The 230,686-nt window shown below is 51.7% G+C and carries 202 protein-coding genes and 3 pseudogenes (2 of these 205 only partly in view); 138 read left to right on the plus strand and 67 right to left on the minus strand.

Translation table 11 applies throughout. The annotated features are described in order from the left end of the window. The 3 genes from metG to ACFOMG_RS01860 form a co-directional block, all read right to left on the minus strand. Positions 1-147: the start of a methionine--tRNA ligase gene (gene metG, locus ACFOMG_RS01850; protein ID WP_376864400.1), read on the minus strand. 1,974 nt of this gene lie to the left of the window's left edge; only the first 147 of its 2,121 coding nucleotides appear in the window; its start codon is at positions 145-147; the stop codon falls past the left edge of the window. 101 nt (positions 148-248) lie between these two features. Beyond that, entirely contained in the window at positions 249-1,541 is a 1,293-nt protein-coding gene (locus tag ACFOMG_RS01855; RefSeq protein ID WP_376864401.1) for an HlyC/CorC family transporter, read from the minus strand. A gap of 59 nt (positions 1,542-1,600) precedes the next feature. Further along, entirely contained in the window at positions 1,601-2,401 is an 801-nt protein-coding gene (locus ACFOMG_RS01860; protein ID WP_376864402.1) for a cytochrome C assembly family protein, read from the minus strand. Between the two features lie 249 nt (positions 2,402-2,650). Between ACFOMG_RS01860 and ffh the strand changes: the two genes are divergently transcribed. Together ffh and ACFOMG_RS01870 are read left to right on the plus strand one after the other, a co-directional pair. Continuing rightward, positions 2,651-4,063 (plus strand): signal recognition particle protein, encoded by a 1,413-nt coding sequence (gene ffh / locus ACFOMG_RS01865; RefSeq protein WP_376864403.1) that lies wholly within the window; start codon positions 2,651-2,653, stop codon positions 4,061-4,063. A gap of 226 nt (positions 4,064-4,289) precedes the next feature. Continuing rightward, on the plus strand, positions 4,290-6,062 hold the full coding sequence (locus tag ACFOMG_RS01870) for a sensor histidine kinase (protein ID WP_376864404.1): 1,773 nt from the start codon (positions 4,290-4,292) through the stop codon (positions 6,060-6,062). Positions 6,063-6,079: 17 nt separating this feature from the next. Here the strand turns inward: ACFOMG_RS01870 and ACFOMG_RS01875 are convergent, their stop codons facing one another. After that, entirely contained in the window at positions 6,080-7,450 is a 1,371-nt protein-coding gene (locus ACFOMG_RS01875; RefSeq protein ID WP_376864405.1) for an MBL fold metallo-hydrolase, read from the minus strand. Positions 7,451-7,593: 143 nt separating this feature from the next. On the opposite strand from ACFOMG_RS01875, the gene ACFOMG_RS01880 reads away from it, so the two are divergent. Genes ACFOMG_RS01880 through ACFOMG_RS01890 form a run of 3 tightly spaced genes read left to right on the plus strand, consistent with a single transcriptional unit; the run spans position 7,594 to position 12,478 of the window. Continuing rightward, positions 7,594-9,111, plus strand: a complete 1,518-nt coding sequence (locus ACFOMG_RS01880; protein WP_376864406.1) for a thymidine phosphorylase family protein — start codon at positions 7,594-7,596, stop codon at positions 9,109-9,111. After that, positions 9,111-10,040, plus strand: coding sequence for a ribose-phosphate diphosphokinase (locus ACFOMG_RS01885; RefSeq protein ID WP_376864407.1), 930 nt, complete (start codon positions 9,111-9,113; stop codon positions 10,038-10,040). Before ACFOMG_RS01880 ends, ACFOMG_RS01885 begins: the two co-directional genes overlap by 1 nt. After that, complete coding sequence (locus ACFOMG_RS01890; protein ID WP_376864408.1) at positions 10,037-12,478, plus strand: phosphoketolase family protein; 2,442 nt, start codon at positions 10,037-10,039, stop codon at positions 12,476-12,478. Before ACFOMG_RS01885 ends, ACFOMG_RS01890 begins: the two co-directional genes overlap by 4 nt. 104 nt (positions 12,479-12,582) lie before the next feature. Here ACFOMG_RS01890 and ACFOMG_RS01895 read toward each other — a convergent pair whose 3' ends face one another. The 3 genes from ACFOMG_RS01895 to ACFOMG_RS01905 are packed head-to-tail and all read right to left on the minus strand — an operon-like array spanning position 12,583 to position 15,244. After that, positions 12,583-13,317 (minus strand): MBL fold metallo-hydrolase, encoded by a 735-nt coding sequence (locus ACFOMG_RS01895; RefSeq protein WP_376864409.1) that lies wholly within the window; start codon positions 13,315-13,317, stop codon positions 12,583-12,585. Between the two features lie 58 nt (positions 13,318-13,375). Next, positions 13,376-13,960: a hypothetical protein gene (locus ACFOMG_RS01900; RefSeq protein ID WP_376864410.1), complete on the minus strand. Its 585-nt coding sequence runs from the start codon at positions 13,958-13,960 to the stop codon at positions 13,376-13,378. Positions 13,961-14,017: 57 nt separating this feature from the next. Beyond that, positions 14,018-15,244: a DUF3530 family protein gene (locus tag ACFOMG_RS01905; protein WP_376864411.1), complete on the minus strand. Its 1,227-nt coding sequence runs from the start codon at positions 15,242-15,244 to the stop codon at positions 14,018-14,020. A gap of 132 nt (positions 15,245-15,376) precedes the next feature. Here ACFOMG_RS01905 and rpe point away from each other — a divergent pair, with 132 nt between their 5' ends. The 9 genes from rpe (at position 15,377) to fliD (ending at position 30,444) form a co-directional block, all read left to right on the plus strand. After that, positions 15,377-16,060, plus strand: coding sequence for a ribulose-phosphate 3-epimerase (gene rpe, locus ACFOMG_RS01910; RefSeq protein ID WP_376864797.1), 684 nt, complete (start codon positions 15,377-15,379; stop codon positions 16,058-16,060). A gap of 4 nt (positions 16,061-16,064) precedes the next feature. Next, a complete protein-coding gene (locus ACFOMG_RS01915; protein ID WP_376864412.1) occupies positions 16,065-16,757 on the plus strand; it encodes a phosphoglycolate phosphatase in 693 nt (230 codons plus the stop codon). Beyond that, entirely contained in the window at positions 16,754-17,314 is a 561-nt protein-coding gene (locus ACFOMG_RS01920; RefSeq protein WP_376864413.1) for a hypothetical protein, read from the plus strand. The genes ACFOMG_RS01915 and ACFOMG_RS01920 overlap by 4 nt, the downstream gene beginning before the upstream one ends. Positions 17,315-17,328: 14 nt before the next feature. Beyond that, entirely contained in the window at positions 17,329-18,885 is a 1,557-nt protein-coding gene (locus ACFOMG_RS01925) for a DNA recombination protein RmuC (RefSeq protein ID WP_376864414.1), read from the plus strand. Between the two features lie 119 nt (positions 18,886-19,004). After that, a complete protein-coding gene (gene grxD / locus ACFOMG_RS01930; RefSeq protein ID WP_376864415.1) occupies positions 19,005-19,325 on the plus strand; it encodes a Grx4 family monothiol glutaredoxin in 321 nt (106 codons plus the stop codon). Positions 19,326-20,592: 1,267 nt separating this feature from the next. Further along, positions 20,593-22,800: a TonB-dependent receptor family protein gene (locus ACFOMG_RS01935; protein ID WP_376864416.1), complete on the plus strand. Its 2,208-nt coding sequence runs from the start codon at positions 20,593-20,595 to the stop codon at positions 22,798-22,800. Between the two features lie 612 nt (positions 22,801-23,412). Then, on the plus strand, positions 23,413-25,869 hold the full coding sequence (locus ACFOMG_RS01940; protein ID WP_376864417.1) for a flagellin N-terminal helical domain-containing protein: 2,457 nt from the start codon (positions 23,413-23,415) through the stop codon (positions 25,867-25,869). A 72-nt stretch (positions 25,870-25,941) separates the two neighbouring features. Then, complete coding sequence (locus tag ACFOMG_RS01945; RefSeq protein ID WP_376864418.1) at positions 25,942-26,343, plus strand: flagellar protein FlaG; 402 nt, start codon at positions 25,942-25,944, stop codon at positions 26,341-26,343. Positions 26,344-26,493: 150 nt separating this feature from the next. After that, complete coding sequence (fliD, locus tag ACFOMG_RS01950; protein WP_376864419.1) at positions 26,494-30,444, plus strand: flagellar filament capping protein FliD; 3,951 nt, start codon at positions 26,494-26,496, stop codon at positions 30,442-30,444. A 3-nt stretch (positions 30,445-30,447) separates the two neighbouring features. Here fliD and ACFOMG_RS01955 read toward each other — a convergent pair whose 3' ends face one another. The 3 genes from ACFOMG_RS01955 to ACFOMG_RS01965 all read right to left on the minus strand — a co-directional run bounded on the left by ACFOMG_RS01955 (position 30,448) and on the right by ACFOMG_RS01965 (position 33,070). After that, positions 30,448-30,981, minus strand: coding sequence for a DUF2057 family protein (locus ACFOMG_RS01955; RefSeq protein ID WP_376864420.1), 534 nt, complete (start codon positions 30,979-30,981; stop codon positions 30,448-30,450). A 68-nt stretch (positions 30,982-31,049) separates the two neighbouring features. Then, positions 31,050-32,069 (minus strand): porin, encoded by a 1,020-nt coding sequence (locus ACFOMG_RS01960; RefSeq protein ID WP_376864421.1) that lies wholly within the window; start codon positions 32,067-32,069, stop codon positions 31,050-31,052. A 17-nt stretch (positions 32,070-32,086) separates the two neighbouring features. Next, positions 32,087-33,070: a TRAP transporter substrate-binding protein gene (locus ACFOMG_RS01965; protein WP_376864422.1), complete on the minus strand. Its 984-nt coding sequence runs from the start codon at positions 33,068-33,070 to the stop codon at positions 32,087-32,089. A 371-nt stretch (positions 33,071-33,441) separates the two neighbouring features. Here ACFOMG_RS01965 and ACFOMG_RS01970 point away from each other — a divergent pair, with 371 nt between their 5' ends. Further along, positions 33,442-35,295: a sensor histidine kinase gene (locus ACFOMG_RS01970; RefSeq protein WP_376864423.1), complete on the plus strand. Its 1,854-nt coding sequence runs from the start codon at positions 33,442-33,444 to the stop codon at positions 35,293-35,295. Next, complete coding sequence (locus ACFOMG_RS01975; protein ID WP_376864424.1) at positions 35,292-36,650, plus strand: sigma-54-dependent transcriptional regulator; 1,359 nt, start codon at positions 35,292-35,294, stop codon at positions 36,648-36,650. The genes ACFOMG_RS01970 and ACFOMG_RS01975 overlap by 4 nt, the downstream gene beginning before the upstream one ends. Positions 36,651-36,775: 125 nt before the next feature. Here ACFOMG_RS01975 and ACFOMG_RS01980 read toward each other — a convergent pair whose 3' ends face one another. Continuing rightward, positions 36,776-37,744, minus strand: coding sequence for a class 1 fructose-bisphosphatase (locus ACFOMG_RS01980; RefSeq protein ID WP_376864425.1), 969 nt, complete (start codon positions 37,742-37,744; stop codon positions 36,776-36,778). 207 nt (positions 37,745-37,951) lie between these two features. Between ACFOMG_RS01980 and mpl the strand changes: the two genes are divergently transcribed. The 4 genes from mpl to ACFOMG_RS02000 are packed head-to-tail and all read left to right on the plus strand — an operon-like array spanning position 37,952 to position 42,942. Next, positions 37,952-39,391, plus strand: coding sequence for a UDP-N-acetylmuramate:L-alanyl-gamma-D-glutamyl-meso-diaminopimelate ligase (mpl, locus tag ACFOMG_RS01985; protein WP_376864426.1), 1,440 nt, complete (start codon positions 37,952-37,954; stop codon positions 39,389-39,391). After that, positions 39,384-40,007, plus strand: a complete 624-nt coding sequence (locus tag ACFOMG_RS01990) for a flavin prenyltransferase UbiX (RefSeq protein ID WP_376864427.1) — start codon at positions 39,384-39,386, stop codon at positions 40,005-40,007. The genes mpl and ACFOMG_RS01990 overlap by 8 nt, the downstream gene beginning before the upstream one ends. Further along, entirely contained in the window at positions 40,000-40,392 is a 393-nt protein-coding gene (locus ACFOMG_RS01995; RefSeq protein WP_376864428.1) for a hypothetical protein, read from the plus strand. Before ACFOMG_RS01990 ends, ACFOMG_RS01995 begins: the two co-directional genes overlap by 8 nt. A 36-nt stretch (positions 40,393-40,428) precedes the next feature. Then, the gene (locus ACFOMG_RS02000; protein WP_376864429.1) at positions 40,429-42,942 is read left to right on the plus strand and encodes a thrombospondin type 3 repeat-containing protein; all 2,514 of its coding nucleotides are present in this window, start codon (positions 40,429-40,431) and stop codon (positions 42,940-42,942) included. Positions 42,943-42,981: 39 nt separating this feature from the next. Here the strand turns inward: ACFOMG_RS02000 and ACFOMG_RS02005 are convergent, their stop codons facing one another. Together ACFOMG_RS02005 and crp are read right to left on the minus strand one after the other, a co-directional pair. After that, the gene (locus ACFOMG_RS02005; protein WP_376864430.1) at positions 42,982-44,535 is read right to left on the minus strand and encodes a DUF3369 domain-containing protein; all 1,554 of its coding nucleotides are present in this window, start codon (positions 44,533-44,535) and stop codon (positions 42,982-42,984) included. Between the two features lie 117 nt (positions 44,536-44,652). After that, positions 44,653-45,291: a cAMP-activated global transcriptional regulator CRP gene (gene crp, locus ACFOMG_RS02010; RefSeq protein WP_376864431.1), complete on the minus strand. Its 639-nt coding sequence runs from the start codon at positions 45,289-45,291 to the stop codon at positions 44,653-44,655. A gap of 212 nt (positions 45,292-45,503) precedes the next feature. Here crp and ACFOMG_RS02015 point away from each other — a divergent pair, with 212 nt between their 5' ends. From ACFOMG_RS02015 to ACFOMG_RS02025, 3 genes are read left to right on the plus strand one after another with little or no spacing between them, the layout of a single operon-like run. Beyond that, entirely contained in the window at positions 45,504-45,926 is a 423-nt protein-coding gene (locus ACFOMG_RS02015) for an OsmC family protein (protein WP_376864432.1), read from the plus strand. 33 nt (positions 45,927-45,959) lie between these two features. Next, positions 45,960-46,751: an adenosylmethionine decarboxylase gene (gene speD, locus ACFOMG_RS02020; protein WP_376864433.1), complete on the plus strand. Its 792-nt coding sequence runs from the start codon at positions 45,960-45,962 to the stop codon at positions 46,749-46,751. Between the two features lie 12 nt (positions 46,752-46,763). After that, the gene (locus ACFOMG_RS02025) at positions 46,764-47,957 is read left to right on the plus strand and encodes an MFS transporter (protein WP_376864434.1); all 1,194 of its coding nucleotides are present in this window, start codon (positions 46,764-46,766) and stop codon (positions 47,955-47,957) included. Here ACFOMG_RS02025 and ACFOMG_RS02030 read toward each other — a convergent pair. From ACFOMG_RS02030 to ACFOMG_RS02040, 3 genes are read right to left on the minus strand one after another with little or no spacing between them, the layout of a single operon-like run. After that, on the minus strand, positions 47,951-49,942 hold the full coding sequence (locus ACFOMG_RS02030) for a TonB-dependent receptor plug domain-containing protein (protein ID WP_376864435.1): 1,992 nt from the start codon (positions 49,940-49,942) through the stop codon (positions 47,951-47,953). The two genes, ACFOMG_RS02025 and ACFOMG_RS02030, sit on opposite strands and share 7 nt — an antisense overlap. A gap of 9 nt (positions 49,943-49,951) precedes the next feature. Further along, positions 49,952-50,962, minus strand: a complete 1,011-nt coding sequence (locus tag ACFOMG_RS02035; protein ID WP_376864436.1) for a methyltransferase — start codon at positions 50,960-50,962, stop codon at positions 49,952-49,954. Then, positions 50,959-51,891, minus strand: a complete 933-nt coding sequence (locus ACFOMG_RS02040) for a MerR family transcriptional regulator (RefSeq protein WP_376864437.1) — start codon at positions 51,889-51,891, stop codon at positions 50,959-50,961. Before ACFOMG_RS02040 ends, ACFOMG_RS02035 begins: the two co-directional genes overlap by 4 nt. A gap of 182 nt (positions 51,892-52,073) precedes the next feature. Between ACFOMG_RS02040 and ACFOMG_RS02045 the strand changes: the two genes are divergently transcribed. Then, positions 52,074-52,532: a PAS domain-containing protein gene (locus tag ACFOMG_RS02045; RefSeq protein WP_376864438.1), complete on the plus strand. Its 459-nt coding sequence runs from the start codon at positions 52,074-52,076 to the stop codon at positions 52,530-52,532. Between the two features lie 81 nt (positions 52,533-52,613). Here the strand turns inward: ACFOMG_RS02045 and ppa are convergent, their stop codons facing one another. Next, positions 52,614-53,147: an inorganic diphosphatase gene (ppa, locus tag ACFOMG_RS02050; protein WP_376864439.1), complete on the minus strand. Its 534-nt coding sequence runs from the start codon at positions 53,145-53,147 to the stop codon at positions 52,614-52,616. 198 nt (positions 53,148-53,345) lie between these two features. Here ppa and ACFOMG_RS02055 point away from each other — a divergent pair, with 198 nt between their 5' ends. From ACFOMG_RS02055 to ACFOMG_RS02065, 3 genes are read left to right on the plus strand one after another with little or no spacing between them, the layout of a single operon-like run. Then, complete coding sequence (locus tag ACFOMG_RS02055; RefSeq protein ID WP_376864440.1) at positions 53,346-55,502, plus strand: TonB-dependent receptor plug domain-containing protein; 2,157 nt, start codon at positions 53,346-53,348, stop codon at positions 55,500-55,502. An 18-nt stretch (positions 55,503-55,520) separates the two neighbouring features. Continuing rightward, on the plus strand, positions 55,521-56,402 hold the full coding sequence (locus ACFOMG_RS02060) for a hypothetical protein (RefSeq protein ID WP_376864441.1): 882 nt from the start codon (positions 55,521-55,523) through the stop codon (positions 56,400-56,402). Continuing rightward, positions 56,403-58,277: an ATP-binding response regulator gene (locus ACFOMG_RS02065; RefSeq protein ID WP_376864442.1), complete on the plus strand. Its 1,875-nt coding sequence runs from the start codon at positions 56,403-56,405 to the stop codon at positions 58,275-58,277. A gap of 2 nt (positions 58,278-58,279) precedes the next feature. Here the strand turns inward: ACFOMG_RS02065 and ACFOMG_RS02070 are convergent, their stop codons facing one another. Together ACFOMG_RS02070 and ACFOMG_RS02075 are read right to left on the minus strand one after the other, a co-directional pair. Next, positions 58,280-59,086: a TatD family hydrolase gene (locus ACFOMG_RS02070; RefSeq protein ID WP_376864443.1), complete on the minus strand. Its 807-nt coding sequence runs from the start codon at positions 59,084-59,086 to the stop codon at positions 58,280-58,282. An 80-nt stretch (positions 59,087-59,166) separates the two neighbouring features. Then, on the minus strand, positions 59,167-59,754 hold the full coding sequence (locus ACFOMG_RS02075) for a lysophospholipid acyltransferase family protein (protein ID WP_376864444.1): 588 nt from the start codon (positions 59,752-59,754) through the stop codon (positions 59,167-59,169). Positions 59,755-59,912: 158 nt separating this feature from the next. On the opposite strand from ACFOMG_RS02075, the gene ACFOMG_RS02080 reads away from it, so the two are divergent. The 3 genes from ACFOMG_RS02080 (at position 59,913) to ACFOMG_RS02090 (ending at position 62,087) form a co-directional block, all read left to right on the plus strand. After that, positions 59,913-60,497: a methylated-DNA--[protein]-cysteine S-methyltransferase gene (locus ACFOMG_RS02080; protein WP_376864445.1), complete on the plus strand. Its 585-nt coding sequence runs from the start codon at positions 59,913-59,915 to the stop codon at positions 60,495-60,497. Further along, positions 60,479-60,670, plus strand: a complete 192-nt coding sequence (locus tag ACFOMG_RS02085) for a hypothetical protein (protein ID WP_376864446.1) — start codon at positions 60,479-60,481, stop codon at positions 60,668-60,670. The genes ACFOMG_RS02080 and ACFOMG_RS02085 overlap by 19 nt, the downstream gene beginning before the upstream one ends. A gap of 286 nt (positions 60,671-60,956) precedes the next feature. Next, complete coding sequence (locus ACFOMG_RS02090) at positions 60,957-62,087, plus strand: 3-deoxy-7-phosphoheptulonate synthase (RefSeq protein WP_376864447.1); 1,131 nt, start codon at positions 60,957-60,959, stop codon at positions 62,085-62,087. A gap of 9 nt (positions 62,088-62,096) precedes the next feature. Here ACFOMG_RS02090 and ACFOMG_RS02095 read toward each other — a convergent pair whose 3' ends face one another. After that, positions 62,097-63,155, minus strand: coding sequence for a tRNA dihydrouridine synthase (locus tag ACFOMG_RS02095; protein ID WP_376864448.1), 1,059 nt, complete (start codon positions 63,153-63,155; stop codon positions 62,097-62,099). A 291-nt stretch (positions 63,156-63,446) separates the two neighbouring features. Between ACFOMG_RS02095 and ACFOMG_RS02100 the strand changes: the two genes are divergently transcribed. From ACFOMG_RS02100 to ACFOMG_RS02120, 5 genes are all read left to right on the plus strand, one after another. Next, on the plus strand, positions 63,447-63,692 hold the full coding sequence (locus ACFOMG_RS02100) for an OadG family protein (protein WP_376864449.1): 246 nt from the start codon (positions 63,447-63,449) through the stop codon (positions 63,690-63,692). A 98-nt stretch (positions 63,693-63,790) separates the two neighbouring features. Then, positions 63,791-65,575, plus strand: a complete 1,785-nt coding sequence (gene oadA, locus ACFOMG_RS02105) for a sodium-extruding oxaloacetate decarboxylase subunit alpha (protein ID WP_376864450.1) — start codon at positions 63,791-63,793, stop codon at positions 65,573-65,575. A gap of 14 nt (positions 65,576-65,589) precedes the next feature. Continuing rightward, complete coding sequence (locus ACFOMG_RS02110; RefSeq protein WP_376864451.1) at positions 65,590-66,891, plus strand: sodium ion-translocating decarboxylase subunit beta; 1,302 nt, start codon at positions 65,590-65,592, stop codon at positions 66,889-66,891. Positions 66,892-66,982: 91 nt separating this feature from the next. Then, a complete protein-coding gene (locus ACFOMG_RS02115; RefSeq protein WP_376864452.1) occupies positions 66,983-67,453 on the plus strand; it encodes a YeeE/YedE family protein in 471 nt (156 codons plus the stop codon). Then, positions 67,450-67,860, plus strand: a complete 411-nt coding sequence (locus ACFOMG_RS02120; RefSeq protein WP_376864453.1) for a DUF6691 family protein — start codon at positions 67,450-67,452, stop codon at positions 67,858-67,860. The genes ACFOMG_RS02115 and ACFOMG_RS02120 overlap by 4 nt, the downstream gene beginning before the upstream one ends. Before the next feature lie 58 nt (positions 67,861-67,918). Here ACFOMG_RS02120 and ACFOMG_RS02125 read toward each other — a convergent pair whose 3' ends face one another. Next, a complete protein-coding gene (locus tag ACFOMG_RS02125; RefSeq protein ID WP_376864454.1) occupies positions 67,919-68,257 on the minus strand; it encodes a DUF2956 domain-containing protein in 339 nt (112 codons plus the stop codon). Between the two features lie 105 nt (positions 68,258-68,362). On the opposite strand from ACFOMG_RS02125, the gene dnaE reads away from it, so the two are divergent. From dnaE to ACFOMG_RS02145, 4 genes are read left to right on the plus strand one after another with little or no spacing between them, the layout of a single operon-like run. Beyond that, positions 68,363-71,854, plus strand: coding sequence for a DNA polymerase III subunit alpha (gene dnaE / locus ACFOMG_RS02130; RefSeq protein WP_376864455.1), 3,492 nt, complete (start codon positions 68,363-68,365; stop codon positions 71,852-71,854). Continuing rightward, positions 71,835-73,175: a tRNA lysidine(34) synthetase TilS gene (tilS, locus tag ACFOMG_RS02135; RefSeq protein ID WP_376864456.1), complete on the plus strand. Its 1,341-nt coding sequence runs from the start codon at positions 71,835-71,837 to the stop codon at positions 73,173-73,175. Before dnaE ends, tilS begins: the two co-directional genes overlap by 20 nt. A gap of 17 nt (positions 73,176-73,192) precedes the next feature. Then, the gene (locus ACFOMG_RS02140; RefSeq protein WP_376864457.1) at positions 73,193-73,633 is read left to right on the plus strand and encodes a hypothetical protein; all 441 of its coding nucleotides are present in this window, start codon (positions 73,193-73,195) and stop codon (positions 73,631-73,633) included. Further along, positions 73,609-74,154, plus strand: a complete 546-nt coding sequence (locus ACFOMG_RS02145) for a hypothetical protein (RefSeq protein ID WP_376864458.1) — start codon at positions 73,609-73,611, stop codon at positions 74,152-74,154. Before ACFOMG_RS02140 ends, ACFOMG_RS02145 begins: the two co-directional genes overlap by 25 nt. Here ACFOMG_RS02145 and ACFOMG_RS02150 read toward each other — a convergent pair. The 4 genes from ACFOMG_RS02150 to pyrC are packed head-to-tail and all read right to left on the minus strand — an operon-like array spanning position 74,135 to position 76,901. Continuing rightward, positions 74,135-74,806 carry a YoaK family protein gene (locus ACFOMG_RS02150; protein ID WP_376864459.1) on the minus strand — a complete coding sequence of 224 codons (672 nt, stop codon included), beginning with the start codon at positions 74,804-74,806 and terminating at the stop codon, positions 74,135-74,137. The two genes, ACFOMG_RS02145 and ACFOMG_RS02150, sit on opposite strands and share 20 nt — an antisense overlap. A gap of 11 nt (positions 74,807-74,817) precedes the next feature. Next, on the minus strand, positions 74,818-75,195 hold the full coding sequence (locus tag ACFOMG_RS02155) for a YacL family protein (protein WP_376864460.1): 378 nt from the start codon (positions 75,193-75,195) through the stop codon (positions 74,818-74,820). Next, positions 75,195-75,854, minus strand: a complete 660-nt coding sequence (rnt, locus tag ACFOMG_RS02160; RefSeq protein WP_376864461.1) for a ribonuclease T — start codon at positions 75,852-75,854, stop codon at positions 75,195-75,197. The genes ACFOMG_RS02155 and rnt overlap by 1 nt, the downstream gene beginning before the upstream one ends. A gap of 9 nt (positions 75,855-75,863) precedes the next feature. After that, positions 75,864-76,901 (minus strand): dihydroorotase, encoded by a 1,038-nt coding sequence (gene pyrC / locus ACFOMG_RS02165; protein WP_376864462.1) that lies wholly within the window; start codon positions 76,899-76,901, stop codon positions 75,864-75,866. 149 nt (positions 76,902-77,050) lie between these two features. Here pyrC and ACFOMG_RS02170 point away from each other — a divergent pair, with 149 nt between their 5' ends. The 8 genes from ACFOMG_RS02170 to ACFOMG_RS02205 all read left to right on the plus strand — a co-directional run bounded on the left by ACFOMG_RS02170 (position 77,051) and on the right by ACFOMG_RS02205 (position 86,894). Then, entirely contained in the window at positions 77,051-77,971 is a 921-nt protein-coding gene (locus ACFOMG_RS02170) for a flagellar protein MotY (protein WP_376864463.1), read from the plus strand. A 108-nt stretch (positions 77,972-78,079) separates the two neighbouring features. Further along, the gene (locus ACFOMG_RS02175; RefSeq protein WP_376864464.1) at positions 78,080-79,300 is read left to right on the plus strand and encodes an argininosuccinate synthase; all 1,221 of its coding nucleotides are present in this window, start codon (positions 78,080-78,082) and stop codon (positions 79,298-79,300) included. 155 nt (positions 79,301-79,455) lie between these two features. After that, positions 79,456-82,089, plus strand: a complete 2,634-nt coding sequence (gene ppc, locus ACFOMG_RS02180) for a phosphoenolpyruvate carboxylase (protein ID WP_376864466.1) — start codon at positions 79,456-79,458, stop codon at positions 82,087-82,089. A 230-nt stretch (positions 82,090-82,319) separates the two neighbouring features. After that, entirely contained in the window at positions 82,320-82,970 is a 651-nt protein-coding gene (gene adk, locus ACFOMG_RS02185) for an adenylate kinase (RefSeq protein ID WP_376864467.1), read from the plus strand. A gap of 581 nt (positions 82,971-83,551) precedes the next feature. After that, on the plus strand, positions 83,552-84,469 hold the full coding sequence (locus ACFOMG_RS02190) for a hypothetical protein (RefSeq protein WP_376864468.1): 918 nt from the start codon (positions 83,552-83,554) through the stop codon (positions 84,467-84,469). Between the two features lie 100 nt (positions 84,470-84,569). Then, positions 84,570-85,283: a tRNA (adenosine(37)-N6)-threonylcarbamoyltransferase complex dimerization subunit type 1 TsaB gene (gene tsaB / locus ACFOMG_RS02195; protein ID WP_376864470.1), complete on the plus strand. Its 714-nt coding sequence runs from the start codon at positions 84,570-84,572 to the stop codon at positions 85,281-85,283. Between the two features lie 26 nt (positions 85,284-85,309). Further along, positions 85,310-86,107: an undecaprenyl-diphosphate phosphatase gene (locus tag ACFOMG_RS02200; RefSeq protein ID WP_376864472.1), complete on the plus strand. Its 798-nt coding sequence runs from the start codon at positions 85,310-85,312 to the stop codon at positions 86,105-86,107. Position 86,108: 1 nt separating this feature from the next. Next, positions 86,109-86,894, plus strand: coding sequence for a class I SAM-dependent methyltransferase (locus tag ACFOMG_RS02205; protein ID WP_376864474.1), 786 nt, complete (start codon positions 86,109-86,111; stop codon positions 86,892-86,894). 61 nt (positions 86,895-86,955) lie between these two features. On the opposite strand, the gene plsB is transcribed toward ACFOMG_RS02205, so the two are convergent. After that, positions 86,956-89,445, minus strand: coding sequence for a glycerol-3-phosphate 1-O-acyltransferase PlsB (gene plsB / locus ACFOMG_RS02210; RefSeq protein WP_376864475.1), 2,490 nt, complete (start codon positions 89,443-89,445; stop codon positions 86,956-86,958). A gap of 280 nt (positions 89,446-89,725) precedes the next feature. Here plsB and ACFOMG_RS02215 point away from each other — a divergent pair, with 280 nt between their 5' ends. The 3 genes from ACFOMG_RS02215 to ACFOMG_RS02225 are packed head-to-tail and all read left to right on the plus strand — an operon-like array spanning position 89,726 to position 93,266. After that, positions 89,726-90,667 carry an ABC transporter ATP-binding protein gene (locus tag ACFOMG_RS02215; protein ID WP_376864476.1) on the plus strand — a complete coding sequence of 314 codons (942 nt, stop codon included), beginning with the start codon at positions 89,726-89,728 and terminating at the stop codon, positions 90,665-90,667. Between the two features lie 9 nt (positions 90,668-90,676). Then, a complete protein-coding gene (locus ACFOMG_RS02220; protein ID WP_376864477.1) occupies positions 90,677-91,408 on the plus strand; it encodes an ABC transporter permease subunit in 732 nt (243 codons plus the stop codon). Positions 91,409-91,418: 10 nt separating this feature from the next. Next, positions 91,419-93,266, plus strand: coding sequence for a Gldg family protein (locus ACFOMG_RS02225; protein WP_376864478.1), 1,848 nt, complete (start codon positions 91,419-91,421; stop codon positions 93,264-93,266). A 15-nt stretch (positions 93,267-93,281) separates the two neighbouring features. Here the strand turns inward: ACFOMG_RS02225 and ACFOMG_RS02230 are convergent, their stop codons facing one another. After that, positions 93,282-93,521 (minus strand): SlyX family protein, encoded by a 240-nt coding sequence (locus ACFOMG_RS02230; RefSeq protein ID WP_376864479.1) that lies wholly within the window; start codon positions 93,519-93,521, stop codon positions 93,282-93,284. A 172-nt stretch (positions 93,522-93,693) separates the two neighbouring features. On the opposite strand from ACFOMG_RS02230, the gene ACFOMG_RS02235 reads away from it, so the two are divergent. Continuing rightward, positions 93,694-94,128 (plus strand): cold shock domain-containing protein, encoded by a 435-nt coding sequence (locus ACFOMG_RS02235; RefSeq protein WP_376864480.1) that lies wholly within the window; start codon positions 93,694-93,696, stop codon positions 94,126-94,128. Between the two features lie 63 nt (positions 94,129-94,191). Here the strand turns inward: ACFOMG_RS02235 and ACFOMG_RS02240 are convergent, their stop codons facing one another. Continuing rightward, entirely contained in the window at positions 94,192-94,965 is a 774-nt protein-coding gene (locus ACFOMG_RS02240) for an inositol monophosphatase family protein (RefSeq protein WP_376864481.1), read from the minus strand. 141 nt (positions 94,966-95,106) lie between these two features. Between ACFOMG_RS02240 and ACFOMG_RS02245 the strand changes: the two genes are divergently transcribed. From ACFOMG_RS02245 to der, 12 genes are all read left to right on the plus strand, one after another. Continuing rightward, positions 95,107-95,889, plus strand: coding sequence for an RNA methyltransferase (locus tag ACFOMG_RS02245; RefSeq protein WP_376864482.1), 783 nt, complete (start codon positions 95,107-95,109; stop codon positions 95,887-95,889). Next, positions 95,886-96,707 (plus strand): serine O-acetyltransferase, encoded by an 822-nt coding sequence (gene cysE, locus ACFOMG_RS02250; RefSeq protein WP_376864484.1) that lies wholly within the window; start codon positions 95,886-95,888, stop codon positions 96,705-96,707. The genes ACFOMG_RS02245 and cysE overlap by 4 nt, the downstream gene beginning before the upstream one ends. Positions 96,708-96,791: 84 nt before the next feature. After that, a complete protein-coding gene (gene iscR / locus ACFOMG_RS02255) occupies positions 96,792-97,283 on the plus strand; it encodes a Fe-S cluster assembly transcriptional regulator IscR (RefSeq protein WP_376864486.1) in 492 nt (163 codons plus the stop codon). A gap of 89 nt (positions 97,284-97,372) precedes the next feature. Next, complete coding sequence (locus tag ACFOMG_RS02260; protein ID WP_376864487.1) at positions 97,373-98,533, plus strand: IscS subfamily cysteine desulfurase; 1,161 nt, start codon at positions 97,373-97,375, stop codon at positions 98,531-98,533. Between the two features lie 133 nt (positions 98,534-98,666). Then, positions 98,667-99,092, plus strand: coding sequence for a nucleoside-diphosphate kinase (gene ndk / locus ACFOMG_RS02265; RefSeq protein WP_376864488.1), 426 nt, complete (start codon positions 98,667-98,669; stop codon positions 99,090-99,092). A 141-nt stretch (positions 99,093-99,233) separates the two neighbouring features. Continuing rightward, on the plus strand, positions 99,234-100,373 hold the full coding sequence (gene rlmN, locus ACFOMG_RS02270) for a 23S rRNA (adenine(2503)-C(2))-methyltransferase RlmN (RefSeq protein WP_376864490.1): 1,140 nt from the start codon (positions 99,234-99,236) through the stop codon (positions 100,371-100,373). Beyond that, on the plus strand, positions 100,373-101,179 hold the full coding sequence (gene pilW / locus ACFOMG_RS02275) for a type IV pilus biogenesis/stability protein PilW (RefSeq protein WP_376864492.1): 807 nt from the start codon (positions 100,373-100,375) through the stop codon (positions 101,177-101,179). The genes rlmN and pilW overlap by 1 nt, the downstream gene beginning before the upstream one ends. Before the next feature lie 3 nt (positions 101,180-101,182). Then, the gene (gene ispG / locus ACFOMG_RS02280; protein WP_376864495.1) at positions 101,183-102,301 is read left to right on the plus strand and encodes a flavodoxin-dependent (E)-4-hydroxy-3-methylbut-2-enyl-diphosphate synthase; all 1,119 of its coding nucleotides are present in this window, start codon (positions 101,183-101,185) and stop codon (positions 102,299-102,301) included. A 29-nt stretch (positions 102,302-102,330) separates the two neighbouring features. Further along, positions 102,331-103,611 (plus strand): histidine--tRNA ligase, encoded by a 1,281-nt coding sequence (gene hisS, locus ACFOMG_RS02285; RefSeq protein WP_376864497.1) that lies wholly within the window; start codon positions 102,331-102,333, stop codon positions 103,609-103,611. Between the two features lie 43 nt (positions 103,612-103,654). Beyond that, positions 103,655-104,332 carry a YfgM family protein gene (locus tag ACFOMG_RS02290; protein WP_376864499.1) on the plus strand — a complete coding sequence of 226 codons (678 nt, stop codon included), beginning with the start codon at positions 103,655-103,657 and terminating at the stop codon, positions 104,330-104,332. 5 nt (positions 104,333-104,337) lie between these two features. Further along, positions 104,338-105,579 (plus strand): outer membrane protein assembly factor BamB, encoded by a 1,242-nt coding sequence (gene bamB, locus ACFOMG_RS02295; RefSeq protein ID WP_376864502.1) that lies wholly within the window; start codon positions 104,338-104,340, stop codon positions 105,577-105,579. A 76-nt stretch (positions 105,580-105,655) separates the two neighbouring features. Then, entirely contained in the window at positions 105,656-107,182 is a 1,527-nt protein-coding gene (gene der, locus ACFOMG_RS02300) for a ribosome biogenesis GTPase Der (protein ID WP_376864504.1), read from the plus strand. A 104-nt stretch (positions 107,183-107,286) separates the two neighbouring features. On the opposite strand, the gene ACFOMG_RS02305 is transcribed toward der, so the two are convergent. The 6 genes from ACFOMG_RS02305 to ACFOMG_RS02330 all read right to left on the minus strand — a co-directional run bounded on the left by ACFOMG_RS02305 (position 107,287) and on the right by ACFOMG_RS02330 (position 118,863). Continuing rightward, positions 107,287-108,309: a DUF2804 domain-containing protein gene (locus ACFOMG_RS02305; RefSeq protein WP_376864507.1), complete on the minus strand. Its 1,023-nt coding sequence runs from the start codon at positions 108,307-108,309 to the stop codon at positions 107,287-107,289. Positions 108,310-108,415: 106 nt separating this feature from the next. Then, complete coding sequence (locus tag ACFOMG_RS02310) at positions 108,416-114,334, minus strand: OmpA family protein (RefSeq protein ID WP_376864510.1); 5,919 nt, start codon at positions 114,332-114,334, stop codon at positions 108,416-108,418. 2 nt (positions 114,335-114,336) lie between these two features. Beyond that, a complete protein-coding gene (locus tag ACFOMG_RS02315; protein WP_376864513.1) occupies positions 114,337-115,560 on the minus strand; it encodes a hypothetical protein in 1,224 nt (407 codons plus the stop codon). Between the two features lie 20 nt (positions 115,561-115,580). Beyond that, the gene (locus ACFOMG_RS02320; RefSeq protein WP_376864516.1) at positions 115,581-116,042 is read right to left on the minus strand and encodes a hypothetical protein; all 462 of its coding nucleotides are present in this window, start codon (positions 116,040-116,042) and stop codon (positions 115,581-115,583) included. Positions 116,043-116,053: 11 nt separating this feature from the next. Next, entirely contained in the window at positions 116,054-117,016 is a 963-nt protein-coding gene (locus tag ACFOMG_RS02325; protein WP_376864518.1) for an isopeptide-forming domain-containing fimbrial protein, read from the minus strand. Between the two features lie 725 nt (positions 117,017-117,741). Beyond that, entirely contained in the window at positions 117,742-118,863 is a 1,122-nt protein-coding gene (locus ACFOMG_RS02330) for a DcaP family trimeric outer membrane transporter (protein WP_376864520.1), read from the minus strand. A gap of 249 nt (positions 118,864-119,112) precedes the next feature. Here ACFOMG_RS02330 and acs point away from each other — a divergent pair, with 249 nt between their 5' ends. The 3 genes from acs (at position 119,113) to ACFOMG_RS02345 (ending at position 122,426) form a co-directional block, all read left to right on the plus strand. After that, the gene (gene acs / locus ACFOMG_RS02335) at positions 119,113-121,062 is read left to right on the plus strand and encodes an acetate--CoA ligase (protein WP_376864521.1); all 1,950 of its coding nucleotides are present in this window, start codon (positions 119,113-119,115) and stop codon (positions 121,060-121,062) included. Between the two features lie 150 nt (positions 121,063-121,212). After that, the gene (locus tag ACFOMG_RS02340) at positions 121,213-121,890 is read left to right on the plus strand and encodes a response regulator transcription factor (protein ID WP_376864522.1); all 678 of its coding nucleotides are present in this window, start codon (positions 121,213-121,215) and stop codon (positions 121,888-121,890) included. A gap of 200 nt (positions 121,891-122,090) precedes the next feature. Continuing rightward, complete coding sequence (locus ACFOMG_RS02345) at positions 122,091-122,426, plus strand: hypothetical protein (RefSeq protein ID WP_376864524.1); 336 nt, start codon at positions 122,091-122,093, stop codon at positions 122,424-122,426. 3 nt (positions 122,427-122,429) lie between these two features. On the opposite strand, the gene ACFOMG_RS02350 is transcribed toward ACFOMG_RS02345, so the two are convergent. Next, positions 122,430-125,873, minus strand: coding sequence for a PAS domain-containing hybrid sensor histidine kinase/response regulator (locus tag ACFOMG_RS02350; RefSeq protein WP_376864526.1), 3,444 nt, complete (start codon positions 125,871-125,873; stop codon positions 122,430-122,432). A gap of 215 nt (positions 125,874-126,088) precedes the next feature. On the opposite strand from ACFOMG_RS02350, the gene ACFOMG_RS02355 reads away from it, so the two are divergent. From ACFOMG_RS02355 to ACFOMG_RS02375, 5 genes are all read left to right on the plus strand, one after another. Continuing rightward, positions 126,089-126,400, plus strand: coding sequence for a DUF485 domain-containing protein (locus tag ACFOMG_RS02355; RefSeq protein ID WP_376864527.1), 312 nt, complete (start codon positions 126,089-126,091; stop codon positions 126,398-126,400). Beyond that, the gene (locus tag ACFOMG_RS02360) at positions 126,397-127,965 is read left to right on the plus strand and encodes a cation acetate symporter (protein WP_376864528.1); all 1,569 of its coding nucleotides are present in this window, start codon (positions 126,397-126,399) and stop codon (positions 127,963-127,965) included. Before ACFOMG_RS02355 ends, ACFOMG_RS02360 begins: the two co-directional genes overlap by 4 nt. Before the next feature lie 41 nt (positions 127,966-128,006). After that, positions 128,007-129,806, plus strand: coding sequence for a DUF294 nucleotidyltransferase-like domain-containing protein (locus ACFOMG_RS02365; RefSeq protein WP_376864530.1), 1,800 nt, complete (start codon positions 128,007-128,009; stop codon positions 129,804-129,806). Continuing rightward, positions 129,806-130,426, plus strand: coding sequence for a 3'-5' exonuclease (locus ACFOMG_RS02370; protein WP_376864531.1), 621 nt, complete (start codon positions 129,806-129,808; stop codon positions 130,424-130,426). Before ACFOMG_RS02365 ends, ACFOMG_RS02370 begins: the two co-directional genes overlap by 1 nt. 289 nt (positions 130,427-130,715) lie before the next feature. Further along, complete coding sequence (locus ACFOMG_RS02375; protein WP_376864533.1) at positions 130,716-130,853, plus strand: hypothetical protein; 138 nt, start codon at positions 130,716-130,718, stop codon at positions 130,851-130,853. A gap of 68 nt (positions 130,854-130,921) precedes the next feature. Here ACFOMG_RS02375 and ACFOMG_RS02380 read toward each other — a convergent pair whose 3' ends face one another. The 5 genes from ACFOMG_RS02380 to ACFOMG_RS02400 all read right to left on the minus strand — a co-directional run bounded on the left by ACFOMG_RS02380 (position 130,922) and on the right by ACFOMG_RS02400 (position 136,921). Further along, the gene (locus ACFOMG_RS02380) at positions 130,922-131,575 is read right to left on the minus strand and encodes a hypothetical protein (RefSeq protein ID WP_376864535.1); all 654 of its coding nucleotides are present in this window, start codon (positions 131,573-131,575) and stop codon (positions 130,922-130,924) included. Between the two features lie 210 nt (positions 131,576-131,785). Then, complete coding sequence (gene mqo, locus ACFOMG_RS02385) at positions 131,786-133,258, minus strand: malate dehydrogenase (quinone) (RefSeq protein ID WP_376864537.1); 1,473 nt, start codon at positions 133,256-133,258, stop codon at positions 131,786-131,788. A gap of 491 nt (positions 133,259-133,749) precedes the next feature. Further along, complete coding sequence (locus ACFOMG_RS02390) at positions 133,750-134,235, minus strand: GNAT family N-acetyltransferase (RefSeq protein ID WP_376864538.1); 486 nt, start codon at positions 134,233-134,235, stop codon at positions 133,750-133,752. A 22-nt stretch (positions 134,236-134,257) separates the two neighbouring features. Further along, the gene (locus ACFOMG_RS02395) at positions 134,258-136,102 is read right to left on the minus strand and encodes an ABC transporter ATP-binding protein (RefSeq protein ID WP_376864541.1); all 1,845 of its coding nucleotides are present in this window, start codon (positions 136,100-136,102) and stop codon (positions 134,258-134,260) included. 186 nt (positions 136,103-136,288) lie between these two features. Beyond that, the gene (locus tag ACFOMG_RS02400) at positions 136,289-136,921 is read right to left on the minus strand and encodes a leucine-rich repeat domain-containing protein (RefSeq protein WP_376864542.1); all 633 of its coding nucleotides are present in this window, start codon (positions 136,919-136,921) and stop codon (positions 136,289-136,291) included. Positions 136,922-137,097: 176 nt separating this feature from the next. Between ACFOMG_RS02400 and ACFOMG_RS02405 the strand changes: the two genes are divergently transcribed. The 11 genes from ACFOMG_RS02405 to ACFOMG_RS02455 all read left to right on the plus strand — a co-directional run bounded on the left by ACFOMG_RS02405 (position 137,098) and on the right by ACFOMG_RS02455 (position 150,845). Further along, the gene (locus tag ACFOMG_RS02405) at positions 137,098-138,072 is read left to right on the plus strand and encodes a LysR family transcriptional regulator (RefSeq protein WP_376864543.1); all 975 of its coding nucleotides are present in this window, start codon (positions 137,098-137,100) and stop codon (positions 138,070-138,072) included. Positions 138,073-138,129: 57 nt separating this feature from the next. Next, a complete protein-coding gene (locus ACFOMG_RS02410; RefSeq protein WP_376864545.1) occupies positions 138,130-139,989 on the plus strand; it encodes a GAF and HD-GYP domain-containing protein in 1,860 nt (619 codons plus the stop codon). Positions 139,990-140,116: 127 nt separating this feature from the next. Further along, positions 140,117-143,077: a TonB-dependent receptor gene (locus ACFOMG_RS02415; protein ID WP_376864546.1), complete on the plus strand. Its 2,961-nt coding sequence runs from the start codon at positions 140,117-140,119 to the stop codon at positions 143,075-143,077. Positions 143,078-143,221: 144 nt separating this feature from the next. Then, positions 143,222-144,688 (plus strand): hypothetical protein, encoded by a 1,467-nt coding sequence (locus ACFOMG_RS02420; protein ID WP_376864547.1) that lies wholly within the window; start codon positions 143,222-143,224, stop codon positions 144,686-144,688. A 237-nt stretch (positions 144,689-144,925) separates the two neighbouring features. After that, complete coding sequence (locus ACFOMG_RS02425) at positions 144,926-145,714, plus strand: DUF3450 domain-containing protein (RefSeq protein ID WP_376864549.1); 789 nt, start codon at positions 144,926-144,928, stop codon at positions 145,712-145,714. A gap of 12 nt (positions 145,715-145,726) precedes the next feature. Next, positions 145,727-147,103, plus strand: a complete 1,377-nt coding sequence (locus ACFOMG_RS02430) for a MotA/TolQ/ExbB proton channel family protein (RefSeq protein ID WP_376864550.1) — start codon at positions 145,727-145,729, stop codon at positions 147,101-147,103. Positions 147,104-147,122: 19 nt separating this feature from the next. Then, positions 147,123-147,644, plus strand: coding sequence for a MotA/TolQ/ExbB proton channel family protein (locus ACFOMG_RS02435; protein ID WP_376864552.1), 522 nt, complete (start codon positions 147,123-147,125; stop codon positions 147,642-147,644). A 177-nt stretch (positions 147,645-147,821) separates the two neighbouring features. Continuing rightward, positions 147,822-148,232 carry an ExbD/TolR family protein gene (locus ACFOMG_RS02440; RefSeq protein WP_376864553.1) on the plus strand — a complete coding sequence of 137 codons (411 nt, stop codon included), beginning with the start codon at positions 147,822-147,824 and terminating at the stop codon, positions 148,230-148,232. A 1-nt stretch (position 148,233) separates the two neighbouring features. Further along, positions 148,234-148,890 carry an energy transducer TonB gene (locus tag ACFOMG_RS02445; protein WP_376864554.1) on the plus strand — a complete coding sequence of 219 codons (657 nt, stop codon included), beginning with the start codon at positions 148,234-148,236 and terminating at the stop codon, positions 148,888-148,890. Between the two features lie 12 nt (positions 148,891-148,902). After that, the gene (locus ACFOMG_RS02450; RefSeq protein WP_376864555.1) at positions 148,903-150,225 is read left to right on the plus strand and encodes a tetratricopeptide repeat protein; all 1,323 of its coding nucleotides are present in this window, start codon (positions 148,903-148,905) and stop codon (positions 150,223-150,225) included. A 224-nt stretch (positions 150,226-150,449) separates the two neighbouring features. Further along, positions 150,450-150,845, plus strand: a complete 396-nt coding sequence (locus ACFOMG_RS02455; protein WP_376864556.1) for a hypothetical protein — start codon at positions 150,450-150,452, stop codon at positions 150,843-150,845. Positions 150,846-150,928: 83 nt separating this feature from the next. On the opposite strand, the gene ACFOMG_RS02460 is transcribed toward ACFOMG_RS02455, so the two are convergent. The 3 genes from ACFOMG_RS02460 to ACFOMG_RS02470 all read right to left on the minus strand — a co-directional run bounded on the left by ACFOMG_RS02460 (position 150,929) and on the right by ACFOMG_RS02470 (position 152,859). Further along, positions 150,929-151,723: a DODA-type extradiol aromatic ring-opening family dioxygenase gene (locus ACFOMG_RS02460; protein ID WP_376864558.1), complete on the minus strand. Its 795-nt coding sequence runs from the start codon at positions 151,721-151,723 to the stop codon at positions 150,929-150,931. A gap of 92 nt (positions 151,724-151,815) precedes the next feature. After that, the gene (locus ACFOMG_RS02465) at positions 151,816-152,301 is read right to left on the minus strand and encodes a DUF4442 domain-containing protein (protein WP_376864560.1); all 486 of its coding nucleotides are present in this window, start codon (positions 152,299-152,301) and stop codon (positions 151,816-151,818) included. A gap of 117 nt (positions 152,302-152,418) precedes the next feature. Then, complete coding sequence (locus ACFOMG_RS02470) at positions 152,419-152,859, minus strand: GNAT family N-acetyltransferase (RefSeq protein ID WP_376864562.1); 441 nt, start codon at positions 152,857-152,859, stop codon at positions 152,419-152,421. A 171-nt stretch (positions 152,860-153,030) separates the two neighbouring features. On the opposite strand from ACFOMG_RS02470, the gene ACFOMG_RS02475 reads away from it, so the two are divergent. From ACFOMG_RS02475 to ACFOMG_RS02495, 5 genes are all read left to right on the plus strand, one after another. Next, positions 153,031-154,071 carry a metallophosphoesterase gene (locus ACFOMG_RS02475; protein WP_376864563.1) on the plus strand — a complete coding sequence of 347 codons (1,041 nt, stop codon included), beginning with the start codon at positions 153,031-153,033 and terminating at the stop codon, positions 154,069-154,071. 77 nt (positions 154,072-154,148) lie between these two features. Then, positions 154,149-155,780: an alkaline phosphatase D family protein gene (locus tag ACFOMG_RS02480; RefSeq protein WP_376864565.1), complete on the plus strand. Its 1,632-nt coding sequence runs from the start codon at positions 154,149-154,151 to the stop codon at positions 155,778-155,780. Between the two features lie 138 nt (positions 155,781-155,918). Further along, positions 155,919-156,164, plus strand: a complete 246-nt coding sequence (locus ACFOMG_RS02485; RefSeq protein ID WP_376864566.1) for a hypothetical protein — start codon at positions 155,919-155,921, stop codon at positions 156,162-156,164. Next, entirely contained in the window at positions 156,103-156,612 is a 510-nt protein-coding gene (locus tag ACFOMG_RS02490) for a hypothetical protein (protein ID WP_376864568.1), read from the plus strand. Before ACFOMG_RS02485 ends, ACFOMG_RS02490 begins: the two co-directional genes overlap by 62 nt. Before the next feature lie 85 nt (positions 156,613-156,697). Beyond that, entirely contained in the window at positions 156,698-158,383 is a 1,686-nt protein-coding gene (locus ACFOMG_RS02495; RefSeq protein WP_376864569.1) for a hypothetical protein, read from the plus strand. A gap of 69 nt (positions 158,384-158,452) precedes the next feature. Here the strand turns inward: ACFOMG_RS02495 and ACFOMG_RS02500 are convergent, their stop codons facing one another. Further along, a complete protein-coding gene (locus ACFOMG_RS02500; protein ID WP_376864570.1) occupies positions 158,453-159,169 on the minus strand; it encodes a hypothetical protein in 717 nt (238 codons plus the stop codon). A gap of 395 nt (positions 159,170-159,564) precedes the next feature. Between ACFOMG_RS02500 and trxB the strand changes: the two genes are divergently transcribed. The 4 genes from trxB (at position 159,565) to ACFOMG_RS02520 (ending at position 164,872) form a co-directional block, all read left to right on the plus strand. Then, a complete protein-coding gene (trxB, locus tag ACFOMG_RS02505; RefSeq protein WP_376864571.1) occupies positions 159,565-160,521 on the plus strand; it encodes a thioredoxin-disulfide reductase in 957 nt (318 codons plus the stop codon). A gap of 167 nt (positions 160,522-160,688) precedes the next feature. After that, positions 160,689-162,671 carry a TonB-dependent receptor domain-containing protein gene (locus ACFOMG_RS02510; RefSeq protein WP_376864572.1) on the plus strand — a complete coding sequence of 661 codons (1,983 nt, stop codon included), beginning with the start codon at positions 160,689-160,691 and terminating at the stop codon, positions 162,669-162,671. Between the two features lie 93 nt (positions 162,672-162,764). Further along, on the plus strand, positions 162,765-163,469 hold the full coding sequence (locus tag ACFOMG_RS02515; RefSeq protein WP_376864573.1) for a response regulator transcription factor: 705 nt from the start codon (positions 162,765-162,767) through the stop codon (positions 163,467-163,469). Next, a complete protein-coding gene (locus tag ACFOMG_RS02520) occupies positions 163,466-164,872 on the plus strand; it encodes an ATP-binding protein (protein ID WP_376864574.1) in 1,407 nt (468 codons plus the stop codon). The genes ACFOMG_RS02515 and ACFOMG_RS02520 overlap by 4 nt, the downstream gene beginning before the upstream one ends. Here the strand turns inward: ACFOMG_RS02520 and ACFOMG_RS02525 are convergent, their stop codons facing one another. From ACFOMG_RS02525 to ACFOMG_RS02545, 5 genes are all read right to left on the minus strand, one after another. After that, the gene (locus ACFOMG_RS02525; protein ID WP_376864576.1) at positions 164,873-165,685 is read right to left on the minus strand and encodes a M48 family metallopeptidase; all 813 of its coding nucleotides are present in this window, start codon (positions 165,683-165,685) and stop codon (positions 164,873-164,875) included. Between the two features lie 6 nt (positions 165,686-165,691). Next, positions 165,692-166,183 (minus strand): YbjQ family protein, encoded by a 492-nt coding sequence (locus ACFOMG_RS02530; protein WP_376864577.1) that lies wholly within the window; start codon positions 166,181-166,183, stop codon positions 165,692-165,694. Beyond that, on the minus strand, positions 166,183-166,503 hold the full coding sequence (locus tag ACFOMG_RS02535; protein WP_376864578.1) for a YbjQ family protein: 321 nt from the start codon (positions 166,501-166,503) through the stop codon (positions 166,183-166,185). The genes ACFOMG_RS02530 and ACFOMG_RS02535 overlap by 1 nt, the downstream gene beginning before the upstream one ends. A gap of 95 nt (positions 166,504-166,598) precedes the next feature. Then, the gene (locus tag ACFOMG_RS02540; protein ID WP_376864579.1) at positions 166,599-166,919 is read right to left on the minus strand and encodes a hypothetical protein; all 321 of its coding nucleotides are present in this window, start codon (positions 166,917-166,919) and stop codon (positions 166,599-166,601) included. A gap of 75 nt (positions 166,920-166,994) precedes the next feature. After that, on the minus strand, positions 166,995-169,484 hold the full coding sequence (locus ACFOMG_RS02545) for an acyl-CoA dehydrogenase (RefSeq protein WP_376864581.1): 2,490 nt from the start codon (positions 169,482-169,484) through the stop codon (positions 166,995-166,997). A gap of 415 nt (positions 169,485-169,899) precedes the next feature. Here ACFOMG_RS02545 and ACFOMG_RS02550 point away from each other — a divergent pair, with 415 nt between their 5' ends. Genes ACFOMG_RS02550 through ACFOMG_RS02560 form a run of 3 tightly spaced genes read left to right on the plus strand, consistent with a single transcriptional unit; the run spans position 169,900 to position 172,364 of the window. Further along, positions 169,900-171,147: a hypothetical protein gene (locus ACFOMG_RS02550; protein ID WP_376864582.1), complete on the plus strand. Its 1,248-nt coding sequence runs from the start codon at positions 169,900-169,902 to the stop codon at positions 171,145-171,147. 10 nt (positions 171,148-171,157) lie between these two features. Continuing rightward, complete coding sequence (locus tag ACFOMG_RS02555; protein WP_376864584.1) at positions 171,158-171,865, plus strand: OmpA family protein; 708 nt, start codon at positions 171,158-171,160, stop codon at positions 171,863-171,865. Between the two features lie 34 nt (positions 171,866-171,899). Next, positions 171,900-172,364, plus strand: a complete 465-nt coding sequence (locus ACFOMG_RS02560) for a hypothetical protein (protein WP_376864586.1) — start codon at positions 171,900-171,902, stop codon at positions 172,362-172,364. Between the two features lie 95 nt (positions 172,365-172,459). On the opposite strand, the gene sph is transcribed toward ACFOMG_RS02560, so the two are convergent. The 3 genes from sph to ACFOMG_RS02575 all read right to left on the minus strand — a co-directional run bounded on the left by sph (position 172,460) and on the right by ACFOMG_RS02575 (position 175,885). Further along, positions 172,460-174,052, minus strand: coding sequence for a sphingomyelin phosphodiesterase (gene sph / locus ACFOMG_RS02565; protein ID WP_376864587.1), 1,593 nt, complete (start codon positions 174,050-174,052; stop codon positions 172,460-172,462). 121 nt (positions 174,053-174,173) lie between these two features. Next, positions 174,174-174,590, minus strand: coding sequence for a hypothetical protein (locus ACFOMG_RS02570; RefSeq protein WP_376864588.1), 417 nt, complete (start codon positions 174,588-174,590; stop codon positions 174,174-174,176). A gap of 26 nt (positions 174,591-174,616) precedes the next feature. After that, positions 174,617-175,885, minus strand: coding sequence for a saccharopine dehydrogenase family protein (locus ACFOMG_RS02575; RefSeq protein WP_376864589.1), 1,269 nt, complete (start codon positions 175,883-175,885; stop codon positions 174,617-174,619). A 193-nt stretch (positions 175,886-176,078) separates the two neighbouring features. Here ACFOMG_RS02575 and ACFOMG_RS02580 point away from each other — a divergent pair, with 193 nt between their 5' ends. The 9 genes and pseudogenes from ACFOMG_RS02580 to ACFOMG_RS02620 all read left to right on the plus strand — a co-directional run bounded on the left by ACFOMG_RS02580 (position 176,079) and on the right by ACFOMG_RS02620 (position 185,586). Continuing rightward, positions 176,079-176,423 (plus strand): metalloregulator ArsR/SmtB family transcription factor, encoded by a 345-nt coding sequence (locus ACFOMG_RS02580; protein WP_376864591.1) that lies wholly within the window; start codon positions 176,079-176,081, stop codon positions 176,421-176,423. 172 nt (positions 176,424-176,595) lie between these two features. Further along, a complete protein-coding gene (locus ACFOMG_RS02585) occupies positions 176,596-177,099 on the plus strand; it encodes an arsenate reductase ArsC (protein ID WP_376864592.1) in 504 nt (167 codons plus the stop codon). A 10-nt stretch (positions 177,100-177,109) separates the two neighbouring features. Beyond that, the gene (arsB, locus tag ACFOMG_RS02590; RefSeq protein WP_376864593.1) at positions 177,110-178,132 is read left to right on the plus strand and encodes an ACR3 family arsenite efflux transporter; all 1,023 of its coding nucleotides are present in this window, start codon (positions 177,110-177,112) and stop codon (positions 178,130-178,132) included. Between the two features lie 187 nt (positions 178,133-178,319). Next, positions 178,320-178,685, plus strand: a pseudogene (locus ACFOMG_RS02595) (NAD(P)H-dependent oxidoreductase); the annotation flags it as partial. Positions 178,686-178,894: 209 nt separating this feature from the next. Next, positions 178,895-179,953: a tyrosine-type recombinase/integrase gene (locus tag ACFOMG_RS02600; RefSeq protein WP_376864798.1), complete on the plus strand. Its 1,059-nt coding sequence runs from the start codon at positions 178,895-178,897 to the stop codon at positions 179,951-179,953. After that, the gene (locus tag ACFOMG_RS02605; RefSeq protein WP_376864595.1) at positions 179,953-182,022 is read left to right on the plus strand and encodes a hypothetical protein; all 2,070 of its coding nucleotides are present in this window, start codon (positions 179,953-179,955) and stop codon (positions 182,020-182,022) included. Before ACFOMG_RS02600 ends, ACFOMG_RS02605 begins: the two co-directional genes overlap by 1 nt. Next, entirely contained in the window at positions 182,019-184,610 is a 2,592-nt protein-coding gene (locus ACFOMG_RS02610; RefSeq protein WP_376864597.1) for a hypothetical protein, read from the plus strand. Before ACFOMG_RS02605 ends, ACFOMG_RS02610 begins: the two co-directional genes overlap by 4 nt. Beyond that, positions 184,600-185,112: a hypothetical protein gene (locus tag ACFOMG_RS02615; RefSeq protein WP_376864598.1), complete on the plus strand. Its 513-nt coding sequence runs from the start codon at positions 184,600-184,602 to the stop codon at positions 185,110-185,112. Before ACFOMG_RS02610 ends, ACFOMG_RS02615 begins: the two co-directional genes overlap by 11 nt. Before the next feature lie 156 nt (positions 185,113-185,268). Further along, the gene (locus ACFOMG_RS02620; RefSeq protein WP_376864799.1) at positions 185,269-185,586 is read left to right on the plus strand and encodes a flavodoxin family protein; all 318 of its coding nucleotides are present in this window, start codon (positions 185,269-185,271) and stop codon (positions 185,584-185,586) included. A gap of 22 nt (positions 185,587-185,608) precedes the next feature. On the opposite strand, the gene ACFOMG_RS02625 is transcribed toward ACFOMG_RS02620, so the two are convergent. Continuing rightward, on the minus strand, positions 185,609-185,815 hold the full coding sequence (locus ACFOMG_RS02625; protein WP_376864600.1) for a helix-turn-helix domain-containing protein: 207 nt from the start codon (positions 185,813-185,815) through the stop codon (positions 185,609-185,611). A gap of 374 nt (positions 185,816-186,189) precedes the next feature. Here ACFOMG_RS02625 and ACFOMG_RS02630 point away from each other — a divergent pair. Beyond that, positions 186,190-187,355, plus strand: a protein-coding gene (locus ACFOMG_RS02630; RefSeq protein ID WP_376864602.1) for an IS3 family transposase whose coding sequence is annotated in 2 segments (ribosomal slippage) — positions 186,190-186,448 and positions 186,448-187,355 — 1,167 coding nt in all. Because the reading frame shifts where the segments join, the coding sequence is not laid out codon by codon here. Here ACFOMG_RS02630 and ACFOMG_RS02635 read toward each other — a convergent pair. Further along, a complete protein-coding gene (locus ACFOMG_RS02635) occupies positions 187,348-189,603 on the minus strand; it encodes a DNA methyltransferase (RefSeq protein ID WP_376864603.1) in 2,256 nt (751 codons plus the stop codon). The genes ACFOMG_RS02630 and ACFOMG_RS02635 overlap by 8 nt on opposite strands. A gap of 462 nt (positions 189,604-190,065) precedes the next feature. Here ACFOMG_RS02635 and ACFOMG_RS02640 point away from each other — a divergent pair. Beyond that, positions 190,066-190,431: pseudogene (locus tag ACFOMG_RS02640) on the plus strand (NAD(P)H-dependent oxidoreductase); the annotation flags it as partial. Between the two features lie 148 nt (positions 190,432-190,579). Beyond that, complete coding sequence (locus ACFOMG_RS02645; protein ID WP_376864604.1) at positions 190,580-192,142, plus strand: cation:proton antiporter domain-containing protein; 1,563 nt, start codon at positions 190,580-190,582, stop codon at positions 192,140-192,142. A gap of 54 nt (positions 192,143-192,196) precedes the next feature. Here the strand turns inward: ACFOMG_RS02645 and ACFOMG_RS02650 are convergent, their stop codons facing one another. After that, on the minus strand, positions 192,197-192,745 hold the full coding sequence (locus tag ACFOMG_RS02650) for an LOG family protein (protein ID WP_376864606.1): 549 nt from the start codon (positions 192,743-192,745) through the stop codon (positions 192,197-192,199). 39 nt (positions 192,746-192,784) lie between these two features. After that, positions 192,785-193,180: an acyl-CoA thioesterase gene (locus tag ACFOMG_RS02655; protein WP_376864608.1), complete on the minus strand. Its 396-nt coding sequence runs from the start codon at positions 193,178-193,180 to the stop codon at positions 192,785-192,787. Between the two features lie 71 nt (positions 193,181-193,251). Here ACFOMG_RS02655 and tadA point away from each other — a divergent pair, with 71 nt between their 5' ends. Beyond that, the gene (gene tadA / locus ACFOMG_RS02660) at positions 193,252-193,770 is read left to right on the plus strand and encodes a tRNA adenosine(34) deaminase TadA (RefSeq protein WP_376864610.1); all 519 of its coding nucleotides are present in this window, start codon (positions 193,252-193,254) and stop codon (positions 193,768-193,770) included. 72 nt (positions 193,771-193,842) lie between these two features. Continuing rightward, a complete protein-coding gene (locus tag ACFOMG_RS02665; protein ID WP_376864612.1) occupies positions 193,843-194,814 on the plus strand; it encodes an alpha/beta fold hydrolase in 972 nt (323 codons plus the stop codon). Positions 194,815-194,885: 71 nt separating this feature from the next. Here the strand turns inward: ACFOMG_RS02665 and mltF are convergent, their stop codons facing one another. Further along, positions 194,886-196,322: a membrane-bound lytic murein transglycosylase MltF gene (mltF, locus tag ACFOMG_RS02670; protein ID WP_376864613.1), complete on the minus strand. Its 1,437-nt coding sequence runs from the start codon at positions 196,320-196,322 to the stop codon at positions 194,886-194,888. A gap of 499 nt (positions 196,323-196,821) precedes the next feature. Between mltF and purL the strand changes: the two genes are divergently transcribed. Both purL and ACFOMG_RS02680 read left to right on the plus strand, forming a co-directional pair. Then, entirely contained in the window at positions 196,822-200,733 is a 3,912-nt protein-coding gene (purL, locus tag ACFOMG_RS02675; protein WP_376864615.1) for a phosphoribosylformylglycinamidine synthase, read from the plus strand. Between the two features lie 494 nt (positions 200,734-201,227). Next, positions 201,228-201,592, plus strand: a pseudogene (locus ACFOMG_RS02680) (integrase core domain-containing protein); the annotation flags it as partial. 247 nt (positions 201,593-201,839) lie between these two features. Here ACFOMG_RS02680 and ACFOMG_RS02685 read toward each other — a convergent pair. The 5 genes from ACFOMG_RS02685 to ACFOMG_RS02705 form a co-directional block, all read right to left on the minus strand. Beyond that, positions 201,840-202,118 carry a YkgJ family cysteine cluster protein gene (locus ACFOMG_RS02685; protein ID WP_376864616.1) on the minus strand — a complete coding sequence of 93 codons (279 nt, stop codon included), beginning with the start codon at positions 202,116-202,118 and terminating at the stop codon, positions 201,840-201,842. Beyond that, positions 202,115-203,821: a hypothetical protein gene (locus ACFOMG_RS02690; RefSeq protein WP_376864618.1), complete on the minus strand. Its 1,707-nt coding sequence runs from the start codon at positions 203,819-203,821 to the stop codon at positions 202,115-202,117. The genes ACFOMG_RS02685 and ACFOMG_RS02690 overlap by 4 nt, the downstream gene beginning before the upstream one ends. A gap of 64 nt (positions 203,822-203,885) precedes the next feature. After that, entirely contained in the window at positions 203,886-204,989 is a 1,104-nt protein-coding gene (locus ACFOMG_RS02695) for a hypothetical protein (RefSeq protein WP_376864619.1), read from the minus strand. 370 nt (positions 204,990-205,359) lie between these two features. Further along, a complete protein-coding gene (nadS, locus tag ACFOMG_RS02700) occupies positions 205,360-205,659 on the minus strand; it encodes a NadS family protein (RefSeq protein WP_376864620.1) in 300 nt (99 codons plus the stop codon). Between the two features lie 41 nt (positions 205,660-205,700). Beyond that, a complete protein-coding gene (locus ACFOMG_RS02705) occupies positions 205,701-206,015 on the minus strand; it encodes a type II toxin-antitoxin system RelE/ParE family toxin (protein ID WP_376864621.1) in 315 nt (104 codons plus the stop codon). Between the two features lie 148 nt (positions 206,016-206,163). On the opposite strand from ACFOMG_RS02705, the gene ACFOMG_RS02710 reads away from it, so the two are divergent. From ACFOMG_RS02710 to ACFOMG_RS02740, 7 genes are all read left to right on the plus strand, one after another. Beyond that, positions 206,164-206,418, plus strand: coding sequence for a ribbon-helix-helix domain-containing protein (locus ACFOMG_RS02710; RefSeq protein WP_376864623.1), 255 nt, complete (start codon positions 206,164-206,166; stop codon positions 206,416-206,418). Further along, the gene (locus ACFOMG_RS02715) at positions 206,405-206,515 is read left to right on the plus strand and encodes a type II toxin-antitoxin system RelE/ParE family toxin (RefSeq protein WP_376864624.1); all 111 of its coding nucleotides are present in this window, start codon (positions 206,405-206,407) and stop codon (positions 206,513-206,515) included. The genes ACFOMG_RS02710 and ACFOMG_RS02715 overlap by 14 nt, the downstream gene beginning before the upstream one ends. Before the next feature lie 56 nt (positions 206,516-206,571). Continuing rightward, positions 206,572-206,961: a GFA family protein gene (locus tag ACFOMG_RS02720; protein ID WP_376864626.1), complete on the plus strand. Its 390-nt coding sequence runs from the start codon at positions 206,572-206,574 to the stop codon at positions 206,959-206,961. Positions 206,962-207,170: 209 nt separating this feature from the next. Beyond that, positions 207,171-207,356, plus strand: a complete 186-nt coding sequence (locus tag ACFOMG_RS02725) for a hypothetical protein (protein WP_376864627.1) — start codon at positions 207,171-207,173, stop codon at positions 207,354-207,356. An 18-nt stretch (positions 207,357-207,374) separates the two neighbouring features. Then, positions 207,375-207,785 (plus strand): hypothetical protein, encoded by a 411-nt coding sequence (locus tag ACFOMG_RS02730; RefSeq protein ID WP_376864628.1) that lies wholly within the window; start codon positions 207,375-207,377, stop codon positions 207,783-207,785. A gap of 205 nt (positions 207,786-207,990) precedes the next feature. Continuing rightward, positions 207,991-208,320 (plus strand): hypothetical protein, encoded by a 330-nt coding sequence (locus ACFOMG_RS02735; protein WP_376864630.1) that lies wholly within the window; start codon positions 207,991-207,993, stop codon positions 208,318-208,320. A gap of 19 nt (positions 208,321-208,339) precedes the next feature. Next, a complete protein-coding gene (locus ACFOMG_RS02740) occupies positions 208,340-208,711 on the plus strand; it encodes a DUF7716 domain-containing protein (protein ID WP_376864632.1) in 372 nt (123 codons plus the stop codon). Between the two features lie 106 nt (positions 208,712-208,817). Here the strand turns inward: ACFOMG_RS02740 and ACFOMG_RS02745 are convergent, their stop codons facing one another. From ACFOMG_RS02745 to ACFOMG_RS02755, 3 genes are all read right to left on the minus strand, one after another. Continuing rightward, a complete protein-coding gene (locus tag ACFOMG_RS02745; RefSeq protein ID WP_376864633.1) occupies positions 208,818-209,768 on the minus strand; it encodes a hypothetical protein in 951 nt (316 codons plus the stop codon). A 99-nt stretch (positions 209,769-209,867) separates the two neighbouring features. Next, positions 209,868-210,242: a ribbon-helix-helix domain-containing protein gene (locus ACFOMG_RS02750; protein ID WP_376864635.1), complete on the minus strand. Its 375-nt coding sequence runs from the start codon at positions 210,240-210,242 to the stop codon at positions 209,868-209,870. A 40-nt stretch (positions 210,243-210,282) separates the two neighbouring features. Beyond that, entirely contained in the window at positions 210,283-210,846 is a 564-nt protein-coding gene (locus tag ACFOMG_RS02755) for a DJ-1/PfpI family protein (RefSeq protein WP_376864800.1), read from the minus strand. 226 nt (positions 210,847-211,072) lie between these two features. On the opposite strand from ACFOMG_RS02755, the gene ACFOMG_RS02760 reads away from it, so the two are divergent. Beyond that, on the plus strand, positions 211,073-211,699 hold the full coding sequence (locus ACFOMG_RS02760; RefSeq protein WP_376864636.1) for a hypothetical protein: 627 nt from the start codon (positions 211,073-211,075) through the stop codon (positions 211,697-211,699). A 153-nt stretch (positions 211,700-211,852) separates the two neighbouring features. Further along, complete coding sequence (locus tag ACFOMG_RS02765) at positions 211,853-212,932, plus strand: GGDEF domain-containing protein (RefSeq protein ID WP_376864637.1); 1,080 nt, start codon at positions 211,853-211,855, stop codon at positions 212,930-212,932. Positions 212,933-213,006: 74 nt separating this feature from the next. On the opposite strand, the gene ACFOMG_RS02770 is transcribed toward ACFOMG_RS02765, so the two are convergent. Continuing rightward, positions 213,007-214,740 (minus strand): Na/Pi cotransporter family protein, encoded by a 1,734-nt coding sequence (locus tag ACFOMG_RS02770; protein WP_376864639.1) that lies wholly within the window; start codon positions 214,738-214,740, stop codon positions 213,007-213,009. A 218-nt stretch (positions 214,741-214,958) separates the two neighbouring features. Between ACFOMG_RS02770 and ACFOMG_RS02775 the strand changes: the two genes are divergently transcribed. The 7 genes from ACFOMG_RS02775 (at position 214,959) to nhaC (ending at position 220,272) form a co-directional block, all read left to right on the plus strand. Then, positions 214,959-215,282, plus strand: coding sequence for a PEP/pyruvate-binding domain-containing protein (locus ACFOMG_RS02775; RefSeq protein ID WP_376864641.1), 324 nt, complete (start codon positions 214,959-214,961; stop codon positions 215,280-215,282). Positions 215,283-215,565: 283 nt separating this feature from the next. Next, complete coding sequence (gene rpsP / locus ACFOMG_RS02780; protein ID WP_376864643.1) at positions 215,566-215,817, plus strand: 30S ribosomal protein S16; 252 nt, start codon at positions 215,566-215,568, stop codon at positions 215,815-215,817. A gap of 18 nt (positions 215,818-215,835) precedes the next feature. Continuing rightward, on the plus strand, positions 215,836-216,378 hold the full coding sequence (gene rimM / locus ACFOMG_RS02785) for a ribosome maturation factor RimM (RefSeq protein ID WP_376864644.1): 543 nt from the start codon (positions 215,836-215,838) through the stop codon (positions 216,376-216,378). Between the two features lie 27 nt (positions 216,379-216,405). Beyond that, positions 216,406-217,158 (plus strand): tRNA (guanosine(37)-N1)-methyltransferase TrmD, encoded by a 753-nt coding sequence (gene trmD, locus ACFOMG_RS02790; RefSeq protein WP_376864646.1) that lies wholly within the window; start codon positions 216,406-216,408, stop codon positions 217,156-217,158. A 28-nt stretch (positions 217,159-217,186) separates the two neighbouring features. Next, positions 217,187-217,546: a 50S ribosomal protein L19 gene (gene rplS, locus ACFOMG_RS02795; RefSeq protein WP_376864647.1), complete on the plus strand. Its 360-nt coding sequence runs from the start codon at positions 217,187-217,189 to the stop codon at positions 217,544-217,546. Positions 217,547-217,766: 220 nt separating this feature from the next. Next, a complete protein-coding gene (locus ACFOMG_RS02800; RefSeq protein WP_376864649.1) occupies positions 217,767-218,627 on the plus strand; it encodes a DsbC family protein in 861 nt (286 codons plus the stop codon). A gap of 178 nt (positions 218,628-218,805) precedes the next feature. Further along, the gene (gene nhaC, locus ACFOMG_RS02805; protein WP_376864651.1) at positions 218,806-220,272 is read left to right on the plus strand and encodes a Na+/H+ antiporter NhaC; all 1,467 of its coding nucleotides are present in this window, start codon (positions 218,806-218,808) and stop codon (positions 220,270-220,272) included. 105 nt (positions 220,273-220,377) lie between these two features. On the opposite strand, the gene ACFOMG_RS02810 is transcribed toward nhaC, so the two are convergent. After that, positions 220,378-220,893, minus strand: a complete 516-nt coding sequence (locus tag ACFOMG_RS02810; RefSeq protein ID WP_376864653.1) for a glycine cleavage system protein R — start codon at positions 220,891-220,893, stop codon at positions 220,378-220,380. Between the two features lie 240 nt (positions 220,894-221,133). Between ACFOMG_RS02810 and ACFOMG_RS02815 the strand changes: the two genes are divergently transcribed. From ACFOMG_RS02815 to tolR, 12 genes are all read left to right on the plus strand, one after another. After that, the gene (locus ACFOMG_RS02815; RefSeq protein ID WP_376864655.1) at positions 221,134-222,432 is read left to right on the plus strand and encodes a homoserine dehydrogenase; all 1,299 of its coding nucleotides are present in this window, start codon (positions 221,134-221,136) and stop codon (positions 222,430-222,432) included. Positions 222,433-222,619: 187 nt separating this feature from the next. After that, positions 222,620-223,978, plus strand: coding sequence for a DUF1329 domain-containing protein (locus ACFOMG_RS02820; protein ID WP_376864656.1), 1,359 nt, complete (start codon positions 222,620-222,622; stop codon positions 223,976-223,978). A 106-nt stretch (positions 223,979-224,084) separates the two neighbouring features. Then, positions 224,085-225,119, plus strand: coding sequence for a murein transglycosylase domain-containing protein (locus ACFOMG_RS02825; protein ID WP_376864658.1), 1,035 nt, complete (start codon positions 224,085-224,087; stop codon positions 225,117-225,119). Beyond that, positions 225,106-225,753: a class I SAM-dependent methyltransferase gene (locus ACFOMG_RS02830; RefSeq protein WP_376864659.1), complete on the plus strand. Its 648-nt coding sequence runs from the start codon at positions 225,106-225,108 to the stop codon at positions 225,751-225,753. Before ACFOMG_RS02825 ends, ACFOMG_RS02830 begins: the two co-directional genes overlap by 14 nt. Positions 225,754-225,808: 55 nt before the next feature. Beyond that, complete coding sequence (locus tag ACFOMG_RS02835; RefSeq protein ID WP_376864661.1) at positions 225,809-226,387, plus strand: hypothetical protein; 579 nt, start codon at positions 225,809-225,811, stop codon at positions 226,385-226,387. Between the two features lie 92 nt (positions 226,388-226,479). Further along, positions 226,480-226,935, plus strand: coding sequence for a hypothetical protein (locus ACFOMG_RS02840; RefSeq protein WP_376864662.1), 456 nt, complete (start codon positions 226,480-226,482; stop codon positions 226,933-226,935). Positions 226,936-227,006: 71 nt separating this feature from the next. After that, positions 227,007-227,528, plus strand: a complete 522-nt coding sequence (ruvC, locus tag ACFOMG_RS02845) for a crossover junction endodeoxyribonuclease RuvC (protein WP_376864664.1) — start codon at positions 227,007-227,009, stop codon at positions 227,526-227,528. Between the two features lie 106 nt (positions 227,529-227,634). Further along, positions 227,635-228,243 (plus strand): Holliday junction branch migration protein RuvA, encoded by a 609-nt coding sequence (gene ruvA, locus ACFOMG_RS02850; RefSeq protein WP_376864666.1) that lies wholly within the window; start codon positions 227,635-227,637, stop codon positions 228,241-228,243. A 12-nt stretch (positions 228,244-228,255) separates the two neighbouring features. Further along, a complete protein-coding gene (gene ruvB, locus ACFOMG_RS02855) occupies positions 228,256-229,287 on the plus strand; it encodes a Holliday junction branch migration DNA helicase RuvB (protein ID WP_376864668.1) in 1,032 nt (343 codons plus the stop codon). Next, entirely contained in the window at positions 229,284-229,685 is a 402-nt protein-coding gene (ybgC, locus tag ACFOMG_RS02860; protein ID WP_376864669.1) for a tol-pal system-associated acyl-CoA thioesterase, read from the plus strand. Before ruvB ends, ybgC begins: the two co-directional genes overlap by 4 nt. A 25-nt stretch (positions 229,686-229,710) precedes the next feature. Next, complete coding sequence (gene tolQ, locus ACFOMG_RS02865) at positions 229,711-230,424, plus strand: protein TolQ (protein WP_449237023.1); 714 nt, start codon at positions 229,711-229,713, stop codon at positions 230,422-230,424. Next, on the plus strand, positions 230,424-230,686 hold the 5' portion of the coding sequence (gene tolR, locus ACFOMG_RS02870) for a protein TolR (protein WP_376864671.1). Its footprint extends 187 nt past the window's final position; the window shows 263 of its 450 coding nt (coding positions 1-263); its start codon is at positions 230,424-230,426; its stop codon lies beyond the right edge, outside the window. The genes tolQ and tolR overlap by 1 nt, the downstream gene beginning before the upstream one ends.

Consider the following 230,686-nt stretch of genomic DNA (forward strand, 5'->3'; position numbering starts at 1 on the left):
ATAGGTGCACTGGTTGCCACGGGACTTCTGGAAGCGGACCCAGATGTCGGTTTGGATGTATTCCAGCAGGTGCCCTAAATGGATCGAGCCATTGGCGTATGGCAGGGCGCTGGTTACCAGAATTTTGCGGGAGGTCTGTTCTGTCATGGAAATCGTTTCTGTGCGCTTGAAAGAAGGGGCGCTATTGTACGAGGCAAAGCGGCCCTTCAGCAATGGCAATTAACGGGTGAAACCCGCCGCAGCGTTGATTATTCTGCTGCGGGCTTCTTGCTGCCCGGTACCAGAGTCACCCGGGCGGTGCGGATGGTGTTGTCTTTGATCTGCAGGATTTCGATACGGTAATTATCGATCACCAGGCACAGCGGTGTGTCGGGGATGTGTTCCAGTGCTTCCACGATCAGGCCACTGACGGTTTTCGGACCGTCAGTCGGCAGGTGCCAGTGCATGGCTTTGTTGATATCGCGGACAAACGCGGTGCCATCAATAATAAAGCTGCCATCATCCTGCGGGTGAACATCCGGTGAACTGGCGGCCGCCACATCGGTAGTGAACTCGCCGACGATCTCCTCGAGAATATCTTCCAGCGTACACAAACCCTGAACATCACCGTATTCATTCACCACCAGTGCCATGCGGCGCTGATTTTTCTGGAAGTTAAACAGCTGGGTGTGTAACGGCGTGCTTTCCGGAATGAAATACGGATCGCGGATGACCTTTTCCAGCTCTTCTTTCAGGTATTCACCGGCGGCCAGGAAACGGCTGATATTACGTGTATGCAGCGTGCCGACAACTTCGTTCAGCTCGCCACGAAAAACCGGTAAACGGGTGTGCTGCGTGGTTTTCAGTTGTTGCTGAATGGTCGCCAGGTCGTCATCCAGATCGATACCAAACACTTCCGTACGTGGCACCATGATGTCATTGACGGTCATTTTTTCCAGATCGAGAATGCTGATCAGCATATGCTGGTGGCGTTTCGGGATCATGGAGCCGGCTTCACGCACCACGGTGCGCAGCTCTTCGGTTGACAGGTTATCCGGAGTTGGATTATTCACATCCACCCGGATCAGCTTCAGTAAGCCGTTGGCGATGGTATTCACAAACCAGACAAACGGGTACAGCAACCACTGCAGGGCAGCCAGCGCTCTGGAAGCCGGGAAGGCGATTTTTTCCGGCGCAATCGCAGCCAGGGTTTTGGGCGTCAGCTCGGCAAAAATCAGTACCACCAGAGTGAACAAAATGGTGTTAACAAACACCGCCAGATCTGGGTTGTCGGGCCATAAACGCTGGCTGATGATGGTCGCCAGCGCCGCCGCAGCAAAGTTAACCAGGTTATTGCCGGTCAGGATGGTGCCGATTAAACGGTCGGGTTTATCCAGCAAACGGGCTGCACGTTCTGCGCCTTTGTGTTTGTTTTTAACCAGGTGGCGCAAACGGTAGCGGTTCAGCGACATCATGCCGGTTTCAGAACTGGAGAAAAATCCGGAAAAGACAATCAGCATGGCCAGTATGCCAAACAGCACACTTAAGGGAACGTCATTCAAGACGGGGTCCTGTTGTTGTGAAAAAGAGTGATTAAGAAGCGCTCATCATATTACTGCTTTCAGGTTTTATCCAGAATCACTTCCACCACAAACTTGGAGCCAAAGTAGGACAAAATCAGAAAGCCGGTACCGATCAGGGTCCAGCGGCTGGCCGTCACACCACGCCAGCCAAAGCGGTAACGACCAAACAGCAGGGTGGCAAACACCAGCCAGCCGGTAACGGCAAACACCACCTTGTGAATCAGGTGCTGGCCGTAGAAGTCTTCGACGCTGGGGAAACCAATAATAAAGGCGGCGGTCAGCAGTGCCATACCCAGCCAGATCATTTCGAATAACAGCAGATCCATGGTTTGCAGCGGTGGCAGATTCTGCACCAGGCCGCGCAGATGATGTTTTTTCAGGCTTTGGTCCTGCAGATAGAGCAAGATCGATTGTACTGCTGCAATGGTGAACACACTGTAGGCCAGAATCGATAACAGAATATGCCAGGCCAGACCATAACTGACGTTGCTGAGTGGCACACGCTGTTCAGACAGCGCCGCAAAAATCAGCACCAGAGCGGCCATCGGCAGCAGTGCGATCAGCAGGTTATCGACCGGTTTTTTCCAGCTGGAAAACAACAGCAGCAGGGTGATGACCCAGCTGATCAGTGACCCGACTTCAAAGAAGGCAAAATTAATGTGTTTCCCGGCCAGCATATCACTGCCGAGATAACCCAGGTGTAACAGAGCCGCAACCATCGCTGCAGACAGAACCAGACCACGATTGGCGGGTTGTTTACCACTGGCGGTTAACCATTGGCGAAAGGCGCTGAATAAATAAAATGCGGCAGCAGGCAGCGCCAGAGTGAGTCCTGACATATCACGTCCTCTTTGCTTCCTTCGTCTGAGGCCCCGGGGGCTGAAATCGTCAGTGCAGTGTCAGCCACACGGTATGCGTGCCGAGTGAGTGCCGGAGAAGGAAGTTAACCAGGCTAAAGCCCGGCAGTGTCGCACTTTTTATTTGTGAAATCATCCTGTTATCGCGCTTTTTCCACCGCAGGTGGTTGGGTCAGTGGGGCTGCTCGGGATATACTGCGGGCATATTTATCTGTATTTGAGTTATCAACGATGTTTGAGAGCCTTACCGATCGCCTGGGCGGTGCGTTAAAAAGCATTACCGGCCAGGCGAAGTTAACTGAAGAGAATATCAAAGGCACGGTACGCGAAGTGCGCATGGCGCTGCTGGAAGCGGACGTTGCGCTGCCGGTGGTCAAGGCGTTCACCGATCAGGTGAAAGAGCGGGCGATCGGTTCGGATGTGTTGCAAAGCCTGAACCCGGGCCAGGCGTTCCTGAAGATTGTTCAGGACGAGCTGCAGAGTGTGATGGGGGAAGCCAACGAGAGTCTGAACCTGTCGGCTCAGCCGCCGGTTGTGGTGCTGATGGCGGGTTTACAGGGTGCCGGTAAAACCACCACCGTCGCTAAGCTGGCTAAATACCTGGCGGAACGCGAAAAGAAAAAAGTGATGGTGGTTTCTGCTGACGTTTATCGTCCGGCGGCCATCAAGCAGCTGGAAACCCTGGCCGGTGAGGTGAACGCGTTATTTCACCCATCGTCGGTGGAACAAAAGCCGATTGATATTGCCAACGCTGCAATTGATGCCGCCAAGCGGGCACAGGCCGATGTGCTGTTAGTGGATACCGCTGGCCGGCTAGCGGTTGACGAACAAATGATGGCTGAAATTCAGGCGTTACACGCCGCCATCAACCCGACCGAAACCCTGTTTGTGGTTGACGCCATGACCGGTCAGGATGCGGCGAATACTGCTAAGGCCTTTAATGATGCCTTGCCGTTAACCGGTGTGGTGCTGACCAAAGCCGATGGTGATGCCCGTGGTGGTGCCGCCTTGTCGGTACGTCATATTACCGGTAAGCCCATCAAATTTATGGGCATGGGTGAAAAAACCGATGCTCTGGAGCCTTTCCATCCGGATCGTGTGGCCTCCCGTATTCTCGATATGGGCGATATTCTGACGCTGATCGAAGAAGCCGAGCGCAAAATCGATAAAAGCAAAGCGGATAAGCTGGCGAAAAAGATCCAGAAAGGCAAAGGATTTGATCTGGAAGATTTCCTCGATCAGATCCAGCAGATGAAAAACATGGGTGGCCTGACGGGCATGCTCGATAAACTGCCGGGTATGGGCAATCTGGGTGCCATGGGCAAACAAACCGATGCCGCCGAAAAGCAGTTTAAGCAGATGGAATCGATCATTTTTTCTATGACGCCGGACGAGCGTCGCTTCCCGGATAAAATCAACGGCTCACGCAAGAAGCGTATCGCCAATGGTTCCGGTACCCAGATTCAGGACATCAACCGGCTGTTGAAGCAACACAAGCAAATGCAGAAGATGATGAAAAAAGTGACCGCCAAAGGCGGCATGAAGAAAATGATGCGTGCGATGGGTGGCATGGGCGGCCCGGGTGGAATGGGCGGTCCTGGCGGTGGTATGCCGCCTGGTGGCATGCCACCGATGATGCGTTAAGATCAGCCCGATGTTTGCCGGATAACAGAAAAAGCCTGCCAGTTCCTTCAGACCGGCAGGCTTTTTTTATTGCTGGCCTGGCTGAATATGATGAAATATTGATCATTTGTAGTAACTGCGGTTAATCCGGGTTGATGTCGATAGAAAGGTCATTACTATTAAGTCAGTGGCTGTTAGGGCTGTGTTGGGCAGAATAATAATGAAATGGCCATTGGCCGGAGTGTCTATGAATCCTGCAAGGCGTTTGACTGCAGCGGTGTGTATTTATCTGGTTGGTATTGTTGTGGTATCGGCCATCAGTTATCTGCTTGAGCGGCAGCGTTACCTGGAAGATATCGATGCCCGCCTGTATGCCGCTGCCAGCAATTTACCGAGCCTGTTAGCGCCAGACTTTCATGATGTCGCCCGCACTTCAGAAGCCATCTCTCCTGCGCAGGACCGCTTGAATCAGGAATTGCTGAACAGCCACGCAAGAAGTGCTGATATGACCTATATCTACAGTTACGTCATGGTCGGCGATATGATTTATTTCACCAGCTGCAACTACACCGAGGAAGACGTCGCCAACGATCAGATTGTCACCTACTGGACCAGTTATCCGGAAGGAGCGCAGAAATACTTCGATGCCATGGATGCGGATGAACCCGTATATGTGACGGCCGGAGATCGCTGGGGGTTATTCCGTACCATCCTGTTGCCGCTGAAGTCACCGTCCGGGCTGCCATACGTGGCGGCGGCCGATATGGATATTACTGTGATCGAGCAGGCACTGATTGATGACATGTTGTATGTCCTCGGTCTCAGTTTATTGCTGGCATTTATTGTGGCGCCGCTGGTCTGGGCTTATCACAAAACCTACTCTGAAATGAACGCTGAACTCCACAGCCTGAACGATCAACTGAAGCAGGATATCGAACAAGCCAGAGTGCTCGAAAATGAACTGAAACTCGCCAATCATCAGGCGCAGGAAGCCAGCCAGGTAAAAAGCCAGTTTTTATCCAACATGAGCCATGAATTAAGAACGCCGATTAACGGTATTTTAGGCACCAACGAGTTGCTGCTGGAAACCCGCCTGGATGACGAACAATATGAATTTGTGCAGCTGTCTCATCAGAGTGCTCATTTATTACTGGATACGGTGAATCAGATTCTGGATACCGCAGCCATTGAAGCCAATGGCATGGTGCTGCATTCACAGGTTGTTGATACCGAGCAATTCTTTGATGAACTGGTCAAAATGTTCAGCGCCCAGGTGGCGAGCCAGCAACTCGATCTGACTCTGCATCTGCAGCCGGGTTTTCCGGCGCGACTGGAATTTGATCCGGTACGTCTGCGTCAGGTGTTTATTAACCTGATTGCCAACGCCCTTAAATTCACCCGAGATGGTGGTGTGGCTGTTAACGTTGGCTGGCATCACGGCGTGTTAACGGCAACGGTGAGTGATACCGGGATCGGTATTCCGGCGGATGCGCAGCGGGATATTTTTACTATTTTTCATCAGGCCGATAACTCTTCCACACGTCAACACGATGGCAACGGCCTGGGATTATCGATTGCGCTTAAAATCTGTGAGCTGATGGACGGCGAACTGCGGCTGGAGCGTTCTGATTCGTCAGGCTCGGTGTTCCGTTTTCAGGTGCATAGCCAGGCGGCTGACCCGGCGTTGTTAGCTGAGCTGACAGCAGCCAGCCCGGCAACGGTGGCTTATATCAGCTCGTCGGCATTGCTGCAGCAGTGGCTGGCTGAGGAAAGCGGCGGCCGCTATCAGCTACTTCCCGCCAGCGCAGGGCAGCTGCCTGAGTCTGCTCGTTATCTGTTGGTGGATGGCGCAGATACTGCCATTGACTGGCCGGCACTGGTGGCGCAGTGCCAGCAACAGAACTGTGTGCTGGTGGCTTTGTTGTATGCCGGTCAGCACCTGCCCGCAGATATCGAGGCTGCGCTTCGGGTGATTCGTAAACCACTCACCCGGGTGCAGCTGCGGGAGGTGCTGGTTTAACCTGCCCGGCCGGGGGCTCACTTCAGCACGGCAATATCCAAATACTCCGGTACCTCGGCGTGCCAGCCGAGTTTGTCCTGCAGATGCAGGCGCATACAATCGGCGGCCGACGCTTCGCCGTGGGTAATAAATACCTTTTTCGGCTTACCCGGCAGCTGTTTCAGCCAATGAATAATTTCCTCATAGTCACCGTGGCTCGACAGCGCGGTCAGATTATGGACCTCGGCTTTGACCGGATAATAATTACCGTGAATTTTGACTTTATCGGCACCGTGGGTCAGTGCATCTCCCCGTGTCCCGGCAGCCTGATAGCCAAGGAATAAAATACTGTTTTTGGCATCCGTCACCAGGCTTTTCAGGTGATGTAATACCCGCCCGCCGCTGGCCATGCCGCTGGCGGAAATAATAATCGACGGGTATTTACGATTGTTCAGTTCAATCGACTCTTCCACGGTTTTAACGTAATGGGTCATGGCGTCGATTTGTTTGCAGTCGGCCTCATCGAGTTTATGCAGGTCGTGCAGGTTATAAAAAATTTCCGTCGCTTTAATGGCCATCGGGCTGTTGAGATACACCGGCAGATGAGGAATACGGTTTTCTTCACGCAGCTTCTGCAGCAGGTGCAGCACCATTTGTGCCCGGCCTACGGCAAATGATGGCATCAGCACGATACCACCACGCTGAGCGGTGCGGTTGACGATACCGGCAATCACCTGTTCGGCATCCAGCTCTTCATGGCGGCGGTCGCCGTAAGTGGATTCCACCACCAGATAATCGGTGGCGGGCAGTGGTTCTGGCGGGTACATCACCACGTCGTCCTGGCGTCCGACATCACCACTGAAGGTGATACTGGTGCCCTGATATTCAAGACGAATGGCACTGGCCCCCAGAATATGACCGACCGGGATAAATTCCGCCGTCATACCACCGGGTAATTCCAGAATCTGACGAAACGGCAGCGATTTAAACTGCTTCAGTACTTTGCGGGCATCCGCTTCGGTGTACAGCGGTTCGGCCGGCTGATGTTTGGAAAAATGTTTGTGATTGGCGTACTTGGCGTCTTCTTCCTGCAGGAAACCAGCGTCCGGCAGTAACACTTTGCACAGGGCTTTGGTGGCATCGGAACAATGAATCGGGCCGTGGTAACCACGTTTCATCAGTGCCGGCAAATAACCCGAATGATCAATATGAGCATGGGTTAATAACACGGCGTCGAGTTCGCTGGGCTGGAATGGCAGGTCTGCCCAGTTACGGCGGCGCACGTTTTTAATGCCCTGGAACAGACCGCAATCGATCATGATTTTATAGCGATCGTATTTCACCAGATATTTGGAGCCGGTGACGGTACCGGTTGCGCCAATAAACTGAACCTGAAAAGGGGCTTGCATAATATCTCTCCTGAAAATCCGGCGTATTGCTGCGTGTGTTCATGACAGATTAGTCAGTTTACTCTGCTATCTCGTTGATTTACGGCAAGGCAAGTGAAAAACAGCCTTCATACACTGTGTTGAGTTAAGCAGAGTCAGTAGTTATGGAACAGAATTGCGATTTTCTTAAGCTGCGGCGACTGGGGGTCGATACCCACCAGGAGCCTGTAGTGTATATGCGTCAGGATTGTCATGTGGCGATCGCTGAGGGGTTTACCGCTCAGTCACGGGTGGAAGTGTGTACCGAAGGGCATTCCACCATTGCCAGTCTGGCGTTGGTCAGTAATGACTTACTGTCGCACCAGGAGGCGGCAGTATCCGAAGCGGCCTGGCGGTTATTGGGTGAACCGCAGGACGGCGAGCGGTTATCTTTCCGCCACGCCCGGGCAGTCGATTCTATGTCGTTTGTACGTGGCAAGTTATACGGCGAACGTTTTACTCAACAAACCGCCAGCGCAGTGATCCGCGATATTAAGGCCGGACGTTACAGTGATATTCAGTTATCGGCGTTTGTGACCGCTTGTGCCGGCGACCGCCTCAATCTGGAGGAAACCATCGCCCTGACCGAAGCCATGGTGGCCAGTGGTCAGCGTTTTGACTGGGGCAGCGACAACATTCTCGATAAACATTGTGTGGGTGGGTTACCGGGTAACCGCACCACTCCCATAGTCACAGCCATTGTTGCGGCCAACGGTCTGACCATGCCAAAAACGTCCAGCCGGGCAATTACCTCTCCGGCGGGCACGGCCGATACCATGGAAACCATGACCAGAGTGCAGCTGGAATTTGAGCAGATGCGTCGTGTGGTGGAGCAGCAGGGGGCCTGCCTGGCCTGGGGTGGCTCGGTTTCGCTCAGTCCCACCGACGATATCGTGATCCGGGTTGAGCGGGCGCTGGATCTCGACAGTGAAGGCCAGCTGGTGGCGTCGGTCATTTCGAAAAAAGTCGCCGCCGGTGCCCGTCAGGTGCTGATCGATATCCCGGTCGGGCCAACCGCTAAAGTACGCTCTGCTGATAAAGCCCGGCGGCTGCAACAATTACTGGAAAACACCGGTGCCGCACTGGGATTACAGGTACGCACCCTGGTCACCGATGGCAGCCAGCCGATAGGCCGCGGTATTGGTCCGGCGCTGGAGGCCCGGGATGTGTTGCAGGTGTTAATGAACGACAGTCAGGCACCGCAGGATCTGCGCGAAAAATCCTTGTGCCTGGCGGCGGAAATGCTGGAAATGTCAGCCTCTGCAGCGCCTGGAGATGGTCTGGCAATGGCCCGTGAAACCCTGGACAGCGGCCGTGCAATGGCTAAATTCCGGGCTATCTGTGAGGCACAGGGTGGCTTTAAGCAACCGCAAATGGCACCTCACAGCCATACCATTTGTGCCGAAAAACACGGTGTGGTGGCGTATTTTAATAATCGCTTTATCGCCCGGCTGGCGTCGCTGGCCGGCGCGCCAACCGCACCGGCGGCGGGTATGGATGTTCATGTCCGGCTGGGCGACAACGTTCAGGCGGGGTCGCCATTATTTACCCTGTATGCCCAGGCTCCGGGGGAGCTGGCGTATGCACTGGAATTTTTAGACGGACACACCGATGTGATCCGCATTGAAGAGGAAACAGTCTGATGTTGATTTTATGTATGGATGGTCACCAGCAGCTGGCTGAATCCTTAGCCCGCTCGCTGGCGGCGGATATTCTGCCGCTGGAAAGCCGCCATTTTCCCGATGGCGAACACTACTTTAATCTGCCGGCGGATGTGGCAGGCCAGGATGTGGTGGTGTTGTGTCACTTACATCAGCCGAACGATAAAGCGTTGGGATTATTGTTTATGGCATCTCATCTGAAAGAGATGGGAGCGGCCCGGGTTGGCCTGGTGGCGCCGTACCTGGCTTATATGCGTCAGGATATCCGTTTTCAGCCCGGCGAATGTTTAACGTCGAAATATTTTGCCCGGTTGATCAGTGAACATTTTGATTACCTGGTCACTATTGATCCGCATTTGCATCGTTATCACCATCTCAATGAAATTTATTCCATTCCCACTCGTACCCTGCACGCCACCGCGATTATTGGTGAATACCTGCAGCAGCTGGGCCAGCAGAATCCGCAGCAGCCATTGCTGATTGTCGGGCCGGATGAAGAAAGTGAGCAGTGGGCCAGTACCGTGGCCGAGGCCGCTCAGTGTGATCATCTGGTGTTACGTAAAACCCGCTCCGGTGATCGTGACGTGGCGATTCATATCCCTGATGTGGAGCGTTATCAGCAGCACCTGCCGGTGATGGTCGACGATATTATTTCCACCGGTCGTACTATGTTGCGCACCGCCGAGGAACTGCAGAAACAAGGGCTGAATGCGCCCTTGTGTATTGGTGTCCATGCGGTGTTTGCCGATGGCGCCGAAGCCGAAATGCGGCGTGGCCCGATTGCCGATATCCGCACCTGTAACTGCATCCCGCACAGCACCAACCAGATTGATATCAGTTACCTGATGACGCCGGCGATTCTGGAGCTGATCCTCGAATGTGAGTCAGAAACCCAGGAGTATGCGTTATGAGTCTGAGCCTGATTTATATGCAGCAGCGTGAGCGTTTCCAGCAACAGGAAATTGATGCGCAGGCGCGTCAGCATCGTGAGTTTGACCCTGAATTCGCTCGCTGGGCCGAGGGTGTGGGCATGGTAAAACACCAGAGTGCCACTCAGCTGCAGGTGTATGAACTGGCAACGGCGCTGGAGGAAGCCGGTACCATCAGTAACAAGGCGGAGTGTTATCAGAAACTCGCGGCCCTGGATGTGCTGACCAATCAGGCGATGTGGCTGGTGGTGCATATGACTTATGCCAAACACGTGTTTCTGGATGGCCGAGAACTGAGCCCGCTGGATTTTAAACGCGACCCTCAGGGCCATACCGGTGGTTCGTTAAATATGGTGCCGGCGTATGCGGCTTATATGGCGATCAACAGCCTCACCGGTATTCATCGCGACTGGCTGATGGGCCAGGGGCACTGTGTGGCGGCGGTTGATGCGCTGCAGTTGTTAACCGGCACCGCTCTGGCGGAACGTCAGCAACAATACCCGCTGAACGATGACGGTCTGAGCCGGTTTGTGCAGGATTTTTACAATTACCGTGTACGCCCCGACGGTAAGCCACTATCGCCGCTGGGTTCCCACGTAAACCCGAATACCGCCGGTGCCCGTATCGAAGGTGGCTACCTGGGTTTTGCCGGGCTGCAATATGTCCATGTGCCGAAACCGGGTGAGCGGCTGGTGGCGTTTTTAAGTGACGGTGCGTTTGAAGAGCAGCGTGGCAGCGACTGGGCGGCACGCTGGTGGCGGGCGAAGGATTCCGGCCTGGTCAGCCCGGTGATGATTGCTAACGGCCGGCGCATTGATCAGCGCACCACCGTCGCCCAGCAAGGCGGCAGTGACTGGTTTATCGATCATCTGAAACATCAGGGATTTGCGCCGTTTGTGATTGACGGGCGCGACCCGGCGGCATTTGTATGTGCCATTTATTTTATGGAGCAACACCTGCAACACGCCGGTGAAGCAGCAGACAGTGGCGATGCCGGTTACCCGGTGCCGATGCCGTATTGTATTGCCGAAACGGTTAAAGGTTATGGTTTCCCCGGCGCCGGCACCAATGCTGCTCATGGCCTGCCATTGGGCAGTAACCCGCGTCGCGATAACGACGCGCTGAGCTTTTTCCATCGCGGTAGCCGGGCGTTATGGCAACCGGAAGCGGACTGGAAACAGGCTGCACAACGTCTGTCTCAGCCCCAGGCACCGTCGTTACCCATCGCTGTGACAATTAACCGTCAGGACCCGGGCTGGTTGCACGATGCCATTGCGCCGATGGCGGCTGTGGATAATTATTTTGTTGATCTGGTGGAGGTGAACCCTCACTTACGGGTACGGGTTGGTAATCCGGATGAGTTGCGCTCCAACCGCATGAATCAGACGCTGGATCTGTTACAGCACAGAGTCACCGACCCGGAAAACGGAGTGGCCGAAGCCATCGACGGTAAAGTCATCACAGCGCTCAACGAAGAAGCGGTGGTGAGTGCGTGTTTAGCCAATCAGAGTGGCTTAAATCTGGTGGTATCTTATGAGGCGTTTGCCACCAAGATGTTGGGAGCCATTCGTCAGGCGATTATTTTTTCACGCCACCAGAAAGAAGGGGGAGAGCCGGCACCCTGGCTAGGCTTGCCGGTTATTTCTACCTCTCATGTGTGGGAAAACGGTAAAAATGAACAAAGCCATCAGGACCCCAGCCTGGCAGAAAGCCTGATGGCTGAGATGACTGATGTTTCGCGGGTGGTGTTCCCGGCCGATGGCAACAGCGCCATGGCCTGCCTGAAAGCCTGTTATGGTGATCTGGGCGTGATCTGGAACTTAGTGGTGCCGAAGTCGGTGATGGCCACGGTATTTGACGCCCGCCAGGCTGAAGCACTGGTACAGGACGGCGCCATTTGTGTGCGTGGCCATTGTGGCTCAGAGCTGCAGCTGGTGGCCTGTGGTGCTTTCCAGTTACAGCAGGCGTTAAAAGCCAGCGACCGGCTGAAAGAGAAAGGGGTGGCGCATTCGTTAATCTACCTGCTGGAGCCGGGTCGTTTCCGCACCCCGCGTGATGGTTACGAAGCCGAGATGCAGGCCTCTGAGTCGGTGATGGAAGCGTTATTCCCGGCGCGGGTGCAGCAACGGGTACTGCTGACTCATACCCGCCCGGAAGTGTTATTGGGCCATGCGCGGATGCTGGATCTGGGGCCACAACGTTGTGTGGCACTGGGTTATGTTAATCAGGGCGGCACTCTGGATGCCGAAGGTTTGTTGTTCGCTAATCGTTGTACCTGGGCGGATGCCCTGGCTGCACTGGCGCGGCTGGCGGATGTTGAGCCGACAGCGTGGCTGAGCGCGGAAGAGTGGGCGGCGATTCAGGGGCAGGGAGACCCGTATCAGGTGATTAAACATCCGTATCCGCCTGAGGACGGCTGAACTTTTTGCCACAGCGCTTGCGGCACAAAAAACAGCCATCAAAAAAGGCTTACCGTATCAACCGGTAAGCCTTTTTTATTGGCTGCAGACGGTGGGGGCTGAATCTATTTGACGGCAATGCCAACCGGCAGTTGTTCGAACCAGTCGAGGAATTCCGTGACAAACGGTGGTTTAAACAGCCGCCCGTGTTGCGGCGCCATGATATCGATCTCCAGATTACGCGCGCGGCGCACCCAATCAAGTTTGGCGTCGTCGGACGGCATCCAGCGCTGGTGGAACTTTTTCATTTTAGGAGCGTGATTGGCCATATTGTCGACCCATAACGGCGCTTCCACCGACTCCAGTGCCGCACCGACGTCACCACTCATCAGAATTCGCGCTTTCGGGTCGTACACATGGAAATTACCCGACGAATGCAGGTAATGCGCCGGGAAAAACTGCAGCTGAATTTTATTCAGGGTGATGGTCATACCTTCATCCGGGATGGCGCAATATTCAATCCGTTCCATGCCGAAATGGCGGATAAAACTTTCCCATAGCCAGGGAGAATACAGTTTGGCGTTCGGTAAGGCCTGATCCCATAACCCCAGCGAGGAAATAATATCCGGGTCCTGATGCGAGGCGAATAAATGAGTAATTTGTTCTGCCGGCACAAACTTCAGTACTGCCGATAACATGGGAGCAAATAACTCGATGCCACCCGGGTCGAGCAGAATCGTCTGGTTGCCGCTCTGAATCATGTATTGGTTGGTGTCGATGATGCCATCGGCTTTGTCCGGGTCGCGCCCGAACATAATCCAGCGATGATCTCCGTCTTCATAAATGGTGGTGGCTAACATGGTTGATTTCCTTAACGTGGTTCGTCGCTGTGGGTTAAGACGTTAATGCTGCACGGCGTCAGCGTTGGCTCAGCAGGCTGCGGGCTTTACTCAGGTGGGCGCGGATTTTATCGGCGGTATCTGTAATATTATTAGCAATCACTTCCAGCTGGCTGCGGAACTCTTCCGCTGATGACGCTTCTACCTTGCTGGAAGTGGCAATCAGGTTGGCAGTACGGATGTGTTTATCGCCTTCTTCCAGCTGTTGTTCTAACTCCCGCAGGCCGCGTTGTAATGCGCCGGATAACGTCTCCCGTTGTTCAAAACACACCTTCATGGCGGCGCTCAGTGATTCCTGATGTTCACTGCCCTGTTGCGAGATCCAGTAGAACTTCTCTGATGCTGTGCTGGTGCGCCATAACGACACCGCCTGTTGCGATAACTTTTCTGACACGCCGTTGATGTATTGCGACTGGCGGATAATATCGCTCGCCAGTTCGTCGATAAAATGGGTGATGGCTTTAAAACCGACGGTTTTAGAGCCGGCCCGGACAGCCAGTGCGCGGGCATTTTTGGCCGTCAGAGCCAGTCCTTTGGCCTCCAGCATGGCCTGGTGTAATTCGGCGGCAATGCTGGCGGCGGTAACAAAAATCGGCGTGCGCATAGGGTGTTCCTGGCATTTTGATAAGTGTGGCAACTGCCGTTCAGTATAGAAGTCTTTTTACGACTTGCTGGCTGGCAGCTCGGTGCCAGCGGCGTGGCTTTTCAGCCAGCCCCGCACCCGGCGTTGCAATTGCTGGCTGTACTGATCCGGTTGTGGCGTATCGAGCTGCAGCTGCTGATATTGCTGCCGCTGTTTACGCCGCATGGCGCCGGCGCGACGCTCCGTTGCGGTGGCGCTGGTGATACGCTGGCGGGTAATCACATCCAGTACCGGAATCCGCAGTTGCTGCAGCTGGTCATCGAGGTAGAGCGGGTTATTCCGGTTTTGCCGGGCATCCACCATCACCAGTGCAAAGCCCTGCAGTTCACCGTCAGTTTGTTTTTGCTGCTGCCGGTTAAGCAGATAATCAACTGCCCAGGAAGCGCTGTTGCCGTTGGCAATGATCACCCGATTGAGCTGGCCGCGACTGGTCAGATAGGCCATTGCGGCATTCACCCGGGCACGCATCTGCTGCTGATAACGCTGTGCGGCATCCGGACCCTTGTCGGTAGCCGTCTCGTCCTCCGCTGGCTGATTTTGTTGCTGCACGGGTGGCAGGCTGTCGAGTGCCGGCAGCGGTGGTTCTGCCGGATTGTTGGCTTGATTTTCATCCGGGTCATTGCTGAGACTGATGCCGTTGCTGTCCAGCGCTACCGGGTTGTCCTGATCGTCTTGGGGGTCATCGCTGGTGTCACTGTTATCCGCTTGCTGTTCGCTGTCGCCCTGATCGATCTGCGCTGTCTGCTGTTGTTCCGGTTCGGCGGTGGTGTGGTAATCGCCGCGCGGTGGTAACTCCCCGGCTGGCTGCTGCGGCAGCTCAATGGCCAGCGTGTTCCAGCCGTAGCGGGGCAGGTACTCGCGTAGCGGAGCGGTGACCGTGGGCCAGTGGCCGTGCTGTCCGTTGTCATGCAACAGCAGAATTCCCCCCTGCGGCGAGGAGTTGGTGTGCGGCAAATACAGGCCGTTAAAGGCATCTTCAGCGGCTAATAATTGCACGACTTCGCGGTCGCGCTGATACAGGCTGAGATGTTCCAGTACGCCGCGATGGCGCTGAGCCTCGGTTTGAGGAGTGACCCGGGCGCTGATGTCCGCTTGTGGTTCGCTAGCGCCGGCAGACGGCTCGTTGTCCGCTGGCGCCTCGTTTGCCGGGGTGCTGGCCTGGTTGTCGGGCTCATCTTCGGCCAGCAGAGATGACGCCGGCAGCAGCAACAGGGGGAACAGCCAGCATAAGGATAAACGGGGCATAACGCGGGTTTCCACAGGTGACATAAATTCAACACACGTCAGTCAGCAGCAAAAACCGTACCCGTCGCCGGAGATGCAAAGCCGGAGCGCAGACCGTACAATGCCCGCAACCTGAATTAGCTTGTGAATGGTATGTCCATGAAAGATTGTTTGATTGCCCCGTCGATTCTGTCCGCTGACTTCGCCCGCCTGGGAGAAGAAGTCGACAATGTACTGGCTGCCGGAGCCGATGTGGTTCACTTTGACGTGATGGATAACCACTATGTTCCCAACCTGACGATTGGCCCTATGGTGTGTAAAGCGCTGCGCGATCACGGCGTGACCGCGCCGATTGATGTACACCTGATGGTCAGTCCGGTGGATCGTATTATCGGTGATTTTATCGACGCCGGTGCCAGCTATATTACCTTCCACCCGGAAGCGTCCGACCATATCGACCGTAGCCTGCAATTGATTAAATCAGCCGGCTTAAAAGCGGGTCTGGTATTTAATCCGGCGACGCCACTGCATTATATGGACTATGTGATGGACAAGCTGGACGTGGTATTGCTGATGTCGGTTAACCCCGGTTTTGGTGGCCAGTCGTTTATTCCGGGCACGCTGGATAAACTGCGTGAAGCACGGGCTAAAATTGATGCCTCCGGTTACGACATCCGGCTGGAAATTGACGGTGGGGTGAAAGCTGACAACATCGGTGAAATCCGCGCAGCCGGTGCGGACATGTTTGTTGCCGGTTCGGCCATTTTTAATGCTCCGGATTACAAAACCGTGATCGATCAGATGCGGGCAGAAATTGCTGCGGCAGAACAGGCCTGATGCCATGAACTGGAGTGCCGCGGTCACTGAGTTATTTGCCGGGCAAGCCCCGGAGCTGCTGTTGTTCGATCTCGACGGCACCCTGATCGACAGTGTGCCGGATCTGGCTGCAGCCATCGATCAGATGCTGAAACACTTCGGCAGAGAACCGGCCGGTGTGACAAACGTCAGCCACTGGGTTGGCAACGGCGCCGACCAGCTGATTCGCCGGGCGTTAACCGCTGGTGATGAAGATGCGGCCAATGCCTTAGCGGCCAGTGAAGTTGAACCCTGGCGGCAGGTGTTTGACGATGCTTATCTGTCGGCCTTACATCGTGCCACCGGGGTGTATCCCGGTGTGCAGGCACTACTTGATCAGCTGTCGTTACCGGCGGTACTGATCACCAATAAACCGCGGTTATTTACCCTGCCGTTACTGCAATCACTGGGGTGGCAGGAGCATTTTGCCGGCGTTATTTGTGGTGACGATCTGGCGGAAAAGAAACCGTCGGCTTTGCCGTTATTACACGCCTGCGAACAGCAGCGGTGTGCGCCTCAGGCGGCGCTGATGATTGGTGACTCGCGTAACGATATCGCCGCGGCGAAGGCCGCCGCTGTTGCCAGTGTGGCAGTGAGTTATGGTTATAACCACGGCGAAGATATTGCCCTGAGCCAACCGGACCTGCTACTGGATAATCTGCTGGAGTTACTGGCATGAAACTAAGAGTACTGGCTCTGGTCATCTGTTGCAGCGGGATCAGCAGCAAGCTGTTCGCCGAAATACATCCCTATGGTGGTATTGCGCTGGGGCTAGGGATTCAGAAAATCGGTGGCGCTGAGGATAAAGCGACCGTCAGCCAGTTATTAAAAGCCGAATCCGGCGTGCAACTGACATCCTTTTTAACGACCAGCGTCAATATTTATGGCTGGCGTGCAGCCAGCAATGACACTAATAATGACGATGAAAATCAGCCGGTGCGGTTCGAAGGCATCAGTGGTGGCTGGGATATGGAATTAAAATTACCGCTCGGCTCGGGCGTAACACCGGCTGGCCCGTACCTGCGTTATGGCGGTCATTGCTGGGCTGCCAGTATGACCGGCCTGGCACAACCCTGGTCGAAAAGTGGTTGCAGCGATTTATCGGCCGTTGGTTTTACCATGCCCGGTGATCACCGCCGGCTGGGGCGGGGCACCTTTTATTTTGAATTTTCTCATACCCGGTTTGATGACGTGACATCGCGCAGCATTAATGCCGGTATCCGTTCGTTATTTTAATTGCCGGACTTTTCATGCTTGAACTCAGCATTTCTTATTTAGCGGTTTTTTCTCTGTTATTAGCCAGTAGTTCCGCCGCGTTGACCGCTTTGCTGGTGAACCGTAAAAAACAGCAGCTGCAAAATGAGCTGCAACGGCTGCAGCCACTGACAACAGAGCTGCAGCACCAGCAACAGGCTGCACAACAACACACTCAGCAGTTGCAACAACAACTGCAGCAGCAACAGCTCGACAGCACCCGCTGGCAGGAGCGGGCCGAAGCCTTGCAGCGTCAGCAGGACACACTGCAGCAGGAATATCAGCAGGTGCAGCAACAACTGGAACAGCAACGCCAGCAAACCCAGCAGCTGCAAACTCAGGTCGCGACCGAACAACAGGCGCGCCAGCAACAGCAACAACATGACGAAGAGAAACTGCGCCTGCTGGAAGACAATAAAACCCAGCTGGTAAAAGAGTTTGAGTTGTTATCGCAAAAGATACTGGATGAAAAATCGCGCCAGCTGAATGAGCAGCAAAAACAACAAAACGAACACAATAAACAAGGCCTGGATGCGTTGCTGGCACCGTTTAAGCAACAACTGGAAGGGCTGCATAAAAAAGTCGAAGACGTACATCTGCACGACGCCAAAGACCGTGCATCTTTGCGGGCGCAAATCGGTGAATTACACAAACTGAATCAACAGATGAGTTCCGAGGCTCAGGCGTTAACCACCGCATTACGTGGTGAACAAAAAGTGCAGGGTAACTGGGGCGAAATGGTACTGGAAACGGTACTGGAGCGTTCAGGGTTACGTATCGGTGAGGAGTACGTGCGTGAACAGAGCCACAACGACGACAGTGGCCAGCGGTATCGCCCGGATGTGATTATTAACCTGCCCGAAGGCAAACACATCATCGTTGACTCCAAGGTGTCGCTGAGTGCCTACACCGATGCCATTAACGCCGACAGCGATGAGCAACGCCTGGCGGCGTTAAAACGCCACGTTGATTCGGTGCGGAGTCATATCAAAAGCCTGAGCGAAAAAGCCTATCAGCAGCTGGAAGGACTGAACTCACCGGACTTTGTGTTTTTGTTTATGCCGGTAGAACCCGCTTTTATGGCGGCCTTCCAGCAGGACGAACAGTTGTTTAACGACGCTTTCGAACGCCGCATTGTGGTGGTCACCCCCACCACTCTGTTGGCAACCTTACGTACGGTCGCCAGTTTGTGGGCCATTGAACGGCGTAACCGCAACACGGAAAAAATCGCCGATCAGGCACGGCTGGTGTACGAAAAGGTGGCCAGCCTGGTGGACTATCTGGAGAAGCTGGGGAAACAGCTGAATACGGTGCAGGGGACCTATGACGACGCCTGGAAATCACTGAAACAGGGGCGTGGTAACCTGCTCAGCCGGGCCGACAACTTTCAGAAACTGGGGGTGCGGGTGAAAAAAGAGCTGGCCCGTACTCTGGTGGAAGAGGCCAATGCCGAACACGAACTGCATGAAGCGCTGGCCTCCGAGCCGACGGCAGCAGACAGCCCGGAAAGCAGCGAGAGCAAACGCTTATCTCAGCAGGAGATTGAGCTGTAATACGCTGTGTTGCTGTCAGTAAATCCCAGCGCCCCGGTCAACTATTTGCTGGCTGCCGGATGTGCTTATGTTAGAATCGCGCCAGCTTTGTTTTACTTACAACATTAAGAGAGATCCCTATGGATATTATGGAAACCATTAAAGACCAGGTCGAAAACAACGATATCCTGCTGTACATGAAAGGTTCTCCGAACCAGCCAATGTGTGGCTTCTCAGCACAAACCGTGCAGGCGGTGATGGAATGTGGTCAGAAGTTCGCTTACGTGGATGTTCTGTCTAACCCGGAGATCCGTGCCAATCTGCCAAAATACGCTAACTGGCCAACCTTCCCACAGCTGTGGGTAAAAGGTGAGTTGGTCGGCGGTTGCGACATCATCACCGAGATGCACCAGAAAGGTGAACTGAAGCCAATGCTGGAAGAAGCGGCGCCGGCTGAATAACAGCGGTTTTTTGTGGGAGGGAACCTTGTCCCCGAATAATCATTAGATTTATATCGCGAACAGGGTTCGCTCCTACAGCACATTCACTTCCACGTTTTTTTGTGGGAGTGGACCTTGTCCCCGAATAATCATTAAGATTGATATCGCGAACAGGGTTCGCTCCTACAGCACATTCACTTCCACGTTTTTTTGTGGGAGTGGACCTTGTCCCCGAATAATCATTAAGATTGATATCGCGAACAGGGTTTGCTTCCACAGAACATTCATACCCACCGTGTTTTGTGGGAGGGGACCTTGTCCCCGAATAATCATTAAGATTGATATCGCGAACAGGGTTTGCTTTCACAGAACATTCATACCCACCGTGTTTTGTGGGAGGGGACCTTGTCCCCGAATAATCATTAAGATTTATATCGCGAACAGGGTTCGCTTCCGCAGCATATTCACTCCCACATTTTTTTGTGGGAGGGGACCTTGTCCCCGAATAATCATTAAGATTGATATCGCGAACAGGGTTCGCTCCCGCAGCATATTCACTCCCACATTTTTTTGTGGGAGGGGACCCTGCCCCTGAATAATCATTAAGATTGATATCGCGAACAGGGTTCGCTCCCACAGCATATTCACTCCCACATTTTTTTGTGGGAGGGGACCCTGCCTCTGAATAATCATTAAGATTTATATCGCGAACAGGGTTCACTCCCACAGCACATTCGTACCCACCGTGTTTTGTGGGAGGGGACCTTGTCCCCGAATAATCATTAATATTGATATCGCGAACGGGGTTCGCTCCTACAGAACATTCACTTCCACGCTTTTTTGTGGGAGGGGACCTTGTCCCCGAATAATCATTAGATTTATATCGCGAACAGGGTTTGCTTCCACAGAACATTCATACCCACCGTGTTTTGTGGGAGGGGACCTTGTCCCCGAATAATCATTAAGATTGATATCGCGAACAGGGTTTGCTCCTACAGAACATTCGTACTGTAGTGGCATAATACTTTGCTGCGGACAAGCAGCCGAAACTTTTATCCCAGATTGCGAGCGTTGAGCCATAGTTGCAGCGCAGACCACCGATTGCGTGGTGTTGCTGGTGCTGCGCCGGGCTGATGAGCAGATAAGCCAATGGATATCAGTGGGCGACATAAAATAGCAACGCTGCGATCAGTGAGCGGTATTCTAACCGCAAATGTACTTAATACTGAATCTCACTTGTGTTTAAATGCCTGTCAATTTTTTGCTTGCCGATTTTGCGGAGAATGCTGTGTCTGTATCTCGTTTCCCACTGCTGCCTTTGGCATTGGCCATTGCTTCTGCGGCGTCTTACGCGGCTGACGATCAGGTCGAACTCGATAACGTTTATATCACAGGGGGTGAAGATCAGGTCAGGACGCAGCCAGGGTCAGCGACGCTGATCGATGACATCGCGCTGGAAGAGTTTGAATACACGGATATCAACCGTATTCTCAATGCCGTTCCCGGCGTTAATCTGCAGCAGGAAGACGGTTATGGTCTGCGCCCGAATATCGGTTTACGTGGCACATCGCCGGAGCGCAGCAAAAAAATCACTTTAATGGAAGACGGCGTCCTGGCGGGCCCCTCGCCCTATTCCGCCCCTGCCGCTTATTATTTCCCCAATGTGTCACGCATGAGTGCGGTTGAGGTATTTAAAGGTCCGGCCACGATTCAGTATGGTCCGGCGACGATTGGCGGGGCGGTGAATCTGGTCAGCCGGCCAATTCCGTTTATCGCCTCTGGTGAGCTGGATGTGCAATACGGCAGCGATAACTTTCAGCGTTATGAAAGCTGGTATGGTGCAGAGCGTGGCCAGTTTGGTTATCTGATTGAAGGTTTACGCGTCAGCGCTGATGGCTTTAAAGATCTCGATGGTGCCGCTGATGGCAGTACCGGTTTTGAACGTAACGACATTAATACCAAGCTGAGCTGGGAATCACTCGGCCGCATCAGCCAGCGCTTCCAGCTGAAACTGGGGTATGCCGATGAAACGTCGGATGAAACGTATCTGGGACTGAGCCGCGCCGACTTTGATGCCGACCCTTACCGCCGTTATGCGGCCAGTCAGTTGGACAATATGGAATGGCAACACAGCACGATTCACCTGAATCACCTGCTGACGCTGGCCAGTGGCGCCAGCCTGACTACGGATGTTTATCGCCATGATTTTCACCGTGACTGGTTTAAGGTCAATAAATTTGCCGGTGGTAAAACCCTGCAGGAAGTATTGCTGGATCCAACCGGCGTGAATGCCGACTTCTACCAGGTGATCAGTGGCAATCAGGCGTCGGTGAATAACGATGAACAACTGCTGATCGGCAGTAATGACCGTACCTACGTATCTCAGGGAATTCAGACCCGCTTCAACAGTGATATTGAGCTGGCCGGCCTGATCAATCAGCTGGAAGTCGGTCTGCGTTATCATCAGGACTCGGTTGAGCGTGACCAGTCGGAACAGAACTATGCCATGCTGGCCGGCGGCGAGCTGCAGGCTGTTGCGGGTACTCTGTTTACCACGACCCTCAACGAAGACGAAGCCAAAGCGCTGGCGCTCTACATCAAAGATGATATTCAGCTCGACACGACCCGGATCACCCTGGGACTGCGCCATGAAACGATCGAATCCGAGCGCATTAATTATAATCCTAACACCGGTGTGAAGCTTAATAAGCAGGAAATGACACAAACCGTTACCTTGCCGGGTATTGGTGTTTTTACCCAGCTGAACGCTGAGTTTGGTGTGCTGGCCGGGGTTCACAAAGGGTTTACTGCAGCAACACCGGGTGGCAGTGGCGACGTTCAACCGGAAGAAAGCACCAATTACGAAGTGGGTGGGCGCTATTTTTCTGCGTCTGGCAATCAGGCGGAAGTGATTGTGTTCCTCAATGACTATACCCAGTTCAGCGGCACCTGTTCGTTCCAGAATGGCTGCAGCAACGACCAGGTTGGTAATCAGGCAAATGCGGGCAGCGCTCAGGTAGCAGGGCTGGAAGCCAGCTGGAAAAGTGAACATCAGATTGCCAATGTAACGCTGCCCCTGGCGTTAACTTATACCTTCAGCCAGGGTGAATTTGGTGAAGCTTTTGAAGACACCAGTGGTGCCTTTGGTGAAAAAGGCCTACAGATCGAACAGGGTTATGAAATCGGCTACCTGCCGGAGCACCGTCTGAATATTCAGACCGGTATCCGTCATGATGCCTGGCGTATCAATTTGTCGGCGCTGTATCAGAGCGAAATGCGTAACGTGCCAGGAAAAGGTGCCATTGCTGAGGCCGATCGGATTGATGCCCACACGGTATTTGATGTGTCGTCGGCGTATCATGTCAGCCAGCAACTGCAGTTCTACGGCACGGTAGATAACCTGCTGGATGAACAATATGTCGTTTCAGCCAAACCCTACGGTTTCCGTCCGGGCAAGCCACGGTCGCTGAATGTCGGGGTTAAGCTGAAATTCTGACAGGCAACCAGCCTGAGCGGCCCAACGATAAGCCCCGCCAGTGAGCGGGGCTTTTTGTTTGTATCAGTTATTCTAGCTCCCACGCTCTGCGTGGTAGATATGTTCTAGCTCCCACGCTCTGCGTGGTAGCCAGACGTTCAGATATGACTACCACGCAGAGCGTGGGAGCCAGACGTTCAGACATGACTACCACGCAGAGCGTGGGAGCCAGATGTTCAGACATGACTACCACGCGGAGCGTGGGAGCCAGACGCAGATATGACTACCACGCAGAGCGTGGGAGCCAGACGTTCAGATATGACTACCACGCAGAGCGTGGGAGCCAGACGTTCAGACATGACTACCACGCAGAGCGTGGGAGCCAGACGTTCAGACATGACTACCACGCAGAGCGTGGGAGCCAGACGCTGTGCTTCAAGCTTAAGTGAACAGCATTGCGCCAGTGAGCGGCGCTTTTTGTTTGTATTGGTTAGTAGTTATAAAAAACAATAAGAAAAGTCTAAAAAGGTATAAAAGAAATTCTGAGGCGTGCCGTTACAAAGGATGTAACGAACTAAGTTGAGCCCCGCATCGTGGGCAATAGCCACCACCGGTGGCAAAGGAGACGAAGCTATGCCTCAAATTATTAACACCAACATTGCCTCGATTAACGCCCAGCGTAACCTGGACAAATCGCAGTCTGCGAACCAAACCGCACTGCAACGTTTGTCGTCTGGTCTGCGTATCAACAGCGCAAAAGACGATGCGGCGGGTCTGGCAATTTCGACACGTTTCACTTCTCAGATCAAAGGCCTGAACGTGGCTGTGCGTAACGCCGGTGACGGTATCGCGCTGGCACAAACTGCCGAAGGTGCTCTGGGTTCCATTAATGAAAACCTGCAGCGTATCCGTGAGCTGTCGGTACAGTCCGCTAACGCAACCAACTCTGATGTTGACCGCGATGCACTGCAGGCTGAGGTTGATCAGCTGGTGGCTGAGATCTCCCGTACCGCAGAAGAAACTGACTTCAACGGCCGTAAGCTGTTAGACGGTTCTTTCTCTGCTACTTTCCAGATCGGTGCCAACGCCGGTCAGACGCTGGATGTTTCCATTGCTGAGCTGACTGCAGACAAACTGGGTTCTTCTTCCCAGGCCGGTGTGTCAGCACAGGGCACCAGCGAAAAATTAAGCAACGGCGATTTAGTGATTAACGGCGAAGGCATTCGTGCTTCGGTTGCCGGCGATGACGAGCTGTCGTTCACCGATAAAGAAAAAAGCGCCATCGCTAAAGTGGCTGCAATAAATGACGTGGCCGATGTTACCGGCGTTACCGCAACGGTTGATGCAAACGTGGTCGTTGGTGCGGATATGGACTCTGCAGGAGATGCCAGTGGTGGTACCACGGTTACACTGAATGGCGTTGCCATTGAAATTCAGGGTACCGATAACACCAGTGAAGCAGCCAAAGCCGGTACCCGGGGCTCTGTAATTGCAGCGATTAACGCCAAAGCGGAACAGACCGGTGTCACGGCCTCTGACGGTGGTAAAGACGGCGGTGTTATTTTGACCGCAGCGGATGGTCGTAATATCACCATTGATGGTGCAGCTACTAATCTGGCCGATTATGGCCTGGCTGATGCCGATACCGGTGTTAATACAGCAGAGACTCATTATGCCGGTTTCACTCTGACCGCTCAGAATGCCAATACGGACATTGTGATTAGCGGTGGTAACGATACTGGTAACGGTAATATCGAAAACTCCGGTCTGGCGGCAGGTACGTATTCAGCGCAGACAGCGTCCAGCAGTACCACCAAGCAAGAAGTCGGTGGCACAGCAGGTGTTACTACAGTATCAACCACTGCACAAACGGATGTATTGGCTGAAGCTGAAGCAACGGCCGCTGGAATTACAATTGATGTGACTGTGACTGGTGCGGCTACCCAAGCGGATCTGCAGGCAGCATTTGATGCAGCAGGCTATGATGACATTACGGTTGGCGGTAACACGCAAGAGGATGTGGCGATTGCCGCTAATGCGGCGAAAGCCTCTGAAAAACGGTTGGATTCTGGTGATTTAACCATCAACGGCGTGTCGATTCAGGCTTCGACCTCCCTTGATGATACTGCATCTGACACTACTGCAGGTTCATCTGATGCGGCAGCTTCAGGGATTGCGATTGCAGCAGCGATTAATAAATCAACTGAAGACACTGGTGTTACGGCAGAGGCCAACGCAACGGAAGTTGTAGGTGGCTCTAAGACTGATCTTCTCAACGCTGGTGCTCTGCGTTTTGGGGCTACCGCCGGTGCGGTTACTGCAGGTGAAAGTATCCGTCTGACTATCAATAATGTCGCAGTCGATATCACTGAAACCGGAGATTATGAGAAAAACAAAGCCAATGCGATTGCGGCAATTAACGAAGTCAGCGGTCAGACTGGTGTGGTTGCCAGCGACAATGGCGAGTCCCTTACCTTAACGGCTGCTGATGGTCGTAACATCTCATTGTTTGCGGACTCCGCAACTGCGAGTGAATCTGTTACTGATTTGGGTACCGATATTCGGAACTTTGGCCTGGGCACTGATAGCGTTGGTGTGGATAGTGGTGCGACCACCGTTGATGCATACAGCTACGCTTCTGGTGCAAAGACAACTTACTCAACGGTTACTTTATCGTCAGCCAGTGCTTATGAAGTGGGCATCGGTACTAATGGTACAACGGGTCTGGAAGACTCTGGCTTTAAAGCCGGTGTTTACGGCGGCGGTGAAGACGGCCAGGCACTGACTGATATCGATATCTCTACCTTCGAAGGTGCGCAGGATGCGCTGGTGGCCGTGGACAACGCCATTGCTCAGGTTGCCAGCCAGCGTGCGGATCTGGGTGCGGTGCAGAACCGGATGGAATCCACCGTCAGTAACCTGCAGATCACCTCAGAAAACCTGAACTCAGCGAACTCGCGGATTCAGGATGCCGACTTCGCAGCGGAAACTGCTGAGTTGCAGCGTACTAACGTACTGCAGCAGGCAGGTATCTCGGTACTGGCTCAGGCCAATGCGGCGGGTCAGCAGGTTCTGTCCCTGCTGGGATAAGTTCTCCGGAACTTATTTCTCCGGTTACTGAAAAGTAACCGGAGAGCATAACCCAGACATGCGAGGTGAGTTATGAATGAGATAAAAGCCACAATGACCGACAGAGTGCAGCTGGTTGCTGCCGGCAATAAGCCGTCTGTCCAGGCTGATTCGACTTCATCCGCAGCAGTTCAGGCTTATAAAGCCGGGCAGGTAGATGAGAGCGGCAAAGGTTTGCCAGCCATGAGTGACAAGGTTGCCGAAGTGAGTAAAGAACAGGTGAAAGATGCTGTTTCTAAACTGAATGACTACGTGCAATCCACTGAACGCACTCTCGACTTCCAGCTGGATGAAGACAGCGGTCGTACTGTGATTAAGGTGTTTGATAAGGAGTCGTCCGAGTTGATCCGTCAGATCCCTGATGAGTTAGCCCTGACACTGGCGCAGAAATTGAATGATGAGGAGCCATCGTTATTATTCAGCGCTCAGGTATGACGGAGACCACCTCAGCAACATAAAGAGGTGACTCAACTGACATCTGCACTAATAATAACCCCGGATCGGCCGATAAGGTTGATACCGGGGTTTTGCGTTTCCGGGAGACAGGTAAAGGCGTGTTAAACGGGCGCCGGGAGAGGAGGTATTATGGCTGCTATTGAATCCCTGGGTTTAGGTTCAGGCGTGTTAACCAATGATCTGGTGGACAAAATTATCGGGGCCGAGCGTGAAGCATCGGAACTGCGTCTGGATCGTGAAGAAAAAATCGTCGACGCCAAAATTACCGCCTACGGTGAAATTCAGTCGCTGGCGGATAAACTGAAAGCCGCTGCCGGGGCGCTGGCCTCTCCCAGTGAATCCGGCTCTACCGTCGCAACCTCATCGGATGAAAGTATTTTAACCGCCACCGGTTCAGCGCTGGCTGACACCGGTAGTTATAATATCGAAGTGCTGAATACGGCAAAATCGCATTCGCTGGTCACCGGCGCCTATTCCAGTTACGACGAAATCATCGGCACCGGCGAAATCCGTATCAGCTTTGGTGATATCAGCTACGATGGCAGCGGTAATTTTGTCAGCCAGGATGTTAATCCGGATAAAGGTGGTGACCCGATTGTTATCGATTCATCGAATCAGACCCTCAGTGGCATCCGGGATGCCATTAATAACGCCAATATCGGCGCTAAAGCCAATATTATTAATGATGGCAGTGGTTATCGCCTGGTCATCAGCTCCTCCGATACCGGTGCCAGCAGTGCGATGCGTATCGAAACCTTTGACTCAGACGGCAACCTGGCCACTTCCGGTTTGTCGGCAATTGCCTACAACGAAAATCAGAATGGTGCCGGAGCGCTGGAAGAAACAGCCCGGGGTGAAGATGCTCAGCTGAGAGTGAACGGCCTGACCATTACCCGCGATTCAAACACGGTTGATGAAGTGGTACCCGGGGTATCTCTGAATCTGAAAAGTGCGGACGTTGGCAAGCAGGTGACGGTATCGGTGCAGCCGGATACCGAAGCGATTCAGGAAAATATTCAGGCATTTGTTGATGCTTATAACGAGTTTAAAAAGTTTACCGACGATCTGACCTCTTACGATTCTGAATCCGAACAAGCCGGTCTACTATTAGGTGATGCCACCATCCGGACTATTCAGCAGCAGGTGCGTTCGTTAATCAGCCAACCCATTTCCGGCCTGGTGGGCACTCAGTATCGTTCGCTGACGGAGCTGGGAGTTAACACAGACCGTAATAACGATTTCCTGCTGGATTTTGATACTTCGGTGTTTACCAAGGCACTGAGTGAAGAGCCGGAAACGATTGTCAGTATTCTGGCTAAAAGTGGTTCAACCAGTGACAGTCAGATCACTTATGTCAATGACTCGATCAATACTCAGTCGGGCTCTTATGGTGTGGAAATCACTCAGCTGGCGACCCAGGCGGTTTATCAGGGGGGCAGTGTCAGTGCGCTGGATTTTTCTTCTCCGGTTGTTATTGATGAAAACAATGATGGTTTTACCATTAATGTGGATGGCACCAATGAAGTGATCAGCCTGACCCATGGCAGCTACAGCAGTGGTGATGAGCTGGCGAAACAGATTGCGTTACAGATCAACAGTAACCCAACCTTTAAAAACAGTTTCTCCTCGGTATCGGTCGACTTTGATGCCAGTGCGAAGTCATTTTCTATTACGTCGAATAAATACGGTTCAGACTCACGAATTTCATTTACCAGCGTTGATTCCAACACGGCGAACACGCTGGGCTTTAATATCCTGGGTAAGGGAACCTTTGACGGGGTCGAGTTAACCACGATTAATGCCGATGCGTTTGTTGGTAAAGGTGCCTCCACACAGCCGGGTACATTAACTCTGGATGACACTCAGGGCATTGATTTTTCCACGGATAATGCCACTTTTTCTCTCGATATCGGTGGCGGGCCGATTGCCGTTACGGTGAATCAGAATGCCGCTGGCAACGATCTGAACAGTGATGGTGTTATTGGTGATCGTGGTGATACGTTACAGGCGATTCAGACGGCCATCGATGCCACGGCATTAAATGGCGCGGTGGAAGCCGGATTTGATGATAACGGCTATCTGATTTTTACCACGACCGCAGTCGGCGCGGCGCAAAGCATCGAAATTAGCGCGGCCGGCAGTAGTGTGAATGATATTGCTCTGGGGCTGGATGCAACACAGGGTGCTCAGAGTAATGGCAGTGATCCGGGAATTACCTTTGCCAGCCCGGTGGCATTTAATATGGATATTGATGGCGTATCGACTTCGGCAAAAGTCAGTGTTCCGGCTGGTACCTATCTCAGTGGAGCCGATATGGCCGCCGCCATTCAGACGGCTATCGCTAACCAGCTGAGCAGCGATGCCAATTTTTCAACGGTTGTCAGTGGCGCAGAAAGCAGCACCAGCAGCCGCGATATTTCCACCAATATTGATTTTACCAGCGCGAACGCCGGTTTTACCCTGAACGTTTCCGGGGTTGAAAAAGAAGTCGTTGTAAATACAGACTCAGGTGACAATGTTGCCGATGTCCAGGCGGCTCTGGATTCCGCTTTTGGCGCCGGGGTTGTGACTGCCAGTGCCGATGGTACCGGACTGAAGCTGACCAGCGTGGCAACCGGACATGAAGAGTATCTGGAAGTGTCATCGGATGGTCGTGGCGCAACCACTTCTGCGGGTGCTGTGATTGCCGGTGGCATCGATTTTTCTGGCGGAAATAATGCTACCTTTACACTGAATATTGCCGGTGTTGATATTAACGTCGATGTGGATGGTGATGGTACTGCGGGCAGTAATGATAAAAACTCAACACTGACCGTGGTGCAGCAGGCACTGGATTCAGCACTGGTTGCCAGTGGCCAGTTTAAAGCCGGTGATGTGGTGGCGAAGCTGGATGACTCGGATCAGATTTATTTTGAAACGGTAGCAAAAGACGGCACCAAAACAGCAGCAACCTTTGGCGCTTCAGCGGCCATTGAGGTTAAAAATCTGGCCGGCACTGCGGCCGCGAATCTGGGACTGGTGGCCGAAACTCAGAGTAATGGTTACGACGCTATGGGGTTTGATGACACCCGGCGTTACGGCTACGACCTAGACCCGACGGTGACCTACAACTATGACCCGGAAACGGATCTCGGGTCGTTTGATATTAATATTGGCGGGAATGCGACGGCGGTTTCGTTCAGTGATCTGGATGTTGAAGCCATTACCATCTTTGGCTTACGGGATGCTGCCAGTTATTCGCCCCAGGCTGCAACCGGTACCGATGTGGCCGGTAAAATTAATGGAGTAGAAGCAAAAGGCAAAGGACAATTCCTGACGGCACAGAACGGCAATCAGGCCGCCACCAATGGTTTTTATATTGCCAATCCGGCGGCCGATTTTTCCACACCGGTTATTCTGGATGCAACTAATAACACCTTTACCATTGAGGTGGACGGGGTTGAGGCTGAAATCACGCTGAATCAGCCGGCGGTGTATAACAGTGGGGCTACTCTGGCGGCTGCTTTGCAGGAAGCGATTAACACTAACGCCACCCTTAAGGATGCCGGTAAGCAGGTGCAGGTGGAATATAATGATGATCCCGCATCCTTTGCCTATCAGAAATTCGGCATTATTTCGGCCTCAAAAGGCGGTGATTCCAGCGTTACCATGAAGGAGGTTCCGGCGGCAGCATCAACGACATTCGGCTTTATTGCCGGCCAGGCCGATGGTGAAGCGGGCAAAGCCAAAGAAGGTGAAATTGACGATGCCAGTGGTATACGTTTAAAGGTAAGCGGTGGCGCGCTAGGGGATCGGGGAACAGTCAGTTATGTGACCGGCTTTGGTGATCAGCTGAACGATATTTTATCGGGTATTCTGGATTTTAAAAACGGCAGTATTACCAATAAGCAAAGTGCGTTAGATACCGAAAAAGAAGATTTATTGGCCGACCGTGAGCGATTGGATGCTCGCCTGGCTGCCCAGGAAGCCCGCTTAAAAAGCCAGTTTCTATTTAACGATGCCATTATTCAGAAGTTGAACTCCACCGGTGACTTTATCAAACAACAGTTTGAAGCGATGGCCGCCGCGCAGAAAGGCTAAACATCAGTCCGGATGGTTGAGCCAGTGGCGGAAACGCCGCTGTTCAGCCGGACTGGCCTGTTGCCAGAGTAATTTCATTTGTTTCAGCCTGACGCTTTCAGGCTGTTTTTTTTCCCGTTGCTGTGCTTGCTCCGCCGTGAAGGCCGTTGCGACTTTTTCTGAATTTTCGGACAGCCAGATAGTCGGTTGGCGGGCGAACGCTTCCGCTTGCCAGGCATTATTCAGTGGCGGAATCGTCAGCTGATAGTTTTTTCCTGGCAGAAAATGATGGTCGATCACCAGCCGTTCGGACTCAAATAACTGACCACCGTCATCATTATTATTCCAGTTTTGCAGGTATTTAACGGTTAAACGGTGCGTACCAACGGCAATCGGTTGCTGATAACTGCCGCTGACCAGGCTGGGAGAATTGACCGGCTGTTGATCCACCGCCATCAGCTCAAGTGCGGCGGGCAGGGTTAAACTGACACGGGTTTCAGCGTAGCAGGACCAGCTGATGGCTGATATAACCAGGCAAGAAATCAGGAAACGGATCATAGTGGTTTATTAACCAGCTCGTTAGTGGGCATCCGGATAACTTTTGGGTTATCCGGATGCCCGGATTATCAGAAGTCGAAACGGGCACCCAGCTGGATTGCTGAGATATTTTCTTCTGACGCTTTGGCTGTTCCGGCGCTAGCCACTTCCAAGCGATCATCATCCTGAGTGATGTATTCGTAGGACAACCAGGTGCGGAATTTTTTGCTGATAAAACGTACGTATTCGACTTTCACTGAGTCAGCGTCGCCCGCGTCGTCACATTGATTAATCGCGTAACGACTGTGCAGCATGTTAGCGCCGAAACGATATTGAGCGTACAACGCATGCGTAGCACGTTTCTCTGCGCTGCAACTGCTGACCGCTTTCACGCTGTCGGTCTTAACATCGCCAGATGAGTTGCCACTGTACAGGTCGTAATCTTTGCTGGCCTGATGGCTCAGCGCTGACAGGGTGAATGCATCATTAATTTTATACCAGATACGGGCACCGAGCAGGTCGCCTTTATTATTTCCCCGGTTATCTTTGGAGTATGCCGCCTGCAGTTTCAGCGCACCCAGCTGGTATTCGGCACCAGCCATATACTGATCAATGTCGTCGCCATCTCGTTCTTCTGCCTGCAGACCGGCTGCCAGTAACAGTCCGCCCTGCTGATAATAATACTGAATCAGATCGTCATCGCGGATAGCGCCCTGGCGTAAGGAATCGTTACCATCAGAAAAATAAGCGCCACGTACCAGCTTATGCCACAGGGTGGTTTGTGACCCGTAATAAACGGCACCGAAGTTACCTTTAACACCAACATTGGCAAGCCGTAACCGTGGTTCGTTTTTCTGTTTGATGTCTGCATCCATGCCGTATTCCAGTTGACCGGTGACCTGCAGTGTATCGCTCAGTTGTTGATTGGCTTTTATACCAACCCGACTTAAGAAATCACGGCCATTCAGGCCATCGTCATTACTGTTGGCACCGATATGATCGAGACCAATACGTAAGGAGCCATACACGTCGGTATTAACCGGGTTTTCTGCCTGTGCGGTGGCGCATAACGTTGTCAGAACGATGCCGCTAATCAGTGTTTTTTTCATACTATTTTGCCTGTTAATTATTGGTTAGCTTCGATGGCTGCCTGGATCAGGTCTGCACCGATTTCATTTTCAAAACGTTTCCACACAGGACGCATTGCATCGACCCACTGCTGCCGTTCGGCTTCGCTGATGTCGATGACCTGGCTTTTGCCGGAATCGATAATTTTCTGGCGATCATCAACGGATTTTTCCGCAGCGATCTGATTGCCGTAAATAATGGCTTCATCCAGGGCTTGTTGCAGCTTCAGACGAATATCCTGCGGCAGTCCGTACCAGAACTCGGCTGATGTCACGACCAGGTAGTCAAGCACACCGTGGTTGGTTGCGGTGATGTAGGGTTGTACTTCAAAGAATTTTTTAGAGTAAGTGTTTGACCAGGTGTTTTCCTGGCCATCAATGGCACGGGTCTGTAGCAGGGTAAATACTTCTGAAAACGGTTTTTTTAACGGAATAGCGTTTACCGCTTCGAACTGAGCCTGTAATACATCAGAGGCCATAATGCGGTATTTTTTGCCGGCAATATCCGCCGGGGTGCGTACCGGCTGGTAACCAGACATCTGTTTCATGCCGTTGTGCAGGTATCCCAGACCTACCAGCATTTTACGTTCCAGCGATTTCAGTAACTCTTTACCGGCTTTGCTGTTCTGAAACTTTTCCACCGCCTGTATATCTTTAAATAAAAACGGCAAGTCAAAAATCTGTAGCTTGCTGGTGTATTTCTGAAACTTGGACAACGACGGTGCGGCCATTTCCACATCACCCAGTTGCATCGCCTGCAAGACTTTCGCGTCGGTGAATAATTGTGAGTTCGGGTAAATTCTGACGGTCACTTTTCCAGCCAGGCGCTGTTCAACCAGTTGCTGAAAGCGGATGGCCATTTTCCCTTTCGGAGTGTTTTCGGCGACCACATGGGAAAATTTAATTTCAATCGGGGCGGCGTGTATCGGTGTCAGCCAGCTGGCGCTCAGCGTTGCGATGATTATCGCAGCTAACCTTCTCATGAGCGGATCCTTTGTTGTTTTTAGCGTTAGAGTTTTTATCCGGTTGAGCAAGCGATATGCCAACAGCCCGGTATCAGAGTTTAGTGGCCTTATCCGGCTTCTTCCTGCGAATACGTTATTTCCCTGCTGTGAATCACTTTGGCTGGGCTAAAATGCTATTTTCGCTGCTGGTTATCGGTCATCGTGTTGATATAACGCAAGCGCAACGGCAGTCTCCACAATTACTCTTCTCTGACTTTGGTCGGGTGGCCGGAGGGCGCGGTTCACGTTGCACTTATCTGTCAGTTAGCCGGACAGAAAACGGAAAATGGGTGGGATATGAAACATTGTTGTGGGGTGGTGGGGTGTTCTTTACCCCTGGTGGAAAAATAATGTCAGAAGACACAGCAGTAGCGATAACACAAAGCACGGAATTACCCCGCTTCTGGTTCTGGCTGGCGTTGCTCTGGGTGGTGGGATTGGTGATTGTCAGTCTGATGGCTTACCGGGTTGCTGAGCAGGATATTCTCAGTGAGATGGAAGGCGAAGCCCTGATGATGGCCGATCGTCTGGATAAATACCTCAGACCCTACCAGAACATTGCCGAATCGGTCGCTGAGCTGAATAGTGTCAGGCAGGCATTAAGCCGTAATGCGTTGCAGACGCCATCCCTCAGCCGCTTTCTGCAGCGTATGGCTGTGAACCTGAATGCTGAATTTATTTATGTTATCAATAATCAGGGCCGGGTTATTGCAACCAGCAACAGTGCCACCGCCGATACCCTGATGGCTAATGATCTGAGTTTCCGGCCCTATTTTCAGCAGGCCGCCGCAGGCCAGACAGCCCGTTATTTTGCTTACGGTATGAACACCGGACGGCCCGGGTATTTTTTTGCAGCTCCTGTAATGCAGCAGGGAGATGTCGTAGGCGTTGCGGTGGTTAAATTAGCGTTAACTCAGGCATTTAGGCAGTTAGAAGGTCACAAGGCCGGTTTTTTAATTGTTGGTTATGACGGCGTTATTATTGCGGCCAGCGATGCTGAATGGCGTCGTCGTACGCTATATCCGATGCCGGACCGCCAGCGCCACGTATTAATTCAGGCCCAGCGTTACGGTATTACCAGCCTGAGTGCAGTGGGAAATAACCAACCGGCTACGGCGTTTGAAGGTGCCTATATTTATCTGAATAAACGGGGCCTGACACAGCGTTATCTGGTGCGTCGTGCTGTGGTCAGAGAAGCCGGCTGGCATGTGATGGCGGTGTCACCGTTATCCAAACTGTATCAGCAGATTCTGTTGTTTTGTTTTTATTACACCCTCTTTATCGGGGTGTTGCTGCTGCTGTGGATGTATTGGCGCAAACGTGCCGAGGTCCAGAAACATGTTGAAGGGATGAATCAGGAACTGGAACGCCGGGTGACGGAACTCACCGCAGAACTGGTGCAATCCAATGATGAATTACAGGAGCTGGTAGATCATTACCGCCGCAGCCAGCGTGAGTTACAGGAAACCCAGGGGCAGCTGATTCAGGCAGCCAAACTGGCCGTGTTAGGGGAGATGTCGGCGGGTATTAATCACGAGCTTAATCAGCCGTTACTGGCGTTACAGACCTATGTTGAAAACAGCCAGCGGCTGATGACTAAAGGAAAAACTGAGCTGGTGGACAATAACCTGGCGCAGATGCATCAGATTCTCCAGACCATGCAGGGCATCGTGTCACGCCTGAAAGTATTTTCCCGGCGCACACCGCCGGAACCGCGTATGACGGACTGGCAGGAAATTATCAACGGGGTGATGCTGATTATGAACCCGTTGCTGAAAAAGTCGGCGATCCGTGTCGATATTGACCCGGGTCCTGCCGGTTTGCAGGTGTACGCCGAGCCGGTACAGATTCAGCAGGTACTGGTGAATCTGTTAACCAATGCCGCAGAAGCCATGCAGGGACAGTCGCAGGCGAATATCCGGATCCGGGTGACCACTGAAGCAGGGTTGGCGCATATCCGGGTGCGGGATTCTGGCCCTGGGATTGCTGCTGATTTACGGGAAAAGATATTTGAGCCTTTTTATACCACCAAAAGCAGTGGCTTAGGTATTGGCCTGGCGTTATCCCGGCGTATTGTCGAAACGCTTGGCGGGTCTCTGCTGCTGGAAGAGGCGCCGGAAGAAGAAAGTGAGCCGGATAGCGCGGCAAAAACGGTCTTTGTATTAACCCTGCCCACGGCAGAACAGCGGAGAGAAAACGGATGACACAGGTTCTTATTGTTGATGACGAAGATGTTGTCCGCCACTCGCTGAGCCAGACGCTGGAGATTGAAGAAATCACCGCACTGACCGCCTGTCATGGGCGCGAGGCTTTGCAGACTATTCAGCCGGACTGGCCGGGTGTGGTCGTGACCGATATTAATATGCCGGAGATGGATGGCATTGAATTATTAACCGCGATCAAACACATCGACAGCGATTTGCCGGTCATTATGCTCACCGGTCATGGTGATATTTCGCTGGCCGTTGAGTCGATGCGATTGGGAGCTTACGACTTCCTGGAAAAACCATTTTCTACCGAACAGTTGCTGGAAACCATCCGGCGTGCCCGGGAGAAACGATTATTAACACTGGAAAATCGCCAGCTGCGGCGTGAAGTTCAGGCACAGAGTCACCCGGGGCCACGGATTATCGGTAATCACGCGGATATGAAACAGCTGCGTGATACGCTGGATCATATTAAAGATACGCCGGCGGACATTCTGATTCAGGGGGATACCGGTTGTGGTAAAGAGCTGGTGGCCCGCTATTTACATGCTCACAGTAACCGCAGTGATAAAGCGTTTGTGGCGATTAATTGTGGCGCCATTCCTGAGTCTCTGATCGAAAGTGAATTATTCGGCCATGAAGCAGGCGCTTTTACCGGTGCCGGAAAAAAACGGGTCGGTAAGTTTGAACATGCGGATGGCGGCATTCTGTTTCTCGACGAGATAGAAAGTATGCCAATGGCGTTGCAGATAAAAATGTTGCGCGTACTGGAGGAACGTAAAGTTGAACCTTTAGGGGGGAATCAGCAAATCCCGCTGAATATCCGCATCATTGCCGCGACCAAAAAAGACCTGAAGCAACTCAGTGATAACGGCGAGTTTCGCCTTGATCTGTATTATCGCCTGAATGTGGTGCAGGTTCACATTCCGGCATTGCGTAACCGGCGTGAGGATATTCCGCTGCTGTTTGAACATTTCGTCTGGCTGGCTGCTAATCGTTATGGTTCAGAAGTACCTCCATTGACTGCCTCTCAGCGTCAGCAGTTGCTCAGCCATGACTGGCCCGGCAATGTCCGCGAACTGAGGAATCTGGCGGAATGTACCGTGCTGCTTGGCAGTGAGCGGGCATTTGCCGGGTTACATCAGGATGCCTCCGGTGGTAACGCCATTACTCTGGCAGAGCAGGTCAGCCGCTATGAAGAAATGTTGATTCGTGAAGTATTAACCCGGCACCAGGGGCGGCTGAAAGAAGCTCAGCAGGAGATGGGACTGGGGCGTAAGACGTTATACGAAAAGATGAAAAAATACGGTATTGATAAACAGGTATTTAAAAACCCCGGTGTTGCGGAGTAATCGCGGCTGGTTATCCATTATCGTTTGCTGCCGGTGCGGTCAGTACCGTCGGTACGCTGGGTATTCTGTTGCTAAAGCCAGGGCAGTCCCTGGCTTTTTTATTTATACACGTCTGGTTGTCAGGCTCAGGCGTGGTATTTTTCGGCGGTTGCGACTTCGTCAGCAGAGCCCATCACGACCGATACCCGCTGATGAATACCTTCCGGCTGAACCGACATAATATTTTCAAATGCGGTTGAAGCTTTACCACCGGCCTGTTCAACCAGCATGCTCATCGGGTTGCCTTCGTACATTAACCGCAGCTTGCCTGGTTTGCTTGGATCGCGGTTGTCGTAAGGGTACATAAAGATGCCGCCACGGGTCAGGATGCGGTGAATCTCGGCCACCATGGAAGCAATCCAGCGCATGTTGTAGCGCTTGCCTAATGGTCCTTCTTCGCCCTGTAATAAGTCGCCGACGTAGTTCTGCATTTGTGGCAGCCAGAAACGCTGGTTCGACATATTGATGGCGAATTCCTGAGTCTGAGCCGGGATCTGAATATTTTCACGTTGCAGGAAAAATTCACCGTCACGTGGGTCCAGAGTAAAGGAAAACACTCCTTTGCCCACGGTTAATACCAGCAGAGTCGATGGGCCGTACAGCACATAACCGGCGGCCACCTGCTCGGTACCGGCCTGCAGGTAAGCTTGTTGGCTGGCGGCATCGCTGCCAGGTGCGGCTTTCAGGATAGAGAAGATGGTGCCAACGGTGACGTTTACGTCGATGTTGGAAGAACCGTCGAGTGGGTCGAACAGTACCAGGTAATCACCGTTGGCATTACAGGCCACTGGTTCGTCTTCTTCCTCACTGGCGATGCCTTTAACGGCATCGATGTTCGCCAGCGTGTCTTTGATCAGGTCGTTGGAAATAACATCCAGTTTTTTCTGGCATTCGCCCTGAACGTTTTCCTGTTCGGCGCTGCCGAGAATACCGGCCAGAGATCCCAGATGCAGCTGATGAGTGATGTCCTTACAGGCCACCATCAAGCCGTCGATGATATCGGTAACGGCTTCATTGTCGCAGTGGTGGTCCAGAAAAGTCCTCAGGCGTTGCATAGGGGATTATCCTCACGATCTTTAGCAGAATACAAAATTGCGCGCATCATACCGGAAATCGCTCAGGAATTCGCCGCCATTTGCGTCAAACCCTGTGTCGGGCACACGAAAGTCATCTTTCAGCGCTTGGGCGCAGACAAAGATGTCAGTACACTAGCGCCTGATTCAGCATTACCACATACGTACCAGTACAGGGTTATCAGTACCATGCGCCTTCATATTCTCGGCATCTGCGGCACCTTTATGGGTTCTCTGGCACAACTGGCAAAAGCTCAGGGGCACGAAGTTTCCGGATCGGATGCCGGTGTTTATCCGCCGATGAGTGATCAGTTGCAGGCGGCTGGCATCGAACTTACCGAAGGCTTTGATCCGCAGGGCATTCCTGCCGATGTTGATCTGGTGATCATTGGTAATGCCATGGCACGTGGCAATGCGTCGGTGGAGTATGTGCTGGAACGGGGAATTGCGTATATGTCCGGGCCACAATGGCTGGGACAATACGTGTTGCGTGGCAAATGGGTGGCGGCGGTATCCGGTACCCATGGCAAAACCACTACCGCCAGCATGTTAGCCTGGATTCTTGAATACGCGCACCGGACCCAGAAGCTGGGCGATGGTGCACCTGGCTTTCTGATTGGTGGCGTGCCACAGAATTTTGACGTGTCTGCACGACTCCCTCATAACTCGCCGTTTTTTGTTATTGAAGCCGACGAATACGACACCGCCTTTTTTGATAAACGTTCCAAATTTGTCCATTACCAGCCGCGTACGCTGATTCTGAATAATCTGGAATTTGATCACGCCGATATTTTCCCGGATCTGGCGGCCATTGAACGCCAGTTCCATCATCTGATCCGTACCGTGCCAGCCAATGGTTTGTTGGTGTTGCCGGCCGGTGAAGAGGCGCTGGAGCGGGTACTGGAACAGGGTTGCTGGACACCGGTACAGCGTTTTGCCCGCGCTGCTGACGGCTTGACAGAAGCGCCATCGGCAGCGCCTGAGTGTGACTGGCAGTGGCGGCTGGATGCTGCGGATGCATCGCGTTTCAGCCTGCTGGCAGATGGCATCGAGGCGACGGTAAGCTGGCAACTGAGCGGCCTGCATAATGTTTCCAATGCCATTGCTGCGATGATTGCTGCCCGTCATATGGGTGTCACCCCGGATATCGCCGCCGCCGCTCTGGGTGAGTTTGTATCGGTGAAACGACGGATGGAAAAGGTCGGTGACGTTGCGGGTATCCAGTTGTTTGATGACTTTGCTCACCACCCGACGGCAATTGCCACGACGCTGGCAGGTGCCCGGGCGCGGTTGCTGGCTGAGGGTGGGCAAGGGCGCATTCTGGCGGTACTGGAGCCACGCTCCAATACCATGAAGCTGGGAGTGCATAAACATGAGCTGGCGCAGTCGGTTGCGGCAGCGGATATGGCATTCTGGTTCCAGCCTGGCAATATCGACTGGTCACTGGCTGAGGTGGTGGCTCAGTGTGAGGTTGGCGCCAGCAGTTATGATCAGCTTGACGCCTTACGTGCCGCCGTTATTGCAGAGGCACAACCCGGTGATCGTATTGTGGTGATGTCGAACGGCAGTTTTGCGGGGTTACCCCGTTTATTGCTGCAGGACCTTGAGCAGGAGTTTGCCGATGTCTGAACGCATTTGTGTGGCCATTACCGGCGCATCCGGTTCGTTGTACGCCCTGCGTCTGATCGAGGTGCTGGTTAAGGGCGGCAAGGCTGTCGATGTGATTGTTTCGAAAGCGGCACAGCTGGTGTTTGCCACCGAAATTAATCTGGCATTGCCGGCCAAACCCCAGGCTCAGGCTCAGTTTCTGGCGCAACATTTTAATGTCGACGGCGAGTTAATCCGTGCCTTTGGCCGCGAAGACTGGCTGGCGCCCTGGGCGTCAGGTTCCGGTCAGCCGGGTCCGGTGGTGATTTGTCCGTGCAGTACCGGCACGTTATCAGCGGTTGCCTGTGGTGCCAGTAATAATCTGATTGAGCGCGCCGCAGATGTAGCGCTGAAGGAGCGGCGTAAGCTGATTCTGGTTCCGCGCGAGACGCCGTATTCGGAAATTCATCTGCAGAATATGTTAACCCTGACACGGCTGGGCGCAGTGATTTTACCGGCGTCGCCGGGCTTTTATCACCAGCCACAAAATATCGAAGCATTAATCGACTTCGTGGTGGCAAGAATTTTAAATCAACTGAATATTTCCCAGCAGCTGATGCCTGCCTGGGGGAAAGACCATGAGGAACAACATGACTGAACAACACAATGTCGACGTACAGCAACCCGATCTGGTGAAATGGGTTGGACTGGGATTTATGATCGGCCTGGTGGTGGCAGTGATTACGCTGGAAATGTACGGCTACATCAAACATCCGAGTGAAACCGATAAAGCCACCATTGATGAGTTCCGGTTGTTGTCGCTGCAAACCGACGCCGACGTTAAGGTGTCTGAAAAATCGTCCGGTAAAGAAGCGTTCTGCGCCAACGATTATCTGCTGGTACGGCCCACCAACGGTAATGCAGTGGCCGGTATTCTGGTGGATAAAAAAAACCGGCCAATTCAGTGCCGTTACGGTTTTGCTAAAACCGAGGCAGAAGAAAATTATCTGAAAAAACAAGCGGAACCCAGTGCCGCAAAATAATTGCGGCCAATAATAACAACGACAAAAAGAATTCTCATGCCTGCTGTTTATACCCGTTTTTTACCTTTGTCTGCGCCGCACCGCCGATTGTGCGGTGCTGTGTTCAGTGGCGTGTTGCTGCTGGCGCTGCCAGCTCTGCCTGTGCAGGCCGACATTAAGGATCTTGATGGCGATGGTATCGCCGACCACCTGGACACTGATCGCGACGGCGACGGTTTGTCGAATTTCCTGGAAAAAGCCGCAGGCACCAATCCGGATGTGGCAGACCAGCGCGACAGCGATAACGATGGTGTTCCGGATTCACTGGATAACGACATCGACAACGATGGGGTGGCGAACCGGCGCGATGATTTTCCGCTGGATGCCGGCGAGTGGCTGGATACCGACGGTGATGGTGTGGGTGATAATCAGGACCAGGATCTTGATGGTGACGGCATTCGTAACGACCTGGAGCAACAGCTGGATTACGATCCGGCGGATAGCAGTGAAACACCGGTCGACAGTGATGGCGATGGCTGGCCGGATCTGCTCGATGACGATATGGATAACGATGGTTATCTGAATCGTGATGATGTGTTCCCGCTGGATGATACGGAGTGGTCGGATCTGGATGGCGATGGCCTGGGGGATAACGAAGATCCGGACTGGGACAACGATGGTATCGAGAATCACCGTGAAGAAGCGCTGGGCACTGATCCGAAAGACGCGGCATCGGTACCGGCGGATCTGGATGGCGACGGCTTGCCGGATGAACTGGACGATGACCGGGACGGTGATGGTGTACCCGATGAGGCTGATCTGTATCCCGACGATGGCCATGACTGGGCCGATACCGATGGTGATGGCATTCCGGATAACCGCGATGTTGATGCCGACGGCGATGGTGTTCCGAACGTGTTCGAATTACACATGGGCACAGACCCGCTGAAAGCCGACAGTCAGCCCCAGGACAGTGATGGCGACTCGATGCCGGATGCCTTTGACAGTGACCGGGATGGTGACGGTTTTGACAATGCCGTCGATGTGTTTCCGGATGATGCGGCCGAGTGGCTGGATACCGATAACGACGGCCTGGGGGATAACGCCGATGATGACCGTGATGGTGATGGTTTCCGTAATGAGGTGGAAATTCAGGCCGGCAGCGATGATCGTGATGCCCTGAGTGTACCGGCGGATCTGGACCAGGATGGTATTGCCGATGTGGTCGATGAGGATATTGACGGTGATGGTGTCGTGAACGTGCAGGATGTTTTCCCGCGTGACGGTAGTGAATGGCTGGATTTTGACGGCGACGGTGTGGGCGACAATGCCGACCCTGATGGTGATAACGACGGGATCAATAATCACTATGAAATGCGGCTGGGTTTTAACCCGCTGAATGCCAACAGTGTGCCGGCGGATCTGGATGGTGACGGTATTCCGGATGCTCTGGATAGCGACCTGGATGGCGATACCATCGGTAATGCGATGGACCAGTTTCCGCGCGATGGCCGTGAGTGGCACGACCTTGATAACGACGGCATTGGTGACAACAGTGATCCGGACCGGGATGGTGACGGCATCATTAATGACTACGAGCTGCGTGCCGGAACGGACCCGGCGGATGCCCGCTCCGTTCCGGCCGATCTGGATGGTGACCGTATTCCTGACCTGATCGATGACGACATCGACGGTGATGGTTATCTGAATGCCGATGATGCTTTTGTACATGATGCCAGTGAGTGGCATGACCTGGATCAGGACGGTATCGGCGATAACAGTGATCTGGATATCGATGGCGACCGCATCAGTAATGTGCACGAAACCCGGCTGGGGTTTGACCCGCTGGATGCCACCTCCACGCCGCCGGACCTGGACCAGGATGATATCCCGGATGCCTTAGATGCCGATCTGGATGGCGATGGCGTGGCAAACAACAAAGATGCCTTCCCACGGGATGTCAGTGAGTGGGCCGATCTGGATGCTGATGGTGTCGGCGATAACAGCGATGACGATATTGACGGCGATGGCATCAGCAACCGTTATGAAACCCAGCTTGGTACTGATCCACGGAATGCGGCTTCCGTCCCGCCTGACCTCGATGGCGACGGTATTCCGGATGCGCTGGATAATGACCGTGACGGTGATGGCCATATCAATTCGCAGGATGTATTCCCTGATGATGGCCGGGAATGGGCTGACCTGGACGGTGATGGCATTGGCGATAATGGTGATGACGACCGCGATGGTGATGGTTACAGCAACCAGGTCGAGCGTGCTGAAGGTACCGATGAATGGTCAATCCGCAGTTTTCCGGATCATCAGCCACCGGTGGTGGAGCAACTGAAGTGGCGTGAAGAGGACCGTTTGGTCGCCAGCGCCATGGCGTTTGATGATGGGATGGGGATTGCCGCCGTATGGCTGCAGGGGGACGCTGGCCAGCGCTGTGACGGCCAGCTGGTATATGGCAGCCATATCCGGGTGTATTGTCCGGCGCGTGATAACAGCAAACACTGGACGCTGGTGGTGGAAGATCAGGCCGGTAACCGGGCTGAGGTGCCGCTTCCCTGAGGCGTGGCCTTGCTGAGCAAGCAGCCGGACTGACGGTTATCAGTCCGGGAACTGCTGGCGGATTGCAGCAAACTCGTCGATGTCGGCCAGTAACAGCTCGACCAGCTGGGGGTCGAAATGTTTGCCCGATTCTGAGCGAATCAGGGTAACAATCTCCGCCAGCGGCCAGGGCTCTTTGTAGCAGCGTTTACTGCCCAGTGCGTCAAAAACATCAGCCAGGGCGGTAATGCGTCCGGCAATATGAATCTGCTCACCCTGCAGGCCGTTCGGATAACCACTGCCGTCCCAGCGTTCGTGGTGCTGGCCGGCGATAATGGCACCCAGTTTGAGGATTTTACGTTCGGATTTTTCCAGAATTTCCTGGCCGATACCGGCATGGGTTTTCATGATGGCCCATTCTTCGGCCGTGTGTTTTCCCGGTTTATTAAGAATCAGATCGGGAATGGCCACCTTGCCGATGTCATGTAATGGTGACGCCAGTTTCACCAGTTCGGCTTCTTCTGCCGACAAGCCATACGCCAGTGCTAATAACTGAGAGATTTTAGCCACCCGCTTAACGTGTGCGCCGGTTTCCTGGGAGCGGCGTTCCACCGCTTCGCCGAGCATATAAACCAGCTCACGCTGAGTTTCGAGAATGTCTTCGCGCATCAGCAGGTTTTCATAGGTGATGGCGACATTAGTGGCGTATATCTCCAGCAACTGTTTATCCAGCGCTGATGGCTCGCGGTGGTATTTCACGTAGAGCAGGCTTTCACTGCCGCGTTCGGAAGCGAAATAGCCGATGTAGTAGTTTTCGTAATACTGGCTGCTTTGCTGTTGCATCGCCTGCTCGAAACCGTCACGGATATAGTCCGGAATCGAATCAAACGACTCCATATCGGAAAATTCCTGCATTTCACCGGTGGCGGCCAGCACCCGGAAACGTTTATCGCTGATGTGTAATTTGTCGTAGCGACTGCTGCTGGAGCAATACAGAGCGGTTTGCTGCAGGCCCAGCAGGTTGGTGACCTGGCTCAGTACGGCGGAGGCAAACCCACTGATCTCCCCGGCACTGAACACCTCGGCGGAGGCGCGAATCACCCGCTCCAGCCCTTTGCGGTGTTCGTTCAGGGTGCAGATATCACGATAACTGCGCAGCGTGGCGTACATCAGGGTGTTGAGCTTGGTGGTGGTCAGCTCGGTTTTGTCTTTGTAGTCGTTAATATCGTAAGTGCGGATGACTTCCTGTTCCGGAGCCTGACCCGGCTGGCCGGTACGCAACACGATACGGGTGTAACGGTTGCGCAGGTCTTCACGGATATAACGGGCGACTTCCAGCCCGGCATGATCCTCTTCCATCACCACATCCAGCAGCGCCATGGCGATGTCTTCATTTTCGGCCATGATTTGTTTGGCTTCTTCGCCGGAATACGCACTGACCAGTTCTACCCGCCGGCCGTCAAACTGAAAACCGGTCAGCACCATGCGGGTGATGCGATGCACATCGGGCTCGTCATCAGCCACCAGAACCCGCCAGTGGGGCGCTTCCTGAGTGTTGCTGTCGGTCTCTTCGCTGCTTACGTCATCATCGGCAAAGAGGAAGTCATTGGTCATACAAAAAGCTCCGGTAAATAGCCTGTCGCCTAAAGTGCTCATTTCTGAGTTTAGTTCAGGCACGGCAAAGCGGGAGACGCAGAGGTGATATTCGTGTGACAGATTGGTAACCGCAGGTTAACGGGTACCGAATACCACCATGGTTTTGCCTTTCACGGAAACCAGGCCCTGTTCTTCCAGATCTTTCAGCACCCGGCCAACCATTTCGCGCGAGCAGCCGACGATACGGCCGATTTCCTGGCGCGTAATTTTGATCTGCATGCCGTCGGGGTGGGTCATGGCATCGGGTTCTTTGCTCAGATCCAACAAGGTACGTGCTACCCGGCCGGTCACGTCGAGGAACGCCAGGTCGCCGGCTTTACGGGTGGTGCGGCCCAGACGCTCCGCCATCTGACGGAAGATGCGGAAAATCAGTTGTGGGTCCTGTTTCGCCAGTTCCTGAAATTTGTCGTAGCTGATCTCGGCGACTTCACATTCGGTTTTGGCTTTTACCCAGGCGGTGCGTTCTTTCTGTTGCTCGTCGAACAGCCCCATCTCACCAAAAAAATCCCCTTCATTGAGGTACGCCATGATCATTTCACGGCCGTCGCTGTCTTCAATAAACACAGTGACGGACCCTTTGATCAGGTAATACAGGGTGTCGCTTTCTTCGCCGGCATAAATCAGCGTGCTGCGGGCAGGGTAGCGACGACGATGGCATTGGCTTAAAAAGTCTTCCAGGTCGTGATGCTTCGGAATTAATGGAGGAAGGCTCATAGTGTGACGTCCGGTCTAAAAGAAGCAGGGATTATCACTGATTATAGAGGCAAGTTGAAGTCATGACGGTGTGAAACAGGATACTGGCGCAAATGCGTAAGCCAGATGGCGCTTTTAACCCGGGCTGAGAGTTTTTTCTTCTCGACAAAACAACGCCTGTGGTAACCTCCGCCCTCTTTACACCGAGAAAGTCAATACACCGGAGAAGGCAAGTGAAAGCAACCATTAAATGGGTCGATAACGTGATGTTCCTGGGTGAATCCGGCAGTGGTCATACCGTCGTAATGGACGGTCCGGAAGACCACGGCGGGCGCAACATGGGGGTTCGGCCAATGGAAATGTTATTGCTGGGTCTGGGTGGTTGTACCAGTTTCGATGTGATGAGTATTTTGTCAAAACAGCGTCAGCAGGTGCTGGATTGTGTGGCCGATATCGAAGCCGAACGTGCGGATGCTGTTCCCAGTGTATTTACCCGTATTCACGTTAACTTTACGGTGAGTGGTAAAAACCTGAAGCAATCGCTGGTTGAGCGGGCGGTGAAGTTATCGGCGGAAAAGTATTGCTCGGCATCGATTATGTTGGAGCAGGGAGGGGTGGAGATCACCCACGGTTATACCATTGTTGAAGTCGACTGATCAGAACAGCGACCTATCCCGAGGATTAAGCTATTGAACAATAAGTTACGCCTGCACGGTTTCAATAACCTGACCAAGTCTCTGAGTTTTAATATTTACGATATCTGTTACACCCAGACAGAAAAAGAGCGTCAGGAATATATTGAATACATCGATGAGTTATACAGCGCAGAACGGCTGACGAAAATTCTGACCGATGTTGTCGATATTATTGGTGCGAACGTACTTAACATTGCCCGTCAGGATTATGATCCGCAGGGCGCCAGCGTCACTATTCTGATTGCGGAACATGAAGTGCCGCCGAATGAAGAATTGATGGAAGAAGCCCCGGGGCCGCTGAAAGATTCGGTGGTGGCGCATCTGGATAAAAGTCATGTCACGGTGCACACCTATCCGGAAAGCCATCCTCATGGCGGCATCAGTACTTTCCGGGTGGATATTGATGTTTCGACCTGTGGTTTGATTTCGCCACTGAAAGCACTGAACTATCTGATTCACAGCTTTGATTCCGACATCGTTACCTGTGATTACCGGGTGCGTGGTTTTACCCGCGATGTGGACGGGGTGAAGCACTACATTGATCATGATATCAACTCGATTCAGAACTACCTCAGCGAAGATACGCAAAATGCGTATCAGATGATTGACGTGAACGTGTATCAGGAAAACACCTTCCATACCAAAATGATTCTTAAGGACTTTGAGCTGGATAACTATCTGTTTGGTGAAGGGTCGCGCAATATGAGCCAGCAGGAGCGGGTAACGGTTGAAGAAAAAGTCCGCAAAGAAATGCTGGAGATTTTTTATTCGCGCAATATGCCCTGAGTGAGATAACGGATGCGTACCACAGTAAATGGTCCGGCCATCGTCTGGTGGCTGATGCTGAGTCAGGCTCTGACTCTCAGTGCCGCTCCGCTGATGGTGTTTGTCGGCGGCCTGGTTGGCAAACAATTGCACCCGGACCCGGGCTTTGCCACCTTGCCGGTGGCGCTGATGATTATTGGTACGGCGGTCAGTGCGATGCCCGCTGCCCGATTGGCTCAGCGCTGGGGACGTAAACGGGTATTTCTGCTGGCAGGTGTGATTGGCATGGCCGGCAGCGGGGTGGCGGCCTGGGGGATTCAGCAACATAACTTCTGGCTGTTTTGTCTGGCAGCCGTTGCTTTTGGTGTGTTGATTGCGGTTACCCAGCAATCCCGTTTTGTTGCAATGGATGCGGTTGCGGCTGACCGTAAGCCGGTAGTGGCCGCCCGTTTATTGCTTGCCGGTCTGGCCTCGGCATTTATTGGCCCGGAGCTGACCCGGCTGGATCAGCTCTGGAGCGATGCGGGTTTTGCCGGGGCATTTGCCGGGTTAGGTGGTTTGTTGTTAGTCAGTACGCTGGTGTTATGGCTGGTACTGCCAGCGTTGCAGCTGCAGCAGGAATACCATGACGGAGACCATCGCTCGCTGACGACGTTACTGTCGCAACCGGTGCTGTGGCTTGCCGTGGCCGCCGCCGCCGGCGGCTATGGTCTGATGGCGTACATCATGACGGCCACACCGCTGAGTATGACGGTGCAATACGGTTATGAGCTGAGCGATGCCAAGTGGGTGATTCAGAGTCACATTGCCGCCATGTTTTTACCCTCATTGATTTCCGGCCAGCTGATACGCCGGCTGGGAGAGTGGTGGATGATTGTTGCCGGTGTGGCCATTTACTCGCTGACGTTATTGATTTCCTGGTGGGATCAGACGCTGGTGCATTATTGGCTGGGACTGGTGTTGCTGGGGCTGGGCTGGAATCTGCTGTTTGTTGCCGGTACTTCGCTGCTGACCCGCTGCTACCTGCCTCATGAAGCCAGCCGGGTACAGGGACTGAACGATATGCTGGTGTTTACCGCCCAGGCACTGGGAGCGCTGGCGTCCGGTTCGGTGTTGTTATTGCTTGGCTGGCATGGTCTGTTGCTCAGCAGTATTCCGTTGTTGCTGTTAATGCTGGTGTTATTGCTGCGGGTAACACCGGGTCGTCTGGCACTGTCTGCTCAGTAACGGCCGGAAACAGACAACTGCCACACCGGCTCAGCATGAAACCGCACCCGTGTTTCTGCCGTGCGTATTTCCCGATCATCATTCAGCAGCTGGCGGGCGGTTAAACCGGCCTGCCAGCGGGGTTGTTGATAACTCAGGTACAGATCCAGCGCATGTCCCAGGTAACTGGTCTGACGATCGTCAGGCCGGTCAAAATTACTGTATGGCTCTTCACTGTGGCCCTGATAACGCCACTGACCACCCCATTGCCAGCTGCCGGCTGTGCGGTCGAGGCTGAGACTGAGGTTGTAAGCCGGCTGATTTGGCAGTCGCTGGCCGTTACGCTCACCATTGGCGCGTAAATACGACCGATAGACTCCCAGCCCAAGATTGACCCGGACAGACTGTGACAAAGGCTGGCCCAGGTCGAGCAAGGCGCCTTGCTGAACACCGGCGACTGCGCTGTTTTGTGGCTCAACCACCGTCAGTGGATTACCACTGGTTTGTGGTTGCTGGCTGATCACATTGAGAATGGCGTTATTGATGGAGCGATGAAACAGGTTGAGGTGGGCATACTGGCCGTGCAAATGGCGGCTGCGGTATTCAATATGGCCGTTCAGGGCGCTGACCAGTTCGGCGTTCAGATTGCCGTTGCCACGCAGTTCAACCTCTCCCTGGCGGATGGCATAGGGGATCCGGCGGCTGAGCTCTGGCTGGCGGGCGCTTTGACTGCCACTGACGCTGAGGTGTAATTCGTCATCATAGCGATACTTCAGATGAAAACTGGGCAGCCAGAAGGTGTCGCCGGTGACGGCGGTTATTTTATTGCCCTGTTCATCGGTTTGTCGCAGTTCGTAGGTTTCCATGCGAAAACCCGCTTCAAACCAGGTGTTGCTGGTCAGGTCCCAGCGATCGAGCAGATACCAGTTCAGACTGTTCTCTGAGACATGGAAATCCAGAGATTGCAGACTGGTCAGAGAGCCGGACAGCAGCGAGCTGACATCCCGCTCCATACGGCGCAGGCTGATACCACTGTGCCAGTGGTGTTCATCCTGTTGTTCATTCAGGCTGGCCTGCAGCTGCCAGCGGCGGGCCTGATGCTGCAGCCGTCCTGTCTGCAGAGTTTCCCGCTGTTTAAACTGTTCGGTTAACAGGTAAGACTGCCAGCGGCGGTGGCCCAGAGTGCCACTGACCCGGGCTTTCAGGCGCAGGGTATCGTAACGCTGCTGCTGGCTGCGGATCGCTGCCAGCGGGTTGTTGCTGTCGCGGTTATCGTTGCGTTGTTGCTGATCATCCTGCAGGTAAATCAGGCTGCTGCTGAATTGCTGCTGCTCGCCGACAGGGCGGTTATAGGCCAGGTAATAACCGGCGCTGTTTTCCGCATTATGGCTTTTCCAGCGGTCACTGATTGTCAGTGGCACGAGTCCGGCCTGTTGTTCGTCTTCACCTTTCAGTTGCTGGCGTCGTTTCTGGAAATCCGCCAGTAAGGTCACCTTACCGCCGGCCAGTGGCTGACTGCCTGCCAGGTTCATGGCGCTGTTAAGTGGTTCACCACCAAGACTGACCCGCGCCGTTGCCGTATGTGGCTGTGGTTGTAATAACACCAGGTTGATCGTACCGGCAGCGCCGCCGCGGGAGTCCAGGTCGGCAATGCCATTGGGATAGATTTCCACCCGTTGCACCAAGCTGGCAGGAATCTGAGCCAGATCACGGTTGTTGTTCTGGCCATTGCCTGCCAGTGGCTGGCCGTCGAGTAAAATTGCCAGGTAACTGCTGTCCATGCCATGCAGTTGCACCTGAATACGGCCGTCGGTGTTTTGCTGCAGGCTGATGGCAGGCACGCGCAGCAACATATCCAGCGCCGTCAGTGGTTGCCAGTGACGGAAATAACTGGCCGGATATTGTTGTACGACGTAGGCCTGAGCTGCAGAGCCGGGATCCGGTTGCGCCGCGGCAAAGATCTGGCTGCAGCCCAGCAGCAGTAGCCCTGCAATCCCTGCACGCATAGTCTCTCCTCAGCGGGGCTGACTCAGGCAGATGATTTTAAAGCCATCTTGCTGGGCCAGCATCTCACATTGCTGAAAATGGTGCTGTGCCCATTCTTCGTAGGCCAGATGGCGGTTGGCGACAATCCATAACTGGCCGTCACTGACCAGGTGGTTGCGGGCCTGGCGGAACAAAGTTTCAGCAAACCGGTAGTCGGTATCTTTACCCTGATGGAAGGGCGGGTTACTGATAATAAAGTCGAACCGGCCGTCAATATCGTGCAGACCGTCGCTGGCCTGTACGTGTGTTTGCAGACCCAGCCGCAGGCTGTTCAGCTCAGCGCTGCGCAGTGCAAAGGCATCCACATCCGCCAGGGTGACATCCAGCTGTGGTTGCTGTTGTTTCAGGCTCAGGCCGATGACACCGCTGCCACAGCCCAGATCCAGCAGTCGGCCGCTTGCCGGCGCGGGCAGATATTCCAGCAGTACCCGGGTGCCGGTGTCCAGTTTGCCATGGCTGAATACGCCGGGCAGGGTCAGGTAGCTGTGCTGCTGATGGCTGAACGATTCGGCCTGAGTTAACCAGTTGTGTGGCGGTTGAGATTTCAGTTGCAGATGCCACAGAGAGCAGCGCCGGGCACTGTCGGTTTTTTCGCTGTGCTCACACCAGGCGGCGCAGGCTTTACCGATGCTTTTACCGCCGGCGTCATTGGCCGCCACGGCGTAACATTCGGAGAACTGAGAGCCGATCAGTTGCACCAGGCTGGTGGCCAGTTGTTTGGCTTTGGGCCACAGCAGGATAACCCGTTGTGGTTGCCAGTCAGCGGACTGCAGTTGTTGTGGCAGAGCAAACTGTTTTTGCTCATCGTTCAGTGCCTGATATTGCAGAAACGTCTGCCAGTCCCAGGTAATGATGCGGCTGTTATGTTGTTGCAGCTGCTGTACCCAGTTTGCCGGCAGATCTTTGCCGTTACCTAGGATCAGTGCCTGCTGTAATAACTCCGGCTGGCGCAGTAATAATTCGTAAACGGCCTGACTCATAAACCCGAGCCTTTCAGTAAATCGCGGATATTCAGTGCTCCTTGTTGCACGTCGTCGCCCAGCGGAATCAGCCCGGCACGTTTCAGATGTTCGTTATCAGCGGCGCTTTGATTGCTGACAAACACGGGTTTGCCACTTTCTACCGCCAGGCTTTGTAGTTGTTCCAGCTGTCCGCCTTCGAGCGTGCGTGGTACCTGTACCACCGCCGCCTGCCATTGTTGCCGGATCATCAGCTCGGCGGTCTGAGCCGGGGTCATCAGGCCGTTAAAATACACCGGCCGCATTCCCAGTTGTTTGAGCAGCACTGCCATCAGTAGCAGCGATACTTCGTCCTGGTGACTGAAGTTGACGATGGCGACCGACGGCTGTGTCTCACCCAGGGGTTGTTCTTCGTATTGATACAGACGTACTGCCAGCCGGGCTTGCAAAAAGGCGGCATAAAACCGCAGCCGGGCCTGGCCCAGTTCTTCCTGAGCGGCGTCTTTCAGCTGGCGGTAAATCGGGATCAGCAGAAAACGCAGTGCGATATCGATGGGAAAAAACTGTGCAACGTCTTCAAAGGTGTCGCTCAGGGCGCGTTCGTCAAAGTCGCGCAACGCCTGGTGCAGAGTTTCGCGGTAATGTTGCCACTGTGAGGTCTGGTCGCTGACCGACGGTTTCAGCACCTGAGACGCCGGGTCAGTATTACGATCCAGCATTGCCTGCGCCTGTGAAATCGGGATGCCGCGGTTGAGCAGGCTGACCACCTGTTTGATCAGATGAATATCGGCTTCGCTGTAGAGTCGGTGACCTTTGGCGGTTCTTTTCGGAGTTAACAGGCCGTAACGTCGCTCCCAGGCTCGCAGCGTAATGGCATTGACTCCGGTTTCGCTGGAGACCACGCGGATCGGATAATAAGCGGCCTGATTGTCGGGGGTGGAGCTCGCCATGCTGAATCGTATCTCGTTGATGATGCAAAGGGGATTCTATAAGCAGTTATACACAATGTAAAAACTAACACCGTAAACCGATGCGCAGGTTATACGTGGTGCTTTCTCTGGCGGCTCAGGCGTAGTACATTGAAGCCTGCTGATAAATAGACAATTGCCTGTTAATACCCGCTGGAGGAACCATGGTGAATGATGATTCGACGCCGATTGATCTGGAGTTACTGAAAAAAGCCATTGATGCGTCGAACGACGGAATTGTGATTGCTGAGCGTGAAGGAGATGACAATATTCTGATTTACGCTAACCGTGCTTTTGAGCAGCTGACCGGCTATCAGCAGGATGAAATTCTGTTTCAGGATTGTCGTTTTTTACAGGCCGGTGACCGCGATCAGCAGGGACTGGCGGAAATAAAAGAGGCGCTGGCGAATAATCAGCCGTGTCGGGTGGTGTTGCGTAATTACCGTAAAGACGGTAGCCAGTTCTGGAATGAATTAAGTATTTCACCGGTGTTCAACGAGCAGGATCAGCTGATGTATTACATTGGTGTACAGAAAGATGTGACCCGCCAGGTTGAGGCTGAGAAGCGCGCGTTACGGGCGGAAGCTGAGCTGGCAGAACTGAGAGCAAAAACCGGGTTGTAATCCGGAACCACAGCCACTGTTGCTTGCTGTTGGGTAATAAAAAAGGAGCCATAAGGCTCCTTTTTGCTGGCTGTCGGAAACTTATTTAGCGTCTTCGTAAGCCTTGGCGGAATCAATGATCATCTGACGTGCGTCATCAGCATTGCCCCAGCCCTGTACTTTAACCCACTTGCCTTTTTCCAGATCTTTGTAGTTCTCAAAGAAGTGTTTGATCTGTTCACGTAACAGCTCAGGTACGTCGTTGACGTCCTGTACATCATTGTACAGCTGAGTCAGTTTTTCGTGTGGCACGGCTACCAGTTTGGCATCTTCACCGGCTTCGTCTTCCATGTTCAGTACGCCGACCGGACGGGCACGGATCACAGAACCTGGCTGTACCGGGTACGGTGTGATCACCAGTACGTCCAACGGGTCGCCGTCATCAGCCAGGGTGTTGTTGATATAGCCGTAGTTAGCCGGGTAGAACATAGGGGTTGCCATAAAGCGGTCAACCATCAGGCAGTCCATGTCTTTGTCGATTTCGTATTTGATCGGAGAATGATTGGCAGGAATTTCAATCACAACGTATACGTCGTTTGGCAGGTCTTTACCGGCAGAAATCGAGTTGTAGCTCATAATATTTTCCAGTTAATGGTGCATTTACAGAATTGAATGGCGCGATTATAGCGGCTTGGCGCTTGCTCCGACAGCCTGCCGTAAGTATAAAAGGTCAGGCGAAAGTATTAGGTTTGATTTGTCATTTTACTAATTGCTCACAGTGCCTAGACTTGAGAGAAGATCCGATAATCGTTTTTCAGCTGGCAAGATAACCCAATGACAATAAATACGACTGTGCGGAAATACTTCCGCCTGTCACTGCCAGCGCTGGTACTGAGTGGTTTAGCAGCGTCTGGTGTTGTGGCTGACGAATTGGACGAACTTGCGCTGGATGCGCCCTTTATGTTGCAGGAAGAGTTGCCCGTGGTGCTGACGGCTGCCCGTCTGAAGCAACCCAGAGCAGAAGTGCCTGCCAGTGTCACTGTCATCAGTGCGGCTGAAATTCAGGCCTGGGGGGTACGCACCATCCCGGAACTGATGCGCTTTGTGCCGGGCATGTTTATTGGTCATGGTGATGATGAAAATAATCCATCTGTGGTGTATCACGCCTCAAACCCCAGCATTATGCGGCGTTTGCAGGTATTGATTGACGGCCGGTCGGTGTTTAAAGCGTCAATTGCTTCGGTGGTTTGGGATGATGTGCCACTGGCGCTGGAAGATATCGCCCGTATCGAAGTGACCCGCGGCCCGAATGCTGCGTCCTATGGCGCTAATTCATATCTTGGCATCATTAATATCGTCAGCAAACATCCGGCCGATACGCTCGGGACCCGGGTGCGTTATCGCAGTGGTAATCAGGGCTACGACGATTCGTTTGTCAGTTATTCGGCCGCTGAAGAACAGCGCAGTTACCGTATCACGGCGCAGCTGAATGCCGATGATGGTTATGATGGTGATGAGGCGCAGGATAAAGACGAGCGGCGCGATAGCCGGCGTCACGGCTTTGTCACCGCTTATGTCAGTAACCAGCTGGATGATGGTAGTCATCTCGATCTGCAGTTTTCTTATAAACAGGGCCATACCGATATTCGCCGTGAAGAAGCTTACGATACCAGTTATCCGGATCAGGAAACCCGTCAGGGCTATGCCTGGTCGCGCTGGCAACAGGAGTTCAGCCGCACCCACTCGGCTCACCTGCAGGCCTACTGGCAGATTGACAGCCGCCGCCAGGATGCTTCTGCCTGTGTGCCGGCGGTGGCACTTGATCCGGATTTGTTTCGTCTCTATCAGCTGAATCCTGAGCTGGCGCTGGGGTTGTTTTACAGCGGTTTTAATGCCGCATTATTATCTTCTGCCAGCAGTAGCGAGCAGGCGTTGGTGAATGCGGTATTACAACGGGCTCAGGATGCCAGCCCCTATGACATAACCTGTGGTGAGACCGAACGTGGCTTACAGGAACAGCGTTTTGATATCGAGTGGCAGGATACCGTGCAATGGAGCGATCGTTTCCGTACGGTATCGGGCATCAGCATGCGGCGTGACCAGGTGGACTCCCGGACTCTGTTTGATGGCGTGGCGCACAACGATACTTATCGTTTGTTTGCTAACGCTGAATGGCGTGTCAGCGACTGGCTGATTATGAATGCCGGCGGTATGTATGAAATTGAAGATCAGAATGATGATGCCTTTTCGCCGCGGCTATCGGCTAATTTCCTGCTGGCGCCACAACACAGTATCCGCGCAGTGTACTCCAGCGCGGTTCGCTCGCCGGATTTGCTGGAGCAGTCGCCGCGCTATTCGGTACAGATTGATGGCCTCAGTGATAACTATCTGAATCTCAGCAGCGGCCGGATTTTCGTTAACCAGTTTGAAGATAACCGTAATCTGGATCACGAAAAAATTATCAGCTACGAGTTAGGTTATTACGGCAAGGTGGAGTCTCTGGAGTGGGATCTGAAAATGTACCGTGATGATCTGACCCAGCTGATTTCCGATTCCATCGCGCTGATTACCACCGAAGTGAACTCCAATAACCGGATGCGGGTTGATGGTGCTGAGTTGCAGATGAAGTGGCAGGCCAGTGAGCGCAACTGGCTGCGTCTGGTGGGTGCTTATATTAATGCCGACGTTAAAGAACAGCGGGTTGAGCTAAAAGCGACACCGCGCGACAGCGTGGTGGCCAGCTGGCATCACAGCGGTGATCAGTGGAGCCTGACAGGATCTCATTTCTGGTATGACAGTTACGGTGATGCAGCGAGTAAACGTTACCGCCGTTATGAAATTAATGCCCGCAAGCGATGGCAATTGAAAGGTTTCTCGCCATGGGCCGGGGTTTTCTGGCATCATGTGGTTGATGATAATTCACTTGTTTATAACGGTCAGTATTACGCCACAACCGACCTTTACTTTTTTCAATTGGGCATGAATTTCTGAAACATGGACAGAGGCGGCATGGAAGCAACGCACCATATGATTCGCTTGTTGCTCCTCAGTATATGGCTGAGCGTTTGGGCGTCGCCATCGCTGGCGGCGGACATTGCCGTTGTCAGCCATAAACCGCTGAATTCTATCACTCAGCTGGCCAGTGCCATCAGTGACCAGACCGGACTGAGTGCTGAAGTACGGTTAATTCATGAAAAAACCGACTGGCAGCAATACCGGGCCGTTGTGCTGGCCGGGGCGCAGGCGCTGCAACAGTGGCAGGAGCGGGATGTGCCGGCAGTGGCAGTATTTGTCAGTCGTCAGCATGTGCGCCAGTCTTCATTAACACTGGCATCCGCGTTATATATTGAGCCTCCGCTGGAGCGGCAGATAGCACTGGCGAAAGCGATTCTCGGTCCGGATCGGCCGCTGGGTATATTGGCGGCGAACCCGCAGCAATTAGAGACTCGGCGTTATGCGGGTAAACCTCTGACCTCCGCTCTGATTACCCCGTATTTTGTTGACCAGTCTCCCAGCCTGAATCGTGCCCTGATTGAGTCGTTACGCGATAACAGCGCTTTGATTGGTGTTTATGATCCCGGGTTGTTCAGCTCCGCCAATATCAAAAATATTCTGATTACTGCCTATCGCCAGAACAAACCCCTGATCGGGCCATCCAGTGCCTATATCAAAGCCGGCGCGTTAGCGACCACCTACAGTGATCTGGATGACGTTGTGCAACGCCTGCGCGAGATCCTGCTGACCGGGCTGAAAGAGAATATCTGGCCGGAAGCAGGTTATAACCCTTATTTTAAAGTGCGCTATAACCAGCAGGTTGGCCGTTCGCTGAACCTGTTGTTGCCCGATCAGGACGCTCTGCAACAACAACTGCAGCAGCTGGAGGGGCGTTAAATGCACTTCCAGCAGTGGTCATTGAGACGGCGGATTATGCTGGTGGCGGCATTGCCGACACTGGCCGCGATTGTGATCCTGTCGTCTTTTTATATGTTCCAGCGCTGGCAGGATGTGCATGCGGGTCAGGAAGCCCTGGCGGACCTGTTGCTGGAAAACCTGGCGGCAGCGGCAGAATATCCGTTGATTTCCGGCAACTACGAATTATTACAGCCACTGATTGAAACCGCCTTACGGCAGCCGGATGTGATTGCCGTGGAAATACAGGCCGCAGACGGTCGCCAGTTGTTGAAAACACTGGATGAACAGTTTCCGCTGGTGGCAGCGGCAGATATTAAGGTGCGCAGTTTTGACGTGTACCGGGATGTCTGGCGGCTGGATGAGTTTTCACAGTTTGATGACAGCAATGAGCAACAAACTGACCAGCAACGGCTGGCGACCATTCACCTCAGTCTGACCGATACCTTTACCCGTGAACGCGAGTTGTCCATTCTCTGGCAGGCGGCGATTGCCGGCCTGATGGTGGTATTAATTGCTGCTTTGATTGGCCATTTTACGGCCTTTGATATTATCCGTTCACTGGAGAAGTTATCCGCCTTTATTGCTCAGCTGGCGCGTGGGGATATCGAAGCGCGCATCCGGGTTGACGACGGTGCCGAGCTGGGCCGGTTACAGAAAAATGCCAATCAGTTAGCCAGTTCACTGGAACAGGCGGAGCGGGATCAGCAGATCTATACCGATCGGCTGATGGCGGAGCAGCAGAAAACCCAGCATGCCAGTCGGGCTAAAAGTGAATTCCTGGCGATGATGAGTCACGAATTCCGGACCCCGCTCAACGGTGCAATTGGCATGTTGCAGCTGTTAACGCCGGAGGTTTCACAGGCCGATTTTCGGGAATATAAGGGCATGGCTGAAGAGTCGCTCAGTCATCTGACTCAGCTGCTGGAAGACGTGCTGATTGTCGTGGATACCGAAAGTAATAAGCTGCAGGTATTGCACTCGGAGCAACAACTGGATGAACTGCTCTCAGGTTTGTTGTGCCGCTATCAGCGTCTGGCGGCAGACAAACAGCTGCAACTGAAAGTCCATTATGACGAGCTCCTGACCCAGCAGGCGGTGCTGACCGACCCGGCCCTGATGCGGCAGATTGTCCGCCATCTGATGGATAATGCCTTTAAGTTTACCCAGCGGGGCAGTATTCAGCTGGATTTATTGCTGCAGCAGTTCGATGGCGAACAGCGTTTATGTGTGGTGGTCAGTGATACCGGTATCGGTATTGCGGATGAAGACAAACAACGTGTGCTGGAGGCCTTTTCGCAGATCAGTTCGTCGTTTAACCGCCGTTATGATGGCATTGGCCTGGGGCTGACCATCAGTAGCCACATCAGTCGCTTGCTGGGTGGGCGTTTGTCGCTTGAGAATACATCGTCCGGTGGTACCCGGGTGAAGGTTGAATTTCCGGTAGCACTGGCGGAGAGCTGTTGTCAGGATGAGTTGCCACAGGGACAGAAAGTGCTGATTGTTGAGGATAATCCGGTCAACATGAAGGTCGCGGAAAAAATGCTGCAGAAAAGTTTTGCCGGTTTGCAGGTGGATACCGTGCAGTCAGGTGAAGCCTGTCTGCAACAGCTGCAGCAGCAATCTTACGACCTGATTCTGATGGACTGCCAGATGCCCGGACTGGATGGTTTTGAAACGACCCGGCAACTGCGTCAGCAGGGCAATACTGTACCTGTGGTGGCCTGTACAGCCAATACCTCTGATCAGGTTTACCAGCAGTGCCGCGAATCCGGGATGAATGATTACCTGGCCAAACCACTGAAGGTTGATACCATTCGTAAAACCCTGCAGCGCTGGCTGGTTGCGGTATCTTGAGTTCAGGAAAAGAACGTCCGCAGTGAATTCCGGTAAGTGGCTGTCAGCACCTCTTCAACGCCGATGTTTTTCACCTCAGCAATTTTCTCTGCAATAAATGGCAGATATTTAGGTGCATTTTCTCCACCCCGATAGGGGACAGGTGTCAGATACGGCGCGTCGGTTTCCAGCAGCAGGTTTTCCAGTGGTGTTTGTGCCACCACCTCGCGTACATTATCTGCCTTGTTAAAAGTGACGATACCGTTGATGCCCAGGCAAAAGCCTAAATCGACAGCGGTCCGGGCCAGTTCCAGTCCGGAAGTGAAGCTGTGCACCACGCCTTTTTTCGGCATTTGGGGAGCGTATTCTTGCAGAATAGCCATGGTGTCTTCATCCGCTTCGCGGGTGTGAATCACCACCGGCAACTGACAGTCGATTGCCAGTTGCAGCTGACGTTTAAATACCTGCTTTTGTACATCCCGGTCGCAATGATCGTAAAAATAATCCAGACCAATTTCGCCAACCGCCACCACCTTGGGGTTGATGGCATGAGTCTGAATGTAGCCGTCGGCAGCGTCGTCAAACAGTGCCGCCTCATGTGGATGAACACCCAGCGTGGCGTACACATCAGGCTGGCTTTCGGCCAGTTGTAAGGCGGTGGGCATATTGTCGGGCTGAACGGCAATGGTCATAAAACGTTCAACGCCGATAGCACGGGCGTCAGCCAGAATTTCTTCCGGCGTTCCCTCTTTGAGGTAGTCGAGATGAAAATGGGTCTCGATGATCGGATGGGGATAAACGGGGATTTCGCGGCGTTTTTTATTACTCATAACCAGCTATACAGAAAAAATAAAAGCGCCGGAAGTATATCATTGCGGGCCTTCCTTTGCCCGGACAGAACGACCGTGGCTCAGTCGTTATGGTACTGATCGGCTTTTTTAGCATTGATTGGTGCGTAAATGGCTTTTATTTTTTCCATATCCGCGTCGATATCGCCGCTGGTGGTGAAGATGCCTTTGATGCCGCCGGTTTTGTTGTTGTAATCGAGGAAACCCATCAGGATCGGTACGCCGGCACCATGAGCGATGTGGTAAAAGCCGGTTTTCCAATAAGTTACCTTCGAGCGGGTACCTTCGGGTGGCACAATCAGAAACAGCTGTTCGTTGGTTTTAATGGCATCGATGGATGCCTGAACCATATTGTTGGCTTTGGAGCGGTCTACCGGAATCCCTCCCATCCACATCATCAGGCGTTTAAACGGTGGCTTAAAAATCTGTTCTTTGCCCATCCAATAGATTCTGGCGCGCAGTTTAAAGGCGATAAACAGCATAAACGGCAGGTCCCAGTTGCTGGTATGAGGAGCTGCAATCATGACGCACTTTTTCAGGTCTTTCGGGATTTCCCCTTCTGCCTTCCAGCCTGACAGCTTTAGTGCGATGATCGACAGCCAGCGCAGCAGGGTTTTCAGGATCGGTGTATCGAACATGGTGGTATGCATGAAGTTTATTACTCATCAGATTCCGGTTGCGCGCGATCATACTCTGCCTTGGTGACAACAGAAATAGCCCGATTGCGCGTCGTCACTGACATATTAGGCTATCTGGCGCAAACTTGATCTGCGCCAGTCGTCGGACGACATTACGGAGGTGAATACTCGTGGCACATAAGTCCGTGGCTGATGATAAGTTGTTGCAGGAAGGGCCGGTGTGCCTGGTGCTGGACTCTCCCTGGGGCGATCTGGTGATCCGTGGCAGCAACAGCCATATTCGCAGTATTCGTTTTCAGTCGGGAGTGGTTGCTTATAACGCCCGGCAGGCCAGCTGGTATCAGGCCTGCACTGAACAACTGAGCCGTTATTGTCAGGGCGAGGCGCTGGTTTTTGACTTACCGCTACAGCCGCTTGGCAGCGCTTTTCAGCAGCGGGTATGGCAGCAGTTGCAGCAGCTGAGGTTTGGCCAGCTCGGCAGTTACCGTGAGATTGCCCAACGCCTTGGCAATACCGCAGCGGTCAGGGCGGTGGCCAGTGCCAATGCCCGGAATCCAATCAGTATTGTTATTCCCTGCCACCGGGTAATCGGCAGCGATCGCGCGTTGCGCGGTTATGCCGGCGGGTTGGAGATCAAGGCCGCGTTGTTACGTCATGAAGGATGCCAGCTGCAGGACGGTGTGATTAATGAGCGCACCCGGGTTCAGCTGAATGCTGAAAGTGGGCAGCAAAATCTGTGCTTTACGGCAAATTAGCGGTTGCAAAATACGCTCAGGCCGTTACCATCAAGGCTATGAATATTTCAGATACCCGCGACATTTACCCTGCAAACGCCGAGACCAACACAGGTCTGGTTGCTGCTGTGCGCGCGTATTTCTGGTGGTATGGCTTTGGCTATTTTAGTCAGCAGTCGGGTGCCGCCAGCTAAAAGAAAGTTGGCAGTCCCGGCGAAACGCCAGGCTGCCACCAGGGAACAAATAAAAACCCCGATTGGCAGTCAGCCAGTCGGGGTTTTTTATTGCGTGTCATTCAGTTGGCTGAAATGACACCCGAAGTGAGTCAGGAACATGGAAGCACGTGGTACATATAGCAACATGACTACTCAACGGTTGTACGCCGGGCGATTTAGCTGCGGTGGACTGGTGGCCTATTGGCCCTGATCCATCGTTATCAGCCTTTAACACGACTTTGCTAAATCTATTGAGGAACATGACATGAAACCAACAGTGAACACCATGGAACCAACGCAAAACGGAAATGACCGACAAAACACCCGTGATCAGGAAAACAGTCCGGCGGCTAATGATCCGGCGGTACGGCAGGTGTGTACACCACGGGAATTAAAACACCAGCTGGCGCTCAGTGATGCACTGGTACTGCAGATCGAACAACAGCGTCAGCAGGTACGGGACGTATTAAACGGTGATAACGAGCGGCTGTTAATTGTTACCGGCCCGTGTTCGTTACACGACGAACAGGCCGCGCTGGATTATGGCAAGCGCCTGGCGGCATTGAATGAGCAGCTCAGCGACAAGCTGTTAATCGTGATGCGCGCTTACGTCGAAAAACCGCGTACTAATATTGGCTGGAAAGGCCTGGCTTATGATCCGCAACGTGATGGTCGTGGCAATATGGAGCAGGGCATCAGCCGCTCACGCCGGTTAATGATTCAACTGGCGGAATTAGGCCTGCCGCTGGCAACCGAAGCGCTGAATCCGTTAACCATGCTGTACCTGGATGATCTGATCAGCTGGACTGCAATTGGTGCCCGTACTGCGGAGTCCCAGACTCACCGTGAAATGGTCAGTCATCTACCGATGCCGGTGGGAATTAAAAACGGTACCGACGGTTCAGCAACCACTGCGGTGAATGCCATGATTTCCGCGCGCCACAGCCATCATACACTGGGGCTGGATGTCGATGGTCAGATAGCCATGCTCGACACTCCGGGGAATCCGGATACCCATCTGGTACTGCGCGGCGGTAAAAATATTGAGGGTAATACCATCACTAATTACGACGCCGCCAGTATTGCCGCTTCTTTGGCAACCCTGGCTTCGGGTGGCGTTAATGCCAAGGTGATGGTGGACTGCAGCCACGACAACGCCGAGAAACAACACCTGCGTCAGATTGATATCGCTAAAGAGGTGGTTTCTCAGCGAGCAGCAGGTAATAAAGCGATCATTGGCTTAATGCTGGAGAGCTTCCTGGAAGAAGGCAAACAAGGTATGGATGGCGAAAAGGGTGATGGTCAGCTGACCTATGGTAAGTCGATTACCGACCCTTGTATCAGCTGGGGGCAGACTGAGAATTTATTGCGCGAATTACACGATACTTTGAAGTAATCCGTCGCTTTAAAACCCACTATGCTGATACTGCTTAAAATCCTCCCGCCGCAGAGGACTTTTTCCGACCTCAATAATGGCCTGATCCAGTTTGGCAAAGAACTGCTCTTTGTCGCGCTCACGTTTTACCTGCTGGAAGACTGCTGAAATCTCCAGTGATTGCATGGTGAAATAATGCAGCCATTGCTTCAGCCGGTCGGTCAGTTGTTTGTCGTTCAGGTGCTGGATGTCGTCGGCTAACTGGCGGAACAGCTGCAGGTGTTGCTGCCAGCCTTGCGGCTGATAATCTGAACCCGCATGTTGTGCCTTGATGCGCAGCCCCAGATCCGGTGTTGCCACCAGACCGCGGCCAATCATCAGAATATCTGAACCACTTTGCTGCATACATTGTTGTGCATTATCCGCTGTCCAGATCTCACCATTGGCCAGTACCGGGATGGTAAGCCTGTCCTTTATTCGCGAAATCCATTCCCAGTATGCCGGTGGTTTATACCCCTCGGTTTTGGTGCGGGCGTGCACGGTTAACCACTGGATGCCGGCAGAGGCCAGCGCGTCGGCATTTTCCAGTGCCAGTGATTTGTCTTTAAAACCAAGGCGCATCTTGGCAGACACCGGAATATGAGACGGCACCGCCTGGCGTACTGCAGCTGTGATGTCGTGTATCAGCTGCGGCCACTGCAATAACACAGCGCCGCCCTGGCTTTTATTCACGGTTTTAGCCGGACAGCCAAAGTTGAGGTCGATAGCCGGAGCGCCCATGGCAGCCACTTTCGCAGCGTTTTCTGCCATCAGCTGTGGGTCGCTGCCCAGCAGCTGTACATGCACCGGGGTGCCGGCACGGGTTTTTCCACATTGTTCGCCGCGATACGCCAGTTCCGGGCTGAAGCGTTTAAACACCCGCTGTGGGTATACTTGTTTGGTGATGCGGATAAATTCCGTCACACAGTGGTCGATACCACCGACGGCGGTTAATAACTCGCGAAAATGACCATCCATCAGTCCTTCCATCGGGGCAAGTGCAATATACGGAGATTGACTGTTCTGAAAGGGGAGGGTGCCGCTGAACATAAGGAAATGTCGCTGAAAAAGGGTCGCAAATTATACGCCTGAGTGATCGACTTCTCCAGCTGTATAAGGTTGGTGAATAATGAATAACACCGTTTGTTATATTCTACGTTGGTACTAGGAGCACCGCGCTCCGGGGCCTAAGGCTGGTTATAAAACGGCCAGGAGTCGCCTCTTTTGTGTTGCGCTGATATTGACTTTTATTTACTCTACGTCGGCTTACCATCCCCATAACTGCGCGTTTCGTCAGCATGTGCTGGTAAGTTTTTACACAATAAACAGAGGACGTCTGACATGACTGAGCCAAGTCTCGTCTCTCAAGGTTTGGAGTTGATGGTGTTTGGTATGGGAGTCGTTTTTGTCTTCCTGACCATGCTGGTTTTTGTCACCAGCGCCATGTCCAAACTGGTAAATAAAATTGCGCCGGAAAAAGAGGTTGCTGCTACACCCGCACCTGTTGCTCCATCTCAAGGCGTAGACCCTCAGCTGCTGAAAGTATTAGCCGCTGCGGTAAAAGAGCATCGCGCGCGTCAGAAGTAACTGGTTTCAGTTACCGATCAAGCTACCAAAAGTAGCAGCCCGCGATTTTGGATTACCCAAACGTTTACAACGTTAACGGATTGAAAAGGCCATCACCCATGACCGATTCTAAAAAACCTCTAGGTATCACCGACGTCGTTCTGCGCGACGCACACCAGTCTATTCTGGCAACCCGTATGCGCATCGACGATATGCTTCCCATCGCTGAAAAGCTGGATCAAGTTGGCTACTGGTCACTTGAGTCCTGGGGCGGCGCAACATTCGACTCTTGCATCCGCTTCCTGGGCGAAGACCCATGGGATCGCATTCGCGAATTTAAAAAAGCCATGCCAAAAACCCCGCACCAGATGTTGCTGCGTGGTCAGAACCTGCTGGGCTACCGTCACTACGCTGACGATGTGGTTGAAAAATTCGTAGAGCGCGCTGCTACCAACGGTGTAGACGTTTTCCGTGTATTCGACGCAATGAATGACCCGCGTAACCTGGAAACTGCCTTAAAAGCGGTTAAGAAACAGGGCAAACACGCACAGGGTACGCTGTCGTTTACCACTTCACCGGTCCACACCATGGAAGCATGGGTGTCGCTGGCGAAACAAATTGAAGATATGGGCGCAGACTCCATCGCCATTAAAGATATGGCCGGTGTACTGACGCCATACGACGCCTTTGAACTGGTCAGCAAGCTGAAAGCTCAGACTGACCTGGAAGTTCAGCTGCACGCTCACGCGACGTCTGGTTTGTCTGACATGACCATCCTGAAAGCCGTCGAAGCGGGTATTGACCGCGTTGATACTGCGATCTCTTCTATGTCCATGACTTACGGCCACACCGCAACTGAATCAGTTGTTGCGGCGCTGGCAGGTACTGAGCGTGAGACCGGCATCGATCTGCTGTTGCTGGAAGAAATTGCTGCATATTTCCGCGATGTGCGTAAGAAGTACGCCAAATTCGAAGGTGCTCTGAAAGGTACTGACTCCCGTATTCTGGTTGCCCAGGTTCCTGGCGGCATGTTAACCAACATGGAAAACCAGCTGCGTGAGCAAGGCGCGTCTGACAAGTTCGACGACGTACTGAAAGAAATTCCACGTGTTCGTGAAGACCTGGGTTTCATCCCTCTGGTAACTCCAACGTCTCAGATCGTTGGTACTCAGGCGGTACTGAACGTACTGACTGGCGAGCGTTACAAGTCTATCTCTAAAGAAACTCAGGGCATCCTGAAAGGCGAATACGGTGCTGCACCGGCGCCGATGAATGCTGAGCTGCAGGCTCGCGTTCTGGATGGTGCTGAAGCGATTACTTGTCGCCCGGCTGACCTGCTGGAAAACGAGATGGACAAGATCATTGCCGACGTTGATACACTGGCTGCCGATAAAGGCATCAAGCTGGCTGCCGACAAAATCGACGATGCGCTGACTTACGCTCTGTTCCCTCAGATTGCTCCTAAGTTCCTGGAAAATCGTGGTAACCCGGATGCATTCGAACCAGCTCCGAAGGGCGCTGACGAAGATACCTTCACTGTTAACGTTGATGGCAACGAATACGTTGTTAAAGTTGACGACGGTGGCGACATTAAAGAACTGGCTCCAGTAAATGGCGCACCTCTGAGCATGGGCGGTGCAGCACCAGCTGCAGGCGCTGCAGCTGTAGGTGGTGGAGCGCCTGTTGTTGGTGGAGAGGCAATTGCTGCACCGCTGGCTGGTAACATCTGGAAAGTGCTGGTTCAGCCGGGTCAGCAGGTCGCTGAAGGCGACGTGGTTGTGATCCTGGAAGCCATGAAGATGGAAACTGAGGTACGTGCTCCACGTGCCGGTACCATTGGCAGTGTTGCTGCTGCAGAAGGTGCTGCCGTTAAGGTTGGCGACACTCTGTATACACTGGCTTAATGGGGGGCTGACTGATGGAAAGCTTACTCCGTCTCTGGAACGATACAGGTATTGCTCATATTGCACCTGGCCAGGCGATGATGATGCTGGTGGCGTTTGGTATGTTGTACCTGGCCATCAAAAAAGGCTTTGAGCCTTTGCTGTTATTGCCGATTGCGGTGGGCACTCTGATGGTAAACATTCCGAGTGCCGGTCTCGGTTGGTCGGCAGCTGAAGCGGCCATTCGTTCCGAAAATGCGGCTTTACTGGCGCAATTCCGTGACTTATTTGGTCTGGCGGCTGATGCCGGCATGACGGAAATTCTGTATGCTTATCACAGTGCAGAAGTCGTCGTGTATAAAAAAGCGCTGGCTTTAGGTGCGGCTGCCGGTTTCGATAACGGTATGCTGTACGTGTTTTATAGCATGACAATTGCCAGTGGTGTTGCACCGCTGCTGATCTTTATGGGTGTGGGTGCGATGACCGACTTCGGTCCTCTGCTGGCTAACCCTAAGACACTGCTGTTAGGTGCTGCAGCCCAGTTCGGTATCTTTGGTACCGTCGCCGGTGCGGTACTGCTGACCGATGCAGGCTTAATGGACTTCACCATTCAGCAGGCGGCGGCGATTGGTATTATCGGTGGTGCGGATGGCCCGACTTCGATCTTTATTGCATCGAAACTGGCGCCGGAACTGCTGGGTGCGATTGCGGTAGCGGCTTACTCCTATATGGCGCTGGTTCCGCTGATTCAGCCGCCGATCATGAAAGCACTGACTTCCGAGCAGGAGCGTCAGATTCAGATGAGCCAGCTGCGTACTGTATCCAAGGGAGAAAAAATCGTTTTCCCGATTGCCGTATTGGTACTGGTTGCACTGTTACTGCCTTCCGCAGCACCGCTGCTGGGTATGTTCTGTTTTGGTAACCTGATGAAGGAATCCGGTGTGGTTGAGCGTCTGAGTGATACCGCTCAGAATGCCCTGATCAATGTCGTGACCATCTTCCTCGGCTTGTCCGTAGGTTACAAGATGAGCTCCGATGCCTTCCTGAACTGGGATACCATTTCAATCATTGTGCTTGGTCTGATTGCCTTCTGTGTGGGTACTGCTGCAGGTGTTCTGATGGCTAAGCTGATGAATGCCCTGACCAAAGATCCGATTAACCCGCTGATCGGCTCGGCCGGTGTCTCGGCGGTGCCCATGGCAGCACGTGTATCCAATAAGGTCGGTCTGGAAGCGAACAGCCAGAACTTCCTGCTGATGCACGCCATGGGTCCAAACGTGGCCGGTGTAATTGGCTCTGCGGTAGCAGCCGGTGTGATGATCAGCTTCTTTGGCTAATCATTAACATCTGGTAAGACGTTAAGAAAAACGCCGCTCTGGAAACAGCGCGGCGTTTTTTATCACTAAGAATATTTCCAGGTAGTTGATTATGGATATTATCACCTCGTTATTTCCAAATGGCATGTGGCACTACGCCATGGGTGGCCTATTAATTGGTGCCGGTGTCAGCCTGTTATACCTCACCACCGGTCTGCAGGGTGGTGCGAGTTCTTTTTTCAGTTCGACCTTGTCGTTTTTCTCCAGGTTGCCGTATTTTCAATCGACCGGTCAGCTGTCCAGTCGCGGCTGGCGGTTAATTTATGCACTGGGTATGGTGTTGGGCGCGGCTTTGATCTGGCAAATGGCCGGGTTAGACATACCAACAACTGAGCTGCCGGCCTGGCAATTAATTATTGGTGGTTTTATTGCCGGTTTTGGCGCCCGTTTGGGCAATGGCTGCACCTCGGGCCATGGAATTTGTGGCGTAGCTTCATTTGATTTGTCTTCGGTATTAGCCGTCGTGGTGTTTCTGAGTGTCGCTATTCTGACGGCGCAGCTGATGACGGAGGTGTTACTGTGAATATACCTTATGTGCTGGCGGTATTAATTGCCGGTATGTTGTTTGGTGCCGGGCTGACCTTATCGACTATGGTGCAACCGGAAGCCGTGTTGCAGTTTCTGAATTTTAACGACTTTGGTTTGTTGCTGGTGCTGGGCTGCGCCACCGGGTTAACCATGCTGGTATACCAGCTGGCACCCAAAGCGATGAGGCGTCCGTTGTTGGCACTGAGTTTTTCTGGCAGGCCAAAACAACGGCTGCTGCAAACGGTCGTTGGCGCTGTGCTGTTTGGTATTGGCTGGGGCATTTCCGGTGTTTGCCCGGCGCCTGCGGTGGCTGGTTTAGGAGCGGGGAATTGGCCATTAATCTGGACGCTTATGGCGATGTTTGCCGGTGCTTATGTGCAGGGACGCTGGTTTGCCAGGTGAATGTCGTGGCGGCCGTTTCTTGCTTTGTTCAGGTGAGCGGCGTTTATGCCGTTCACCTTTATGCCGCCGTTATTATATAAGCGATAAATAATACCCAGCTAATTATTAGCAGCCACCAGGCCAGTCTGGATTGTTGCCGCTTTCCGGAATGTGTTTCGGTTGCTGGTTGTTCTTCATTTTGCTGTTTTGCTTTCAACTCCTGCTTACGTTGTTTATCACGCTCACGCGCTTTTTGTTTTTCCCGTTTTTTATATTCAGCGATGCCTTTTTCTATGCCCTGGGCAATCAGTTTGGTTTGCTCTTTGGTCTGGCCGGGCTTCTGAGTACCCCTGGCGATTTTCAGTGCTTCGTTGCGGGTTTCATCTGAGATGGCGGCTTTGGCTTGTTTGCGGGCCATAATGGCAGGTGTCCTGACTGTAGAGTTTCGGGGAAGGAGTGTGCCATTAGACGGCGATTGTCGCTACAATGGTCGTTTGTTTGCCAGCGAAAGTAGCCCGCCCACATGTCCCAGAACTTTGTCCATCTGCGTGTCCATTCTGAATATTCCCTGTATGACAGTACTATCCGGGTGAAGAAGCTGATCGGCACCGCACAAGCCATGGAAATGCCAGCCGTCGCTCTGACCGATCAGGGCAACATGTACGCGCTGGTGAAGTTCTACAAGGGTGCACTGGCGGCGGGCATCAAGCCGATTCTGGGAGCTGACCTGTGGCTGGAAAATGAGGACGATATCCATCAGCCGTTCCGGATCACGGCGCTGTGCCAAACACCTGAGGGGTATCTGGGGCTGCGTGAACTGATTTCCCGGGCGTTTATGGATAATCAGCATTTCGATAACCCGATGATCAAAAAAAGCTGGTTGTTTGAACAGCATGACGGTCTGATTATTTTATCCGGCGGTCGTGACGGTGATGTGGGTCAGCGTATTCTCAAGGGGCATATGGACAGTGCTGAGACTCTGTTACAGGAATATCAGCAGGTCTTTGGTGACCGTTATTATTATGAAGTACAACGTACCGGGCGACTGGGCGATGACAGTATCGTAAAAGCCGGTATTGCTCTGGGCGGCAAGTTGGGAATTCCGCTGGTTGCAACCAATGATGTGCGGTTTATTGAGGCTGATGATTTTGAAGCCCACGAAACCCGGGTCTCGATTGGCCAGGGTTATGCGCTGGATGATAAACGCCGGCCACGGCAATACAGTAACCAGCAGTATTTCCGCAGTGCGGAGGAAATGACGGAGCTGTTTAAAGATATTCCGTCGGCAATACAAAACACCGTAGAAATTGCCCGGCGTTGTTCGGTTGAAGTGTTACTGGGGAAATATTTCCTGCCGGATTATCCGATTCCGGAAGGGATGAGCGAAGAGGATTTTTTCTGTCGTATTTCGGAAGTGGGGCTGCAGGAACGGCTGGAGTTTATTTTCTCTGACCTTGAACCGGACTCTGCTGAGTTTGCCGAAAAACGCAAAGAATATGACGATCGGCTGAAGTTCGAGCTCGATATTATTAACCAGATGGGTTTCCCCGGTTATTTCCTGATCGTGATGGACTTTATCCAGTGGGCTAAAGATCACGAAATTCCGGTTGGTCCGGGGCGGGGTTCCGGTGCCGGCTCCCTGGTGGCCTATGCGTTAAAAATTACCGATCTGGATCCACTGCAATACGATTTGCTGTTCGAACGTTTCCTTAACCCGGAACGGGTATCGATGCCCGACTTCGATATCGACTTCTGTATGGAAGACCGGGAAAAGGTGATTGCTTATGTTGCCGATAACTATGGTCGCCAGGCGGTATCGCAGATTGTGACTTTCGGTACCATGGCAGCCAAGGCGGTGGTACGTGATGTTGCCCGGGCGCAGGGCAAGTCGTTTGGTCTGGCGGATAAATTATCGAAATTAATTCCCGGTGATCCGGGCATGACGCTGGAGAAAGCACTCAACAGTGAGCCGGCGCTGGCGGAGTTTTTAAACGACGATGAGGAAGCCCAGGAAATCTGGGAAATGGCGCTGAAGCTCGAAGGTATTGCCCGCCAGACCGGTAAACACGCCGGTGGTGTGGTGATTGCGCCTACCAAACTGACCGATTTTTCCGCCACGGCCTGTGAGCCGGGTGGTGCCGGCCTGGTGACTCAGTTTGATAAAAATGATGTTGAAGAAGCCGGCCTGGTGAAGTTCGACTTCCTCGGTCTGCGGACGCTGACGATCATCGACTGGGCGCTGGAAACGATTAACCGCATCCGCGAAAAAGAAGGCAAAGAGCCGATCCGGGTGGAGGAAATTCCGCTTGATGATAAAGCGTCGATTGAGTACCTGAAAACGGCTCAGACCACGGCGGTATTCCAGCTGGAATCCCGCGGTATGAAAGACCTGGTGCGTCGTCTGCAGCCGGATAATCTGGAAGATATGATCGCCCTGGTGGCATTGTTCCGTCCCGGGCCGCTGGAATCCGGCATGGTCGATGACTTTATTAACCGGAAACACGGCCGCGCTGAAGTGGCGTACCCTCACCCGGATTTCCAGCATGAAAGCTTGAAGCCGATTCTGGAACCGACTTACGGGGTAATCGTTTATCAGGAACAGGTGATGCAGATCGCCCAGGCACTGGCCGGCTACACCCTCGGCGGGGCAGATATGTTACGCCGGGCGATGGGTAAGAAAAAGCCGGAAGAAATGGCCAAGCAGCGGGATTTGTTCCGCTCCGGTGCCGCTGAGCAGGGGATTGACCCTGATCTGGCGATGAAAATTTTCGACCTGGTGGAAAAATTCGCCGGTTATGGTTTTAACAAATCGCACTCGGCTGCGTATGCCGTGGTGTCGTATCACACCCTGTGGCTGAAAAAACATTACCCCGCACCGTTTATGGCGGCGGTGATGACCTCCGATATGCAAAACACCGATAAGGTGGTGGGTTTTATCGAAGAATGCCGGGAAATGGGCCTGGAACTGGTGCTGCCGAACGTCAACCAATCGGAGTTTGGTTTCACGGTTAATGATGCCGGTGCCATCGTGTATGGCCTGGGGGCGGTTAAAGGTGCGGGTGAAGGGCCGGTCGAGGCGATTACCGAAGCACGCAAAGACGGCGGTGCCTTTAAGGATTTATTCGATTTTTGTCAGCGTTGTGATGCCAAGCGGATTAATAAACGGGTGCTGGAAGCACTGGTGCGTTGTGGCGCGTTTGACTGCTTTGCTGAAGATCGTTCGATATTAATGGCCAGCATCGAAGATGCGGTAAAAGCGGCTGGCCAGACCGCCGCTAATGAAGCCGCTGGCATGATCGATTTATTCGGCGAAGTGGAAGCGGAAGTGGCGGATGAAAAAGATCCCTACGAGCGCCATCGCCATTTACGTAAATGGACGCTAAAAGAACGGTTACAGGGCGAAAAAGACACTCTGGGTCTGTACGTCACCGGCCACCCGTTTGATGAATATGAAAAAGAAGTACGCCAGCTGGTGCCCACCAAGCTGTCTCACCTGCAGGAAGGTAAAGGTACACAGAAGCTGACCGGTCTGGTGGTGGATATGCGGGTGATGAAAAACAAGCGCGGCGATAACATGTGTTTTGTCACTCTGGATGACCGCTCCGGACGGATGGAAGTGGCGTTATTCGCCGACGTTTACGAAGAGGTTCGCGAAGTGGTCGCCAAGGACCGGGTGCTGGTGGTCGAAGCTCAGGTCAGCCATGACGACTATTCCGGTGGCTTAAAAGCGACCGGCCGCAGTGCGATGGAAATCAGCCAGGCGCGCCTGAGTTATGCCAAGTCGTTACGTATCCGCATCGATCCTGAACGGGCGGTGGATGGTTTATGCCAGCAGCTGCAGAACAAACTGCAACCGCTGGAGCATGGTTGCCCGGTGGTTCTTGATTTCCATAATGAGGTGGCCCGTTGTGATATTCAGCTGGCCGATAACTGGCGGATTAACCCCACGGATGATCAGTTGTTGCAGCTGAAATATGAATTTGGCGAGGATGCCGTTGAATTGTTATTTAACTGATACCGTTAACCGGCAGCTGGCGCAGCTAGCTGCGGATCAACCCCTCTGGGTCGCCTTAAGTGGTGGCCTGGATTCGTGTGTGCTGTTGCATTTATTGGCCAGCCAGCCGGGGCTGCGAGAACGCCTGAGTGTTATTCATGTACACCATGGTTTATCCGCCAATGCGGATCGCTGGGCCGACTTCTGCCATAAGCTCTGTGACGACAGCGGCATCCGGCTGGTATGTGAGCGGGTAACGGTGGAGGCCCGTCAGCAGGGCGTTGAACAGGCTGCCCGCAATGCCCGTTATCAGGCGTTTGATCATCACCTGGCGGACGGTGACGTGTTGCTAACCGGGCATCATGCTGACGACCAGATCGAAACGTTTCTGCTGCGCTGGTTGCGCGGAGCCGGGCTGAGTGGTTTAAGTGCGATTCCACAGCAGCGTCGTCATGGTCGTTTTAAGGTATTACGGCCGCTGCTGGACGTTGAACGCCAGCAGCTGGAAGAATACGCTGCCCAACAGCACCTGATCTGGGTGGAAGATGAATCCAACCAGGATCGTCGTTACGATCGCAACTGGCTCCGGCGTGAATTATTACCGCCGTTGTGGCAACGTTTTCCCGGGCGTAAAGCATCAGTGTTGCGCAGTATTGAACAGCTGCAGCAGGACCGTGAGGTACTGGATAGTTTGTTGCAGCCGTTGCAGCAGCAATGTTGTGACCCTTGTGACTGGCCGCTGACAGCCAACAGCAGCCTGTGCCTGGAACGTCTGCAGCAGCAGCCGGCCCGGCTTCAGCCTTATCTGATCCGCCAGTGGCTGGCGCAGCATCAGCTTCAGCCTCCTTCTGCCATACAACTGCAACGAATATTTGCTGAAATAATACCGGCTGCGGCGGATAAACAACCGCTGCTGCAACTGGGTCAATGGTGGCTCCAGCGTTTTAACAGCAAGTTGTATCTGCATTATGCTGACGACGGCTTATTGCCGGAGCTGACGGTGAGTGATGTACAGCTGGGCCGGCACGCCAGCGATATTCCGTTGCCCGATGGTTATACCCGCATCTGTGTGCGTCAGCAGGCCGGGGAGGCGGGGTTAAAACCTGGCCATTATCAGTTGATCCCGGCCGCCTGGTGTCGCGGGCTGAACATTCGTCCGGCCGGGCGGCCAGCGAAGACGCTGAAACACCTGTGGCAGGAAAACCGCATTCCGCCCTGGTTGCGGGCAGGCTGGCCATGCCTGCAGGACGCGGAAGGCCGGCTGGCCGCCGTGGTAGGCCTGGCCGTTGACGAACATTGTTGGGTGGCTGATGGCCTGCAGCTCAGCTACCAGTCATTATGATTTTATGGGATTGCCGTATGAAGGTTGTGAATAAATGGCCGGTCTGGCTGTGTCTGTTGTTGTCGTTACTGACCAGCTCTGCCCAGGCGTTATCGGTATATCAGGTTAATGCCCGGCTGCACTTCGGTGGTCAGCTGAAAACCGACAGTGCTTTTGTTATTCTCGAAAACGATACCAGCCGCTTTGAAGAACACGGCGCCGGGGGCTATAGCCTGGTGTTGCGTGTGGAGCAGAATGCCGGTGGTAGTTATACCGTGCAGGCAGAGATATCGGCCGATCAGGGAAAAGGTCAGATGCTGCTGGGGAGTCCGGCGCTGACACTGGAAAAAAACCAACCGGCTCAGGTGTCGTTTACGTCAGAAAAGGTCGGCAGGGTTGATCTCAGCCTGACTCTGACCGAACATCGGCATATTGATGAATCCGAACTGCAAGAGTGCAAATACGTCGAGTGCGATTAAACCAGATCTTTTGTTATACCGTTGTCGGCCTGCTCCTGATGGTGCTGGCCGGGTGTGAAGATTCCCGCCAACCCATTCTGCGTGGGGTTAAACAGCAGGTAGCCGCCATTTTCGGAAGCCCGTCAGAGGACTCAGAACAGACCGCTGAGGAACCGCGGCTGCCTCCGGAGCCTGAAAGCGATAAAAGTGAGGGTGTTGCAGAATCACAACCTGTGGTTGAGATTGACCTGCGGACTCAGGAAACCGTGCGCCGGATTCTCGATCTGCAGTTACCCGAAGACCTGCGCCATGGTCAGCCCCAGGCACAGCCCGCTGATCAGTGGCAGGATCAGGCACTGATCGGCGAACACCAGACTTTTCCCAATCTGTTTGATGCAGAAAAGCCACAAAAAAAAGAATCGCCGGTCGACTTTTCCGGTAAATTGCACTGGGAGCCGATGCCGGGCGAAGAGGAATTGCTGATTCCGCCACTCAATACCATTGAAGGGGTGGAAGTCGAAATTACTGTGAAGACCCGCTGAAACGCCGCAGGCTGAGCTGATAAATAACCGCCAGCACGAATACCCAGCAGGCGGGTAGCAGCAAGGCATCAACACTGACGACACTGAATAACCAGGCGCCGGCGATGCCGCCGGCAAAAAAACTGGCGAGAATGCCCAGTTGTAAGCGCAGCTGGGGTTTTAACACCCGCCGCCGGGCCAGCAGGTTACCAACGGCTGAGCCGATATCCGATAAAATACCGGTCATGTGTGTGGTGCGGATGACGGAGCCACTGTAAGTTGCCACCATCGCATTCTGCAAACCGCAGGCTGCTGAAGCCAGCCATTCGCCAGCGATATGGCCCTCGCGGAATAACCACCAGGCCAATAATAAACACAATGACTCCAGCGTCAGGGCGACGCCGTAGCGGCGGCCTTTTTTTAACGCTTCATTACCGATGATGATGCCACTGGCAATCGCGCCGATAAAAAAGCTGATCAGCAGCGCGCCACCCGACCACAGCTCGGCCCCGGCGCGCTGGCTGGCAGCGCTGGCGGTACTGGTCAGGGTACCGGTGATGTGGGAAACCGCCTGATGATCAAAGCTGAGCAGGGCGATGCTGTTGATATAACCGGCGCTGAATGCCAGTACGATACAGGCGATCAGGATCCAGCCGGGAATGTTACGGATCATACCGGGCTCCGTTAGCTGGAAATAAACTCCAGCCAGGCAATTAGCAGGGCTTCAAAATCTTCCAGACCACAGCCGGCGACTTCTTCGCTGTCGTAAAAGTTCAGGCCTTCCTCGCTGATCTGGTCAAGCTGCCCGGCGTCGTCGTGTTGTGCCAGGCTATTGGCTTTGATTTCCACTTCGTCGCGGTTCAGTGACAGAATAAATTCGCGACCGTCGATATCCAGTGCTTCAAAAATGCCGTCACGGATCTGAGCGATATTATTCAGGATGCCGGTGACCCGTTCGCCATCGGCACCAATTTCGTCCGTCAGCCAGCGCCCCAGTGCTGCCTGTTCCATCGACAGGCTGGCCTGGGGGCCGCGGGCGCCGTAACTGAACTGGTATTCCATCAGTCCTGCTCCATATCCGCGCTGTTGGCCAGTGGCCAGCCACCCAGATCTTTATAGCGATTGACGATATAACAAAACAGTTCAGCTGTTTTATAAGTATCGTATTCGGCGCTGTGGGCCGAGTTATTATCGAACTCAATGCCCGCGGTTTTGCAGGATTTGGCTAACACCGTTTGCCCCAGTGAAATAGCGGCAATGGAAGCGGTATCAAATGATGAAAACGGATGAAACGGGTCGCGTTTAATATCGTTACGATCCACGGCGGCACGCAGGAAACCGTGGTCGAAATGGGCATTATGACCCACCAGTACCGCCCGGTTGCAGCCGTATTGTTTTATCTCACGGCGAATGGTCTGAAACATCTCGGTTAATACGTCGATTTCAAATTCCGCATCACGCTCCGGATCAAACGGATCAATGCCGGTGAAATCGAGTGCTTCCTGCTCCAGGTTGGCGCCATCAAACGGATGAATATTGGCCGACAGGGTTTCGTGTGGGTGCAGGTAACCGTCGTCATCCATGCGCAGAGTGACCATGGCAATTTCCAGCAGGGCATCGGTACGGGCGTTAAAACCGCCGGTTTCGACATCCACCACCACAGGTAAAAACCCGCGGAAGCGCTGTGCCATTAATGACTTTTCCTGTTTTTCGTCGCTCATCGGAGATCCTTAGTAGTCCAGTTTCCAGCGCAGGGTTTCGCCGGCCCGCAGCGGTACAATAATGTCGCTGCCAAACGGCATTTCCTGAGGGGCCTGCCAGTCTTGTTTGATCAGGGTGATTTCATCGCTGTTGCGTGGCAGACCATAAAAATCGGGGCCGTGGTGGCTGGCAAATCCTTCCAGCTTGTCGAGTGCGCCCAGATCGTCAAAAATTTCTGCGTATAATTCGATAGCGGCATAAGCGCTGTAGCACCCGGCGCAACCACAGGCACTTTCTTTGGCGCCTTTGGCATGCGGGGCTGAATCGGTACCGAGGAAAAATTTGGCGCTGCCACTGACAACCGCATCCTGCAATGCCTGCTGATGGGTGTTGCGTTTCAGTACCGGCAAACAATAGAAATGTGGTTTGATGCCGCCAACCAGCATATGGTTGCGATTATAGGCCAGATGCTGAACGGTAATTGTGGCGGCGACATTGGCGCCCTGGCTGCTGACAAAATCGGCGGCGTCTTTGGTGGTAATGTGCTCCACCACCATGTTCAGATCCGGATGGCGCGCGGCCAGCGGCACCAGAATTTCGTCAAGAAAGCGCTTTTCGCGATCAAAAATATCGATGTCGGAATGGGTAACTTCACCGTGTACCAGCAGTTTGATGTCGTTTTCAGCCAGCACTGCGGCCAGTTCATCCAGTTTGCCCAGGTCGGTCACGCCGGAGTCGGAATTGGTTGTGGCACCGGCCGGATACAGCTTTACGGCGACAATATGACCGGCCTGTTTGGCCTCACGGATCATTTCCGGGGTGGTGTTATCGGTCAGGTAGAGCACCATCAGTGGATTGAAGTTCAGCCCCTGTGGCACTTTCGACAAAATGCGGCTGCGGTATTCCAGCGCCTGTTCAGCATTCATCACCGGCGGCTGCAGGTTTGGCATAATGATCGCCCGCCCCATTACCCGGGCTGTGGCCGGCACGGTATGTTGCAGTACAGCGCCGTCGCGCAGGTGCAGATGCCAGTCGTCAGGACGGGTAATGGTGATGCGCTCAGTCATAGGGGCAAACCTCAGCTAATCTTGAAGGATGGATTTGGCGCGCATTGTACCGAAAAACAGCGGCTTTTTCTTAATTATCTCGGCGGCCTGCCGATAACCCCAACAGGCCCTGTATCCGGGTCTGATGACGTATCGAACACGGTTGGATTATGCCCCGATTAACTGCTCTGCTATTGCTGATGATGCTGACGCCGATAACCCAGGCGGCGGAACCGTTATTGTTCCGCGCTGGCCTGGACAATACCGAATGGCTGCTGAGCGGCTCGGTATTTGAGTGCCGTTTTGCCCAAACGGTGCCGGATTACGGCAGTGCCGTGTTTTACCACCGGGCCGGGGAAGACGTGCATTTTCAGCTGGAAACCAGCCGCAACCTGATGGATTACAGTAACGCGAGGGTCAGTATTCTGCCGCCGGACTGGCAACCGAGTGTTAAGACTGAATTCCTGGGAACGGCCCGTATCGTGAAAGATACTCCTAACCTGACACTCGATCATGAACGTACCAATCGCTTTTTACACGCCCTGATGGAAGGTAAGTGGCCAACCATCAGCCATAAAACCTACTATGATCCGCAGCGTTATATCCGTGTACAGGTGGCGGCGTTCGCCTTCGATGACTTCTATCAGGATTACCTGCAGTGTGTAAAACAGCTGCTACCGGTTAATTTTGATCAGGTGGCGCGTTCCAAGGTGTTTTTTGCCGCCGGTGAAAACGCCATCGATCGAAAAGACAGTAAAATACTGGATACCATTATTTTTTATATTCAGCATGACCCTCGGGTGTTTGCGGTGTATCTGGATGGTCATTCAGATAATCAGGGGCGGCGTTATGATCAGCGCCAGATGTCCAAAGCCCGGGTTGAAGATGTTGAGCGTTATTTTATTAAACAGGGCATCAACCCGGATATGATCACTACCCGGTTTCACGGTGGTCGTTATCCGGTGGCCAGCAACAACACGGCGAAAGGCCGGGCGGCAAACCGCCGGGTAACCATCCGGCTGGAGCAGCGTGACGATGTGCCGATTCCGCCGGAGTTATTGTTTCAGTTACCGCCGCGCAACGACCGCTGACCGCGTCGCCCTTGGCGTGGCACAGTACAACCAGTACAATATGCTCCCTAAATTTTTCTGTTGCCCGGTATGTCTCGCATTCCGGGCCTAATCGTCCTGGAGAATTCCATGTCAGACATCAAAAAAGTGGTGTTGGCCTATTCCGGTGGTCTGGATACCTCGGTCATCGCCAAATGGCTGCAAACTGAATACAACTGTGAAGTGGTGACCTTTACCGCTGACCTGGGTCAGGGTGAAGAAGTTGAACCAGCGCGCGCCAAAGCCGAAGCACTGGGTATTAAAGAGATTTATATCGACGACCTGCGTGAAGAGTTTGCCCGTGACTTCGTTTTCCCGATGTTCCGTGCCAACACCATTTACGAAGGTGAATACCTGCTGGGTACGTCCATTGCCCGTCCGCTGATTTCCAAACGACTGATCGAAATTGCCAATGAAACCGGCGCCGATGCCATTGCTCACGGTGCAACCGGTAAAGGTAACGATCAGGTGCGTTTCGAACTCGGTGCTTACGCACTGAAACCCGGCGTTAAAGTGATTGCGCCGTGGCGTGAGTGGGATCTGAACTCGCGTGAAAAACTGATGGCATATTGTGATGAGCACAACATCAAAGTTGAAAACAAAGCGGGTAAAAAGTCTCCGTATTCAATGGATGCCAACCTGTTGCACATCTCCTACGAAGGTGACCTGATCGAAGATCCATGGGCGGAGCCGGAAGAAGATATGTGGCTGTGGTCTGTATCGCCGGAAAATGCCCCGGATGAAGCAACCTACCTGAACATTACCTTTAAAAACGGTGATGCCGTAGCGCTGGACGGTGTGGAAAAATCACCGGCCACCATTATGGAAGAGCTGAATAAACTGGCCGGTGCGAATGGTATTGGCCGTGTTGATATCGTAGAAAACCGCTACGTTGGCATGAAAGCCCGTGGTTGTTACGAAACACCGGCGGGTACTGTGCTGCTGAAAGCACACCGCGCGATTGAGTCTATTACCCTCGACCGCGAAGCCGCTCACCTGAAAGATGAGCTGATGCCGAAATACGCCAGCCTGATTTACAACGGTTACTGGTGGTCTCCGGAGCGTCAGATGTTACAGGCTGCCATCGACGAAACTCAGAAAGTGGTTAACGGTGAAGTTCGTCTGAAGCTGTATAAAGGTAATGTGATTGTTGTTGGTCGTCAGTCTGAAGATTCGCTGTTCGACGAAGCCATTGCTACCTTTGAAGACGATGCCGGTGCTTACGATCAGAAAGATGCAGAAGGGTTTATTAAACTGAACGCCCTGCGTCTGCGTACTGCCGCGAAAAAAGGCCGCAGCCCGCTGAAATAAGCAGGCCGGTTAGCAAGCAGAAAACCGCCCCGGTTCACGCCGCGGCGGTTTTTTTATGCGTAACCGAACGGTCGGCAACCCACACCGTCAGTGTGTGGTTGACACCCGCGAACTCAGGTGGGAATGTGAACGTCCTTACACAACGGAGTGCTGATATGTCCGAACTGGATGGTTTATTACGCGATAAAGTACGTTTGTTAGGTAATGTGCTGGGGCAAACCATTGCCTCGCAACATGGCGAAGAGATGCTGCAACGGATTGAAGATATCCGTCAGCAGGCTAAAACCGCCCGCAGCGGTGATAAGGCGGATCGTGATCGTTTATTAGCCATGCTGAAAACCATGCCGGATGATGCGCTGGTGCCTGTGGTTCGCGGTTTTAATCAGTTCCTGAACCTGGCCAATATCGCCGAGCAGCAACATTCTGCCAGCTGGCGGCGCAGTGATTTTCTGCAGGATGATGCTGACCTGTTATTTAATAATTTGCTGGATGAACTGCAACAAAAAGAGACTGAGGGACTGGATCTCAGCCAGCAGGTGGCAGACGTTAATATCGAACTGGTATTAACCGCTCACCCAACAGAAGTAACCCGCCGTACCCTGATTCAGAAATACGACACCATTGCCCGGTTATTACAGCAGCGTGATGACCTGCGTGATGGCCACCCACAACTCGATCAGCTCGAGCAACGGATTGCATCGCTGGTGGAAGAAATCTGGCAAACCGACGAAATTCGTCAGGTGCGACCAACCGCAGTCGATGAAGCCAAATGGGGTTTTGCGGTGGTGGAAAATTCATTGTGGCAGGCGGTACCGGCGTTGTTACGCCAGCTGGATCAGGAATTACGCCAGCGCGGCAGCAGCGCTCTGCCATTAACGGCTGCACCGGTGCGGTTTTCTTCCTGGATGGGCGGCGACCGTGACGGCAACCCTAACGTGACGTCCGTGGTGACCCGGGAGGTTTTATATCTGGCCCGCTGGATGGCGGCGGATTTATATCTGCGTGATATCGAAGAACTGGGAACCCAGTTATCGATGTCGGCTGCGTCCGTGGCATTAAAACAACAATATCCGGTGCACGAACCGTATCGCGCCTGTATACATGAATTACGCGATAAACTGGAAGCCACCCGAAAATGGGCCGCCGAAAAGGCCAAAGGGCGCGACAGTCAGTTAACTCCGATCCGTACTGCTGAGGAATTATTTCAGCCGCTGATGTTGTGTTACAACAGCCTTAATGAATGTGGCCTGGATACCGTTGCCAATGGCTTATTACTCGATACTCTGCGCCGGCTTGCCTGTTTCGGGACTTCTCTGGTGCGGCTGGATGTGCGTCAGGAATCAACCCGCCACGCCAATGTGATACAGGCAATTTGTGATTATTACGGCTGGGGTGATTATCACGCTTGGGATGAAGCCACAAAACAACAGTTTTTATTAAAAGAACTGGCTTCAAAACGACCGTTAATTCCGACCCGCTGGCAACCGGATGACGAAGTCCGGGAAGTGCTGGATACCATGAAGGTGATTGCTTCTGACGTTGGCGAAGGGGTGTCGTGTTACATCATTTCGATGGCCAGTGAGCCCTCCGATATTCTTGCCGTGGCGTTGTTATTACAGGCCTGTGAAGTACGTGATCACCTGCCGATTGTGCCCTTGTTTGAAACCCTTGATGATCTGGAACAGTCGTCGCAGCGTATGGCGAGCCTCTGGGCCGTGGACTGGTATCAGCAGTATTGTCAGGGCCATCAGCAGGTGATGATTGGTTATTCGGATTCGTCCAAGGATGCTGGTCAGCTGGCGGCGGTCTGGGCGCAATACCGGGCGCAGGAAAGTCTGTCGCGGGTTGCTAAAGACAATAATATCCGGCTGCGTTTATTCCATGGCCGTGGCGGAACGGTTGGCCGTGGTGGTGGTCCGGCACACAGCGCAATTCTGGCGCAACCACCGGGTTCGGTTGCCGGCGGGTTACGGGTAACGGAACAGGGCGAGATGATCCGCTTTAAATTCGGCATGCCGGAAATTGCGCTGAAAAACCTGAAGATATATGTGTCCTCGGTGCTGGAGGCGAATTTATTGCCACCGGAAGCGGCTAAACCACAATGGCGCGAAATTATGCAATCACTGGCTGCGGCCGGGGTAGATTCGTATCGCCATATGGTGCGTGATACGACGGATTTTGTGCGTTATTTCCGCGCCGCAACGCCGGAACAGGAACTTGGCAGTTTGTCATTAGGCAGCCGGCCAGCCCGGCGAAAAAGTGGCGGCGGTATCGAAACATTACGTGCGATTCCTTGGATTTTTGCCTGGACTCAGATGCGTTTAATGCTGCCGGCCTGGCTTGGAGCTGACGAAGCATTAAAACGGCATATCGACGCTGGTCAGTTAGCTTTGATTCAGCAAATGTATCAGCAATGGCCATTTTTCCGCACCTATATCGATATGCTGGAAATGGTGGTGTACAAAGCCGATGCTGAGCTGGCGGAATATTATGAACGGCGTCTGGTCGAGGCAGAACTGCAGCCGCTGGGCAGCACGTTACGCAGTCGTCTGGCTGATATGCGTGAACGGGTACTGCAGATTAAAGAACAACAGACGTTATTACAGGATAACCCACTGCTGGAACATTCCATGAGTGTGCGTAATCCGTATACCGACCCGCTGCATTACCTGCAGGCGGAGTTATTGCATCGCAACCGGTTAGCCGCTGACAGCAGCAGCGAGCAGGTTGAGCGGGCATTAAAGGTGACGATGGCCGGGATTGCCGCCGGGATGCGAAATACCGGCTGATACGCCGTTATTGTGGTGTCACTATCGACTAATAGAGCCGGGAGGTGCCGGATTTGACTTGGTATAACTACCAAAGTCGAGCGGTACTTTCCCGGCTTTTTTTCGACAATGACTTGAGCGAGGGCCTTGCTGGCGGTAAGGTTAGGCCAATTTTTCTCCGCTACTGGCTAAAGAATAACCAAATTAGCCCGGTAGCCACCGTTTTTAAATAACCAGTAAGGAGTTTGCGCATGCGCGTAATTCTGTTGGGTGCGCCAGGTGCCGGTAAAGGTACACAGGCCCAGTTCATTTGTGAAAAGTTTGATATTCCTCAGATTTCTACCGGCGATATGCTGCGTGCTGCAGTAAAAGCAGGCAGTGAACTGGGTCTGAAAGTAAAAGAAATCATGGAAACCGGTGGTCTGGTATCCGATGACATCATTATTGATCTGGTAAAAGAGCGTATTCAGCAGGACGACTGTGGCAACGGTTTCCTGTTTGATGGTTTCCCGCGCACCATTCCACAGGCGCAGGCATTGCTGGACTCAGGCGTGGAAATTGATCATGTGCTGGAAATTGACGTTGCAGACGAAGAAATCGTGAAGCGTTTAGGTGGTCGTCGTGTTCATCCGGGTTCCGGTCGCGTTTATCACGTCGTTTACAACCCACCTAAAGTGGATGGTAAAGACGATGAAACCGGTGAAGAGCTGATTCAGCGTGACGATGATCAGGAAGAAACGATCCGCAAGCGCCTGGCTATCTATCACGAGCAAACGGCGCCGCTGGTCAGCTTCTACAAAGATCTGCAGGCTAAAGGTGGTGCAGCGCCAAAATACAGCCATGTTCCGGGTGTGGGCTCACTGGAGCAGATCACCGCATCGGTGATGACAGCACTGAGCTGAAACGGAATTATTTGAAAGGGGCCTGCGGGCCCTTTTTTTGTGCCCGGCCGATAATATTCCTTCTGTGTCCCCGCGATGTTGTTTCCCTGGCGATTTAGATGTTCGCTAACGTGCTGATAAATAATGACTTATCTCTGCGGATAACAGCTGAAGCCAGCACCATAAAATTGTTAATAACGGTTTATTTCATTCGTGATTAAGTCGCGCAGAAAAGCCGCCTGGTCATATTTTATTTCGCCATATAATCGCCTGTTTGCTTCTGTTTCTGCTGCTGAGATTATAAAAAACAGTCGTAATCTTAGTGGTGGATTTTATGACAGCTCAATTTTTTAACCGCGCGCTGATTTAAACGCAGCATGGATAATAATGCCGTTCAAAAGCGCGTTATGACGGAATAGCACCGTCCCGAATCAAGTAATTGCATTATATTTGGCCCAATAACGGCAAAATTTGCTATTAATGACCAATATTTTTTGGTTTTTTAAAACAAAAATACTATTATTGCATCGAATAGTTATTGTACAGTTTTAATTGTACCTACTACGGTTTCTGATCAGGCAAAAATAAATCGAGGACTAGTCATGGCACGACCAAAGAAAGCTCCTGCAAAACGCGGGCGTAAGCCGGCCGCTAAAAAAGCAGAAGCACCAGCTTTACCAAAAGCTGTTGCTGCTGCAGTGAAAGCGGTAGAGAAAGCAACCAATGCAGTTGCTGCTCAACAAACCAAAGTGGAAGCAGCTGAGAAAAAAGCAGCAGCGGCCAAAGTTAAAGCAGCTGCGCTTAAAGCAACAGCAGCAAGTAAGCGTGCAGCCACGACGGCTAATGCGAAAGTAAAAACGGAAAAAGAAAAACTGCAGGCAGCGAAAGCAGCTCTGCGTGACGCTAAAACCGCACTGAAAGTTGCTGAGATTGAAGCGAAAGCGGAAGAAGCAGCAGCAGCCGCTAAAGCAGCAGTCGCCGCTTTTGAAGAGCAACTGACAGGCAAAGCCGATGCCGATCTGGCAAAAGCCGTTGCCGCATTTGAAGCCAAGTGGCGTAAAACCCGTGCTAAGCAGGATGCTGTTAAAGTAAAAGCACGTGCTAAGAAAGAAGAAGCCAAAGCCAAAGCAGCAGCGAAAAAGCTGAAAGCCAAAGCTCAGGCTGCAGCAAAAGCCGCAGAACCAAAAGCTAAGCCAGGTCGTCCGGCGAAAGCAAAAACAGCAGCGGCAAAAGACGGTGCACCAAAGCGTCGTGGTCGTCCGCCAAAAGCGGCAGCACCGGCAGCAGCAAAAGACGCAGCACCTAAGCGTCGTGGTCGTCCGCCAAAAGCCGCTGCTCCGGCAGCAGCAAAAGACGCAGCACCTAAGCGTCGTGGTCGTCCGCCAAAAGCCGCTGCTCCGGCAACAGCAAAAGACGCTGCTCCTAAGCGTCGTGGTCGTCCGCCAAAAGCCGCCGCTCCGGCAGCAGCAAAAGACGCAGCACCTAAGCGTCGTGGCCGCCCGCCAAAGGCTGCTAAATAATCAAAAAAGCCCGGTTCGCCGGGCTTTTTTGTGTCTGTCCGGTAGCGTTCCCTGTCGTTGGGCTATGGTATACTGCCGCCGCTTTTTTAAAGGGGTGATTATGGCCAACCTGTTAATTCTCGATGCTTCCTCATCGCTGTGCTCGGTTTCACTGTTAACCGCAAACGGCGACGTTCATTTATGCGAGCAACAACCTCGTCGTCATGCACAGCGTTTATTACCTATGGTCGATGAAGCGTTACAACAGGCGGGGGTCGACAAAACTGCGCTCGACGGCATTGCTTATGGTCGTGGGCCGGGCTCTTTTACCGGTATCCGTATAGCGGCGTCGGTTATGCAGGGTATTGCCCTGGCGTTAGCGTTACCTGTGTTTGGTGTTTCCTCGTTACAGGCCATTGCCCAGCAGCTGGCGCAACAAAATGGCCGGCTGTTGCCCGGCAGTCGGATTGCGGTGGTGACCGACGCTCATATGGGTGAGGTATTCTGGGGTATGTTCCAGCTGAACGAGCAGCGACTGGCGCTAGCAATCAATGATGAGCGGGTCGGAGCGCCGCCGTTATGTTTGCAACAGTTGCAGGACTTTGACGGCATAATTGCCGGTGATGGGCTGCAGCTGGAAGCATTTGCGGCGTTGGCCGGGCGTGACAACTGTTACCCGGATATTCCGCTGCAAACCGAAGCGATGGCACCACTGGTACATCATGCCTGGCAACAACAGGCATTTGGTAATGAAGAACAACACGCTCCGGTGTATCTGCGCGACTCAGTGGCCTGGAAAAAGCTGAATGAACAACCGAGTTTATTAAAACGTTAAGGGCTTTCGCCTGTCAGGGAATAACTGTGGATCTGATTGAAATCATTGTACTGGCCTTATTGCAGGGGCTGACCGAATTTTTACCCATCTCCAGTTCGGCACATCTGATTCTGCCGTCGCGCTTATTCGGCTGGGATGATCAGGGATTGGCGTTTGATGTTGCGGTTCATGTGGGTACCTTATTGGCGGTGATGGTGTATTTCCGGCGCGATATTGTGGTGCTGACGCAAAACTGGCTGACCACAGGTTTCAGCCGTACGCCTAACACTGAGGCCAGGCTGGCCTGGTATGTTGTGGTGGCAACCATTCCGGCCGGTCTGGCGGGATTATTGCTGAATGACTGGATCGAGGCGAATTTGCGTTCCACCGCTGTGATTGCAGCCACTACGATCGGGTTTGGATTATTGCTGGGGTTTGCGGACAAAAGCCGCAAAGACGGCGTTAGCCTGGTACATATGACACTGTTGATGGCACTGGTGATCGGCCTGGCACAGGCACTGGCGCTGATTCCCGGTACTTCACGTTCAGGGATTACTATTACTGCTGCATTACTGGTCGGGTTGCACCGGGTTGAAGCGGCACGTTTTTCTTTTTTGTTGTCTATTCCGTTAATACTGGCCGCGGGTGGGTTAAAAACTCTGGAGCTGATGGATTCTGTGTTACCGGTCGACTGGCAATCACTGGCGCTGGGCGTTTTGTTGTCGGCACTCAGTGCTTGGGTGTGCATTTATTATTTTCTCGCCTTTATTAATAAAATCGGCATGTTGCCGTTTGTTATTTATCGCTTAGTGCTGGGCCTGGTGTTAGTGGCATTTTTTATCTGATATGAAATCACTGGTGTGTCTACAACCACAGTTATCAGCTCGTGCCGAGGCGCTGGCTGCTGAGTTTGCTTTGCAGTTAAGTGACGAAGCTCTGCTGCAGCAGCCCGGTTTTCATTTATGCCTGGATGACAGCGGACTCAGCCTGCAACAGGGCGCAGCCCGGCCAGGTAAAAAGCGGCTGCAGGTGCAGGTGGATTTTGTTTCCGGAGCCGTGGCGCACCGGCGTAAATTCGGCGGTGGTCAGGGCCAGGATATTGCCAGAGCGATTGGCATTTCGGCCTATAAGCCAACAGTGATTGATGCGACTGCGGGTCTGGGGCGTGACAGTTTTGTACTGGCGTCGCTCGGCTGCCGGGTGACGGCTTTTGAGCGTCAGCCGGTGATTGCTGCTTTGTTCCAGGATGGTCTGGAACGTGGGCTGCAGGATGATGAATGCCACGACATCATTCAGCGAATCGAGTTGCATCATGGATCGGGTCACGACTTACTGCAACCGCAGCGCTTTACCGCGGATGTGGTTTATCTGGACCCGATGTTTGAGCACGATGAAAAAGCCAGGGCGCAGGTTAAAAAAGATATGCAGGCGTTTCGTGAGGTGGTTGGTCAGGATGATGACGCCGATGATTTATTACAGCGGGCGCTGGCTTGTGCCCGTTGCCGGGTGGTGGTTAAGCGTGCACGTAAGGCCCGGCCGCTGGCAGATCAGCCCCCGACCTATTCACTGACGGGAAAAGCCAACCGTTTCGATATTTATGTGAACGCCAAGGTGGCGGCGCCGGCAGAATAGCAGCCTCTGATTGCAAAGCCCCCGTGATCATTCTGATACGGGGGGCTTTTTTTATCCGGACTCAGTGTTGCTCCGAGTCGGGTTGTTGTTCCAGATCCACTTCCAGGCTGCGCAGAATGCTCTGACGTAACGAGCCATCGAGAATCGCTTCCAGTGATTGCGCCAGGCCCGTCAGCTGATCACCATAATGCAGAGAGTCATCATCGCCGCTGGTCAGCAGCTGTTGTCCCTGTAAATGCTGAATCAGGGTGCGGAACAGCGTTTTATCGAAGAACTCCGGTGCGTTAATGCCATACAGCAGACTGATGCGTTGTGCCAGCAGGGTGCTTTGCTCCTCCGCTTCTTTGGCATTCAGTGAGCCTGAACCGCGGCGGATCAGCAGGCTGAGTGTCAGGAAATAACGTTCCAGAGTCTGCATCACGTTATCTGCCAGGCCACGTAACATGGCGAACTCGTTACTGGCAGCCGGCGTTGCGTGGAAGCCCTGATCATTTTCAAACAGATAACCTTTGGCGACCAGAGCATCCAGCCAGCGATCAACCTGAGCCGGCAATTCATCGGCCTGCCAGTGCAGGAATAATTCAGCCTGCAGGAAGGAATACATCTGTTCAATGCGTTGTTGCACTTCATCGCGGCGATAACGCTGGTTATTAACAAATAAACAGGCAATCAGAGACGGTAACGCAAACAGGTGTAAGACGTTATTGCGGTAATAAGTCAGAGTAACGGCCTGACGATCGTCGGTCTGAATCAGATCTCCCATCGGGTGTTTACTGCGCGAAATAACCCCCAGTTCCTCAGCGTGGGCCAGCCACTCAGCACCACCGCCCTGAGGCAGTGCGGTAATATCACTGTAGGGGTTTTGTTGTAATAAATTGTGATAGGATTCCATCTGGCGAATCAGGGTATGTTCGTCCATCGCCTGACGCGGGGCGGACAAAATACTCAGAGCCATCAGGTTGATCGGGTTGACTGAGGTGGCGCGGTTGATTTCCGTGACCACATTCAGGGCCAGTTTATTCACCACATCCGGTGCCCAGTCCGGGCGGAAATCACATTCCTGATAATCCTGCTCGCGCCAGTCCGGACGTTCGTTATTCAGAAACTCGGTCAGGTAAATCGGTTTACCAAAGGTAACGTGAACTTTACCAAAAGAGTTTTTAAACGAACGCAGCGTGCCTAATACACCCAGCAGGCTTTCTTTTTTCTTTTTCTTGCCGCGTAACTCACCCAGGTAACTACCGGCTTCGAATACTTTTTCGTAGCCGGTATAAACCGGCATAAAGATGATCGGCTTTTTCGAATCGCGCAGATAACTGCGCAGGGTCATGGCCAGCATTCCGGCTTTTGGCGTCAGGGTACGGCCGGTACGGCTGCGGCCACCTTCGACAAAATATTCGGTGGCGTAACCCTGAGTGAAAATAGAATGCAGGTATTCGTCAAAGACGGTGGCATACAGTTTGTTATCACGGAAGGTGCGGCGCATAAAAAAGGCGCCACCACGACGCAGAATCGGGCCGACTACAGGCATGTTCAGGTTAATACCGGCGGCAATCTGTGGCAGTTGCAGGCCTTCGTGGTAGAGCACGTAAGATAACAGCAGGTAATCGATGTGGCTGCGGTGGCAGGGCACATAAATAATTTCGTTATCTTTGCTGATTTCTTTCAGGTGCTCGATATTGTGCAGATTGACGCCGTTATAAATCTTGTTCCATACCCAGGTCAGGACCAGGTCGAGAAAGCGCACATTGGTGTAAGAGATATTGGACGCGATTTCATCGGCGTATTTCAGCGCCCGCTGACGTGCCTTGGCCTTGGAAACTCCTTTCTGTTCCACTTCTTCTTCAATGGCTTTTAACACCAGTGGTTTGCGTGGAATTTTATGCACCAGTGTGCGGCGGTGTGATAAATCCGGCCCCAGCACCGAAACCGACACCTGACGATTGTGTACGCGTAAAATACGCGCCACTTTTCTGGCCAGCATTTCCGGTGTTTTGTCGGCTTCGTGCAGATCGCGTAGCGACATAGGTTTACTGAAGTGCATAAAGGTATTACGGCCGTTCAGCAGAATCGCCATCAGGGTGACTAAACGGCCACCAAGAGTGCCGCTGTTCTGCAGCCAGATACGCAGGAACGAACCTTCTTTATCGGGTGCCCGTCCCCAGAATACCCGCACCGGTACCACCTGGATGTCACGTTGCTCATCTTCGGTCAGCCACTCGGCCTGGGCTACCAGAGATTTGGCGACCGAGGGTGATCCTTTGCGGCGGAAAATACCGGTGCGTTTGTACAGGTGAAAAAACGGACTGCCGGGGGTGCGTCCTGACAGTTTGTCTTCGTGAGGGCTGGGCCAGCCAAAAGCTTCGACCTCGCGGTCGATCAGTAACTGTTCGGCACGGGAAGGGCCCCATAAGGCGTAAACAATCGGTTTGTCCGGATCGATATCGAACTCGTTGATATCCGGGCCAATAATGTGAGTTTTTACAACGCCATACATCAGCTTCTGTTGCCAGCGGAACAGAGCGCGGCGCAGTGAGGTAAACAACTGCATAAAAAATTCTCGTGATGACACTTAGAGGTTATTCCGGCGGAGTACCGGAAAGCCGCTAGTTTACCTCTCTCGCCGCAGGGTTAAAACGTTTTAGCCGGGTTAACGACTGCCATTGTGCGTTTGATCATGCTTATGTTGTACAGCGGTTGCCGGGTCGCTCTATCTGCTCATAAAAAACTGAAAAAATGTCGAAAAGTGTCAATCAGGCTCAACAAATTGGCGGAATATGGTAGACATTAGCGCGCTTACTCTGACAAGCATTGTCGTCACGGAGTGGAAGATGATTAAGGTACAACAACTTACAAAACAATTTGGCGATTTTACCGCCGTTAATCAGTTGTCTTTTGACGTGGCCCCGGGTGAAGTCCTGGGCTTTCTCGGGCCAAACGGTGCGGGTAAATCCACCACCATGAAAATGATCACCGGTTTTCTGCCGCCAACTTCCGGTACGGTTGAGGTGTTTGGCCATGATATCAGCCGACAGCCACTGGCCGCCAAACGCTGCATGGGGTATTTGCCGGAGGGCGCACCGGCTTATGGCGATATGACGGTACTGGCGTTTTTACGTTTTATTGCCGAAGTGCGTGGCTTTCGCGCAGCGCAACAAAAACAGCGGGTGGCTCAGGTGGTGGATAAAACCGGATTGACTGAGGTACTGGGGCAGGCGGTGAATACCTTATCGAAGGGCTATAAGCGGCGGGTCGGGCTGGCCCAGACGCTGATTCACGATCCGCAGGTTCTGATTCTGGATGAGCCTACCGATGGTCTGGACCCGAATCAGAAACAGCAGGTGCGGGATCTGATCCGTGACCTGGCGGCGGATAAAATTGTCATTGTTTCAACCCATATTCTGGAAGAAGTCAGTGCCGTTTGTTCCCGGGCGATGATTATTGCCGCCGGACAAAAAGTTATTGATGGCACGCCGGCGGAACTGGAAGCGCGTTCACGCTATCACCAGGCGCTGTCGATACGCTTCCGTGAGCCTGTGGCTGACGGGGCGGCTGCATTTGCGGCTCTGGCGCGGGTGCAGGAAGTGGATGAGCTGCAGCAGGGAAGGGAATATTTAATCATTCCTCAGCCGGGGGAAACTCTGTATCCGGATGTCAGCGCGCTGATCGAGCAACATCGCTGGCCGGTTGAATCGGTACATATAGAACGTGGGCGACTGGATGATGTATTCCGGTCGTTAACTCAGGTTAGTCAGTCAGTGGCGCAGTGTTAAGGAGGTGGTATGAACAGCTGGATTATCTGCAAGCGTGAGTTGTCGGCGTATTTTTCAACACCGGTGGCTTATGTGTTTATTCTGATTTTTCTGATGATGGCGGCAACCTTTACTTTTTATCTCGGCGATTTTTATGGTCGTGGGCAAGCCGACTTATTACCCTTTTTTAATTTTCATCCCTGGCTGTATTTATTTTTTATGCCTGCCGTGGCGATGAATTTATGGTCGCAGGAACGTCAGCTCGGCACCATTGAATTATTAATGACGTTACCGCTGACGTTATGGCAGGCGGTGTTAGGGAAATTCCTGGCGGCCTGGTTGTTTGCCGGTATTGCCTTGTTGTTTACCTTTCCATTATGGCTGACGGTCAATTATCTGGGGCAGCCGGATAATGGTGTTATTGCTGCCGGGTATCTCGGTAGCTGGCTGATGGCCGGAGCTTTTCTGGCCGTCGGTTCCTGTATGTCAGCGTTAAGCCGTAATCAGATTGTGGCATTTATTCTGGCCGTGGTGGTGTGTTTTCTGTTGCTGGTAACCGGTTTGCCAATGGTGCTGGATGTATTTCGTGGCTGGGGTTCAGCAGCGGTGCTGGATTTTGTCGCCGGTCTGAGTTTTATGAGTCACTTTGACGCGTTGTCGCGCGGTGTCATTGACCTGCGGGATGTGTTGTTTTTTATCCTTAGTATGGTGGTCTGGCTAATGGCTACCGTGCAGATTCTCAGCGTTAAAAAAGCACAATAAGGAGGTCGCTGTGAAATTGAAATCGTTATCTCTGCTGGCATTGCTGGCGATCTTTTTATTGTCCGTGGTGCTGATTAATCAGCTGGGTAGCCGGGCGCGGCTGGATTTAACCGAGCAGGGTTTGTATACCCTGTCTGACGGCAGTCGAAAAATCCTGGCAGAGATGAAACAGCCGCTGGAAATTCAGCTGTTTTTTTCTCAGCAAGCCAGTAAAGATCTGACCCGTTTACGCGCCTATGCCACTCAGGTAGAGGAATTGCTGAACGAATATGTACTGCACTCCAACGATATGTTGTCGTTGCAGGTTATCGACCCGGAACCGTTTTCGGAGCAGGAAGACCTGGCTACCGAGCTGGGCCTGCAGGCCGTGCCGGTGTCGGGTTTTGGTGATGAGCTGTATTTTGGTCTGGCGGTAAAACAACTGACCGAAGAAGGTGAGAGGGACGTGGCGGTATTACCGTTTCTGCAGCCCGATAAAGAAGCGTTTCTGGAGTACGACGTTACCCAGTTGATCTATCAGCTACAGCAAAGTCGTGCACCGGTGATTGGTTTGCTCAGTGGCCTGGATGTGCGTGGCGGTTTTAACCCGCAAAGCGGTCAGCCAACGCCGGCCTGGATGGCGATTGAACAGCTTGATCGTCAGTATGAAGTCCGCTCTCTGAGCGCAGAGCTGGAAACCATTGAGGCCGATGTTGATGTATTGATGCTGATTCAGCCGCCGGCGCTGAGTGATCAGGCGTTGTATGCCATTGATCAGTTTGCATTGCGTGGTGGCCGGGTGCTGGCGTTCCTCGATCCGTTGGCTGAAAGTGCCACGGCGTCTCCGATGGCGATGGCTGATCCGGCTTCGGCGACATCGCTAAATCCGTTGCTGAAAAGCTGGGGTGTGCAGTGGGATGCAGATCAGGTGGTGCTGGATGCCGCCAATGCGCTGGTGGTTAATCAGGGACGCAACCGCCCGCCGTTGCGCCACTTTGCGTTGTTATCTCTGGGCCAGGATGATGCTGAGAATAACAGTGTGGTGACCGCCCAGCTGGAGAGTATCAACCTGGCCAGTGCCGGCCACTGGCTGGCGGCAGAGGATGCTCAGAGCGAGGTGAAACCCTGGTTATTTTCCTCCGCGGATGCACAGCTGACGGATGCCAACCGCTTGCGTATCAATCCGGATCTGGTGGCGTTGCAGCGTGGTTTTGTTGCCAGTGGCGAACACTATAATCTGGGCGTCAGGGTATCGGGTAGCGCGTCAACGGCCTTTCCGGAAGGTGTAAATGGTAAAAAAGTTGATGACCATCGTGCTGCAACCAAACAGCTGGCGGTCACACTGGTGGCGGATACCGACCTGTTAACCGACCGATTATGGGTTCAGGTACAGAACTTTTTTGGTCAGCGTATTGCCTCACCGTGGGCCGATAACGGCAACTTACTGATCAATCTGACCGATCAGCTGGCTGGCAGCCCGGATCTGATTGATCTGCGTGCCCGCGGTCAGTATGCGCGGCCGTTCTCGAAAGTTGAGGCGTTGCAGCGGGCAGCAGAGGAACGTTTTCTGGCCAGTGAGCAGCGCCTGCAACAACGTCTGCAGGAAACCGAACGCCAGCTGGCCGAGCTGCAGCAACAAAAAGACGCAGAAGACAGTGTGCTGACGTTGTCGGATGAGCAGCAGGCTGCGCTGGAAAATTTCCAGCGCCAGAAAGTGGAAATCCGCAAAGAGCTGCGAGCGGTGCAACACGAGCTGGATAAAGATATTGAAGCGCTGGGCAGTCAGCTGAAGGTGCTGAATATTTTTATTTTACCGCTGCTACTGACTTTGTTCAGCTGGCTGCTGGCTCTGCTGTTGCGTCGCCGTCAGCAGCTGTAAGCGTTTATTGTTAATTTAATAATGTGGCGGGGGTGTTTCATCGGCCGGATTTTTGATGCCGGCCTGATCGCCCCCCATTTGCTCCAGTTTCTGATGCATCATCTGCATCGCTCGTTTGGCCAGTGTGAATTGCTGACTCAGCTCGGCCAGTTCACTGTTCAGGTCGTCGACGGTGTTTTCCAGAAAAGCCAGCCGGCTCTCCAGTTCGTTGATGCGTTCCTGCTGCTCTGGCGCAGTATTTTCATTGTTCGGCACTTTTTGACACCTGGTTCTATCGTATTGATTTTTTTAATGAATTGGGCTTTCATAGCCGACTTGTTATATTACCAAGCGGTCGGCTTTCTGCCGTGATGGCAGCACTCAGGTTTCCAGTGGATAACAGCGCTGACCGGAATTAACGATAATAACGATAGATATGAGAGAAAACATGGGTAAAGTGCTAATTCGTAAAATTATTGTGGCATTGGTTTCTGCTGCTGTTCTGCCAGGCCTGATGCTGGTTATCTTCCCGGACGTATTTAAGGCGCAAACCGGCCTGCTGCTGGCGCTGGCGATTGCTGGTTTTGTTATCAGTCTGGTATCTGCACAACTGGTTCCGGCGCGTCGTCGTCGTTATCGTGGTAGCGGTACCGTGGTGGAAAATGATGTTGAAGATGGCCGCGAGCGTGGCGTCGTGAAGTGGTTTAACGTGAAAAAAGGCTTTGGCTTTATTACCTGGGATGAAGGCGAGGATGTGTTCGTGCATTTCCGTTCAATCCGTGGCCAGGGTCACCGTTCGTTAACCGAAGGGCAGCGCGTAAAATTTGCTGTGGTACGTGGTCAGAAAGGACCGCAGGCGGAAGACGTTTCTGCGATTCGCTGAGCAGACATTCTGCTGACCACAAAAAAGGCCGCATCTGCGGCCTTTTTTGTATTCCCCTTTGGCTTATTTCAGTGCCACCAGAGCTTTTAATAAACGTGGGTTGCTGACCACGATATGGGAGCCTGGTTTGGGCTGTGGTGCGCCGTTAACATCCGCCAGCAGACAACCGGCTTCGGAAGCAATCAGGGTGCCGGCAGCCAGAGCAAACTCATCGATGTTGCTCAGTAATGCGCCCTGGAACCGATCGGCAGCGACATAGCCCAGTGACAGGGCGTTGGAGCCGATGTTGCGCAGATCGTAGCTTTTGGCCATCAGGCTTTGCAGACGCTGACGCTGGTCGAGGGCTTCTTCGTTAAAGCTCAGTGGTTGGGTATAGCCAACGATGCTGTCTTCCAGGGAGTTGGTATTGCCACAGCGGATACGGCGGTTGTTCAGCTGGGTACCACGGCCACGGGAGGCTGTGAACTCATCACCATTGATTGGGTTGACCATAATGGCGTGTTCAATTTTACCGTTTTGCAGGCAGCTGATGATGATGGCAAAAGACGGAATTCCTACGCGGAAGTTGGAGATATCATCGATGACGCAGATCTGCCAGGTTGGCTGTTTTTCGTCACTGATGTTATCGCCGGTTTCACGGCCGTGAAAATTATGATCCGGCAGTGATTTCTTCAGCTCAAAGATAATGCTTTTCTCCAGACCGATGGTGCAGTCTGCAATAAATTTGGCTTTCTCCTGATCCGTACTTTGGTACGCATCGAATCGATCCAGACGACGAACTAAATCCTGGCCTGCATTACGCGCAGCGCGCAGTGCCAGCTTAACCATTGGCTGCATAGGAATTGCTATCTCTTAAAGAACAGGGGAACCGCCAATTATATCACTGGCCGGGGGTTTTGCGCTACACTGCGCACTTTCAAACGGCCGATTTTCCTGATCGGCTGCGGTTACACTGCCAACAAGAGACACGCCCGGCTTATGCTCGACAATATTCAGATCGTTATGGTGAACACCACACACTCCGGCAATATCGGAGCGGCTGCCAGAGCGATGAAGAATATGGGGCTGAGCCGGCTGGTGCTGGTGGACCCGAAAGCCGATATCAATGAAGAGGCGATTCAGCGCTCCTCCCGGGCGGAGGAAATTCTGCATAACGCCCGTATTACCCAGACGCTGGAGCAGGCGATTGCCGGTTGTGGTCTGGTGGTGGGTACCAGTGCCCGCAGTCGTCATATTCCCTGGCCGCTGATGACGCCGCGTCAGTGTGCTGCACGGGTGTCACAGGTGGCCGCTCATGATAATCAGGTGGCGCTGGTCTTTGGGCGTGAATCCAGTGGCCTGACGAATGAAGAATTACACCTGTGTCACGCCCATGTGCATATTCCCACCGAAGAGAACTTTTCGTCGCTGAATGTGTCGCAGGCGGTGCAGGTGTTAAGTTACGAAATGCGGCTGGCCTCTCTGGCTGACGACGGTGCAGAACAGGACGCGAGCTGGGGTGTGGCATGGGATTATCCGCTTGCCAGCCATGAGGAATTGAACGGCATGTTGCAGCATATGGAACAGACAATGGTTGATATCGGCTTCCTTGACCCCAATACACCCAAGCAGCTGATGTCCAGGGTGCGACGATTATATCAGCGTGCAGGGATGGATAAGATGGAGATCAACATCCTGCGCGGTATGCTGGCGGCGGTACAACGCCAGACTAAAGCTTTACAGGCATCTCAGGATGCTGACCACAACGGAGACTCAGTTTGAGTATCAGACACATTCGCGAAGACGTCGCCTGTGTATTTGAACGCGACCCGGCGGCGCGCAATACCTTTGAGGTAGTCACCACTTACCCCGGCCTGCATGCGATTATTCATTACCGCCTGGCGAACTGGTTGTGGCGGCGCAGCTTTAAGTGGCTGGCGCGGTTTTTATCGACCTTCAGCCGCTGGATGACCGGTATCGAGATTCATCCGGGCGCAACCATTGGCCGACGCTTTTTTATCGACCACGGTATGGGGGTGGTGATTGGTGAAACCGCCGAAATTGGTGATGACTGCACCCTGTACCACGGCGTCACGCTGGGCGGCACCAGCTGGAATAAAGGCAAGCGCCATCCAACGTTAAAAGACGGTGTGGTGGTGGGTGCCGGTGCTAAGGTACTGGGGCCGATTGTCGTTGGTGATAATGCCCGTATCGGTTCGAATGCGGTGGTGACCAAAGAGGTGCCGGATGGTGTGACTGTGGTGGGGATTCCCGGCCGTATCGTGCGTAAAACGACCACGGAGCAGGATGACCGGCGGCGGGCGATGGCGGAAAAAATCGGTTTTGATGCTTATGGTATGGCGGATGAAATGCCGGACCCGATTGCCCGTTCTATTTATAACATGATGGATCATATGCACGCGGTGGACCGGAAAATCGATACCATGTGCAAAGCACTGCACGACCTGGGTGATCGTTCCTGCGATGAAGCTCTGCCGGAGCTGGAAAAAGAGACTTTTGTCAGTCTGACCGAGTCGGTTCAGGAGTTGCAGCAGGCCTATGGCAACCAGGTGATGCCGGACGACGATAAACCCTCCTGAAGCGAACGCTCGGGTCGCGAATATAGTTGACTGAAATAGTCGGGTATACGCATAATGCCACTCTGAAATGTGTGGAGATGGCTTATGCGCTTAACAACCAAAGGCCGCTATGCGGTAACGGCTATGCTGGATCTGGCGATTCATGCGAAAACCGGTCCGGTGAGTCTGAATGATATTTCCGGTCGTCAGGGAATTTCCCTGTCTTATCTCGAGCAGCTGTTCGCCAAACTGCGTCGCAATGGGCTGGTGGCCAGCGTACGTGGCCCCGGTGGTGGTTATCGCCTGAGTCGTGGCGATGATGAAATTCATGTGGCGGAAATCATCGATGCCGTCAACGAATCCATGGATGCTACCCGTTGTAACCGCCAGGGGGATTGTCAGAACGGTGTTGAATGCCTGACCCATCATCTGTGGATGGATCTCAGCGATCAGATTCACGACTTTCTTGCCGGTATTACTCTCAAAGGTTTGCTGCAGCGTGAGGAAGTGCGCCAGATTGCCGACCGCCAGGATGAAGATGCCAGAAGCCGCATCGATACCATTCTGACCACCGCCAATGAACAGGCGCTTGCCTGATCGGCATAACGGCCCGTACTTGACCTGTCGGGCCGGCTGTTGACAATGGGCGCCTCAGATCAACTTTTCAGTATTTTGCAGGCCCGCTCATGACCCCCATTTACCTCGATTACGCCGCCACCACTCCGGTAGACCCCCGGGTTGCTGAGCAGATGGCCCAGTGTCTGACTCTGGATGGCAATTTTGCCAACCCGGCGTCACGCTCGCACCGCTTTGGCTGGCAGGCCGAGCAGGCGGTGGAAACGGCCCGGCGTCAGCTGGCTGACTTACTGAACGCCGACCCGCGTGAAATTGTCTGGACCTCCGGTGCCACCGAAAGCAATAACCTGGCGCTGAAAGGGGTGGTGGAGTACCGCCAGCAGCAACAGCCTGGGCAGCCGCTGCACATCATCACCTCGGCCATCGAACATAAAGCCATTCTTGATACGGCGGCCTATCTGGAGCAACAGGGGGTGCGTGTCACGTATCTGACGCCGGATGCTGATGGCCTGATCACGGTGGCGCAAGTGGAAGCGGCGCTGACGCCGGAGACTTGTCTGGTGTCGCTGATGGCGGTGAATAACGAGATTGGTACGGTGACGGATATTGCTGCAATTGCCGCCTTGCTGACTTCTCATCCGGCACTGTTGCATGTTGATGCAGCCCAGGCGGTGGCCAAAATGCCACTGGATGTACGTCAGCTGGGGGTCGATTTGTTATCTGTATCGGCGCATAAAATGTACGGTCCGAAAGGTGTTGGTGCGTTATTTGTACGCCGCGAACCCCAGGTGAAGCTGGTGGCTCAGATGCATGGTGGCGGCCATGAACGCGGTATGCGTTCCGGTACCTTGCCCACCCATCAGCTGGTGGGGTTTGGTGAAGCGGCGCGTATCGCTGCGGCAGAAATGGCGGCCGATGAACAACGTATCCGGCAATTGCGCGATACGCTGTGGCGCGGCCTGGAGGCGATCGGCGGTGTCTATCTGAACGGTGATTTACAGCAGCGCAGTTGTGGCCACCTGAACGTCAGTTTTGACGCTGTCGATGGCGAAATTCTGCTGGCGTCACTGGCTAAAGTGGCGGTGTCATCCGGCTCGGCCTGTACCTCGGCCAGTGTTGAACCGTCTTATGTGTTGAAGGCCATCGGCCGCAGTGATGAGCTGGCTCATGCCGGGCTGCGTTTCTCGGTTGGCCGGTTTACCAGTGCGGCTGAAATCGAGGCAGCCATCGCTGAAGTGACCCGGGTGGTCACGCTGTTACGTGGCAGCTGACCCGACGGACATAAATTTACGTGTTTACGGCTGAATACGCGTACAACTTTCATTAAAAGCTGCGTATAATCCGCGGGTTTTATTTTCAGTAAACACTAATTCACAAACAATCTGATTATATTGGGAGCTTAAAATGGCTGTAGAACGCACTCTGTCTATCGTTAAACCAGACGCAGTTGGCAAAAACGTTATCGGCGAAATCCTGTCTCGTTTCGAGAAAGCAGGCCTGCAAATCGTTGCTGCTAAAATGCTGCAACTGGACGACGAAAAAGCTGGCGGTTTCTACGCTGAGCACGCTGAGCGTCCTTTCTTCAAAGATCTGGTTGGTTTCATGACCTCTGGCCCTGTTGTTGTACAGGTTCTGGAAGGTGAAAACGCCATCGCTAAAAACCGTGAACTGATGGGTGCGACTAACCCACAGGAAGCCGAAGCCGGCACTATCCGTGCTGATTTCGCGCAAAGCATTGATGCGAACGCAGTACACGGTTCTGACTCTGCAGAATCTGCAGCGCGTGAAATCGACTACTTCTTCGCAGCAGACGAAATCTGCCCACGTTAATCTGCGGATTAATGTGTCGGGGCCGGAAAGCGGCCCCAGTCCCACAAAGAGCCTGACCGGCTCTTTGTCTGCTTTACGCAGGGAGATACCCATGAGCCGGGATGCTTCTGATTCACACGCTCAACCCAGGTAATCTGTCCGATGTCTGAAACTGCTGAAAAAATCAATTTATTAGGCCTGTCCCCCGCAAAGATGGAAGCATTTTTTGCCGATCTCGGGGAAAAGAAATTCCGCGCCCAGCAGATGTTGAAGTGGATTCATCAATACGGTGAAGCCGATTTCGGCAAGATGACCAATATGAGTAAAGGTCTGCGCGCAAAGCTGGCGGAAGTCAGTGAAATCAGCCTGCCTGAGGTGATTTACGATAAAACCTCCAAAGACGGCACCCGTAAGTGGGTGATGCGTATGGCGGGTGGCAGTTCGGTTGAAACCGTATACATCCCGGAAAAAGAGCGTGGCACCTTATGCGTCAGTTCTCAGATTGGTTGTTCCCTCGATTGTTCTTTCTGCTCCACCGGTAAACAGGGCTTTAACCGCGATCTGTCCGCTGCCGAAATCATTGGTCAGGTATATGTTGCGGCGATGGCATTCCATGAGCCGGGTGAACGCCGTGAGCGTAAAATCACCAATGTGGTGATGATGGGGATGGGCGAACCGTTACTGAACTTTGATAATGTGGTGGATGCCATGGCGCTGATGATGGAAGACAACGCCTATGGGTTATCAAAACGCCGGGTAACCCTCAGCACCTCAGGCGTGGTGCCAATGATTGATAAACTGGCCACGGTGACGGATGTGTCGCTGGCGATTTCATTACACGCCCCGAATGACGAATTGCGTAACCAGCTGGTACCGCTGAACAAAAAATACCCGATCAAAACCCTGCTGGAATCCGTTAACCGTTACCTTTCCGGTCTGCCGGACCGGCGTAAAGCCACCATTGAATACACCCTGATCGACGGCGTGAACGATGAGCTGGAACACGCCGAACAACTGGCTCAGCTGATGAAACAGGTGCCCTGTAAAATCAACCTGATTCCGTTTAACCCGTTTCCTAATTCCGGTTATAAACGACCGAGTAATAACCGCACCTATCGTTTCCGCGATCATCTGATTAATGCCGGTCATATCGTGACCATCCGCAGCACCCGCGGCGATGATATCGACGCGGCCTGTGGCCAGCTGGTGGGCAAGGTGGAGGACCGGACCCGGCGTAGCGCGAAGTACATTAATGCGGTACAACTGGACGATTCTGATAATCAATCTGAGGCACGTCATTAATGCTGAAAGGAAGCCGTCTGGCATTTCGTACCCTGACTCTGATCGCTGCTTTGTTACTGAGCGCCTGTGTCACTGTGGTGGAAACGCCGTTCAACAAAAAAGCATCGGCGGAAAAAGCCGTGGAAAACTACACCCAGCTGGGGTTGGGGTATCTGCGCCAGGGGCGTAACGATCTGGCGCGCCAGCGTTTACGTAAAGCACTGAGCATCGACGATGATTACGCACCGGCTAACGATGCCATGGGGTTATTGTGGCAGAGCGAAGGCGAAGCCGAGCTGGCGGAAGAAGCATTCAGCAAGGCGATTTCGCTGGACGGTGATTTTACCCTGGCGAAACATCACCTGGGCCGTTTGTATCTGCAGACCAGCCGGTTTGAGGAGGCTCAGGAAGTGCTCAATGAGGCCGCGACCGATCCGTATTATGAGAACCGCGCTAATGCTTATGCCGATCTGGCGATGAGCTATTACCGCAGCGGCGCTACGGAACAGGCGATTCAGTCCTATCGCGAAGCGTTGCGGATCACGCCGTATAACGTTGATGCGCTGGTGAATATTTCCACCTTATTGTTCGAGGCGCAGCAATACGCTGAGTCGCAGAAATATTTTGATCGTTTTGAGCGTCTGGTCAGCCGTGAGCAAACCCGCCACAGTGCCCACAGCTTGTGGCTGGGGATCAAACTGGCGACCATCAGCCAGGATACCCGTCATACGGTTGAGCTGGCGACGCAACTGAAGCAACATTTTCCGGACTCTCGCGAATATAAGCTGTATCAGCAATCGCTGTCAGATTCCGCAGCAGGGCGTTAACTCATGAGTGCTTTATTCGAAAACCCGATTAAACGACGCAAAACCCGTCAGATTATGGTGGGCAATGTTCCGGTCGGGGGTGGCGCTCCGATTGCTATCCAGACCATGACCAATACCGAAACCACCGATATCGATGCCACAGTAGCGCAGATCATGCGCGCTCAGGATGCCGGTGCGGATATCGTCAGGGTGTCGGTGCCAACCATGGAGGCGGCGGAAGCGTTTGGTGAAATCCGCCGTCAAGTGTCGGTGCCGCTGGTATCGGATATTCACTTTGATTATCGCATCGCGTTACGTGTGGCCGAGCTGGGCGTCGATTGCCTGCGTATTAACCCGGGCAATATCGGTCGTGAAGACCGGGTACGCGCGGTGGTGGATGCGGCGCGTGAACGTAATATTCCGATCCGTATCGGTGTGAATGCCGGATCGCTGGAAAAAGATCTGCAGAAAAAATACGGTGAACCCACACCGGATGCGCTGGTGGAATCCGCCATGCGTCATATCGATATTCTCGACCGGCTGGATTTTCAGGACTACAAGCTGAGCCTGAAAGCTTCCGATATTTTTATGACGGTTGCAGCCTACAAAAAAATTGCGGCACAAATTGATCAGCCATTGCATTTAGGTATTACCGAAGCCGGTGGTTTGCGCGGTGGTACGGTTAAATCCTCCATAGGCCTGGGGTTGTTATTGTGGGAAGGCATTGGTGACACCATCCGGGTATCATTGGCTGCGGATCCGGTGGAAGAAGTGAAGGTCGGCTGGGATATGCTGAAATCACTGAAACTGCGCTCCCGGGGGATTAATTTTATTGCCTGTCCTAGCTGTTCACGGCAGAACTTTGACGTGATTAAAACCATGAACGAATTAGAAATGCGGGTCGAAGACATCCGTACGTCGATGGACGTTTCTGTGATTGGTTGTGTGGTTAATGGCCCGGGCGAAGCGAAAGAAACCGACGTTGGTCTTGCCGGAGGCCAGCCAAACCTGGTGTATATCGACGGTAAGCCAGCCCAGAAGCTGAGCAACGACAACCTGGTGGACGATCTGGAAAAACTGATCCGTCAGCGCGCCGAAGATATTGAAAAACAACGTAACGAATTGATTGCCAGCGACGCCTGAGTCGCTGAAGAGATAAAAAAGACAGAATTATGAGTAAAAAAATTCAGGCCATTCGTGGCATGAACGATATCAAGCCAAACGAAACACCGGTATGGCAATATCTGGAAAGCACCGTCAAAGAGCTGCTGGCATCTTACGGCTACGGTGAAATCCGTATGCCGGTGGTTGAACAAACCAACCTGTTCAAGCGCTCCATTGGTGAAGTAACCGACATCGTTGAAAAAGAAATGTACACCTTCGACGATCGTAACGGCGACAGCCTGACGCTGCGCCCGGAAGGTACGGCCAGTTGTGTACGTGCCTGTGAAGAACACGGCTTGTTGTACAACCAGACTCAGCGCCTGTGGTACATGGGACCTATGTTCCGCCACGAACGGCCGCAAAAAGGTCGTTACCGTCAGTTTCATCAGATTGGTGTGGAAACCTTTGGGATTGCCACGGCCGATATCGACGCTGAAGTCATTTTGCTGACTGCTCGTTTATGGAAAATGCTGGGATTACAGGATGCGGTAACGCTGCAACTGAACACGCTGGGCAGCAACGAAGCACGTGCGGCGTATAAAGAGGCGCTGGTGGCCTATTTATCTGAGCGTAAAGATCAGCTTGATGAAGACAGCCTGCGTCGTCTTGAGTCCAACCCGTTGCGTATCCTCGACAGTAAAAATGAGCAGACTCAGGCATTGCTGGTGGACGCTCCTAAGCTGCACGACCACCTTGATGACGAAAGCCGTGAGCACTTCGACACATTGCGCGGAATTCTTGATGCCGCCGGGGTGAAATACGAAATTAATCAGCGCCTGGTACGTGGTCTGGATTATTACTGCAAAACCGTTTTCGAATGGGTAACCGATAAGCTCGGTGCTCAGGGTACCGTGTGTGCCGGTGGTCGTTACGATGGCCTGGTAGAGCAGCTCGGCGGTAAAGCCACACCGGCGGTTGGTTTTGCCATGGGCGTTGAACGTTTAATCCTGATGTTAGACACTCTGGAACTGGTACCAGAGGCGGTTCTGAATACCCTGGATGTGTATGTCTGTGCGCTGGGTGACGGTGCAGACAAAGCCGCGCTGTTATTGTCTGACCAGATCCGCGACCAGCATGACTGGTTGCGTGTACAAAGCCATTGTGGTGGTGGCAGCTTTAAGAGCCAGATGAAAAAAGCCGATAAAAGTGGGGCTCGTTTTGCCATTTTGCTGGGAGAAAATGAAATTGCCCAGCAACAGGCGACGGTCAAAGATCTGACCGGTGAGCTGGAACAGCAAACTCTGGCACAGGCAGACGTTGCCGGCTGGATCGCTGAGCACATTAACTGAATAACAATACCGAATAACAACGGGTCACGACTGAGGACTGGGAATGAGCGACGATTTTAAAACGGAAGAAGAACAGGTAGAAGCGATCAAAAAATGGTGGTCGGAAAACGGCACCAGCCTGTTGCTGTCTATTGTGGTAGTGGCTGGCGGCTGGCTGGGCTGGAATACCTATCAGGACAATGTGCGTGCCACTGGTGAAGCAGCCTCTGCTGTGTATTCACAGCTGGTGGAAAAGGCGGCACAACCGGCGGCGCAGCAAACTGACGCACTGAAAAGCGAAATGATCGCTCTGGCTGAGCAGCTGAAGAAAGAATACAGCGACACCGTTTACAGCCAGTTTGGCGGTTTATTCCTGGCGCGTTTCGCTGCGGATAACGGTGATTTCGATAGTGCCGCCAAAGAGCTGAACGCAGTGATCAGCGCTGCTGAAGACGGTCCGGTGAAACTGACAGCGCAGGTGCGGTTAGCCAATATTCTGGTGCAGCTGGAAAAATATGACGACGCCCTGGCGCTGGTTCCGGCACAACCGGATGCGGCTTATGCGGCCCAGTTTAATGAAGTGAAGGGTGATGCCTTGTTCCGCAAAGGCGACCTGGCAGCAGCGCACGAAGCCTATGTGGCGGCCAAAGCGGCAGCTCAGGAAAGTGGTATCAATACCCAGCTGCTGCAACGCAAAATCGACAGCCTGACCAGTGTTGAACTGGTTGCTGAGGAGTCTTAATTCCCGTGCGTATTTCCTGGTTACCGGCGGTTGCTGCTGTGGCAATAACTGCTCTGCTGAGTGCCTGTTCCTCGACACCGGAAAAACAGCCGGTGGCAGAAACCGGCAGTTTGCCTGACTTCGAGGAACGTCTGGAGCTGGATGTCAGCTGGCGTAAAACGCTGGGACAAGGCTCGGGTACTGTGTTCAGCCGACTGCAGGTGGCTGAGGCTGACGGTGTGGTGTATGCCGCGGAAAGCTCTGGCGTGGTATACGCGCTGGATCTGGAAGACGGTGACGAACGCTGGCAGGTAACGCTGGATCAGCCGATTACCGCCGGTGTCAGTGTCGATGACGGCCAGTTATTTGTCGCTACCCGTGATGGTGTGTTGCATTGTTTGTCGGCGGATGATGGCGAAAGCCAGTGGCAAGCGGTGCTCAGCAGTGAAAGTGTGGCTCCGGCTGGCCTTGATCAGCGTCGTTTGTTTGTACACACCGTCGATGGCCGCTTAACGGCGCTGGAGCGTGACAGTGGCAAACAGGCCTGGTCTTATGAAAATGCGATGCCGGTGTTAACCGTGCGTGGTACCGGGACTCCTTTGGTACTGGATGATTTTGTGATCACCGGCTTTGCCACCGGTAAAGTGGTGGCACTGGATAAAACGCTGGGGATTCCACGCTGGGACAAACGTCTGGCGGTGCCGGATGGTCGCTCTGAGCTGGAACGTCTGGTGGATGTAGACGGTTCCCCGATCTGGGACAACGGCCGTATTTACGCTGCCAGTTATCACGGTAATATTGCTTCACTGAGCATTCATGGCGAAACCGAGTGGGAAGAAGAGGGGTCCAGCTATACCAGTCCGGTACTGGCGCTGGGGACTTTGTATCTGACGCTCGATGATGACCGGATCCAGGCTTACGACCAGCGCAATGGCGCCAGCCAGTGGCTGCAAAGTGCGCTTCAGCAACGTCGTCTCGGCCAGGTGGCGGTCGTCGGAACGCACCTGCTGGTGGCGGACGGTGAAGGTTATATTCATGCTCTGCGTCAGGTGGATGGCGAGCTGGTTGGTCGAATCCATATGCGACCCAAGCCACTGCATATCAGCTATCCTAATCAGGGCGAGAGCACCAACTGGCGTTTGTTGCGCGGGCGTGACTTTGGCATTCGCAGCCATATGACGCCGACGTCACAAGGCGTGCTGGTGTACACCAATGCCGGCGAGCTGGCACTGGTGACGCTGGAGCAAAACGACGATTCGGCGCAATAAAAAGCGCCCGGACAAAGTTTATCAGGGTCGGCTCCTCAGGAGCCGGCCCGTTTGTATTTATAAAGGCAGTTAATTCATGGTTCCTGTGATTGCACTGGTTGGCCGGCCCAATGTTGGTAAATCAACGCTGTTCAATCGTTTAACAAAAAGCCGCGATGCGCTGGTTGCTGAAATTGCCGGACTGACCCGCGACCGTAAATACGGTGAAGGTAAAGTTGGCGAGCGGCCGTTTATTGTGATCGATACCGGCGGTATCAGTGGTCAGGAAGAAGGCATTGATGAGGCGATGGCCGGACAGAGTTTCCAGGCTATGAACGAAGCCGACATCGTCTTTTTTATGGTCGATGTTAATGCCGGTATTACTGCCGGTGACCGTATGATTGCCGATTATCTGCGGCGCAATAATAAAGAAGCGTATCTGGTTGCCAATAAAATTGATGGCAAAAACCCCGACCTGGTGCTGGGGGAGTTTTTTGAACTCGGTATGGGGGAGCCGATTGCTATCGCGGCTGCTCATAACCGCGGTGTCTCGACGCTGATCGACTATGTGCTGGATGAACTGCCGGAAGAGCAGGAGAAAAAAGCCGCTGAGCTGGCCGCAGCACAGAACCGTGAACTGGAATACATCTACGAAGAAGAAGACGATACTGCCGAAACGGTGGTTGAGCATGAAGCGCTGGATGTTAAAGGCGTAAAAATCGCGGTTGTTGGTCGTCCTAATGTGGGTAAGTCGACGCTGGTGAACCGCTTCCTCGGTGAAGAACGGGTGGTGGTTTACGATAAAGCGGGCACCACCCGTGACAGCATTTATATTCCTTATGAGCGTCATGGTCAGGATTACACCCTGATTGATACCGCCGGTGTGCGACGCCGTAAAAATATTCACGAGGCGGCAGAAAAATTTTCCATTATTAAAACACTGCAGGCCATTCAGGACTGCCATGTGTGTATTCTGGTACTGGATGCCCGGGATGGCATCGTTGAGCAGGATCTGCACATGCTCAGTTTTGTGCTGAACTCCGGCCGGGCACTGGTGATCGCTATTAATAAATGGGATGGTATGGATGCCTACGATAAACAGCGGGTTAAAGATGAAATTGACCGCCGTTTTGACTTCCTGACCTTTGCAGAAATGCATTTTATTTCGGCATTACATGGCACCGGTGTTGGCCATTTATATGAGTCGGTGGATCAGGCGTACCGTTCTGCGATGGCCAAATGGCAAACCAATATGCTGACCCGGATTATGGAAGATGCGGTGTCCAGCCATCAGCCACCTTTGGTTCGTGGCCGTCGTCCTAAACCACGTTATGCCCACCAGGGTGGCTCTAACCCGCCGCGTATTATTGTGCATGGCAATATGGTGGAAGATCTGCCGGAAGATTATAAGCGCTATTTAGCGAATACCTTCCGCCGGGTACTGGATATCCGCGGAACGCCGATTCGTTTTGAATTCCGCCAGGGTGCCAACCCATTCTCGGAAAAAGAGAAAGAAGTGCAGCACCGCAGCAAACGGCGCCGCGATTCCGTGGTTAAAACCAAAGCAATTCGTCAGGCGAAACACGATAAAATGCGTAAGCAGCGGAAAAAAACCAGCCGTTGAGTCTGCTTCTGCAGCAATAAAAAACCTTCCGCTCAGCCTGACCGGAAGGTTTTTTTATACGCTCAGGTTTTAGTGATCAGTTACTACTTGCTTCTGGGCGTTCGTTACCACTTGGCGTAGTGGTCTTCGCTGAAGCCCCATTCACCATCCAGCGTGATCACTTCATCCGGTAAATGAATTTCGCCGTAATACTGGCCAAAATGCTGAGTGAAATTGGATGCTGCAATAACCGCGTTCATTTTTTCTTTACGCTGGCCTTTGGGTTCAAAATGCAGCTGAATAATGCCGTCATTGGAGCGCATCGCCCAGGCATGTTGTGGCTGATAACGATCGAACTGGAAATCGACCATGTCGATTTTGATCATCTTACCATCCAGCCATAAGGCGTTTTCGCTGGTACCGGTTTCATTAACACCGGCAGCCAGGTTAAAACCCAGCCGGCGGCCGTCAGCCAGCTGGCAGGACAGGCTACCCCAGTTCCAGAAGGTTTCCCGGCGCATATAGCCACAGCTCCAGTCGACCGAAGCCAGTGCATTAATACTTTCCAGGTCAAACTGCTGGTTGCCCCAGCGTACGCTGCCGTTACACACCAGAGCGTTACTCTTCTGGGTAAATACCCAGCCCTGATAACCGGCACGGCTACAAACCGATAACGGGTTGTACGAAGTACTTTCATCGATGGTTGCGTCAATTTCGACACCAGCGGCCAGAGATACCTGGACTTTACGTACTCCCGGGCGGCTGGTCGCTTTGATCGACAGCCGGTTTTTACCTTTGCGGAAATAAGCTTCGCCATCGTTCGGGCTGGGATCAATGGCGGTATTCATCGCCAGTGGCTGAATAAAAGAAAATTCTTCAAATTTCTGGCTGCCGGGCTGATACAAATACACAAACGCGTTGCTGGCAACTTTCAGGTCAACAATAGCGATGCCTACGATCAGTTCCGGGCTAATCAGGCCAATAAACTGAAACTGGTTGAATTTAAAACGCTTTGCCAGGCCGCTGAGTTTACGGTCCATCGGCGAGCGCAGGTCGAAGTCCATAAAATTAATCTGTTCGACACCTTCGGCAAAGACACCGTATGTCGGCTGACCATTGGCATTAATTAGTTGTTGTTTGGCTGCCATGCGTAATCCTTAAATGCAGGAATAATAGGATGAGATGCAGGGCATTGTCCTGCCCCGGGGCAGTCAGGTCAAATAGCGCGGCGGTGCAGCGCCACAACCGCGGCTGTTACTGGAAGGCGGCGCGCAGGGTCTGCAGTGTTTGCTGGTCAGCTTTGAAGCGCATTTTCAGGTAGACGCCCTGAGCCGTGAAATTCGCCGCTGAGAAGTCGTCGTCAATGAAACCGGTGAAGTTATAACCCAGACCTAACCAGACGTTGGTTTGTGGAATCCAGCCAACCGAGACACCGGCACCGTGCTGTGTCTGGTGGGTGTCGTAGCCGTGTAAGCGGCGTGCGTGTGCGCCGATATCCCAGCGGGCATTCAGGTGATGACGCCATTCCGCTGCCATAAAATCAGTCGTGGAGGCGTAATCGTTGCTGTTGTACTGGTCGAGGACCCGTTTAATACCATATTGCCCGGCCAGTTGATCACGTTGTGTGATCAGCCAGTTAGCGTGCGCATTGTTAATTAAACGACGACTGCGGGTTGGTGTACCTTCACCGCCATCGGCTTCCTGTACCCAGCGGGTTTGCAGCAACACGGCGTATGGGTCTTTACGTGGACGAATGGCCAGGTCGAACTTGGCATCCAGTTTTTTACTGAAAGCTTCGCGGCCTTCTTCGAGGAAATAGTCCAGGCTGCCACCGGTGGCCAGGGCATCGGATAACGGATGATAAACGCTGGTGCGTACTGCCCATTTGTCTTTACTGTTGCCGTCGCGGTATTCCAGGCGGTTGTTCCACTGCCAGACATCGGAGCGGAAGGCTGTACCGGCGTACAGGGCATAAAAATCTTCGCTGTTCTGGCCCACTTCGGTTGGTGCATTGCTTTCGAGATTCTTCGCCTGATCGAAGCCCGCACTGGCACTCCAGTGATCGCTGATATTAAATTCCTGGCTCAGGCCGGACACGCTGAATAACCGGTAAGCGTCGTCCTGTTCGACCTGTTCAATCGATTGTTGTGCTTTGGCGCCGGCCCAGGGGGTGGCACGCAAGCCCATAATTGTCCGTTGCGGGGCGTCACTTTCGAAACCCAGTTCGTGTTCGGCAAAAATACTGTAATCGTTATTCAGACGATAGTCGGCACCCAGACGTAACTGGTCTTTGGCATCACTGCGTTGTGACATGCGGGCCAGAATCTGCGCGTTTAATGTCAGCCGGTCATTGAGAAAACGATTACTGAAGCCCGCCGTCAGCTGATCGCTGTACAGGGTTTCGTCGTCGTTTTCTTCGGCAGCGGTTAATATCCCAACAGAAAATTGCTGATCGCTGTTAAGACGATGAATCCAGTCGAGCTGAGTCTGGTATTTATCATCACCGCTGCTCAGCCGGTAGTGATGGAAGGTATCCAGTGCTAGACGGTCGCGATCGGAGAGATACCAGGTACCTTCCAGGCCTTCTTTGCGGTAATCGTTTTCGCCGGAGGAGGTCTGATCAACACCAAAGTGTTCGTCCTGACGGCGCACGTACGCTTTGGCCTCCAGGCTGTCGGTACGATGGGTTACTTCTAATAAATGTGCTTTTGCCTGTTTATCACTGCCTTCGACGGTGGTTTCGCTTTGGGCGGCTTCGGCCTTAATGCGGGTATTACCCAGTTTCCAGTCGAGGTCTGCGGCCTGCAGCTGACGCGAATCGCCACGCTGATTCTGGCTGATGGCGGTTACGCCGGCTTTTATGTCATCGTCAAATAATTTTACGCCTACCCGGCCACCGGCGATATGCCCCAGTTTGCCGCCATTATCGACGTCGTATTCGGCAATAATAAAGCGTGGGTTAAAGCTGTCATCGGTGCTCAGAATCGGTTGTTTGAAATACACAGTACCGTCCTGATAATCGATCACATAATCGATATCACGCTGTAATTCGCGGCGAGATAACACCACTTCACTGCGGAACCGGTCACGTACTTCGATATGAAGTTTCTCACTGTTGGCAACCAGCAGTTTATTCGATAAACGATACAGGCCGGAGGTGCCATCACCCTGAATTTCATCGCGCGCATAACCTTTATCCGACTCGGCTGCAAAGGCCGAAAACTCGACGATTTCACCCTGGTAAGCGCTCTGCACACCGGTCATCTGGCGGCTGTAACGGCCCAGCTCTGTCACGGTTAAATCGGTATTAATATCGCCAAAGACGGTGTAAAAACGATTACGTTCTACTTTTACGTAAAGTTTTTTCGCTGAGCTGGCATCCAGCCGTTGCTGGCTGGCATCTCCGTACAAGGTGTAATAACGATTAGGTTCAATTGTGCGGGCAAATGCTTCGGCTTCCGGTTTGCCGGAATCGTAAGCGGCGGTGATTAACCAGTCGCCGGGTACCTGACCCTGAGCAAAAAAGGCTAACCGGCCATCGTGATAAATATTGTCATCAACACCGCTGGCAGCGCGGTTATTATCATGACCGCCGCCGGCGTTATAACCCACGGCTAAATCACCCAGGCCGACCAGAATCCAGTCGCGTTGTGGTGCTTTCAGCCATACCCGCAGTTCGTCTTCCTGGCCGTTGCCGTGACGGAAGCGCAGCACGGCTTCACCGGAGGTGCTGGTCGGAGCCAGACGAATTAATGCCACACCATCGGCGCCGACGCGATAACGTGGTTTGGTAACACGGCCCAGTGGATTGGCTTCAATCTGTGCCTGTTCATCGTAAATCTGATAAGGCGCCTGAATTTCCAGCTCACCCTGAACATCCGGGCGGATCGGAAAGCCGTCTTTATCGGTTAATTTCACTGCGATGACAGCGGGGGTAATGCCATCGGCAATGGCCCGGGTCTGGTCTTCTACCAGTTCCGCTTTGGCCGGATCCTGAGCGTATTGTACGGTGCGCTCAAATTCCGACACGATATCGCCGTTGCCATCAATCACAAATACGCTGAAGCGGTTGGCGCCGGGTTCAATATCAACACCGCGCCAGGTGCTGACGGCGAGGTCGCGGCGCTTACCTTTAATGGTGCCATCAAAGTTCAGTGGGCTGACCGGTTTATCGTCCAGTAACAGTTTGACGCGCTGACCTTTCTCGTGAGAAATGGCAATTTTTACCGAACCGATACCCGGGCTGCGATCCAGCGGTGGCCATAACCACTGCGCTTCATCGGCAGCGGTTTCAAACCATTCGTTATCGAATTCCGGCATCAGAGGTTCCATCGGCAGTGCCGCCGGGTTACCGGAAGCCGTGGCGGGTAAATCGGCGAGAAAACCACTGATATCGGCTTCGATAGTGGCGACCTGCATATCGTATTGCTGCTGCGCCAGATCGAGATCCGGATCGCCGCTTAATACGTTAACTTCCACCCGGCGGTTTAATGCCCGGCCCTGGCGGCTGGCATTACTGGCAACCGGTTGGCTGGAGCCTTTACCGCTGTAAATGACCTGTTCGTTACTGACGCCCAGCTGTTGTGCCACGTATTGAGCAACGGCTTTGGCGCGAGCTTCTGATAATTGCTGGTTATCGGCAAAAATATGGCGATTACGACGGGCAATCGGGGTGCTGTCGGTATGGCCGACCACTTCTACTTTTAAATTACGTAAGCCAGCCAAACGATCCACTACGGACTTCAGGTTGATTTTATCCTGCTCGGTTAAGACATCGGAAAAATTAGCAAACTTGGGCGGCTTAATGGGTTTTATCACACCGTCATCCGGCGGCAGCTGCAGAACAGCGGTGGTGATTGCCGGTTTAATTTGCTGAGCGGTTTTTCCTTTTACTTTAAAGCGGCTTACGGCTTTGGTGGTTAATTCACCACTTTTGGCTTTGTCACTGACAACCGCAGTAAACTGCAGCTGATGTTGCCACTCGGCCGGTTTATCGCCCAGTTTATAGATCAGGGTACCGTAGCTGACTTGCGGGTCTTCCCACGGCACGTTATCCAGTGTGGTACTGCCGGGCTCATAAATAACACCATCCGGCAGCGCAATCATGCCGGTGAGGTTGAAAATTTCCAGTCCTTCACCTTCCAGATCGAGGGTGAATTTAAGTTTCTCCGGTACCGGGGAGTTATAGGGTAAATCACCGTTGGCTAACGTCGACAATGGCACCAGAGCATGACTCAGGCGCTGACGGACTTCACCTTTTTCCGGCTCTTTCATTTTCAGGGCAAAGTCGACCCGCCAGAAGCTGCCCGGTTGTACATCAACAAACTGGGAATAAGCGCGGCCGGCATGGAAGCCCTTATTATCACAGGCAACGGCTTCCATATAAGGTGGGATGGTGCTGGTGTCCAGCTGTACAACATGGGTACCCGGGCGTACATCTTCAATATGCCACTCACCGGACTGATCGGTGACGACATAAGTGCCGTCTTCCATATATAAACGCACGTTGGCAACGGCTTCCGCATCCAGGTTGCCGTCACAATCATCCAGGAATACCCGACCGAATAAACGCGATGTATCTTTAAAGAAATCATCACGGATCATAACCGCGGCTTTGGCGGTATTACTGCTGACCTGATCGTCTTTTAACCAGGCGGTATTAACCAGTTCGCCTTTCGCCAATGAACCTACCTGGACCACGTATGTCAGGGTAACCAGCTGTTCTTCGGCGATGTTGCCAACGGCAAAAGATAATAACGAGCCACTGTTATCGGTTTGCGGATCGGCAATCTTGTCGCCATTTAAATGCGCCGAGCCCGGTTGGTAGCGTAATCCGGATGGCAGCTGATCCTGTAGCAGGGCGTCAGTGATTTCCACTTCATTATTCTGAATATTAATGCTGTATTGCAGAAAATCGCCGATAGCCGCTTCATTTTTGCTGGCGGTTTTAGTGACCAGTGCACCGTCTGCGCGGATATCCACCGGTACATCAGCAATAAACACCATGTGTTCAACATTAAATGGCTGACCGCGGGAAATATTCGACAACTGGAACGGGTTATCGTTATTGACTGCGGTTAATTCATCATTGTTGTATTTGGACGGCACCCGTAACTGCGGTGGGGCTTCAAACTGTAACTGATAAGTGCCGGGTTTAACGTATGGGAAGCGGAAGGAACCTGTCGGAACCGAGTCTGCTGTTGCCGCAGCCTGGCTGCCGGCCATATAAGCTTTCTGGCTGGATGATGTGGCGCAGGATGGCTGGCCATCAATCGCATCGACTGGTCCCTGGCCGCTGATAAAGGCCGGCTGGTAACAGCTTTTGCCGTCGTCATCCAGGACTTTACCGGTTGCCGGTTTGCCGGTATCGGTGTCAATCAGAGTGACTTTAACGCCGTTAATGGCTTCGCCGGTTTGTGCATTAAAAATACGGCTGAACGGATCAAAGCGGGTTTGCAGACTGACCGTATCGGTATTGTCGTTGGCATCGGTATACGTGACCTGCAGGTAATCGTCGCGTTGCAGCGATAATTCACAATTATACGGAGTTGCGGAGGTCAGTACGGTTTGTAATACGCCAGCAAAAATACCGGTATTGTCGCCGGTTTCGGTCAGGCGCAGGGTTTCATGATCGCTGCCGGCAGTATTGGCGATATTCACCACAACGGTGTCGGGGCGAACCGGGTTCAGGTTTTTATCGGCTTCGGTAATCTGGATAAAAACCGGCTCACCGACTTTAAAACCAAACTGGGTATCTGCCAGCTGGTAATTTCCCGGCAATGTATGAGTTTCGCCGGTTAATTGAAAAAATGAATTCTGAGGGGTAAAGCTGTTGGCAGCAGCGGATGTTGCACAGGCACTGCCATTTAATGCCGTGCCTCGTGGGGCACTGGCTTCTGCCTGAAAATGTTGAATGGCGATCTCAGCAGCCGATGGTGCTACCGGACCGGGGTTAATATTCTGAACAATACTTTCTGGAGAATCAGCGCTGATCCGGAGATCACGCTGACCGTTGTAGTCATAAGTCGCTGTGGCCGTATTGACGATGGGGGTACCCACCTCAGTTACGGCAACAGCTGGCAATGACACTACCCCAAACAGCGCACAGGCCAACCCCTGAAGCGCGGTCGCTCCATAGCTGTACAAGTGGTTGAGTGGGGTAGTCAGGCGCATATTCAGTCCACAGTTACATAGAAGGTAATGGTGTTTAACAATGCAGCTGCGTTTTCTGGTTTCGCAGCAAAAGAAGGGTAATGCACGAATATCGATCCACGTGTAGAGGTTGGCGTGAATGTCTTATCGCCAAACTGCACTGGACTGGTTGAATATTGGAAGTCTGGAGTAGAACCAATTGCGTCTGATACTGGTGCTCCTGGAGTTGGATCATCTGCTGGGGCCGGATTATTACAGTCGTACGTGATACCGTCAGCGCCTTGCTGGCCACTGCAATAGCTGGTGTATTCAGGAATATCGTCCTGTACAACCAGGTCTTTTGCCTGAGCACTACCCAGATTCCGCACTTCTAAAGTATATTTGATGACTGCGCCTGGGATCGCCTTAGGACTTGATGTTCCATTGATTGGGTCCCAAACCACCTTACTTTTTTTGATTAAACCGTTCTTCTTTGTGTCCTCTTTATCATCAGGGTCTGTTGGGAAGTACGGCAAAGTAAGGCTTAAGCCTTCAGATATTAACTCGGAATTATCCTTACCTGTGTCAGCGTACACAACCTGAACGGTATTGAGGTCATTATCTTTTCCAGCATTCTTGCTATCCACACTAACATCGATATTCTCATTATTGTTGTCAAAAGCCTCTGAGGCTTTTGCAGTAAAATCGAAAATAGAGATGCTGGTAGAGTTTAGTTCACCAGTGAAGCTTTCTTTATTCACTGTAACAGCAATATCCACTGAATCATCTTTGGTAAGCTTGGTAACCGTTATCTGGCTTCCTGATATTGAAACTTCAGTAGCCGCAGAAGTAACGCTGAACGTTGGATTTGACAGGTCAAATGTGTCTTTAGTCAACTCTGTTGAACCATATAACAGAGCTGTTTGTGCAATGGCTTTGTCAGCAATATCGATGGTATAAGTTACTGATGCATTGGAATCATTTTTAAGTTTCAAATTTGCAATCGTGATCTCTGTTGCACTTTCTGGCAGATCTGTGCTTTGAATCGCAGTATTGTTACTTGTCAGTTTAAAGTCGAGTTTTAAGTCGACATCCAATTTTGTTTCCGCTGTGATCGCTGATTGGCCCTGCCCATTAACTGCATAGCTCAGTGACGCGGTATTAGTGATTTCAATACCGGCATTCGTTCCTGCAGCCGCATGCACAGAGGCACCGGCGGTTGCCAGAGCACCGAAGACAACCGGTGCAAAAATCTTGCTCACTTTCATTATAAGTGTCTCCTAAAAAATTATTTCACACGCACCTGAAATTCGACGGAACCGCTTGCTTTCGGCGCAACTGCTTCCGGCAGCGTCCAGCGGATATCGGTGATGTCTTCGGCACGGGCCTTACGTGTTTTGCCGTTTTTGTTAACGACTAAATCAGCTGAAGCGGCGAAATTGTCGCCACCATCAGCGGAATAAGTGATATCGCTGCCGGCGCCAGCCGCACTGTTGGCAACGTATTGGGTGTTATCCGGCACCGGGTTATTGATTACCACGCCGGTTGCTGGCTGAGCTCCGGTGTTTTCGTATGAGATGCGGTAACCAACTTTATCGCCGGGCACAATTTCTTCTGCAGCAATCCACTGCTCTGATACCGTACCGTCAGCATTATTTACGACAGCAATTTTAAAGGCTTCTGTAGTCAGAGTAACCTGAGCAATTGCAAAAGCAGGTAAAAACAGCAGGGCTGCAATTAATGAACGCATAAAAATTACCTTTATTTCACTTGGGCCGTTAAATTAATAACATAGGTTTTGCTGCTGGTTACGCTACCCAGATCAACAGTCATGACGTTGGCGGTTACATTGCCGTTGTCTGCTGCATCATCCGCATCGGTCTGGCCCGCACCGTCGACAACCAGGCTGCCGGATTCATAAATAAGGTCTGATGGCAGAGGATCGGTAATGACCAGATTATTTACCGGGCCACCGGTGGTATCGACCACAACTGTAATGGCATAGGTGATTTTGGTTCCCGGAATCACCGTTGCCCCGCCAAACGGATCAATTTGTTGGGTAATTGTTTTGGTGATCGTTACCGCAGCAGTGGTTGCACCAACACTGAACTCTGCAGAAACGGTTGCGCTGGCACTGCCACCGACAATTGCATCCGACGTACCAGTGCCCTGGCCTGTGAGTATCGTTCCGGGAGTTGCGGTACCGGCAACAACACCGTCTTTTTCTGTGGTTGACGATACGGTAACGCTGAATTCCGCCGTCTGGTTTTCTGTTGCTGCTGCCGGGATATCACCCTGAATCAGCAGGCTGATACGTTCGTCTTTATCCAGTGTGATGGTATCGCCGGTTAATTCGGTATCGCCGGAATCAATCACACCATCGTTATTGGTATCGATGTAAAGTTTTACGTTTTCAGCGGTAACATCTCCACTATTAACGTAAGTGACTTTAAAGGTTTCGGTGCCGTTCCCTGTGTTCTGTACAGCAAAGGGTAAAATCTGAGCCGTGTCTCCTGCCTCTACCCTTACAACCGGCGAGTTTGCATCAATAGCAACGTTGATGACTTCCTGCACTTTGGTTGTGGTACTGGCAGAAACTTTGCCACCGTCGTACGTAGCGACAGCTGTATTAATGATATCGATACCTGCGGCGGTACCAGCCCAGCCAAAGGTACTGGCACAGAGTCCAGCTGCTAATACGCCTGTTTTTATCAGGTTCTTCATGAATTTCTCCTTATTGAACCTTCACGTTATATTGAAAACTAAATTGTAATAGCCTCTCCACCACTCCCAACTTGTGGGCAGTTGACGGTTGACGCCACCAATTACTTCAGAACTCAGTACCAGAACGACAAACACAACGGTGCCCTGGATGCTGTGCCGAATGATGGCAGGCACACCCTGTTGGTTCGTTGGTGTAACAATCGTTATCAGCGGTAACAAAGCTTCCTTCCTGTACGCTCGTACGAATAAGCAAATGTAAATGTTGGTCATTTTGCGCAAGGCGGCATGGTATTTAGTGCAGAGGAGGGAGTCAATTTGCCAGCAGTAGCCCGGGAAGTGATTAATGTGAGCGATAACGCACTGATTTTTGGCGATTAAATATAAACAAGCACTAATGTGTAGATTCTCGGAGAAATAGTGTGTTTTTTTGCAATAGTTGACCAGGATGCAGATTGTTTTCGGGCAAATAACAGCCAGTGGTGACCAAATTTGTCACGATGGTGAATGAATTTTTCAGATGTTAAATTCTGTAAAATAATGTTCTTTGTGTTAACGAGAGGGGATAAATCGTCGGCTTCTTGACGTTATGCAGGGAACACAACTGGGTCGGAGTACAACTAAAGTCGTTAGATGTTTCGTGAAGGTAACAGAAACCGCCCCGTCTGCAAATACGGAGGATAAAAAAACAGCGGCCGAAGCCGCTGTTTTTGTGAGGTAATACGCAATCAGAAGGCGTATTTGGTAGTGAAGTGTAACCGCGTCAGATCACCTTCAGCATCGTTATCCAGCTTATGAGTGGCTTTACTCAGCTCCACACCATAAGTCAGTTTCGCAACCGGTGAATACATCAGGTTCAGTCGTACACTACTGGCTTCAGTGGTATCGGCCACATTGTCGCTGTCGTAATCAGCGTCCAGCATAGAATAAGCAATGGTACTGCGTAACTGGTCGTTCCAGAAGTGACGATAGCCGATGAAAGCAGCGCTTACGTCAGTTGCTTGCAGGTCGCCGTCGGCGTCGCGCATTGCATCAGCAGCGGATGCTAAGCCAACGTAACGAGCTACCTGACCAGTTGTATAGCTGAATTTCAGGTCATCTTGGCCTAAGGCAATTTTACCCGATACATTAATACCAAACCCCATGGTGCTCTCGTCTACACCGCCTTTCACGCCATCTTGAATTGCCAGTTGACGGCCAATGGCCGCCACAGTAAAGGCATTTTTTCCAGCTTTAAAGTTGTAGCGGGCAACGATATCAGGGATGCCTGAGTCGTCAGTTGCGCCTACGCCGACAACGGTTGTTTCAGGGTTTTCTAAAGCTACTTGCAGTCCACCATTGGTATAGCGAACCTGAGATTGGCGGGCAAACACTGTACCGTCACTAACACCCAGGAAATCAACTGTTTCAGGCAGGGCATCAACATTCATAAAGGTAGACCAGGTCTGACCAACCAGCAGGTTGCCTGTCTTAATAAAGGCGTGACGTAAACGAGGATTGTAGGAGTTGGAGACTACCTCGTTACCGTCACCGGTTAGCAGGAAATCCATCTCAACAAATGTGGAAATATTTTGGCCATTGTCGAGACTGGTATCAGTTTTGAAATTGAAACGCGAAGAGCGCGCATTAAAGTCAACGCTACTTGTTTCTTCTGCGGTGTTATTGCTGGTTGGAATAGTAGACGGAATATAAAAATCCCGGCCGCCACTCGCTGCAGTCATATCACCATCGGAATATTGGCTATACATAGCATCAAACTTGATATAACCGCCGTAAGAGAATTCGGTATTTGCTGCATTCACTGCCATTGGCAGGGCGGCAGCCATCAGGATCAGGGGGGTCTTGCGCATGTTCGCTCTCCGTTTATCATTGTTTTGCCTCACCACTATGGTGCACGTCTTCCTGCTGTTGAAATTAGCCAAAGGTCGAAAAACCCTGACCTTAGGTAGAAGTACTTACTCACTTACGTGGGGGTTACCAACGTAGCAGATAGACCATTGTCTAATTTTTGGATGGTCAGGGCGTGACCAATATGGATCACAACAAAAACAACAGTCGTGATACCCGCACGACAACAGCAATCAATCAGGGGACACGCTATGAGCGATCAGAATGTCTATCCGGTAAAACCTGAGTTTTCCGACTCTGCCTGGATTAATAACGATAAATATCAGCAGATGTATCAACAGTCCGTCATCAATCCGGAAGGGTTCTGGCGCGAACAGGCGGAGCAGCGCATCGACTGGATGCGGCCATTTACCAAAGTACGCAATGTATCCTTCGACGATCACAATGTTGATATTCGCTGGTTTGAAGACGGCACGCTGAACGCTTCTGTTAACTGTCTCGACCGCCATCTGGAGCAACGTGGTGATCAGACCGCCATCATCTGGGAAGGTGATGAACCGGATCAGGATAAACACATCACTTACCGTGAACTGCACGAGCAGGTATCCCGTTTTGCTAACGCATTACGAGGCCAGGGCGTTCGCCGTGGGGATGTCGTGTGCATTTATATGCCGATGATTCCGGAAGCGGCGGTCGCCATGCTGGCCTGTACCCGGATTGGCGCTATCCACTCGGTGGTGTTTGGCGGCTTCTCGCCGGATGCGCTGGCTGGTCGTATTGAAGACAGTAATGCCAAGGTGGTGATTACCGCCGATGAAGGGGTACGCGGTGGGCGTGCTGTGCCGCTAAAAGCCAACGTTGATGAAGCGTTAACCAATCCGGCCATCGGCAGCCTGGAAAAAGTGATTGTGGTTAAGCGGACCGGGGCTGACGTGGCCTGGCATGCGGCCCGTGATGTGTGGTACGAAGAGCTGATGGCTTTATCTTCGCCAAATTGTCCGGCCGAAGAAATGAACGCCGAAGATCCGCTGTTTATTCTGTATACCTCGGGTTCCACCGGTAAACCTAAAGGGGTGGTACATACCACCGGTGGTTATTTGGTGTGGGCATCAATTACTCACCAGTACGTATTCGATTACCACGATGGTGATGTTTACTGGTGTACTGCGGATGTTGGCTGGATTACCGGCCACACCTATCTGTTATACGGGCCTTTACTGAACGGCGGTATTACGCTGATGTCGGAAGGGGTGCCGAACTATCCGTCGATCAACCGTGTATCGCAGATTATCGATAAACATCAGGTGAATATTCTGTACACCGCGCCCACTGCAATCCGTTCATTAATGGCGGAAGGCCGTGCGGCGATTGAGGAAACACACCGTGAATCTCTGCGTCTGCTGGGTTCTGTTGGCGAGCCGATCAACCCTGAAGCCTGGCAGTGGTATTACGATGTAGTGGGCGAACAGCGTTGCCCGATCGTCGATACCTGGTGGCAAACCGAAACCGGCGGCATCATGATTACGCCACTGCCGGGGGCAACCGATATGAAACCGGGCTCTGCAACCCGGCCGTTCTTTGGTGTACAGCCGGCACTGGTGGATAACTCCGGAATGTTGCTGGACGGTGCGACCGACGGCAATCTGGTGATTATTGATAGCTGGCCGGGTCAGGCGCGTTCGGTTTATGGCGATCACGAGCGGTTTGTGCAGACCTATTTCTCCACCTTCCGGGGCATGTATTTTACCGGTGACGGCGCACGTCGTGATGAAGATGGTTACTTCTGGATTACCGGCCGTGTTGATGACGTGATTAACGTTTCCGGCCACCGCATGGGCACCGCTGAGGTGGAAAGTGCGCTGGTTGCTCATGCCAAAGTGGCGGAAGCGGCTGTGGTGGGTTATCCGCACGATATCAAAGGTCAGGGCATCTATGTGTATGTCACACTGAACTCCGGAGAAGAGGCCAGTGAAGAGCTGGCTCAGGAATTACGCGCCTGGGTGCGTTCGGAAATTGGTCCGGTGGCGACACCGGATTTGATTCAGATTACTCCGGGGCTGCCAAAAACCCGGTCGGGCAAAATTATGCGTCGTATTTTGCGTAAAATTGCCGCCAACGAACACGACGCTCTGGGTGATACGTCAACCCTGGCTGATCCGTCGGTAGTGGATATTCTGGTTGATAATCGCCTCAACCGTTAAGCTGGAGGCGACCAACCACCGTATCTGATCATCAGGCTGTCCGGGATTGTTTCCCGGGCGGCTTTTTGCTTTTCAGTCAAAAAATTAAAAACGTTGCTCACAAGTATGAAAAAAAAGTGCCAGAATACAGACTGATGAGCAGGAGGAAATATGCAGCTCGCTAAAAAAATAATCATTGCTGATGACCACCCGTTATTCCGTACTGCAATGCAGCAGGCGGTTAAACAGCTGGTGCCGGATGTGGCGATCGAACAGGCCGAATCCTTACCGGAATTACAACAGCTGGTGGAACAGCATAAAGATGCGGATCTGGTATTGCTGGATTTACAGATGCCGGGAGCCCACGGTTATTCCGGCCTGGTTTTTCTGCGCTCACACTATCCTGAAATTCCGGTGATTGTGGTGTCTGCCTGTGAAGATCCGGCCATCATGTGCCAGGCAATCGACCATGAGGCGTCCGGTTATATCGCTAAATCATCGCCGCTGGATACCATTGCTGAGGCCATTCAGCGGGTATTGCAGGGCGATATTTATTTGCCGGAAGTGGCGCGCCGTCATCAGCACCTGCCGGATGAAAAAGCGCTCGATCTGGCTGAGCGTCTGGCCAGTCTGACACCCCAGCAATTCCGGGTATTAACTATGATGACGGAAGGCATGCTGAATAAACAAATTGCTTATGACCTGGACGTCAGTGAAGCGACCATCAAAGCCCACGTTACCGCGATCTTCCGTAAACTGGGGGTTCGCACCCGCACCCAGGCAGTGATTGCGGTGCAAAGTCTGGATATTGAAAAACCCGACCAGCAGATGGCGCAAAGCAGCCAGTAGTTAAGCCTGGGTTAAGACTCCTGACACAATAATGCCGTTGTGATGCCACAACGGCATTTTTTACGTCACTTTTTGAGTAAATCCGGGCTTTTGGCGAGCCGTCGGTTTTTGACTGAATTCCGGTTTTTGACTGAACTCCGGTTTTTGACTAAGGCCAGGGGGCCAGGGGGCCAGGGTTTAACCGCTTCGCAGGAGCGTACATGATGCAGGGAAGACGATTCAATATTCGCCACAGCTGGTTGTTGTTACTGATCAGCCTCAGTGGCTGCGCCTATTATCCAGCCGTCACACAATCTCAGAGTTACGCACAGGAATGCCGTATGCTGACCCGCCAGCTGACGTTGGATGCGACGGTCATTAATGTCCGTGACTGTGGTGACACGGCCGAAAGCTGTCTGGTGTTAATGGTCGGAATTCCGGCTGCAACCCTGGTGGTATCGGGCAGTGTGGTGCTGCTTGGCAACACACTGCACTGGCTGGAGTATCACGGTCATTGTGAACAGGGTTTTGTGCGCCAGACACTGCTGGATGTCTGACGCTTATTTTTTGACTAAGCGCCGTACCAGTGCCCTTAAGGCGGCCGGACGTACCGGTTTGCTGAGGAAATAAAAGCCCATATCGCGAGCCTGTTCAGCTACTTCCGGACGCGGATCGGCAGAAATCAGAATACCGGGCAGCTCCGGATCGTTGAACTGCTGACGCAATATCGCCATCGCCTGTAAGCCGGTTTCGTCGTTATCAAGCTGATAATCACACAACATAATCTCCGGCTTAAACGGAACCTGGGTGGCGCCTGCCAGATCGCTGCAGCTGTATACATCACATTTCCAGCTATTGAGCAGTGCATTCATGGCGGTTAAGACTTCCGGATCGTTATCAATGCAGAACGTTTTCAGGTGTTCAAAACTGGCCGAACTGCCTCCGGCGGAATGGCTGGTCGCAACCTCCGGTTGTTGCGCTTCGGCCAGTGCTACGGTCAGACGAAAACAGGTGCCACGGCCAACCCGGGAGTGCACCTCTATCTGATGGCCGAGCTGGTTGGTCATACGTTCGACAATCGCCAGACCCAGTCCCAGCCCTTTGCTGTCCTGCTTTTCCTGGTTCAGGCGTTTGAACTCACCAAAAATTTCCCCCAGTTTATCCTGCGGAATACCCGGGCCTGTGTCCCACACTTCAATCACCAGCTTGTCGCCACGCTGGCGGCATCCCAATAACACCCCGCCACTTTGGGTATAACGCACCGCGTTGCCGAGCAGGTTTTGGATAATGCGGCGTAGCCAGTGGCTGTCGCTGCTAACCCAGCTGGCAGAACTGCGAACCCGTAATGTCAGGCCTTTATTGGAAGCCAGCGCGGTAAACTCATCTCTCAGTGGCTTTAAAACGGCACTGAGGTTAATGGGGCGGATATCCGGCTCCATCGCCCCAGCATCCAGTTTGGATATTTCCACCAGGATGGATAACACGTCTTCGGCAGATTGCAGTGATCCTTCCAGGTGAGTTAATAATTCACGCTGATCGTCGCTCAGTGAATGTTGCGCCAGGGTGGAGGCAAACAATTTGGCCGCGTTTAACGGCTGCATCAGATCGTGACCGGTGGCAGCCAGAAAACGACTTTTGCTGGCATTGGTTTCGATCAGTTGTGAGGTCAGGTCTTCCAGTTCCTGGCTGCTTTCTTCAACCCGTTGTTCAAGGCTGATATTGGCCTGTTTCAGCGCCTGCTCGGCTTTACGATGAGCGGTGATATCGGTGAAACTGGTGACGAAGCCACCATCCGGCATCGGGTGGCCCTGCATTGAGATAACAATGCCATCCGGCAGCGTGCGTTCAAACTGATGCGGGGAGCCGTTGCGTAAAAATGTCATCCGGCGGCTGACCTGTCGTTCAATTTCACCCGGGCCACAAAAACCGCGACGGGCATTAAAGGCGATGATTTCACGGATTGGTTTACCGACCTGAATAAACCCCGGCGGGTAATTAAATAATCTCAGATAACGGCTGTTCCAGGCCACCAGGTTGAGGTCTTTATCCACCACGCTGACGCCCTGATGCAGGTTTTCTACTGCTGCCTGTAGCTGCTCGCGGCTCATGGCAAATGCCTGGCTCGCTTCGCTGGCGATAAATGCCAGATCGCGGATCTGAATCTGTTCACCGCCCAATAACGTAGAAAAAATCACCCGCGCAGATGAAGCGCCCACCACGGAACCGAGCATTTTTTCAGCTTCGTATAACAATTCGTTAGACGCCACCGCGTGGTCGTATTGTACGCCGTGGCGGTGTTGGTAGTCGGTAAAAAAGGCATCGGCTTTCTGAAAGCCCAGTACCCGTTCCAGTACCACCCGGACATCATCGACTTTGCAGTCGAAAGCCGATTCCACCTGGGTGCTCTGTACCGCTTTGGTGCTGCTGAAATCACTGGCCAGCATACGCTCACGCACGGATGCGTTGGTGATGACGGAAAAGAAAATAAAACATGACAGGTTAACTGCCAGGCTGAGAATCACACCAAAGCTGAAGTCGTCCAGATTTTCGCTGATCATGGTCAGCGACGGCGAACCGATTAAGGCACCGGATGAGTTATCCAGCACCGGTAATAACAGCGCGTAAAACCAGACGAAGGTACCGCTGATAATACCGGCCAGGGCTCCCTGATGATTGGCGCCCTGCCACATAATGCCGCCAATCAGGGCCGGGGCAAACTGCGCCACGATGGCGAAGGATAACAGGCCAATGGCGGCCAGTGATTCAAACTCTCCGACGGTGCGATAAAACAGGTAGGAACCGAATAACATGGCGACAATCACCAACCGGCGTACGGTTAATACCAGTGTCCGTACGTTAGAAGACTGCTGAATATCAACCTGCGGCTGAGAACTGCGGAATACCAGTGGCAGAATCAGCTCGTTTGACACCATCGTACTGATGGCAATAGTGGCCACAATGATCATGCCGGTAGCGGCACTGCCACCACCGATAAAGGCGATGGTGGCCAGCACATTTTGTCCCAGCGCCACCGGCAGGCTGAGCACATAAGTATCCGGCGTGAAGCCCAGGTCTTTCATAAACAGGTGGCCGGTTAAAGCGATGGGCACCACAAACAACAACATCAGCAACAGATACCCCGGAAACATCCAGCGTGCCGTTTTAACGTGTGATAAGGATTCGTTTTCGATGACCCCGACCTGGAACTGGCGCGGCAGGCACAACATGGCAAAACCCGCTAACACCGTCTGTAAAACAAACGCCAGGGAAATCACATTGGTATTCAGTAAGGGGTGCTCAGGGGCGATTTTGGCACCCAGCTCCAGTACATCAAATGGGCTTTCATACAAATAACTTACCACCCAGACACCAACAGCAATAAACGCCAGCAGCTTCACCAGGGATTCAAAAGCGATGGCCAGCATCATGCCGGGGTGTTGTTCGCTGGCATCGATATCACGGGTACCAAAAATAATAACAAACAGCGCCATCGCCGCACTGATATAAAACGCCGTATCCTGCCAGAAATATTCAGTGATGCCGGGGTCTGTGCCCAGTGGCGTGGTGACCAGGTTAAACCCCATAGTAATGGCTTTCAGCTGCAGTGCGATGTAGGGCACCACCCCCAGCATTGCAACCAGAGTGACCAGCACCGCCAGGGTGTGGTCACGGCCATAACGAGTGGCAATAAAATCAGCGATGGAGGTAATGCGTTTTTCGTTAGAGATCCGGATGATCTTGGCCAGCATTCGCCAGAACAGCACCATAAACAGGAACGGCCCGGCATATACCGATAAAAAGCTCCAGCCGCTGCTGGCTGCCTGACCCACCACACCGTAAAAGGTCCAGGAAGTGCAATACACCGCCAGCGATAAGCTGTACACCACACCGGTGTTATGGATAGGCCGCCCCTGATGGGCACGTTTATCACCATACCAGGCGACCCAGAACAGAGTGCCGATATACAGAACCGAAATGGAGATCAGTTGCCAGGCGGGAATCATAACCGTCCTTTTTATTGTTTTGGTTGCTTCGCTGTCCGGGCGCGAACGAGTCCGCCAATACTACCACTGCCGGCTGATCAGCCGGATGGGTTTGTTTTCTAATCTTAGACCAAAGTCGAAACCGGCTGCGGTGAATCAATGTTGCGACTTTGGTCTGCTGGGGAAAGTGTTAGCCGTGAGTACACTTTAAACTGAAACTCAACCGGAGCCCGTTCGTGTACAAAGACACCTGCCATCGTATTCAATCCCACCCCGATTTTATCGCGCTGGTGGAAAAGCGCCGTCGCTTCGCCTGGCAGTTGTCCGCGGTGGTGCTGACGATGTACGCGGGATTTATTCTGCTGGTGGGCTTTGCTCCGGAGGTATTAGCCACTCCCATTACCAAAGACAGCGTGACTTCCTGGGGGGTACCTATCGGTATTTTTATTATTGTTATGTCATTTTTATTGACCGGGGTATACGTCAAAAAAGCCAATACCGAATTTGATGAAGAAAACCAGCGCATTCTGGAGGAATGCCAGCAATGATGGCTCTGAACTGGCCGGCGATTGTTATGTTTCTGGTGTTTGTGGTGATGACGCTGGCGATCACCTGGTTCTCCAGCCGTCGTACCCGCACGGCGGCAGATTTCTATGCTGCCGGTGGCGGCATCAGCGGTTTTCAGAATGGCTTGGCCATCGCCGGCGATTATATGTCGGCGGCGTCATTTCTGGGGATTTCCGGATTGGTTTATCTGTCTGGTTTTGATGGCCTGATTTATGCCATCGGCTTTCTGGTGGGCTGGCCGCTGATTTTATTCCTGATCGCCGAACGGTTACGTAATCTCGGGCGTTTCACCTTTGCCGATGTGGCATCTTACCGGCTGGGACAACGCCAGATCCGTACTCTGGCCGCCGTGGGATCCCTGTGTGTGGTACTGCTTTACCTGATTGCCCAGATGGTGGGTTCAGGCAAGTTAATTCAGCTGTTATTTGGCCTGCCTTACCACTATGCCGTGCTGCTGGTGGGTTTGCTGATGGTGTTGTATGTGACATTCGGGGGGATGCTGGCAACCACCTGGGTGCAGATTATTAAAGCCGTGTTGTTGTTGTCCGGGGCCAGCTTTATGGCCTTTATGGTATTGCTGGCGGTCGGTTTTGATTTAGGCGAATTATTTCGTCGGGCGACCGAGGTTCATCCACGCGGACTAGAGATCATGGCCCCTGGCGGTTTATTACAGGAGCCGCTATCGGCGATCAGTTTAGCTGTGGCCCTGGTGTTTGGTACCGCCGGTTTGCCGCATATTCTGATGCGCTTTTTTACGGTGGCGGATGCCAAAGACGCACGTACCTCCGTGTTTTATGCCACCGGCCTGATTGGTTATTTTTATATCCTGACGTTTATTATCGGCTTCGGTGCGATTGTGCTGGTCTCTACTGACGGTCGTTTCCTGAGTGCCGCCGGCGAGCTGATCGGTGGAGATAATATGGCGGCTGTTCATCTGGCGGAAGCCGTTGGCGGCAGTGCCTTTCTCGGATTTATCTCGGCGGTGGCATTCGCCACCATTCTGGCGGTGGTGTCGGGGTTAACTCTGGCCGGAGCATCCGCGGTGTCACACGATTTATACGCTAATGTTTTTCGCCCGGGAGCCAGTGACGCGGACGAAGTCCGGGTATCGCGTATCACCACGCTGGGGTTAGGTGTACTGGCTGTTGTACTGGGCATCGTGTTTGAACATCAGAATATCGCTTTTATGGTGGGGCTGGCGTTTGCTATCGCTGCCAGTGCCAACTTCCCGGTATTGTTTTTATCTATGTACTGGCGCCGCTTAACGACCCGGGGGGCCATGATTGGTGGCTGGCTTGGCTTGCTCACGGCGGTTGTACTGGTGATCTGTGGTCCGGTAGTCTGGGTTGAGGTTCTGGGAAATACCGAGGCGTTATTTCCGTATAAATACCCGGCCTTGTTTTCGATCACGGTGGCCTTTATTGCGATTGGTTATTTTTCACTGTCGGACCGCTCGGAACAGGGCGAGCACGAACGCCAGCAGTTCGATCAGCAGTTGGTGCGCTCGCAAACCGGCCTGGGGGCCAGCACTGCCAGCCGTCATTAACAGGACAGCTGGCGCTTGCGCTAATCAGCAGGAGGCAATTTATGTCTGTTCAGATCAACCTGAATCAGCCGCCCTTCAGTTTTCTCGATGATACGCAGCTGGACTGGCTGACCAGTCGTCTTGATCTGGTGTTCTACCCGGCCGGCGCCGTTATTCTGAATGAAGGGGATGCCAGCCCGGGCCTGTTTATTATTTATAAAGGGGTAGTGGAAGAAAGTGACCAGAGTGGTGAGCAGGTTTTTTCTCAGTATGGCCGGGAAGATATTTTTGATGTCAGAGCTGTGCTGGAGTCACGTTGTAAACACAAATATACCGCGATCGAAGAAACCCTGTGTTATTTGCTTAAGGCGAAAGACTTTATCCGCCTGATCGAAACCTCCGACGATTTTTCTATTTATTTCAAAACCGACTTAGGCACCCGGCAGTCGCTGGTCGAACAACGTGATAACTCGGTATCGGAATTTATTCTTGCCCGTATTGATGAAGACACCATCCGGCCGCCGGTGTATGTCAATGGCCAGACCAACCTGGCGCGGGTTGCTACGTTAATGCACGAACAGAAATACGATGCCGTACTGGTACGCAGTGGTCATGAGACCGGCATAGTAACGGGCACTGATTTATTAAAAGCGACCCTGATGGCGGATAAAGGTAAGCAGGATAAAGTGGCTGATGTTGCTCAGTTCCGGCTGATTGAGGTCGAATACGGCGATTTCCTGTTTGGTGCTTTATTAAAAATGACTCAGCATCAGATCGAACGGGTGGTGGTGAAACGCGACGGCGAGATTGTTGGTCTGCTGGAGCTAATGGACATGCTCAGTCTGTTTTCCACCCACTCGCACGTTATAGCAATGCGTATAGAACAGGCTAAGAACCAGCAGGAACTGGTGGTGGCGGCCAAGCGGCTTGATACTCTGATCGAAAGCCTGGCCGGCCAGGGAGTACATGTGTCGGCCATTATGGAGCTGATAACCACACTGAATCGTCGTCTGATTCAGCGTGCCTTTGAAATTATTTTCCCTCAGCGTTTGCGCAACAGTGTTTGTATTCTGGTACTGGGCAGTGAAGGGCGGGGAGAACAGATCCTGAAAACCGATCAGGACAATGCCATTATTTTAAAGAATGAACATGACCGTGAAGCGGTCAAACCGCTGCTGCAGCAATTGCACCAGGCATTACTGGACTTTGGCTACCCGCCCTGTCCGGGTGGGGTGATGTTTATTAATGACAGCTGGATTGAAACCACCGAAGGCTGGCAGGCCCGGGTTGGCCGCTGGATTGAAGCCAGCACACCGGACGCTATGATGAATATGGCAATATTTATGGATGCCGAACCAATCTGCGGTGATGCCCAGTTATTTTATCCGGTTAAAGCCAGCTGGCAGGGTGAGGATTTGCGGACCAGCCTGGCGTTAGTCTGGTTTGCCAAACAAGCGCTGCAATTTGAAACACCATTGACCTTCCTGGGAAAAATCCGCGAAGACCATGGCAAGGTCGATATTAAAAAAGGCGGAATTTTTCCGTTGGTGCATGGCGTCCGGTCGCTGGCGTTTGAACATGCGGTGGATGAATGTAATACCTTAAAACGGCTGGAAATATTGCAACACAAAGGTGTGCTGGAAGAAGACGTCGCACAGGGGTTACGTGATGCGTTGTTGTTCTTTATTCGCTTACGACTGCGTCAGCAGCTGGAGCGGGAGGGTGAAAACCGTGGTTTGAGTCAGCAGCTGGAGCTGGATAAGCTGCGCAGTGTTGATCGCAGTTTGTTACGCCATGCGTTTCACCGGGTAAAAAAATTCAAGCAGCAGTTGTTTGTCCATTTCCACATGGAGAACTTTTAATGCTGCCACGCTGGCTGAAACGTCATATTCCCGGCTATTTGCCGCCGGAAGGACGCTGGAAACATCTGGCGGAACGTTATGACGGTGATGAAATTGTGGTGCTCGATTGTGAAACCAGCTGCTTCGACAAAAAAAAAGGTGAATTGCTGAGTGTTGCTGCGGTGCGGGTAAAAGGCAGTCAGATTCTGTTGTCGTCGGCACTGGAACTGACCATCAATTCAGATGCCGTAACCGACCCCGATTCTGTGCGGATACATTATTTACGCCGGGAAGATCGTACACAGGGGGTTGCGTTGGCGGAAGCCATTGAAAAGGTACTGGATTTTGTTGGCAATCGGCCGATTTGTGGCTTTTATATCGAATACGACGAAGCCATTCTGAACCGCTATATCAAACAGCTGTATAACTTTCACTTGCCCAATCGCTTTATTGAAGTTTCTGAGTTGTATGCCCGCCAGAAGCGTCGGCATATTCCGGAAATGGCGCTTGATCTGACTTTTGAAGGACTGGCTAACGATCTGAAAGTGCCGGTCATCGAGCGTCACACGGCGATGGGGGATGTGATCTCCACGGCGCTGATGTTGATCAAACTGACCGAATTCGGCAAAACCCGTCGCTGACTTTTGGCAGGGAATGTCAAAAGTTTTGCCGGATGGGTCAATCTGTTATTGCCTGGCTGCGGGATACTTTGCAGCATAACAATAACAGGAGAAAACGATGGAAGATCTGATTCGTGCGCTGGCTTTTATCCTTGGCGCTGATTGGATTTGATAAAGACTGGATTCTGATCGCTATTGAGACCAATCTATTTTATCAGTTTTTGGTGGCGTATTCATTATCTGGGATAAAATATTTGGTACCTTCCGGGATGAATCACAAGCCGGGGAAATTAAATACGGTGTTACCCGAGTGCCCGAAAAGCCACTGAATCCATTTTATATTCAGCTGTATGAAATGGTGGCCATGCTGAAGGATATCTGGCGTTATAAAGATCTGCGGATTTTGTATAAGCACCCTGACTGGGTTATGGAAAAATACCGGCAATAACAGCGCTGATAAATAACCCCGCAACGCGGGGTTATTTAAGCGGCTGTTCTAGCCTGAGTGCGCAGCGATTAAGCGGCTGGCTTGGTGATCAGCTCTTCAATGATGGTGTTCATTTCAGATGGCATCTGAGCCAGAACCGCATCTTCAGACAGCGTCAGATCTTTTTCGATGTAGGAAACAATCTTTTTGCTTTCCAGGTCAAATACACCACCAAAGGCCGTTACTTTTTTCACGAATGGCAGTTGCATGCCAGATGCTGAATCGACGTGCAGTACAATAACGTATTTAAAATCGTAGTTAGGGTCTTTAATCGCTCCCAGCGATTTTAATTTACCGGTCAGAGTTTTCATCTGTTCTTCCAGCTCAGTTGCGTATTTCGCCGCAGAACCGGTCATGTCCATTTTGTCATTCTGAACCTGGCGACGCATGTTCTCGCCCAGTGTCCAGGACAGGTTGCCCACCATGCTGTACAGCTGCTGACCGGAAATAACAGAGGCTCCGTATTTACCTACCGCACCGGAAGAAATTGCCAGGCCAACTTCGGTTGTATCACCCGGAACACCGTGCAGAGAAATCGGGAAAATTAATGCCGGCTGAGCGCTGTTGACTGCCAGAGGAAATTCCTGATTCGCATCACGTTTAACGGTTGAAGAGCTGCAACCACTCAGGGCGACAGTAAAGAAAACCGCAGAAACAGCAGTTAATAAAGCACGCATTTTCATTTTTAATATCCTTTTAATGAGATTTAGCGGGCGGCGAGATTACCAATGAGAACGGTATTTGGCCAAAATTATCTCAGTAAAAAAGTAATAAATGGTACTAAGTTATTATTCGGATAAAAGTAAAAAGGTGTGGTTAAACGCAAGCCGGAGCATAAAAAAACGGAGGTGAAAACCTCCGTTTTTTATCTGCCTGTTGTGCTGCGGGGTTAATTAGCCCAGTTGCAGTGTTTCGAGTGTCTGTTTACGAACACTCTCCAGCAGTGTTGCATCGTCGACCAGCGACTGACCATAAGACGGAATCAGCTTTTTCAGCTCCTTATCCCAGCCCTGAGCCATTTTATCGGCGAAACATTTTTCCAGCACTTCAATCATCGCCTGCGCCGCGACTGAGGCACCTGGTGAGGCACCGAGCAGGGCGGCTATGCTGCCGTCCTCAGAGGCAACCAGTTCGGTGCCGAATTCCAGCTTACCTTTACCTTCGGCATCTTTTTTGATGATCTGTACCCGCTGGCCGGCCTGGGCCAGGCTCCAGTCACTGTCGTTACAGGATGGGAAATACTGACGCAAAGAGGCAACCCGCTCACTGTGAGACTGGCGCACTTCGTTGATCAGATATTTAGTGAGATCCATATTATTGATACCGACTGACATCATCGGCAGCAGATTGGACGGGCTGACGGATTTCAGCAGATCCAGCTTGGAACCTTTTTTCAGGAAGCGCATGGTAAAACCGGCGAACGGGCCGAATAATAACGCTGGCTCGCCATTAATAATGCGGGTGTCCAGATGCGGAACTGACATCGGCGGCGCACCAATGGCGGCTTTGCCGTACACTTTGGCGTGGTGTTGCTGCACGATTTCCGGGTCTTTGCATACCAGCCACTGGCCGCTGACCGGGAAGCCACCATAACCGTCGGCTTCCGGAATACCCGATGCCTGCAATAATGGCAGAGCGCCACCCCCGGCACCCAGGAAGACAAACTTAGCCTGAACGATGCGTGGCTTTTCACCTTTCATGCTGTCCAGTTCGATCAGCCAGCCGTCGTCCAGCTTTTTAAAACTGTCGACTTCGTAATTCAGGATCAGGTCGAAGTTATCGCTTTGTTCCAGCTGGCTTACCATATTGCGGGTCAGCGAACCAAAATCGACATCCGCACCGTAATGTACCCGGGTGGCGGCTACTTTTTCATTGGCGTCACGGCCTTCCATCACCAGTGGCATCCACTGACGTAAGACGTCAGGGTCGTCACTGAATTCCATATCTCTGAATAAATGGTGGGCGCTGAGTTTTTCGTAACGTTCGCGCAGGAAGGCGACGTTGTCTTCGCCCCAGACAAAACTCAGGTGTGGAGTGGTGTTAATAAAGTTGGAGGGTTGTGGCAGACCACCGTCGCCAACCAGTGTGCTCCATAACTGCAGTGAAATTTCGAAGTTGGCGTTGATGGTCAGCGCCCGTTCAATTTCGACGCCGTTATCACCCTGAGGGGTGTAGTTCAGTTCGCAATAACCGGCGTGGCCGGTGCCGGCATTGTTCCAGCCATCGGTACTTTCGTGCGCAACGTGATCGAGACGCTCGACCATCGCCATGGTCAGAGATGGATCCAGGCGTTTCAGCAGGGTGCCGAGCGTCGCGCTCATCACACCACCACCGACCAGGAGAACATCGACTTGTTGAATAGTCATACGGTTTCGCCTTTAACTAAAATCAAAATCTGGTGCGTTTTGTTGCGCCTCACGGGTTGGCTTGTGGCCGGATCATCGTGTGAGCACGCGAAAGTCGAGGTGTTATACACAGGCCGCCAGTGACTGACAATGAATATGCGGCCCAGTGCTACTAATGTATATTCAGCACCGTCGTCCTTCAGAATAGCCTGCATTTTCCGGGTGAGGGTCAATCAGACTGATGCAATCCTTCCGCCACTTTCCCGGAAAACCGGGCAGCGTTATATCACTCAGGCGGGATCGGGCCAGCGGCTCGATACAGGAAGAGAACGGAGCGCTGCTGGCGGGAAATCACCGTGTCGATGAGGTGGAACCGGGGTGATTTCTGGGCGCGTATTTTAGGGTGAAAGCCCTTATAGGTCAATCAGTTAGCCTGCTGTAAAGCAGTGTTCCAGAGAAACGAGTAACTGCGGATAACAGCTTGATGATCATCTGTGACCCGCAGGCTGATGTCAGCTCAGTACTTTTTGCCAGAACAACGCACTGCCCATCTGCGGATCCAGTTCGTAGCCATCGAAACCGCTGTTGCGATAACTGGCCTGGGCGGCACTATTGCCCTGCAGCACTTCTAATGTCAGTTTGCAGCAGCCACGCTGACGGGCCACGTCTTCAACCCGTGCCATCATCAGGCCGGCGATACCCTGGCCACGTAAGCCATCGACTACCACAACATCGTGAATATTAATCAGCGGTTTGCATTTAAAGGTGGAAAAACCGGGTAGGGCATTGATCAGGCCAACGGCTTTTTCCTGCTGCAGAGCCAGCACGGTAAAAGCACCGTCAACGCCGGCCAGGCCAGTGGCGATATTGTCGAGAATGGCATCCGGTAACGCTTCGCCGCCCCCCATCGGGTCGCGCGCATAATGATCCATCAGCTGGCTGATCGCCGCCTGGTGCCGGGCATTGTGATAATCGGCAATGATAATGTCGGTTTGCATAAAAATTCTCTTTACAACGGGATTATTGATCGCCGATAAAACCACCGGTCTGGTGGGCCCAGAGTTGAGCATAAATACCATTTTGTGCCAGCAGTTGCTGATGGCTGCCCTGTTCCACAATACGGCCCTGATCCATCACAATTAAGCGGTCCATCGCGGCGATGGTGGACAGCCGGTGGGCAATGGCAATCACGGTTTTGTTTTCCATCAGGCGATACAGACTTTGCTGAATGGCCGCTTCCACTTCGGAGTCGAGGGCGGACGTGGCTTCATCCAGGATCAGAATGGGCGCATCTTTTAACAACACCCGGGCAATGGCGATGCGCTGGCGTTGTCCGCCAGACAGTTTCACACCGCGTTCACCAACCTGAGCATCCAGCCCGGTGTTGCCCATCGGGTCGTGTAACTCGCGGATAAAATCGCCGGCTTCGGCTTTTTCTATGGCATCCCAGAGTTCGGCGTCGCTGGCATCCGGGCGTCCGTATAGAATGTTCTCGCGTACCGAGCGGTGTAATAATGAGGTGTCCTGAGTCACCATGCCAATCTGAGCGCGCAGGCTGTCCTGGGTGACGTCACGAATATTCTGCCCATCGATCAGAATATCGCCCTGATTAATATCGTAAAACCGCAACAGCAGGTTAACCAGGGTTGATTTGCCGGCACCGGAACGGCCCACCAGGCCAACTTTCTCGCCGGCTTTGATCGTCAGATCGAGTTGTTCAAAGACCTGTTTGTTCTGGCTGTCATCGTTGCCCTGATAATAAAAACCGACCTTGTTCAGTGCGATTTCTCCCTGCTTAATCTGCAGTTGCTGAGCATCCGGGCGGTCGGTAATTTGTTGCGGTTGCGACAGCGTATTCATGCCATCTGCGACGGTGCCGATGTTTTCGAATAAGGAGCCGACTTCCCACATAATCCACTGCGCCATGCCGTTAATCCGTAACGCCAGGCTGATGGCAATGGCGATGGCGCCGACGCTGATTGCACTGTCGGCCCACAGCCAGATAGAAATAGCGGCTACCGCAAAGGCTAATAAATAGTTAATCACATTGACCGTAACATTCAGCCCGGTGGCCAGCCGCATCTGACGGTAAACGGTATCCATAAAACCCTGCATGCTGTCGCGGGCGTAATCGGCTTCACGCCGGGTATGAGCAAATAATTTGACCGTCTGAATATTGGTATAAGAGTCGACGACCCGGCCGGTCATGGTCGAGCGGGCATCAGCCTGGTCGGTCGCAACCCGTTTCAGTCGTGGCACAAAATACATCTGTGTAACGATATAAAGACCCAGCCAGACCAGCATGGGTAATACCAGGCGCACATCGGCACTCGCCACTACCGCCAATACCGAGCCGAAATACACCAGGATATAAACCATAACATCCAACAGCTTCATCACGGTCTCTCGCACGGATAATGCGGTTTGCATCACTTTGGTTGCCAGCCGGCCGGCAAAATCATCCTGATAAAAAGTCATGCTCTGGTTCAGTAAATAGCGATGCCCAAGCCAGCGGATTTTCATTGGATAATTGCCTAACAACGTCTGATGGACCAGCAGGGCGTGTAATAACACCACCAGCGGCAGAGCCACCACCACCATCACGGCCATCCACAATAATTGTTCGCCTTCTTCGCTGAACAGGGTTTGTGGATCTTTATCCACCAGCCAGTCGACCAGCTGCCCCATAAAACTGAACAGCGACACTTCCAGAATGGCCAGCAGTGCCGTTAGCAGCGACATCAGCCCCAGCGGGATTTCCAGGCCCCGAGTGTAGTGGCGGCAGAAAGCAAACAGCCCTTTGGGAGGTTGGCTCGGATGTTCTGGCGGGAAGGGATTAATAAATCTTTCGAACAGTCGCAGCATGGGGGAGTAATAACACTATCAAAAAACCCACACCCTAACGGAGAACGCTGAAAAATGTAAGCCAGGGTCTGGCCATGGCAGGCAGACCCAGGGGGATTTATCTGGAACAGTGTTTACCGGGCGGTGGCAGACAGTTCCAGCCGGTAGGAAGGACCCCCTCTGGCCAGCCAGAAGGGGCTTAAAAGATCAGATACGGAACGACTGCAGGCTGCTTGGCAGGCTGTTGGGCAGAGGTGCCGGGTTGTTGTGAGCAACCAGATGTAACAGCTGAGTATTAGCCAGTGGCTCAAGGCTGGTGATATGATTGTTATCTGTATACAGCTTCTGCAGTTTTTTCAGCGTTTGCACGCCATCCAGATTCTCCAGCTGATTGTATGCGACCCCCAGTTCGTGCAGATTACTCAGCGATGTCAGAGCATCCAGGTGTTGCAGCTGATTGTGGGCCAGCGATAACGAGCGTAACTGTTGCAGGTGTGCCAGCGGTTCTAAATCGTGGATCTGATTATTGGTCAGGTTGAGTACCGCCAGCTGGTGGAACTGTTGCAGGCCGGACAAATCGCTGATGCCAGCGTCGGTGCATTCCAGAATCTGCAGTTGTTCCGTGTACTGTACGCCAGTGTCAGCAACACATTGCTGCAGGGCCGGGTCCTGAATCTGTTTGAGGTTGACGGCCGCGGTGTTGCCAGGCGTCGCCGGAGTCGCGCTGTCCGGAGTCGGTTTGTTTGTCTGAGACTGGCCTGATTCACTGGTGCCACCACAGGCGGTGAGCAGCAGAGATGCCAGTAACATCAGTCCACCGTTAACGATTGAAGACTGCATGAGAAGTAACCAGGTTATTATTTTTGTACTTCAGTGCAGACTACCACAATGTCAAAACGAAGCCCAGTCGCAGATGTTTTCAGCGAAGTTGATCTAACTGCCTGATTTATATGGGTTAAGCGCTATGAGGCCGGTGTTGGCCAGTAGTGAAAAATGTAAATGGAACGTAAGACACTATGCTCGATATTAATCAACTGATGGTCTTTATCCGGGTGGTCGATGAAGGTAGCTTCACCGCCGCCGGCAAATCACTGGGGATGCCCAAATCGCGGGTCAGCCGAATGGTGTCGGATCTGGAGGCCAGTCTCGGTGCCCGTTTGTTACAGCGTACTACCCGCCAGCTGAGTCTGACTGAAGTCGGCAATGAATATTACAATCGTTGTCGCCATCTGATTCGCGAGATTCTCGAGGCGCATCAGATCATCTCTGACCGCGAGCTGGCACCGAATGGCGTGTTGCGCATTGTTGTGCCTATGATTGCCGGCAGTGGTGCCATGGGCCATTATCTGACCCGCTATCAGGCCCGTTATCCGGATGTGCGGATTGAAGTGGTCCATACCGAGCGGCCGGTGAACATGATTCAGGAAGGTTTTGATCTGGGCTTCTTTATCGGTGACTTACCGGACTCTTCTCTGATCGCCCGATTGCTGACGGAATCTGATTCTCTGTTATGTGCCAGCCCGGCTTATCTGCAGCAACATGGCCGGCCCTCACACCCGAGGGATCTGGCAAATCTGCATTGCGTTAAGTTGGGGGAAGGCATGCAGCCGGTTAATTATGAGCTGATTCACGCTGAAAGCGGTGAGGTCTGCAGTGTCAAAGTGGAACCCAATATCGTGACAAACCTGATGGCGGGCACGATGAACAGCATCGTGAACGGCGCCGGTATTGGCCGTATTCCTTATTTGGTTGCCGGTGACTCGATTCTGAATGGTGATCTGGTGCCGCTGTTCAGTGACTGGCAGGTGCGTCCGGAACCCATTTCGCTGGCTTACCCATCACGCCATTACCTGCCGAAGAAGGTACGGATGTTTATCGATTTTATGGTGCATGAAGTGGAAGAGCTGAACCGTCTGCTGGATGCGCTGCCAACCCCGGAAGAGCAGTTATCGGCCTTTAATAAACTGGTACGTCCGACCCAGCCGTTATAACTCCTCTGGTGTTCCTGTAAGCGCCTGCTAATCTGACAAGACAGGCTGTTAGAGGGTATGCCATTGGCCAGTATTGCTCTTTATTGGCGGGCAATGGACGCCAGTCAGGAACCGTGTTTACAGACGCTGGTGGACAGCGGGTTGTTTGATTGTGCCAGCGAACATAAGGCAGATATCTGCATTTATGGGCTGGCAGCCACTCAGGTGGTGTTCCGCCAGGACGCTCTGGTGGTGGCTGAACAAACCGACCTCAAACAGATAAACCCCGCCATTGATTTCTGCCTGCCCGCGCATGCCGGCCCGGCGTTATTGCGCCATGTGCTGCAGCAGGCCAGCCGCCAGATTCAGCTTAAACGGCAACTGCAACAGCAGCAGGCCCAGCAACAACAGCTAACTGATATTGGCCTGGCGTTGTCGGCCGAACAGGATCATCACAAGTTGCTGCAGCAGATTCTCAGTGCCGCCCGGCACTTTGGCCAGTGTGATGCGGCGTCGATTTTTCTGGTCGACGATAGCAATAACCCGGCTCAGCTGGTGTTTAAACTGACCCAGAACGACTCGCTGGCGATCAACTTCACCGAGCAACACTTCCCGTTGGATGACACCTCACTGGCGGGTCATTGTGTGTTGTCCGGTGAAACCCTGAATCTGGAAGATGCCTACCAGATACCGTCACAACTGGGGCTGCACTTTAACCGTGAATTTGATCAGCGTACCGGTTATCGCACCCGTTCTATGCTGGTGATTCCGATGCGTGGCCACGAAGGCCGCATCATTGGTGTGATCCAGTTTATTAATCGTAAACGTCATGACGTTGCTTTAACGTCTGCAGAACTGACCCTCTGCCATACACAGGCGTTTGATGAAACTATGCTGCCGACGCTGCACAGCCTGGTGAGCCAGGCGGCGGTCGCGATTGAAAACAACCTGTTACTGGAGCGTATTCATCAGCTGTTTGAAGGGTTTGTCAGTGCCTCTGTACGGGCAATCGAGCAGCGCGACCCAACCACCAGTGGCCATTCGTTCCGGGTTGCAGAGCTGACCAGCGCACTGGCCGAAGCGGCACATCAGCATAATCAGGGCGAGCTGCAGGCATTACGTTTCAGTCACAAGCAATTGCGCGAACTGCGTTATGCTGCGTTATTACACGATTTTGGTAAAGTCGGCGTGCGCGAACATGTTCTGGTTAAATCAAAAAAACTCACGCCGCTGCAGACCATTAAATTTCAGTACCGGCTGGCATTGCAGCGGGAACATATCCGCAGCCGCTATCTGCGCCGGCAACTGATGTTGCAGCAGTTGCATCAGCTGGACGCAGACGCCGAGCAGCAACTGCACGATGACGAACAACAGGAGCTGGCCCGGCTGGAACAGATCCGTGAACTGGTGGAAGCTGCTAATGAGCCCAGTGTACTGGACGAGGAAACCTTGCAGCATCTCGGTCAACTGCGTGATACCCGGTTTATCGATCTGGGAGACGAACCCGGCCCCTTGTTCAGTGAGCAGGAATTTCTTGCGCTGGCGGTTAAACGCGGCAGCCTTACCGAAGGTGAACGCAGTGAGATTGAAAATCACGTCACTCACACCATTCGTTTTTTACAAACCATTCCCTGGACCGCGGAATTACAGAATATCCCCATCATCGCCGGAGCCCATCACGAAAAGCTCGACGGCAGTGGTTACCCTAATCAGCTCAGTGCTGATGCCATTCCGCCGGGGGCGCGGATCATGACCATCTGCGATATTTTTGATGCGTTAACCGCTTCCGATCGTCCTTATAAACCGGCACTGCCGGTCAGCCGGGCGCTGGATATTCTCGGTTATGATGCCAGTGCCGGGAAAATAGATTTGCCGCTATACCAGCTGTTCTGCCGCTTGTCTCACAGCCACATCATCGCCTCATTAAAAAACCTCTGACACAAAGGGTTACTGAGCAAACCCTTTTCTGTAATCCAGCTGTCACAATTCAGAAACATACTGCCCGCCATTAACGTGTGGGTCGTGGTTGGCCCGCCTGAATCCTGGTATTCCTTTAGGGGGTCAAATGAAACCGAATCGACTGTGGCTTGCAGTAGCATCGTCATTGATGGCTTCGCAGTTAATGGCTGGCGAAGCAGTTTTTTATGTTACCGAAGAAGGTGAAGCGGTACGTGACCTGGCCGTTAGTGTGAACGGCCAGAAAAAGCTGGTGGGTAAATCCGGTTTTGTTTCGTTTACGGTGGACGGCGGTTCACACACGGTTGAATTATCCAAATATGGTGAGTTCTGGGGCGAGTTTGATTTTGAAACCGCCAACGCCGATCAGAATGCTGAAATTCAGGTAGAGATGATTGGTGGTGAAGCCCTGCCGGAAGTCAATGTGTATACCCCGGGTAATGAAGAGGTGGTCGCTCTGGGTCAGATATCCGGCTACCTGATGTCGGATGATACCGGTGGTGCGATTGCTGGTGCCCGGGTATCGGTTGAGGGGACAGAGCAAGGTGTTGTCACCGATGAAGACGGTTTCTTCAGCTTCGAATTAGCGCGTGGCGAATACAACTTATTAATTGCCGATCCGAATTATGGCCAGCGTGATGTTTCTGCTGTGCGGGTCATGGCCAACGTCAATACCGGCGTTAATCTGAATATGAGTCTTGATGGTGAAGGCGTCATTGAAGAAGTGGTGGCAGTTGGTTCGTATATTCCATCGACAGCGACCGCTCAGGAGCGTGATTCATCAGCAGTGCTGGATTCAATTGGGTCAGAGCAGATGGCACGTTTTGGTGATTCAAGCGCCGCATCCGCACTTAAACGAGTAGCGGGTGTATCGGTTATCGGTGGGCAATTTGCAGTGGTGCGCGGCCTGCAGGGACGTTATTTGTCATCCACACTGAATGGCAGTCTGATGCCAAGCACAGATCCAATGCGCCGCGATGTTCCTCTGGATCTTTTTCCTGCAAGTGTGCTGGGTGGTATTGATATTCAAAAAAGCTACACGCCCGACTTACCGGGTGATACCACCGGTGGTGCGATCAGGATGACAACCAAAGAACTGCCAGATGGTCGGGTTAATAAACTCAAAATTACGACTGGTTTAAATACCCGAACGACAGGCAGTGAAGTTTCGTCCTACCGGGGTGGTGGTTCTGATTTTCTCGGCTTTGATGATGGTGATCGGGAGCTGCCTGGTGTAGTTGATTCAGCAACGAATAATGGCCAGAGCCCTATCAATGTCTGTAATGATCCATCTCTGTGTTTTTCGCAGGCAGAAGCAGCTGACTTAGGTAAAGCGTTTAGCAATAACTATAATGAAAGACCAGAAACTGCAGGCCCTGACCTGGGTTTGTCATATGCTTATGGTGATCTGGTTGAAATGGAGGAGCGTGATCTGGGTTATTACGGCGCTCTGCAGTACAGTGATAAAACCCGTGCCCGTCACGATGCACGAGAAGGTAATTTCGAATACGAACGAACCAAAAGAAACGTTGATGTTTCTGGTTATTTTGTGATTGGTACTGAAGATTCAGAAGGTAATACTTACCTGAGTAAAACGACATTGCTCCGAAAATCTGATGATACCTCAAAAGTTAAAAAAGGTGAGGATAATGAAGGCACTGAAATTGAAGAATACTCCTTTCAGTGGGTAGAGCGGCAGTTTTTATCTCAGCAATTTAGCGGCGAGCATTTTATTGGCGAAAATCATGGGTTGGACTGGCGCATGGGATACTCTCAAACATCACGTTATGAGCCCGATCGTCGTTCATATCAATATCGCGATGGGATTATCTTTCCATCCACACTTGAGCGTCGGTTCTCTGACTTGAGCGAAAATAGCCTTGATTTTGGCTTGGATTATACTTTTGATTATTTTGTGAATGATTCTGTTTCAATGAAACTGAAGGCAGGAACATTAATCTCCCAGAAAGACCGTACAGTTGAGCTGGCTCGCTTCGGGATTCGTCAATCTGGTAATGTCAATGGTGATCTGGAATCTGTTATGACTCCCGATAACTTTGACAGTGGTATTGTTACCTTACAGGTGAATACCACGAAAACGGACTCTTATGATGCCAAAGACTCAATGACAGCATTTTATGCTATGTCTGAGATAGATTTGATGGGAGGTGAATACACGGTTCTTGCTGGTGCGAGATATGAAGATGCAAGTCAGGAACTCAGTTACCCGAATTTCAGTGGTAGTGATAATACGCTGGATTCCAGTGATGTTCTTCCGGTTATCAATGTTACCTGGCGTGCTAACGAAGAATTGCAGTTCCGGGCTGGCGTTAGTCAGACCTTGTCCCGACCTGGCATTACCGAGCGTTCCGATTCGCAACAATATGACCCGGAAACAGATGATGAAATATTTGGTAACCCTGATCTGGAAATATCCAAAATATCGAATATCGATTTTCGTGCGGAATATTACTTTTCAGAAAACGAAAGTATAAGTTTGGCGCTATTCAATAAATCAATTGACTCACCTATTGAGAAGACTGTTCCTGATGGTTCCGGTTCTGCTCTGGATGGTTTTACTTACCAGAACGCAGATTCTGCTGATCTGAATGGCCTTGAATTTGATTTTCGTATGAATGTTATCGATATGGTGGATTACTCTGGTTTTATTTCGGGTAACATTGCCTGGGTTGATTCGGAAGTAACACTAACTGGTCGCGCAGCCGAACTGGAGCTGGAATCGAGCCGTAAACTACAGGGGCAATCAGAGTACCTGGCTAATATTCAGATTGGACTGGATGAATTTTCAACCGGACAGTCTATTACCTTGCTATCTAATTATGCCGGTGAGCGAATTGATAAAGTAACGCGGGCTGCGAAGCCTGTGATGGAAGATGGACGGATTACTGTTGATCTGGTTTATAAATGGGAGTCCGAGGAAGATATTACAGTCAGTGCAAAAGTTAAAAATCTGACTGACTCAAAAGTATCTTACTCTCAGGATGGAAAGGAACTTGAGTCCTATTATAATGGAACAGAAATTTCAGCGTCGTTAGAAATGCGTTTCTGAAATTATTAAGCTCCTTTATTAAAAACCCGAAAGCAAAAGCTTTCGGGTTTTTCTTTTTATGTAATCTAACTGTCATCTGACTGTTAAATAATAAGCCCCGTAATGAATTTATAAACTCACTTCATTCATTTAGAGGATATTGGAATGAATCTGAATAAATCGCTGTTGGCAATTGCTGTTACTTCTGCTCTGGTTGGTTGTGGTAGCGACGATGACAACAATAACGACACCAGCAAAGGCGGCTCTTCTGCCAGCTTTGTAACCTGTAATGATGCAACTAACGTATGTACCCTTGATGGTGTTATCGACCGCGATTATACGCTGACTGCTGACAAAGAATGGCGTCTGGTTGGTTTCACTACCGTCGGTACTGGTGGTAAGCGCGTTGAAACTGCAGCTGATGTTGCAGCAGTGAAAGCAGCAGGTGTCACTCTGACTATTGAACCAGGTGTGCATGTTAAAGCACTGGGTACCGGCGCACTGATGGTTACCCGTGGTTCCAAGCTGATCGCTGACGGTAAAAAATCCGATGGCACAATTGATCCGATCACTTTTTCTTCTGCTCAGGATGAAAACTTCGACGGCGAAGGTGAATGGGGTGGTGTAATTGTTCAGGGTTTTGCTCCTCAGGTTGGTCCGGGCGAACCTCGTGAAGTTATTTCCTGCGGTGACGTTGTATGTAACGTGAAAGGCGAAGGTGGTGCTGAAATCGGTAACTACGGCGGTACTGATGCAGCAGATAACAGTGGTGTTATCCGTTATGTTCGTATTGCTGAGGGCGGTAAGGTTGCTGGTCCAAACAACGAAATTAACGGCTTAACTCTGCAGGGTGTTGGTCACGGTACTACGGTTGAATATGTTCAGGTTCACAATAACCTGGATGACGGCATTGAGTGGTTTGGCGGTACAGTTAACGTTAAGTATGCTGTATTGACCGGTAACGACGACGATGATCTGGATTTTGACGAAGGTTATCAGGGTAACATTCAGCACGTACTGATTCGCAAGAATCCAACCAAGTCTGGCCCAACCGGTTCAAACGACCCTCGTGGTATCGAAGGTAACAGTGACCTGGAACTGGCTCCGACTGAGGAAGATCCGAACGGTGCTGTTAAAACGACTAATGCTGCAATTGCTAACGTAACGATTATCGGTTCCGAAGTTAGTAACAATGCTGAGTCTAAGAAAGGTCAGCAACCAGGCGTTAAGCTGCGTGGTATGGTGAATACCACTCTGGATAAAGTAGCCGTTAGCAACTTCGTTAAAGGTTGCCTGGAAGTTAAAAATTCGCAGGAAGTGAACGTTAAAGTATCTAATGTATTGTGTGATACGGTAGCACTGAAGAACGATGCTCCTCAGGAAGGTCAGGTTACTATGATCGATGCTGCTGATATGGCGTTCTCTGAAAGCTGGGCTATTACTAACCCGGAAGCTGCGCTGAACACTTCAGCTGCGATTGACGCCGTTGATAATGGTTCGAACTTTACATTTGATCCTACCGATTACATTGGTGCCGTTAAGCCTGGTACGGCTAAAGCCGATGCCTGGTACAATGGCTGGATCATCCCAGGTTCTCTGGATCAGGTTGCAGCAGCGGCTGAAGCCAAATAATTCAGACTGTCTGAGTTAATATCGACGCCCTGGCCACGTTTGTGGTCAGGGCTTTTTTATGCCTTCGATTTACCCTCCTTGCTGCTGATTTACAGCTGTCATATATCTGAAATCCAACTGTCATGTCACATAAGTGTCACAGAGTTGCAGTATTGTGCGCACTGAAATTTGGGGACCTGACCGTAAGCTTTTTCCCAGGCAAAGGCAGGCAAATACAGTTAGAACAGGTAAAGAATTATGCCTACGCAACTGCGAACTCGTAACATTCTGGCGACCGTGATTGGTGCCACTGTTTTAAATGGAGTTCTGGCATTTGGCGCAACCGCAGCCAACGTTGACAGCGCTCTGGACAAAGGTGTTAAGCGTGTTAACAAGGCACAAGAGTCTCAGCAAAAAATCGACAATATTGATACCAGTATTCGTTCCAGTGAGCGCGAATACCGCGCTCTGGTAAAAGAAGTTGAAGGCCTGAATGTGTACGTTGAGCAGCTCAACAAGCAGCTGGATGCCCAGCAGAAAGAGCTGACTTCGATTGAACAGAGCATCAAAAAAGTGACGCTGGTTGAGCGTCAGATTACACCGTTAATGCTGCGCATGATCGATGCAGTGGATCAGTTTGTGCGTGCTGACGTTCCTTTCCTGAAAGACGAACGCGCTGAGCGTGTTGAAAAGCTGAAGCGCATGATGGGTCGCAGCGACGTTACCATCGCGGAAAAATACCGCAAGGTGATGGAAGCGTATCAGGCCGAAATCGATTATGGCCGCACCATCGAATCTTACCGTGGCACGCTGGAAAGCAACGGCAACAGCCGTGAGGTGGATTTCCTGCGTGTTGGCCGTATTGCCCTGATGTATCAGTCGCTGGACGGCCAGGAACTGGGTGTCTGGAATGTGGCCGATAAGTCCTGGCAACCACTGGACCCGGCCTATAAGAGCAAGCTGATGGCAGGCATCCGTATTGCCCGCGAACAGGCTGCACCCGATCTGATTAAGGTGCCGGTTGCTGCACCCATGGCTGCGAATTAAGGGGAAAGTAACATGAAAATTAAAGCCTTATTATTATCCGCCGCTCTGGCATTTTCAGCGGCCCCGGCTACTCAGGCCGCAGAGCAGGTTTCGGTTGATGAACTGCTGAATCTGGTGAAGCAGGGCCAGGCCCGTGACGATAAAGAATTCAAGCAGCGTCTGAGCCGTTTTAATCGCTCTAAAGCAGAACAGCAACGTATGGTTGCAGACATGTCTGCAGAGCGTACTCGTCTGGAAAACTTAAGTGCTGAAAAAGAGCAGCAGTTTCAGCAGAACGAAACCGAAGTGGCTGAAGCTCAGCAACGTCTGACCAACCGCCTGGGTTCGTTAAAAGAATTATTCGGTGTACTGCAACAGGTCGCCGGTGATACCAAAGCGGTATTTGAAGGTTCAGTGGTTTCCAGTGAATTACCGGGTCGTACCGAGTTTCTGACCGACTTAATTAAAACCGCGGGTTCATCTTCTGAGTTGCCATCGATTGAAGAGCTGGAGCGTCTGTGGTTTGAAATGCAGCGCGAAGCCACGTTCTCTGGCCGTATTGCTCAATATAACGCTGACGTTGTACTGCCGTCCGGTGAAACCGTTAAACAAGACGTGATCCGTGTGGGTGGTTTTAATGTGGTCGCGGCAGGTAATTACCTTAACTGGGATCTGCAATCTGCCCGTCTGGTGGAGCTGGATAAGCAACCGGGCTCGCGTTACACCACTCCTGCGACTGAACTTGAAGGTGCCAGCGGTAATCAGCTGACGGGGTTCTGGATTGATCCGTCCCGTGGTCAGTTGCTGAAAATTATGGGGCAGTCTCCGGAACTGGCTGACCGTGTTGATCAGGGTGGTGTGGTTGGTTACATCATTCTGGTGCTGGCGGTGATCGGTGTGTTGCTGGCGGTATGGCGCATGATCGTGCTGTATGTCGAGCGCGCCCGAGTTTACAAACAAATGGAGTCTGACAGCGCCAACGAAAACAATGCGTTAGGTCGTGTGATGGCGGTGTTCCAGGCGAATCAGAATGCGGATACCGAAACACTGGAACTGCACCTGGGTGAAGCCATCGCCGCTGAAGTACCACGTCTGACCCGCGCTATCGGCTGGATCAAAATTATCTCTGTCGTTGCGCCGCTGCTGGGTCTGCTGGGTACGGTTACCGGTATGATCGATGTCTTTGAAACCATGTCGCTGTTCGGTACCGGTGATCCGAAATTAATGGCCGGGGGTATTTCTCAGGCACTGATGACCACCGTACTGGGTCTGGTGGCTGCTATTCCGTGTGTATTCCTGCATACCTTAACCAATAACCGCTCACGTGAGCTGATGATGATTCTGGAAGAGCGCGCTACCGGTATTCTGGCGCGCCAGTCTGAACAGCAAACGTCTGCAAAAGCAGCGTAATAACGGATTGGTGAGATAGATGTTGTTAGATTTGTACGAACCGGTCTATCTGTTTATGGAGCGTGGAGGCGGTGTTCTCTACGGCATCTTCGGACTGATCTTTATTCTGTGGTTGCTGGTACTGGAGCGGGTGGTGTTTTTCACTTTTGTGCATCGCGCTGATGTGAAACAAGCCGTTGCAGAGTGGGAGGCACGTGCCGAGCGTACTTCCTGGTATGCGCATCAGATCCGTCAGGATCTGATTGCCAGGCTCAGCAGTGACCTGAGTGCCAATATGACCACCATCAAAATGGCCATTGGCCTGGCGCCGCTATTCGGTTTATTAGGCACAGTGACCGGCATGATCGAAGTATTTGATGTGATGGCTTTTTTAGGAAATGGCAGTCCGAAAGCGATGGCTTCCGGTATTTCCAAAGCAACGATTCCGACCATGGCTGGCATGGTGGGCGCGTTAACCGGGGTGTTTGCCCAGTCGTTATTAGAGCGTTATATCAAGCGTGAAAAAATTCACCTTGAAGACCAGCTAACTTTTGACCATTAAGTAAAGGGAGCTACCTGGGTTGCTGCTACAGCGTTAAAAATTTTTCCGAAATGCTCGCTTACAACAGTAAGCTCCGCTTTTTCAGAATTTTCGCTTTGTATCAACGGCCTCGGAAACGCTCCTTAAACAAAGGTAGTAGGCACTGAATTAGAAGTGCTTAATAAAGAGAATGAAATTATGAGACGTGGTTTTTCAAACATTGCTCAGGAAGCCGAAGATGGCGAAATCGACATCACGCCAATGCTGGACGTGGTATTTATTATGCTGATCTTCTTTATCGTGACTGCTTCGTTCGTAAAAGAAACCGGCATTGAAGTGAATCGTCCGGATGCCAGCACGGCTCAGTCAAAACCGCGCGCCAATATCCTGATTGCGATTAACGATATTGGTGAAATCTGGATTGATAAACGTCGTATCGATGAATCTCAGGTGCGCGCCAATATCGAACGTTTACGCGCCGAAAACCCGCAGGGTTCGGTCGTTATCCAGGCCGACGAAGAAGCAAAAACGGCTAAGTTAGTTGCGGTAATGGATGCGGCCCGTGCCGCGGGTGTGTACGACGTATCGTTGTCGACGGAGGCGCGCTGATATGTCTGGAGAAATGTCGGCGAAAGTCATGCATTCCTCGCTGCTACGTTTTGCTGCAGCGCTGGCGGTTGCCGGCGTGGCCACCTTCGCAGTGTTCTGGGTAATGCAGAGTCTGATCAGCAGTGGTGGCTCGGTACTGAACGAGCAGGACTTCGGCCGGATAGAAAGTTTCGTTATGCAAAAGCCTGACGATGACATTCAGACCAAAGAACGTAAACCCCAGAAGCCGCCGGCTCCGCCGCAGGAACCACCGAAGCCGGATATGCCAAAGCCGGATCTGGCTCAGGCATCAACGGATGGTTTTGATATCGGCGGGTTTGATATTGGCGCGGATTTAAATGTCGATGCCGGTTTGGGAGGTGGCTCCGGCGATGGTGAATACCTGCCGATTGTGAAGGTGGCACCCAGTTATCCACGGCGCGCCGCGCAGCGCGGTATCGAAGGTTATGTGGTGGTCGAATTTACCGTATCGAAACTGGGTACGGTGATTAATCCGGTGGTTATTGAAGCAAATCCGGCGAATATCTTTAACCGTGCTGCATTAAGTGCAGCCAAGAAATTCAAATACAAGCCGAAAATAGAAAATGGCAAAGCCATCGAAGTTCCCGGTGTGCGTAACATTATCCGTTTTGAGCTTGATAAAAGCAGCAAAAGGTAACAGGAGGCCCCTATGAAATTTCCCGTTGCTGGTAAAACACTGTTGGCGGCATTAACCACAGCGCTGGTATTAACGTTCGCGACGGCGATGCCGGTGTCCCAGGTGCAGGCTGCTGAAACTGAGCAAGCCGAGAAGCGCAGCGAAAAAACGAAAAAGCGTCGGGTGCGCCGGGCTCAGACTCTGCGGCCACAGATTTTCAAGAAGCTGGATGCTGCCCGGGCGTTAGCCGATGAAAAGAAATACACCGAGGCGCTGGAAGAGTTACAGGCACTGGAGAAGCGTAAGCGTAATAGCTATGAAAAAGCGATGACGCATAATATGTACGCTTATGTGTATTTTAATCAGGAAAATTATGATGCGGCGATCAGTGCTTATGAGAAGGTCGTCGGTTTCAAAAAAATCCCGGAAAGTCTGGAACAGGGCACGCTGTACAGTCTGGCAAAGCTGCAGTTGATGCAGGAGCGTTACGCTGAGGCATTAACACCTCTGAATCAGTGGTTTGAGCTGGTCGAAAAACCGGGCGCTGAGGCTCATATTCTGCGCGCTCAGATTTATTTCCAGCTGGAGCAGTTTCAGCAGGCGTTGCCGGATGTTAAAGCCGCGATCGCTCAGGTAAAAGCGCAGGGCAATAACCCGCGTGAAAACTGGCTGATGCTGGAACGCGCAGTGTATTACCAGAACAAAGATTTTAATAATCTGGCGCGTTGTTTACAGGATCTGGCGACCCTGTATCCGAAATCACAATACTGGGTACAGTTGGCGGCGGTTTACAGTGAACTTGGTCAGCCATTAAAAGAATTATCCGCTCTGGAAGCGGCTCACGAGCAGGGGCTGCTGAATAAAGAAAATGAACTGGTGAACCTGGCTCAGGCTTTATTAGCTCAGGAAGTGCCTTATAAGGCGGCAAACATTCTTGCTGAAGGTATGAAGTCAGAACAGATTGAGGTGAATGCCCGAAACCTGTCGCTGTTAGGTGATGCCTGGATGATTGCCAAAGAATACGACAACGCCATTAAGGTGATGTCGCAGGCAGCCAGGATGTCGGGTAAAGGCAAAGACTTTTATAAGTTGGCACAGATCCATACTGAACGTCAGGAATGGACCCTGGCGCTGAACAATGTCGATGCAGCGCTGCAGGATAGCGACTTTAACAAACAGGCCGATGCTCAGATTCTGCGTGGTCTGGTGTTGTTTAATCTGGATAATCTGGCGGATGCCCAGGGGGCATTTGAAGCCGCAGCTGAGTTTAAGTCGTCAGAGAAGATGGCGGCTCAGTGGCTGGCGTACATCGAGGGTGAACGTAAACGCCGGGAGTATATGGCGGGTACCTTGTAAGGCAGGTAAGCGCCGCTTTTAACCCCGGTTATGCCAGTCTGAACCGGGGTTTTTTTATGCGTTTGCGGCATGCGCTGTGTCTGAACAGTCTTTTTTGTGATCTGTAACACGCAGATTGACCTATCTTTACTTCTGTGTCAGTAACTATTGAGAGAGTTGTAGGTAAACTGATCCATCCTGCTACATCAGCGGGACACCAGTTTTACAACAGAAGAGACGGAACAATGGGTTTAAAAGAAAAGCAATGGAAACGCTCTATCGAAGAGCAATATGTAACTGAGTTCAAACAGGATGTTAAAGCCATTCTGGGTGCTGAGCCGGAAGTCAGTGTTGATTGGGACAGCTTCGCCAGTGCTGACGAAATTATGTACATCCCAACCTACGCCCTGGACCGGGTCAAATCAGCCTTCCGTGTGCTGGCAGAAGATCAGGACGCTAAGGAAGAAATTGTTGCCCAGATCAAAACGCTGCAGCTGAACAACCTGGCGGATAACGCCGAAGAAAACAAAGCGATGCGCATTGCAGACGGTGTTTTCACTCTGGAAGTGGGCTTTGGCGGTAATCACGCTTGTGTCTTTAACGACCTGGCCATTCGCGAATTCCTGGAAAACAACCTGTAACCGGGCCGCTGGCACGGAATTCAGTGCGGTTATGATGGCGCTCCCTGGGGCGCCATTTTTTTGTGCTTAATAACCCACCGCTGTCAGCCAAAGCGGAAGCTGGACGCGGTAATGGCGCCCATCAGATCCTGCTGCCGGTAAACCCGCTTAACGCTTGATTCCTGTGCGGCGCCGGCGGCGACAAACAGCGGTACCAGATGATCCTCGCGCGGGTGGCAGATACGTGCTGCAGGTGCCTGTTGCCAGTGCTGTAACGCCTGCAGGCGCTGTGCACCACTGAGCTGCAGGGTCTGGTATAACCACTGATCAAACTGTTGCGACGGCTCACGACCGTCGCCACCAAAGCGGCGCAGGTTGTGATAACTCAACCCTGATGCCACGATTAACACCCCCTGATCGCGCAGTGGTGCCAGTGCCTGGCCCAGCGCAATGTGTTCGCCAACATCGTAGTGGCTGCGGATCGACAGCTGATACAGTGGCATATCGGCAGCCGGATACATCAGGCTCATGGGCACGAAACAGCCGTGATCAAATCCCCGTTGTGAGTCTTCACTGACCGGCAAACCCGCATCGCGGATCAGTTGCAGTGTCTGTTGTGCGAGTTGTGGCGCACCGGGCGCGGGGTAGTCGACCTCATAGGTGTGCGGCGGAAAGTTGTAGTAGTCGTACAACATGGCTGGGCGCGCATGGCTCATTACCTGATAGGCGTCGGCGCTTTCCCAGTGGGCTGACACCATTAGTACCGCTTGTGGAGCGTGTGGCAGCTCAGCTGGCATGGCGCTCAGCGAGTCTGCTAACGGATGATGATTGGCTGCCATGGTGTCAATCCAGGGCCAGGGGCCACCGCCGTGAGAGATAAAATAACTGGGTAAACGCATTGCCTGTAACTCCGGGCCTGACTGAGGCAGATAGTGTGCGGCTGAGTGCCGTGTTTGGCAATCAGACCCGGGTAGCACAGTTGCAACAGTGTTTATTTTTTCTTGGGTGTCCAAGCCCAGATCATGGTGGCTTTAACGGTTTCAGTGCCGTTAGCGTCGGTAATCACCACCGGTACCTCGATATCGCCTTTGGGCGTATCTTTGATGTATTGCACCTGCTCATCGGAGAAGCTGGCCACGGCTTTCATATCACCACTGGCACGTTTCAGGTATTCCAGTTTCATCGAACGAATCACCACAATACGGTCGTCGGGTACTGTCATCCCGGTCATAAAACCGGTGGCCGATTCGGCCAGCAGGCCCATAGCAGCGGCGTGCACACTGCCGATGTGGTTCTGCACTTTCTTTTTATTGCGCAGTACGATGATGCATTCGTTCGGAGTCAGTTTTTCAACCCGGGTACCGGCGGTACCGGCAAAACGAATGACTTTCCCCATCACCAGTGACAGAGCGGTGGTTTGCCAGGATTTCGGCAGTTTGCCGACGCTGGCGACGACTTTAGAGAGTTTGTTTGCCATGTTTCAGTGCCTTATAGCGATTCTGATTATTGTTCACGATCATCTGCAGCTCCGGGTGGTGCTGTTCAGCCCGGCGCGTGGAATTCCAACGCGAGTGGAATATAACGGCGCCGGAGTCTATCTGAGTCGCTGGCAGCTGACCATGGCCTGAATGCCTTTATGACGGCGGCGGCTTTGCCGTAACACCGGCAGCAGCGCCGCAGGCAGGTCGTTATCGCTGAGCGGCTGAAAGCCATTGCTGAGATAAAATGCGTCAAGCTCTGGTAATGGCAGGGTATAGAGAGGCTGACAATCGTGCAGTTGCTGCAGCTGTTGTAACAGCTGTGACGCCAGCCGCTGACCACGGCAGTGTGGCAGGGTGCACAGATTGCGCAGCAGCCAGTGGCCCTGATAAGGAATCAGCCGGGCGCCACATACTAATTGTCGCTCTGGCTGATAGTGCTCCAGCCCGACCAGGCGTTCGTGAGGTGCGGCGCGGCCACTGTCCTGGCTCGTTTTGTACAATGCATTCAGTGCAATCGCAGAAACTGCACTATTAAAAATGGTACGTTCGTTCATTTTGGCTCAAGACGTCCTTTAAAGCGGATAACTGATGTGCTGATATTCGCGCAGACTGTGGTTGTGTGCTGTGGAAACGGTACTCACGCATGAAATATAACAATAACAGATATGTAACAAACCGCCGCTAAGCTGCGCGGCATTCCAACCTCACCACCGGAGATAAGCAAAATGAATAAAGCGATTCTGGCCAGCATTCTGGCCTCGGCCGCCATCAGTGGTAATGCCGTAGCCATGTCAAACACCCCGGACCCGGCTCCGGAGCCCACCGCCGCACCGGGCAAAGTGGTGCGTTTTATCGCCGTGGGTGATACCGGCACCGGCGAAGACGGCCAGTATAAAGTTGCTGCCGTGATCAAAGATATCTGTGCCAGCCGCGGCTGTGATTTTGCGATTGGTCTGGGTGACAATATTTACGAAGCCGGTGCTGATTCAACCTCCGATATTCAGTTCGAAACCAAGTTTGAAGACCCCTATGCCGAGCTCGATTTTCCGTTTTATATGGCCCTGGGTAACCACGATAACTCCTGGTTAATCGGTGGTGACGGGCTGGATAACGACAAAGGTGATGTGCAGGTTGCCTACCACTATAAAAACGATCGTAAGAGCGACAAATGGCACATGCCTGCGCGTTATTACACATTTACTGCACCGGCCAATGATATCAATCCACTGGCCGAATTTTATGCACTGGATTCCAATCCGCTGGCTGCAGTCGCCGATGCCGATCCGGAGTACTGGCAGTTCCCGTACCGTGAAAAGCAGGCCAACTGGTTTAATCTGGCGATTCAGTATTCCACCGCACCGTGGAAAATTGCCTTCGCTCACCACCCGTATCTGTCGAACGGGAAACACGGTAATGCCGGCATGTACGATGGTTTCCCGGGCGCCGGTGTGATTTACCGTAATTTCCTGAAAGACAATGTCTGTGATCGGGTAGACCTGCTGATTGCCGGTCATGATCACGAAATGCAATGGCTGAAGCCGACCGACAGCTGCGGTAAAACCGGCCATATGGTTTCCGGTGCCGGTGCCAAAACCCGCGAGCTGAAGGATCGTGAGCGTAACGATGCGTATTGGCAGGCCGACGGCGTATTAGGCTTCTTCTATATCGAACTGGAAGGCGATGAACTGCGTGGTACCGCTTACACCGTCGACAAGGTGAGTGGCGAATATCAGGCGGCCTTCAGTCAGACGCTGCAGCGTCAGTAAATCCGCCCTCATTCACTTTACTGCTTCAGAACTTATTGCTGGTGGCACTGTCCGCAGTGCCGCTTAGGGAGCTTATTATGTCTGTTTCTCGTCGTTCGTTATTAAAAAATCTGGGTCTGGCCGGTGCTGCTGCCAGTGTCGCAGGCCCGGTGGGCGCAATGTCATCAACACCGGCGGTAGATCCGCTGGCCGATAAAAATATTGCCGATTTTGGCCACGGGGTGGCCTCCGGGGATCCGTTAGCAGACCGGGTGATTTTATGGACCCGTATCACACCGCTGGTGAATGCCGCCATTGATGTTAAATGGCGTATCTGTCGTGATGTCGAGATGACCGACGAAGTGAATGCCGGTGTTTTTAGCACCAGCGCTGAGCGGGATTACACCGTCAAGGTGGATGCTGATGGCCTGATGCCGAACACCTGGTATTACTACCAGTTTAGCGCCGGCGATAAACAATCGGCGATTGGCCGTACCAAAACCGCAGCCGAGACCGGCCTCGACCGGCTGCGTCTGGCGGTGGTGTCCTGTTCCAGCTTTCCCCACGGCTATTTTAACGTGTACCGTATTTTGTCCGAACGTAACGACCTGGATGCGGTGGTGCATCTGGGTGATTACATTTACGAATACGGTGAAGGGAAATACGACGATAAAGTCCTGCGTGAACAGCGTGCTCTGTTGCCAAAACACGAAATTGTTTCGCTGTCGGATTATCGTCAACGCCATAATCTGTATAAACGTGATCCGGATCTGCAGGCTGTACACCAGCAATATCCGTTTATTGTCACCTGGGACGATCACGAATTCGCCAACGACACCTGGAAAGACGGTGCCGAAAACCACAACGATGGTGAAGGCGAATTTATCGCCCGAAAACGGGCGGCTAAAAAAGCCTATTTTGAATGGATGCCGGTCCGTAATCAGCCGGATGATCTGGAAGCGGTTTACCGTAAACTGCAGTTCGGCAATCTGGTTGACCTGATGGTGCTGGATACCCGGGTTGAAGGTCGTGATGAACAGGTCGGCTTTTTCACTCAATCCGAGCGTCACGATCCTAACCGCACTCTGCTGGGCTTCGAGCAGGAGCAGTGGCTGCACAACCAGCTGTCGGTGTCGTCCGCCAAATGGAAAATCTGTGGCCAGCAGGTACAGATTCAGCACATCGGACCGGTGGCTTTGCCGGATAAACTCGGTGGCGGTACCTCCTTCTTCCTGGATACCTGGGATGGTTATACCTCAACCCGGCGGCGCTTATTTAATCACCTGGAAAACAATAATATCGACAACTTTATTGTGCTCACCGGTGATATTCATTCCACCTGGGTGGCGGATCTGGCTCAGGACCCGTTTGACCGGGCGAAATATAACGGCAGCACAGGTGACGGTGCGCTGGGGGTGGAATTCGTCACGCCATCGGTCACTTCGCCGGCGTTACCACCGGTTATTGGTGATATTGCTGCATCGGCGTTAAAAAGCAGCAGCCCGCATCTGAAATATTGCGACATGGTGCACCATGGTTTCTTTATTCTGGATGTGACCGAGCAACGCGCTCAGGCTGACTGGTATTTTGTGAATACCATCGAAAAGAAAAGCACCGCCCATTATCACCAGGTGTCGTACAAAACCGATAACGGTTCACGGCGCGTCAGCAAAGCCGACAGCCCGGTGACCGGCGTGCACAACCCGGTACCTTTTGCGCCACAAGCGTAACTCAAACGGCCACTTTGCGGTGGCCTTTTTTTTCGCCCGCCGGTTTTTTCAAAGCTGGCGCGCGATTACCTGTTTGATGCTGAACGAACGTGTAGTTAATAACTAATTTACGGGCTTAAACCGTGGAGGATAACAATAATGAAACTCATCACGACACTCTTTGTTTGGTGTTCCATGATGCTGCTGGCGTCAACGGCGCAGGCAACGACGGATGCGGCAGCCGGTGCAATTTATCCGGTGGACGTTCAGGTTGTTGGCGGTGAAGCCGACGGCAACCAGTTTTTGTCGGTGATCGGCCAGATCAAAGACAAAATTGATACCAGTGTGGAAAAAACTGATTCCGTTCAGAATATACGGCACGGTTGGTACCACACTGAGCTCTGACACCACGCTGTCCTCGGTGGTTGACCGTACTCAGCCGCCGGTCATTATCGACGGAATTCAGCACGCAAACAGCACCAGTCTGGATGTGATTCCACGTATGGAGCTGTGGTTGTCGTCGCAGGCTTATGTGCGTATCACCAGCATTCTCAACTTCCTGCCGGATCTGTTGCAGATTGGCGCTGATTTTAAACTCTGGGTGATGGATCTGGCGATGCCGTACAGCGTCGAAGAAGGTGTGCGTGATAATGGCGAAGGTCAGTACGAAACCTATAAAACCGAATCGCTGGAACGTCAGCTGAGTGCCGGTCAGGGCTATGTAAATACCTTCCTGAAAGTGCTGGGTATCGATATCAATGCCTTTGGTGATGAAGCCGATATTGAGTGGTCTGGCACGAAAGATAACGCGGTTATTTTTGCCCGTGAGGAATCTCAGCCAATCGTGCAATAACGCGATGTTTGCTGTATGAAAAAAGCCCTCTGGTTCGCCAGCGGGCTTTTTGCGTGTTATTAACAAAATTTCCGGCTTAGCTGTCATGCGTGTTGTAAAAAAAATAATTAAACGAACTTTATTGTTAGTGGTTACCTTAGCCTTGCTGGCTGCGGCTCTGGTTTATGGTTATATCCGCACCTTACCGACCGGGGCGCCGCAGTTTGTTTCCCCGGACCTGCTGGACAGTGGTCAGGCGCCACTGATATTCAGTTGCCAGAAAAATGCCGCATTACATGTTGCTTATGATGTGACCGTCAGTATCTATTCTGAAATTAATGGGCAGCCGGTATACGACTCGCGACTGCGTTTTAAAACTCAGCTCAGCCAGGCTAATGGCGATGTGGTGAAAGGTCTGGCCAGCGATATCCGGATTAACGAAGGTCAGGGTGACATGACATTGCCGGATGTGCTGTTTCTCAGTCGTATCAGTGCCGGCAACTATTCATTATTTACCGCCTTTAATGATCTCGGGTTAATGAAAAAACACCCGATGGCGATGTTATCGCAGTTGTTAAAAGCATTATCGGTGGGAGAAACCGGTAATAATTATTTTTTCAGTTATGACCCGTTGCAACGGACTTACCGCTACCGGCATCACTCCGAGGCTGGCCAGCTGACGGTGGAACGGGCTGCTTTTCCGACCACGGCTAACTTTACCAGCCTGGTGAATTCGTTCAGTGATTATCAGAGTGACTGGCAGGTGACGCTTGGCTCCGGTTGCCTGCCGCAATCATTAGGTTCGGTCGAACGCCAGGCGTTGCAGGCTGGCGCTAAGCAGGGATTCATCCGGTTTACCATCAAGGCGCAACAACAGGCGCCGTATGCGGATCTCAGTGCGCTGAATTATCAGCCGTCTGCCAATAGTGCTAATCACTGGAATGTGGCGGCGGTGGATGGTGACTCGCTGGGCCAGCCGTTGGCGAACGAGCAGCAAATGTGGCAGATACTGGGGCAGTTTAATGACAACCGTGATATGGCAGCGTTGCGTCAGGCCGCCAACTATATTCTCGATCATTTCAGTGCTTATCAGACGGCCGAGGCGTTATTGCAGGCGGATCTCAGTGATCAGGTGAAGCGAGATCTGATTTTTGCTCTGGGTGCCAGCGGACGCCCGGATGCTGAAGGTTTTATGCTGGAGACTCTCGATAATCTGCCGCCTGATGGCGGTACTGCGGTGGATATGCAGAAGGTGCGGATGATGGTGGCGGTCAGCAGTCATTCGCAATTAACGCCCGGGGCATTTGATTATTTTTCCCGGTTAGCCAATAACCCGGCTGAAAGCAGCAATGTCAAAAACAACGCCCTGATTAATATGGGCACCAGTCTGTCGCAGCTTAAGCAACGCCAACAGCACAGTGATTATATGACCAGTACACTGAGAGCGCAGGTGGAGCAGGCGTTAAGGGAAAATAACGCACAGTCGGCCAGTGCGATATTGGCGGCAGGCAATGCCGGGCTATCTGGTCTGGAGCCGCAGATGTTACAGGCGCTGGATCAGGGCAGTGCCAAACAACGTTATGCCGCGGCGCTGGTGCTCAGTCAGCAGGCGCAGCAACGCCCGGCGCTGATTACACATTTGCAGTCGGAAAACTCCGATCAGGTCACGATGGCGATTCTGGCAAACTGGCAGGTCGATCAGCTGAGCCAGGCCGAGCGTCAGCAGCTGGCTCAGATAGCGGCTCAGGCCGGCGGCCAGAAGGCAGATCTGATTAATACTTTTCTGCAATAACTGACCGGGCAACAACAAAAACAGGCCAGCAGCGAATGCTGCTGGCCTGTTTGTTTAATCCACCGCTTGTTAACGCAGATTAATACGTACGCTCATGCCTTCCAGATTAATATCACTGAGTGTGACATCGCCCATATGGGCACCGGAAGCACCGGTCACCCGCACATTACGGAAGGCAACCTGTTTGATCCGGGTGGGTACTTTAACGTCCAGCGAACCATCGGCATTCAGTGTGGTGCGTGGGCCGGGTTCGTATTCCACGCCGCTTATTTCCATATCGGATTCCAGCAGATTAGCGCCGGGAATCAGGGCTCCGGCGATCGACTCAAGGGTCGTTAGTGATAACTCATCTTCTGAATCTATGCTGCCACTGCCATTGATGATATCGATCAGCTCTTCGTATTGGCTGCCGGCGGCCTGACCAGTAACGGCCCCCAGAGCCTGATCGCTCAGTGCCTGCATACCAGCGCGTTGATTAATTGTTTGTTCGGCAATGGCGCGGTCATCGTCGACGGCAGCATTGGCGTTGGCCATAAAGGGCTGAATCGGGCCAAGTAACATCGCACTGACGGCGGCAATCAGACGATAGCGCGACTGCCGTTTCAGCGCTTTATTAAGCTGCTTCTCTGTGATGCAGTGGTTGTTAACCAGTACTTCACCGAGCCTCAGGCCGGTCTGGGCCTGTTCGGTCAGTGCCTGATCCAGTTGTTGGCGGGTAATTAATCCTTTGTGAATTAACAGCGTACCGAGGCGGGATTTCTGCTGTATTTCTTGGCGCTTGGTCATGATGGCGCAGCCCTTTTTTCTTGTTGGTTTTTATTCTGCGTTGCCATGGTGCAGCATATTCAGCAGGGCAACAACGCAGAATCTTTGACGGTCTGTTCAGTGGTTGTCATAAAAATCGTTAACTCATTGATATTCATCCAGAAAATCTGAGTGGCAGGATTTTTGTAAGCACGGCTTAAAGGCCGTACATCCAGTATAGAAGAACCGCGGCCGGGCTGCCTGCCGATAGTCTTGTTAAATAGATATATTGGTAATATCAATTTAACGGTAGAAACCAATAGCGATAAGCTTGGTCGATATTGGTCTTGCCACGGCGTTACAAAGTCATTGGGTGACAGGGTGTTAAGTCCTATAATGCCGGGCGATTTGAAAATTATGAATGTGGAGACATCAGGGTGAGCGAAGCACGTCACGTTAAGTTATTGATTCTGGGTTCTGGCCCGGCGGGTTATACCGCTGCCGTTTACGCTGCACGCGCCAACCTCAACCCGGTGATGATCACCGGTATGCAGATGGGCGGTCAGCTGACCACCACCACCGATGTGGATAACTGGCCCGGCGACAACGACGGTGTACAGGGGCCGGCGCTGATGGAGCGTATGAAAGCCCACGCCGAGCGTTTTGAAACTGAAATCATCTTCGATCAGATCAGTGAGGTGGAATTGCAGCAACGGCCGTTCCGGCTGAAGGGCGACAGCGGTGAATACACCTGTGATTCACTGATCATCTGTACCGGTGCATCGGCCAAATACCTGGGCCTGGACAGCGAAGAAGCGTTTAAAGGTAAAGGCGTATCGGCCTGTGCTACCTGTGACGGTTTCTTCTACCGCAATAAGCGTGTGGCTGTGATTGGTGGTGGTAACACGGCGGTCGAAGAGGCCTTATATTTATCGAACATCGCTAAAGAAGTTGTGGTGGTGCATCGTCGCGACAGCTTCCGCAGTGAAAAAATCCTGGCCGACAAATTGCTCGATAAAGCCACCAACGGTAATGTCACCATCAAGTGGAACAACGAGCTGGATGAAGTACTGGGCGACGATATGGGCGTGACGGGTATGCGCATTAAAAACCGCGAAACCGGCAGCACCGAAGATATCGATCTGGAAGGCATTTTTGTTGCTATTGGTCACCAGCCGAACACCGGCATTTTTGCAGGCCAGCTGGAAATGAAAGACGGTTACCTGACAGTACAAAGCGGTACCGCAGGTAATGCCACACAAACCAGCGTTGAAGGCGTGTTCGCCGCGGGTGATGTGATGGATCATATTTATCGTCAGGCGATTACCTCTGCCGGAACCGGTTGTATGGCCGCGCTGGACGCAGAGCGTTATCTGGACAATCTGGAAGGCTGAGCTCTCAGCCAGACACCAGGTCATAAGGCCACCACTGCCGGCGCAGTGGTGGCTTTTTTTTGGCTTACTTGCGGATCTGACTGTAACAATTGTAAAAATGCTACACATTTTGTAAATGATATTGATAATACATCTCAAATAGATTTAGTTCGAATTGGAGGTGTGTTATGTTGGGTTCGCCTAAAGTACTGGCGGTGGCTGTGTTTGTCAGTGGTGCGGTACAGGTGGTGGCAGAAAACAGTCCACAGGCTGTTCAGCTGAATATGGTGAAAGTCGAAGGACAAGCAACGGCTGGCCTGGATGAATTAATCACAGCTGAGCAGCTGGAGAATATTCAGGCGCAGGATCTCAGCGATATTTTTCGTAATAATCCGCAGGTCAGTGTGGGAGGGCCGTTAGGTCTAGGCCAGAAAATTTATCTGCGCAACATTGGCGAAGATATGCTGAATATCTCCGTTGATGGCGCAGAACAGGCCGGAGCAGTGTTTCACCACTCCGGTCGGGTTGCGATCGAACCTGAACTGTTAAAGCAGGTCGAAATCGAAGCCGGTGCCGGTAGTGCAACAGCCGGTGCCGGTGCCTTGGGGGGCACGATACGATTCACGACGAAAGACCCTCTGGATTTATTAAATCCGGGTGAAAAAGCCGGTGTATTACTGAAGTCGGGTTATTTTTCCAATGGCAGCAGTACGAAAAACAGCGCCACCGTATTTGCCGGTGATGAACAATTATCCGCAATGGCCAGCGTTATCGCCGCCAACTTTAACGATGTTAAAGATGGTAACGGTGATGAAATGGCAGGCACCGGATCGGATCAGAACCTGGGTTATGCCAAGTTAGTAAGTCGGTTTGCTCAATCACATAAGGTGTCGCTGAGCTATGAAGCGTTAAAAGAAAGCGGTGATATTCTGTATCGACCGGAGTGGAAACCCGGGCCGAAAAATCCGCTGTCAGATACCACGGCCAAACGCGATACGGCTATCGCGAATTATACCTTTGACAGTGCCAGTCCGCTGATCGCATTCAGCGTTAACGCCTATCAGACTAAAAGTAATCAGAAGCGTGCCATTGATGGTTTTGATTATGAAGGTTATATCCAAACGACCGGTGGTCGCATCCAGAATATCAGTGTTATCGGCAGCCATCAGCTGGTTTATGGTATTGATCTCCGCAATGACCAGAGTCTGCTGCAGGAATCTCAATACTTATCCCGCGCCGGAGAATTAGTTACCACGCCGGAAATTGATGAACAAGGCCGGGTTCGTGGTGCTTTCCTGCAGGATATCATGCATGTAACGGATGACTTAACCGTTACAACTGGTATTCGCTATGACGATTATTATCTGAAAGATGCAGCTGGTCAGAAGCTGGAGGATGATGGCTATTCGCCAAATCTGAGTGCCAACTATGTGTTGGGGGGCGGTTTCAGTGTGAGTGCCGGTTATGCCCAGGCTATTCGTGGTGTAACGGTGACGGACTCTTTCAAACTGGGATCGTCGTTTAACAGCCCGGCACTGAAAGCGGAAAAGGTCGATAACACTGAGTTAGGCGTTGAATTTAATGGTGATAACCTTGCCGTTGCTATGGGTGCTTACCAGGCGGTTATTAAAGATGCGATTGCCGGAGATTTGCCATGGTCTAAGGAATATATCAACCATAAAGACGATATTAAAACCACCGGCTTTTATCTGAATGCCAGCGTTACTCTGGATAAATTATTGTTAACTGCCGCTTTAAATAGCGCGGACAGCAAACAGGATGGTGAAAAAGTCTCGCGTTATGTTTACAGCTCTTCCGGTGTTTCTGTTGGTGATACCCTGATTCTGAATGCGGATTATCAGCTTAATGCGTCTCTGCAGGCCGGCTGGAATATGGAAGCCGTTAATGATGTTAACGATATCAAGCTGGATCTGGGTGGGGATAAAATAGCAACCGATAAGCCAGGTTATGCCGTACATGATATTTATCTTCGCTGGCAACCTTTGCACGATACGCTGACGTTAAATATAGCGGTTAAAAATCTGTTTGATCGCCAGTATATGAGTCATGCGAGTCTGGAAGATTTCAGCCATAACGCTGGCTGGGAGAATATTTCCGGTTTACCTGAGGCCGGGCGAGAACTGCGCCTGAGTGCTGCACTGCGATTCTGACCGTGATGCCTATTATTTAACAGCCCGCAGCGAGCTCCGTACTGTTGTCAGTACGGGGCTTTTGTCGTTTTAAGCTAACAGTAAGAGAATATTATGTCCGCCAGGATTCTGATCATTGAAGATGATCATACTGTTAATCAGTTACTTTGCGAAAAGCTCAGCCACCTTGGTTATCAGATTAGTTCTGCTGCTGATGGCCAGCGTGGTGTTGAGCTGGCTATTGCTGATTATTACGATCTGATTTTACTGGATATTATGATGCCTGAAAAAGATGGCTTTCAGGTTTTGTCGGAACTGCGTCAGCACCATCAGACACCGGTGCTGATTCTGACCGCCCTCGGCGGTGAGCAGGAGCGTATACAGGGATTTAAAACAGGAGCCGATGACTATCTGATCAAACCGTTTAATATGGTTGAATTACATCTCAGAGTTGAAGCCATTTTACGGCGTACCAAGCCAGAATTATTTCCCCATTATGGCAACTCCGGACAACCGTTTTTTGCGTTTAACCAGCAGCAGGCCAGTGTTTGTATTACAGGGCCGAGGTGTGACGCTGAAATCACACTGACGTTATTAGAGTATGACCTGCTTAAGGTACTGGCCGACCATGCAGGGCAGGTGTTAAATAAAGCCTTTTTATACCAGAACGTATTATTACGCGAGTTCAGCCGTTATGACCGGACTCTGGATATGCATATCAGTAAATTACGCAAAAAACTCTCTCTGGAAGGTGTTCCCATAACGACCATAAAAACGGTCCGGGGTCAGGGATATTGCCTGGATACCTCCGGATTATGAGGTTTCTTAAGCCGGGGCTGTTACCACTGCGTTTGTTTGCCAAGTTGTATCTGACCATGGCCTTGTCAACGCTGCTGTTAATTTCTGCAGTGGTATTTGTCAGTGATTACAGCCAGCGTAAACTGAGTGTCATTAGTGCTGAAAATCAGCAACTGCTGCGTGATTATGCCCGGCGGAGTGCGGATATTTATTGGCAGACTCCGGACCCGGAGCAGCGTCGCCTGAAACTGAATCAATGGATTGATACCCTCCGGCAACGGGAGAATACCTGGGCCGCGATTATGAAAACTGAATCGCAGTTTCTCGCCGGAAGTTATGACCGGCAGGTTTTCTGGGGGCAGAAAGATCTGGGCACCGGACGTTCTGTCGCATTGCCTATTCATTTGTATTACAGCTTTAATCCGGTATTAAAACTGCCAATGGCGGATACCGGCTATTTTCTGATGATTCAGCTGCCACAGCATATGCGTCCCGGTACTTATTGGCGTGAGATCGAGGGGACGATTCAGTATGGTCTGCCGGTATTGCTGGTGGCGATATTTGCCTTGTTGATTTATCGCCATCTGGCTAAACCACTGGTGTTGTTACAGGACGCGACACAGCGTTTCAGTCGTGGCGATTACCAGGTGCGTACTGCTGCGGCACTGGGGCCACGAGCGGATGAGCTCGGCGAACTGGGTCGCAGCTTCGATCAGATGGCCGATCGTATCGGCTTGCTGGTGCAACGTCAGCGTCAGCTGATTCAGGATATCTCCCACGAGCTGCGCACGCCGATTACCCGGATTAAACTGGCAATGGGGTGTAACACTGATGATCCGCTATGGCAGCGTCTCGAACGTGAAGTTAACGGCATGCAGACTTTGCTGGAGGATACCCTGACGCTGTCGTGGCTGGATAATGAAGAGTTTAATGCAGAGAAAAACTTCACCACAGAAACGCTGGATGTGTGTTTATTAATTGAAGCGCTGGCCGATGATGCGCAGTTCGAGTTTCCGGATCATCAGCTGCAGCTGAATCTGCCAGACCAGTATGAGCTGAACAACAGCAACCACCGGGCGCTTGGTCAGGCACTGGAAAATATACTGCGCAATGCACTGAAGTACAGTCCTCCCGGCAGCACTGTCAGTGTCACTCTGATGGCGTTGGAAAATGAATTATTAATACGCATCAGGGATCAGGGAGTCGGGATAGACCCTGAATATCTGGAAGCTATGTTTGAGCCTTTTTTCCGCGCAGACAAGGCGCGTAGTCAGGCGGTTCCGGGTTATGGTTTAGGACTGGCGTTAACCCGGCGACAGATTCACGCTGTGGGAGGACGAATCAGTGTCCAGCTGAATAACCCGCAGGCGAGTTGTGCTGCCGACAGCGCAGGGCTGACCGTTAATGTCTGGCTGCCGGGCTGATTATGGCTCTGCTGAGCGCTTTTGCAGCACATGAGCGATGGGTGTTAATTCACCCCCGGACATCTGCTGACGGATATTATTGATGCGTGTGCTGGTGAGCGGGTGAGTCTGCAAAAATTCCAGCCAGCCGGAGTCTGTTGCTGAGTGTTGCTGTTCCAGCTGTTGAATCTGATTAAAAAACTCGTCTGCCCCCCGGGTGTGGCCATAAGTCGCGCGCAGGCGCTGTAAGGCAAACTGGTCGGCGGCACGTTCCATATCGCGGCTGAAGGATAATACCGTCAGCATGGAAGTATTCTGGCTGACACTCTGAGCCAGGTTGTCGCTGCCCATTAAACTCAATAATAAACCAATCGATAACTGTTCCAGTGCCAGTGTCATTGGGTGACGTAACTCAATATGGGCGTATTCATGGGCCAATACCATCGCCAGGCCATTTTCAGAGTGGATGTTTTCCAGCAAGCCGCGGGTAATAAAAATATGGCCACCGAGTGTCGCAAAGGCGTTGGCGCTGGTTTCATCGGCCAGATAATGCAGTTGTACCGGTAATGCGTCGTCATCCAACAGCTTATCCAGCAGGCTGGTTAATGCCTGTTCTTCGGCGGATAAGTCGCTGTTACTGTTGCTGCCGCTGAATTCCCACTGATAGGGTATGTTGGGTGCCAGCCAGGTCGCGCTGGCGGCCACCAGCCAGGTTAATAATGAAATCAGCAGCAGGGCGGCAACCGCCAGAATCAGGAAATCCTTCAGCGGATGTTCGTTGCGGTTATTAATATGATCGGGCAGTTGCGGGTTTTCCCGTGGCTGTTGACTCATACGCTGTCAGTGGCTGGCCTGTGCGGCAGCGAAGCGTTCTGCACGCATCTGAGGCGTTGGAATCAGGGCGGTGCCATACGCCAGTACCTCAACCGAGCCAAGGCTTTGACCGGCATTCTGGCCAATCCGGGCGGTTTCAAATTTCAGGTTGTACACGGCATCAGCGCCATAACGCCTGGCTTCTTCCTGCATGCGTAAAATGGCTTCGCGGCGGGCACGATCAAGCAGGCTTTCATAAGCACTGACACGCCCGCCAAAGACACTGCGCAGACCTGCCGCCACGGTTTTAAAATAATCAACCGAAATCACCACATTGCCACTCACCATCCGGCTGTCATGCCGGGCGTAATCGATGGGCGGAAATTTTTCCGGCATGACCAGTAATTTGCGGTAGGCCGTTTCCCGGCTGTGGATACTTTTGTAATGACGGGATTCGGCCATACGGCCAAAAAAATAGCCCAGCCCAAGCAGGACCAGGAAAATAATCAGCTGTTGCATCAGCGATCCTCCACGACCACCGCGGTACCGTAAACAAAAATCTCAGATGCACCGGCGGCGATCGACGAGGTGGAAAAACGGACATTCACCACGGCGTTAGCACCAATGGCCTGAGCCTGCTCGGTTAACCGGGCAACCGCTTCATCACGTGATTCCGATAACAGCTCTGTATAGCCTTTCAGCTCACCACCGAAGATATTTTTAAAACCGGCCATAATATCGCGGCCAGCGTGTTTGGCTCGTACGGTGCTGCCCTGAACCAGGCCCAGATGACGGACAATTTTTTTGCCGGGTACCACTTCCATATTGCTGATCAGCATAATTTACTCCTGTTGCAGAACTTGATCATAACCAATTTTTTTATTGTGCCAAAGGTGTCGTGTTGATGACCCATATCTGCCCGGTTTAACGGCAGTCAGTCATCATCCTGCATTGGGATGGTGTGCTGACCGCCATCCAGTGTCGCCAGCTTCTGCTCAATCAGGGTGTGTTGTTGTGCTGAGATGCTGGCCGTGACGTCGGCATCAAAGATATGTTTTTGCTGAGCGCCGTCGAAGCGGATTTTACCGAGAATATCACCACCATCGCTGATGCAATCGAGTTCTTGTTGCATCGGGAAAAACAGCACCATAACAAACCTCTGAGAAATATCGGTATAAGAGAGTAACAGATAATAATGGCGTAGCTGCTGTGGCTCAATTATTAAAACCATCGGCCATGACAACCAGACAGCCATAAAAAAACCCGCCACTGAGGTAGCGGGTTTTTCAGCCTTAGCGCTGGCTAACCCCGTGGCGGGTTAGCACAAAGATCAGGCTTGTTCTGTGTCAGAGGCCTTTTTCTTCGTGGCTTTTCTAGCCGCTGCCGGTGCGTCGTGTTTGATCGCAACTTCACCGAAGTGCTCCAGCGGGAAGTCATCGACATTCACCATATCCAGCACGTCCTTCTCGAAGGCAATCATAAAGTCGCCTTCGTCTTTGGTCAGAACGTTCATCTCAACCGCATCGTGGATGCGACCTTCGATGGTCAGGTTGGCTTCGTTGAACTTACCTTCTTTCAGTGCAATGCCAATCTTCTTATAGATAGGCTCGGCTTTTTCGGCGCGAGACAACAAAGAGTCGTACATAAACAGCGGGTTTTTACCATTGTCACCACGATAGATGCCTTCAATCAGGCGCTCGCGGGTGCCGGTGGCCGCTGACGTCAGGTCAACGATCTTGGCAATGGTTTTATCGCTCGGTGCTTTGGCAGTGCGACCCAGAGGCAGTGTCAGGGCACGCAGTAACCAGGCAACCGGACGCGCTGGCAGGTTCTTGATCAGGCCGTCCTGAGCGGCTTCAAACTCAGAGAACAGCTTGTCCATGGCGTATTCCACCAGGATCAGGTCTTCTTTGTTACGACCCTGATCTTCCCAGTGTTTCAGTACCATGGAAGCCAGGTACATTTTAGATACCATGTCCGCCAGACGGGCAGAGATCAGTTCGCGGAACTTCAGCTCGCCACCCAGAGAGAACATACACATATCAACCGCCAGGGCGAAGTTAGCGGCATAACGGTTGATTTGTTTGTAGTACTTTTTGGTTGGGCCGGAAACCGGAACGCTGGTGAATGCCGCGTTAGTCAGGCTCAGTACCGCAGAACGGGACATGTTAGAGAAGATGAAACCGAAGTGGCCGAACAGTGCTTTGTCGAACGCTTTCAGGTCGTCAGCTTTCGCAGCGTCCATTTCTGGCAGTACGAATGGATGACAACGGATCGCGCCCTGACCAAAGGTGATCATAGAACGAGTCAGGATGTTCGCGCCTTCCACCGTGATGGCAACCGGTACTGAAGAGTAACCGCTTTCAATGTAGTTACCCGGGCCACGGATAATGGCCTTACCACCGTGAACGTCCATGCTGTCGATCGCGATCTGACGAGCCGCTTCGGTCAGGTTGTATTTCAGGATGGCAGACGGTACAGAAGGCTTCTCACCCTGATCGATAGAGATGGCAGTGACACGTGCCGCCGCAGCCGAGATGTAGGCGTTACCGGCGATACGCGCCAGAGAATCCTGAACACCTTCCAGTTTCGCAATCGGCACACCAAACTGACGACGAATACGGGCGTAAGCACCGGCGGCTGCGATGCCGTATTTACCACCACCGGCACCAGATGAAGGCAGGGTGATACAACGACCAACAGACAGACACTCAACCAGCATACGCCAGCCTTCACCAGCGTTAGCAGCGCCACCAATGATGAAGTCCAGTGGGATAAACACGTCTTTACCGACAATCGGGCCGTTCATAAACGGAGAACCAATTGGCTTATGACGGTTACCAATGTCCATACCTTGCAGGTGACGTGGCAACAGCGCAACGGTGATACCGATGTCGTACTTGTCGCCCAGCAGCTTGTCCGGGTCGAACATACGGAACGCCAGACCAACAACGGTCGCAACCGGAGCCAGCGTGATGTAACGCTTGGAGAAGTTCAGTTTCAGACCCAGTACTTCTTTGCCTTCCCATTCGCCTTTGCAGACCACACCGGTATCCGGCAGGGAAGTGGCGTCAGAACCGGCACGTGGGCCAGTCAGACCAAAACACGGGATTTCACGACCATCCGCCAGACGTGGCAGGTAGTGGTCTTTCTGTTCCTGCGTACCGTACTTCAGTAACAGTTCGCCAGGGCCTAATGAGTTAGGTACACCAACGGTAGAGAATACTGCACCAGACAGGCCAGACAGCTTCTGCAGCACGGCTGATTGTGCCTGCGCCGAGAAGCCCAGACCACCGTATTCTTTAGGGATGATCATCGAGAAGAAGCGTTCTTTCTGGATGTATTCCCACACTTCTTTAGACATGTCGCCCTGATTGGAGATTTCCCACTCATCAACCATGGAGCACAGCGTCTCAACCTGATTATCGAGGAAGGCTTGTTCTTCCGGCGCCAGCGTTGGATTCGGATGATCAATCAGCTTGTTCCAGTTTGGCTTTCCTGCGAACAGTTCACCATCCCACCATACAGTACCGGCTTCCAGAGCAGTTGCTTCGGTTTCGGACATCTCAGGCAGAATCTTCTTATAGATAGCGAAGATAGGACGGGTAATGGTGTTAGCGCGGAAGCTTTCCAGGCTCAGTACCGCAAACACAGCTGTCAGAACAACAGCAATGGTCGTGAGTGTTGCTGAGGCCGGGCCAAAGAAAGCCAGGGCAGCAATAACACCGACCACAATTGCGGAGGTTTTCAGGTTAGCGCGCTTGTAGGCTAAGCCCAGCAGCGCAACGATCAGGAGCACGCTCCCCAGAGTTGTCGACATGATGTAATCCTCAGGTCTGTGCCGTGACACTGTCAGCCAGCAACCGCAGCGCGATGCAGGCCCGGCAGAGGCGGCAATAAAGTTGTTGGTTTGAGTTACTCACTGCGAGGCAATAACACCACTCGCAGGCGTAATCTGCGATTCTAAACACTCTGTCCACCCTTGCGCAAATGCCAACAAGGCAATAAAAAATCCTCAATTGATGAAAATAAAGAAAATATTATGCGGGTAAAACCTGACTTCTGTGCTCAGGAATCAGTGATCAGTTTTAATACGGGTCGGATGTGGCCTCTGGCCAGTAACTATGGCGTGTTATGACGGTTTTAAAGCCGGTTTTATATAGCCAATACGCGAAATAAAAATCCTGAACTAGACTGCTTTGTAATAAACCCATTTTGGTTTGAGACCTTATTACATGATGGCGCAATTTTCGGGATGGACGCTGGCCTTAATGGCCGTGATTATTGTTCTGACCCTGTACTTCCATATTTTCCGCTATTCCAACCGGACGGCGGAGATTGCCCCCAATATTCTTACCAGTATTGGTATTTTTGGTACCTTTCTTGGTGTGGCGCTGGGCTTATGGCACTTTGATACCACCGACATTCAGGGCAGTGTGCCCAAGCTGATGGACGGCTTAAAAACTGCCTTCTGGTCGTCGATTGTGGGTCTGCTGGGGGCGTTAACGTTAAAGATCCGCGCGGCCCTGTCTCAGGTCGGCCGGCGTGAAACCAGTCAGACCCGGGTGGCGACCATTGATGATCTGGATGCTTCGTTAAAACATCTGGCCGATCAGTTTAACCAGGATAATGCACAGGCCTTACCGCAACAGTTTCAGCGTAATCATCTGCAAACCCTGGATCGTCTGAATGCGGTGATTAACACGCTAGAGAGTTACCAGGAGCGTATGGCCGAAGCCAACGCCAAGGCGTTGGTGCAGGCGATTGAAGCGGTGATGCGCGACTTTAATACCCGCATTAACGAACAATACGGCGACAACTTTAAACGCCTGAACGAAAGCGTTGGCAAAATGCTCGACTGGCAGAATAACTATCGTGATCAGTTGCAGCAGCTGATCACCGAGCAGGAGCGTACCTCCGGCTCGATGAAAGAAGCCAGTCAGGCATTTGAATACATGGTGAAACACGCTAACGCTTTTAACGGCATTTCTGAGTCGTTGCAGGATCTGCTCAATGGCCTGGAGGCACAACGCCAGAATCTGCAGTCGCAGTTGGGGTCACTGGCCGATCTGGTGAATCATGCCGCCGACGGTTTACCAAAGCTGGAAGAGCGGGTGGTGGCGCTGACTCAGGGCATGAGTGAGGCGGTGCAGTCGCAGCAACGCTGGGCGGTGGAGCAGTTAGCAGCCATGCAGCGTGGAGTTGAGGAGCAGTTGGAGCAACAGCTGCAATCCAGTCATGAACGTTTACAGCAACAACAACATCACAGCCTGCAGCAATTACAACGTCTGGGAGAACGGGTCGAACGTCAGGTGGTGACACTGGACGAAAGCATGGAAGAAGAGCTGAACAAAGCACTGAAATCCTTTGGTATGCAGCTGACCGCATTATCGGAAAAGTTTGTCAGTGACTACACACCACTGACCAAACGACTGCAACAGCTGGTCAAGGTGGCGGAATCCGTTACCGACGACGATAAGTGAGTGTGCCCGGATGAATGAAAACGAACTGGAGCAGTTAAAAGAACAGGAAGGTCATTGGGTGGCGGTGTCAGACTTAATGGCTGGCCTGATGATGGTGTTTATGCTGATCTCCATCGTGTTTATGGTAAACGTGGAAACTGAGCGTAATAAAATCCGCGATATTGCTATTCTCTACGATCACCTGCGTACTCAGCTATACGATGATTTGCAGACTGAATTTGCACCGGACATGCAACGCTGGGGCGCCGAGCTGGATAAAGATCTGGCGTTTCGCTTTAACAACAGCGATGTGTTGTTCGATCAGGGGCAGGCGGAATTAAAACCGGAATTTGCCGCTATTCTGGCCGACTTTTTTCCTCGTTACGTCGATATTATTACCCAGCCGAAATACCGTAACGATATTCTCGAGGTGCGTATTGAAGGGCATACCTCCAGTGCCTGGTCGGGTGCTTCCGATGCCGATGATGCTTATATCCGTAATATGGATTTATCTCAGGAACGTACCCGCAGCACTCTGGGGTATGTGCTTGGTCTGAATAAAGTGGCCGATAATAAAGACTGGCTGAAATCGCACTTAACCGCCAACGGTTTATCGTCCGCCAAAGTGGTGCGTGCGGATAACGGTGATGAAAATGCTGAAGGTTCTCGGCGGGTAGAGTTCCGGGTGCGCACCGATGCGGATAGCCGGATTGCTACCATCCTGGAAAAAGTTTTGTAGGAGTGGACCTTGTCCACGACAAGCGGTAAAAATAATGAAACTCGCTGATTTTTTACAAGATCCTGAACTCAATAAACTGCGGCAGAAAATGGGTGCTGAGGAACTGGGTGACTTCGAGTTATTTGACCCACAAAAACAACTGACCTATTCCGAACGTGAAGGGCTGGAGGCCGGTGATTTTGCGATAAATGCCGCAGAATTACGTGCGCTGAAAGATAAAACCCTGGCGTATAAAAACTCACGTTTATGGCTAACTCACGATGGCCAATACCACCTGGCCTATTGTCAGGCGGTACAACAATTACGTCATCGCCAGATTGCGGTTCATGCCGGAACGGAACATAACCAAACGGATGATCTGTGCGTGGAATGCCTGGCGCTATTGCAATATCACGGTGTGGACAGTCGCCGGGTGCGGCGCAGTGAATTTACCGAGCATGTTCAGGAAGAGTTTGATCTGGCGGAGTTTAAAAAATTATATCCGTTTTATCCGGTGTAAATGCGGCGTCGGATCACAGAGATCACCCACCCGGATGGGTGACCTCTTTAAACCATAAGCCAGAATTGCTTCGCCAGCTCATAGTAATGTCGCGATTATTGTGGGTAACGCAGTTTTGCGCTCCAGTCCTGTTTTTCACCCTCGCCCATTTCAACGCTGAAGGTTTCGTTGTCTCCCACTGAATCTGACCACATGTATAAATGATCGGTCCAGGAACCGGATGGCCAGCGTTGCAGGTAATAGTCGCTGCCACTGACGGTACTGCGATCGACAAAAGCAACTTTATCACCATCTTTCAGGCAGTCGCCGTCATCGTTCAGAATACGAATCCGTAATTTGTTGGAGGCATTATCCTGCCTGGTGAAGTAAGCATAGTTTCCGCCACCACCGCCAAGCCACCAGTTCCAGTAAGAGCCGGCACGCAGGTTGCCCTGTACCTGAACAAAGTCATTGCTGCGAATACAGAAGGCGCGGTTTTTCGGGAACCAGTTATCCAGATTAAAGCTGGCCGCAGCGTCGCCGGCAGTGCCGTTCACTTTCAGCCAGCCGTCATTGTCGCTGGCGTTAATTTTGATATAAGCGCCGTTGGCCTGGTTGCGGAATTTTACCTCTGAATACGGCTGGTTCACGTAGCGGTAACTTTCGGTGCGGGTGTTTTCATCGGCGTAAGAGAAACCGGCAATCGGATAATGGTCAGACAACTCCTGATACTGGTAATTATCGACACTCCAGCGGGGCGAAGTAACGTCCAGCGACTGGTTGTGCCAGTGTGTTGGCTGGGCATGATCGCGGGACACAAAAATATAGTCGAGGTATTCGCTCGGTAAATCCGGGTACTGTGTGGCGGCCATACCATTGGATTCCGGATCCCAGGACGTGTCGAACCCGGCGTAGGCATCCGGCGCACTAACACGTAAGGTTTCCAGCATATCCGGGTATTCGTCACTGCTCTTGATGACATTAAAGTCGCCACCAATAAATAACACCTCATCGGCGGGAATATTTTTAGCCGTAATAAACTGCTGCATTTCTGTAAATTGTTTTTTCCGCACCGCAGCGGCATCGTCACACCCACTGTTCTGGGCCTGAGCATGGGTGCCAATTACGTGATAATCGTGGCCGTTTTTGTTCAGGCGTACGTAAACAAAGCCCTTGTTGGAGAACCAGTCGGCCGAACAGGCATCTTTATAGACAAACTGGATTTTCTCTTCGATTGGCCAGCGGCTGACAATCGCCACGCCGCCATCTTCCGGTGTGGTACTGCTGTAGGCTCCCAGAGTCTGGTCCCAGCCATCGTAACCACGGCCCATGACCGGCGTCTGGTTCGGATAGTCTGCTTTCAGGCCGTCCAGCAGAATTGCGGATGCACTGTTATGAAACAGCTCATTGAGGATGACGACATCGTGGCCGTGAATCACATCGGATTGCAGAATCAGTCCGGCACGTTCCGACTGACCATAGTTTGAAACCGCGCCAGGCAACATAAAGACGTTGTAGGCCAGCAATTTTAAATCATCGGCGTACGCCAGCCCGCTGGCCGCTGACGAGGTAGTTGGTGATGAAGTGGCTGATGACTGAGTTGTGGTATCTGTGCTGTCCGGTGTTTGTGACATCGCCTGCAGTGGCAGGGCAGTGGCCAGCGACAGGCCGAGCAACAGCGGTTGCAGCAGGGTGAGTTTGGGTATCATAAAGGACCTCTGGGGTTTTTGTTGTTATGTCAGAGAGTCCCTTCTCATGCTCTGGCATTCTATAGAGTGTCAGGTTCGGGGGAAATGGTTCTCGCGTGCCAATTTCAGCCGGTGCTCAACCTCAGGGTTGTTGCGGCTGGTTTTTATAACACCGGTACAATGTTTCCGGAGAATGGCTGAACAGTTCTTTTAATTGTTGCTGAGCCGCGCTGATGGTTAACACATCAAAATGCTGTTCGAGCGCCTGGCGCCCGAATACGCCAAGCCAACCTGGTTTGATCACAATACTGAGGTCAAGCAGACCGCGCTGAGCATCAACCGGGGTAAACTGATAAACGGCATATTGGTTATTGTGGCCCTTAAGGGTGAAATGAAAGCCACCACCTTCTCCGGTTTCGTCGGTGAGGCGTTGCTCTTCGGTCCAGGGGTAACGATCCATCAGGTCGCAGAGGTCACGGTGTGAACGGATTTGGTTTTCAAAGTTAACCAGCTCGGGCCCATCGACCCGATGCTGGTAAAAAACATGAATGTTGGCCATCAATTTTTTCGCTTGTCAGAATCTGGCTACTTTTCCAGCACTTCAAACGCCACACCGGCATGATCACGCAGGCGCTGAATATAGCGTTCGTCGAAGATTGAAGCGGGTGTCCAGAAACCGCCTTTTTTGCCTTTTTTACGGGTGCCGGTATGGAAATCGAGTGCCAGTGATACGGCGGCCTGCCCCAGCACTTTGGCGGTGGAGCCATAACCCGGATCACGGTCGCCGGTCACTTTGGTAACAATGATGCGGCCGTCGTTCAGGAAGCCTTTGAAACGGATATCGTAAAAGCCTTCTTCCTGTTGTTTTGGTGTTGGTCCTTCGCCGGGCTTGGGCAAGACATAATTCTCCAGCAACCAGCGGGTTGGTTTGACCACAGCGCCCGCCATAAAGGCAGCCAGGCCTGCTACCACGGCCATGGCTGTCATTCGACCTTTCAGGCCTTTACCGGTTAACATGGCTTCGTCGTAAATAAAGTTTTCGCCATACGCTTTGTCACGTAAGGCGTTCGAGCGATGAACCACCCGGGTGTTAATCGCCGCCATAATGAACGGCGTGGCCCAGGATTTAAAGTCGTTGTCCATCACTGCACCTTTGATATTCGGCTGGCGGGCGGAGAAGCCGCTACCCGGTGGACAGATGGAATAGGGGTCAGCCAGCTCTTTGCGTAATGACGGGTTGGCCACTGCTTCTTTAGTCAGATTGATGATACTGGCGATGGTGCCGCCCGACATGCCACCTTTCGCTGCTTTAACCCGCATTTTAATACGCTCAGCCATGCTGCCGAATTCCTGCTCGGCCTGTTGTTGCAGGAAATACACGCCCATATCCGATGGTACTGAATCAAAGCCACAACAATGCACAATACGGGCACCGGACTGCTGCGCTTTGGCCTCGTATTTTTCCAGCATACGTTTGATCCATTGGGCTTCGCCGGTCAGGTCACAATAGTCGGTGCCATTTTCGGCGCACACCTTAACCAGAGTTTCGCCGTATAACGCATAAGGCCCGACGGTGGAAACAATCACCTTGGTTTGTTCGGTCAGCTGTTGCAGCGCCGTTTCATCACTGGCGTCGGCCAGCAGAATTTCGACGTTTTTGGCATCGCTGCCTAACACCGGCGCCAATGTGCCGCGTACCTGTTGTAATTTGCGTTCGCTGCGGCCGGCAATGGCCCACTTCAGCTCGCCGTCCAGGCCATAGGTCTGAGCCAGATAACGGGTAAGAATTTCACCAACAAAGCTGCTGGCACCAAACACAATCAGATCGTATTCCTTTTTCTTTTTTGCAGGCATATCAGATTCCAGATGCTGTTTTCAGTGGTTTGATTACGGCAAGTTAACAGTGTTTGCCAGCCAGATTAAGGGCCAATGATGCCGTTTCAGAGAACCGGCAAAGTGCAGGCCCCGAAGCAGGATCCTGCTCAGGGGTTGAATATATGGAAAATCATATATATGATTTTCCAAATGTTTTATGAGGCCGGACGTTGTGCAGCCACAAACCCTGTTTAAATGTATGAGTGATGAAACCCGCCTGGCGCTGTTGTTACTGATTGAGCAGCATGGCGAGTTGTGTGTTTGTGAGCTGACGGAGGCATTGCAGCTGAGTCAGCCCAAGGTATCGCGCCATTTGGCACAGTTGCGTGAGTGTGAGCTGTTGCAGGGCGAGAAGCGCGGCCAGTGGGTGCATTATTCGTTGCATCCGCAGCTGGATGATTGGGCAAAAGAGCTGATTGCTCATACGTTAACGCATAACGCTGAGTTTCTTACCGATATTAACCAACGTTTATGTAAGGTCAGTCCGCAGCGTGCGGAACAGACTGACTGTTGTTAAAGCGCTAATGGCTAGAGTGTTAGCGTTACTGGGATAGAAAAATTCACATTCTTTTTTGCCGCACACGTCGCAAGGCACGTCCCTGTGCCTGCGATGTGCCCGCAACATCCTGTTGCTGCTATTAAAAAGAATCTGAGTTTTTCTATTTGGAAAATCTGAAGAGATTAATCTCGTGAAATTATTGTTTATCTGCACCCATAATCGCTGTCGCAGCATTCTGGCCGAAGCCATTGCCCGTGACGTTATTGCTCAACAGGGCGCGAACTGGCAGGTACGCAGCGCTGGCAGTCAGCCTGCCGGAGAAGTGTATCCGGGCACGCTGGATTTTCTGCAGCGCAAGGGCATTGCGACCGAGGGTTTACAAAGCCAGAGCTGGGATGAATTCGAAGACTATTTTGCTGTGTCTGATGAACAGCCGGTGATTGCCATTACCGTGTGTGACAGTGCCGCAGGTGAGTCTTGCCCGCTATTTTTCGGTAAAGGTATTAAAGCGCACTGGGGGCTGCAGGACCCGTCTAAGTTAACCGATGCAGCCGGGCAGGCGGCGTTATTTGAGACCGTTGCCAGCACCTTAACTAAGCGTATTGAAGCATTAATCGCGGCCGACCTTGACGGCAGCGTGACAGGCGACAGCTCGCTGCGTCAGTTGTTAACCGATTTAAGCACAGTAAATTAAGAGACGGATTATGGGTATTTTTGAACGCTATTTATCGGTGTGGATTGCCGCCGGCATTATTGCCGGTGTGATCGCCGGATTATTATTGCCTGAGCTGTTTGCGGCTGTCGCTGCCTTCGAGTTTGCTCACGTCAATCTGGTGGTGGCGGTATTAATCTGGCTGATGATTTACCCCATGATGGTGCAGGTCGATTTTTCAGCCATTAAAGACGTGGGCAAAAAGCCCCAAGGGCTGGCGCTGACATTGATCGTTAACTGGTTAATTAAGCCATTTTCTATGGCGGCCATCGGCTGGCTGTTTTTTCATGGATTATTTGCCGACTGGGTTGATCCACAAACCGCCAGTGAATACATCGCCGGTATGATTTTGCTGGGGGTTGCGCCCTGTACCGCTATGGTATTTGTCTGGAGTCAGCTGACCAAAGGTGATGCTAACTACACCCTGGTTCAGGTGTCGGTGAACGATATCATTATGATTTTTGCTTTTGCTCCGATCACCGCATTTTTGCTCGGTGTCAGTGATGTTGAAGTACCCTGGGAAACCTTGCTGTTGTCTGTGGTGTTGTATGTCGTACTGCCGCTGGTGGCGGGGGCATTAACCCGCAAAGCACTTGAAAGTAAGCACGAAGCACACGCCATTGAAAGCTTTACCGGCACGTTAAAACCCTGGTCGATCATTGGCTTAATCAGCACCGTGGTGATTCTGTTTGGCTTGCAGGCGCCCACCATTGTTGAAAAGCCACAGGATATTGTGCTGATTGCTATTCCGCTGATGATTCAGACCTACGGTATTTTCTTTATCGCTTATTTTGCTGCGCTGAAAATGAAGCTGGCGCATAACATCGCGGCACCGGCGTGTATGATCGGCACCAGTAATTTCTTTGAGTTAGCGGTGGCGGTGGCTATTTCACTGTTTGGGCTGCACTCAGGTGCAGCGCTGGCGACGGTTGTGGGTGTGCTGGTGGAAGTTCCGGTGATGTTATCGCTGGTGTGGTTTGCCAATCGTACCCGTGGCTGGTTTGAGTACAAATAATACCGGGTATGTTGCATTAGCAATTCACAGCCAGAGAGTTTTTCGAAAGCAGCAACATGGATGTTGCGTGCCCATCACAGGCGCAGGGACGCGCCTTGTGATGGGTGCGACAGAAAAAGCTGTGTGGTTGTGGATTGCCGCTCTGGCTTCCCGCTGACGATATGCCGAATGATTTAAAGTGACTGTTATGACTGATCAAAATGTAAAGCAACCAGGGCCTGCCAACCTGGTGGACGAATGTTTTCAGATTCCGACGCCGGACAAGGTATTTGCCGCGGCGGCCAGCGACCATAAACCGCGCATTCTGCTGTTATACGGATCGCTGCGGGAACGGTCTTTCTCACGTTTAGTGGTGGAAGAGAGTGCCCGTATTTTAGAAAAAATGGGCGCTGAAACCCGCATCTTTAATCCATCGGGTTTGCCACTGCCGGACGATGCCGATACTGAACATGAGAAGGTTCAGGAATTACGCGATCTGGTGCAGTGGAGCGAAGGCATGGTGTGGTGTTCGCCGGAACGTCATGGTGCCATGACCGGCATTATGAAAGCGCAGTTTTCCTTATATACATTTAATATTTAATATTTGTTTCTATATAGTTTACTCTGATTGCAATAGAAACATTGCATAACCTGAGTAGGCTGATGTACACAAGAGTTGAGAAGTTAAGCACTATATACAATGGTTATAATCTAGATCCTCTCTGGGTTATCCTTGATCAGCACTCATCACTTCCCTTGTTGCCATTACTGTACACGACTCATATGGTTTTATATGGCACAGTACATGAGCTTAGAGATGATGTAGATGGCAGAGAACAGAGCTATCTGATAGAACGAGATATTACCCCCTCTACAACTCGATCTTATGTGTATTGCCTGTCTAAGTTCTTGAATTACTTAGAGTATTGCCACATTAAGCATGACACTCCAAACCTTCACTCATCGAATACTTGCTCCCAGAAGTTCATCAATCACTACCTCAATCACGAGCTATCTTCACAACTTGACTCGGTTAGCTCTTTAGAAACACACGCTTCCGCACTTCAGGCATATTTCAACTTCCTTGTAAGCATCGGTATTGCCTCAACGGTCAAGCTACGGATATTTAGGAAAACCCGTCAATCAATAGCTGAACGCAGCTCTAAGCAATTTTACATCCAATATGTGTCTCGCTACTGGCGACTAGAACTATTGAACTCCTGTCAAACTCTTGCAGAAAAACTAATGATCCGATTAGGCTATGAAGTAGGCCTAAGAACCTCTGAACTAATGGGATTACGTGTATCAGGAGTAAATTCCCTAACTTCCCTATTTAATCAACTAGATTCGCCTGAATCAGCCTCTATCAATCACTTTAAGTACAAGTTAGAAGGACGATACACAAAAAATGGCCGCTCTCGATATATCTATCTGGACAGCGTGCTGTTAGAAGACATGAAACGATATTTCTATACCGAGAGACATCAAGCATCTATGAAGGCAAAGACCAGAGATGGCAGTTTCTTCTTGAGAACCGACCAGAGGTTCATGGGAACGGGTATTGGTCCAGAACAAGGAACCCGAGTCTTTAGCCGACGTTCAAAAGAAGCAGGTCTAAACCCGTTACAAAGCTACCATGACCTTCGCCATACTTTTGCAACAGAGCTCTTTCACTCCGAACTAGATAACAACGAAGGAAGAGAAACCAGATCCGAATCCGCTGCTCTCATTGTCGTCGCTCAAAGACTAGGCCATTCCATATCAAGGAATGGCCAGGCTCCTGCAGTCACAACTCGCTATATTCGTATGCGTCTCCAAATGCTAGAGATAGAGGAATCCTGATGACTCAAACATCATCCAATCAAGCTAAGGCCAAAGCAAAACCCACGCAGAAGGAACAGAGCTTCGACTCATTACTTCCTTCGAAGCCTGAGCGCCTTGAAACCAAAGCAAAAAGAATCATTTTCAAAACGAGGGCAAATACAACTGTAATTGTAGAGTTGAAAAATAGAAATAAACACCACAAGTTAATTTTTGAGACCTTGCAAACAGCTGTAAATTCAGAGTGGTTCGAAAGCCTCACGATGCACTCACAAGAAACATACCATTACACAATCAGAAACTTCATCAGTTGGATAAATACTACAAAATATAAAACCAAAATCGCTAACAGATACGACATTTTGAAAGACTTCGAATCTTATCAAACCAACATAAAGAAAACACAAACAAGTCAACTCAAATATTTAAAAAAAATAATCAACCAGGGAATTTCATCAAAAAGACTAATTACCGAGGACTCAAAGTACCTTAAAACATTAATAAACATTTCTAAACCAGCTAAATCCCCACCTTCTAAATCATTCACACTATCAAACTGGTTCGACACTCCATGGATAATACCTTACATTACTGAAAGGCGTTACTTACAACTAGAGAGCCCTAAGATACTAATAAACAGTTTCAAAGTCACAATTGCAACCACGCTTTTATGGTTATTAGAACAAAGATCACACTGGAACAGCTACAGTACAATCTACTTCACAGCGACAACCCAAGACTGGTATATAGACTGGAATAGAGAACTAATTGCGCACACAGGTAAATCTTTTAAGAAGGGCCAACCTCAGAATAACTTTGTTAAATTAATGCTATTAGATCTTATTCATGACCATTCTATAAGCAAGATTAAAAGTCACATTTCAAAAAATGGCACAAAAAATCTCCCTAAAGAAGTCCATGGAGCGCGACAGCCAGCATGGAAGCGCCCAGTATTATTCTCACCAGAAAACCAATACAACTACTCAGAAGTAGAAGAACTTCTATGCGCCTGGTTACTTGCCTGCGAAAAAATTCAAGCAGGCGATATCCTGAAGCTAGAAGTTGGTAATTTTGCACGGGAATTCAATTCAAATGGAAACCTTATCGCCATACAATGCCAATACTTCAAAGGAAGGTCAGGGACCCACCATACAACCGAAGTACATAAAGGAAAAGACTGCTGGTCAAGAGCAATAAACAAATATATCGAAGGCCTCAACTCATCTAATTTATTTAATAAAGATCTTCAAAAGAGCATACAGTTCCCAGACACTAAAGACCGAAGAACCGTAGTAGGATTTCTATACGCAATATGGAGACTAGAGGATTTCAGAAAACCATTAGAAGCCGAATTAAAAAAAAATAACGCCAGCACTCTCTTTATTGACACAATGCTGGCATTTGACAACACCAGTGAGAGCTTCTCGAGATATCAGAAAATGAATTCAGGTTCAACCGTTACTGAATTCAAGAGAAACGCAAAAAAGCCACTACCCAAAAGCCTATTCACTCTCACGCATATTAAAACAAGCGCAGTACATGCCAATTCAGATAAGTATAGAGAATCCGATTTGGTTAATCACAATTCGCATTCCTCGATAACTGAAAAAGCATCATATATTACAGACCAAAACAAAGACTGGGTAAACCAATCAGGAAGAATTACAAGACTAGTAATTAACGACCTACAAAACACAGCATACGCGCCTTCAATTCCAAAAATAATAAAGTCCATCAACTCCTTAGAGCTAAAAACAAAAATCATTAAAGAAACAAACAATAAAAACTTCGAGTTATTAGAGACTTCAAAAATTGGTATAGAGCACATCCCTAGTGACAAAATAATAGTCCTAGACAATGAAGATACTGCGTTATATCTAATACATTATTTAAAGCAAGCAGAAGATAGCTTCGAAGCTCTGTGCAGAATCAGACCTGATTGGGTAGAAAAAACGCTAATTATAAATATTGAGTGGATGACCAGGATCTTATCTCGCCTAAAATCCTCACGGAAAGCAAAAGAAAGATATAAAGGTTTAAAAAACTCACTTCCAAATTTATTTGAACACATCAAGGAGACCAGCACTTGATTCAACCAAAAACTATCCAGAAGGCACTTAAAAGCAATCAATCGCTCCTAGAGTCCATACCGGGGTATCTAAAAGGAAAGACTTCAGATAACACCTGGAAATTCAGAAACACCCACGACAAAGAAATCACTATAAACTTTGACGACATAAAAACAATATCAGCGCGCCATAAAAACAAAACAATATCAAAACGGTACGATTTAACAGCAATAACAAAGCTGATATGGCTATCAGAAATAAGCAGTTCAACAACAGCAATTGATGCTTATGTAACGCGATGCACTGGAATAAAACTGGTATTTGAAGCTCTTGCAACAATTAATTCTTTAGAAATAAATCTTGACAATATAGAATCCATACTAAATTTCTTACTAACCCATACACTAAACGATGGCAGAATTGAGAGAAAGCCAGAAATAGTTAGCTACAGCACCTTCATTATCAGATCCAACCTAACAATGATACAACAGGCAATGATCGACAATGAACTCCATTTCATATCCCACAGAATCAACAAATCAACACTCCAAAAATCGCTAGAAAAAACAATCCCTTCAATTACAAAAAATCAACTCACATATAGCGATTGGGCTACGGGTAAATCTTTAGACCTCCTAACACTTGATAATGGCCGTTACTACATAGAACACTGCCTAACATATTTCGAAAATAATTATGCGCTGGCTATTGCCTTATCCAAGGTAATAAAAGATACAAATGATATTGCATCGACACTAAATCTAAAACCCAGCACAACCAGCCAACCTCTCACACTAATAATGAGAGGATGCCTTCCAGAAGAAATTAAAAGTATATGGGGATCCTGGCCTAAAGAATCTACAAAGAAAATATACAATGAAGCTATCACAAGATTTAACAAATACTACAAACGCGCACTATTAGAAAGCCACCTATTAAATGAGAAAAATATCGACTTAATATTAAACGAAATAGAAATAGAGCCTACTAAGGAGAATAATGATAGACTAAAAGTTATTTGCTGGACAATCCTATCAAACAAAGATGGTACAATAAAATTAGCGAATCACCCACCAAAATTCCCGATAAGAGAGATAAAAAGGCACATAAAACTAATATCGAAAAGAATAGATGAAAAGGAGTATAAATTTCCAACAGACTCTGAATACTTATCGTATGGCCTATCGAAGAAAAAGCATACTAACTCTAATAGTACATATCCAAGACAACTTATAAACCTTGTTCAGTCATCAGGAATCACTTCTATAGTTGCCCTAACCGGGTGGAGGAAGAGCGAATTTGGCTTCCCTATTTCTGCATCAGTACAATCTGACAATCTGGATAAGCTAGATCGATATGCATTTCCGTATAGATACCATGTAAACTGGTACATATATAAGACAAATGGAAAATCAAAATCAAATAGAGAAATCACGTTCAATATAATTACGATAGTGCATCGAATGACTGAGCTGAATCACTCTGGTGAAGATCTTCCCTGTGTGTACGAAACAAATCCTACAAATAGAAATCCGCATAACTCGCAAGTAGCGATACAAAAGCATGTTCGCCGAATGTGGCCTCATTTTGTTACCAATTATCAAGGTTTCACAAGGGCTTCAATTAAATCCCAATCCCCAAAAAACGATGAATATGCTGATCCACACCTTGAAATCACTAAAAAAAGAGTGCGAACTGAACTCCCTCGCGTAGAGTTTTTCTTAAGGAATTCTAAAGGAGATAAAAAAAATTGGCTGATTAGATACAAAACTGGGGAACTGAGAAAAGACTGGACTGACCTATTGGACCAGCACTTGCCGGAAGAGACAAAAGTTTGGATCGAATCGAGATCAGAGAAGGAATTAAAAAGTGCTACCGCTTCAAATTACGTTAGCGGCCGGCTTGTTGACGGCTGTATATACCCAAGTGCCCATGCATTCCGGCATATGTGGGCTGAAGCTGTATATAGAAGATTTGATGGAGATGCAGGCTGGATGATTCGCAGCCAATTTAAACACATATCTTCCACCATGTGGTTGAGCTATATCCGCGACAAAGACAATCGATGGAACCATCAGCAGGTCCAACAAAAGGTAGTGAGCTCCCTTGTAAATAACTACTTACTTCGAAAAGGAAAGGGCTACTCTGGGCAATTGAACACCTGGCTACGAAGATTGAGCCGTAAAACATCGATACACAGCTTAGAAGAGCAATCCAGTCTAGCTGAGCATTTAGCAACTACTGAAATTATCTCTATCAAGTCCAATCCTTGGGGATATTGCTTATTACGAAAACGCAGTCAGTCGAAAGCTCAGTGCGCTATTGACGGAGAACCCCATCGTTACAATGCCTCTCCTGATTTATGCTTGAACTGTACACACAACTTGATGCAGACTAACAATATTGATTGGTCAATATTTCATGCCTCTCAGCATGTGGAAGCCTTACATAACCCAGATATTCCTGAAATCTTTCAGGAATCCTCATATAAACTAGTAAAGAACGTATACCAACACACCAAAATGCTAGATCCATGTCATAAGGCACTTTCAGAACTACAAGAAGCGATGGAGTGCTACAAAAACAGGAAGCTCAAAAATGGTTCTTAACTATTTTAGTGATAAAGCCAAGGAGACAGCCCCAGCAGACGCTCCCGCTCCAACCTGGGTATCAAAGAAGAACGCAAGCTATGCAGCCTGGGTGTATGTAGAGGAGCTAAAGCTTGAGAAAATTCGGTATATAAAACGCCATCATAAAGTAAGCGACTATCTAGTTAAGAAGCATTACCAAATAAAAGGATCTGACATTGCTTCACATCTAAAAATCAATCGCTCATCTCTTATGAACACATCCTCATTTTCCTCAAAATTCAGGCAGTATTTGGACGAGACAAACACTTTCCTCACCAAGGAAAAAGAAAATAAGCTAAAACAGGCTAAAAATAAGCCTTCTCGTGGATCAATCAGAAGCAGCAAAGAAGAACTAGTTAAGGCAAATACCGAGCTCCGAAAGCAACTATCTACTCTCCAAGCTCAAAAAACAGAGGAGCTAGTGCACCGTACATTTGATCAGCTACCTCTGCCCATCAAGAAGAGATTAGGGATTGACTAAAGGCACCTCATGAAGAAGACGTTATTGGTAATAGCTCACGCTCCATCTCCCAATACAAAGGAGATGCTAGAAGCTGTCATAAACGGAGCATCAAACCCTGACTTCACAAACATCACTACCTGAGCACTTTCCCCTCAAGATGTACAACTAGAGGATATAAACGACTCAGACGCCATTATACTGGGTACAACTGAGAATCTTGGATATATGGCAGGACTAACAAAGGACCTGTTTGATAGGTGCTACTATCAATGTATTGAACATACTGAAGGCCTTCCTGTTGCATTTTATATACGTGCGGGCCATGACGGAACAGGGACACTCAGAGCCTTAAAAAGCATAGCTACAGGCCTTCGCTGGAAGGTCATTCAGGAGCCCCTAATATGCAAGGGTAGTTTTGACCCGAATTTCATCACACAATGCGAAGAGCTAGGCCTGACCGTCGCAGCAAGCTTGGACTATGGGATTATTTAAGCCCTGACGCTACCTGCGAATCTTATGGAAGCAAGCTAGCTGCTCGACACCCCAAAGGCTTCGCTATGAGATAAAGCTTCTCTACAGTGAGGTTCACTTCCCCACGTTCAATCCGCCCCATATAGCTTCGATCCAGGCCACAAAGAAGCGCAAGACCGTCCTGAGAGATATTCTTCTCCTTGCGGGCTTTTCTGATATTCGCTCCTATCTTTTTTGCCAGATCTTGCATGTTGGCCTCTTGTATTTGAAGGCCTAACTATCCAGCGTTGCGGATTAATCAACCACGGACTATAATCCGTATTTTGAATGCCCGAGGATAACCTCGTTCGTCCACATAGAATTAATGGGAAACGCTCTCATTTAAGTCAAGATTCCACTTAGGACAAAAGCAGCATGGTCGGACCAAGAGTTCAATAACCGAACAACAAGACCCAGATTCCCTTTCATGGGAAGAACCTTAAATACTATTCAACCTATCATGGAGGATTAATGAGAATATCCCAGATTATCGTCGCAACTATGGCAATGGCTCTAACATCTGTAGTGGTTCAATAATCCCGGACACCCAGATAGGTGGTAACCTTACCATCAAAGAGGTGTTCAATGACAAAAAGACAACGTCGATCATTCACTCCAGAGTTCAAGCTTGAGGCTGCATGCCTGGTGCTTGATCAGGGGTATTCAATACCAGAAGCCAGTCGATCGCTGGATGTTGGTGAAACTGCCCTGAGACGCTGGGTTGAGCAATTAAAGCAAGAGCGGGATGGTACAACTCCGAAGGCGAAAGCTTTAACTCCTGACCAGCAAAGGATTCAGGAGCTTGAAGCCAGAGTTAAACGGCTCGAAGATGAAAAGCGAATTTTAAAAAAGGCTACCGCTCTCTTAATGTCAGACGAATTCAAAAATATGCGCTGATAGACCGTTTGAGAGAGTGCGATACGGTAGAACTGGTCTGTCAGGCTTTCGGAGTGGAACGTTCCAGTTACTACGATTACCGAAGTCGGAAAAAGAAAATCAATGTTCAGCGAGTAAAACTCAAAGCACTGGTAAATCGAATATTTACGGAGGCCAGATCGAGCATTGGTAGCCGCGGTATCCGGAGTATATTGGCGGATGAAGGTGTAAACGCAGGCCGATATCTTATCCGTCGCCTGATGAAGGAATCAGGACTGATTTGCAAACAACCAGGTCCGCACAAGTACAAGCGGGCCTCCGTTGAGCACATTGAAATTTCTAACAGGCTGAATCGCCAGTTTGAGGTAGCTACGCCAAACAAAGTATGGTGCGGTGACATTACTTACATCTGGACGGGCCATCGCTGGGCGTATCTGGCCGTCGTCATGGACTTATACGCTCGCCGTGTCGTTGGCTGGGCAATGTCAGAAAAAGCCGATAAAGAGCTGGTGATAAAAGCTCTTGATGAAGCATGGAATCGGCGAGGAAAGCCTTCTGGTGTCATGTTTCACTCAGATCAGGGGAGTCAGTATATGAGCCTGAAATTTCGCCAACGGCTGTGGCGATACAAGATGGTTCAAAGCATGAGTCGCAGAGGTAATTGCTGGGACAATGCACCGATGGAGCGATTATTCAGGAGCCTAAAAACGGAATGGATTCCTGACCTTGGGTACCGCTCATTGGCAGAAGCGAAAATGGATATTGGGAGTTACTTGATGGGCTATTACAACCAAAGACGGCCACATCAGCTGCATGGTGGAATCAGCCCTCAGGCAGCAGAAGAAAAACTTAAAACTGTGTCCGGTATTAGTTGACCACTACAGATATCCTTGGAACAATTAATGACGGCTTACCGTACCCTATTGCATGCTCAAACCTATGCGGTGTTTCTGCTAACAAATTTGTGTTAGATTTTCCGCTTTTCAGTCGCATTTCTTTTACAATTTCAAGCCGTTTTTTAATAAAAGGGATACTAAGCGCAAGCTTCAGATCTTCATCCTCGATCCATAGGCAATACCTTTCCACCCCATGAATAAATTCATTTGAGCCTACATACCGCTTAATAAACTTTCTTGAAACTTCAGACTCTTCCAACAGCCTATTCTTTTCTTCCAGGTCTAATATCAACCCACCTCCATCAGTTGGAATACTTCCCCTGACAAGTTTTGACAATCCAGATATGCTTTTCGACCTACTCTTTACAATCAGACTCTCACCGGCAAGCAAGTACGAATTGATATTTTTAACTTCAATAGATCGATCATTTGTGTAGATGTGTTTCTTGAAATCACTTACCTTACCTAGACCGATAATGACACACATGATTCTGGCTTTTGCTTTTGCATTGTTTTTCCACCAAAAAGAAGTATGCGCGAATCTAATCTCAACACCCTGTCCAAATATATGGGGCCACAGCATTTCTACTTGTGAACCTTGCGTAATTGAATCAGTAGATACAAATGCAACTTTAGCTGAACCATGTGCTATATACTTAGCCGCAACCAGAAACCAGCAGCCAACATAATTTAAATTTTTTGTTACCTTTCTTCCTTCACAAAGTGATTTAATATCCTCTTTCTGTTCACTGTTGCACTGACTAGCACCAGCGTACGGAGGATTACCAATCACGTATACCTCGCCTTCGGGTCTGCACACCTCTATCCAGTCTTTTCTTATAGCATTACCCTGAATTACATTGCCGCCGCTTTTTAAAGGCAAATTAGGGATAGCCTCACCAAATTCTGACTTAAACTCCAAATTCATTTGATGTTCGGCAAGCCAAAGCGACAAGATAGCAACTTCATGTGCAAAGTCATCAAGCTCTATGCCATAGAACTGAGACAGTTTAATTACGGAAAATGGTTGAGAAATCTGCCCCGTCTTTTCAAGTTCAAGCTCTTGTAGTCGCTTTAACACCTCCATTTCCAACTTACGCAATTCTTTATAAGAAATAATCAGGAAGTTACCGGAGCCGCAGGCGGGATCGAAAACCTTAATATCACCTAAACGCTGTTGCAGCTTTTGCAACTTGGTCGCACTGTTCTCAACCTTTTCGAGCTCTTCATAGAGTTCATTTAGAAACAGTGGCTCAATCACCTTCATAATATTGGTGACAGAGGTATAGTGCATACCCATACCACCACGCTGATCAGGGTGCACTACAGCCTGAATCATGGAGCCGAAAATATCAGGATTAATATCAGACCAGTCCAGCTCACTACCACACTCAATCAGCATGCGGCGGGATTTAGCGGAAAATGTTGGTGATGGAATATCATCAGCAAACAGGCCGCCATTCACATAAGGAAAGTTGGCCAGATAATCAGGTAACTCATCTCGGTCACTATCAGCAGTATTCAACACCGTAAATAGGCGATTCAAATAGCTGGATAGATCGCTACCATCGTTTTTGGTATGAGACTTAATTGCCAAGCTGAACTGGTTATCATCGAATATCTCGGTATCTTCAGCAAAGAAGCAAAACAGCAGGCGAGTTAGAAAGACATTAAGGTTATGCAGTGCATCAGTGTCGTCCCCATTTGACTCATCAAAGTTATCACCCTTGATCAAATCAAACAGCTTGGCCATTTTCTCTGCCGCCTTAACATCAGCAGGGTTCTCTCCCTGATAGACGGCCTTTTCCATACCAGCCCATGGTAGGAAGAAATCAAACTGCTTCGCTAGCTCATCCAGATTGATATCAAGAGAATCCGATGTTTTGGTATCTACCGCCAGCAACTGATCGAAGTTGGTAACGATGACAAAGCGGATCTTGTTAGTAGTTACCAGCTTCTCCTTACGCATCTGGTCAATCTCAGCATGTAATGCATCACCTTCCACATGCTTGTAATAGAGATGACGCTTCCAGATGGCTGTATCGTGATAGGGGTCATTATCCTTGGAAGCAAGGTTTCGCTCGCCGGACCTCAGCCTAGTTACAGACTGCTTTCGGTGGCCATAAGCTAATAGGAGTTCATATATGAAGTCATCTTGCGTAACTTCGCCTGTATTTAGGCTTGAGAGTAATGCTTTAACATTTTCTTCAATTTGAGCGATATTCATTCAGATCTAATATCCATTTCGAATCTTAAGGTGGTGAGGAGAGCAAAAACCTGATTAAACTAGCGACAACTCACCATAAAGGACTGGTATAGGGCTGGAATACTACACCCGAGGCGAAGCTGGAACAACTTGAAGTGTCATATATCAATAGACAAATGAATCAGGCATACCTCTGATATTCCTGAACCTGAAAGAACAAACACCAACCCTGATTAAAAATCAAACACCTCTGTCTTAATCATATACATGTTAATGTTCAGATAATCGGCGATGCGAAGCACTTGGATGAACTAGAAAATCCATTTTTCAAAGCAGCTTCATGCAGCCCACGCATCAAAATGGATGCCGAGAATTTTGTTGCCAGAAATTTGTTGCCTCAATAGAGGTTACTTCCCATATATATCAAGAACTTAAAGCAAACTAGCAACAAATTACTCTTATTTCATATTCGTATAAACTTCGATTGACTGGATACCGTTAGCGCTGGGTGCGGTGCGTCCGACCCAGGGCAAAACCCTGGCTGTGATGCAGGTGTGTGGTGGCTCGCAGTCGTTTAATGTGGTGAATCAATTACGGGTATTAGGGCGCTGGATGCGTATGTTAACTATCCCGAATCAGTCGTCGGTGGCTAAGGCCTGGGCGGAATTTGACGACAACAACCGCATGAAACCATCCGGTTATTACGACCGCATTGTGGATGTGCTGGAAGAGCTGATGAAGTTCACCTATCTGGTGCGCGACCGCAGTGATTATCTGGTGGATCGTTATTCCGAGCGTAAAGAAAGTGCAGAAGAATTAATGGCCCGGGTGAATCAGCGCGACCTGTAAAATGCCTCTACTCAGGGGTTCGATGAGCTGCATCAAGCCAGGCGAAACAAAAACCAATCTGCTGACTTTAACGCTGCCGTTACGCCGTCCTCTGGGCTACTATTAGGCCTCTTTGACGTCGATATGGTTTAAGTAAAATAGTTTCGCTATGGATTTTATCTGGATTCTGGTCGCTTTTTTGTGTGGTTTTGTGGTCAAGCAGCTGGGCATGCCACCGCTGGTGGGGTTTCTGGCGGCTGGTTTTGGTTTACATGCCGCCGGAGTTCAACCGGCCGACAGCCTGGATACGCTGGCGGACATGGGGGTCACGCTGATGTTATTTACCATTGGCCTGAAGCTGAATGTCAAAGCCTTGTTAAAACCCGAGGTGTGGGCATCTGCCACTGTGCACACCGGGTTGTGGATCGGACTTATGTTGTCGGTATTGATGCTGGCCGGCTGGCTGGGGCTGAGCCACTATTTTGCGGTACCGTTTCATACCCAGGCGCTGATTGGTTTTGCGCTGAGTTTTTCCTCCACCGTATGTGTGGTGAAAATGCTGGAAGAAGCCTCTGAGCTGAAAACCCGGCACGGTAAAATTGCCCTGGGCGTGCTGATTATTCAGGATATTGTGGCGGTGGTTTTTCTGGTGGCTTCAACCGGAAAAATGCCGTCTGAATGGGCGCTGGCATTATTCGGCCTGTGGCTGGTGAAGCCGCTGCTGGGGATGTTGCTGAACCGTGCCGGGCACGGTGAGTTGTTGCCATTGTTAGGCTTTTTCCTGGCTCTCGGAGGAGCGGAATTATTTTATCTGGTCGATATGAAAGGCGATCTGGGGGCATTATTACTGGGGATTTTATTGGCCTCCCACGAAAAAGCCTCGGAGCTGTATAAAGCGTTAATGGGTTTTAAAGATCTGTTCCTGATCGGCTTTTTCCTGTCGATTGGTTTTACCGCATTACCAACGCTGGATATGGCGTTAACCGCCGTGATTATTACCCTGTTGCTGGTGGCTAAGTTTGTGCTGTTTTTTGCCTTGCTGCTGATGTTCCGGGTATCGGGGCGATCGTCTTATCTGGCCGCACTGGCACTGACAAACTTCAGTGAATTTGGTCTGATCGTGGCGCACCTGAGTGTGGAAAAAGGCTGGATGTCGCAGGACTGGCTGGTGATTATTGCGCTGGTAATGTCGCTGTCGTTTATTATCAGCACCTTCGCCTATCGTAAAGCTCACCATTATTATGCTTTGCACAAGGAAAAAATTAACCGTTATGAACGTGCCGGAGCTCACCAGCAGTTTGAAACCCCGCGGGGTGCTGAAGTGCTGGTACTGGGCATGGGCCGGGTGGGTAAAGGCGCCTACCAGACGTTGCGGCCGGACTACGGCGATAAAGTCTGGGGTATCGAGTCTGATCCTGAGCGGGTCGCTAAACTGAAGGCCGAAGGCTTAAGTGTGGTGCTGGGCGATGCCGACGATATGGAATTCTGGCAACGGGTATGTACTCAGAATATTCGCCTGGTGATGCTGGCGCTGCCGGCGCAGCAGGAAATTCTCGGCGCCATGGATATGCTCAGCCTGGCCGGTTATCAGGGCAAAGTAGCCGCGGTGGCCCGTTACGACGACGAGCGTGACGCATTGCTGGAGCTGGGGGTCGATGTGGTGTTTAACTTTTATTCGGAAGCCGGCTCGGGGTTTGCCGCGGAAAGCCGTCATTTGTTACTGGCTGACTGAATCCGAACGGCGCCATAAACAGCTGTATGGCGCCGATGAGCATCCAAAGAAGTATTATTTCAGGGCAAACAGCGCCGCTAATTCATCCAGGTTGTGCACCCGTAACATGGGCTTCTGGTGGTGAGCAAAGCCGGTTGCTTCAACATGGGTTAATAAATCAAAAAACGGTTGCCAGAAGTTTTCGATGTCATAACACAGAATCGGTTTGTTATGATCACCCAGGCCGGCCCAGCACCAGATTTCCACCAGTTCATCGAGCGTGCCAATACCGCCGGGCAGGGCGATAAACGCATCCGCCAGTTCCGCCATGCGGGCTTTGCGCTGGTGCATGCTGTCAACGTGTTCCAGCCGGGTTAATCCGCAGTGGCCGACTTCACGCTGATACAGGGTATCGGGGATCACACCAATCACTTCGCCCTGATGCGCCAGCGCCGCATCGGCAATGATGCCCATCAAACCGGTGTGGCCGCCCCCATAAACAATGCCAATCCCCTGTTGTGCCAGCCAGGCCGCCAGCTGTGCGGCACCCTGAGCAAACAGTGGATTGTCACCGCTTTTGGCGCCGCAGTAGATGGCTACCCGTTTAACCGTTTGTTCGGTCATTATTTTTCTCCCGTGATGTGTTTATTCCAGGACGCCGGTTTAACCTTCAATCAGGTGCTTTAGTAATTCGCTTTTAATCGCTTCCGGAATCGGCTTTGAGCCTTTATTCTCGTGGTCAAAATGTACCATCACAGCGTGCCCTTTGGCACACAGTTGTCCTTGTTGCCAGGCTTCATGAACAATGGTCATGGAAGAGTTGCCGATTTTGCTGAAATAGGTGCGGATTTCCACTTCGTGTTGCAGATACAGTTCAGCCAGAAACTCAACATCAATTTTAGCGATAATCAGATGCCAGTCATTCGGGTCCAAGTCTGGGGTGAAATAGCGGAAAATCGGAGTGCGGGCCTGTTCAAACCACACCGGCAGCGTGGTGTTATTGATGTGCCCCAGAGCATCGGTTTCGTTAAAACGCGGTTGTACTTTTAATGTCCACATAACAGCAGGGTTCCTTAATGACCGCGAGGCAGTTTATCATCGCCTTTTTGTTCTGACGACAGGCACACATTTTGGCGCTTGAAACACACTTATCCGGCAACGATGACGACCATCTTTTTATGCAGCAGGCATTAGCGCAGGCGCAGCTGGCGTTTGCTGCCGGTGAAGTGCCGGTCGGAGCGGTGGTGGTGCTGGATGGTGAGGTGATCGGCCGCGGTTACAATCAACCGATTACCTCGCTCGACCCCAGTGCCCACGCTGAGATGGTGGCCCTGCGCGATGCGGCAAAAACCATCGGTAATTATCGCTTAAGCGGAGCGACCCTGTACGTAACGGTGGAGCCCTGTAGTATGTGTTCCGGGTTATTGGTGCACAGCCGTATTCAGCGGCTGGTGTACGGTACAACGGAGCCCAAAGCCGGTGCGGTGGAAAGTGCCATTCAGTTGCTCGATCAGCCGTTTTTAAACCACACCATCGAGCGCCGGGGTGGGGTGTTGGCGGAGTCATGCTCGGCTATTATGTCTGAGTTTTTTGCTCAGCGGCGGGCAGCAAAAAAGCGGCTGAAACAAAACACTCCGCCGCCGCAATAACGCCGTAGTGGCAGCTTGCCGCGCAATAAAGACTTAAATAATAAAAACAAAAACATTCTCAGGAAAATCGCTATGTTGACCTTGGTCCGTTTACTGCTGCTCAGCAGTGTATTGTCATTAACCGCCTGTGCCGATGTGCAGGAACAGATATTTGATCTTGGCCTGGAGGCCGAGCGCTCGTTATCCGGCCTGCAGTTACGTCATATTCAGGTGGCGCAACACCACTGGAGTTATCTGGATTCCGCGCCACAGTCGGCGGATAAACCGGTGATACTGATGTTGCATGGCTTTGCTGTGGATAAAGATAACTGGTTACGTTTTGCCCGCCATTTTGACGATTACCGGGTCATTGCTCCGGATTTACCCGGACACGGTGAAACCAGCTATAACCCCCGGTTAACTTACGATTTTGCTCAGCAGGCGCAGTGGCTGCATGACTTTGTTGAGGCGCTGCAGCTGAGTGCCGTGAATATCGTTGGCAACTCTATGGGCGGTGGCATTGCGTTGATGTACAGCCACCAGAACAGCGACACGGTGCGCTCCATTACCTTAATTGATGCCGCCGGGGTGTATCCGCCACATAAATCCGAACTGCAGGAAATACTCGACCGTGGCGGTAAAAATCCGTTGATCGTGGAAAGCCTGGAAGATTTTACAGCGCTGAGCGAATTTGCCATGGCAAAACAACCGTTTTTGCCCTGGCCGGCGAAAAACGTGCTGGCCCGGCGAGCCATGGCGCGTAACGATATTAACAAAAAAATCTTTGCCGATATTCATGCAGCTGCCGAAGTGGCTAAACAGAACGATGACAACCTGAAAATGTTGCAGCAGATTCACCAGCCGGTACTGATTTTATGGGGCGAAAAAGACCGCGCGCTGGATGTATCCAGTGTTGCCGTGTTTGAGCAATACCTGCCCGACAGCCGCAGTTTTATTTTCCCGCAATTAGGTCATGCACCGATGCTGGAAGCCCCGGACGACAGTGCTGCTCTGGTACGTGAGTTTCTTGCCGGATTGCCGGCAGCCGCACTGGCTCAGCAATAAGGCACAAAAAAAGGCTCTGGGTTGCCCCAGAGCCTGCAAAAAACTCCCGATAAGCGCTGTTGCAAACAGTCTTAAAGGAGCGGAGGAATTACAGTCATCGGCATGGCAGACAACATCATTGGTTGTCCGTCATCCGGGAACACAGGGTGCTGTTCATCTTGCCACACGAGAACATCATAATAACGGCGGATGTTCTGCACATAGTCCACGGGCTCCTGCCCGCGTGCGTAACCATGGGTGGTATGACGGTAATAACGTTTCTGACTTAACAGCGGCAGGGTGTCTTTAACATCCAGCCATAAATTCGGGTTGCCGCCACGTTTAGCGGTTAACTTACGGGCGTCACGTAAGTGGCCATAACCGACGTTGTAAGCGGCCATCGCCATCCAGGTACGGTCAGGCTCCTGGACTTCTTCACCCAGACGTTTGCGCAGTTTGGCCAGGTAACGGCTGCCACCTTCGATACTCTGCAGCGGGTCGAGGCGGTTTTTAATACCCAGTTCCCGGGCGGTATTACGGGTTAACATCATCAGGCCACGGACCCCGGTAAAACTGCGAGCACGCGGATTCCAGTGGCTTTCCTGGTACCCCATGGCCGCCAGCAGACGCCAGTCGAACTGATGGATTTCGGCTGCCTGCTGAAAGTGAGGTTTATAGGTATCCAGTTTCTTTTCGGTCTGACGCAGGAAACGTTTGGCACCCACATAATTCAGTTGCGCCAGATGACCGTAAAAACGTTCGGACAGGGTGGCTAATAAAGCCTGAGTATCTTGTTGAGCAAAAAATTCGTTAGCCGCATCGTGCAGGCTGTTATCGCGTGAGTGTTCAAACGCCCAGGCAACGTCCTGTTCGCCGGTAATATCAAAGGCGACGGCCAGGTTCGGGAAATAGGCCTGTAATACTTCAAATTCGTTGGAGTGCACCACGGTAAAATCAATCGTGCCACCGGCGACCATTTGTAACAGGTCGTTGATTTCCAGTTCCGGGCTTTCGCGCCAGGTCAGTTCCGGTACTTCGTTAAGCTGCAGGCTGCGCAGTATCTGAGCGTGACTGGAATCGGACGAGACCACCAGTTTGCCCTGTGCCAGATCCAGTGCTTGTTTCGGGCGCAGGCCACCACGGCGATACACCACCCGCTCTCTGACTTGCTGGTAAGGCTGGGAGAAACGCGCCCAGCGCTGACGTTCAGCGGTGATGGTCAGGCCGGCGGCAGCAAATGAGGCTTCGCCCTGATCGAGCAGGGTAAAGATATCGGCCAGGTTATCGGCCACTTTTACTTTCAGCTCCACGCCCAGATGATCGGCAAACGCCTGAGCGAGTTCGTATTCGTAGCCGGTGATACCAGAGCGGTCTTCGTAATACGTGGTTGGGCTGTTACGCGTCACCATAACGATATGGCCGCGCATGCGGGCCTCTTCCAGATCGGTAGGGCGCACGCTGCCCGTCAGTGCCAGGAAGCACATAACGGCAATCAGCGATTTCAGCACTAGACTGGTTGGGCCACGCATAAGGTAAAATACTCGGTTTATTGCACTTATTTGGTGCATTTATTCAAATCTGGGCCCATTTTATCCCGTTGGTTGCTTATTAAACAACCGGATAAATGTTTAATCTTGCAAAACAAAGACAAAGTCGCTTCGTCTGTGTGACGTAAGTCCTTGAAAATGGGGGTTTTCAGCGTTTGTTTTTGTATCTGGCAACTATCTGTTGCTGAAATTGAAACAAAAGACGGGATTGGTTCTGCTTTTGTTCTGATATCTGTATGGTTGGGGCGGAATATGGCCGCAGATGTGTCTGTGGTTGCTTGTCTCAATCTTTGTCTCTGTGGTCAGCTTTGTGTGTGGATTAAACAGGCAGGTAAATGCGGAGGATAAAAGCGCCGGCGCGGCGGCTTTTTCAGCGGCGAAAACGGCCTTCTGATCTGGTGTGATGCGGGTGTCTCCGGTATTATTCGCGCTTCGTTTTTCTGCTCCCACTTTTGCTCCCAACCACTGGAGTTTGTACACCATGCTTGAGCTGCGTGGCGCCCCGGCGCTTTCTGAATTCCGTCAGAATAAAATCCTGTCGAAACTGCAATCGGTCAACCCGGCAGTGTCCTCTGTTTATGCCGAATTTGTGCATTTTGCTGACACCAGCGCAGAGCTGGATGGCAACGAGCTACAGGTACTGGCGCGCCTGCTGCAATACGGCCCGAAAGTCGCCGTGCAGCAAGGGCAGGGCGAAGCCTTTCTGGTGGTACCACGTTTCGGCACCATTTCACCGTGGTCGTCCAAGGCATCTGACATCGCCCACAACTGTGGCTTAGAGAAAGTCCTGCGCTTAGAGCGTGGCATTGTTTATTACGTTGAAGGCATCACCGCCGCCGACCGCGACGCCATTGCTGCGGCGCTGCACGATCGTATGGTGGAAGTGGTGCTGGCCGACAGCGGCGACGCTGAAAAGCTGTTCTCCCACGCCGAGCCTGCGCCATTGGAGACCGTTGATATTATTGCCGGAGGCCGTGAGGCGCTGGTTGAGGCGGACAAAAACCTGGGCCTGGCACTGGCAGAAGACGAAATTGATTACCTGGTTGAGAACTACAACATTCTTGGCCGTAACCCGACCGATGTGGAATTAATGATGTTCGCCCAGGCGAACTCTGAGCACTGTCGCCATAAAATCTTTAATGCCAGCTGGACTATCGATGGCGAAGATCAGGACAAGTCGCTGTTCCAGATGATTAAGAACACCTACGAGTGTTACAACGAAAACATCCTGTCGGCCTATAAAGACAACGCGTCTGTGATTACTGGCCATAAAGCCGGTCGTTTCTTCCCCTCCTCACCTTCTTCTGACGCGCAGGGCGCGGATAAAAATGTTTACGCATACCATGAAGAAGATATGCATATCCTGATGAAGGTTGAAACTCATAACCATCCAACCGCGATTGCGCCACACTCCGGTGCGGCGACCGGTTCCGGTGGCGAGATCCGTGATGAAGGGGCAACCGGCCGTGGTTCCAAGCCAAAAGCAGGTTTAACCGGTTTCACCGTCTCCGACTTAAAAATCCCGGGCTTCGAACAGCCATGGGAAAGTCAGTACGGCAAACCAGACCGTATCGTATCGGCGCTGGATATTATGCTGGAAGGCCCGATTGGTGGCGCGGCGTTTAACAACGAATTTGGTCGCCCGGCGCTGAACGGTTACTTCCGTACCTTCGAACTGCAACACGACGGCGAAGTCCGTGGTTACCACAAGCCCATTATGATTGCCGGTGGTTACGGCAACATCCGTGACGAACACGTACAGAAAGGTGACATCCCGGTTGGCGCTCGCCTGATTGCACTGGGTGGCCCGGCGATGCAGATCGGCCTGGGTGGCGGTGCGGCGTCTTCTATGTCGTCTGGTCAATCGAATGCCGACCTGGACTTCGCCTCCGTTCAGCGTGAAAACCCAGAAATGGAGCGTCGTTGTCAGGAAGTCATCGACCGTTGCTGGCAGCTGGGTGACAAAAACCCAATCGCCTTTATTCACGATGTCGGTGCCGGTGGTTTATCCAACGCTTTCCCTGAGCTGGTGGGCGACGGTGGCCGCGGCGGCAACTTCGAACTGCGTAACGTACCCAACGATGAGCCGGGCATGAGCCCGCTGGCGATCTGGTCGAACGAATCTCAGGAACGCTATGTGATGGCGGTTGCTGAAGAAGACATGGAAGCGTTTGATGCCATCTGTGAGCGTGAGCGCTGCCCCTATGCCGTAGTGGGTTACGCCACCGAAGAAGAACATTTAACCGTTACCGACAGCCACTTCGATAACAAGCCGGTCGACCTGCCATTGCAGGTGCTGCTGGGCAAACCACCCCGTATGCACCGTGATGTGACGTCTCGCGAAGTGAAAGCGGAAAACTTCGAAAGCGCGGGCATCAAGCTGGCGGAAGCGGCAGAGCGTGTACTGAAATTACCGACCGTTGCCTCTAAGAGCTTCCTGATCACCATTGGTGACCGTTCCATTACCGGTACCGTGGCACGTGATCAGTTTGTTGGCCCGTGGCAGGTGCCGGTGGCGGACGTGGCGGTAACCACCTCGTCTTACGACACTTACGCTGGCGAAGCGATGGCTATGGGTGAGCGTACCCCGGTGGCCCTGCTGGACAGCCCGGCGTCGGGTCGTTTGGCTGTAGCCGAAGCGATTACTAACTTAGCCGCTGCGCCAATTGCCAAGCTGGCAGACATTAAAATGTCGGCCAACTGGATGTGTGCCGCTGGCCACGACGGCGAAGATCAGAAACTGTACGAAACCGTTAAAGCGGTTGGCATGGAATTATGCCCGGAACTGCAGGTCACCATTCCGGTGGGTAAAGACTCGATGTCGATGAAAACCCGCTGGCAGGATGGAGACGAAGAAAAAGCGGTAACCGCGCCAATGTCGCTGATCATCACCGGCTTTGCCCCCGTCACTGACGCCCGCAAAGTGCTGACGCCTCAGCTGCGCGCTGACCAGGGCGAGACGGATTTATTACTGATCGACCTCGGTCGTGGTCAGAACCGTCTGGGTGCTTCTTGTCTGGCACAGGTATACGGCGAAGTAGGTAGCGTACCAGCCGATCTGGATGACGCTGAAGACCTGAAAGCCTTCTTCGCGGTGATGCAGGGCTTAAACGCTGATAACAAACTGCTGGCGTACCACGACCGTTCTGACGGTGGTTTATTCGCCACCCTGACCGAAATGGCCTTCGCCGGTCATGTCGGTATGGACGTGAAGCTGGATCTGCTGGCGGAATCGCAGGACGAACTGGCCGCCGCGCTGTTCGCTGAAGAACTGGGTGGTGTGATTCAGGTGCGTCGTGACGACCTGGAAGAAGTACTGGCGCAGTTTGAAGCCGCTGGCCTGGGTGACTGCACTCAGGTGATTGGCACCCTGAACGAAGACGATCAGATTACCTTCTCCTTCCAGGACGAAGAATTCCTCAGCGAATCGCGCGTTACCTGGCAGCGTACCTGGTCACAAACCAGCTACGAGATGCAGGCGCTGCGTGACAATGCCGAGTGTGCCAAGCAGGAATTCGACAGCCTGCTGGATGCTGAAGACCCGGGCTTAAATGCCGAACTAAGCTTCGACATTAATGAAGATATTACTGCTGATCTGCCGGCGGCCGGCTCTGACGATGCACCAAAAGTGGCGATCCTGCGTGAGCAGGGCGTTAATGGCCAGATCGAAATGGCGGCTGCCTTTGACCGCGCTGGCTTCACTGCCATCGACGTACACATGAGTGACGTGCTGTCGGGTGCGGTGACGCTGGACAGCTTCCGTGGCTTAGTTGCCTGTGGCGGCTTCTCTTACGGTGACGTATTAGGCGCCGGTGAAGGCTGGGCGAAATCCATCCTGTTTAACGAACAGGCGCGCAGTCAGTTTGCTGCATTCTTTGAGCGTGCCGATACTTTCGCACTGGGCGTGTGTAACGGCTGTCAGATGCTGTCGAACCTGCACGAACTGATTCCGGGTGCGGAACACTGGCCACACTTTGTGCGCAACATGAGCGAACAGTTTGAAGCGCGTGTTTCTCTGGTTGAAGTTCAGGAATCCGATTCGGTATTCCTGGCGGGTATGGCTGGCTCACAAATGCCAATCGCGGTGGCTCATGGTGAAGGTCGTGCGGAATTCGCGGATGAAGCGGATATCGATGAACTGGCCGGTCAGATTGCCCTGCGTTATGTGAATAACTACGGCGAAACCACCGAGCAATACCCGGCGAACCCGAACGGCTCGCCACAGGGTATTACCGGCCTGACCGCGAACGATGGTCGCGTAACCATTATGATGCCTCACCCTGAGCGGGTGTTCCGTGCGGTTCAGAACAGCTGGGCACCGGATCACTGGGATGAAGATGGCGCCTGGATGCGGATGTTCCGTAATGCTCGTGTTTGGTGTGAGGAGAACTGAGTTCTTTTAAAAAGAATTTAGTTTGATAGAAAAGAAACCCGTTGCTCTAGAGATAGGCAGCGGGTTTTCTATTGAAATATTTCTGTGTTGATTTTTACAAACCGGACTCGTTCCCACGCTCCGCGTGGTAATGGTGCAGCCCTTGTGTAGGTGTGTCCGGCAGGCCCCAGACTCGTTCCCACGCTCCGCGTGGTAATGGTGTAGCCCTTGTGTAGGTGTGTCCGGCAGGCTTTGTTTACAGGCTTGCCTGTTAATTCAGTTGGTGATAATTTAAACACCAGTAAATTCAGCGACTTACAAATCTGGTTTGCAGGATAGTAGGCGCAAAGTACTCGAAATAGCGTGCGTGCACGTTTTTCTGGAAGGGAACGATCTTGCTAGGGAAGGTTTCAGAATGAAATCAGTTAGCTGCTGGTATAAGCTCGACAGATTCTCGCCAAGATATCAGGCACGTACACGAATAAGCTGTTAGGCCCCATGCAAGGAATTGAGTAATTGTGCCGTTCTTTGCCTCTCAGGAGCTGCCTATGCTGAGAATTTTAACGGACAGAGGCACTGAATACTGCGGCAAGCCCGAGCAGCATGACTACCAGCTTTACTTAGAGATCAATGATATCGATCACGCGAAAACCAAAGTGAAATCACTGCAAACCAATGGTATCTACGAACGCTTCCATAAAACGATTTTACAGGAGTTTTATCAGATCACTTTCCGGAAGAAATTGTATGCCTCAATCGACGCCTTTCAAAAAGATCTGGACGAGTGGATGGAATACTACAGCAATGAACGAACTCATCAGGGAAAACCTGTTGCGGTAGAACGCCGTTGGAAACATTACTTGATGGAAAACGAATCTAGGCTGAAAAGAAATTAACCCAGATTTAATCTGACAGGTACCAGCTTAAAACGGGCGACTGTCAGATCGAGTCTGAACTACTACAGGTAAAGGCCTCACCGGCAAAAGCAGTATCCTCCCCCCATTGATCAAGCAGTTCACTGAGGCCGCCATGCAGGTAGAACTGGAAGATCACCTTGTAATAAATCTATCAGTTTTATGCCCAAAGCTACACGGGTATTGGGCTGGCCTTCTGCCATTGAAAGGCACTCACTGAAATCTGTCTGGTAATTCCTCGCAAATCGCGAGATTTATCTCAACAAAGTCCTTCCATGTGTAGCTGGATGCGTAATTTTTCCGATACTGTAGTTCCACTCGACAGATATCTGGCCTGGTATCATAGATGCTGCATTGTTTATTTTCGGTATTGAGGTGACGGCAAATGCCATCACCTCGATCTAGGCTTTTTGTTTCTTGTGATAAGTGTATATTCGAACAGCACTTTCCACACGAATAGCAGGGGAAGGGAGTTAGGGCTTCCCGGCTCATAAGCTCATTAACCAAGCTCGAGTGCTATCGAGGTTGTTTGACTCGAATGGCAGCTCTATCTCTCGTTTGCTTATCTCTTTCGATAGCATGAGGCTTCTTTCGTGTTCGCAACTGATGGATTCCAGGCTGCTTGCAAACCTCGTCAGCTCTTCTGGCGAAAGGTTGAACTCAACTCTGGAAAGCTCAATCAAATATCTGTCGAGCTCAGCATTCACCTTCTGAAAGTACTCTAATGTTCTTTTTGCTTTTGATTTAAACTGATCAAGGTAATCCCAGACTTTTTGCATTAACTGACTGTGATCCAAAAAATAGGTGATACCAATAGTCATTAAACCCGTTGCGACAGCACTAACGAAGGATGCTAGTTCGGTGCCCAGAGGGAAAGTCATCAAAGAGGCAAGTTGCTGGTTGAACATAACCCCCATGGCAACGGCGACACCTGTCGACAAGATGCGTGTTACTTCACGTGCCAATGCGCCTGGGCCAAGGTTCTCTGGGTTGAAGAATAGGATCTTAGCCGCCGAGACCAAACTAGACCAGGTTTCTCGTAAGAGCTTACCAATCAACTTTTGAGTGGTGAAAAAGATGTTCATTATGGTTGTGCTTAAGCTAGATAAAGCCCCCGCCAAGGCTCCATTTTTAAATTCATCCAGAATATCTTTGAATCGAACTTTCACCCTATTCCAAATGTTTTGAGCTGTGGCCTTTAGCTTCCCAAGAAATTTTTCAAGGGTAAAGTTATCCTCTGTATCTTTGAGAACCTGAGGAATGGCATCTTTTAGTTCAAACCAGACCTCAGCAAGAATAAGTCCCAATGCCTGCCTTACCCCCATCTTCAAGCCAGCTTTGCCAGACTCCATCGCTGTACTCTTAAAGAACTTACTGCTGCTGTAGTAGGCAAAATTAATCTGCTTATCGTATTCTTGTCTTGCCCTCTTGTCGGCTTCTCGCATTTTGTCTTCGTCAATACTCTCAAGAGCCTCAATTTGCTCGTTCTGCTTGGCAATTTTGCTCTCTAACTGACGTTTTTCATGCCGTTGCTGTTTGGTCTCTGTTGGCATGGATTCTAAATACTGCCTGTCTTTTTCTATGCTCTTGCGCTTGTTTTCGATTGTCTTTGGTACGACAGTGGTCAGAAAATCATCCATTGAATGATCTGACTTGAGGTTATTAATGTAATTGTGTGTCGATTGAAAGTTTGAGTCTTGGTTGGCAAGCTCTACGCCGCTGAGACCTGCAAGGACCCTTCCTGCATCATCGTGGACTTCATGAGACGAGATGATATGGTCGAGCTGGCGCTGTTCATCATTAGACATCGTTTTGCCACGGTACTCATCAAGCAACTCACCGTCTTGTTGCTGTTTTTTGTCTTTTTTGCCCTTGGCCTTATAATTCGGGTGTGAATGGTAAAGATCTTCCTTTTTGGGTTTGCCATTTCCATCGATCATGATGTTGCCATTCACATCACACTTAATGGGTTTGTAGTCACCTCTATTAGCATAGTCTTGTTGAACGCTATCGGACATGTAAATATCCTTGTCACCTTTTTGGTGCTGACGAGCATTGTTGATCGTCGCGACATCACCGCCTTTTTTGTCATCGAAAAGTAAAAAATCCAGGCCGAATGTGGTTACTAAGCTATTAGTGACGGTTTTGTTTAGCTCATCAACTAACCTGAAATTTTTTGTATTAATTCCTGACATGTCATTCAGTTCCGTAGAGGAGGGAGGTTTACCTCCCTTTCATTAAATCTCAATAAGGACGATGCTATTTTCGTGTATTACTCGATTCCGCGAGTGCAGCATTGATTGATAATTCGTTGATCACTTGCATCCCTTCACTATCAGTTTCTATTTCGACGATATTCCCATCACTCAGTACTACGTTACCTTGCTCGTCCTGCTTAGGTTTAAACAACGGTGTCGTGATGATATCGGTGAGAATGGCTGCAATTTGATAGCCATTTTGAATTAAACGGATAATATCATCTTCAAATTCAGAAATGCCAGATGTTGATGTAATGAGCTGGTCAATGGCTTTCAGGTTGTCAAAGTATTCTTTGAATACGGCATACAGGCGTTCTGTTTCGGCGTAGATCCTATCGACGTAGAGCTTAGTTTTGCTCAGCTGCTTGCCTCCCTTTGCCATCTTGCCAACGGCTTCATTGACTTCTGTTTGGATCTTTCTCGCATCACTTAATGCTTCTTCTGCGTGTGACGCAAAGGCCCAGCCAGCGATTGCTATAATGGGAGCGGCAACGACGCCACCGAGTACCATCGCGCCTCCAGCCATTCCAAATCCGCCTGCGGCAATGGAGCCGCCACCGATTGCGGCCATCGTGGCGTTATAGGCAGCCGCACCCGATAGGGCAGCAATAGGTGTGCCTGTTGAAGCAGCAGCGACAGCCATTACGCCGCCATATACAGCATATGCAGCCGCTGCACCGGCCGCGCTAGCACCTGCAATCTTGCCCATGTAGGCGGTGGTGGATAGTGCGAGGCCATCGATTTTGTCGAGTTTATGTTGTGGGAAGTCGATCTCAAGATCTTTGGAGTTTGCTTGGTTCAGCTTTTCTAGGAGCTTTTTTGCAATAGTTCTGAAGTCCTTAAAATCATTACCGATATTTAATTGCAGCTCACCAAGTTTAACCAAGCTTTGGTTTGTCAACTCATTCTGTTTGTCGAAGACTGAACGCTCTTTGTCGTATTTTCTTTTAGACGTCTCTAAAATATCGTTTGCTTCAGATTTGTCCTGGTAGCCATCATAGCCTTTTTTAGCACCATAACCAGCTGCGGCAATAGCAGCTCCAGCTAAAATAAATGGTAACGGCATATCTATTTCTCCAAAAATAGTTTTTGCTTGCTGTTGCAATAGCTATCTGGCGGTGATTCCAGTCTATTAGTTCTTTCAAACGCCGAATTCATATACTAACTGCAATACTTTTCTTAAATAAGAAGATGAGTTGTAGTATTAAGATTTTATTACTTCTACCAAAAAGTTTAAAACCATCTTGATATACCAGCAACTAACCTTTGAAGAAAGGATAACTCCTTTAATACTATTTCAGCAAGGAGTATTCGGTTTGATCTTCCACCGCTTTAACGGACACTAACCTCAATCTGATTATGCATTGAATCGCAATATACGGGCTGCCCGGTCCGTTCCGAGTTGACTGGCCAGCTACGCTACCACGCCGAGCGTGGGAACGAGAAACGCGGAGCGTGGGAGCGAGAAAAGAAAATCACGCGCTTTGCTTCTGAAGCGCTTCCAGCACAGCTGTAGGATTCTCTTTAACCACTAACAATAACGCCCGCGCCGGGCCCTCTGGTGTGCGGCGTTTTTGCTCCCAGTTCTGTAATGTCCGCAATGAAACGCCAATCAAACTGGCAAATAAGCGTTGACTAAGGCCGGTATTTTCACGAATCGCTTTTACATCCGGCACTTCAATTTCAGTGACGCGTGATGCTTGTTTTTTACCGCTAAGAATCTCGTCAGCCTGTTGAACGCTTTGCATCAGGGAATCAAATAACTCGTCTTTCATAGCAACCTCAAATGCGTTTCGATAATCAGTAATCAAGTGGTTTAGCGCCAGTTTATAACGACAGACCTCAGTGCCTTTTTCTGTGTACCTGTAAGGTCTGATTGCTCGTTCTTCGGGTAGGCCAGCAACATCAGAATCTGATCATGGGCTGAGCGCCAGTAGTAAATGACCCGCGAGCCACCTTGCTTCCCCCGGCCAGTTGCTTTAGCCCGAATCTTTCGGATGCCACCGGTTCCCTGAATAACATCACCTTTATCCGGCTGTTCAGCCAACTCAAGCTGTAGTTGGCGGTATTCTTCATCCGACATAATCTCTCTAATAGAGTTGGTGAATACCGGCGTCTCAATGAATAGCATCGTCCTTGTCCTTCATTGGCGTACCTGTTAAGTATACGCCAGGGGCGTATAATTGCAACAGGTATGTAACTTGCTCATTGTTGTTGTGTGATGCAATATTACATCAATAGTACATCACTTGGGCGATAGCCCAGACAACGGTGAAGCCATGGCAACACGAGCAAGCTTATCCCTCTCTGAACCCAACGAACGCTGGATTCAGGACAAAATCGACAGCAAGGAGTTCGCCAGTCGTAGCGAAGTGGTTAATGACCTGATTCGCAAGGCACGCGAAGTAGAAGAGATTCGTCAGCGGCTGATTGCGGCGGAGTTATCAGTCGCCGAGCAAGGTTGGGTAGAGAAATCGCAGGATGCGATACTGGCAGACTTCAGGAGGAAGGCGCAGCAGGATGACAAATTATAAGCTGTCTCCGGCAGCAGAAGACGATCTTTACCGGATCTGGTTGTATGGTCTGGAAACCTGGGGTGAAGGTGCTGCTGATCAATCCGTTCGAGGCTGACTGCTCAGCTACGCTCCCACGCAGAACGTGGGAGCGAGGAATAAATCGAGAATACTATGATTAAAGGAAGCTGCCTGTGTGGCTCGGTAAAATATGAGATTTCCGGAGACGTTGGCGATATTGTTCATTGCCACTGCCAAACTTGCAGGAAAGCTCATGGAAGTGCATTTTCAAGTGTTGCTGCCATCAAAGATGAAGATTTTAATTTATCAGGATCAGACAGCCTGAAGTCCTATGAATCATCTCAAGGAAAGCACCGCTACTTTTGTGCAAACTGTGGCACTCAGGTTTATGCCAAGCGAGAAAATACGCCTCATATCATTCTAAGGTTAGGGTCACTTGATAGTGATATTAACTCAACCGAGAAAGAGCATATCTGGGTTTCACAAAAGGCGAGTTGGTATCGTATCAATTCCGGTTTGCCGGAATGCCAGGAGTTTGAGTAAGCAAACAGCGACGCTCCCACGCTGAGCGTGGGAGCGAGAATAAGTGATCAAAACGACTACATTCCCACGCTGAGCGTGGGAACGAGAATTCAGAGTGGGAACGAGAATGTGTGGGTAAACCTATGGCAATGAACGGTGCAACTTGGAGAACACACCCATTGATCATTGGGTCTGTCTATCGGGCAATGACTGAGTGTCCCGAGTACAGCGTGGGAAACATATCGGCGGGTAAACATTACCGCTTGCTACAGATCAGCCACAGTCATTACGACGGGGCATCTGTTTTTGGCTTTGAGTGCGTAACCACCGGGGAGCGAGTCGCTTGGTGGTGGTTTGATGTTGCAGCGGATGGCTTGTGTGAACAAAACTTCGAACGGGTCAGCGAAGGCTATTAATCCGACAGCAACCTGATTATGCCCGGATATATGCCTGAGCAAGATCGGGGTAACCTTCCTCTTCTAACCAAAGGCGTATCTGAACTGATAGGTAATCAGGAAATACTCGTCGAATTCCTGCCATTCCTTCGTGGATTCGGTTGCCCGACGCTGGTTGGCGCGTTTAACAAACAGACGAAACACTTCGGGGTTAATAAAGTAACAATAAAGGCAGATATCCAGACATTCGGCGTATTGGGCTACCTCAGCCTATGGAAGTGCCGCCGTGATATCCAGATAACTTTCAAAAAGTTGTTCCGAGATTGCCTGCAGGCTGGCCTTATCCCGCTTAGCTATTGCTTGCCTGAGTGGCTTAAGGTCGGTTGTTTTGTCGGCATCGTACCATTCGGCAAAATAGTGTTGTGTCATGTTATTCCTTACCGTCGCTGAGTGGTTAGCTGACGCTGTTTTCCCAATAGGCTGATTTAGTAGCTATTTTACGGCGAAACGTTTAGCGGATTGTGGCTTTTATCTCAATTCTATAATTAAAACAATCAGTAATGAGCGGGTTGTGTTTATTCGCCTTTACCTGTGCAGCCGCAGGCGCTTACACTGCGCTTGTTATTAAAGTGGTCAGAAACCGACAGGGTTGGGTATGAAGCAGGCGGTTTGTTGTTTGATGTTATTAATGGCAGTGCTGCTGGCGCACCGCGCCGGTGGTGCCGGTGGTCAGTGGGGATCGCTGCAGGTCGAGGCACACCAGGGTAAGTTGCTGGATTATTTTGCCGAACATCCACAGCACCTGCCGTTATTCCTGGATACCGGGATTAAGTCCGTATACGACCAGTATATGGGTGGTGAGTTGTGGTTTGCCGCCATTCGTTTTTATGCAGATTTTATTGCCGATGACAATGAGCGTGAAGACTGGTTAAGTCAGCAGGAACAAAAGGCCTGGATTTATTTTCGCAGTATTGATTTTGACTGATGAATTAATAGGGAAACTGATGGATATTCAACCTTTTCTCGGGCCTCCGGCAACGCTGCTTCAGTGGCTGGACAGCTGTGTTGCTAACCCGGGGCAACAGCATTGGTTATTGTTTAAAGATCCGCATGGCAATACCGAAGTGACGCTGGCAACTGAGATGTATCCGATTCTGGGGGATGATGATTTTTCGCCAGAGGAATTCGATGAGTTTGAAGAAAGTATCCACCCTTGTGGCTACAGTAACTTTCTGAATCTCGATCAGCTGGAAGATATTATCTGTAATCTGGCGATGCAGAAGGAAAACTATTCCCGGGCAGAGTTGCTGTACGCGGTGAATTATTATTTTTCCCATGATGCCTTTGTTGTGGTCAGCGAGGGGACAGTATCTTAGTTTTATGCTGTTATCTGCGTGGAATATCCGGGTGGCGGGTTTGAGTATCGATTTATGCGCCAGGGATAAAAATCCCTGGCCATATGTGTGATCGCTGGCTGGTGTGTCAGGAAGGCTGGATATCCAGACAGATAGCGATGGCAGCTAACGCCATTTTTTCCTGCTTGCTGATTTTGTTGCCAAAACCAAAGAAACCACCGGAGGCTGCAGCAATTTGTTTACCCAGCTGCAACAGCGCCATTTTAAATTCCCGTGCTTCATTGTCGGGAAGGTTATCATCGACAATGCGCTTAAGTTTCTCCAGTTCCTGAATATAGTCATCTGAGCGGCTTAACACCTGAGTCAGGTATTCTCCGGCTGAGCCAATGGTACTGGTGATCACTTTGTGTAACAGTGGATTTTCTAATGTTTCGGGGTTGGTCAGTAGTTTAATAAACTCTTTAATTTCTTTGTCATCCACCTTGCCATCTGCCGCCGCGACCAGAATAAAGATCAGATAAGGCGCACTGATTAATGCCTGGTAGTCTTGTGAGGAAAATTTCCCCGATTCATCGTCAGTTGCGGTGGCTCCGGGTTGATCAACGTAGTTCTCTACCCAGATTTTATTGCCCTGTTGGTGTGATTCCAGGCCATCAAAAAACGAATCACTGATTTGCTGGGCATCACTGGTGGAAAAACCACTGACATTGCAGATTTTCAGCCGGTGAACTGCGAAGCCATCTTTGTGTGTTGCGTGGCGATAGGGAATCATATAACGCAGGCTTTTCTGGCTGTCCGGCGCAAAGTTCACATCAATGATCAGTGAATCGACACGGCCGCTGTCGAGGTGGGCATAACCATCAAAAATAAAGGCTGTGCCTTTATCATCCGGTTCAAATTCTTTGGCCTTTTTATTACCTGCCGCCATCGCTTCTGCCGAGCCCATCATAAAGCGCGACATAGTCGCCTGGCCATTGTCTTTCAGGTTGGAGAGTATCGGAATCAGCGCTTCTCCTTCGCTGATGCTCCAGATTGCATGGGCAGCGGCGTGACCTGCCATTTTCAGAACGTCTTTCATTATCCATTCCCTGATAAAAATACGGACTGAGAGAATGCTCAGGCTTGTGGTTATTGTCAATAACTACGGCGTGTCAGGCCGGTGATATCCGTCAATAAATCAGTTCGGCCAGCGGACCTGGCGCTGGCGTGCCTGTGCCGCTTCGTGGCTGAGAATTTCACTGGCATTGATGCCGGCCAGTGGCGTGGTGTCGTTACGTTGTAAATAACCATCCGCCGCCAGTGACAAATAACGGGCACAACAGACCCGCAAAAAAGAGGTGAAGTTACCGGCGTCGTGGTCGGCGTCTAACGATTCCAGATACAGGCGGGTAATCAGCTGATTGAGGCTGACCTGATCACGTTGGGCGATTTCCTGCAGGGTGTGCCAGAAGTAATGTTCCAGGCGGATGGAGGTAACCACGCCATCGATGCGCAGTGAGCGGGTTTTGCTGCTCCACAGGTGTGAATCGGCATTAATAAACAGCTGACACATAGCGGGTTACCTCCCGGGAAAATGACATTACTGTGGCCGGTTACAGCAGCGCCATAAATTGTTGCAATAATTGTGGGTGAGCTGGCCAGGCCGGTGCGGTAACCAGTTTACCATCGGTGATGGCCTGGTCCATTTCCAGGCTGACATAGTCTGCGCCGGCCATCCGGATCTCAGGTTCGCAGGCCGGGTAGGCCGACACCTGTTTGCCACGAATCACATCGGCGGCGGTTAATAATTGTGGCCCGTGGCAGATGGAAGCAACAGCTTTGTTGGCGCTGAAAAAAGCGCGGATCAGTTCCAGTACCTGTGGATTAAGGCGCAGATATTCCGGTGCCCGTCCACCGGGTAAATAGAGGGCGTCGTAGTCGGCGGCATCCAGTCCGGCGAAGTCGGCGTTTAACACAAAGTTATGACCGCGTTTTTCGCTGTAGGTCTGGTCGCCTTCAAAATCGTGAATGCAGGTGGCGATGGTGTCACCACGCTGCTTGCCCGGGCACACCGCATCGACCTGATGGCCGCAGGCGATTAATGCCTGAAAAGGCACCATGTTTTCATAATCTTCTACGAAGTCGCCGGTAATCATTAATATTTTCATCGCTGAGATCCTGAGTGAGCACGCCGGAATTGACGCTGACGACAGTTAATCAGAATCCTGCAAACAGCGGGTAGTATGATAATACTACAGGCGGTTTTAGCGGCTGGCCTGTTTGCTTATGTGCACTGACAGCGGCCGGAGTGTGCTGTATTTGGCAGCCCGGCTGATCTGCGGTTGATATTATTCATCAGCTCAATAAGAATGCGGCAAACACCGCAACGATTAAGGATGAATTATGTCTCTGGTAACGCTCGATATCCCGGAACCACAACAGCTGCGTGGCGGCTGGGCAGCGATGGCGGCTGTGTGTGCCGCCCGTGGCTGGAATGATTCGGCTTATGCCGAAAAAGATCAGTGGTTGTATCACGATGGTGGCGGTAACTGGGCCTGCTTACGCTTTCAGCACGGTGGCCGGGCGGTGATGCTGGGTCATGATCATGAATATTCTGAAACCTATTATGGTGAGGCAGCGGAATATTTTCAGGAAGAAGAAACGGATTTACTGGCAGCAGCGCCGGACTGGTGGGCGGCCGATCTGAATCCTCAGCCGCTGGGCGAATGGCTCGGTTTTGTTTATGGCTGGGATGGCCTGCAGTGGCAGCGGGCAGCCTATGATCTGGATGATGGCTTTATTTCTGTGGGGCTGGTCGATATGTGTTGTGACGACAGCTTTGATCTGTTGCGCCAGTTTGCCAGCGATGCGCCCGGGCTGAACGGGGAAGAACCGGACGATGAAGCATTACGCCAGCTGGTGGCGGCGGATGGCAATATCACCGCGGCATTGCTGGGTGCTGTGGTGCCGGGTTGGGACATCGAAGCCGGTGTGGCTGCCGGGCGTAAGTTTCTGTTGGCCAAAGTCTGAATCCCTTTCCCGACTGACCAGAGGGCACAGCTTCTGTGACTTCTGGTCACTAACGGTTACCTTTCGGAACATGCCGTCAATTGTAAAGCCCGGTTTTATCGCCAATACTTCAGTTAACAACGATAATTTATAACAATTGGCAGCTTTCCGTTAATGAATCCTTTCTCATCTCTGATGGCACCAGATGCCGGAGGCAGCGAGCGACTGTTTCGCAAACTGATGCTTCAGGCCTCTTTAGTTGGCGTCGTGCTTCACCTGGCGTTTGCCAGCCTGTTTTTCCTGTATGACATTGCTTTTATGGCAGCGGTAAACATCGTCAGCGTGGTGGTGTATCTCATCGTCTTTGTGGTGATTTACCGCAGCTTGCTGGAGTTTTCGGCCTGGCTGATGGTGGCGCTGGAGATTCTGATTCATGCCGCACTGGCGGTGTATCTGTTGGGCTGGGATACCGGCTTCCATTTTTACGCCATGCTGATTCCGCCGGTTACTATGATCAGCCCGTTAAAGGAAGGCCTGGCGAAAATGCCGGCGGTGTTGCTGCTGACCATGGTGTATGTGTTGATGGATTATGGTCTGCGCACTTCCGCGCCTGTGTACCTGCTGCCTGAGCTGGTACGTGACAGCCTGTATTATTTTAATCTGGTGGCGGTGTTGTTTGTGATGGTATTTCTTACCGGGCTGTATTACCGCCTGGTGGTTACCAACGAACAGAAGCTGAAACAGCTGGCAACCACAGACTCACTGACCGGCTTACATAATCGTCGCAGTCTGCAGCGGCTGGCAGAGCGTGAGCTGGATAATCACCGCCGTAATGGCCTGCCACTGGCGGTGATGTTGTGTGATCTGGATAACTTTAAACGCATTAACGACTTGTTTGGTCATCAGGCCGGTGACCAGGTGCTGATGCACTTTTCGCGCTTATTAAAACAACAGATCCGGCGTGGTGATCTGGCGGCGCGCTGGGGCGGTGAGGAGTTCCTGTTATTGCTGCCGGCGGCTCCGGCGCAGGAGGCGGCGCTGGTGGCAGAACGTATCCGCAATGAACTGGAGGCCGCTGCGGTCAGTTGTGGCGACAAGGATATTTACGTCACCGCGACCATTGGTATCAGTGAGTTACAGCCGGGAGATACGCTTGAGCACCTGGTAGCGCGGGCGGATGATGCCTTGTATCAGGGCAAAGAGGCGGGCCGTAATCGTATTGTTTTGCCGCCATCACCGTTGGCCGAAGCCTGACGATTGCGGTTATTGCGGAGATAAAAAAAGCTTCCGCGCTGCTGCGCGGAAGCTTTTTTGTTAGCGGCTCTGGTTCAGCGATTGCCGCGGATGCGCATCGCTTTCAGACGGCTGGCAGCTGCGGATTCGTTGACGTTCAGTACGTGATCGCCGATCCGCTCAAGGCGGTTTAACACGTCAATAAAGCTGACCCCGGCACGTGGCGAGTAGGCCGATTGTTCCAGTCGCTGGTAGTGGCTGGTACGGAACTCATCACGCAGTTCATCAACCCGGTCTTCCAGCCGGATGGCTTCATCAAGATCAACACTGCTGGCGTTACGGGCAACGTTTTTGCGCATATTGTTGATGGCTTGTTGCACGGCCGTCATCATCGCGGTCATTTCCTCATTGGCCTCCTGTGGCCAGGCCGACTTGGTTTCGTGCATACGTTCGCTGAGTTTGGATATCTGGAAGTAGATATCGGCAATGCGTTCCAGATCGTTGATCATCATCTGCATAAAGCGGATGCGTTCCACCAGTTCCTGTTCCAGGTTACCGTCTTCTGTGACCCGCACCAGGTAGTCGGAGATTTCCACTTCCATCTGGTCGGTGGTGTCTTCCATCTGGGCGATTTTATCCAGTAACTTCTGGCGTTTTGCCTGGGGATCAAACAGCAGCTTGTTGACCCGTTTGTGCATCTTTTCAACAATTTCAGCGAAGTGTTGTACTTCTTTCTGTGCCTGTTCAATCGACAATGCCGGCGAGTTCATCATACCGGTGCTGATGTAACGCAGGTGGTAATCGTCTTCTTCACCGTCGTCGGGCACGATGCGTTCGATAAAGCGCACAATCGCCGGAATAAAGGCAAATAACAGCACAACGTTAAGGATGTTAAAGGAGGTGTGGAATAACGACAGTCCCAGTGTGGCATTGGGACGGGCCGCCGGATCATTACTCATGATCGAGGCCGGGCTGGATGCAAAGCTCTGGATGATGCTGTCGATGGCGTACATCACCGGGTAAATGGCGGCTAACATCCAGCACACACCAATCAGGTTAAAGGCCAGGTGGAAGCGGGCAGCCCGTTTGGCCTGCACATTACCGACCATGGCGGCCAGGTTGGCGGTGACTGTGGTGCCAATGTTTTCACCCAGCACCATGGCAGCGGCCAGCGGGAAGGAAATCCAGCCTTCAAATAACATCACCAGGGTGACGGCGGTGGCGGCTGAAGATGACTGCATCACCAGCGTCAGTATGGTACCCACCGCGACAAACAATAATAACGACAGGTAACCGTGGCCAGCGAACATATCGAGGAAGGCCAGCATTTCCGGGTTACTGCGGATATCCGGCACACCGGTTTTGATAAATTCCAGGCCGATAAACAGAATACCAAAACCAACCATGGTTTCGGCGATGTTGCGCCAGCGGCTGTTTTTCGAAAACAGGAAAGCGAAGAAGATACCAATCAGTGCCATGGCGATGGGCGTGATTTTCATCTTGAACCCAAACAGTGCCACGATCCAGGCGGTGACAGTGGTGCCGATATTGGCCCCCATGATCACGCCGGTGGACTGAATAAAGGTTAATAAGCCGGCATTAACGAAGCTGACGGCCATAACGGTGGTGGTGGTGGAGGACTGAGTAATGGCGGTGGTGGCAAAGCCGGTGACCACGCCGGTCAGCCGGTTGCGGGTCATGCCGCTGAGGATACCTTTGAGGCGATTGCCTGCAATTTTCTGGAGTCCTTCACTGAAAACCTTCATCCCGAAGATAAAAACACCTAACGCCCCGATCAGCTGGAGCAGGTCAAAAAGGGAATAGTTCATGTAACACCGTTTGGCTGGTGGCTTTGTTACTGGGTTCCGGTAACGGGTGGTCGCCGGAGCGGACTATCGGCCGGTTGCCGGGATATGGCGGCCGGGCGGGCGCATTATAACGACAGAGGCTGTATGGGTCTGCCCCGGGAAGCGTTTTTTTCTCTACAGATTGTTACGGATCAAGGGGTTGAGGTTACGGGTCAGGGGGTTGAGGTTCTCAGGGGGTGATGTTTACCGCAAATCCGGTGAATGGTGATCGTCGTCAGGCACTGATTTCTTCCACCTGGGGTTGTGGTGAAGGGTTAGTATCCGGCGTCTGTAATGCTGACGAAATTACCGTAGGTTTGTACGACAACAGCATTAATACACAAACCGCAGATAAAGACATCGCATTACGCCAGTGCCCTGACGGGGGCTGCGGCGTTAGTATTGTTGCCGCTGGAGTGGTTGCTGGCGGAACGCTCGCCGTTTGCCGGACATTCATTATTGTTTGCCGGGGCGATTGCCGGGTTGGGTTATATGTTAGGCGAGTTGCCCAATTCACTGGTTAAACGACGGCTGGGCATAGGCGCCGGTGAATTACCGCAGCAAGGCAAAGTTATCACCATCGCGGTGGATCAGCTGGACAGGGTGGTGTGGCTTCTTATACACTACGCGCCCTTTTACTTGGGTTAGTCTGGGTCTGGAGTGTTATTTATAATGCTTTCCGGGTTCAGAGTAATCCCAAATTCTTGTTAAGAATCAGTCAGTTACTGTTGATTATTAGCAAGGTATGTTGAACGGCAGGCGATTCCAAAACCTGTCAAAGATAAAACGATCGGAGTGATCAATTTTATGGTAGTTATCCGTTTAGCCCGTGGTGGCTCAAAAAAACGCCCTTTCTATAGCATTAACGTAGCTGACGTTCGCATGCCTCGCGACGGTCGCTTTATCGAGCGTGTTGGGTTCTTCAACCCTGTTGCTCGTGGCCAGGAAGAAAGCCTGCGTGTTGATCTGGAACGTGTTGAGTACTGGATTGGCAAAGGCGCTCAGCCAACTGATCGCGTAGCTAAGTTACTGAAAGACGCTAAGAAAGCTCAGGCTTAATTGGCGCACGGGGAAGTCATGACAGGCCAGCACGTGAATTCAGAACAGGACATCACCATCCTGGGTAAAGTGAGCACGGCATTTGGCATTAAGGGCTGGGTGAAGGTGTATTCGTACACACAACCCATGACCAATATTCTGGAGTATCCGGTCTGGTTGCTGAACGTTAACGGCCAGTGGAAAGAATATAAACTGCGTGACAGTCGTCCCCAGGGCAAAGGCCTGGCGGCCGCTCTGGAAGGCATCAATGACCGCGATCAGGCACTGGCCTTATCTCAGGTGGAAATTGGTGTACCAACCAGCGATTTGCCCGAACTCGATGAAAACGAACATTATTGGTTCCAGCTCGAAGGTCTGAAGGTCAAACACACCGACGGACAATTGCTGGGCCAGGTAAAAGAACTGTTTGATTCCGGTGGCGGTAATCAGGTGATGGTGGTGACACAGTGCGAAGGCAGTGTGGATAAACAACAACGTCTGATCCCGTTTGTGGATGCAATCGTTCTTGATGTCGATCTGGATGGTGGTGAAGTTCAGGTGGACTGGGATCCGGATTTTTAATCCGGTACTGAATAATCTGGTATTTAAATGCGGTTTGATGTTGTCACCCTGTTCCCTGAAATGTTTCAGGCCCTGACTGACCACGGTGTTACCGGTCGGGCAGTCAAGCAGGATAAAGTATCAATCCAGTGCTGGAATCCACGCGATTTTACGCACGATAATTACCAGACGGTGGATGATCGACCGTACGGTGGTGGCCCGGGCATGCTGATGAAAATTCAGCCTCTCAAAGACGCTATCCACGCTGCGAAAGCGGCAGCCGGTAACGATGCTAAGGTGATTTATATGTCACCTCAGGGTCGTAAGCTGGATCAGCGCGGAGCCGAACAACTGGCTCAGCAGCATAAGCTGATTCTGGTGGCCGGACGGTACGAAGGCATTGATGAACGTCTGATCGAAACTGAGATTGACGAAGAGTGGTCGCTGGGGGATTTTGTTCTCAGTGGTGGCGAAATGGCCGCCATGACCATGATGGATGCCGTAATCCGGTTAGTTCCTGGTGTATTAGGCCATGAACTGTCGGCGCAGCAGGATTCGTTTTCCGACGGCTTGCTGGATTGTCCGCATTATACCCGCCCGGAGCTGTATGAAGGGCAGGCAGTACCGCAGGTGTTACTGAGTGGTAACCATGAAAAAATCCGCCAATGGCGGCTGAAGCAATCATTGGGACGTACCTGGCAGCGCAGACCAGAGTTACTGGCAGCGCTGGAACTGACAAACGAGCAACAAAGGTTATTGACAGAGTATCTGGCAGAGCTTGACGAACAGGCGTTTGAATAACAGCCTCCAGACTGTTGAGGAGAAAACAATGAGCAACAAAAACTTAATTATTCAGCAGATTGAAAATGCACAGCTGAAAAGCGACATTCCTGCTTTCGGCCCTGGTGACACTGTGATCGTGCAGGTGAAAGTAAAAGAAGGTAACCGTGAGCGTCTGCAGGCGTTTGAAGGTGTGGTTATCGGTAAGCGTAACCGTGGTCTGAACTCGGCTTTCACCGTACGTAAAATTTCTCACGGTGTTGGCGTAGAGCGTACTTTCCAGACTCACAGCCCACTGGTAGACAGCGTTGAAGTGAAACGTCGTGGTGACGTTCGTCAGGCGAAACTGTACTACCTGCGTGAGCGTAGCGGTAAATCTGCACGTATTAAAGAGAAGCTGGCTAAGTAAGGTTTACTTACCGGGCTATGCAGCTCTTGCAATAACAAAAAAAGCGGACCTTGTGTCCGCTTTTTTGTGGCTGTTTTCCTGAGACTGTCATCAATTTGCGGTATGCTCAGCGGACTATGGACGTTATTGACGGTTAATTACTGATTGTCACTGGCGTGGCGGAACTCTGGCGGGCAATATCTATCTAACTGTCAGTACAGCAAGCGATAAGGTTTATCCGATGAAAAAAACACTGTTGGCCATCGTGTGTGGTCTTGTTATGGCGCACCCTCTGCAGGCAGAGGAGCAAACACAGGCCAGTCTGGCGCAACAGGCTGAAAAGAAACTGGTATCGGCCTTTGGCCCGCGTCTGAAAGTACGTGAAGTGGCGCCGGTGGCTGGTGGTCAGTTACTGGAAGTGGTGCTGGTTGATGGCACTGTGATGCATATGACCCCGGATACCGGGCATTTCCTGTATCGGGATGAACTATATCAGCTGGCAGAAACCGGTCCGGTGAATGTCACTCAGGGACGTATGAATCCAAAACGGGCAGCCGGTATGGCGGATGTGGCTGACAATGAAGCTGTGATATTTCCGGCCAAAGGCGAGCAGAAGGCGCTTATTAACGTCTTTACCGATATCGACTGTGGTTATTGCCAGAAACTGCATCAGGAAGTCCCGCGCCTGAACGAGCTGGGTGTGACAGTACGTTACCTGGCTTACCCGCGCGCCGGGGTGAAAAACCCACAAACTGGTCAGCTGACGGATTCGTATCAGAAAATCAATTACGTCTGGTGTCAGGAAGACCGCAAAGAAGCCATGACCACGATGAAAAACAACCAGCGTGAACTGAGCATGCTGGGGCAGCGGATGCGTCGCGGTGGCGCGGCAGCAACCGAAGAGCAGTTCCGCGCGCTGCAGGCGCAGATGTCAGAAATGATCAGCAACAGCAAAGACTGTGGTGCCCCGGTAGCTGCGCAATACGCACTCGGCGGGCAGCTGGGTGTAACCGGCACGCCAGCGATTATTACCGAAGACGGACAACTGTTTCCGGGCTATATGCCAGCCGATGATCTGGCAGCCCGGCTGGGTATCCAGTAACGGTTATCCACTCGTCTCATGACACCAAATCCCTCAGCCTGATGGCGGGGGATTTTGTGTTTTTAAGCCTGTCTGTTGTAGTTTTGCGCAAAAAATCACCGCCTTTTAGCCAATCTGTTAGTGCCAACAGCTGACTATCTGGTTAGAATGCGCGGCTTTTATTTAAAGGCGCGGGCCGATGACAGACAATTCCAATACTACTGATATTCGTTCCCTCTCATTATGGCAGGCTTTGACCCCGGTGATCCTGCTGATCACTATGCTGGGTGCCTCGGTTTATTACTTCTCCGATAACTCCTCTTATGGCGCCAACCAGATTGCCTTATTGATTGCTGCGGGTGTGGCGGCCTTTATTGGTATGCGCAATGGTCATCAGTGGGATGATATTGAGCAGGGCATTATTCATGGTATTTCCAACGCCATGATTGCGGTCCTGATTCTGCTGGTGGTGGGGTCGCTGATCGGCACCTGGATGCTGGCCGGCACGGTACAAAGCCTGATTTATTTTGGTCTGCAGCTGATCAGCGCCAGCTGGTTCTATGCGGCGGCGTGTCTGGTGTGTGGTATCGCCGCCATGAGTATCGGCAGCTCCTGGACGGTGGCCGGTACCCTGGGTATTGCATTTATGGGCATGGCGATGGCGATGCAGCTGGATCTGGCCATTGCCGCCGGGGCGATTATCTCCGGCGCTTATTTTGGCGATAAATTATCGCCGCTGTCGGATACCACGAACCTGGCTTCGGCGGTTACCGGTACGCCGTTGTTTGATCATATCCAAAACCTGTTATGGACCACCGTGCCGGGTTTTCTGATTGCTTTGTGCATTTTTTCCATCATGGGCGGAGAGCAAACCCTGGCCTCGGCAGAATCCATTCGCAGCACCATGACAGGACTGCAGGCCAATTTTAACCTCGGCGCACATTTGCTGATTCCTGTAGTAGTGGTGTTTGTACTGGCCTGGCGTCGGGTACCGGCACTGATTACCCTGGCAGCCGGTGCCTTAATTGGTGGTTTGTTTGCGGTGTTGTTTCAACAGGAAGCGATTGGCCGGTTTATCAGCAGCGAAGGGATTGCCTCGGCTGAGCGCAGCCTGTTGGCGGTATGGACGGCATTGTTTGACGGTTATGTTTCTGAAACCGGTAATGACGCGTTAGACAGCCTGTTAAGCCGTGGTGGTATGAGCAGTATGCTGAACACCGTCTGGCTGATTTTATGTGCCATGGCGTTTGGATCGGTGATGGAAAAAGTTGGCCTGCTGGAACGTATTCTGATGGCCATTCTGAGTTCGGTGCGCAGCACCACCGGCCTGATCGTGACGACGGTATTTACCTGCATTGGTGCAAACGTAATGACCGCCGACCAGTACATTGCCATCGTATTGCCCGGACGTATGTATAAACTGGAATACGCTCGTCGTGGACTGGCCTCAAAAAATCTGTCGCGCACTCTGGAAGATGCGGCGACGTTAACCTCACCTCTGATTCCCTGGAACACCTGCGGTGCCTATATGGCCGGTACTCTGGGGGTGGCAACCTTGTCTTACCTGCCGTATGCCTTCTTTAACTTATTGGGTCCGGTGTTGTGTGTGGCGTTTGCGGTTGCTCATTTCCGCATCGTTCCGCTGGAAAGTGAACAAAACGCCTGAGCCGCGGATGGCCCGGGCTACTGAGAAGTGCTGACCAGGCTCGCGTTATGTTGTCATAACGCGGGCTTTTTACGCTTTGGGGTTTTTACGTTTGTGGTGGTGTTATTAATCGAGCGTGATTTCCACCATCAGGTCATTGGAAATGGCTTCCAGGGCATCAGCCAGCTGGTCGGCGTCAAACGTTTGTGGCACCCGTAATTGGGCCAGGGTGCGGAACAGCGGTACGGCACTCATTTCTGCACTGTCGCAGTTCGTGGTTAACTCCAGTACGTTAACGCCCATTTTCGCCAGTGTCTGAGACACTTCACGGACGATGCCCGGGCGGTCGTTACCCACCAGGCTGAGGGTCAGATCTTTGCTGGAGACATCGTCACCGGCTTCACTGCTGTGTTCCACGGCTACCTGCAGGCCGTTGGCGCTCAGTGCCGCCAGTGCGTCGCTGAGCGGCTGGCTGTTACTGGCGTCAACGCTGACGCGCAGGATGCCGGCAAATTTACCGGCCATGTGTGACATACGGCTTTCCAGCCAGTTGCCGCCGTGTTCGGCGATGACGCCGGACAGTTGTTCTACGATACCGGGTTTGTCATCGGCGATGACGGTTAACACCAGAAATGTCGACATGGAGAATCCTTTATCAGCTACATCAGTCAGAGATGGTTCAGACCTTAGCACAGCCGTTGCGGCATGAAAAAACAACTGCACCGGCCAGCCTTATCCGGGCGTGTTTCTGCTGGCCCGGCTTTATGGTGCAGGGCGGTGGGTTTATGGTACATTGCTGAACTTTATTGCCGGCGCCAGACCTGAAGTCGGGCGGCGCTGAATTCATACACATACTGAGAATTTTCTCGAAAGGAGATGACCTTGAAACCGGTTAAAGTGGGTATCTGTGGTTTAGGTACAGTTGGCAGTGGCACCGTTAATGTTCTGACCAACAATGCACAAGACATTGCACGCCGGGCGGGTCGTGAGATTATTATCGGGCAGGTCGGTGCGCGTCGCGATAATCCGGCCTGCGACACTTCCGGCATGGACGTCAGTCGCGATATTTTTGCCGTGGCAAAAAATCCGGAAATCGACATTGTGGTCGAACTGATTGGTGGTTATGACGTTGCCCGGGAACTGGTGCTGACCGCGATTGAACATGGTAAACACGTAGTGACCGCCAATAAGGCGTTAATCGCAGTACACGGCGATGAAATTTTTGCCGCGGCGGAAGCCAAGGGTGTTTCTGTGATGTATGAAGCCGGTGTAGCCGGTGGTATTCCGATTATTAAAGCGGTACGGGAAGGTCTGGCGGCCAACCGTATTAACTGGCTGGCGGGCATTATTAACGGTACCGGTAACTTTATCCTGACCGAAATGCGCGACAAAGGCCGCGATTTTGATGATGTATTAAAAGAAGCTCAACAGCTGGGTTATGCCGAAGCGGACCCGACGTTTGACGTTGAGGGGATTGATGCGGCGCACAAGCTGACCATTTTATCGTCGATTGCTTATGGCATTCCGCTGCAGTTTGAGCGTTGTTATACCGAAGGTATTGGCAACATCACTCCTGACGATGTCGAATATGCTGAAGAGCTGGGCTACCGCATTAAACATCTGGGTGTCAGCTGCCGCAGTGAAAACGGCATTGATCTGCGTGTTCACCCGACCATGATTCCGGTGGCGCGTCCGATTGCGACGGTTGATGGTGTGTTAAATGCCGTGATGGTGAACGGTGATGCAGTCGGTGACACCTTGTACGTGGGTGCCGGCGCCGGTGCCGGGCCAACCGCGTCGGCGGTGGTTGCGGATGTGGTGGATCTGGCGCGGGCGATTGATGCGCCGGCTTCTGCCCGGGTTAATCATCTGGCATTTAACCAGATCGATGATGTCAGCGTGCTGCCGATGGAAGAGGTGGAAACCGCTTATTACCTGCGTATCGAAGCGCTGGATAAGGCTGGGGTGCTGGCGAATGTGGCGTCGATTCTGAGTGAGCGTGGCATCAATATCGAAGCCATTATTCAGAAAGAACCCAAAGATGAAGATAAAATGGCGCAGATTATCCTGCTGACCCACCGGATTGTGGAAAAAACCATGAACGAAGCCATCGCGGAAATCGAAGCGCTGGCCAGCACCGTTGGTCAGGTGACCCGCATCCGGGTTGAACATCTGAATTAACTATAAGACCTTGGTCTTAGAGGAATGGCGTCACACCCCTGTGGGTATGGCGTTTTTTCATGCCTGTTGATAGTTAAAAATCTGATTGTTTGCACAAGATTTTGTAGTAGTTTTGTAACAAACTATTGCTCAAAAAAAGAGCAGGTATTAGCCTGTGCGCCGCTTTTTTGTATTGCAGAGGTGCACAGTGACTGGAGCGTTTTACCGTTTTGCCGGGATAGTTTGTCTCGGTCTGGGATTATCTCAACCGGCTGTTGCCGCTGTTTCTGAACAGCAGGCTAAGCGCCTCGGTCAGGATCTGACCCCGGTGGGGGCGGAAAAACTGGGTAACGGTGCCGATATTCCGGCCTGGCGGGGAGGTCTGGCGCTAGATGCCAGCCATCAGCCGGGTGATTTTCACGCCGATCCGTTTGCTGCTGACGCGCCTCTGTTCCGCATCAGTGCCGCCAATATCGACCAGCATGAGAAACGTCTGAGTGAAGGCCAGAAAGCGCTGTTGCGCCGTTTTCCTGAGATGTTTTTTGAGGTCTACCCAAGCCGCCGTTCGGCGTCTTATCCGGATTACGTTTATGACGGTATCCGCACCAATGCCACGCGTGCCGAACTGATGAAATACGGTTCCGGGGTTCGTGGTGCAACGATGTCATCGCCGTTCCCGATCCCTGAAAATGGTCTGCAGGTGTTGTGGAACCACACCTTACGTTTCCGTGCCCAGTCGTTTACTTATTCGGGTTACACCGCCACGATCACCGCCAGTGGCGACCGGGCAGAAACACTGCGCGATTATCAGTATTTCTTTGCCTACAGTGAACCGGGCATGGAGCCGGAAGATCTGGATAACAAAATTTTCTACCTCAAACGTAAAACCCTGGCACCGGCAAATCTGGCCGGGCGTATTACTCTGGTACACGAAACCCTCGATCAGGTGCGTTCGCCGCGTAAATCCTGGGTATATGTACCGGGCCAGCGTCGTCTGCGCCGTACCCCCGATCTGGCCTACGATACCGCCGATGTAAACACTAACTCCATCCGTACCATTGATCAGGTGGATATGTTTAACGGTGCGCCGGATTATTACGACTGGAAGCTGGTTGGCAAACAGGAGATGTACATTCCGTACAACGCCTACAAAGTGCACCAGGGTGAGTTACTGAACGATGATATCCTGCTGGATCACCATCTGAATTCCGCCTTGCTGCGTTATGAAGCCCATCGTGTCTGGGTGGTGGAAGCCACGCTGCGGGTTGGTTTTGATCATCGTTATGCCAAACGTCGTTATTATGTCGATGAAGACTCCTGGTCGATTATTTACGCCGAAGAATACGACGACCAGAGTGGACTGCTGCAGGTGACCGAAGCGCACCTGATCAACTTCTACGATGTGCAGATGGTGTACCCAACACTGGAAGTTACCTACGATCTGGAAAACAGCCGTTATTATGCTGAAGGTCTGGATAATGAACGTGGCGCAACGTTAAACGCCGATCAGAACTTTACCCGCCGTCAGTTTTCTACCAGTGCGGTACGGCGCGAAGCCAAACGCTGATGGACTTTCCCGACGGCGCTGACAAGCGCCGTCGCGGTCATTACACTGTCCTCTTTTTTATCACGGGTGGTCAGTGCGTTTTTTTTTTCTGAGCGGATGGCTTTTATTGCTGAGCTGGAGTGTGCCGCTGCACTCGGCTGAGTTACCGGATAACTTCTCTGAGCTGTCGGATGATGTTCAGGCGGTGATTCTGGAGTACACCTTTTTTGCCGAGCAAGCCGACCAGGTGTGGGGTGATGAGTTTCAGCAAAGCTCAATCCACAGCATGGTTAAATACCTCGATGACTTTCATACCCGGGTGCGGATCGATTTTGCTGCCGGCAGCATCCGGGTCGAAACCCGGGGCTCGAAAACACCTCTGCAATCGTTGCAGAAAGCCATTAAAGCCACCTTACTGACCCCGGCTGACCCGAATGCAATTGATTTATACACCGCCGCCGACTTTGGCCTGACGGGCAAACCGTTTCTGGCCGGGCAGGTGCTGGATCATGACGGCCAGGCGGTGTTATACCCCTGGCGGGCGGAGCGCTATGCGGCTTATCTGGTGGCCGAACAACTGCGCCAGGGCGGCGGTAAATACTGGGTCGATATGCCCATGGTGGGTAATTATAAACGGATCAGCGCCGATCGTTATCGTATTCCGGTCAGCCGTGCGGCCAAACATTATCGCCTGTCTGAAGCACTGATTTTTGCCATTATGGAAACCGAAAGCAGTTTTAATCCGATGGCAGTGTCACATGCCAATGCTTATGGCCTGATGCAGGTAATGCGCAATACCGCCGGTAAAGATGTGTTCCAGCGTATTTATCAGCGTAGCGATAAACCCAGCCGCAATTTTCTGCTCGACCCGGAAAACAATATTGATGTTGGCTCGGCCTATTTGTCGATTTTGCGCGATGTGTATCTGCGTGATGTCAAAGGCTGGCTGAAAAAAGAATATTGTATGATTGCCGCTTACAACGGCGGTGCCGGCAATTTATTTAAAGCGTTTGGCAGCGGCCGCAAGCAGGCGCTGGCGCGCATTAATGCGATGACCACCGAGCAGGTGTATCGCACCATCGTAACGCAGCACCCGAAACACGAATCGCGCAATTATCTGAAAAAAGTAACCCGGTTTAAGAAGAAATATGTCAGTTGGTGAAACTCCGGATGCCCGTTTATTGCAGGCATTATTGTTGCCCGGTGCCGGGCTGAAACAACAGCTCAGCCAGTCGTTGTTATTGTGGTTGCTGGATATTGATGCCGAGCGCGTGCAGCTGGATGTTGCCCAGATCAGTGCATTCTGGCAACGGTTACCGTATTGGGCGTTTGCCTGGGCCGGTGGCCGCTTGCTGGCGCAATATATTCTCGATCATCCGGAGCTGGTACGCGGCAAGCGGGTGCTGGACTTTGGTTGCGGCTCGGGGTTGGTGGGGATTGCGGCGGCAAAAGCCGGTGCCCGGCAGGTGTGGGTCGCCGATCTGGATGATAATGCATTGCTGGCAGCGGCGCACAATGCCGGGCTGAATCAGGTTGAGCTGATGGCGGTGGATGCGCAGGCCGGCTGGCCGCCGGTGGATGTGTTGCTCGCCAGTGATGTGTTGTATGACATCAGCTCCAGCGCTGACTTACGTCAGCTGATGTTACAGATACCCGACTGGCTGCTGGCTGAAAATCCACAGGTGGCACCGGATTGGGTAACGCTGCGGCCATTGTATCAGGCGGTCTGCAGTACGTTGCCGGCGATTGGTGATTTTGATGACGCAGTGACCCTGACGGTCTATGGTCGCACCTGAAGGGCTGTGGTAGCGTTACGCTATCTTACAGACCGAATAGCATAAGGAACGACGGATGAAACTGATTAAACAGGCAATGCTGGCGCTGGTGATGTTGGCCTGGCTGCCGCTGGCACAGGCCGAGGAACTGACGGATAACGACGTACAGCGCTGGCTGAAGGCGATGCCAACCCTGACCAGCTGGCTGGAGCAACACGACGATAAGTTGGGCGGCGACAGCGTGATGCAGGAATCGGAGACGATGGATCAGGTGTTTGAAAAAGGGGTTGAACAGCTGCGTAAAGAAGGCCTGTACGATGACTTTAATAAGCAGGCCAAACAACAGGGCTTTGCGTCGGTTGAGGAATGGGCGACCGTGTCACGTGATATCAGCCTGGCGTTTATGGCGATTGAGCTGCAGGATAACCCGGCCAGTGAAGCACAGATGCAGGCCCAGCTGGAGCAACTGAGCCAGGCTGAAGGGATTCCGGCGGAAGAAAAAGCCATGATGGAAGGTATGATGAAAGCCTCTATCATGATGGTGAAAGCAGCCAAACAAGTACCGGCCAATAACATTAAAATCGTCAAAGCCCATGCTGATGAGATTGCCCGCCAGTTTAATGAAGACGACGGTGAGCACGACCACGATCACTGATACAGCGCAATGCAGAGCTGTGATGCGCGGCTAAACTGACATAACAGGCTGGCTGAAAGGCCAGCGGTCAGCCAGCGCAGAGGAGAGAGTGCATGAGTTATTCCACCGTTAAAGATGTGCTGGATTACAGCCAGCAGTTGCATGAACACGCCCGTAACCTGTATCAGCAGTTGCGCGATCAGACCCAGCGTGAGCGGGTTGATATGATGCTGCAGTTACTGGCCGAGCATGAAAATACGCTGGCGCATTCGATGCAGAATCTGCATGAGCACACCAGTCAGAAGGTGTTGTCGGAATGGCACCAGTTTGAACCCGGCTCCATTGCCAAAGCACTGGATGGCTGTAAACAGTGTCATCCGGATTTATCCGTGGATGAACTGGTTGAGATTGCGCTGAAAATTGATGACTACCTGATCCACTTGTATCGCCAGATGGCCAGCGAAGCTACCAGTGGCGAATCGCGTCAGCTGTTTGAGAATCTGGCGCAGCTGGAGGAAACCGAAAAGATCCGCACCGTGCGGGCGGCGTTATCCGCCAACGACTGGTAATTCACCCGGTTTGCTACCCACATCCCCGACTCCTGAGTACACTGTGCGCTGACTCAGGAGTTTCTTTTTGTATGGCCATTATCCTTGGCATTGATCCGGGCTCACGCATTACCGGTTTTGGTGTTATTAACAGCGTTGGGCAAAAAAATGAATACATCACCAGCGGTTGTATCCGGCTGGGAGAAGGCGAGCTGGCCTTACGACTGCAGAAAATTTACGACTGTATTGAGACGCTGATCGAACAGCACTGCCCGCAGGAATTTGCCATCGAACAGGTGTTTATGGGCAAAAATGCCGATTCGGCACTGAAGCTGGGTCAGGCGCGTGGTGTGGCTATTGTTGCCGCTGCACGCCAGGGATTACCGGTGGCGGAATATGCACCACGGACGATTAAACAGTCGGTGGTGGGTAAAGGCAGTGCCACCAAAGAGCAGGTGCAGCTGATGGTACAACATCTGTTAAAACTGCCCGGCCGGCCCCAGGCTGATGCCGCGGATGCCTTAGCGATCGCTCTGACTCACGCGCATACCCGGGCCAGCCTGGTGACTCAGGCCGGTATCAGAAGTTATGCCCGTGGCCGTATGAAGCTCTAGCCCTCCTGCACATCCCTGCCTGTGTTAGCCGCTGTATCTGAATTGAGCCGCATAGCGGTTTGCTGATAGGCTAGGCGCCTTTCTAATCAGTAAGAATTCACAACCCATGATAGGTCGTCTGCAAGGCATTATTCTCGAAAAACAGGCTCCGGATTTATTAATCGACGTCAACGGCGTGGGTTATGAAGTGCAGGCGCCACTGTCTACCTTTGTCAGTCTGGGCAAAACCGGTGATGTCGCCGTGGTTTATACCCATCTCGCCATCCGCGAAGATGCGCATCAGTTGTATGCCTTCAGTGATAAAGGCCAGCGTACCCTGTTCCGTACTCTGATTAAGGTCAGTGGTGTGGGGCCGAAGCTGGCACTGGCGATTTTATCTGGTATGGATGTGAATGCTTTTGCTGCCTGTGTTCATGCCGAGGACGTGACGGCGCTGACCAAGTTACCCGGAGTGGGCAAGAAAACCGCTGAACGGCTGATCGTGGAAATGCGCGACCGTCTGAAGGAGTGGCAGGCACCGGCACCGTTATGGGCCGCCGTGGATGCGGCGGAGCAGGCCGGTCAGAATCAGCTGCTGGCAGAGGCCGAAGGTGCGCTGGTGGCACTGGGGTATAAACCAACTGACGCAGCGAAGATGCTGAATAAAGTCGCGGCGGATGGCCTGTCAGCGGAAGAACTGATCCGCCTGGCATTAAAAAGTACGCTGGGCCGGTAACGGGAAATATTTATGATCGAAGAAGACCGTTTTATCAGCCCGCAGCCGGTGATGGCAGAAGAACGTCAGGACCGCGCTATCCGGCCAAAAACTCTGGCCGATTATATTGGTCAGCCCCATGTGCGTGAGCAGATGGAAATATTTATCGGTGCTGCCCGGGCACGCGACGAAGCGCTGGATCATACCCTGGTGTTTGGTCCGCCGGGATTAGGAAAAACCACCCTGGCGAATATCATCGCGGAGGAAATGGGCTCTCAGATTAAGTCCACCTCCGGACCGGTGCTGGAAAAAGCCGGCGATCTGGCTGCCATGCTGACCAATCTGGAAGAGGGCGATGTGTTATTCATCGACGAAATTCATCGCCTTAATCCAGCGGTTGAAGAGGTGTTGTATCCGGCGATGGAAGATTATCAGCTGGATATTATGGTGGGCGAAGGGCCGGCAGCACGTTCGATTAAAATTGATTTACCACCTTTTACATTGGTGGGGGCTACAACCCGGGCAGGTTTGTTAACATCACCGCTGCGTGACCGCTTTGGTATTGTGCAGCGGCTGGAGTTTTACAATATCGATGACTTATCGGGTATTGTGTCGCGCTCCGGTCGTTTAATGGAACTGGATGTTGATGACCATGGTGCCCGGGAAATTGCCCGTCGCGCGCGCGGTACACCACGGATTGCTAACCGGTTATTACGCCGTGTGCGTGATTACGCCCAGGTAAAATCCGACGGTGTGGTTGATCAGCAGGTTGCTGATGCGGCGTTGAATATGCTGAATGTCGATGCCCAGGGATTTGATCATATGGACCGGCGTTTATTATTAACTCTGCTGGAAAAATACGATGGCGGACCGGCGGGGGTAGAAAGCCTGGCAGCGTCCATCGGTGAAGAGCGCGATACCATCGAAGATGTGCTTGAGCCGTATCTGATGCAACAGGGCTATATTACCCGTACGCCCCGGGGCCGTATGGCAACCCGGCATGCGTACCGTCATTTTGGTCTGGAATTACCGGCGCGTTTTATTTCGCAAGAGAAGGACACATGAGTTTTCGCTGGCCCGTGCGGGTGTATTACGAAGATACTGATGCCGGTGGTATCGTTTATTACGCTAACTACCTTAATTTTTTTGAGCGTGCCCGCACAGAATGGTTACGCAAAATCGGGTTTAATCAGGAAGTATTACGGCAGCAGGGTATTTTGTTTGTTGTACGTGATGTTTCTGCAAAATATCGCCGCAGCGCTCGTCTGGATGATGAGCTTGAGGTCAGTGTTCAGGTCGAAAAGTTGGGTAAAGCCAGTTTTAACATCAGCCAGTCTGTATATCGTATCGGTGACGAAAAAGAAGAACTGCTGGTAAACGGTTATGTCTCCGTTGCCTGTATCGATAGCAGTGGTTCTCCCCGGGCCATTCCGGCAGATATTATTAACACTATTAATAACTAATTCAGACAAACCGACAGGAGTGTTTGTGAACGAATCGATGTCGATTATTTCGTTAATTGCCAATGCCAGTATTGTTGTTCAGCTGGTTATGCTGATGTTGTTGGCAGCATCCGTATTGAGCTGGGTTGTGATTGTTCAGCGCAGCCGGCTACTGTCGGCCAGTCGTGATCAGTTGCTCGATTTTGAAGAGCGTTTCTGGTCGGGGGTAGATCTCAATGCGTTGTACCGCGAATGCCAGCAAAACCCGGCACCCAGCGCGATTGAAAATGTTTTTATTGCCGGTATGAAAGAATTCGGAAAAATGCGTCAGCAGAATACCAGTGATCCGGATGCGGTGATGGCCGGTGTACAGCGGGCGATGCGCATCAGTATCAGCCGTGAATCTGAAAACCTGGATACCCATTTACCTTTTCTGGCAACGGTGGGTTCAACCAGCCCGTATATCGGCCTGTTCGGTACCGTTTGGGGCATTATGCATTCTTTCCAGGGGCTGGCTGCGGTTAAGCAGGCCACCATTGCCACGGTTGCACCGGGTATTTCAGAAGCATTAGTTGCCACGGCCATGGGCTTGCTGGCAGCGATTCCGGCAGTCATTTTCTATAACCGCTTCGCCAGTCGGGTGGATCGTATGGTGACCGGTATGTACACCTTTGCGGATGAATTTTCGTCTTTGCTGTACCGCCAGGCACACAAAATGAACCAGAGCGTGGCGAAAAAAGACGAAGCAGGGGCAAGCTGATGGAGCCGATGGCACCACCGGTGGAGAAACGCCGGCCTGTCGCTGAAATCAACGTTGTACCTTATATCGATGTGATGCTGGTGCTGCTGATCATCTTTATGGTGACGGCTCCGATGCTGGTGCAGAGTGTGCCGGTGGACCTGCCCGACGTGGATTCCACGCCGACGGAAATCGATCCGGATGGCAACACCATTATTGTGTCAGTGAATGCAAAAGGCGTTTATTTTATTGAACGCGGAGAAGAGCAACCCAAAGCCATGGT

The organism is Bacterioplanoides pacificum (genome assembly GCF_042648445.1).
GTDB classification, from domain to species: Bacteria; Pseudomonadota; Gammaproteobacteria; order Pseudomonadales; family Oceanobacteraceae; genus Bacterioplanoides; species Bacterioplanoides pacificum.

What these genes read in the sequence shown, in the direction of transcription:
- ACFOMG_RS02205 (WP_376864474.1), top strand. Translation starts at nt 86,109, where the DNA reads ATGAAATCACTGGTGTGTCTACAACCACAGTTATCAGCTCGTGCCGAG.
- ACFOMG_RS02045 (WP_376864438.1), top strand. Translation starts at nt 52,074, where the DNA reads ATGGTGAATGATGATTCGACGCCGATTGATCTGGAGTTACTGAAAAAA.
- ACFOMG_RS02625 (WP_376864600.1), bottom strand. Translation starts at nt 185,815, where the DNA reads ATGCAAGATCTGGCAAAAAAGATAGGAGCGAATATCAGAAAAGCCCGC.
- ACFOMG_RS01890 (WP_376864408.1), top strand. Translation starts at nt 10,037, where the DNA reads ATGAGTCTGAGCCTGATTTATATGCAGCAGCGTGAGCGTTTCCAGCAA.
- ACFOMG_RS02575 (WP_376864589.1), bottom strand. Translation starts at nt 175,885, where the DNA reads ATGCCTGCAAAAAAGAAAAAGGAATACGATCTGATTGTGTTTGGTGCC.
- ACFOMG_RS02525 (WP_376864576.1), bottom strand. Translation starts at nt 165,685, where the DNA reads ATGAGTCAACAGCCACGGGAAAACCCGCAACTGCCCGATCATATTAAT.
- ACFOMG_RS02555 (WP_376864584.1), top strand. Translation starts at nt 171,158, where the DNA reads ATGAATGAAAACGAACTGGAGCAGTTAAAAGAACAGGAAGGTCATTGG.
- ACFOMG_RS02430 (WP_376864550.1), top strand. Translation starts at nt 145,727, where the DNA reads ATGAAAATTAAAGCCTTATTATTATCCGCCGCTCTGGCATTTTCAGCG.
- ACFOMG_RS02005 (WP_376864430.1), bottom strand. Translation starts at nt 44,535, where the DNA reads ATGACCAATGACTTCCTCTTTGCCGATGATGACGTAAGCAGCGAAGAG.
- ACFOMG_RS02450 (WP_376864555.1), top strand. Translation starts at nt 148,903, where the DNA reads ATGAAATTTCCCGTTGCTGGTAAAACACTGTTGGCGGCATTAACCACA.
- ACFOMG_RS02090 (WP_376864447.1), top strand. Translation starts at nt 60,957, where the DNA reads ATGAAACCAACAGTGAACACCATGGAACCAACGCAAAACGGAAATGAC.
- ACFOMG_RS02840 (WP_376864662.1), top strand. Translation starts at nt 226,480, where the DNA reads ATGAGTTATTCCACCGTTAAAGATGTGCTGGATTACAGCCAGCAGTTG.
- ACFOMG_RS02545 (WP_376864581.1), bottom strand. Translation starts at nt 169,484, where the DNA reads ATGTCGACAACTCTGGGGAGCGTGCTCCTGATCGTTGCGCTGCTGGGC.
- ACFOMG_RS02515 (WP_376864573.1), top strand. Translation starts at nt 162,765, where the DNA reads ATGTCCGCCAGGATTCTGATCATTGAAGATGATCATACTGTTAATCAG.
- ppa (WP_376864439.1), bottom strand. Translation starts at nt 53,147, where the DNA reads ATGAGCTACAACTCGATTTCTGCCGGTAAAGACCTGCCAAACGACGTA.
- ACFOMG_RS02810 (WP_376864653.1), bottom strand. Translation starts at nt 220,893, where the DNA reads ATGTCGACATTTCTGGTGTTAACCGTCATCGCCGATGACAAACCCGGT.
- ACFOMG_RS02765 (WP_376864637.1), top strand. Translation starts at nt 211,853, where the DNA reads ATGAATCCTTTCTCATCTCTGATGGCACCAGATGCCGGAGGCAGCGAG.
- ACFOMG_RS02325 (WP_376864518.1), bottom strand. Translation starts at nt 117,016, where the DNA reads ATGAAGAACCTGATAAAAACAGGCGTATTAGCAGCTGGACTCTGTGCC.
- iscR (WP_376864486.1), top strand. Translation starts at nt 96,792, where the DNA reads ATGCGCTTAACAACCAAAGGCCGCTATGCGGTAACGGCTATGCTGGAT.
- ACFOMG_RS02390 (WP_376864538.1), bottom strand. Translation starts at nt 134,235, where the DNA reads ATGCAAACCGACATTATCATTGCCGATTATCACAATGCCCGGCACCAG.
- rnt (WP_376864461.1), bottom strand. Translation starts at nt 75,854, where the DNA reads ATGAGCGACGAAAAACAGGAAAAGTCATTAATGGCACAGCGCTTCCGC.
- ruvA (WP_376864666.1), top strand. Translation starts at nt 227,635, where the DNA reads ATGATAGGTCGTCTGCAAGGCATTATTCTCGAAAAACAGGCTCCGGAT.
- ACFOMG_RS02655 (WP_376864608.1), bottom strand. Translation starts at nt 193,180, where the DNA reads ATGTGGACATTAAAAGTACAACCGCGTTTTAACGAAACCGATGCTCTG.
- ACFOMG_RS02055 (WP_376864440.1), top strand. Translation starts at nt 53,346, where the DNA reads ATGACAATAAATACGACTGTGCGGAAATACTTCCGCCTGTCACTGCCA.
- ACFOMG_RS02600 (WP_376864798.1), top strand. Translation starts at nt 178,895, where the DNA reads ATGGTTTTATATGGCACAGTACATGAGCTTAGAGATGATGTAGATGGC.
- ACFOMG_RS02550 (WP_376864582.1), top strand. Translation starts at nt 169,900, where the DNA reads ATGATGGCGCAATTTTCGGGATGGACGCTGGCCTTAATGGCCGTGATT.
- crp (WP_376864431.1), bottom strand. Translation starts at nt 45,291, where the DNA reads ATGAGCCTTCCTCCATTAATTCCGAAGCATCACGACCTGGAAGACTTT.
- ACFOMG_RS02775 (WP_376864641.1), top strand. Translation starts at nt 214,959, where the DNA reads ATGTTTACCGCAAATCCGGTGAATGGTGATCGTCGTCAGGCACTGATT.
- ACFOMG_RS02760 (WP_376864636.1), top strand. Translation starts at nt 211,073, where the DNA reads ATGTCTCTGGTAACGCTCGATATCCCGGAACCACAACAGCTGCGTGGC.
- ACFOMG_RS02215 (WP_376864476.1), top strand. Translation starts at nt 89,726, where the DNA reads ATGATTAAGGTACAACAACTTACAAAACAATTTGGCGATTTTACCGCC.
- ACFOMG_RS02190 (WP_376864468.1), top strand. Translation starts at nt 83,552, where the DNA reads ATGGCACGACCAAAGAAAGCTCCTGCAAAACGCGGGCGTAAGCCGGCC.
- ACFOMG_RS02030 (WP_376864435.1), bottom strand. Translation starts at nt 49,942, where the DNA reads ATGCGTGCAGGGATTGCAGGGCTACTGCTGCTGGGCTGCAGCCAGATC.
- ACFOMG_RS02340 (WP_376864522.1), top strand. Translation starts at nt 121,213, where the DNA reads ATGCAGCTCGCTAAAAAAATAATCATTGCTGATGACCACCCGTTATTC.
- ACFOMG_RS02720 (WP_376864626.1), top strand. Translation starts at nt 206,572, where the DNA reads ATGATTAAAGGAAGCTGCCTGTGTGGCTCGGTAAAATATGAGATTTCC.
- ACFOMG_RS01980 (WP_376864425.1), bottom strand. Translation starts at nt 37,744, where the DNA reads ATGCAACGCCTGAGGACTTTTCTGGACCACCACTGCGACAATGAAGCC.
- ACFOMG_RS02570 (WP_376864588.1), bottom strand. Translation starts at nt 174,590, where the DNA reads ATGGCCAACATTCATGTTTTTTACCAGCATCGGGTCGATGGGCCCGAG.
- rimM (WP_376864644.1), top strand. Translation starts at nt 215,836, where the DNA reads ATGACAGGCCAGCACGTGAATTCAGAACAGGACATCACCATCCTGGGT.
- ACFOMG_RS01915 (WP_376864412.1), top strand. Translation starts at nt 16,065, where the DNA reads ATGAACTGGAGTGCCGCGGTCACTGAGTTATTTGCCGGGCAAGCCCCG.
- ACFOMG_RS02685 (WP_376864616.1), bottom strand. Translation starts at nt 202,118, where the DNA reads ATGAGCCGGGAAGCCCTAACTCCCTTCCCCTGCTATTCGTGTGGAAAG.
- ACFOMG_RS02650 (WP_376864606.1), bottom strand. Translation starts at nt 192,745, where the DNA reads ATGACCGAACAAACGGTTAAACGGGTAGCCATCTACTGCGGCGCCAAA.
- ACFOMG_RS02245 (WP_376864482.1), top strand. Translation starts at nt 95,107, where the DNA reads ATGCTCGACAATATTCAGATCGTTATGGTGAACACCACACACTCCGGC.
- ACFOMG_RS01895 (WP_376864409.1), bottom strand. Translation starts at nt 13,317, where the DNA reads ATGTTAGCCACCACCATTTATGAAGACGGAGATCATCGCTGGATTATG.
- ACFOMG_RS02395 (WP_376864541.1), bottom strand. Translation starts at nt 136,102, where the DNA reads ATGCTGCGACTGTTCGAAAGATTTATTAATCCCTTCCCGCCAGAACAT.
- ACFOMG_RS02370 (WP_376864531.1), top strand. Translation starts at nt 129,806, where the DNA reads ATGCTGCCACGCTGGCTGAAACGTCATATTCCCGGCTATTTGCCGCCG.
- ACFOMG_RS02835 (WP_376864661.1), top strand. Translation starts at nt 225,809, where the DNA reads ATGAAACTGATTAAACAGGCAATGCTGGCGCTGGTGATGTTGGCCTGG.
- tsaB (WP_376864470.1), top strand. Translation starts at nt 84,570, where the DNA reads ATGGCCAACCTGTTAATTCTCGATGCTTCCTCATCGCTGTGCTCGGTT.
- ACFOMG_RS02425 (WP_376864549.1), top strand. Translation starts at nt 144,926, where the DNA reads ATGCCTACGCAACTGCGAACTCGTAACATTCTGGCGACCGTGATTGGT.
- mpl (WP_376864426.1), top strand. Translation starts at nt 37,952, where the DNA reads ATGCGCCTTCATATTCTCGGCATCTGCGGCACCTTTATGGGTTCTCTG.
- trmD (WP_376864646.1), top strand. Translation starts at nt 216,406, where the DNA reads ATGCGGTTTGATGTTGTCACCCTGTTCCCTGAAATGTTTCAGGCCCTG.
- ACFOMG_RS02615 (WP_376864598.1), top strand. Translation starts at nt 184,600, where the DNA reads ATGGTTCTTAACTATTTTAGTGATAAAGCCAAGGAGACAGCCCCAGCA.
- ACFOMG_RS02360 (WP_376864528.1), top strand. Translation starts at nt 126,397, where the DNA reads ATGATGGCTCTGAACTGGCCGGCGATTGTTATGTTTCTGGTGTTTGTG.
- plsB (WP_376864475.1), bottom strand. Translation starts at nt 89,445, where the DNA reads ATGCAGTTGTTTACCTCACTGCGCCGCGCTCTGTTCCGCTGGCAACAG.
- ispG (WP_376864495.1), top strand. Translation starts at nt 101,183, where the DNA reads ATGAGTGCTTTATTCGAAAACCCGATTAAACGACGCAAAACCCGTCAG.
- ACFOMG_RS02495 (WP_376864569.1), top strand. Translation starts at nt 156,698, where the DNA reads ATGCGTGTTGTAAAAAAAATAATTAAACGAACTTTATTGTTAGTGGTT.
- ACFOMG_RS02025 (WP_376864434.1), top strand. Translation starts at nt 46,764, where the DNA reads ATGCGTACCACAGTAAATGGTCCGGCCATCGTCTGGTGGCTGATGCTG.
- ACFOMG_RS02745 (WP_376864633.1), bottom strand. Translation starts at nt 209,768, where the DNA reads ATGAAAGACGTTCTGAAAATGGCAGGTCACGCCGCTGCCCATGCAATC.
- ACFOMG_RS01955 (WP_376864420.1), bottom strand. Translation starts at nt 30,981, where the DNA reads ATGATCCGTTTCCTGATTTCTTGCCTGGTTATATCAGCCATCAGCTGG.
- ACFOMG_RS02290 (WP_376864499.1), top strand. Translation starts at nt 103,655, where the DNA reads ATGAGCGACGATTTTAAAACGGAAGAAGAACAGGTAGAAGCGATCAAA.
- ACFOMG_RS02500 (WP_376864570.1), bottom strand. Translation starts at nt 159,169, where the DNA reads ATGACCAAGCGCCAAGAAATACAGCAGAAATCCCGCCTCGGTACGCTG.
- ACFOMG_RS01960 (WP_376864421.1), bottom strand. Translation starts at nt 32,069, where the DNA reads ATGAAAAAAACACTGATTAGCGGCATCGTTCTGACAACGTTATGCGCC.
- ACFOMG_RS02415 (WP_376864546.1), top strand. Translation starts at nt 140,117, where the DNA reads ATGAAACCGAATCGACTGTGGCTTGCAGTAGCATCGTCATTGATGGCT.
- ACFOMG_RS01870 (WP_376864404.1), top strand. Translation starts at nt 4,290, where the DNA reads ATGAATCCTGCAAGGCGTTTGACTGCAGCGGTGTGTATTTATCTGGTT.
- ACFOMG_RS01875 (WP_376864405.1), bottom strand. Translation starts at nt 7,450, where the DNA reads ATGCAAGCCCCTTTTCAGGTTCAGTTTATTGGCGCAACCGGTACCGTC.
- hisS (WP_376864497.1), top strand. Translation starts at nt 102,331, where the DNA reads ATGAGTAAAAAAATTCAGGCCATTCGTGGCATGAACGATATCAAGCCA.
- adk (WP_376864467.1), top strand. Translation starts at nt 82,320, where the DNA reads ATGCGCGTAATTCTGTTGGGTGCGCCAGGTGCCGGTAAAGGTACACAG.
- ACFOMG_RS02095 (WP_376864448.1), bottom strand. Translation starts at nt 63,155, where the DNA reads ATGTTCAGCGGCACCCTCCCCTTTCAGAACAGTCAATCTCCGTATATT.
- ACFOMG_RS02645 (WP_376864604.1), top strand. Translation starts at nt 190,580, where the DNA reads ATGGATTTTATCTGGATTCTGGTCGCTTTTTTGTGTGGTTTTGTGGTC.
- ACFOMG_RS02220 (WP_376864477.1), top strand. Translation starts at nt 90,677, where the DNA reads ATGAACAGCTGGATTATCTGCAAGCGTGAGTTGTCGGCGTATTTTTCA.
- ACFOMG_RS02410 (WP_376864545.1), top strand. Translation starts at nt 138,130, where the DNA reads ATGCCATTGGCCAGTATTGCTCTTTATTGGCGGGCAATGGACGCCAGT.
- ACFOMG_RS02240 (WP_376864481.1), bottom strand. Translation starts at nt 94,965, where the DNA reads ATGCAGCCAATGGTTAAGCTGGCACTGCGCGCTGCGCGTAATGCAGGC.
- ACFOMG_RS02310 (WP_376864510.1), bottom strand. Translation starts at nt 114,334, where the DNA reads ATGCGCCTGACTACCCCACTCAACCACTTGTACAGCTATGGAGCGACC.
- ACFOMG_RS02485 (WP_376864566.1), top strand. Translation starts at nt 155,919, where the DNA reads ATGAAACTCATCACGACACTCTTTGTTTGGTGTTCCATGATGCTGCTG.
- rpsP (WP_376864643.1), top strand. Translation starts at nt 215,566, where the DNA reads ATGGTAGTTATCCGTTTAGCCCGTGGTGGCTCAAAAAAACGCCCTTTC.
- ACFOMG_RS01905 (WP_376864411.1), bottom strand. Translation starts at nt 15,244, where the DNA reads ATGCCCCGTTTATCCTTATGCTGGCTGTTCCCCCTGTTGCTGCTGCCG.
- ACFOMG_RS02100 (WP_376864449.1), top strand. Translation starts at nt 63,447, where the DNA reads ATGACTGAGCCAAGTCTCGTCTCTCAAGGTTTGGAGTTGATGGTGTTT.
- ACFOMG_RS02520 (WP_376864574.1), top strand. Translation starts at nt 163,466, where the DNA reads ATGAGGTTTCTTAAGCCGGGGCTGTTACCACTGCGTTTGTTTGCCAAG.
- ACFOMG_RS02465 (WP_376864560.1), bottom strand. Translation starts at nt 152,301, where the DNA reads ATGGCAAACAAACTCTCTAAAGTCGTCGCCAGCGTCGGCAAACTGCCG.
- ruvB (WP_376864668.1), top strand. Translation starts at nt 228,256, where the DNA reads ATGATCGAAGAAGACCGTTTTATCAGCCCGCAGCCGGTGATGGCAGAA.
- ybgC (WP_376864669.1), top strand. Translation starts at nt 229,284, where the DNA reads ATGAGTTTTCGCTGGCCCGTGCGGGTGTATTACGAAGATACTGATGCC.
- ffh (WP_376864403.1), top strand. Translation starts at nt 2,651, where the DNA reads ATGTTTGAGAGCCTTACCGATCGCCTGGGCGGTGCGTTAAAAAGCATT.
- ACFOMG_RS01860 (WP_376864402.1), bottom strand. Translation starts at nt 2,401, where the DNA reads ATGTCAGGACTCACTCTGGCGCTGCCTGCTGCCGCATTTTATTTATTC.
- ACFOMG_RS02110 (WP_376864451.1), top strand. Translation starts at nt 65,590, where the DNA reads ATGGAAAGCTTACTCCGTCTCTGGAACGATACAGGTATTGCTCATATT.
- ACFOMG_RS01975 (WP_376864424.1), top strand. Translation starts at nt 35,292, where the DNA reads ATGACACAGGTTCTTATTGTTGATGACGAAGATGTTGTCCGCCACTCG.
- ACFOMG_RS01990 (WP_376864427.1), top strand. Translation starts at nt 39,384, where the DNA reads ATGTCTGAACGCATTTGTGTGGCCATTACCGGCGCATCCGGTTCGTTG.
- ACFOMG_RS02040 (WP_376864437.1), bottom strand. Translation starts at nt 51,891, where the DNA reads ATGGCGAGCTCCACCCCCGACAATCAGGCCGCTTATTATCCGATCCGC.
- ACFOMG_RS02070 (WP_376864443.1), bottom strand. Translation starts at nt 59,086, where the DNA reads ATGAGTAATAAAAAACGCCGCGAAATCCCCGTTTATCCCCATCCGATC.
- ACFOMG_RS02605 (WP_376864595.1), top strand. Translation starts at nt 179,953, where the DNA reads ATGACTCAAACATCATCCAATCAAGCTAAGGCCAAAGCAAAACCCACG.
- sph (WP_376864587.1), bottom strand. Translation starts at nt 174,052, where the DNA reads ATGATACCCAAACTCACCCTGCTGCAACCGCTGTTGCTCGGCCTGTCG.
- ACFOMG_RS02435 (WP_376864552.1), top strand. Translation starts at nt 147,123, where the DNA reads ATGTTGTTAGATTTGTACGAACCGGTCTATCTGTTTATGGAGCGTGGA.
- ACFOMG_RS02455 (WP_376864556.1), top strand. Translation starts at nt 150,450, where the DNA reads ATGGGTTTAAAAGAAAAGCAATGGAAACGCTCTATCGAAGAGCAATAT.
- rlmN (WP_376864490.1), top strand. Translation starts at nt 99,234, where the DNA reads ATGTCTGAAACTGCTGAAAAAATCAATTTATTAGGCCTGTCCCCCGCA.
- ACFOMG_RS02315 (WP_376864513.1), bottom strand. Translation starts at nt 115,560, where the DNA reads ATGAAAGTGAGCAAGATTTTTGCACCGGTTGTCTTCGGTGCTCTGGCA.
- der (WP_376864504.1), top strand. Translation starts at nt 105,656, where the DNA reads ATGGTTCCTGTGATTGCACTGGTTGGCCGGCCCAATGTTGGTAAATCA.
- ACFOMG_RS02560 (WP_376864586.1), top strand. Translation starts at nt 171,900, where the DNA reads ATGAAACTCGCTGATTTTTTACAAGATCCTGAACTCAATAAACTGCGG.
- arsB (WP_376864593.1), top strand. Translation starts at nt 177,110, where the DNA reads ATGGGTATTTTTGAACGCTATTTATCGGTGTGGATTGCCGCCGGCATT.
- ACFOMG_RS02345 (WP_376864524.1), top strand. Translation starts at nt 122,091, where the DNA reads ATGATGCAGGGAAGACGATTCAATATTCGCCACAGCTGGTTGTTGTTA.
- ACFOMG_RS02235 (WP_376864480.1), top strand. Translation starts at nt 93,694, where the DNA reads ATGGGTAAAGTGCTAATTCGTAAAATTATTGTGGCATTGGTTTCTGCT.
- ACFOMG_RS01970 (WP_376864423.1), top strand. Translation starts at nt 33,442, where the DNA reads ATGTCAGAAGACACAGCAGTAGCGATAACACAAAGCACGGAATTACCC.
- ACFOMG_RS02330 (WP_376864520.1), bottom strand. Translation starts at nt 118,863, where the DNA reads ATGCGCAAGACCCCCCTGATCCTGATGGCTGCCGCCCTGCCAATGGCA.
- ACFOMG_RS02420 (WP_376864547.1), top strand. Translation starts at nt 143,222, where the DNA reads ATGAATCTGAATAAATCGCTGTTGGCAATTGCTGTTACTTCTGCTCTG.
- ACFOMG_RS02705 (WP_376864621.1), bottom strand. Translation starts at nt 206,015, where the DNA reads ATGCTATTCATTGAGACGCCGGTATTCACCAACTCTATTAGAGAGATT.
- ACFOMG_RS02365 (WP_376864530.1), top strand. Translation starts at nt 128,007, where the DNA reads ATGTCTGTTCAGATCAACCTGAATCAGCCGCCCTTCAGTTTTCTCGAT.
- ACFOMG_RS01920 (WP_376864413.1), top strand. Translation starts at nt 16,754, where the DNA reads ATGAAACTAAGAGTACTGGCTCTGGTCATCTGTTGCAGCGGGATCAGC.
- ACFOMG_RS02635 (WP_376864603.1), bottom strand. Translation starts at nt 189,603, where the DNA reads ATGAATATCGCTCAAATTGAAGAAAATGTTAAAGCATTACTCTCAAGC.
- ACFOMG_RS02665 (WP_376864612.1), top strand. Translation starts at nt 193,843, where the DNA reads ATGTTGACCTTGGTCCGTTTACTGCTGCTCAGCAGTGTATTGTCATTA.
- ACFOMG_RS02480 (WP_376864565.1), top strand. Translation starts at nt 154,149, where the DNA reads ATGTCTGTTTCTCGTCGTTCGTTATTAAAAAATCTGGGTCTGGCCGGT.
- ACFOMG_RS02535 (WP_376864578.1), bottom strand. Translation starts at nt 166,503, where the DNA reads ATGCTGATCAGCAATATGGAAGTGGTACCCGGCAAAAAAATTGTCCGT.
- ACFOMG_RS02000 (WP_376864429.1), top strand. Translation starts at nt 40,429, where the DNA reads ATGCCTGCTGTTTATACCCGTTTTTTACCTTTGTCTGCGCCGCACCGC.
- ACFOMG_RS02730 (WP_376864628.1), top strand. Translation starts at nt 207,375, where the DNA reads ATGCCCGGATATATGCCTGAGCAAGATCGGGGTAACCTTCCTCTTCTA.
- ndk (WP_376864488.1), top strand. Translation starts at nt 98,667, where the DNA reads ATGGCTGTAGAACGCACTCTGTCTATCGTTAAACCAGACGCAGTTGGC.
- mqo (WP_376864537.1), bottom strand. Translation starts at nt 133,258, where the DNA reads ATGACTATTCAACAAGTCGATGTTCTCCTGGTCGGTGGTGGTGTGATG.
- ACFOMG_RS02510 (WP_376864572.1), top strand. Translation starts at nt 160,689, where the DNA reads ATGTTGGGTTCGCCTAAAGTACTGGCGGTGGCTGTGTTTGTCAGTGGT.
- pilW (WP_376864492.1), top strand. Translation starts at nt 100,373, where the DNA reads ATGCTGAAAGGAAGCCGTCTGGCATTTCGTACCCTGACTCTGATCGCT.
- ACFOMG_RS02440 (WP_376864553.1), top strand. Translation starts at nt 147,822, where the DNA reads ATGAGACGTGGTTTTTCAAACATTGCTCAGGAAGCCGAAGATGGCGAA.
- ACFOMG_RS02350 (WP_376864526.1), bottom strand. Translation starts at nt 125,873, where the DNA reads ATGATTCCCGCCTGGCAACTGATCTCCATTTCGGTTCTGTATATCGGC.
- ACFOMG_RS02400 (WP_376864542.1), bottom strand. Translation starts at nt 136,921, where the DNA reads ATGCAGTCTTCAATCGTTAACGGTGGACTGATGTTACTGGCATCTCTG.
- ACFOMG_RS02740 (WP_376864632.1), top strand. Translation starts at nt 208,340, where the DNA reads ATGGATATTCAACCTTTTCTCGGGCCTCCGGCAACGCTGCTTCAGTGG.
- ACFOMG_RS02170 (WP_376864463.1), top strand. Translation starts at nt 77,051, where the DNA reads ATGCCCCGATTAACTGCTCTGCTATTGCTGATGATGCTGACGCCGATA.
- ACFOMG_RS01995 (WP_376864428.1), top strand. Translation starts at nt 40,000, where the DNA reads ATGACTGAACAACACAATGTCGACGTACAGCAACCCGATCTGGTGAAA.
- ACFOMG_RS02530 (WP_376864577.1), bottom strand. Translation starts at nt 166,183, where the DNA reads ATGCAACAGCTGATTATTTTCCTGGTCCTGCTTGGGCTGGGCTATTTT.
- purL (WP_376864615.1), top strand. Translation starts at nt 196,822, where the DNA reads ATGCTTGAGCTGCGTGGCGCCCCGGCGCTTTCTGAATTCCGTCAGAAT.
- ACFOMG_RS02800 (WP_376864649.1), top strand. Translation starts at nt 217,767, where the DNA reads ATGAAAAAAACACTGTTGGCCATCGTGTGTGGTCTTGTTATGGCGCAC.
- ACFOMG_RS02830 (WP_376864659.1), top strand. Translation starts at nt 225,106, where the DNA reads ATGTCAGTTGGTGAAACTCCGGATGCCCGTTTATTGCAGGCATTATTG.
- ACFOMG_RS01880 (WP_376864406.1), top strand. Translation starts at nt 7,594, where the DNA reads ATGGAACAGAATTGCGATTTTCTTAAGCTGCGGCGACTGGGGGTCGAT.
- ACFOMG_RS01925 (WP_376864414.1), top strand. Translation starts at nt 17,329, where the DNA reads ATGCTTGAACTCAGCATTTCTTATTTAGCGGTTTTTTCTCTGTTATTA.
- nadS (WP_376864620.1), bottom strand. Translation starts at nt 205,659, where the DNA reads ATGAAAGACGAGTTATTTGATTCCCTGATGCAAAGCGTTCAACAGGCT.
- acs (WP_376864521.1), top strand. Translation starts at nt 119,113, where the DNA reads ATGAGCGATCAGAATGTCTATCCGGTAAAACCTGAGTTTTCCGACTCT.
- ACFOMG_RS02320 (WP_376864516.1), bottom strand. Translation starts at nt 116,042, where the DNA reads ATGCGTTCATTAATTGCAGCCCTGCTGTTTTTACCTGCTTTTGCAATT.
- ACFOMG_RS02470 (WP_376864562.1), bottom strand. Translation starts at nt 152,859, where the DNA reads ATGAACGAACGTACCATTTTTAATAGTGCAGTTTCTGCGATTGCACTG.
- ACFOMG_RS01965 (WP_376864422.1), bottom strand. Translation starts at nt 33,070, where the DNA reads ATGAGAAGGTTAGCTGCGATAATCATCGCAACGCTGAGCGCCAGCTGG.
- ACFOMG_RS02155 (WP_376864460.1), bottom strand. Translation starts at nt 75,195, where the DNA reads ATGGAATACCAGTTCAGTTACGGCGCCCGCGGCCCCCAGGCCAGCCTG.
- pyrC (WP_376864462.1), bottom strand. Translation starts at nt 76,901, where the DNA reads ATGACTGAGCGCATCACCATTACCCGTCCTGACGACTGGCATCTGCAC.
- ACFOMG_RS02735 (WP_376864630.1), top strand. Translation starts at nt 207,991, where the DNA reads ATGAAGCAGGCGGTTTGTTGTTTGATGTTATTAATGGCAGTGCTGCTG.
- ACFOMG_RS01945 (WP_376864418.1), top strand. Translation starts at nt 25,942, where the DNA reads ATGAATGAGATAAAAGCCACAATGACCGACAGAGTGCAGCTGGTTGCT.
- ppc (WP_376864466.1), top strand. Translation starts at nt 79,456, where the DNA reads ATGTCCGAACTGGATGGTTTATTACGCGATAAAGTACGTTTGTTAGGT.
- ACFOMG_RS02305 (WP_376864507.1), bottom strand. Translation starts at nt 108,309, where the DNA reads ATGGCAGCCAAACAACAACTAATTAATGCCAATGGTCAGCCGACATAC.
- ACFOMG_RS02260 (WP_376864487.1), top strand. Translation starts at nt 97,373, where the DNA reads ATGACCCCCATTTACCTCGATTACGCCGCCACCACTCCGGTAGACCCC.
- rpe (WP_376864797.1), top strand. Translation starts at nt 15,377, where the DNA reads ATGTCCATGAAAGATTGTTTGATTGCCCCGTCGATTCTGTCCGCTGAC.
- mltF (WP_376864613.1), bottom strand. Translation starts at nt 196,322, where the DNA reads ATGCGTGGCCCAACCAGTCTAGTGCTGAAATCGCTGATTGCCGTTATG.
- ACFOMG_RS02710 (WP_376864623.1), top strand. Translation starts at nt 206,164, where the DNA reads ATGGCAACACGAGCAAGCTTATCCCTCTCTGAACCCAACGAACGCTGG.
- ACFOMG_RS02475 (WP_376864563.1), top strand. Translation starts at nt 153,031, where the DNA reads ATGAATAAAGCGATTCTGGCCAGCATTCTGGCCTCGGCCGCCATCAGT.
- ACFOMG_RS02460 (WP_376864558.1), bottom strand. Translation starts at nt 151,723, where the DNA reads ATGCGTTTACCCAGTTATTTTATCTCTCACGGCGGTGGCCCCTGGCCC.
- nhaC (WP_376864651.1), top strand. Translation starts at nt 218,806, where the DNA reads ATGACAGACAATTCCAATACTACTGATATTCGTTCCCTCTCATTATGG.
- ACFOMG_RS02060 (WP_376864441.1), top strand. Translation starts at nt 55,521, where the DNA reads ATGGAAGCAACGCACCATATGATTCGCTTGTTGCTCCTCAGTATATGG.
- ACFOMG_RS02175 (WP_376864464.1), top strand. Translation starts at nt 78,080, where the DNA reads ATGTCAGACATCAAAAAAGTGGTGTTGGCCTATTCCGGTGGTCTGGAT.
- ACFOMG_RS02445 (WP_376864554.1), top strand. Translation starts at nt 148,234, where the DNA reads ATGTCTGGAGAAATGTCGGCGAAAGTCATGCATTCCTCGCTGCTACGT.
- ACFOMG_RS02715 (WP_376864624.1), top strand. Translation starts at nt 206,405, where the DNA reads ATGACAAATTATAAGCTGTCTCCGGCAGCAGAAGACGATCTTTACCGG.
- grxD (WP_376864415.1), top strand. Translation starts at nt 19,005, where the DNA reads ATGGATATTATGGAAACCATTAAAGACCAGGTCGAAAACAACGATATC.
- ACFOMG_RS02065 (WP_376864442.1), top strand. Translation starts at nt 56,403, where the DNA reads ATGCACTTCCAGCAGTGGTCATTGAGACGGCGGATTATGCTGGTGGCG.
- ACFOMG_RS02690 (WP_376864618.1), bottom strand. Translation starts at nt 203,821, where the DNA reads ATGTCAGGAATTAATACAAAAAATTTCAGGTTAGTTGATGAGCTAAAC.
- ACFOMG_RS02140 (WP_376864457.1), top strand. Translation starts at nt 73,193, where the DNA reads ATGAAGGTTGTGAATAAATGGCCGGTCTGGCTGTGTCTGTTGTTGTCG.
- ACFOMG_RS01940 (WP_376864417.1), top strand. Translation starts at nt 23,413, where the DNA reads ATGCCTCAAATTATTAACACCAACATTGCCTCGATTAACGCCCAGCGT.
- ACFOMG_RS02405 (WP_376864543.1), top strand. Translation starts at nt 137,098, where the DNA reads ATGCTCGATATTAATCAACTGATGGTCTTTATCCGGGTGGTCGATGAA.
- rplS (WP_376864647.1), top strand. Translation starts at nt 217,187, where the DNA reads ATGAGCAACAAAAACTTAATTATTCAGCAGATTGAAAATGCACAGCTG.
- ACFOMG_RS02035 (WP_376864436.1), bottom strand. Translation starts at nt 50,962, where the DNA reads ATGAGTCAGGCCGTTTACGAATTATTACTGCGCCAGCCGGAGTTATTA.
- ruvC (WP_376864664.1), top strand. Translation starts at nt 227,007, where the DNA reads ATGGCCATTATCCTTGGCATTGATCCGGGCTCACGCATTACCGGTTTT.
- ACFOMG_RS01900 (WP_376864410.1), bottom strand. Translation starts at nt 13,960, where the DNA reads ATGCGCACGCCGATTTTTGTTACCGCCGCCAGCATTGCCGCCGAATTA.
- ACFOMG_RS02380 (WP_376864535.1), bottom strand. Translation starts at nt 131,575, where the DNA reads ATGAAAATGCGTGCTTTATTAACTGCTGTTTCTGCGGTTTTCTTTACT.
- ACFOMG_RS02115 (WP_376864452.1), top strand. Translation starts at nt 66,983, where the DNA reads ATGGATATTATCACCTCGTTATTTCCAAATGGCATGTGGCACTACGCC.
- ACFOMG_RS02770 (WP_376864639.1), bottom strand. Translation starts at nt 214,740, where the DNA reads ATGAACTATTCCCTTTTTGACCTGCTCCAGCTGATCGGGGCGTTAGGT.
- fliD (WP_376864419.1), top strand. Translation starts at nt 26,494, where the DNA reads ATGGCTGCTATTGAATCCCTGGGTTTAGGTTCAGGCGTGTTAACCAAT.
- oadA (WP_376864450.1), top strand. Translation starts at nt 63,791, where the DNA reads ATGACCGATTCTAAAAAACCTCTAGGTATCACCGACGTCGTTCTGCGC.
- ACFOMG_RS02075 (WP_376864444.1), bottom strand. Translation starts at nt 59,754, where the DNA reads ATGCATACCACCATGTTCGATACACCGATCCTGAAAACCCTGCTGCGC.
- ACFOMG_RS02750 (WP_376864635.1), bottom strand. Translation starts at nt 210,242, where the DNA reads ATGTGTCAGCTGTTTATTAATGCCGATTCACACCTGTGGAGCAGCAAA.
- ACFOMG_RS02125 (WP_376864454.1), bottom strand. Translation starts at nt 68,257, where the DNA reads ATGGCCCGCAAACAAGCCAAAGCCGCCATCTCAGATGAAACCCGCAAC.
- dnaE (WP_376864455.1), top strand. Translation starts at nt 68,363, where the DNA reads ATGTCCCAGAACTTTGTCCATCTGCGTGTCCATTCTGAATATTCCCTG.
- ACFOMG_RS01885 (WP_376864407.1), top strand. Translation starts at nt 9,111, where the DNA reads ATGTTGATTTTATGTATGGATGGTCACCAGCAGCTGGCTGAATCCTTA.
- ACFOMG_RS02150 (WP_376864459.1), bottom strand. Translation starts at nt 74,806, where the DNA reads ATGATCCGTAACATTCCCGGCTGGATCCTGATCGCCTGTATCGTACTG.
- ACFOMG_RS02540 (WP_376864579.1), bottom strand. Translation starts at nt 166,919, where the DNA reads ATGGCTGTCTGGTTGTCATGGCCGATGGTTTTAATAATTGAGCCACAG.